195 protein-coding genes, 5 tRNA genes and 1 other annotated feature (2 of these 201 only partly in view) are annotated in these 230,686 nt (G+C 50.5%); of the genes, 41 read left to right on the top strand and 159 right to left on the bottom strand.

Translation table 11 applies throughout. The features are described from left to right. The 4 genes in view from proC to mtnB are tightly spaced (at most 2 nt apart) and all read left to right on the top strand, a layout consistent with a single transcriptional unit that may run on beyond the window. Positions 1 to 343, top strand: partial view of a pyrroline-5-carboxylate reductase gene (gene proC / locus BLW29_RS08740; RefSeq protein WP_177186542.1) — the final stretch only. The gene continues 539 nt to the left of window position 1, outside the view; only the last 343 of its 882 coding nucleotides appear in the window; its start codon lies off the left edge, out of view; the stop codon is at positions 341 to 343. Then, positions 340 to 1,569: a 2,3-diketo-5-methylthiopentyl-1-phosphate enolase gene (locus tag BLW29_RS08735; RefSeq protein WP_090978282.1), complete on the top strand. Its 1,230-nt coding sequence runs from the start codon at positions 340 to 342 to the stop codon at positions 1,567 to 1,569. Before proC ends, BLW29_RS08735 begins: the two co-directional genes overlap by 4 nt. Further along, on the top strand, positions 1,569 to 2,261 hold the full coding sequence (locus tag BLW29_RS08730; RefSeq protein ID WP_305728482.1) for a 2-hydroxy-3-keto-5-methylthiopentenyl-1-phosphate phosphatase: 693 nt from the start codon (positions 1,569 to 1,571) through the stop codon (positions 2,259 to 2,261). The genes BLW29_RS08735 and BLW29_RS08730 overlap by 1 nt, the downstream gene beginning before the upstream one ends. 2 nt (positions 2,262 to 2,263) lie before the next feature. After that, positions 2,264 to 2,914 (top strand): methylthioribulose 1-phosphate dehydratase, encoded by a 651-nt coding sequence (gene mtnB, locus BLW29_RS08725; RefSeq protein WP_090978280.1) that lies wholly within the window; start codon positions 2,264 to 2,266, stop codon positions 2,912 to 2,914. Between the two features lie 53 nt (positions 2,915 to 2,967). On the opposite strand, the gene BLW29_RS08720 is transcribed toward mtnB, so the two are convergent. Continuing rightward, positions 2,968 to 4,278, bottom strand: a complete 1,311-nt coding sequence (locus BLW29_RS08720; protein ID WP_090978278.1) for a DUF2515 family protein — start codon at positions 4,276 to 4,278, stop codon at positions 2,968 to 2,970. Between the two features lie 149 nt (positions 4,279 to 4,427). Between BLW29_RS08720 and BLW29_RS08715 the strand changes: the two genes are divergently transcribed. Beyond that, complete coding sequence (locus BLW29_RS08715) at positions 4,428 to 5,096, top strand: SOS response-associated peptidase (RefSeq protein WP_090978276.1); 669 nt, start codon at positions 4,428 to 4,430, stop codon at positions 5,094 to 5,096. A gap of 41 nt (positions 5,097 to 5,137) precedes the next feature. Here BLW29_RS08715 and BLW29_RS08710 read toward each other — a convergent pair whose 3' ends face one another. From BLW29_RS08710 to BLW29_RS08690, 5 genes are all read right to left on the bottom strand, one after another. Then, positions 5,138 to 5,425 carry a stage VI sporulation protein F gene (locus tag BLW29_RS08710; protein WP_090978275.1) on the bottom strand — a complete coding sequence of 96 codons (288 nt, stop codon included), beginning with the start codon at positions 5,423 to 5,425 and terminating at the stop codon, positions 5,138 to 5,140. Positions 5,426 to 5,498: 73 nt separating this feature from the next. After that, positions 5,499 to 7,547, bottom strand: coding sequence for an ATP-dependent DNA helicase RecG (gene recG / locus BLW29_RS08705; RefSeq protein WP_090978273.1), 2,049 nt, complete (start codon positions 7,545 to 7,547; stop codon positions 5,499 to 5,501). 10 nt (positions 7,548 to 7,557) lie between these two features. Continuing rightward, on the bottom strand, positions 7,558 to 8,412 hold the full coding sequence (locus BLW29_RS08700) for a DegV family protein (RefSeq protein WP_090978271.1): 855 nt from the start codon (positions 8,410 to 8,412) through the stop codon (positions 7,558 to 7,560). A gap of 11 nt (positions 8,413 to 8,423) precedes the next feature. Beyond that, complete coding sequence (locus BLW29_RS08695) at positions 8,424 to 10,232, bottom strand: DAK2 domain-containing protein (protein WP_090978474.1); 1,809 nt, start codon at positions 10,230 to 10,232, stop codon at positions 8,424 to 8,426. Positions 10,233 to 10,286: 54 nt separating this feature from the next. Continuing rightward, positions 10,287 to 10,646 carry an Asp23/Gls24 family envelope stress response protein gene (locus BLW29_RS08690; RefSeq protein WP_090978269.1) on the bottom strand — a complete coding sequence of 120 codons (360 nt, stop codon included), beginning with the start codon at positions 10,644 to 10,646 and terminating at the stop codon, positions 10,287 to 10,289. 222 nt (positions 10,647 to 10,868) lie between these two features. On the opposite strand from BLW29_RS08690, the gene rpmB reads away from it, so the two are divergent. Continuing rightward, positions 10,869 to 11,057: a 50S ribosomal protein L28 gene (gene rpmB / locus BLW29_RS08685; RefSeq protein ID WP_090978267.1), complete on the top strand. Its 189-nt coding sequence runs from the start codon at positions 10,869 to 10,871 to the stop codon at positions 11,055 to 11,057. Positions 11,058 to 11,211: 154 nt separating this feature from the next. On the opposite strand, the gene spoVM is transcribed toward rpmB, so the two are convergent. The 20 genes from spoVM to BLW29_RS08580 all read right to left on the bottom strand — a co-directional run bounded on the left by spoVM (position 11,212) and on the right by BLW29_RS08580 (position 34,633). Continuing rightward, positions 11,212 to 11,292: a stage V sporulation protein SpoVM gene (gene spoVM, locus BLW29_RS08680; RefSeq protein WP_010345573.1), complete on the bottom strand. Its 81-nt coding sequence runs from the start codon at positions 11,290 to 11,292 to the stop codon at positions 11,212 to 11,214. Between the two features lie 191 nt (positions 11,293 to 11,483). Further along, positions 11,484 to 11,753, bottom strand: coding sequence for a hypothetical protein (locus BLW29_RS08675; RefSeq protein ID WP_090978265.1), 270 nt, complete (start codon positions 11,751 to 11,753; stop codon positions 11,484 to 11,486). An 11-nt stretch (positions 11,754 to 11,764) separates the two neighbouring features. Next, complete coding sequence (gene rpe, locus BLW29_RS08670) at positions 11,765 to 12,409, bottom strand: ribulose-phosphate 3-epimerase (protein WP_090978263.1); 645 nt, start codon at positions 12,407 to 12,409, stop codon at positions 11,765 to 11,767. A 1-nt stretch (position 12,410) separates the two neighbouring features. Beyond that, positions 12,411 to 13,364 (bottom strand): ribosome small subunit-dependent GTPase A, encoded by a 954-nt coding sequence (gene rsgA, locus BLW29_RS08665; RefSeq protein WP_090978261.1) that lies wholly within the window; start codon positions 13,362 to 13,364, stop codon positions 12,411 to 12,413. Beyond that, positions 13,330 to 15,462: a Stk1 family PASTA domain-containing Ser/Thr kinase gene (gene pknB, locus BLW29_RS08660; RefSeq protein WP_090978259.1), complete on the bottom strand. Its 2,133-nt coding sequence runs from the start codon at positions 15,460 to 15,462 to the stop codon at positions 13,330 to 13,332. Before pknB ends, rsgA begins: the two co-directional genes overlap by 35 nt. 5 nt (positions 15,463 to 15,467) lie before the next feature. Then, positions 15,468 to 16,223 (bottom strand): Stp1/IreP family PP2C-type Ser/Thr phosphatase, encoded by a 756-nt coding sequence (locus BLW29_RS08655; RefSeq protein ID WP_090978257.1) that lies wholly within the window; start codon positions 16,221 to 16,223, stop codon positions 15,468 to 15,470. A gap of 6 nt (positions 16,224 to 16,229) precedes the next feature. Beyond that, on the bottom strand, positions 16,230 to 17,276 hold the full coding sequence (gene rlmN / locus BLW29_RS08650) for a dual-specificity RNA methyltransferase RlmN (RefSeq protein ID WP_090978471.1): 1,047 nt from the start codon (positions 17,274 to 17,276) through the stop codon (positions 16,230 to 16,232). 134 nt (positions 17,277 to 17,410) lie between these two features. Then, positions 17,411 to 18,889 carry a 16S rRNA (cytosine(967)-C(5))-methyltransferase RsmB gene (rsmB, locus tag BLW29_RS08645; protein WP_090978255.1) on the bottom strand — a complete coding sequence of 493 codons (1,479 nt, stop codon included), beginning with the start codon at positions 18,887 to 18,889 and terminating at the stop codon, positions 17,411 to 17,413. Further along, a complete protein-coding gene (fmt, locus tag BLW29_RS08640; protein ID WP_090978253.1) occupies positions 18,886 to 19,827 on the bottom strand; it encodes a methionyl-tRNA formyltransferase in 942 nt (313 codons plus the stop codon). The genes rsmB and fmt overlap by 4 nt, the downstream gene beginning before the upstream one ends. Then, entirely contained in the window at positions 19,828 to 20,316 is a 489-nt protein-coding gene (def, locus tag BLW29_RS08635) for a peptide deformylase (RefSeq protein WP_090978251.1), read from the bottom strand. A 29-nt stretch (positions 20,317 to 20,345) separates the two neighbouring features. After that, positions 20,346 to 22,880: a primosomal protein N' gene (gene priA, locus BLW29_RS08630; protein ID WP_090978249.1), complete on the bottom strand. Its 2,535-nt coding sequence runs from the start codon at positions 22,878 to 22,880 to the stop codon at positions 20,346 to 20,348. Beyond that, the gene (gene coaBC, locus BLW29_RS08625; protein ID WP_090978247.1) at positions 22,877 to 24,103 is read right to left on the bottom strand and encodes a bifunctional phosphopantothenoylcysteine decarboxylase/phosphopantothenate--cysteine ligase CoaBC; all 1,227 of its coding nucleotides are present in this window, start codon (positions 24,101 to 24,103) and stop codon (positions 22,877 to 22,879) included. Before coaBC ends, priA begins: the two co-directional genes overlap by 4 nt. Positions 24,104 to 24,193: 90 nt before the next feature. Beyond that, positions 24,194 to 24,403 carry a DNA-directed RNA polymerase subunit omega gene (rpoZ, locus tag BLW29_RS08620; protein WP_090978245.1) on the bottom strand — a complete coding sequence of 70 codons (210 nt, stop codon included), beginning with the start codon at positions 24,401 to 24,403 and terminating at the stop codon, positions 24,194 to 24,196. A gap of 21 nt (positions 24,404 to 24,424) precedes the next feature. Beyond that, positions 24,425 to 25,042: a guanylate kinase gene (gmk, locus tag BLW29_RS08615; protein ID WP_090978243.1), complete on the bottom strand. Its 618-nt coding sequence runs from the start codon at positions 25,040 to 25,042 to the stop codon at positions 24,425 to 24,427. A 14-nt stretch (positions 25,043 to 25,056) separates the two neighbouring features. Further along, on the bottom strand, positions 25,057 to 25,317 hold the full coding sequence (gene remA / locus BLW29_RS08610) for an extracellular matrix/biofilm regulator RemA (protein WP_020615370.1): 261 nt from the start codon (positions 25,315 to 25,317) through the stop codon (positions 25,057 to 25,059). Positions 25,318 to 25,627: 310 nt separating this feature from the next. After that, a complete protein-coding gene (locus tag BLW29_RS08605; RefSeq protein WP_090978241.1) occupies positions 25,628 to 27,481 on the bottom strand; it encodes a bifunctional homocysteine S-methyltransferase/methylenetetrahydrofolate reductase in 1,854 nt (617 codons plus the stop codon). Between the two features lie 34 nt (positions 27,482 to 27,515). Continuing rightward, on the bottom strand, positions 27,516 to 28,346 hold the full coding sequence (gene dapF, locus BLW29_RS08600; protein WP_090978239.1) for a diaminopimelate epimerase: 831 nt from the start codon (positions 28,344 to 28,346) through the stop codon (positions 27,516 to 27,518). 1,591 nt (positions 28,347 to 29,937) lie between these two features. Next, on the bottom strand, positions 29,938 to 30,639 hold the full coding sequence (locus BLW29_RS08590; protein ID WP_090978235.1) for a class I SAM-dependent methyltransferase: 702 nt from the start codon (positions 30,637 to 30,639) through the stop codon (positions 29,938 to 29,940). A gap of 63 nt (positions 30,640 to 30,702) precedes the next feature. Continuing rightward, complete coding sequence (locus BLW29_RS32000; protein ID WP_177186541.1) at positions 30,703 to 31,743, bottom strand: MerR family transcriptional regulator; 1,041 nt, start codon at positions 31,741 to 31,743, stop codon at positions 30,703 to 30,705. A 97-nt stretch (positions 31,744 to 31,840) separates the two neighbouring features. Continuing rightward, complete coding sequence (locus BLW29_RS08580; protein ID WP_090978231.1) at positions 31,841 to 34,633, bottom strand: calcium-translocating P-type ATPase, SERCA-type; 2,793 nt, start codon at positions 34,631 to 34,633, stop codon at positions 31,841 to 31,843. 160 nt (positions 34,634 to 34,793) lie between these two features. On the opposite strand from BLW29_RS08580, the gene BLW29_RS08575 reads away from it, so the two are divergent. Beyond that, the gene (locus BLW29_RS08575; protein WP_090978229.1) at positions 34,794 to 36,644 is read left to right on the top strand and encodes an Rqc2 family fibronectin-binding protein; all 1,851 of its coding nucleotides are present in this window, start codon (positions 34,794 to 34,796) and stop codon (positions 36,642 to 36,644) included. 76 nt (positions 36,645 to 36,720) lie between these two features. Here BLW29_RS08575 and BLW29_RS08570 read toward each other — a convergent pair whose 3' ends face one another. The 10 genes from BLW29_RS08570 to BLW29_RS08525 form a co-directional block, all read right to left on the bottom strand. Then, positions 36,721 to 37,245, bottom strand: a complete 525-nt coding sequence (locus BLW29_RS08570; RefSeq protein ID WP_090978227.1) for a MerR family transcriptional regulator — start codon at positions 37,243 to 37,245, stop codon at positions 36,721 to 36,723. Between the two features lie 5 nt (positions 37,246 to 37,250). Further along, the gene (locus BLW29_RS08565; RefSeq protein ID WP_090978225.1) at positions 37,251 to 38,102 is read right to left on the bottom strand and encodes a PHP domain-containing protein; all 852 of its coding nucleotides are present in this window, start codon (positions 38,100 to 38,102) and stop codon (positions 37,251 to 37,253) included. Then, entirely contained in the window at positions 38,093 to 39,004 is a 912-nt protein-coding gene (locus tag BLW29_RS08560; RefSeq protein ID WP_090978223.1) for a selenium metabolism-associated LysR family transcriptional regulator, read from the bottom strand. Before BLW29_RS08560 ends, BLW29_RS08565 begins: the two co-directional genes overlap by 10 nt. Before the next feature lie 118 nt (positions 39,005 to 39,122). Then, the gene (locus BLW29_RS08555) at positions 39,123 to 39,560 is read right to left on the bottom strand and encodes a hypothetical protein (protein WP_090978221.1); all 438 of its coding nucleotides are present in this window, start codon (positions 39,558 to 39,560) and stop codon (positions 39,123 to 39,125) included. A gap of 180 nt (positions 39,561 to 39,740) precedes the next feature. Beyond that, positions 39,741 to 40,004, bottom strand: coding sequence for a YlbG family protein (locus BLW29_RS08550; RefSeq protein WP_090635781.1), 264 nt, complete (start codon positions 40,002 to 40,004; stop codon positions 39,741 to 39,743). Positions 40,005 to 40,032: 28 nt separating this feature from the next. Continuing rightward, complete coding sequence (locus tag BLW29_RS08545; protein ID WP_371264689.1) at positions 40,033 to 40,524, bottom strand: YlbF/YmcA family competence regulator; 492 nt, start codon at positions 40,522 to 40,524, stop codon at positions 40,033 to 40,035. A gap of 94 nt (positions 40,525 to 40,618) precedes the next feature. Further along, positions 40,619 to 42,424 carry a hypothetical protein gene (locus BLW29_RS08540; protein WP_090978219.1) on the bottom strand — a complete coding sequence of 602 codons (1,806 nt, stop codon included), beginning with the start codon at positions 42,422 to 42,424 and terminating at the stop codon, positions 40,619 to 40,621. Beyond that, complete coding sequence (locus BLW29_RS08535) at positions 42,421 to 44,157, bottom strand: DNA repair helicase XPB (protein WP_090978217.1); 1,737 nt, start codon at positions 44,155 to 44,157, stop codon at positions 42,421 to 42,423. The genes BLW29_RS08540 and BLW29_RS08535 overlap by 4 nt, the downstream gene beginning before the upstream one ends. Before the next feature lie 144 nt (positions 44,158 to 44,301). Continuing rightward, positions 44,302 to 44,724 (bottom strand): CBS domain-containing protein, encoded by a 423-nt coding sequence (locus tag BLW29_RS08530; protein WP_090978467.1) that lies wholly within the window; start codon positions 44,722 to 44,724, stop codon positions 44,302 to 44,304. Between the two features lie 118 nt (positions 44,725 to 44,842). After that, positions 44,843 to 46,036 carry an amidohydrolase gene (locus BLW29_RS08525; protein ID WP_256208453.1) on the bottom strand — a complete coding sequence of 398 codons (1,194 nt, stop codon included), beginning with the start codon at positions 46,034 to 46,036 and terminating at the stop codon, positions 44,843 to 44,845. Positions 46,037 to 46,258: 222 nt separating this feature from the next. Here BLW29_RS08525 and BLW29_RS08520 point away from each other — a divergent pair, with 222 nt between their 5' ends. Together BLW29_RS08520 and ftsW are read left to right on the top strand one after the other, a co-directional pair. Continuing rightward, positions 46,259 to 46,603 carry a YugN family protein gene (locus tag BLW29_RS08520; RefSeq protein WP_090978214.1) on the top strand — a complete coding sequence of 115 codons (345 nt, stop codon included), beginning with the start codon at positions 46,259 to 46,261 and terminating at the stop codon, positions 46,601 to 46,603. A gap of 6 nt (positions 46,604 to 46,609) precedes the next feature. Next, positions 46,610 to 47,797: a putative lipid II flippase FtsW gene (gene ftsW / locus BLW29_RS08515; RefSeq protein WP_090978212.1), complete on the top strand. Its 1,188-nt coding sequence runs from the start codon at positions 46,610 to 46,612 to the stop codon at positions 47,795 to 47,797. Between the two features lie 47 nt (positions 47,798 to 47,844). Here ftsW and BLW29_RS08510 read toward each other — a convergent pair whose 3' ends face one another. Continuing rightward, positions 47,845 to 48,222 carry an Asp23/Gls24 family envelope stress response protein gene (locus BLW29_RS08510; protein ID WP_090978210.1) on the bottom strand — a complete coding sequence of 126 codons (378 nt, stop codon included), beginning with the start codon at positions 48,220 to 48,222 and terminating at the stop codon, positions 47,845 to 47,847. 259 nt (positions 48,223 to 48,481) lie between these two features. Here BLW29_RS08510 and cax point away from each other — a divergent pair, with 259 nt between their 5' ends. Beyond that, complete coding sequence (gene cax / locus BLW29_RS08505) at positions 48,482 to 49,543, top strand: calcium/proton exchanger (protein WP_090978208.1); 1,062 nt, start codon at positions 48,482 to 48,484, stop codon at positions 49,541 to 49,543. A gap of 82 nt (positions 49,544 to 49,625) precedes the next feature. Here the strand turns inward: cax and BLW29_RS08500 are convergent, their stop codons facing one another. The 5 genes from BLW29_RS08500 to BLW29_RS08480 all read right to left on the bottom strand — a co-directional run bounded on the left by BLW29_RS08500 (position 49,626) and on the right by BLW29_RS08480 (position 54,279). Further along, entirely contained in the window at positions 49,626 to 49,907 is a 282-nt protein-coding gene (locus BLW29_RS08500; protein WP_090978206.1) for an Fpa/YlaN family protein, read from the bottom strand. Positions 49,908 to 50,046: 139 nt separating this feature from the next. Beyond that, positions 50,047 to 50,286: an HPr family phosphocarrier protein gene (locus BLW29_RS08495; RefSeq protein WP_090978203.1), complete on the bottom strand. Its 240-nt coding sequence runs from the start codon at positions 50,284 to 50,286 to the stop codon at positions 50,047 to 50,049. A 78-nt stretch (positions 50,287 to 50,364) separates the two neighbouring features. After that, the gene (locus tag BLW29_RS08490) at positions 50,365 to 51,480 is read right to left on the bottom strand and encodes an aminopeptidase (protein WP_090978201.1); all 1,116 of its coding nucleotides are present in this window, start codon (positions 51,478 to 51,480) and stop codon (positions 50,365 to 50,367) included. 68 nt (positions 51,481 to 51,548) lie between these two features. Continuing rightward, positions 51,549 to 52,286, bottom strand: a complete 738-nt coding sequence (locus BLW29_RS08485; protein WP_090978199.1) for a hypothetical protein — start codon at positions 52,284 to 52,286, stop codon at positions 51,549 to 51,551. Positions 52,287 to 52,416: 130 nt separating this feature from the next. Further along, positions 52,417 to 54,279 carry a sensor domain-containing diguanylate cyclase gene (locus BLW29_RS08480; RefSeq protein ID WP_256208451.1) on the bottom strand — a complete coding sequence of 621 codons (1,863 nt, stop codon included), beginning with the start codon at positions 54,277 to 54,279 and terminating at the stop codon, positions 52,417 to 52,419. A gap of 385 nt (positions 54,280 to 54,664) precedes the next feature. Between BLW29_RS08480 and rpsD the strand changes: the two genes are divergently transcribed. After that, entirely contained in the window at positions 54,665 to 55,264 is a 600-nt protein-coding gene (gene rpsD / locus BLW29_RS08475) for a 30S ribosomal protein S4 (RefSeq protein ID WP_090978197.1), read from the top strand. Positions 55,265 to 55,307: 43 nt separating this feature from the next. On the opposite strand, the gene BLW29_RS08470 is transcribed toward rpsD, so the two are convergent. The 3 genes from BLW29_RS08470 to tyrS form a co-directional block, all read right to left on the bottom strand. After that, positions 55,308 to 56,849 (bottom strand): flotillin family protein, encoded by a 1,542-nt coding sequence (locus tag BLW29_RS08470; protein WP_177186553.1) that lies wholly within the window; start codon positions 56,847 to 56,849, stop codon positions 55,308 to 55,310. 29 nt (positions 56,850 to 56,878) lie between these two features. Continuing rightward, on the bottom strand, positions 56,879 to 57,406 hold the full coding sequence (locus tag BLW29_RS08465) for an NfeD family membrane protein (protein WP_090978193.1): 528 nt from the start codon (positions 57,404 to 57,406) through the stop codon (positions 56,879 to 56,881). A gap of 172 nt (positions 57,407 to 57,578) precedes the next feature. Next, the gene (tyrS, locus tag BLW29_RS08460; protein ID WP_177186552.1) at positions 57,579 to 58,832 is read right to left on the bottom strand and encodes a tyrosine--tRNA ligase; all 1,254 of its coding nucleotides are present in this window, start codon (positions 58,830 to 58,832) and stop codon (positions 57,579 to 57,581) included. Positions 58,833 to 58,879: 47 nt separating this feature from the next. Continuing rightward, positions 58,880 to 59,172 (bottom strand) — a binding site (T-box leader). Positions 59,173 to 59,333: 161 nt separating this feature from the next. Here tyrS and BLW29_RS08455 point away from each other — a divergent pair. After that, positions 59,334 to 62,465, top strand: coding sequence for a transglycosylase domain-containing protein (locus BLW29_RS08455; protein WP_090978189.1), 3,132 nt, complete (start codon positions 59,334 to 59,336; stop codon positions 62,463 to 62,465). 60 nt (positions 62,466 to 62,525) lie between these two features. Here BLW29_RS08455 and acsA read toward each other — a convergent pair whose 3' ends face one another. Then, positions 62,526 to 64,250 (bottom strand): acetate--CoA ligase, encoded by a 1,725-nt coding sequence (acsA, locus tag BLW29_RS08450; protein ID WP_090978187.1) that lies wholly within the window; start codon positions 64,248 to 64,250, stop codon positions 62,526 to 62,528. Positions 64,251 to 64,427: 177 nt separating this feature from the next. On the opposite strand from acsA, the gene BLW29_RS08445 reads away from it, so the two are divergent. Both BLW29_RS08445 and BLW29_RS08440 read left to right on the top strand, forming a co-directional pair. Then, complete coding sequence (locus tag BLW29_RS08445; protein WP_090978185.1) at positions 64,428 to 65,060, top strand: GNAT family N-acetyltransferase; 633 nt, start codon at positions 64,428 to 64,430, stop codon at positions 65,058 to 65,060. 2 nt (positions 65,061 to 65,062) lie between these two features. Then, positions 65,063 to 66,280: an acetoin utilization protein AcuC gene (locus BLW29_RS08440; protein ID WP_371264693.1), complete on the top strand. Its 1,218-nt coding sequence runs from the start codon at positions 65,063 to 65,065 to the stop codon at positions 66,278 to 66,280. 78 nt (positions 66,281 to 66,358) lie between these two features. Here BLW29_RS08440 and BLW29_RS08435 read toward each other — a convergent pair whose 3' ends face one another. The 5 genes from BLW29_RS08435 to BLW29_RS08415 all read right to left on the bottom strand — a co-directional run bounded on the left by BLW29_RS08435 (position 66,359) and on the right by BLW29_RS08415 (position 69,483). Continuing rightward, the gene (locus tag BLW29_RS08435; RefSeq protein ID WP_090978183.1) at positions 66,359 to 67,063 is read right to left on the bottom strand and encodes a 5'-methylthioadenosine/adenosylhomocysteine nucleosidase; all 705 of its coding nucleotides are present in this window, start codon (positions 67,061 to 67,063) and stop codon (positions 66,359 to 66,361) included. After that, positions 67,063 to 68,067, bottom strand: coding sequence for a catabolite control protein A (gene ccpA, locus BLW29_RS08430; RefSeq protein WP_090978181.1), 1,005 nt, complete (start codon positions 68,065 to 68,067; stop codon positions 67,063 to 67,065). Before ccpA ends, BLW29_RS08435 begins: the two co-directional genes overlap by 1 nt. 71 nt (positions 68,068 to 68,138) lie before the next feature. Next, a complete protein-coding gene (gene ytxJ, locus BLW29_RS08425) occupies positions 68,139 to 68,495 on the bottom strand; it encodes a bacillithiol system redox-active protein YtxJ (RefSeq protein ID WP_090978179.1) in 357 nt (118 codons plus the stop codon). Positions 68,496 to 68,508: 13 nt separating this feature from the next. Then, the gene (locus BLW29_RS08420) at positions 68,509 to 68,934 is read right to left on the bottom strand and encodes a hypothetical protein (RefSeq protein ID WP_090978177.1); all 426 of its coding nucleotides are present in this window, start codon (positions 68,932 to 68,934) and stop codon (positions 68,509 to 68,511) included. A gap of 126 nt (positions 68,935 to 69,060) precedes the next feature. After that, positions 69,061 to 69,483, bottom strand: coding sequence for a VanZ family protein (locus BLW29_RS08415; protein ID WP_090978175.1), 423 nt, complete (start codon positions 69,481 to 69,483; stop codon positions 69,061 to 69,063). Between the two features lie 92 nt (positions 69,484 to 69,575). On the opposite strand from BLW29_RS08415, the gene BLW29_RS08410 reads away from it, so the two are divergent. Next, a complete protein-coding gene (locus tag BLW29_RS08410; RefSeq protein WP_090978173.1) occupies positions 69,576 to 70,100 on the top strand; it encodes a type 1 glutamine amidotransferase domain-containing protein in 525 nt (174 codons plus the stop codon). Between the two features lie 104 nt (positions 70,101 to 70,204). Here the strand turns inward: BLW29_RS08410 and ptsP are convergent, their stop codons facing one another. The 5 genes from ptsP to BLW29_RS08385 form a co-directional block, all read right to left on the bottom strand. Then, positions 70,205 to 71,968, bottom strand: a complete 1,764-nt coding sequence (ptsP, locus tag BLW29_RS08405) for a phosphoenolpyruvate--protein phosphotransferase (protein ID WP_090978171.1) — start codon at positions 71,966 to 71,968, stop codon at positions 70,205 to 70,207. Continuing rightward, the gene (locus BLW29_RS08400; RefSeq protein WP_090978169.1) at positions 71,965 to 73,848 is read right to left on the bottom strand and encodes a glucose PTS transporter subunit IIA; all 1,884 of its coding nucleotides are present in this window, start codon (positions 73,846 to 73,848) and stop codon (positions 71,965 to 71,967) included. Before BLW29_RS08400 ends, ptsP begins: the two co-directional genes overlap by 4 nt. Before the next feature lie 135 nt (positions 73,849 to 73,983). Continuing rightward, on the bottom strand, positions 73,984 to 74,421 hold the full coding sequence (locus BLW29_RS08395) for a CoA-binding protein (RefSeq protein WP_090978167.1): 438 nt from the start codon (positions 74,419 to 74,421) through the stop codon (positions 73,984 to 73,986). A 53-nt stretch (positions 74,422 to 74,474) separates the two neighbouring features. Continuing rightward, a complete protein-coding gene (gene aroA, locus BLW29_RS08390; RefSeq protein WP_090978165.1) occupies positions 74,475 to 75,767 on the bottom strand; it encodes a 3-phosphoshikimate 1-carboxyvinyltransferase in 1,293 nt (430 codons plus the stop codon). 29 nt (positions 75,768 to 75,796) lie between these two features. Continuing rightward, positions 75,797 to 76,324, bottom strand: coding sequence for a shikimate kinase (locus BLW29_RS08385; protein WP_256208448.1), 528 nt, complete (start codon positions 76,322 to 76,324; stop codon positions 75,797 to 75,799). 149 nt (positions 76,325 to 76,473) lie between these two features. Here BLW29_RS08385 and BLW29_RS08380 point away from each other — a divergent pair, with 149 nt between their 5' ends. Continuing rightward, positions 76,474 to 76,776 (top strand): hypothetical protein, encoded by a 303-nt coding sequence (locus tag BLW29_RS08380; protein ID WP_090978163.1) that lies wholly within the window; start codon positions 76,474 to 76,476, stop codon positions 76,774 to 76,776. Here the strand turns inward: BLW29_RS08380 and gndA are convergent. The 4 genes from gndA to BLW29_RS08360 form a co-directional block, all read right to left on the bottom strand. Further along, entirely contained in the window at positions 76,757 to 78,169 is a 1,413-nt protein-coding gene (gndA, locus tag BLW29_RS08375; RefSeq protein ID WP_090978161.1) for an NADP-dependent phosphogluconate dehydrogenase, read from the bottom strand. The two genes, BLW29_RS08380 and gndA, sit on opposite strands and share 20 nt — an antisense overlap. A gap of 232 nt (positions 78,170 to 78,401) precedes the next feature. Then, a complete protein-coding gene (locus BLW29_RS08370; RefSeq protein WP_090978159.1) occupies positions 78,402 to 78,998 on the bottom strand; it encodes a hypothetical protein in 597 nt (198 codons plus the stop codon). Between the two features lie 230 nt (positions 78,999 to 79,228). Beyond that, a complete protein-coding gene (locus tag BLW29_RS08365) occupies positions 79,229 to 79,429 on the bottom strand; it encodes a hypothetical protein (RefSeq protein ID WP_090978158.1) in 201 nt (66 codons plus the stop codon). Positions 79,430 to 79,550: 121 nt separating this feature from the next. Continuing rightward, positions 79,551 to 79,982, bottom strand: a complete 432-nt coding sequence (locus BLW29_RS08360; protein WP_090978157.1) for a hypothetical protein — start codon at positions 79,980 to 79,982, stop codon at positions 79,551 to 79,553. Positions 79,983 to 80,169: 187 nt separating this feature from the next. Between BLW29_RS08360 and BLW29_RS08355 the strand changes: the two genes are divergently transcribed. From BLW29_RS08355 to BLW29_RS31610, 6 genes are all read left to right on the top strand, one after another. After that, on the top strand, positions 80,170 to 80,406 hold the full coding sequence (locus tag BLW29_RS08355) for a spore germination protein (protein WP_090978156.1): 237 nt from the start codon (positions 80,170 to 80,172) through the stop codon (positions 80,404 to 80,406). Continuing rightward, positions 80,406 to 80,621: a spore germination protein GerPB gene (locus BLW29_RS08350; protein ID WP_090978154.1), complete on the top strand. Its 216-nt coding sequence runs from the start codon at positions 80,406 to 80,408 to the stop codon at positions 80,619 to 80,621. The genes BLW29_RS08355 and BLW29_RS08350 overlap by 1 nt, the downstream gene beginning before the upstream one ends. Before the next feature lie 21 nt (positions 80,622 to 80,642). Continuing rightward, positions 80,643 to 81,419 (top strand): spore germination protein GerPC, encoded by a 777-nt coding sequence (gene gerPC, locus BLW29_RS08345; protein WP_090978152.1) that lies wholly within the window; start codon positions 80,643 to 80,645, stop codon positions 81,417 to 81,419. Positions 81,420 to 81,439: 20 nt separating this feature from the next. Next, entirely contained in the window at positions 81,440 to 81,700 is a 261-nt protein-coding gene (locus BLW29_RS32090) for a hypothetical protein (protein WP_090978150.1), read from the top strand. Next, complete coding sequence (locus BLW29_RS08335; protein ID WP_090978148.1) at positions 81,697 to 82,167, top strand: spore germination protein GerPE; 471 nt, start codon at positions 81,697 to 81,699, stop codon at positions 82,165 to 82,167. The genes BLW29_RS32090 and BLW29_RS08335 overlap by 4 nt, the downstream gene beginning before the upstream one ends. Positions 82,168 to 82,347: 180 nt before the next feature. After that, positions 82,348 to 82,479 (top strand): YjcZ family sporulation protein, encoded by a 132-nt coding sequence (locus BLW29_RS31610; protein ID WP_218147095.1) that lies wholly within the window; start codon positions 82,348 to 82,350, stop codon positions 82,477 to 82,479. A gap of 105 nt (positions 82,480 to 82,584) precedes the next feature. Here the strand turns inward: BLW29_RS31610 and BLW29_RS08330 are convergent, their stop codons facing one another. The 8 genes from BLW29_RS08330 to BLW29_RS08295 all read right to left on the bottom strand — a co-directional run bounded on the left by BLW29_RS08330 (position 82,585) and on the right by BLW29_RS08295 (position 90,514). Beyond that, on the bottom strand, positions 82,585 to 83,034 hold the full coding sequence (locus BLW29_RS08330; RefSeq protein WP_090978146.1) for a GyrI-like domain-containing protein: 450 nt from the start codon (positions 83,032 to 83,034) through the stop codon (positions 82,585 to 82,587). A gap of 149 nt (positions 83,035 to 83,183) precedes the next feature. Beyond that, positions 83,184 to 85,088, bottom strand: coding sequence for a threonine--tRNA ligase (thrS, locus tag BLW29_RS08325; RefSeq protein ID WP_090978456.1), 1,905 nt, complete (start codon positions 85,086 to 85,088; stop codon positions 83,184 to 83,186). A gap of 392 nt (positions 85,089 to 85,480) precedes the next feature. Next, positions 85,481 to 86,320, bottom strand: a complete 840-nt coding sequence (locus tag BLW29_RS08320; protein WP_177186540.1) for an MBL fold metallo-hydrolase — start codon at positions 86,318 to 86,320, stop codon at positions 85,481 to 85,483. After that, a complete protein-coding gene (locus tag BLW29_RS08315) occupies positions 86,314 to 86,589 on the bottom strand; it encodes a hypothetical protein (protein WP_090978142.1) in 276 nt (91 codons plus the stop codon). The genes BLW29_RS08320 and BLW29_RS08315 overlap by 7 nt, the downstream gene beginning before the upstream one ends. A gap of 11 nt (positions 86,590 to 86,600) precedes the next feature. Next, entirely contained in the window at positions 86,601 to 87,149 is a 549-nt protein-coding gene (locus BLW29_RS08310) for an aromatic-ring-hydroxylating dioxygenase subunit beta (RefSeq protein WP_090978140.1), read from the bottom strand. A 23-nt stretch (positions 87,150 to 87,172) separates the two neighbouring features. After that, positions 87,173 to 88,546: an aromatic ring-hydroxylating oxygenase subunit alpha gene (locus tag BLW29_RS08305; RefSeq protein WP_090978138.1), complete on the bottom strand. Its 1,374-nt coding sequence runs from the start codon at positions 88,544 to 88,546 to the stop codon at positions 87,173 to 87,175. A 26-nt stretch (positions 88,547 to 88,572) separates the two neighbouring features. Further along, positions 88,573 to 89,490 carry an NAD-dependent epimerase/dehydratase family protein gene (locus BLW29_RS08300; RefSeq protein ID WP_090978136.1) on the bottom strand — a complete coding sequence of 306 codons (918 nt, stop codon included), beginning with the start codon at positions 89,488 to 89,490 and terminating at the stop codon, positions 88,573 to 88,575. A gap of 13 nt (positions 89,491 to 89,503) precedes the next feature. Then, positions 89,504 to 90,514, bottom strand: coding sequence for an ABC transporter substrate-binding protein (locus tag BLW29_RS08295; RefSeq protein ID WP_090978134.1), 1,011 nt, complete (start codon positions 90,512 to 90,514; stop codon positions 89,504 to 89,506). A gap of 125 nt (positions 90,515 to 90,639) precedes the next feature. On the opposite strand from BLW29_RS08295, the gene BLW29_RS08290 reads away from it, so the two are divergent. Continuing rightward, positions 90,640 to 91,497 carry a MerR family transcriptional regulator gene (locus BLW29_RS08290; protein ID WP_177186539.1) on the top strand — a complete coding sequence of 286 codons (858 nt, stop codon included), beginning with the start codon at positions 90,640 to 90,642 and terminating at the stop codon, positions 91,495 to 91,497. An 18-nt stretch (positions 91,498 to 91,515) separates the two neighbouring features. On the opposite strand, the gene BLW29_RS08285 is transcribed toward BLW29_RS08290, so the two are convergent. The 10 genes from BLW29_RS08285 to BLW29_RS31685 form a co-directional block, all read right to left on the bottom strand. Then, positions 91,516 to 93,483, bottom strand: coding sequence for a glycoside hydrolase family 15 protein (locus BLW29_RS08285; protein WP_090978130.1), 1,968 nt, complete (start codon positions 93,481 to 93,483; stop codon positions 91,516 to 91,518). Further along, complete coding sequence (gene glgA, locus BLW29_RS08280) at positions 93,465 to 94,931, bottom strand: glycogen synthase GlgA (protein WP_090978128.1); 1,467 nt, start codon at positions 94,929 to 94,931, stop codon at positions 93,465 to 93,467. The genes BLW29_RS08285 and glgA overlap by 19 nt, the downstream gene beginning before the upstream one ends. 69 nt (positions 94,932 to 95,000) lie before the next feature. After that, on the bottom strand, positions 95,001 to 96,113 hold the full coding sequence (gene glgD, locus BLW29_RS08275; RefSeq protein ID WP_177186538.1) for a glucose-1-phosphate adenylyltransferase subunit GlgD: 1,113 nt from the start codon (positions 96,111 to 96,113) through the stop codon (positions 95,001 to 95,003). After that, a complete protein-coding gene (locus BLW29_RS08270; RefSeq protein WP_090978126.1) occupies positions 96,110 to 97,276 on the bottom strand; it encodes a glucose-1-phosphate adenylyltransferase in 1,167 nt (388 codons plus the stop codon). Before BLW29_RS08270 ends, glgD begins: the two co-directional genes overlap by 4 nt. A 61-nt stretch (positions 97,277 to 97,337) precedes the next feature. After that, positions 97,338 to 99,278, bottom strand: a complete 1,941-nt coding sequence (glgB, locus tag BLW29_RS08265; protein WP_090978124.1) for a 1,4-alpha-glucan branching protein GlgB — start codon at positions 99,276 to 99,278, stop codon at positions 97,338 to 97,340. Positions 99,279 to 99,534: 256 nt separating this feature from the next. Further along, positions 99,535 to 101,883 carry an AraC family transcriptional regulator gene (locus BLW29_RS08260; RefSeq protein WP_090978122.1) on the bottom strand — a complete coding sequence of 783 codons (2,349 nt, stop codon included), beginning with the start codon at positions 101,881 to 101,883 and terminating at the stop codon, positions 99,535 to 99,537. A gap of 79 nt (positions 101,884 to 101,962) precedes the next feature. Continuing rightward, a complete protein-coding gene (locus BLW29_RS08255; RefSeq protein WP_090978120.1) occupies positions 101,963 to 103,525 on the bottom strand; it encodes an ABC transporter substrate-binding protein in 1,563 nt (520 codons plus the stop codon). A gap of 80 nt (positions 103,526 to 103,605) precedes the next feature. Beyond that, complete coding sequence (locus tag BLW29_RS08250) at positions 103,606 to 104,535, bottom strand: carbohydrate ABC transporter permease (protein WP_143044366.1); 930 nt, start codon at positions 104,533 to 104,535, stop codon at positions 103,606 to 103,608. An 18-nt stretch (positions 104,536 to 104,553) separates the two neighbouring features. Then, positions 104,554 to 105,465, bottom strand: coding sequence for an ABC transporter permease (locus BLW29_RS08245; protein ID WP_090978118.1), 912 nt, complete (start codon positions 105,463 to 105,465; stop codon positions 104,554 to 104,556). Positions 105,466 to 105,726: 261 nt separating this feature from the next. Next, a complete protein-coding gene (locus BLW29_RS31685; RefSeq protein WP_256208447.1) occupies positions 105,727 to 108,828 on the bottom strand; it encodes a fibronectin type III domain-containing protein in 3,102 nt (1,033 codons plus the stop codon). A 229-nt stretch (positions 108,829 to 109,057) separates the two neighbouring features. On the opposite strand from BLW29_RS31685, the gene BLW29_RS08230 reads away from it, so the two are divergent. Next, entirely contained in the window at positions 109,058 to 110,224 is a 1,167-nt protein-coding gene (locus BLW29_RS08230; protein WP_090978116.1) for an iron-containing alcohol dehydrogenase, read from the top strand. Between the two features lie 107 nt (positions 110,225 to 110,331). Here BLW29_RS08230 and BLW29_RS08225 read toward each other — a convergent pair whose 3' ends face one another. The 16 genes from BLW29_RS08225 to BLW29_RS08150 form a co-directional block, all read right to left on the bottom strand. Continuing rightward, the gene (locus BLW29_RS08225; protein WP_090978114.1) at positions 110,332 to 112,122 is read right to left on the bottom strand and encodes an ABC transporter ATP-binding protein; all 1,791 of its coding nucleotides are present in this window, start codon (positions 112,120 to 112,122) and stop codon (positions 110,332 to 110,334) included. A 169-nt stretch (positions 112,123 to 112,291) separates the two neighbouring features. Then, the gene (locus BLW29_RS08220) at positions 112,292 to 113,200 is read right to left on the bottom strand and encodes a helix-turn-helix transcriptional regulator (RefSeq protein WP_090978112.1); all 909 of its coding nucleotides are present in this window, start codon (positions 113,198 to 113,200) and stop codon (positions 112,292 to 112,294) included. Between the two features lie 96 nt (positions 113,201 to 113,296). Next, positions 113,297 to 113,857: a DUF4269 domain-containing protein gene (locus tag BLW29_RS08215; RefSeq protein WP_256208446.1), complete on the bottom strand. Its 561-nt coding sequence runs from the start codon at positions 113,855 to 113,857 to the stop codon at positions 113,297 to 113,299. A gap of 25 nt (positions 113,858 to 113,882) precedes the next feature. Then, positions 113,883 to 115,091 (bottom strand): lysophospholipid transporter LplT, encoded by a 1,209-nt coding sequence (lplT, locus tag BLW29_RS08210; protein WP_090978108.1) that lies wholly within the window; start codon positions 115,089 to 115,091, stop codon positions 113,883 to 113,885. Positions 115,092 to 115,237: 146 nt separating this feature from the next. Beyond that, entirely contained in the window at positions 115,238 to 115,975 is a 738-nt protein-coding gene (locus BLW29_RS08205; protein ID WP_090978106.1) for a DUF4247 domain-containing protein, read from the bottom strand. 15 nt (positions 115,976 to 115,990) lie between these two features. After that, positions 115,991 to 116,497, bottom strand: coding sequence for a DUF4178 domain-containing protein (locus BLW29_RS08200; RefSeq protein WP_090978104.1), 507 nt, complete (start codon positions 116,495 to 116,497; stop codon positions 115,991 to 115,993). Positions 116,498 to 116,522: 25 nt separating this feature from the next. Then, positions 116,523 to 116,927, bottom strand: coding sequence for a DUF350 domain-containing protein (locus BLW29_RS08195; protein ID WP_090978102.1), 405 nt, complete (start codon positions 116,925 to 116,927; stop codon positions 116,523 to 116,525). 142 nt (positions 116,928 to 117,069) lie between these two features. After that, complete coding sequence (locus BLW29_RS08190) at positions 117,070 to 117,741, bottom strand: PspA/IM30 family protein (RefSeq protein ID WP_090978100.1); 672 nt, start codon at positions 117,739 to 117,741, stop codon at positions 117,070 to 117,072. 200 nt (positions 117,742 to 117,941) lie between these two features. Further along, positions 117,942 to 118,829 carry a phytanoyl-CoA dioxygenase family protein gene (locus tag BLW29_RS08185; protein WP_090978097.1) on the bottom strand — a complete coding sequence of 296 codons (888 nt, stop codon included), beginning with the start codon at positions 118,827 to 118,829 and terminating at the stop codon, positions 117,942 to 117,944. A gap of 75 nt (positions 118,830 to 118,904) precedes the next feature. Next, positions 118,905 to 119,144: a hypothetical protein gene (locus BLW29_RS08180; RefSeq protein WP_090978447.1), complete on the bottom strand. Its 240-nt coding sequence runs from the start codon at positions 119,142 to 119,144 to the stop codon at positions 118,905 to 118,907. Between the two features lie 572 nt (positions 119,145 to 119,716). After that, a complete protein-coding gene (locus tag BLW29_RS08175; protein WP_090978094.1) occupies positions 119,717 to 119,938 on the bottom strand; it encodes a hypothetical protein in 222 nt (73 codons plus the stop codon). 9 nt (positions 119,939 to 119,947) lie between these two features. Beyond that, complete coding sequence (hydA, locus tag BLW29_RS08170) at positions 119,948 to 121,357, bottom strand: dihydropyrimidinase (protein ID WP_090978092.1); 1,410 nt, start codon at positions 121,355 to 121,357, stop codon at positions 119,948 to 119,950. A gap of 5 nt (positions 121,358 to 121,362) precedes the next feature. Next, positions 121,363 to 122,640: an NAD-dependent dihydropyrimidine dehydrogenase subunit PreA gene (gene preA / locus BLW29_RS08165; protein ID WP_090978090.1), complete on the bottom strand. Its 1,278-nt coding sequence runs from the start codon at positions 122,638 to 122,640 to the stop codon at positions 121,363 to 121,365. A 26-nt stretch (positions 122,641 to 122,666) separates the two neighbouring features. Continuing rightward, positions 122,667 to 124,010: an NAD(P)-dependent oxidoreductase gene (locus BLW29_RS08160; RefSeq protein WP_256208444.1), complete on the bottom strand. Its 1,344-nt coding sequence runs from the start codon at positions 124,008 to 124,010 to the stop codon at positions 122,667 to 122,669. A gap of 3 nt (positions 124,011 to 124,013) precedes the next feature. Beyond that, the gene (locus BLW29_RS08155) at positions 124,014 to 125,291 is read right to left on the bottom strand and encodes a M20 family metallo-hydrolase (RefSeq protein WP_090978088.1); all 1,278 of its coding nucleotides are present in this window, start codon (positions 125,289 to 125,291) and stop codon (positions 124,014 to 124,016) included. A gap of 22 nt (positions 125,292 to 125,313) precedes the next feature. Continuing rightward, positions 125,314 to 126,690 carry an aspartate aminotransferase family protein gene (locus tag BLW29_RS08150; protein ID WP_090978086.1) on the bottom strand — a complete coding sequence of 459 codons (1,377 nt, stop codon included), beginning with the start codon at positions 126,688 to 126,690 and terminating at the stop codon, positions 125,314 to 125,316. Positions 126,691 to 126,837: 147 nt separating this feature from the next. Between BLW29_RS08150 and BLW29_RS08145 the strand changes: the two genes are divergently transcribed. The 4 genes from BLW29_RS08145 to rbsK all read left to right on the top strand — a co-directional run bounded on the left by BLW29_RS08145 (position 126,838) and on the right by rbsK (position 128,607). Next, complete coding sequence (locus BLW29_RS08145; protein WP_143044365.1) at positions 126,838 to 127,296, top strand: N-acetyltransferase; 459 nt, start codon at positions 126,838 to 126,840, stop codon at positions 127,294 to 127,296. Positions 127,297 to 127,362: 66 nt separating this feature from the next. Further along, positions 127,363 to 127,438 (top strand) — tRNA-Thr (locus tag BLW29_RS08140). A 7-nt stretch (positions 127,439 to 127,445) separates the two neighbouring features. Beyond that, positions 127,446 to 127,522, top strand: a tRNA-Pro gene (locus BLW29_RS08135). Positions 127,523 to 127,698: 176 nt separating this feature from the next. Beyond that, positions 127,699 to 128,607: a ribokinase gene (gene rbsK, locus BLW29_RS08130; protein WP_256208443.1), complete on the top strand. Its 909-nt coding sequence runs from the start codon at positions 127,699 to 127,701 to the stop codon at positions 128,605 to 128,607. A 244-nt stretch (positions 128,608 to 128,851) separates the two neighbouring features. Here the strand turns inward: rbsK and BLW29_RS08125 are convergent, their stop codons facing one another. From BLW29_RS08125 to BLW29_RS08110, 4 genes are all read right to left on the bottom strand, one after another. Continuing rightward, entirely contained in the window at positions 128,852 to 130,309 is a 1,458-nt protein-coding gene (locus tag BLW29_RS08125) for an amidase family protein (protein ID WP_090978082.1), read from the bottom strand. A 157-nt stretch (positions 130,310 to 130,466) separates the two neighbouring features. Further along, on the bottom strand, positions 130,467 to 130,946 hold the full coding sequence (ilvN, locus tag BLW29_RS08120; RefSeq protein ID WP_177186537.1) for an acetolactate synthase small subunit: 480 nt from the start codon (positions 130,944 to 130,946) through the stop codon (positions 130,467 to 130,469). Beyond that, positions 130,943 to 132,643: a biosynthetic-type acetolactate synthase large subunit gene (gene ilvB, locus BLW29_RS08115; RefSeq protein WP_090978078.1), complete on the bottom strand. Its 1,701-nt coding sequence runs from the start codon at positions 132,641 to 132,643 to the stop codon at positions 130,943 to 130,945. Before ilvB ends, ilvN begins: the two co-directional genes overlap by 4 nt. 193 nt (positions 132,644 to 132,836) lie before the next feature. Continuing rightward, the gene (locus BLW29_RS08110; RefSeq protein ID WP_090978076.1) at positions 132,837 to 134,228 is read right to left on the bottom strand and encodes a HEAT repeat domain-containing protein; all 1,392 of its coding nucleotides are present in this window, start codon (positions 134,226 to 134,228) and stop codon (positions 132,837 to 132,839) included. A gap of 180 nt (positions 134,229 to 134,408) precedes the next feature. Between BLW29_RS08110 and BLW29_RS08105 the strand changes: the two genes are divergently transcribed. After that, a complete protein-coding gene (locus BLW29_RS08105) occupies positions 134,409 to 135,239 on the top strand; it encodes an AraC family transcriptional regulator (RefSeq protein ID WP_177186536.1) in 831 nt (276 codons plus the stop codon). 65 nt (positions 135,240 to 135,304) lie between these two features. Here the strand turns inward: BLW29_RS08105 and BLW29_RS08100 are convergent, their stop codons facing one another. The 5 genes from BLW29_RS08100 to BLW29_RS08080 all read right to left on the bottom strand — a co-directional run bounded on the left by BLW29_RS08100 (position 135,305) and on the right by BLW29_RS08080 (position 141,658). After that, positions 135,305 to 136,975, bottom strand: coding sequence for a hypothetical protein (locus BLW29_RS08100; RefSeq protein WP_090978072.1), 1,671 nt, complete (start codon positions 136,973 to 136,975; stop codon positions 135,305 to 135,307). A 122-nt stretch (positions 136,976 to 137,097) separates the two neighbouring features. Next, positions 137,098 to 138,213 carry a hypothetical protein gene (locus tag BLW29_RS08095; RefSeq protein WP_090978070.1) on the bottom strand — a complete coding sequence of 372 codons (1,116 nt, stop codon included), beginning with the start codon at positions 138,211 to 138,213 and terminating at the stop codon, positions 137,098 to 137,100. A gap of 132 nt (positions 138,214 to 138,345) precedes the next feature. After that, positions 138,346 to 139,239: a cation diffusion facilitator family transporter gene (locus BLW29_RS08090; protein ID WP_090978068.1), complete on the bottom strand. Its 894-nt coding sequence runs from the start codon at positions 139,237 to 139,239 to the stop codon at positions 138,346 to 138,348. Positions 139,240 to 139,378: 139 nt separating this feature from the next. Beyond that, positions 139,379 to 140,230, bottom strand: a complete 852-nt coding sequence (locus tag BLW29_RS08085) for a phytanoyl-CoA dioxygenase family protein (RefSeq protein WP_090978066.1) — start codon at positions 140,228 to 140,230, stop codon at positions 139,379 to 139,381. 147 nt (positions 140,231 to 140,377) lie between these two features. Beyond that, complete coding sequence (locus BLW29_RS08080) at positions 140,378 to 141,658, bottom strand: adenylosuccinate synthase (protein WP_090978064.1); 1,281 nt, start codon at positions 141,656 to 141,658, stop codon at positions 140,378 to 140,380. Between the two features lie 106 nt (positions 141,659 to 141,764). On the opposite strand from BLW29_RS08080, the gene BLW29_RS08075 reads away from it, so the two are divergent. After that, a complete protein-coding gene (locus BLW29_RS08075) occupies positions 141,765 to 142,655 on the top strand; it encodes a LysR family transcriptional regulator (protein ID WP_090978062.1) in 891 nt (296 codons plus the stop codon). Between the two features lie 43 nt (positions 142,656 to 142,698). On the opposite strand, the gene BLW29_RS08070 is transcribed toward BLW29_RS08075, so the two are convergent. Further along, positions 142,699 to 143,124: a DUF1284 domain-containing protein gene (locus tag BLW29_RS08070; protein ID WP_090978060.1), complete on the bottom strand. Its 426-nt coding sequence runs from the start codon at positions 143,122 to 143,124 to the stop codon at positions 142,699 to 142,701. A gap of 21 nt (positions 143,125 to 143,145) precedes the next feature. Further along, complete coding sequence (locus BLW29_RS08065) at positions 143,146 to 143,877, bottom strand: GNAT family N-acetyltransferase (RefSeq protein ID WP_256208469.1); 732 nt, start codon at positions 143,875 to 143,877, stop codon at positions 143,146 to 143,148. Between the two features lie 148 nt (positions 143,878 to 144,025). Here BLW29_RS08065 and BLW29_RS08060 point away from each other — a divergent pair, with 148 nt between their 5' ends. The 4 genes from BLW29_RS08060 (at position 144,026) to BLW29_RS08045 (ending at position 148,854) form a co-directional block, all read left to right on the top strand. Then, entirely contained in the window at positions 144,026 to 144,811 is a 786-nt protein-coding gene (locus tag BLW29_RS08060) for a hypothetical protein (protein ID WP_090978056.1), read from the top strand. Between the two features lie 206 nt (positions 144,812 to 145,017). Then, the gene (locus BLW29_RS08055) at positions 145,018 to 146,856 is read left to right on the top strand and encodes a DEAD/DEAH box helicase (protein ID WP_090978054.1); all 1,839 of its coding nucleotides are present in this window, start codon (positions 145,018 to 145,020) and stop codon (positions 146,854 to 146,856) included. Next, on the top strand, positions 146,853 to 147,791 hold the full coding sequence (locus BLW29_RS08050; RefSeq protein WP_090978052.1) for a YqhG family protein: 939 nt from the start codon (positions 146,853 to 146,855) through the stop codon (positions 147,789 to 147,791). The genes BLW29_RS08055 and BLW29_RS08050 overlap by 4 nt, the downstream gene beginning before the upstream one ends. Before the next feature lie 136 nt (positions 147,792 to 147,927). After that, positions 147,928 to 148,854 carry a hypothetical protein gene (locus BLW29_RS08045; protein ID WP_090978051.1) on the top strand — a complete coding sequence of 309 codons (927 nt, stop codon included), beginning with the start codon at positions 147,928 to 147,930 and terminating at the stop codon, positions 148,852 to 148,854. A 7-nt stretch (positions 148,855 to 148,861) separates the two neighbouring features. On the opposite strand, the gene BLW29_RS08040 is transcribed toward BLW29_RS08045, so the two are convergent. Next, a complete protein-coding gene (locus BLW29_RS08040) occupies positions 148,862 to 149,062 on the bottom strand; it encodes a YqzE family protein (protein WP_177186535.1) in 201 nt (66 codons plus the stop codon). A gap of 133 nt (positions 149,063 to 149,195) precedes the next feature. Between BLW29_RS08040 and BLW29_RS08035 the strand changes: the two genes are divergently transcribed. Then, positions 149,196 to 149,960, top strand: a complete 765-nt coding sequence (locus tag BLW29_RS08035) for an N-acetylmuramoyl-L-alanine amidase family protein (protein WP_256208442.1) — start codon at positions 149,196 to 149,198, stop codon at positions 149,958 to 149,960. Here the strand turns inward: BLW29_RS08035 and BLW29_RS08030 are convergent. The 28 genes from BLW29_RS08030 to BLW29_RS07895 all read right to left on the bottom strand — a co-directional run bounded on the left by BLW29_RS08030 (position 149,928) and on the right by BLW29_RS07895 (position 185,236). Continuing rightward, on the bottom strand, positions 149,928 to 150,749 hold the full coding sequence (locus BLW29_RS08030; protein ID WP_090978047.1) for a divergent polysaccharide deacetylase family protein: 822 nt from the start codon (positions 150,747 to 150,749) through the stop codon (positions 149,928 to 149,930). The two genes, BLW29_RS08035 and BLW29_RS08030, sit on opposite strands and share 33 nt — an antisense overlap. Before the next feature lie 131 nt (positions 150,750 to 150,880). After that, positions 150,881 to 151,297, bottom strand: a complete 417-nt coding sequence (locus tag BLW29_RS08025) for a hypothetical protein (RefSeq protein WP_090978045.1) — start codon at positions 151,295 to 151,297, stop codon at positions 150,881 to 150,883. Between the two features lie 196 nt (positions 151,298 to 151,493). Further along, positions 151,494 to 151,580: transfer RNA gene (locus tag BLW29_RS08020), tRNA-Leu, on the bottom strand. Between the two features lie 94 nt (positions 151,581 to 151,674). Beyond that, positions 151,675 to 152,733 (bottom strand): glycoside hydrolase family 18 protein, encoded by a 1,059-nt coding sequence (locus BLW29_RS08015; RefSeq protein WP_090978043.1) that lies wholly within the window; start codon positions 152,731 to 152,733, stop codon positions 151,675 to 151,677. A gap of 15 nt (positions 152,734 to 152,748) precedes the next feature. Then, the gene (locus BLW29_RS08010) at positions 152,749 to 155,367 is read right to left on the bottom strand and encodes a transglutaminase domain-containing protein (RefSeq protein ID WP_090978041.1); all 2,619 of its coding nucleotides are present in this window, start codon (positions 155,365 to 155,367) and stop codon (positions 152,749 to 152,751) included. A gap of 6 nt (positions 155,368 to 155,373) precedes the next feature. Beyond that, positions 155,374 to 156,399 (bottom strand): carbohydrate-binding family 9-like protein, encoded by a 1,026-nt coding sequence (locus BLW29_RS08005; RefSeq protein ID WP_090978039.1) that lies wholly within the window; start codon positions 156,397 to 156,399, stop codon positions 155,374 to 155,376. A 202-nt stretch (positions 156,400 to 156,601) separates the two neighbouring features. Continuing rightward, a complete protein-coding gene (locus BLW29_RS08000; RefSeq protein ID WP_090978038.1) occupies positions 156,602 to 157,741 on the bottom strand; it encodes a GntR family transcriptional regulator in 1,140 nt (379 codons plus the stop codon). Between the two features lie 90 nt (positions 157,742 to 157,831). After that, entirely contained in the window at positions 157,832 to 158,782 is a 951-nt protein-coding gene (locus BLW29_RS07995; RefSeq protein ID WP_090978036.1) for a carbohydrate ABC transporter permease, read from the bottom strand. Positions 158,783 to 158,798: 16 nt separating this feature from the next. After that, the gene (locus BLW29_RS07990) at positions 158,799 to 159,698 is read right to left on the bottom strand and encodes a carbohydrate ABC transporter permease (RefSeq protein WP_090978034.1); all 900 of its coding nucleotides are present in this window, start codon (positions 159,696 to 159,698) and stop codon (positions 158,799 to 158,801) included. 2 nt (positions 159,699 to 159,700) lie between these two features. Then, positions 159,701 to 162,307 (bottom strand): DUF5696 domain-containing protein, encoded by a 2,607-nt coding sequence (locus BLW29_RS07985; RefSeq protein WP_090978032.1) that lies wholly within the window; start codon positions 162,305 to 162,307, stop codon positions 159,701 to 159,703. Positions 162,308 to 162,344: 37 nt separating this feature from the next. Beyond that, positions 162,345 to 164,411 (bottom strand): YIP1 family protein, encoded by a 2,067-nt coding sequence (locus BLW29_RS07980; protein ID WP_256208441.1) that lies wholly within the window; start codon positions 164,409 to 164,411, stop codon positions 162,345 to 162,347. Positions 164,412 to 164,429: 18 nt separating this feature from the next. Continuing rightward, positions 164,430 to 165,302, bottom strand: a complete 873-nt coding sequence (locus tag BLW29_RS07975) for a carbohydrate ABC transporter permease (RefSeq protein WP_090978030.1) — start codon at positions 165,300 to 165,302, stop codon at positions 164,430 to 164,432. 5 nt (positions 165,303 to 165,307) lie between these two features. Next, the gene (locus BLW29_RS07970) at positions 165,308 to 166,216 is read right to left on the bottom strand and encodes a carbohydrate ABC transporter permease (protein ID WP_371264692.1); all 909 of its coding nucleotides are present in this window, start codon (positions 166,214 to 166,216) and stop codon (positions 165,308 to 165,310) included. A gap of 20 nt (positions 166,217 to 166,236) precedes the next feature. Then, complete coding sequence (locus BLW29_RS07965; RefSeq protein WP_090978026.1) at positions 166,237 to 169,188, bottom strand: extracellular solute-binding protein; 2,952 nt, start codon at positions 169,186 to 169,188, stop codon at positions 166,237 to 166,239. A gap of 105 nt (positions 169,189 to 169,293) precedes the next feature. Next, on the bottom strand, positions 169,294 to 170,730 hold the full coding sequence (locus tag BLW29_RS07960) for an ABC transporter substrate-binding protein (RefSeq protein WP_090978024.1): 1,437 nt from the start codon (positions 170,728 to 170,730) through the stop codon (positions 169,294 to 169,296). 456 nt (positions 170,731 to 171,186) lie between these two features. Next, positions 171,187 to 171,273, bottom strand: a tRNA-Leu gene (locus BLW29_RS07955). 92 nt (positions 171,274 to 171,365) lie between these two features. Further along, the gene (locus BLW29_RS07950; protein ID WP_177186534.1) at positions 171,366 to 172,517 is read right to left on the bottom strand and encodes an SGNH/GDSL hydrolase family protein; all 1,152 of its coding nucleotides are present in this window, start codon (positions 172,515 to 172,517) and stop codon (positions 171,366 to 171,368) included. 54 nt (positions 172,518 to 172,571) lie between these two features. Further along, positions 172,572 to 175,028: a glycoside hydrolase family 27 protein gene (locus BLW29_RS07945; protein WP_256208440.1), complete on the bottom strand. Its 2,457-nt coding sequence runs from the start codon at positions 175,026 to 175,028 to the stop codon at positions 172,572 to 172,574. 81 nt (positions 175,029 to 175,109) lie between these two features. Beyond that, entirely contained in the window at positions 175,110 to 176,807 is a 1,698-nt protein-coding gene (locus tag BLW29_RS07940) for an extracellular solute-binding protein (protein WP_090978437.1), read from the bottom strand. A 142-nt stretch (positions 176,808 to 176,949) separates the two neighbouring features. After that, positions 176,950 to 177,846 (bottom strand): carbohydrate ABC transporter permease, encoded by an 897-nt coding sequence (locus tag BLW29_RS07935; protein ID WP_090978021.1) that lies wholly within the window; start codon positions 177,844 to 177,846, stop codon positions 176,950 to 176,952. Between the two features lie 15 nt (positions 177,847 to 177,861). Continuing rightward, the gene (locus BLW29_RS07930; RefSeq protein ID WP_090978019.1) at positions 177,862 to 178,785 is read right to left on the bottom strand and encodes an ABC transporter permease; all 924 of its coding nucleotides are present in this window, start codon (positions 178,783 to 178,785) and stop codon (positions 177,862 to 177,864) included. Positions 178,786 to 179,012: 227 nt separating this feature from the next. Continuing rightward, positions 179,013 to 180,662 carry a type 2 periplasmic-binding domain-containing protein gene (locus BLW29_RS07925; RefSeq protein WP_090978017.1) on the bottom strand — a complete coding sequence of 550 codons (1,650 nt, stop codon included), beginning with the start codon at positions 180,660 to 180,662 and terminating at the stop codon, positions 179,013 to 179,015. Between the two features lie 14 nt (positions 180,663 to 180,676). Further along, positions 180,677 to 182,974, bottom strand: a complete 2,298-nt coding sequence (locus tag BLW29_RS07920; protein WP_090978015.1) for a helix-turn-helix domain-containing protein — start codon at positions 182,972 to 182,974, stop codon at positions 180,677 to 180,679. Between the two features lie 328 nt (positions 182,975 to 183,302). Beyond that, a tRNA-Leu gene (locus BLW29_RS07915) sits at positions 183,303 to 183,389 on the bottom strand. Between the two features lie 108 nt (positions 183,390 to 183,497). After that, a complete protein-coding gene (locus BLW29_RS07910) occupies positions 183,498 to 183,887 on the bottom strand; it encodes a TFIIB-type zinc ribbon-containing protein (protein WP_090978013.1) in 390 nt (129 codons plus the stop codon). A gap of 71 nt (positions 183,888 to 183,958) precedes the next feature. Beyond that, a complete protein-coding gene (locus BLW29_RS07905; protein ID WP_090978011.1) occupies positions 183,959 to 184,168 on the bottom strand; it encodes a hypothetical protein in 210 nt (69 codons plus the stop codon). An 89-nt stretch (positions 184,169 to 184,257) separates the two neighbouring features. Next, complete coding sequence (locus BLW29_RS07900; RefSeq protein ID WP_090978009.1) at positions 184,258 to 184,578, bottom strand: hypothetical protein; 321 nt, start codon at positions 184,576 to 184,578, stop codon at positions 184,258 to 184,260. A gap of 88 nt (positions 184,579 to 184,666) precedes the next feature. After that, positions 184,667 to 185,236: a xanthine phosphoribosyltransferase gene (locus BLW29_RS07895; RefSeq protein WP_090978007.1), complete on the bottom strand. Its 570-nt coding sequence runs from the start codon at positions 185,234 to 185,236 to the stop codon at positions 184,667 to 184,669. 192 nt (positions 185,237 to 185,428) lie between these two features. On the opposite strand from BLW29_RS07895, the gene BLW29_RS07890 reads away from it, so the two are divergent. Further along, positions 185,429 to 186,151 carry a hypothetical protein gene (locus BLW29_RS07890; protein WP_090978005.1) on the top strand — a complete coding sequence of 241 codons (723 nt, stop codon included), beginning with the start codon at positions 185,429 to 185,431 and terminating at the stop codon, positions 186,149 to 186,151. Here BLW29_RS07890 and BLW29_RS07885 read toward each other — a convergent pair. Beyond that, positions 186,134 to 187,417 carry an ArsB/NhaD family transporter gene (locus BLW29_RS07885; RefSeq protein ID WP_177186533.1) on the bottom strand — a complete coding sequence of 428 codons (1,284 nt, stop codon included), beginning with the start codon at positions 187,415 to 187,417 and terminating at the stop codon, positions 186,134 to 186,136. The genes BLW29_RS07890 and BLW29_RS07885 overlap by 18 nt on opposite strands. A 111-nt stretch (positions 187,418 to 187,528) precedes the next feature. Here BLW29_RS07885 and BLW29_RS07880 point away from each other — a divergent pair, with 111 nt between their 5' ends. Continuing rightward, positions 187,529 to 188,569 carry a YkvI family membrane protein gene (locus BLW29_RS07880; protein WP_090978001.1) on the top strand — a complete coding sequence of 347 codons (1,041 nt, stop codon included), beginning with the start codon at positions 187,529 to 187,531 and terminating at the stop codon, positions 188,567 to 188,569. A 15-nt stretch (positions 188,570 to 188,584) separates the two neighbouring features. Here BLW29_RS07880 and BLW29_RS07875 read toward each other — a convergent pair whose 3' ends face one another. The 4 genes from BLW29_RS07875 to BLW29_RS07860 all read right to left on the bottom strand — a co-directional run bounded on the left by BLW29_RS07875 (position 188,585) and on the right by BLW29_RS07860 (position 198,743). Next, the gene (locus BLW29_RS07875) at positions 188,585 to 191,935 is read right to left on the bottom strand and encodes an AAA family ATPase (protein WP_090977999.1); all 3,351 of its coding nucleotides are present in this window, start codon (positions 191,933 to 191,935) and stop codon (positions 188,585 to 188,587) included. Then, a complete protein-coding gene (locus tag BLW29_RS07870; protein WP_090977997.1) occupies positions 191,932 to 193,284 on the bottom strand; it encodes a metallophosphoesterase family protein in 1,353 nt (450 codons plus the stop codon). The genes BLW29_RS07875 and BLW29_RS07870 overlap by 4 nt, the downstream gene beginning before the upstream one ends. An 11-nt stretch (positions 193,285 to 193,295) precedes the next feature. Then, positions 193,296 to 194,438, bottom strand: coding sequence for a glycosyltransferase family 4 protein (locus BLW29_RS07865; protein WP_090977995.1), 1,143 nt, complete (start codon positions 194,436 to 194,438; stop codon positions 193,296 to 193,298). Between the two features lie 255 nt (positions 194,439 to 194,693). Next, positions 194,694 to 198,743, bottom strand: a complete 4,050-nt coding sequence (locus BLW29_RS07860; RefSeq protein ID WP_090977993.1) for a beta strand repeat-containing protein — start codon at positions 198,741 to 198,743, stop codon at positions 194,694 to 194,696. A gap of 264 nt (positions 198,744 to 199,007) precedes the next feature. Between BLW29_RS07860 and BLW29_RS07855 the strand changes: the two genes are divergently transcribed. Further along, entirely contained in the window at positions 199,008 to 200,195 is a 1,188-nt protein-coding gene (locus BLW29_RS07855) for a GGDEF domain-containing protein (RefSeq protein WP_090977991.1), read from the top strand. A gap of 84 nt (positions 200,196 to 200,279) precedes the next feature. On the opposite strand, the gene queC is transcribed toward BLW29_RS07855, so the two are convergent. The 8 genes from queC to fdhA all read right to left on the bottom strand — a co-directional run bounded on the left by queC (position 200,280) and on the right by fdhA (position 207,389). Further along, positions 200,280 to 200,972, bottom strand: coding sequence for a 7-cyano-7-deazaguanine synthase QueC (gene queC / locus BLW29_RS07850; protein ID WP_090977989.1), 693 nt, complete (start codon positions 200,970 to 200,972; stop codon positions 200,280 to 200,282). Positions 200,973 to 200,975: 3 nt separating this feature from the next. Continuing rightward, entirely contained in the window at positions 200,976 to 201,689 is a 714-nt protein-coding gene (locus tag BLW29_RS07845) for a 7-carboxy-7-deazaguanine synthase QueE (RefSeq protein WP_090977987.1), read from the bottom strand. Then, positions 201,679 to 202,161 carry a 6-carboxytetrahydropterin synthase QueD gene (gene queD, locus BLW29_RS07840; RefSeq protein WP_090977985.1) on the bottom strand — a complete coding sequence of 161 codons (483 nt, stop codon included), beginning with the start codon at positions 202,159 to 202,161 and terminating at the stop codon, positions 201,679 to 201,681. Before queD ends, BLW29_RS07845 begins: the two co-directional genes overlap by 11 nt. An 81-nt stretch (positions 202,162 to 202,242) precedes the next feature. After that, positions 202,243 to 203,052, bottom strand: a complete 810-nt coding sequence (locus BLW29_RS07835) for a PhzF family phenazine biosynthesis protein (protein ID WP_090977983.1) — start codon at positions 203,050 to 203,052, stop codon at positions 202,243 to 202,245. A 31-nt stretch (positions 203,053 to 203,083) separates the two neighbouring features. Then, a complete protein-coding gene (locus tag BLW29_RS07830; protein ID WP_090977981.1) occupies positions 203,084 to 204,028 on the bottom strand; it encodes a DMT family transporter in 945 nt (314 codons plus the stop codon). A 52-nt stretch (positions 204,029 to 204,080) separates the two neighbouring features. Beyond that, positions 204,081 to 204,533, bottom strand: a complete 453-nt coding sequence (locus BLW29_RS07825) for a GyrI-like domain-containing protein (protein ID WP_090977979.1) — start codon at positions 204,531 to 204,533, stop codon at positions 204,081 to 204,083. Positions 204,534 to 204,703: 170 nt separating this feature from the next. Continuing rightward, positions 204,704 to 205,765, bottom strand: coding sequence for an eCIS core domain-containing protein (locus tag BLW29_RS07820; RefSeq protein WP_090977977.1), 1,062 nt, complete (start codon positions 205,763 to 205,765; stop codon positions 204,704 to 204,706). A 406-nt stretch (positions 205,766 to 206,171) separates the two neighbouring features. Continuing rightward, complete coding sequence (gene fdhA / locus BLW29_RS07815) at positions 206,172 to 207,389, bottom strand: formaldehyde dehydrogenase, glutathione-independent (RefSeq protein ID WP_090977975.1); 1,218 nt, start codon at positions 207,387 to 207,389, stop codon at positions 206,172 to 206,174. Positions 207,390 to 207,584: 195 nt separating this feature from the next. On the opposite strand from fdhA, the gene BLW29_RS07810 reads away from it, so the two are divergent. Then, entirely contained in the window at positions 207,585 to 208,214 is a 630-nt protein-coding gene (locus BLW29_RS07810) for a class I SAM-dependent methyltransferase (RefSeq protein ID WP_090977973.1), read from the top strand. 52 nt (positions 208,215 to 208,266) lie between these two features. Here the strand turns inward: BLW29_RS07810 and BLW29_RS07805 are convergent, their stop codons facing one another. Genes BLW29_RS07805 through BLW29_RS07795 form a run of 3 tightly spaced genes read right to left on the bottom strand, consistent with a single transcriptional unit; the run spans position 208,267 to position 214,522 of the window. Then, entirely contained in the window at positions 208,267 to 211,302 is a 3,036-nt protein-coding gene (locus tag BLW29_RS07805; RefSeq protein ID WP_090977971.1) for a HEAT repeat domain-containing protein, read from the bottom strand. Continuing rightward, positions 211,299 to 211,826: a GNAT family N-acetyltransferase gene (locus BLW29_RS07800; protein WP_090977969.1), complete on the bottom strand. Its 528-nt coding sequence runs from the start codon at positions 211,824 to 211,826 to the stop codon at positions 211,299 to 211,301. Before BLW29_RS07800 ends, BLW29_RS07805 begins: the two co-directional genes overlap by 4 nt. 20 nt (positions 211,827 to 211,846) lie before the next feature. Continuing rightward, positions 211,847 to 214,522 carry an adenylate/guanylate cyclase domain-containing protein gene (locus tag BLW29_RS07795; protein ID WP_256208468.1) on the bottom strand — a complete coding sequence of 892 codons (2,676 nt, stop codon included), beginning with the start codon at positions 214,520 to 214,522 and terminating at the stop codon, positions 211,847 to 211,849. A gap of 312 nt (positions 214,523 to 214,834) precedes the next feature. On the opposite strand from BLW29_RS07795, the gene BLW29_RS07790 reads away from it, so the two are divergent. Together BLW29_RS07790 and BLW29_RS07785 are read left to right on the top strand one after the other, a co-directional pair. Further along, a complete protein-coding gene (locus BLW29_RS07790; RefSeq protein WP_090977965.1) occupies positions 214,835 to 215,221 on the top strand; it encodes a DUF4280 domain-containing protein in 387 nt (128 codons plus the stop codon). Between the two features lie 5 nt (positions 215,222 to 215,226). After that, the gene (locus BLW29_RS07785; RefSeq protein WP_177186531.1) at positions 215,227 to 217,155 is read left to right on the top strand and encodes an MORN repeat-containing protein; all 1,929 of its coding nucleotides are present in this window, start codon (positions 215,227 to 215,229) and stop codon (positions 217,153 to 217,155) included. A 975-nt stretch (positions 217,156 to 218,130) separates the two neighbouring features. Here the strand turns inward: BLW29_RS07785 and BLW29_RS07780 are convergent. The 9 genes from BLW29_RS07780 to BLW29_RS07740 all read right to left on the bottom strand — a co-directional run. After that, positions 218,131 to 219,819: a hypothetical protein gene (locus BLW29_RS07780; RefSeq protein ID WP_090977961.1), complete on the bottom strand. Its 1,689-nt coding sequence runs from the start codon at positions 219,817 to 219,819 to the stop codon at positions 218,131 to 218,133. Between the two features lie 49 nt (positions 219,820 to 219,868). Beyond that, complete coding sequence (locus tag BLW29_RS07775; RefSeq protein ID WP_090977959.1) at positions 219,869 to 221,935, bottom strand: phage tail protein; 2,067 nt, start codon at positions 221,933 to 221,935, stop codon at positions 219,869 to 219,871. 85 nt (positions 221,936 to 222,020) lie between these two features. Beyond that, on the bottom strand, positions 222,021 to 224,321 hold the full coding sequence (locus BLW29_RS07770; RefSeq protein WP_090977957.1) for a putative baseplate assembly protein: 2,301 nt from the start codon (positions 224,319 to 224,321) through the stop codon (positions 222,021 to 222,023). Between the two features lie 45 nt (positions 224,322 to 224,366). Beyond that, positions 224,367 to 227,450 carry a baseplate J/gp47 family protein gene (locus BLW29_RS07765; protein ID WP_090977955.1) on the bottom strand — a complete coding sequence of 1,028 codons (3,084 nt, stop codon included), beginning with the start codon at positions 227,448 to 227,450 and terminating at the stop codon, positions 224,367 to 224,369. 25 nt (positions 227,451 to 227,475) lie between these two features. Continuing rightward, complete coding sequence (locus BLW29_RS07760; protein ID WP_090977953.1) at positions 227,476 to 227,874, bottom strand: GPW/gp25 family protein; 399 nt, start codon at positions 227,872 to 227,874, stop codon at positions 227,476 to 227,478. Between the two features lie 32 nt (positions 227,875 to 227,906). Further along, complete coding sequence (locus BLW29_RS07755) at positions 227,907 to 228,620, bottom strand: phage baseplate assembly protein V (RefSeq protein ID WP_090977951.1); 714 nt, start codon at positions 228,618 to 228,620, stop codon at positions 227,907 to 227,909. Next, the gene (locus tag BLW29_RS07750; RefSeq protein WP_090977949.1) at positions 228,617 to 229,717 is read right to left on the bottom strand and encodes a phage late control D family protein; all 1,101 of its coding nucleotides are present in this window, start codon (positions 229,715 to 229,717) and stop codon (positions 228,617 to 228,619) included. Before BLW29_RS07750 ends, BLW29_RS07755 begins: the two co-directional genes overlap by 4 nt. A 3-nt stretch (positions 229,718 to 229,720) precedes the next feature. Then, positions 229,721 to 230,347, bottom strand: a complete 627-nt coding sequence (locus BLW29_RS07745) for a CIS tube protein (protein WP_090977947.1) — start codon at positions 230,345 to 230,347, stop codon at positions 229,721 to 229,723. A gap of 35 nt (positions 230,348 to 230,382) precedes the next feature. After that, positions 230,383 to 230,686, bottom strand: the 3' portion of a protein-coding gene (locus BLW29_RS07740; protein ID WP_090977945.1) for a prolipoprotein diacylglyceryl transferase. It continues 3,959 nt past the right edge of the window; only the last 304 of its 4,263 coding nucleotides appear in the window; the start codon falls outside the window, past its right edge; the stop codon is at positions 230,383 to 230,385.

The raw sequence follows: 230,686 nt of genomic DNA, 5'->3' as shown, positions 1-230,686 counted from the left end.
GCTGCTTGAGGTTGTTACAGGATTGTCCGGCAGCGGTCCTGCCTATGTGTACTACCTAATGGAAGCTATGATTGCTGCTGGCAGCGAGCTTGGTCTGACTGAAGAAGCCGCACGTGAGCTGACTGTTCAAACCGTACTAGGAGCCGCACATATGGTGAAAGCTACTGGGGAGAACCCGGCTGATTTGCGACGCAAAGTGACCTCTCCTAACGGCACGACCCAAGCTGCAATTGAAAAACTAGATGCTAACCATTTCTCGCAAGCCGTTATTAGTGCGATTACTCGTGCTGCAGAGCGTGCTGCGGAAATGGGAGCAGAGATTGAAAGGAAAGCGACATCATGAGTGATCAAGCTGTATGTATAGCAACTTATCGTTGTTACGATGACAAAGCGGATTTTCATAAGAAAGCACAGGGCATTGCTGTCGGCCTGACGGTCGGAAGCTGGACGGATCTGCCGGAAGCGCGTAAAGCCGAGATGGAGAAACATCTTGGACGCGTTATTTCCGTGAACGTTCATGAAGGCTCGGCACCTGGAGAGCGTTATGCCGATCTTCGCATCGCCTATCCGGACGTGAATTTCAGCCGTGACCTCCCTGCCCTGCTCGTTACGGTATTCGGAAAGCTGTCCATGGACGGCAAAATCAAACTGCTTGATCTCGATTTCTCAAGCAGCTTTGTTTCAGCATTTCCCGGACCGAAATTCGGTATTGAAGGCGTACGTAAACTGCTAGGGGCTAACGAGCGTCCACTGCTAATGAGCATCTTTAAATCCGTTATCGGTCATGATCTGCCTAACCTGCGCGAGCAGTTCTATCAGCAAGCGCTTGGCGGCGTAGACCTGATCAAGGATGATGAGATCCTATTCGAGAACCCGCTGACTCCGCTTGAGAAACGGGTTGAAGCTTGTATGGAAGCTGCCCGTCAAGCAGAACTGGTAACAGGGCAGAAGCTTCTGTATGCCGTCAACTTGACCGGTCCAACATCGAAGCTTGCCTCGCAAGCGAAGAAGGCAATCAACGCAGGGGCGAATGCCCTTCTGTTCAATGTGCTCGCTTATGGATACGACGTGCTGCATGAGCTAAGCATCGATCCGGAAATTTCGGTGCCGATTGCGGCTCACCCTGCAATGGCCGGCGCCTTGTACCCTTCCGTGCACTACGGCATCGCCGCACCTTTGCTGCTGGGCAAGCTCATGAGATTAGCTGGTGCGGATCTTGTACTATTCCCTTCACCGTACGGTTCTGTCGTCATGCCGCGCGAAGAGAACTTAGCCGTGCAAGCCGCATTGATCGACCCCGCCCTGCCGGTAGCACCAAGCTTCCCGGTCCCTTCTGCTGGCATCCATCCCGGACTAGTCCCGCTTATTCTGCGCGACTTCGGCACCGATGTCGTCGTCAATGCAGGCGGAGGCATCCACGGACATCCGATGGGAACAGCCTCCGGCGGACAAGCGTTCCGCATGGCGATTGAAGCTGCTAGAGCAGGCATATCACTGCCTGAAGCAGCTGCGAAGCCCGGCAACGAAGCGCTTCAAGCTGCGATTGACAGCTGGGGGTACAAGGAATAATGAGCATGAACACTAACACGACATCCAGATCCCCACAGCGCGTGATCTTTTGTGATTTTGACGGCACCATTACAGAGAACGATAACATCGTTGCCATTATCAAACACTTCAATCCTCCCGGCTGGGAAGCGATCGTAAACGACATCGTCGGACAACGCAAGACGATTCGTCAAGGAGTCGGCGAGCTGTTCCGACTGCTGCCTTCCTCGATGAAACGAGAAGTGGTCGACTATGCCATTTCCAACGCTGTCATCCGTGCAGGTTTTGCCGATTTGCTGCAATATTGCAAAGATAACGATATCGAATTCTACGTCACGAGCGGCGGCATCGACTTCTTCGTCTACCCGCTTCTTGCGCAGTTTAACATTCCGGTGAATCACATCTACTGCAACGGCAGTGATTTCTCAGGAGATAAGATCGAAATTACATGGCCTCACCCTTGCGATGGCGAATGCAAGACCGACTGCGGCATGTGCAAAACAACGATTATTCGCCGCTTCCCTAAAGGTCAGTATGAGCGCATTCTTATCGGCGACAGCGTGACGGATTTTGAAGGAGCGAAGCTTGCTGACGTGGTTTTCGCCCGCTCACATTTGACGCAGAAATGCAAAGAGCTCGGACTTTCTTATCACGAGTTCAAGACGTTCCATGACGTCCTCGACGTACTGAAATTGCAGGAGGCGACCGCTTAACCATGTCATTTGCACATATCGCATTAGAAGACAAGCAGCGCGTGCTTGCAGAACTAACGGAGGTGAAGAGCCTCTTCGCTTCCCGTGGCTGGTTCCCGGGAACGAGCGGCAATCTTTCGATTCGAGTAGGCGACTACTCGCCGGAGGATTTCAACTTTGCCATTACGGCAAGCGGCAAGGATAAGTCGCTGTCGACACCTGAGGATTTCCTGTTCGTCGATCAAGCGGGCAAGCCGAGCGAGCCCACCAGGCTCAAACCTTCGGCTGAGACGTTGATCCACTGTGAAATCTACCGTCAAACGGGTTGCGGCGCTATTTTCCATATCCACTCCGTCTATAACAGCATCGTCTCTGAGCTCTTCTGGGAGCGTAAATCGATTCCTGTTGACGGTGTTGAGCTTATTAAAGCATTCAATATATGGGAAGATGATGCCCATATTGATATCCCGATCGTGTCCAACTTCACGCATATCCCGAGCATCGTACCGGAAGTTACGGAACGACTTGATCCACGCATCCCCGGTATCATGCTGCGGAAGCATGGCATTTACGCTTGGGGCGCGAACGCTTTTGAAGCCAAACGCCATCTGGAAGCGTTCGAGTTTCTGTTCGAATACGTGTACCGCTGGGAATTGCTGCAACGTAAATCTTAATCTTCAGAGCGCGACAATAAAGGCGATAGAGGCAAGCTGCATGCAGCAGCTCTCTATCGCCTTTTGTCATGTGCCGTGCTCGGCTTCAACTGCTGCGCGGCCAGCACGGCTAACTCGATCTTATTAATCGCGAGACAGTGCTCTTCGGAGATGACAAAAACCTCCGGCATCGGGAGCTGTTCGAAGTATCGTTCCACCTCGCTGGTTTCCTGAAACCAATCTTCGCGGCTGCCTATTTCTACGGGTATATCCTGCCAGGCTGCAGTCAGCTCCGGACTGGCAAACTTCTTTGCTCTGCGCTTCAGTTTACAGCCATCCAGCTTCTCTACATAACTTCTCGTCGATTGGGATCGCAATTGCTTCGTAAATAAATGCGGGGCATAATCGGCTCTTGAGCCGGTGTGGTGTACGGCTCGCACGAATGCCAGTACACCGCGATGTACCTCAGGAACGCCATATAGAATGGCATACAATCGCTTCCCGAATTCAATTCTCTCCTCGATATTGCGGAAATTCTCAAGCACGAGCCCCGCAAGCTTCATCGCTCCTTCGTTCGGCGCGCCATAGGGCATAAATACAGCATTGGTTTGGAGTGGCGTCTGCAATAGAAATGCAGGCTTGCGCAAGACATGCTCCTTGAAGTAGGTACTGCGAACAAGAGGAGCTTCGATGACATGCTGCTCATTCACAATCAGTGCGGTGGTCAGAATCGCTGGATCTTTGCGGCGCCAGAACTGCGACCAAACCGGACGCATGAAGCCAGACACGCCAAATGCAGGCAATAACGAGAAGAGCTCACGCCCTTCCTTCCGTGATGCTTCGTAGAGCAGCAGCTGAGGATAAGCATCTTGAAAAATCATAGCGTTCGCACGTTCCAGCAGAAGAAACGTCTGTTTGCGATAGGCGCGGTCAAGCAGCCGCGGCAGCAGCTCCCCCTGCAGGTCGGTCATATTCCAACCGCCATTGCGGGAAACCACATGCGCAAGCAGCGCCCAGTGCAGCTCAGGGCAGCGAAAATAAACCGCGCGGTACGCCTCCGTACGAGTCACATTATTCTGATTGGCAATCTCCGTCTCATGGCGAATCCGGTGAATCCATGTACGTTCCTGTTCGTTATATAACTCCGATAAGGGTTCAATAGGCGTTTCGGGACGCTGCTCGCCTTGTGACTTCCAACCCGCTCTCAGCTCTCGGACCAATTCTTGCTTAAGCTCCATTGGAATCGCATGCTGAGCCAGCTTCGAGGAAGCCTGTTTCGCATGCCGCTTTGCCGCTAGATAAGCAACAATGCGTGCAGGCAAACTTCGCAGGCCAAGTAGGATACGCTTCATTACAGAATGGTTAGTGCTGCTTTGATGCTCCATGCGCTTCGTCACTCCTTTCAATGATGGGGCGACATTCGTTTCTTCTTGTCCACGGGTATACGATTTAGTATGGGCTTCTCTACAATCAATTAGCCGCCCGTAGTATACTGAGGAGAATAGGACGAATAGGTGCAGGAGGTTAGCAGACGATGTGTGGACGTTATACGATTACAGTATCTTTGGAAGAGCTAATGTTACGTTATTGGATTTCTTCCACGAATGTGCCTTATCCTCAGCCCAAATATAATGTCGCCCCCGGTCAGATGGTATTCGCCATCGTTGGTGACGGCACGCAAAACCGGCTAGGCGAGCTCAAATGGGGCCTTGTTCCTTCCTGGGCAGACAGTCCTAAGGTCGGCAACAAAATGCTCAATGCACGCGCCGAAACGGTCTGGGAGAAACCTGCCTTCAAGCAGCTTATTCGCCGCAAACGCTGCATCATACCGGCCGACGGTTTCTATGAATGGCGACAGGATGAGAAGGACAAGCAGCCGATGCGCATCGTGAAGCGCGACCGCAAGCTCTTTAGCATGGCCGGGTTATATGATACTTGGGTGTCCCCGGATGGGATTAAACTGAGTACCTGTACCATTCTGACAACGACCCCTAATGAGCTGATGGCTCCAATCCATAACCGGATGCCTGTAATCCTCCATGAAGAGCATGAGGCGATGTGGCTTGACCGTTCAATTCAAGATCAACAGAAGCTTAACGAGCTGCTCTCCCCGTTTCCATCCGAGCTGCTTGAAGCCTATCCGGTCGGCAAAACGGTCGGCAGTGTTGCGAATGATGATGCATCGTGTATCGCTCCCATCTGATCGCGCAGGATGGAAGCAAAAAAAATCCGCCGATCCAAGGATCAGCGGAACATAGCCCATAGTTTGATAAGATGGAGCGTGTTGGAAGGATCGATTTTCTGACCTAGTACGAATGCAATTAATTGCTCTTCTTGCTGTTCCGTAAGAGACTCCTGCAAGATGCCGGCTGACGTCTTCACCAGCTTCTTCACTTTCGTGCGATCCTGTAAATCATATTTGGAAACACCATTTAACAGCATCTTCATACGATCCTTCACGACCGGATTCTTCATCTTCAACTTTACACGCTCGACCAACTCAGGCCGGATACCATATTTCGTGTAGCTCATCTTAGGGCTAGCACCTCCGTCGGCTTCTTAAAGCCATTCGTTGTACTATATGCTGAGACAGCCACTTTCAAAACTAGTCCAAGAGTTCCCCTTGAAAAAGTTGCTCTTTCTTGAGCAGCTCGCGTACTCTGGCATAGGCCGCTTCCGTCCAGAAATCCGGCTTCGCCGTGATGTCAGCCGCATCGTCCCTGGCTTCCTCGAGCACGGCGAAGTCGGCCGCCATATCGGCAAGCTTAAAGTCCGGTACACCGCTTTGCTTCGTGCCGAAGAAATCCCCGGGTCCCCTCAGCTCCAAATCCCGTCTCGATACCTCGAAGCCGTCATCCGTCTCCGTCATGATTTTCATCCGTTCACGACCGATCTCCGACTTCGGATCAGCTATTAAGACACAGTAGGATTGATGGCCGCCACGACCTACGCGCCCGCGCAACTGGTGGAGTTGAGATAAGCCAAACCTTTCCGCATCCATAATGACCATCAGAGTAGCGTTCGGCACGTCGACACCGACTTCGACGACAGTGGTTGCTACGAGCACATGCACGTCATTCTCGCTGAATGCGCGCATGACTTCATCTTTGTCCGAAGTTGAGAGTCGGCCGTGAAGCAAGCCTATCTTCAGATCTGGGAATGCTTGCTGGATTTGAATATGCAAATCTATCGCATTCTGCACATCCAGTTTCTCCGATTCCTCGATGAGCGGGCATATAAAATAACACTGGCGCCCAGCCTCCACCTCGCGCCGAATAAATCCAAGCACGCGTTCCAGCATATTATGCTTCACCCAATTTGTCTGGATCGGCTTACGACCCTGCGGACGTTCCCGCAGCGTAGATACATCAAGGTCGCCGAACGCCGTAATGGCAAGCGTCCTCGGGATCGGTGTCGCTGTCATCGTCAGCACATCCGGATTCATCCCTTTGCGGCGCAGCACACTTCGCTGGTTAACGCCAAATCGGTGCTGCTCATCCGTTACAACTAAACCCAGACTGCGGAAATTAACGCCTTCCTGAATAATCGCCTGCGTGCCGACGATCACATCAATCAGCCCCATTTGCAGCCCCGCCAGCACATCCCGCCGTTTCTTCTCCGTCAAGCTGCCTGTTAGCAGCGCTACCTGCAGCCCTACACCGCCTAGAAGCTTCTGTAAGGAACGGTAGTGCTGCTCCGCTAATATCTCCGTCGGCACCATCAGTGCCCCTTGGTGGCCAGCTTTGTAAGCGGCAAACAGCGCAATCGCCGCTACGACCGTCTTACCGGATCCGACATCCCCCTGCAGCAAGCGGTTCATACAGGAAGGATGACGCATATCAATCAGGATTTCGTTAACAACCTTCTTCTGTGAATCTGTCAGCTCAAAGGGCAGTGTCCGCACGAAAACCCGAATCGATTCCGCATCCACCACATGGGCGACACCATCCATTCGTTTACGATTAATGGTGCGGTACGCCTGCAGCTTTAACTGGAACAAGAACAGCTCCTCGTAGACGAGTCGGCGACGAGCCGCCTGCCCTTGCGCGATATCCTCGGGCTGATGAATCTGCTTCACTGCATCTCTGCGCAGCATGAGGCCATGCTTGTCCATCAATTCAACAGGCAGAATCTCTTCCACCATCGGCCCATATTGAAGCAGCGCTTGCGCCATGATTTTGCGTATCCATGGCTGTGTTACGCTGCCGCCAACGGAGTATACGGACTGAAGAGTCCCTGAGCGCGAAGCGCCTTTATCAGGGAACTCGGACTCCGATACCGTAATCTGAAGCCGCTGCTGCTCCCATTTGCCCGTCAGAACGATATCCCGGCCCGGAACCAGCTGATCCTGTAGAAAATGTCGATTAAACCATACGGCTGTCACTAATATTCCGTCAATTACGATTTTGCAGGTTAAGCGTGTCTTAGCGCGGCCGAGCCGCTGCAAGAGCGGATTGCCCATAATCTTGCCTTCAACGGTCGCTTTCTCCCCATCCTTCGTTTCCTCTAAGCTCCGAATGCGATAGTCTTCATATCGAAACGGAAAATAATCCAGCAAATCCGCGATCGTATGAACGCCAAAGGCGTGAAGCTCTAATTCTTTCTGAGCACTCACGCCTTTCATTTGCCGGACCGTTATTTGATCCAGCTTCATCCCCATTACCTCACACCCGTGTAATAAACAATGCAGCGGCACCGGGACCGGCATGTGTTCCAATAACCGAGCCGATCTCTGTTTGCCTGATGCTGCGTATGTTCAGCTGTCCTTGCGCCAGAGCTGCCAGCTCCAGCGCCAGCTCGTTCTTATGTGTCCACCCGACTGTCATTTCAATAGGATCATCGCCGAAGTCTTTCTTAAACAGGTCGATAATGCGCTGCATCGCTTTCTTCGTCCCGCGCACCTTATCTACCGCCATGACTTCGCCTTCGCTGTCAATCGTCAGGATTGGCTTTATGTTGAGGATCGAACCAAACAAAGCTGCTGCTTTGCCAATTCGACCACCTTTCTGCAAATACTCGAGCGTATCAAGCAAGAAATACATACGACGATCTTGAATCATGTTTTCCACTTTGGTCACGATGGCTTCTTTGGTTTCACCCGCTGCGGCCATCTCGGCCGCTTTAACAGCCAACAGCCCGATGCCATACGACGCGGATTTGGAATCGATCACCGTAATATCGCCGGGCACTTCAAGTAAGTTAGAGCCCAGAACCGCCGATTGATAAGTGCCGCTTAGTGCAGAGGACAGATGAATGGAGATAATAGAGGTGTCCTTTCCTGTAGCGAGCACACGCTCGTAGGTTTCCATAAACTCTACCGGTGAGGGCTGTGAAGTGGTTGGCAGCAGAGTCGCTTTGGCCAATCGCTCATAAAATTGATTGTTCGTGATGGTGACTGCATCGAGATACGTGTCCTCGCCGAAGAGCACCTTAAGCGGGACCATCTCGATATTATGCTGCTCACGGACACGCTTTGGAATATCCGCCGTACTGTCCGTTATGATCTTGATTGCACCCATCCCAGCACCCCCTATTCCACTGCAAATAGATATGGATAAAGCGGTTGTCCGCCTTCATGTACTTCAAGCTCTGCATGTGCAAAGGTCTCGGTTGCCCATTGTACGAATTCCGCTGTTACAGCCGCGTCTGCTTGATCGCCAGTGAGAATCGTAACAAGCTCGCCGCCGTCTTCCAGCATTCTGGCAAGCAGCTCCCTGCAGGTTTCTTGCAAGCTTGGGGAAGCGGTCACAATGGACTTCTCCATGATGCCAATATAATCGCCTTCATGAATGGTAATGCCGTCAATCGAAGTATTCCTTACTGCATTCGTCACTTGTCCTGAACGCACTTGCTTCGCAGCCTCGCTCATCGCTTCCGTGTTCTCTTCAGCAGTCCCGTCTTCCTTGAAGACCAGTACAGCTGCAAGTCCCTGCGGGATATTCTTCGTTTGTATAACGGTTACATTTCGTTCACACAGCTCTGCAGCTTGCTGCGCAGCCAAGATGATGTTGCCGTTATTCGGCAGCAGATAAATATGCTCAGCCGACAGTGATTCGATCGCATTGACGAAATCCTCTGTCGATGGATTCATCGATTGTCCGCCGGAAAGCACGATATCGACGTTATTATCCATGAAGATCGATGCGATCCCTTCGCCCATGGCCACTGCAATGATGCCGAATGATGCCCACTCATGAGCCGATTCCGCTGTAATGGACGCTGCAGGCGTGCCTGTCAACACTTCCGAAACAGCTAGCCCAAGCGCCGCTTCCTCTACGATCGCCGTTTCCTTCAGCGGATCTTCGTGAACTGCTGGAGCGGATGTCGTGCTGCTGTTCAGATGCGCGGCTTCTTCTTGAAGAAGCTCGCGATGCTGCTCACGCATGTTAAGAATATGAATTTCAGTCAGCTCACCGTAAGGCAGCGCGTAGTTCAGCACATCCCCCGGCTTGCGCGTATGAACATGAACTTTAATGATTTCGTCGTCCGCAATGACAAGGATCGAATCCCCGTCTCTGCTGAGCATGCCTTTGAACAAAGCTTCATCGAAGCGCAGCGCATGACGGCCTGCCAGCTTCCGATTAATGAAAAATTCCATATCGTATAAAAATTCAATATTCTCTGTTTCCAAGCGAGATTGTGCACTGGACAACACTTGGTTAGGACGTGCGGCCGATGCTGCAGGCACGGAATTCCTAGAAGGGAACAGCTCAGGTGATGCTGCCTCCGAACCCATATGACTCTCATCCACACTGCCCATGTTTTCAGTTAATGCACGCAGGAACCCTTCATAAATACAAACAAGTCCCTGACCGCCGGAATCCACTACACCTACTTGCTTAAGTACCGGAAGCAAATCAGGTGTACGTGCCAGCGATTCATTCGATTTGGTAACAACCTCACGCATCATCTCTGTCATATCTGTTGTGCGCTTAGCGATAGATACCGCATGTTTAGCCGTATCTTTCGCAACGGTCAGAATCGTCCCTTCAACCGGCTTGACGACAGCCTTATAAGCCATGTCTACTCCATTCTGAAGTGCAGCAGCAAACTGAATCGGATCGATTTGCTCCAAGTTGACGATACTTTTGGCGAACCCCCTGAATAACTGTGACAAAATAACGCCGGAATTCCCGCGTGCACCCATAAGCAACCCTTTAGAAAGCGCTTCCGCAACTTTGCCTATTGCTGGGGAGGATTTGCTTTGAAGCTCGCGTTTTCCTGACGTCATCGTTAAATTCATATTCGTCCCGGTATCACCGTCCGGAACCGGGAACACATTCAGCGCATTAATGCGCTCAACATTTCTTTGCAAACTTTCCGCTCCGCTCAGTACCATACTTGTAAAGTCTGAGCCGTTAATAAAGCGTTTAATCAAACGTATTACCCCTTCCTACCGAGATACCCGTACGCCTTGGACAAAAATATTGATGACGTCTACCTTGACGCCGATGACCTCGTTCATCACATACTTCACTTTCGACTGAATGTTATGTGCGACCTCGGAAATTTTTGTGCCGTAGCTAACGATGATGTACAAATCAATGTGTAAGTAGTCGTTCTCTCGGTGGACTTCAACACCGCGCGATAAATTATCTCGACCAAGCAGCTCGGCAATTCCGTCTTTCAGCTGCTTTCTTGAAGCCATCCCTACCAGTCCATAACAATCCAGTGCCGCTGAGCCGGCAAGAACGGAGATAACATGGTCGGTTATGAATACATTGCCTAAATCCGAATTAATCTGCAGGGGCATGGAAAACCACTCCTTCACCGTTATTATTATGGACTAAACAACATTGTACTATAAATAATGACGATTTTGAAGCCCAGTGCCCATTTTACGACCATTTTCTGCATTTTAAGCGCTTTATATACCTCAGACAAGTAAACTTCAAATGCTTGATGAATGTGATTTGTTATGTTATTATATTGGAGTCTGTTTATTTGCAGTGAATCTTCAAGGGAGGTGTATTCCATGTCTCGCAAATGTGCCATTACGGGCAAAGGCCCAGGGGTTGGCAATCATGTTTCTCACGCTAACAACAAAACTCGCCGCACTTGGGGCGTTAACGTTCAGAAAGTTAGAATTCTTGTTAACGGTAAACCAAAACGTGTTTATGTCAGCACTCGTGCTCTGAAAGCCGGCAAAGTGACTCGTGTATAACGGCATTAAGCCATGGACAAAAAGCACCTGATTCAATCAGGTGCTTTTTTGCATGTCTAGGCACAGGAGGGACCTTTTGCTGAAGCTCTGTGCTCAGGATGCTGCATGTCGAACCGTTCCTTTTGTTAGGACTTCAAGGCAGCCAGGACAGCCGCTAGTTCTTCTGGAACGTATTCAGAATCGCCTTCACGAAGCCACCCAAAAACTTCGGCAGCTTGATCGTGTAAAATTTCATGCTCCACCCCTCCTAAGAGTTTTGCGTCGTGTGCGTGAGCAAAACGTTCTTCGTATGCTGAATAAACATCCGTAACGGTCCTCTCAGCCTTATTTAAACAAATAAAAAAGGCTACAAGAACGTTCGTTCATGTAACCATCCTATGCGATCTATGATCGTCCTATTCCAAACCTGAAGTCATCCAGAGGCTGCTAGGTAGTAGTCATTGGATGCGCCCTAGCGTAAAGCACAACGGCAATCACAATGGTAAAGATAAGAAAGAAGAGCAGCGACATCACACCAAATACGATTCGCGATCGCAAGGATGTAAACTGCTTAAAATAAAAAATGGCAATAACAAGAGCAAGAATGGAGAACAGAAAATTGACGCCGGTCTTTACATTAGGAAATATCGCCAGCATCAGTCCGCAGCCAAGACTAAAGAGGGTACATAACAGGCCTTTCTTCAACCAATCGGGCATCTCTAGTCCTCCTAACGCAGTGCTGAAATAGCCGCTCCGCGATCCTGCTCAGTGAATACGGCATTGCCGGCTACAAATACATCAGCGCCTGCTTCTCTGACAAGCTTCGCAGTCGTTGCATTAATGCCGCCATCGACCTGAATGGGCATGTCGCCTAGCCCACGAGATTCAAGCAGTGCACGCAGCTGACGGATCTTGTGCAGCGATTGTGGAATGAACTGCTGTCCCCCAAAGCCCGGGTTTACGGTCATAATCAGCACCATATCCAGATCGTCCAGCACATTCTCCAGCACGTTAATCGGCGTTGCCGGATTGAGCGCAACACCGACAGGCAGTCCAGCTTCTTTGATTTGGTGAATAACGCGGTGAAGATGAACGCATGCCTCGGCATGTATCGTTATCCGGTCTGCTCCTGCAGCTACGTATGAGGCGATATGCAGCTCCGGACGCTCGATCATCAAATGTACGTCAAAAACTAGCTTAGTGGCTGGCCGTACGGCACTTATGACAAGTGGTCCGAACGTGAGTGTAGGGACGAAATGGCCGTCCATGACATCAATATGAATCCAATCCGCTCCGGCACGCTCCACGTCTTTGATTTCGTCTGCAAGTGTCGCGAAATTAGCCGACAATATCGATGGTGCTATGATAGACATTTCAGTACCTCCGCTTTTTCTCTTTCATTTCCTCCATGAACAGCACGTAATTGCTGTGGCGGCTAGGTGCGATTTCACCGCGTCCCAGCGCTTCCAGCACCGCACATTCCGGTTCATGAATATGTGTACAGCCTCGGAATTTGCATCCCGAAGAAAGCTCGTGCATTTCTCTGAAACAAGTACCTAATTCTTCAATACCAAGCTCGGCAAAATCCAATTGACTAAACCCAGGTGTATCAGCGACATATCCGCCGCCGATATCGACAAGCTCTACATGGCGAGTCGTATGTTTACCACGTCCAAGGCGATTGCTGATTGCGTTTGTCTCGAGCGTGAGGCCCGGTACGAGCGCATTAAGCAGTGAGGACTTCCCTACACCTGATTGACCGGCGAACACCGCCAGATGGCCTTGTAGACGTTCTGCCAATGCCGGAGTGCCATCACCTTGCCTTGAGCTCGTCACAAGCACCTCATAACCAATCGGCTGATAAATACGAAGCACATCGCTCATAGCCGTACGCGCTTCTTCTGAATCCTCGCCATCCTCAGCAAGATCTTGCTTGCTGAGACAAAGCACTGCTTGGATGCCGGCATGTTCGATATGAACAAGAAACTTATCCAGAAGCTGTAGATTCAGCACTGGCTCCGTCACAGAGAATACCAGTACAGCAAGATCAATATTGACAACAGGCGGTCTTATCAGTTCCGAGCTGCGCGGCAGGATTCGATTAACGGCCCCTTCGCCGTTCTCCGTCTCTTCATATTCAACGACATCCCCGACAAGCGGTGATTCGCCGCGTTTCTTGAAGATACCGCGCGCCCTGCACTGAATCGGCTCCACATCAGAGGAGGCATCGAGCGGTCTTACATAATAATAACCGCTCAATGCTTTGACAATTCTTCCTGTTTGATCGGTCTTGTTATTGGTCGGTCTCGTTTGTGGTCGTATTGCCATCGGTAGGATTCTCCTCAGTTTGCGCCGGCTGATCTTCCGGCGGCGTTTCAGTGCCTGGGACCGTTTCCGGCGCTCCAGTTTCACCTGATTTTACATCTTCATACGTTTTGGAGAAGGTATCGGTAAATTGATTATCTCGATAAATGGTAACCATCGCTTCCGTGTTGGGGTCAAGCACGACCTTAACCGGGAAGGACTGCGTATCTTTAATTTTCCGTTTGCCCCATTCAATATTCTCGCCGCGCGCATCCGTATAGGTAATACGGATCTCGCTCGTCTTGCCAGCCACTGCCGGCGAAATGACGATATTGAAGGTGTATTCGATTGCTTCTTCTGGCAATCCGGAGCTTACCGTAAGCGTAATATCAGCTCCCTCGGATACCGGCGCCTCAGGATCGAAAGGATACTGTGCGATTACAGTTCCTTTCTCTTTGTAGCTTGCTTCGCGCACGATGTCGGCCTCGTTAATCTTAAGACCTTTGGACTTCAGAATCGCGATCGCATCTTTCTCCGACTTATTAATCAGATTCGGCATCGGGAATGTTTCTTTCCCTTGGCTGACCGTTAAATTAAATTTAACCGTCTTCGGATCAAATTCGGCACCAACCTCAGGGCTCTGTTCCAATACCGTGCCTGGGGTCTCATCACTGAACGTTTCATCCTTGGTAATACTGTCTTGGGCTACGCCAAGCGCTACCAGCGCTGCTACCGTATCCTCATAGGACTTGCCGGCATAATCACCGGCTGTCGCCAGCTTCGGCCCTTTGCTGACGTACAGTTTAATGAATGAGCCTACCTTCACTCGTTGATTCGGTTTCGACTGCTCATAAACAACGTCCTTCGGAACCCCTTCTTTATCGGTATAAATCGAGGGCTCTTCCACTTTAAGACCAGCACCTTCCAGCGTGGTGCGGGCTTCCGTCTCCGTCATATTGACCACATACGGCACATCAACCTCTTCAATATCAAACCAACTCAGAACAGTCATGGCTCCCCAATAAACAAGAGCAATAATAATCAAGGTTGAAGCAACCGTCACGACAGGCTTGACCCATTTGCGTTTGCGCGGCGATTCTTCCAGACCATCTGAATTCCAACGATCCTGATCCGACTTATCTGCGGATATCTTCGCTTTCTCATCCGATGGTCCGCTCTGCTCGGTTCGCACACTCGATATCGTATCCGTCATCTTATCGGCAATGCTGCCGCGAATCGCAGGCATGACACGCGTCTCGTCAAAATCGGAATTTGCGAATGTAATCTTCGGTTCTTTCAATCGCTCTGGCTGCAAGCAAGTTTCCAGATCGCTGAGCATCTCCTTGGCAGACGCATAACGTTCAGCCGGATTCTTCCGCATCGCTCGCAAAATCACATTCTCTACACTTTGCGGTATGTACGGGTTAAGTGTTTTGGGCTCGGCGAATGTTTCTTGCAAATGCTTCAGCGCTACGCTAATTGGGCTCTCACCCAAGAAAGGCAGCTTCCCAGTCACCATCTGGTACAGCACGATGCCAAGCGAATACAAGTCTGACTTCTCGCCGGTTACGACGCCCTTCGCATGCTCCGGTGAGAAATAATGAACAGAGCCCACCACAGAACCTGTTTGGGTAATTGTCGAAGAGGTTACAGCGCGCGCAATACCGAAATCGGTCACCTTCACGCGGCCGTTCTTGCCGATAAGTATATTATGTGGTTTGATGTCACGATGAATGATTTGATTATAATGCGCGTGCTCAAGTGCATCGCAAATTTGAATCGCAATCCGAACGGCTTCCTCGGTTTGCAACGGAGCACGTTCTTTAATAATTTCGTTTAAATTGTTGCCTTCGACATATTCCATCACGATGTAGTGCGTATCGTCTTCTTGTCCGACATCATAGATGCTTACGACATTGGAATGCGAAAGAGAGGCTGCCGATTGTGCCTCGCGTCTGAAACGACGAATAAATTCTTCATCATGCACGAACTGCTGACGCAGCACTTTAACCGCAACATGACGATTGAGCAGGATATCATGGGCTTTATATACAAGCGCCATGCCGCCTCCGCCGATGCGTGTAATAATTTCATATCTTCCGCCTAATTCATGTCCAATCATGTCGATCACCCCTCGAGCTCTGTGTCTTCGGCATGATGCAGCAGCACTACTGTAATATTGTCGTCTCCGCCGGCTTCAAGCGCCAGTTGTACGAGCCGATCTGCTTTTTGATCCAAGGTGAGATCATCCTGCCCTAACGTCTCCATAATTGCTGAAGTGCTCGCCATGGTCGTCAGACCGTCGCTGCATAACATAAGCAAATCGCCGGCTCGCCAGGACGTGCAAATGATATCGACTTCAACCTCTTCATCTGTGCCGAGTGCACGTGTAATTACATTTCTTCTCGGATGGACCGCCGCTTCTTCAAGCGTGATCTGACCCGAATTAACCAATTCTTGAACAAGCGTATGATCCTCAGTCAGCTGAGTCATGACGCCTTCTCTCCATTTATAAACCCGGCTGTCGCCGATATGGCCGATGACTCCGTTATCGTCTTGTATAAGTGCGGCAACGATTGTGGTTCCCATATTATGAAATTGCTCGTTGTTGGAGGCCATGTCAAAAACAACTTCGTTCGCTTGCAGAATAGCCTGGCTCATAAGCAGCTTGCGCTCTTCCAAAGACAGCGTAGAATTTACATTCTGAAGCGCCTCCCGGAAGGTATCCACCGCCAATTGGCTGGCCACTTCACCTGCCTTGTGACCGCCCATGCCATCGGCAACTATGGCCACGGTCAGGCCGAACTCGTAAGAGTCCGACCAAGCCGTGTCTTCATTAATTGATCGAATACGCCCAACATCGCTCCGATAAGCGATCTTCACAACTCATCACCCCGCCGTAGACTCCATATGTTTAGCACGTAGTTGTCCGCAAGCTGCTGCAATGTCATGACCTTGTTCTCTGCGGATGGTGGCATTGATATTGTTCTTCTCTAGAATGCGGTGGAACTCGAAAATCTGCTCGCGCGGGGTACGCACATAGTCACGTTCCGGCACGTGATTGACCGGAATCAAATTCACGTGGCAAAGCATGCCTTTCAGTACGTCTGCCAGCTCTTGCGCATGCTCGCTTTGGTCATTCACGCTGCCGATCAAGGCATACTCGAACGTAATCCGGCGCCCTGTCTTCGCAATGTAGTAGCGGCAAGCTTCCATCACTTCTTCGAACGGGAAGCGGCGGTTAACCGGCATCAGCTTCGAGCGGAGCTTGTCGTTAGGCGCATGAATGGAAATCGCCAGATTGATCTGCGTGTTCTCTTCGGCGAACTTATACATGCTTGGCACGATGCCGCTTGTCGAAACTGTAATGTGACGCTGGCCGATATTCAGCCCTTTCTCATGAATCATGTTACGAAGGAACGTCATGGTTGGATCATAGTTCTCAAATGGTTCGCCTGATCCCATGATGACGATGCTGGATACACGTTCATTCGTCGCATCAAGCATTTGCTGTGCCACGACCACTTGTGCCACGATCTCGCCGGCTGTAAGGTTGCGTTTCAGACCGCCCAGCGTGGACGCACAGAACGTGCAGCCGATCCGGCAGCCGACTTGCGTCGTCACACAGATGCTGTTTCCATAATTGTGACGCATAATGACTGTTTCGATTGCATGGTTGTCATGCAGGCCGAAGAGGAATTTCACCGTACCGTCCTTTGACTCGAATTTCGTAATCTCAGTCAACGTAACGAATGCAAATTGCTCCTCTAACTTCTGGCGAAGCCCCTTAGAGAGATTGCTCATCTCTTCAAAGCTTTTCACCCGTTTCGCATAAAGCCACTCAAACAGCTGCGTGCCACGGAAAGCGGGCTCGCCATTCTCTTTCATCCAATCTTGCAATTGATCTAACGTATAGTCGTAGATGAACGGTTTCATCGATTTTACACCTGTTTCTTTTATCAAAATATGTGCTGAGCCCCCTTGATAAGAGTGCCCCTGATTATTTTACCACAAACGCCCATAACAGGCCACTTGATGCTGTCATGAGCGTTTGGAGGGTTTGAAACTGCTTAGTGAACCCGCTTCAAACGGGCAATAAAGAATCCATCGCTGCCAAACTGCTGCGGCAGCAGTTGAACCATGCCGCCAAAACGCCCATCGATAACTTGACTTTCTTTAAGCGGCTCCAGGATATGTGCTGACCAGTCGGCATCGAGTTTGTAATCGGGCTGACTGGCCAGAAACTTCTCGATCTGCCCTTCATTCTCTTCACGCTCAATCGTACACGTACTGTAGACCAGCGTACCGCCCGGCTTGACGAGCTTGGCCGCCACCTGCAGCAGATTAGTCTGCAATTCTGCAATCGCGTGAACATCAGCTTCACTCTTCGTCCATTTGATTTCCGGCTTGCGTCTAATGACACCGAAACCTGAGCAAGGTGCATCTAGCAGCACTAGATCGAAGCTTTGCGGCTCGAAGCGCGAAGCCAGCTCCAGCGCATCACCGGTAATCGCTTCAATGGCGTTCAAACCGAGGCGAGCGGCCTGCTCTTCAATCAGCTGCTTCTTGTGCGGATGAACGTCGTTTGCATACACCTGCCCACGATCCTCCATCAGCTCGGCCAGATGCGTCGTCTTCCCTCCGGGAGCTGCGCAGCAATCCAGCACTTTCATACCCGGCGCCGGCGCACACACTTCCGCAACCAGCATCGAGCTCTCGTCTTGGAGCGTCCATAGTCCGGACTGATACCCCTCTGACTGAGCGAGATTACCGCCTCCGTTAACGATGACTGCTGCATCAGCAAGCTTCGATGCAACTGCATCATACCCATTGCCTGTTAGAAGGCTGATTGCTTTCTCACGAGATAAACGCAATGGATTCACGCGCAAGCTGCTGTGCGGCGGCTCATTGCCGGATGCGCAAATTTGCTCCGCTACTGACTCGCCGTAGCTGTCGATCCAGCGCTTAACGAGCCAATCCGGGTACGAATGCGTGATCCCGATCCGTTTGACCGGATTCGCATGCTCAATCGGCTCTTTCAGCTCGGACAAGCTGCGCTCCAAATTACGCAGCACTCCGTTGACCATCCCCGAAATTCCGCTATGACCTCGGCGCTTCGCAATGGAGACCGCTTCGTTCACGGCGGCATGCGCCGGTATTCGATCAAGCAGGAGCAATTGGTAGGCACTCATGCGAAGCAATACGAGTACCCAAGGCGTCAGCTTGTTGAAGCCTTTCGTTACGAGAATGTTCAGCCTGTCATCCAGCAGACGCTGATGTTGTATAGTGCCATACACCAGCTCTGTTGCCAGACCGGCATCTTGACGTGACAGCTGCGCATCCTGCAGCGCACGATTGAGCTGCAAGTTGCTGTATGCTCCCGCTTCTGCCACCTTCACCAGCGTATCGAGAGCAACCTCACGCGCTGTTTTGCGTCTTGGCTGCTGTTTCACACTACTAGCGGCGCCGTTTGGTATCTTACCGTTCCTGCCTTGCCCGGTCGCTGCGCCTCCGGACCCTTTGCCGCGATTGTTCGGTCCACCGCTCATTCTTGGCCACCGCCGAACACTGTGCCTGCTTCAATTCGGGCACCTTTCAGCCATTCCACGGCATCCATCGCTTTCTTCCCAGCAGGTTGAATATTCGTCAATAAGAGTGACCCTTGGCCTGTTTGAACAAGAATCCCTTCATCAGACAGACGCAACACCGTTCCCGGCGCTGCTTTGTCCGTGTTAGGGATCACTCGGCAGCCCCACACCTTGAACGGCTCACCATTCCATATCGTAAAACCGCCCGCCATCGGGGATAGGCCGCGGACCTGATTATAGATCTGACTGGCCTTACGGCTCCAGTCGATCCGCTCATCATCCCGAGACAGGTTTGGCGCGTATGTAGCTTCATCATGATTTTGCACGATCCGGTTCGCTGTTCCCGCTTCGATGGCAGGCAATGTTTCTGCCAGCAGCTTCGCACCCGCACCAGTCAGCTTCTCGAACAGTGTGCCTGAAGTATCATCATCTGCTATCGGTACCTCGACTACGCTGATCATGTCACCTGTATCCAGACCTTCAGCCATATACATAATGGTCACGCCTGTAACGCTCTCGCCATTGATAATGGAGCGCTGGATCGGAGCACCGCCGCGATAACGCGGAAGCAAGGAGCCATGTACATTAATACAGCCTAGACGGGGAACTTCCAGCACTGCTTTCGGTAAGATCTGTCCGTAAGCAGCAGTGACAATAAGGTCCGGCTGCAGCTCGGCGATTTGCTGTACGGTATCGGATCCGCGCAGACGTTCCGGTTGTGCAACAGGAAGGCCGCGAAGAAGAGCCGCTTCCTTAACCGGAGGCGGCGTCAACGTTTTTTTGCGGCCTTTGGGGCGATCAGGCTGTGTGACCACCAGTTCTACGGTATGTCCTGCGGCAAGAATAGCCTCTAAAGACGGAACGGCAAACGCTGGCGTTCCCATAAATACGATCCGCATCTATTCACTCTCATTCCGTGGAGGACGGCTCGCCGTATCGTAAATCGATACCGCAATATCCGTAAACAGTACGCCATTCAAATGGTCGACCTCATGCTGAAAAGCGCGCGCCAAAAAATCAGTCGCTTCCATCTCAAACGCTGCGCCGTTACGGTCCTGCCCTCTTAGTTTAATGCGTTGTGCACGGTTGACATCGCCGCTGATCTTGGCAATGCTGAGGCAGCCCTCAGGTCCGAGCTGTTCGCCTTCAGACTCGATAATCTCTGGGTTCACCATTTCAATCAAACCATGATCATCGCCAACATCTACGACAATGACACGTTTGGAAATACCTACCTGCGGTGCAGCCAGACCTACTCCGTCTGCGTCGTACATCGTCTCCGCCATGTCGCGAAGCAATTTATGCAAATTCGCATTAAATTTGGTTACCTCTACTGCGCGCTCGCGCAATACCGGATCCGGATCTTGAACAATCAGTCGAATCGACATCTTATGACCTCCTATAATAAATATTCTACTTATAATATCACTTGCGGATCTACGTCAACGCTGATCTGCACCGGCGGTTGACCCTGCGGTCCCGAAATCATGCTGATTGCCTGCTTCAAGAGGTCGATAGCCCCGACGTTTCCACGATATTTTATCATACATTGAAAACGATAGCGATCTTTCATGCGCGGAATGGGAGAGGCGACAGGCCCTAATATATCAATAAACCGGCTGCCGTCACTATCGATCCAGCCTTTCACGCCGGACTCGTAAGCCAGCTGTCGAAGCGTGGATGCAAGTTTATCTCCTGCCGTCATGAGAAGCGCCAGCTGCTCATCCGATAAGGTCACTACAATAAGCCTGCAGAACGGGGGGTACGACATGAAGCGCCGATGCTTCAGCTCCTCTTGCACGAATGCAGCATAGTCATGATGCTGGGCTGCAACGATCGCGTAATGCTCGGGATTGTAGGTCTGGACGACGACTTCGCCTAGCAGCTCATGCCGCCCGGCCCGACCCGCAACCTGCGTCAGCAGTTGGAACGTTTTCTCCGCAGCGCGGAAATCCGGCAAGTGCAGCGATGTGTCTGCGGCAATAACGCCTACCAAAGTAACGTATGGAAAATCCAGCCCTTTGGCTACCATTTGAGTACCGAGCAGCACATCTGCCTTACGCTCCCCGAACATGGTCAGCCATTTCTCGTGCGAGCCTTTCTCCGTCGTCGTATCCACATCCATCCGAATAACGCGAATGCCCGGAAACAGCTTGGCCAGTTCCTCTTCCACCCGCTGCGTGCCTGTTCCGAAGAACCGAATATGCTCGCTCTCGCAAGTCGGGCATTTCTCAGGCGCTTGTTCGGCATGGCCGCAATAGTGACAGCGCATGACGCGCGACTTCTGATGGAAAGTGAGCGAAATATCGCAGTGCGGGCATTGCGCCGTATATCCGCATGAACGGCACATCACGAACGTTGAATAGCCGCGCCGATTCAACAGCAGCACCGACTGTTCGCCTTTCTCCAACCGATCAAGAAGAGCTTCATGGAGCTGGCGGCTGAACATGGAGCGATTGCCTGCTTTGAGTTCGTCTCGCATATCGATGAGATGAACCTTGGGCATCGGACGGTTACCGACCCGCTGCGGCATAGGCAGAAGAGCGGCTCCGCTTGACTTAGCTGCATCGTCTGAAGAGGATGAAGCCGATGTTGCTGTGAGAATTCTTGAAGCAGCAGCGAAGCTCTCCAGTGAAGGTGTTGCCGATCCCAGTACGACGGCAGCGCCATGCTGCCTGGCTCTTCTCACCGCAACATCTCGCGCATGATACTTCGGACTCTCCTCTTGCTTATAAGAAGACTCATGTTCTTCGTCAATGATAATCAAGCCTACGCGCTGGAACGGAGCGAATACCGCCGATCTCGCCCCTACCGCAACTTGGGCGCGACCTTCGCGAATCTTCCGCCATTCATCGTAACGCTCACCGTTAGATAAGCGGCTATGCAAGACGGCGACCGAATCGCCGAAACGTCCTTTGAATCGCTCTACCATCTGCGGTGTGAGGGCGATTTCCGGAACGAGCACGATAGCCTGACGCTCGTATTGCAAGCAGCGCTCGATCGTTTGCAGGTACACTTCTGTTTTCCCGCTGCCTGTTACACCATGGAGCAGAAATACACGAGCCGCTTCTTCATCCAGCGCTTCCGCAATTTCTTCATAAACGGCCTGCTGTCCTTCCGTTAACGGAAGTGGTTCGGTCCGTTTGAAGTTGCGTCCTGCGTAAGGATCACGCTGCTGTTCGACATCGCGGAGCGTAATCCACCCTTTATCCGCAACTGCGCGAATGGTGCTGGATGTCGTCGACAAGGTCTCAACGAGCGCAGTCATTGTAATCGGCTCACGGTTTTCCAGCATATAGCGAAGAACTTCTTGTTGTTTGGCAGCGCGCGCAGAATAATTCAGTAACGCTTCTTGAGCCAACGCTTCGTTATCAGGCGGGTAGATCGTCAGCACTTTACGAACGGACAACCGATCCTTGATCGAAACCTGTTCCGTCAAAATCCCTTGCTTAATGGCCTGCTTGATTGCAACTGCATCCTCCGGAAAACGTTCCTGCAAAGCCGCCATTCGTACCGGTCCGCCGCTCGCGCGAATAAATGCAAGCCAAGGGGCCTCCACTTCGCCGGCATGAAGCCAAGCATCGTCCTGTTCTTCTTCGGAGATGGTGACGACGGAGTCCGCTTTCCCCTTGAGTGCTGCAGGAATCATCACTTGAAGGGCGGTTGTAAGCGGGCAGAAATATTTCTCGCTGATCCATTGTGCCAGCTCGACCAAATCCGGCGATAGTGGCGGCATGTGATCCAGCAGTTCAGTAATCGGCTTCAACTTGTTAACGTCTACATCCGCATAATCAGCGAGGCCAATTACGAATCCTTGCAAAACGCGTCCTCCGAATGGAACACCTACTCGACTGCCGATCTCCACCCACCCAAGCAGCCCAGCAGGTATCGTATAGTCAAAAGGCCGATCCGTCGCACGGCTCGGCACATCTACGATGACTTTGGCAATCATTCCGCGGCCCCCTTGGCCGCTGCTGCCTTGGCTTGCATCCGCTGTGTAATGATGCTCATTAACCGGTCGGCCACTTCACGTTTGCGAAGCATCGGCATCGCCTCCACAAGCCCTTCCTCGCCGAACAGCTGCACAATATTCGTATCGACGTTGAAGCCGGCACCTTCTTGCGATACATCGTTTGCCACGATGAGATCGCAATGCTTGCGAACCAGCTTATCCATCGCGTAATGCGCCACTTGGTCGGTTTCGGCAGCGAAGCCGACGAGAAACTGATGTTTCTTCTTCTCGCCGAGCGTCTTCAGGATATCCGTCGTTCGCTCCAACTCGATGACGAGCTTCTCTTCGCTTTTCTTGATTTTGCGGTCAGCACGCACTACCGGCCGATAATCCGCAACGGCCGCCGCTTTGATCACCAAATCCGCAGTGTCATATCGTTCCAATACGGCTTGCAGCATGTCCTCCGCAGATTCGACATGGACGACGTTCACGCCTTGTATAGGATCTGCGCTTGTGCGAGCTGCAATTAGCGTGACGTTGGCACCGCGATTCGCTGCTGCTTCCGCTAGGGCAAAGCCCATTTTGCCTGAAGAGTCGTTGGTCAGGAAACGGACCGGATCCAGTCGTTCCACGGTTCCGCCTGCAGTGACGATTACTTGCTTGCCCGCTAAATCTTGGCTCTGCTCGAACCACTGCTTTACAGCCTGTACGATTTCTTCCGGCTCCGCCAAACGACCCTTGCCGACATAGCCGCATGCGAGTAATCCGGTGCCAGGCTCCACGAAGCGTGCTCCGCGTTCCGCGAGCAGCGCCATATTATGCGCAACAGCCGGATGATCGTACATATGGACGTTCATGGCTGGCGCGATAAGAATCGGCGCCGTCGTGGCCAGAAGCGTCGTGCTTAGCATGTCATCGCCGATACCATGCGCCATTTTTGCCAATATGTTGGCTGTCGCCGGTGCGATCACGACCAAATCCGCACTGTCCGCCACATTGATATGCGCAACAACCGATGGATCGAATTCGTCAAACGTATCCGTATATACGGTATGACGCGACAGCGTTTGCAGCGTGAGCGGCGCAATGAACTTCGTTGCCGATTCCGTCATGATGACTCGCACATTCGCACCTGCTTGCACCAATCTGCTGCACACGGTTGCCGCTTTATAAGCTGCGATTCCGCCGGAGATGCCAAGTACAATTGTTTTCCCTTTCAGCATCTATGATCACTCCTCTTACGCTGTAGCATCATGGATTCCCTAAAAAAATAACAACCGCTAGGGTTGTTATCGTTGTACTTCATGAATTTCTTAGTCCTTCTTGTTCAACGTGCTCTCTACTACAAGAATATCTTGGTAGATTTCTTCGAGGGCAATTCCCACATACTTATGGGATCTTGGGGAACGGATTTCTGTTTTGCTTCCGTCACGAAGCATTCTGGCACGACGCGATGCCGCGACAACCAAGGAATACTTGCTGTCGACCTTCTTCATCATTTCATCAATCGATGGATATAACAACGTTCCTTCACCTCACTCATGCTAGGCTTTCTCGGAAGCTTCTTTCACTTCCTCAAGCTCTGCGATAAATCGGTCACGACGGCAATGCTCTGCTACGATGATGCTCTGTATGCGATGACACGCAGCGTCAATCTGATCATTCACGACTGCATAATCGTAATAATGAATAAGATTCATCTCTTCCACCGCTACAGACATGCGATGGTCAATAATATCGGCATTCTCTGTTCCGCGTCCCGTTATGCGCTGCTTAAGCACATCAAGAGATGGCGGCACCAAGAAAATAAAGACACCTTGCGGAAACTTCTCTTTCACTTTTAACGCGCCTTGCACTTCAATTTCAAGAATGATATCTTTGCCTGAAGCAAGTGTACGCTCAACAAAATCACGCGGCGTGCCGTAGTAATTACCGACATATTCCGCATGCTCCAGAAGGGCATCCTTCGCAATCATGTCTTGGAACTGTTCTCTTGATTTAAAAAAATAATTAATGCCGTCGATCTCACCTTGACGGGGAGAGCGCGTGGTTGCCGAAACGGAATAAATGAGGTCATTCTGCTTATGCCGAAGTTCGGAACAAACCGTTCCCTTGCCTACGCCCGATGGGCCGGATAATACAATTAACAATCCTCTATTCATATTACTCCCCGTCACTATTCGTCGTGATCGTCATCCTTAGTCGACAACCGATGAGCAACCGTCTCCGGTTGTACGGCCGACAGAATAACGTGATCGCTGTCCGTAATAATAACAGCGCGTGTGCGGCGTCCATATGTAGCATCAATCAGCATATGACGGTCGCGAGCTTCTTGGATAATCCGTTTAATCGGCGCCGATTCCGGGCTTACAATCGAGATGATTCGATTGGCGGAAACGATATTTCCGAAACCGATATTAATGAGCTTAATGGCCATTTCTGTTCCCCTCCGGTATCTCCCGTGCATGATCATGCAATAGAACACGATGTATAGATAAGCGCAAGAATGATGGAGTCGAATCTTCTGCCGGAACCTTAAAGTTTGATGACAGAATATTGCATTATTCTTGACGAAAAATGTCCGGAGCATACGTTCGGCCAGCTGATTGCTTGCAAGATATGAAGCGATAGTCAGGTCCCCTATTCTATCGCATCCGAAGCGGCATGGCAAGTGCATCCAATGACTATTCTAATTCATTTTTACAATACGAACAAGTCTTATTGCATAAACGCAAGAAGAAACGGGCTTAGCCCGTTTTCACACTCGTTTTTCTCCAGACATAATCTGTCAGCTGCACCGTCATCTCATAGAACATAAACGGCGTTATCAGATAGATGCCCTTGAAATATTCCAATGCGGTATCCAGAAGTTCCTCCGCGATTCGAACGCCTTCCGCTCGTCCTTCTTCGCCTTCTAAACCGGCCATCCGTCTGCGTACGTCATCGGATAGCTGAATACCAGGTACCTCATTGTGCAAATATTCGGCATTACGACCACTCGCAAGCGGCATGATGCCGATAAAGATCGGGACGGACAAATGCTTCGTTGCTTCCGCCATGCGAACGATCAGTTCTTTATCATAAACCGGCTGCGTCATGATGTAATCTGCACCGGAATCTATTTTTTTCTCGAGACGCGCTATTGCCTTGTCCAAATATTTGACGTTTGGATTAAAAGCAGCGCCTGTAATGAAATTCGCTTGCTGCTTGAGCGCTTTGCCCGAGAATGCGATGCCTTCATTCAGTTGCTTGATCATACGAATCATCTCGAATGATGTGAGATCGTAAACGGAGCTGGAGTCCGGCAAATCACCGAAACGAGCAGGATCACCGGTCACGGCTAGGACATGGTCAATGCCAAGTGCATCTAACCCCATCATATGCGACTGCGTACCGATCAAATTGCGATCGCGGCATGCGATGTGAACAAGCGGACGAATGCCGACTTGATGCTGAACGAGCGACGCGAGTGCGATGTTGCTCATCCGTGTGACAGCCAGCGAGTTGTCCGCCATAGTCACGGCATCCGCTTTGATTTCTTTAAGCGCTCTGGCACCATCCATAAACTTCTGAATGTTGAGGTCTCTCGGCGGGTCTAGCTCTACGATTACCGTGTGGCGCTCCTTGACCAAATCCACGATCGTAGGTTCCGCGGGTTGCTGCGGCGGTACCAAGGTAATACGTTCGTGCTGAACAACTTGGTGCTGTTGAGTCTCGGGCTCTACCGGTTGCGGCGTATACCCTTCCAGCGACTTGGCAATGGCCGCGATATGCTCCGGTGTAGTTCCGCAGCAGCCGCCAATGATCCGCGCGCCACGGTCCGCGAATTTGCGAGCCGATTGCGCAAAATATTCCGGTGTCGCCGAGAACATATATTTGCCATCCACATAATCCGGAATGCCCGCATTCGGGAAAACAGAGAGCGGCAAGACGATCTCGCCGACAATCGAATCGATTGCGCGCATAATGCCGTTCGGGCCGCTTCTGCAGTTAAAGCCGACCACATCTGCGCCTTCTTGCTTCAAGTTGTTGAACGCGATGGCAAGTGGATGACCGTCTTGCGTAACCGCTTCTTTCTCCACCGCAAATTGGCAAATGACCGGAACATCCGAGAGCTTGCGAGCGACGCGCAGCGCCAGCAATGCTTCCTCAAGATCATAGAATGTCTCTAGCAAAATGCCGTCGACGCCAGCATTCAGAAGCGCATCCATTTGTTGATGAAACAGCTGCTCGAGCTGCATTGCCGTGATATTCTTGCGTTTACCTGCACGAATCGAACCGACAGCTCCGACTACATAGGCATCGCTGCCGACTGCGTCACGCGCAATCTGAACACCTGCGCGATTGATCGCCTCGACTTCGTAATCCAATCCATAATGCGAGAGGCTGGCCAGATTCGCCGAGAACGTATTCGTCTCGATGACCCGTGCCCCCGCTTCATAGTAACGACGGTGCACATCTGCGATGACCTCTGGACGCAAGACATTAAATTCTTCGTATGAAACGCCGACAGGGAACCCCATCCCATAGAGATAGGTTCCCATCGCGCCGTCCCCGGTCAAGATGCGCGCTTGTAGCGCTTCCCGTAAATCCGGTTTCATTATTCAAAACTCCTTCATGCTATCCTGTGATTCCTTAGATTGTACCACGGAATACTTCTGCTGCCGGTCCTGTCATATAAACATAATTATTCTCTTCGTTCCACTCGATCAGCAAGTCTCCACCTTTCAGCGATACCGTTGCTGTGCGATCAGTGTATCCATTCAATACAGAAGCAACCACTGTTGCGCATGCTCCGGTTCCGCACGCAAGAGTAGGTCCTGCGCCGCGTTCCCATACCCGCATATCGGTGAAGTCTTTCGAACGAACCGTTACGAACTCCACGTTGATTTTGCGAGGGAACATCGGATGCACTTCAAGCTTCGGCCCCCAAGCTGCAAGATCAAAGTTAACTGCATCTTCTACATAAATCACACAGTGTGGATTGCCCATCGATACGGCTGTGAATTTGAACTCGCGTCCGTCCACTTCGATCGATTGGTTAATGACCGGATTGGCATCGATTGTCGTCGGCACTTTGAGGCCTTCAAGAATCGGTTGTCCCATATTGACGCGTACCAGTACGGCTTTGCCGTTCTCGACTGTCAGTTGCACTTCTTGCACACCTGCACCCAGCGTTTCAATAGTCAGCGTTTCTTTATCTGTTAACCCATTATCGAATACATATTTCGCAACGCAGCGAATGGCATTGCCGCATTGCTCTGCTTCGGACCCGTCGGAGTTCATGATGCGCATCCGGAAATCGGCATTCTCTGAAGGTAAAATATAAACAAGTCCGTCGGCACCAATGCCGAAAAAGCGATTGCAAAGCTGTACCGCGAGCTCGGCTGCGTTATCCGGTAATTTGGTTTCTCCTTCGACAACGATAAAGTCATTGCCCAATCCATGCATCTTCGTAAAATTCATCTACTCGCACTCCCTTTTGTCCGATCGAACTTTATGATTGAAATCTCTGGATCCATTATAATTTATTTAGTGTACCTTAATCTTTGCATTATTGCATCACTTTGTTGTACTAAACGGCCATCCCATGGAAATCCCCCTAAATCCCCCTTAGAAAGGGGGACCCCAAGGACTCCGCCCTCTGGACACCCGGAAACTGACTAACGTTTGTGCAGCAGAGAAGCGCTCCCGAGATCATACGTGCTCATCCTCGCTTTCGTCCCATTCGGGACACGCCTTTACTTTTGGAGCTTACTATCTACCTGGTGTCCCTACGGGACCATCGTAACGAGGTCCGCCTTAGAGACGCAATAGATCCGATGCGTGCTAGGGTCGCTTTCGTCCCGTTCGGGACACGCTTTACTATTGGTGCGTGGAAAGGATGGGATTGCCAGTGTGCGGCTTCGCCGCACAGGCAATCTGTTGGCCGCCTGTTTCCTGGCGGAGAAGTTGGTTTGGGGAAATTGCCGGGCGGCCTCTGCGCAGCCTGGCAGGGAAATTGCCTGATTGCCCGATCGGCCTCTGCGCAGCCTGGCAATCTAGGGGCCGCCTGCTTCTGGGGCGCTCGATCTACACCGGCCGCAATGCTAAGTCACGTCTACGTATGGATGAAATGCTATAACAACTCCGAAGTTGAAATCATCAACGGCTGCATAATCGGTCACGATATTGCAGGTTACTGCTGAGAGTCCTGGAATCGCACTCGCAGTATCCCAACTAACCATATACTCCCCGCGGCGTGTGACGAGAGTGCGAAAAATGAACTCTCAGCGCCGAATACACATCCAACTAAAGCTAAGAGTCCTGAAACTGAACGCTCAGCATCCCAACTAACCATAAAATCCCTGCGGCGTGTGCTGAGAGTGCGAAAAATGAACTCTCAGCGCCGAATACACATCCAACTAAAGCTAAGAGTCCTGAAACTGAACGCTCAGCATCCCAACTAACCATAAAATCCCTGCGGCGTGTGCTGAGAGTGCGAAATGTGATCTCTCAGCGCCGAATACGCATCCAACTAAAGCTGAGAGTCCTAAATTCAAACTCTCAGTATCCCAACTAATCATAATGTCCCTGCGGCGTGTGACGAGAGTGCGAAATGTGATCTCGCAGCGCCGAAAACACATCCAACTAAAGCTGAGAGTCCTAAATTCAAACTCTCAGTATCCCAACCAACTATCCTGCCATGCCAGTGGCAGATAAGAGCGGCCTGGCCATCTTGGGACCGCCCGCTTTCTAGCGGTTTCTCAGGTTCGCATGGCCTGTCAGCCATAAAGTTGGAGATTGTGCAACATCTCAACGCTAAGGCTAGCCTTAGCCGACATAATGTTGCGCAATATGCAACTTTTTAAGCTGAATAGGTCGCTATGGGGCCGGATAAGCGAGGTTTGTTGCATAATCTGCAACATTTTCTCTATTTGATCCATTTTCAAATAGATATGTTGCATAATCTGCAACATTTTCAACCTCGACCTTTGGCGAAGGAAGACGCTTTAGCAAATTGAAAGCCACAAAAAAAACTGCCGTGGCCCCATCCCGCCCCGGCAGTTGCTATGAACTAATCAAATCTCTTCCACCACACGCCGGCCCACTCTTCGACCACTGGACTGTTGCTTGCTTGCACTTGTGTGCTGAGCCAGTCTCCGAAGAAGAAGTTCGTAATGGAGACAGCGTCTTCGACAGTCTCGAAGTGATAATCGGTTCGAATGGCTTCGTGTTCGAAGCCGTATTCGTTCTCAAGAGCTGCATAATAGGCCGTTAAGAAGTCCGGCGGGTTCGGAACTGATGAGCCGGTGCCGAAGTTTTCGAAGATGATGCATGTCCCGCCGGGTTTCATCACCCTTCTGATTTCATCCATGATGACGGACAAATTCGACCTCCAGCCCTCGACGTTGCAGCTCGTGGCATAACAGATGGTCCATCCTGCGGTTACAAGATCGACACTGCTATTCCCCAGAGGCAGCTCATCATGCCGAGCAACCGCAGTCTTCCAATTCGATAAACCGAGAGATGACAACTTGCTTGATGCCACCTCGAGCATGGCGCCGGAAGCGTCGGTTGCTGTAATGGATGCGGCAATCGGAGCGAGCATTGTCGTTAACCGGCCTGTACCTGCACCGATATCGAGAACTGCTGACTCTGTTAATGCTGGTACGATTCGCTTGATGGTATGCAGCAAATTGTGATTGACATCCTCGAACGAAACCAACTTGTCATAACGTTCCGCTTCACTTTGATAAATTTGATCATGATCCGGCATGCGTTTCCCTCCTATAATGGCTTTCAACGCAAGCTTAAGGGCTGACGCAAGGTGAAGGTCAACTCAATGTTTGCGCACCGCATAGACGACATGAATCCATGGATTCATCGCATGCGACACGGTGATATAGTCATGCGTTCTAAACCATTCCAGCAGCTCCTGCCGATTCGAGGGATGTTTCGTGGTACCCGGCGGCATTGCACTTGAACTTGCACTTGAACCTGAACTACCGGGTCCCCCCTCAAACATCAAACCTGCCATGCAAATTCTGCCGCCCGGCGCCAGAACACGATCCATTTGATCAAGCGCAAGCAGCTGCTGCTCAGCATTCAGATGATGCAGCGCGAAAGCCGACACAACAAGAGTGAACTGCTTGTCCAAGAACGGCAGTGCCAGTGCATTCCCGAGTTTGGCGTTCATAGAAGGAAACCTCGCCCTGCATTTGGCCAGCATTTCTTTGGATTGATCCACTGCCGACATCTCAGCTCCAAGAGCTAACAGCTTGCCCCCTAGATTGCCTGTGCCGGTTCCGATATCGAGCCCCTGCTCGCCTGATTTCGGCGACACCCACTGGACAATGAAATCGAGCGCCGTCTCATATTCGGCTTGGGACAATACAGAACCTGTCGACAGCATGGCTTCCGAGCAATCATAGACAGCAGCGATCTGATCGAAGTTCCACGTATCCATCCAAGTAGACTGGCTGTACTGAATCTGTTTAAGCTCGCCTGTCAATTGAAACAAATCTTCCACGTCCAACCGCTGCTTCTGTTCGAATCTCGCAATCAGCTCATCGAGCATGCCGATCGCATATTTCCACTCTACCCACTTTGCTGTCAGCGCCATGCGCTGCAATTCGAGATAGTGGTGAACGGTAGCTGAATCCCCTTGATCCAGCTTCGACATAAGAGCTTTTATCTGTTCTATGCTAAGTCCGAGCTCACGCAGGGACGAGATCGTTTGCAATCGCCAAGCTTCGCCTTCCGAGTAGTAGCGATAGCCGTTATCTTGTCCGCGCTCCGGCTTCAGAAGCCCTTTTGATTCGTATAATCGTATAGCTCGCTGAGTGACATTCAGTCTCTTCGCCAAGTCGTTGATCTTCATGCTTCGCCTCCTGCACTCAGTATAAACCATAACCTTAGGTGAAGGTTAAACCCATGCAAAAAGAAACCGGCAGCGATTAACCACCGGTTTCCATCCCTTATCTAGTCACTGATTTCGGCCCGCTAAGCGGCCAATTGGATTTTTTCTTCTTCTCGGTTGTGCCGAGTACGCTGCCGATCCCCATCATGAACGTTGGAATGCCCGCTGCTACAAGGACTAAGCACCAATCGCGGAAACCAAGCGGCACGGTCTTGAAAATCGGCTGCAGTGCTTCAATATAGAGCACGCCGATCATCAGCAGAACAGACGATAGCACCGCGAACAGCAAGTATTTATTTTGCAGGATATTACGGTGGAAGATCGAACGAGAGCTGCGGCAATCAAATACATGAATGAGCTGTGCCATAACGAGTGTGGCAAAAGCTACGGTTTGAGCATGAATAAGGTTATTCGGATCGTTCGGCGCCGTTCGGAGTGTTACCCAGAAGGCAGCCAACGTACAAACGCCGATCAGGATGCCTCGACTAATGATTTTCCAGCCCAGCCTGCGAGCAAATATGCTTTCCTTCGCCGAACGAGGTTTCTGCTGCATGAGATCCTTCTCGGCTTGGTCGACGCCAAGCGCCATCGCCGGCAATCCGTCTGTAACCAGATTGACCCAGAGAATCTGAATCGGCACGAGCGGAAGCGGCAGACCAGCCATCATGGCCAAGAACATCGTCAAAATTTCGCCTACGTTGGATGCCAGCAAATAGCGGATAAATTTACGGATATTCTCGTAGATGCTGCGTCCTTCTTCGATCGCTGCCACGATGCTGCTGAAATTATCATCGCTTAGCACAAGCGAAGAGGCTTCCTTCGAAACGTCCGTTCCGGTGATGCCCATCGCAATTCCGATATCCGCCGCTTTAATGGCAGGCGCATCGTTGACGCCATCGCCTGTCATGGCAACGACATGGCCCTTGCGCTGCAGCGCCTTCACGATACGAAGCTTATGCTCCGGCGACACCCTCGCATACACGTAGATGTTATCAATGAGTCGATCCAACTGTTCTTCGTTCATTCCGTTCAATTGCTGCCCGCTGATCGCAATACCGCCTCTTGGCATAATACCAAGCTGCCCCGCAATCGCTTCCGCGGTAAGCTGATGATCGCCTGTGATCATCACAGTCTTAATTCCGGCGCGGCGGCAGTTCGCGATGGATTCACGAACTTCGCGGCGCGGCGGATCGATCATGCCGGAGAGACCTACGAAGATCAGTTGATTTTCCACATCGGCTTCATCTTCGGCTGCATCGTGCGATCTTAAATCCCGGTATGCGAAACCCAAGACGCGCAGCGCCGATTGCGCCATGTCTTCACTGGCATTGTTCACTTTCTGCCTTAAAGTAGCCGTAAACGGAACGACTTTGCCGTCCCACAGAATGTATGAACATTGCTCCATCAGAACGTCAGGCGCTCCTTTGGTGCATACAAGGCGGCCGCCTTGGTGGCTGACGAGCACGGACATCCGCTTACGTTCCGAGTCAAACGGGAATTCTTTGACCCGCTGATATAGTCCTTCAAGCGACTTCAAGGTGACGCCGAGCTTACCGGCAAGGACAGTCAATGCCCCTTCTGTCGGATCGCCTTTCAGCACCCACTCATCTTGAACGAATGTCGTCTTGGACTTCTTGCGCTTCGCATCCTGCTCGTCATCGATACGAGTAACGGATGCGTTGTTGCACAATGCCGCGATTTGCAGCAGCCTGCGCAGCGGCTGGTGCTGCTTAAGATCGACTGCTTTGCCTCCTTCGAAGCAGGAGCCTGTCGGCTCATAGCCGTCCCCGGTAACATCCATCCCTTGACCGCCGATCCACAGCTTAGTCACGGTCATTTTGTTCTGGGTAAGTGTTCCTGTCTTGTCCGAACAAATAACCGACGCGCAGCCGAGCGTCTCCACGGAGGGCAGCTTTCGTACGATGGCTCGGCGTTTGATCATCCGCTGAACACCAAGTGCTAGCGCAATGGTTACGATAGCCGGCAGCCCTTCCGGAATTGCGGCTACGGCCAAACTTACTCCCGCTAGAAACATCTCGTAGGCAGGTTGTCCGTGCAAGATACCGGCCACTACAACCATTACAGTTAACGCCAGTGCGACAACGATGAGAATTTTGCCGAGCTGCTCAAGACGATGCTGCAGCGGCGTTTCCATCGTTTCGGTCTGCTGAATGAGGTTTGCGATTTTACCCATCTCGGTATTCATACCGGTACGAACGACAATCCCCTTAGCCGTTCCACGGGTAATCATCGTCCCCATAAATCCAATGTTGCGCATGTCTCCAAGAGGAATCTCCTCTTCCCTGATCACAACACAGTGCTTGTTAACCGGAACGGATTCGCCGGTCAACGCAGACTCCTCGGCATAACAGCTGTTCGCCTCAATGAAGCGAATGTCAGCAGGAATACGATCTCCGCTTTCCAGCTCTACGAGGTCTCCCGGTACCAATTCACTTGCAGGCACAACGACAGACTCTCCTCCACGCAGTGTCTTCGCCAGTGGTGCGGATAACGCCTTTAGTGCGCGAAGCGACTTTTCCGCTCGAAATTCCTGCACGAACCCCAGTATCGCGTTGATGACGATGATGGCCACAATCGTGATGGCATCCAAATATTCGCCGAGCAAACCGGAAATCAATGTTGCCCCCATGAGCACAAGCACCATAAAATCTTTGAACTGACCGAGGAACAGCATAATCGGAGGAACCTTCTTCCCCTCCGTCAGCTCATTTCGACCGACTTCTCGCAAACGTTCTGCTGCTACACTTGGTGCAAGACCGGTATCCAAAGAAGCTTGCAGCGCCTCAGCAAGCTCGCTTGTTTCCAGTTGGTGCCACTTCCCTTGTTCCATGCCCCGCCCTCCCTCCTGTTACTTGCCGCCTGACGGACAGCCTATATGGCCTAAATGTATTCGGACAAACTGCAAAATATCCCAGCTTGGGACTTAAGTTTTTGTCTCGAATATGGCATGATAGTGAAATGAAACAGAAACAAAGGGGATAAAGAGCATCATGGCATTAGATGGAATCGTAACTCGCGCCGTCACACATGACCTGCAAACCTTAATCGGTGCGCGCATTTATAAAATACATCAGCCCACTTCACACGACCTGGTCTTGCAAATTCGAGGCAACGGTGCGCAGGGCAAACTGCTGCTATCCGCAAACCCGACCTATCCGCGCGTCCACTGGACCGAGCAGACTTATATCAATCCGATGGAAGCGCCGATGTTCTGCATGCTGCTTCGCAAATATTGCGAAGGCGGTGTCATTGAAGCCGTACGCCAGGTTGGAAACGAGCGAATCATTCACTTCGATATCCGTCAACGGGACGAGCTTGGCGACATGTTCTATAAACGCATCGTCATTGAACTGATGGGGCGTCATAGCAATATCATTCTGCTCGACGTCGCTTCGGAGACGATTCATGACGGCATCCATCATGTCACGCCTGCAATCAGCAGCTTCCGTGTGATCATGCCCGGGACTACCTATGTAGCGCCTCCTGAACAAGGAAAGGATGATCCGCTGTCTGTTACGGATGCTGAGCGATTTACCCATTCGTTAACTACTGCGGCAGATACATTGCTTAACCCGCCGGTTCCTGACGAAGACAGCATCCATTTCGGTACTGCGCCTAAACCGCTTCCGGCAAGCTCACTCACGCCGGATAAGCTGCTGGTCGCGGCATTTAGCGGGATCAGTCCATTGCTTGCCAAAGAGCTTGTCTACCGGTCAGCAAACAGCAGCACGGATGAAGTCTATGATTCAAGCGTGGATGTACAACGTATGGCACAGCTGCTCTGGCCATCATTCCACGAGATGATGCAGCAATTCGCTGAGCATCGGTATGAGCCGCAGCTAGTCACCTTGCCTCACAATGGCAAAGCTTCTTTCTCCGTTACAGCTCTAACTCACCTTACTGGCGAATCGACTTCATTCCCATCCGTAAGCACCTTGCTGGAAGCCTTCTATGGCGATAAGGCGCTTCGCGATACAGTGAAGCAGCGTGTTTCGGATCTCATCCGATTCCTCCAGAATGAGCGCAACAAGAATGAGAAGAAGCTGGAGAAGCTGGACGAAACACTGCGGGAAGCCGGCGAGGCGGATCAGCTCCGTATTCTTGGCGAGCTGTTGACGACTAATCTGCATACCTTGAAGCGTGGAGACAGCTCCATCGAGACCATCAACTACTACGAAGAAGAGCAGCCGATGATCACCATTCAGCTTGATCCGCAGCTCACGCCTTCTCAGAATGCACAGCGCTATTTCAAGAAATATACGAAGTACCGCAACAGCCTCGCTATCGTTGCCGAACAGATGCAGCGCACACGCGAGGAAATTCAATACTTGGCTTCGCTGCTTCAGCAGCTCGAAAGTGCTTCATTGTCCGATATCGATGAAATTCGTGACGAACTTGCAGAACAAGGGTACATGCGCGCTCGCGAGAAACGCGGTGCGAAGAAGAAGAAACCGAAGCAGCCGGCGCTGCTATGCTATACATCATCCGAAGGTGTGGCTATCTATGTCGGGAAGAACAACACACAGAATGATTTCTTAACCAATAAGACAGCGGCCCCGAATGACACTTGGCTGCATACCAAAGATATCCCAGGTTCCCATGTTGTCATTCGCGGAACCGGCTTCAATGATCAAACGCTGGAAGAAGCCGCTATGCTTGCCGCTCATTTCAGCCAAGCCAAGTCTTCCAGCTCCGTGCCTGTCGATTATACGCTGATTCGCCATGTGAAGAAGCCTAGCGGAGCCAAGCCGGGATACGTAATCTACGATCATCAGAAAACATTGTTCATTACGCCGGATGAACAGCGCTTGAAAGAACTGCCTTCCCACATCAAGGCGTAGACTTTCCGTACAAATCATAAAGGGGTTATCTCACCAGCCGCACGGTCGCCCGGCATGGTTCTGATAACCCCTTTTCTTATTCCCTGCCAATTCGGCTGGTCATGACAACTTCGCGGATATATTGACTGCAGAAGCATTCCTTGCAGTCATATAATTCGCCGCGCTCAAACCGTTCCCCGAGCTCAAGCAGCGCGGGCTTAATCACTTGTGAAAGCAGCTGTTCCATGGAATGAAGCTCTCTCACTTGTCGATACACCTGATCAGCGCCGCGCAGATCCACTTTCTCCAAGTAGTGCATCAGAATTTCGACAGGCCCTGCCGAATCCACCTCAGCATTTACGTTGAAGCCTTCCTTTGACTCCTCCAGGCTGCCCTTAAGCCGCTTCCGCTCTGCAACCGCCATACCAATTGGTCTGCCTTCTTCGACACGGGACTTCAACCAACGAATGATTCCAATATCGTGCGACGTGTAACCGCGATAGCCGTTAGGCATACGCAGCGGACTCACCGCCTCGTATCGCTTCTCCCACTTCCTGATGAGCTGTGTGGACAACCCGGTCAGCAAGGAGACTTCTTTGATTGTGTAAAGCCCGTCAATCATGGCATCTACCTCCGTGAAGGATTGAGTTGACTCAGTACGTCCATCGGGGCAGTCTTGCTTCCCATCTCGCCATGAAATACGACCCCATGGCGTTCGCCGTGAAAATCGGAACCTCCGGTAACGATCAGATTATATCGAGTTGCCAGCATTAAATAGCGTTCTTCATCTTCTGCTGAATGATCCGGATGATAGACCTCGATTCCCTTTGCCCCCTGCTTAATGATGGACTCTACAAGCACGTCATTATCATAAATTCCGGGATGTGCGATCACACTCGTTCCGCCGGCTTCTCGAATCCATTCCAATGCTTCAAAAGGATGCAGCCTTGGCGGATTCACATAAGCTGCGCCATCTTCTGCGAGGTACCGGTCGAACGCCTCCTGCATAGAGCTCACATAGGCTTTGTCTACGAGCACTGCTGCGATGTGAGGACGACCGATCGAGCCGCTGTCCTTCCCTTGTGCACGTGCCGCATCCATGACTTCCTCCATCGTGATGGGGAGACCGAGATCACATAACTTCGCAATAATCATATGATTTCGCTGATCACGAGTATCTCCTAGCGATGCTAATTTCATTTTCCATTCAGGTGTATCCCAGTTAATGTAATATCCCAGTATATGTATGTCGCGTCCATCGGCGACAGTACTTATTTCTACACCTGGCACAACCGTAATGCCAAGCCGCGCTCCCGCTTCAAGCGCTTCTGCCAGTCCTTCCACGGTGTCATGGTCCGTGATTGCAATCGCCCCAAGACCGCGTGTCTTGGCCATCTCAACATTATCCGCCGGCCGCTGCATGCCGTCGGAAGCCGTTGTATGCGTATGCAAATCTGCACGACTGCTCATCACAGCCATTGATTTAAATCTCTTTCTCTCAAGAAGCTGAGAAAGGTCACCGCAGATATCGGCAGCAGCGCCGACTTCAAGAAGATGGAATAGAACTGCCGTTTAAACCGGACATCCCGAATTGGAATCGTCTTGATTAAACCTAAGGCAACTTCATGTTTAATGGAAGAGCTCGATACAAAGGAAATGCCAAGTCCTGCTTCCACGGCGGATTTTACAGCACCTGTACTGCCAAGCTCCATGACAATCTTCATTTCAGAGAGATCCATGTTCTTCACTCTGAGCTGCTCTTCCATGACAAGACGAGTACCCGAGCCCTGTTCGCGCAGGACGAACGGAAAGCTCATCACTTCCTCCAGATCGACGATTTCCGCATTCGCCAGAGGATGCGACTTGCCTACGATAAGCTGAAGTTCATCGCTCATCACGGCTTCCATATGCATGTCCGGATGATTGACAGGCGCTTCAATCAAGCCGAAATTAAGCTGGTGATTGACGATCTCCTCCATGAGCTGCGCCGTGTTCATTACTTTCATGCTAATGGAGATATGCGGGTATTCCTGTCCGAACGGCCCAAGCAGACGCGGCAAAATATATTCGCCGATCGTTAAGCTCGCCCCAAGCTGCAGCCTGCCTTTAAGCTGCGTCGTAAATTTGGACATTTGGACGTCCGTATCGCGAATCAAATCGATACTGCGCTGAGCGTAAGGCATTAGGGCACGCCCTGCTTCCGTCAATTCGATTCGTTTCGTGGAACGTTGCAGGAGCTTCGTGCCGAAATAATCTTCGAGCGACTGCACCTGCATTGTTACGGCAGGCTGTGTCATATGCAGTGCTTGAGCAGCTGCAGAGAAGCTCCCGCGTTCTGCAACCGTATAGAAAATATGGAGTTGATGAAAATTGAGCGCCATGAAGGGCATCCCTTCCTTTCTGTTACCACTCATTATACATGAAACTACGGCGAAAACTCGCGCTCAAATTAAAAAGCATGAGCGCGAACACTCATGCTTTTTCTATAATTGAGAAATATTATTTCCGTTTCCTACTATTTTTAATTAATGTCATTCTTCTGGAATGCCTAAGCCAAGAGTAATAGGACTTTAGATCACGTAGTTCAATAGTCTCAGACATTCGACCAAGAAACGTGACTACTATCATCTTGTGCAGTGGGTTCCCTGTCAAATCGGTTTCTTTTTCAAGTACCGCGAATTCGGCAACGAACACGAGATCGTCATCAATTAAGTACACATCCTGCTCATTTCGATAGTAAGGCTCAATTCTTCCTTGTTTCAAGCATTGCCACATATAGTCTGCAATATCTTCAAAGCCGGTCTTGGCGCTTTCAACGCGATCTGACCAACGACTCTTAGCGTGGTTCGTGATGACGATATCAGCCACTTTCTTGTCTCCAAGTACGACGTGGAACGATTCGTAGGTGTTCCATCTATCCGTCATCTTGTCTTTCATTGCGATCCACCCCTCCTCCCCGGCAGTAGGCCTTATGATCTATATGTACTTTCCATTTAATTGTAGCATGCCTGTCACATTTTTCAATATTAAAATAAACTCTCCCCAAAATTGTAATTAAATGTATGTAGAAATGTAGGAAAAAACCCCAACTACAGGTTCAGTTGGGGCTTCTTATTCTTACAGACTATAGAATCGTGTCTTATCCGGCACGCCTTGCGTATACTCGGTCTTAATTTCGTTGCGGTACGAACGTTCGATCCGCTTCACGAACGGCAGGCGCCCCATGTTGCGGACTACCTCGTCAGCGCGATCTGCGTTCATGTACATCACAACATAATGCATCTTGCGGGACATGTAATGCACTGTGCCGTATTTCTCCAGCGAACGGGCAGCCTTGAGATCACTGACCCATACAATATATCCGACGCGTTCCGAAAACATGCAAGCTCCCCCGTTTCTCTCTCTTTGCTTATCCGCAGCCCCCGCTGCCACAGCTGCAAGAACCGCCGCTGCCACAGCTGCCGCCACCCTTTGGAAGCGGATCATTGCTCGGAACCTTGATCGTCTCCGAAACCGAGCCTGCGATTTGCTTCGCAATATCATGCAGCAGATCATCCACCTGCTGCTCGGCAGCCTTAAATCGGCTGACGCATTCAATCTCGTTCAATTGCCGCTGAATCGCTTCCACTTTATCTTTAGCGGCATTGAAATCCGGATGGAAACGTCCGAATCGCTCGCAATCGACAAATTGTTCTTTGGCTTTATCGAATTGCTTAACGAGCTGGTGGACCTGCTCATCTTGATCTACTACTGTCTTCCAATATGCGTATTCGGCCACTTCAACCGACTGGTTTACCATATCGCCAATTTCGTAGGCGTTTAATAACAGCTGTCCCATATCAAGCGAGGAATGATCATTCATTTCAAGCTCTATAGGGTCTGATAATGGCATGGTTTGCATGATATCCGCCCCTTTATGAACACTTGGCTTGCGCCTAATTGTTATCATACCATATCAATCACCGAAAAAGGTAGAGGAAGGCTGTATCCCGGCGCTAAAAACTACCAATTTCCGTTGGCAGAACGAGCATCATTTCCTGCCACATCTCGGGCATAAGTTTAGCGGGAGCGTAACTCTCCTCAAGTACAAAATGTCCCATCACACTCCACCCGCCATCCTCGTCCACGATACGTTCGGGAACAAACGGCTTTACAGCGCCTTCGCAGCTTAGTTTAACCGGAGTTCGCCAGCTTAACGCCAGTTCCATCAGTTCCCTTCTTGTGGAGCTGTGATAGGCTCTGAACTGCTTCAGCCACATCGAGGGAACATCCTCAATGCCAACGAACATGGCTTTCAGAGGCTGTTTTTCGGTTAACAATTCGTAAGTCTGTACGACGTTGCCATTTTGAATAAGCGGGAGTGGTTCTATGTATTCGTTTATTTCTAATGGAATGGCTTCTTCGATCGGGCTGTTCGCCGGACGTCCAGAAGTTGCTGTGACTGCTTGGACTATTATGGCCTGAACGGTTTCAGGCAGCGCTTCTCCTGAAGCGCTCTCCAAGAAATTAATTACCCCTTCTTGGGTCGCGTGAAGCAGTTCATCTTGTTTAAAGCTGCGAGCATCCAGTCGATACACGGCCGTGTAGTCGGTACGTTTGCGCGTCACCAACCGTTCGAGCTGCCAGATCGTTTGGTACGAGCTATCACCGGGGACATAGACATCACCATCCGGCGTAATTTGCAGCAGACCATCTTGTCCGGTTTGTCCTACATAGGAGTCGTCGCCGTTCATCGAGGCGTTAGGCGGTATGAGCCAGCGAATTACGCTGCCTCCCTGTTCGTCAATCGCGGCTTCCATCCACCCTAATGCGCATAACAAGCTGCTCCACGCCGTAATAGCTGACGGCTGACGCTTTGACAGGGAATCTTGGCGGAGCAAGTGCTGCGTATCTAGATCCGCAATCCGGAACCACTTATTACGAGGCAGCATGCAAAGCGAAGCTATTCCAGACGCTGCAGATGGGCTTCTCTCCAAGTAAAGACGGATGATTTGTGCAAGCAGCTCCGTCTCGCGCCTCATCGGGTCGCTTTCAAGCCAATTGTTCCATCTGTCTTCTTGAATGGCGTACGTGCCTTGCAACTCACACAGCCACTGATTTTCATATGCGATATCGAGGAAAAAAGCCAATTGCAGCGGATAAGGTTCTCCCGGTGCAGCAAGCGATAATTCTGCAACTGCATTCAGATGATTGCTGTCGACAGCAAGCTGCTCCGTGCATTTTAAGATCGCACGCTTCGTCAGAACGCCTTTAGATGTCCGTTTCATGCCGGTGTTAACCAGCTCCGCCATCACATGCACGCATTGAAGGCTTAAAGGCGGCGTATAACCATTCTCCTCCATATCCATGGAAACGATATGCCGCGAGTCGATCTCATTCGGGACAGGCACGATATCGGACATGCGTTTATGCTGGAGGCTGATCATCGCTTCGTACCAGGTGAGATACAAATCATGTGGCAGCAGATACTGTTTCTCTCCCCAGCCCTTGCGAACGGCAAAGACGATTCCGGCTTCCATGAGCCGAAGCAGACCGCAGCGCAATTCGGATCCCGCCACGCCTGACCGAGCAGCAAGAAGCAGCTGCTCCTCGCTAAACGGCAACGGACCAAATGCGCAGAGCACAACTTCTAATGCAATCGAAGCTTGTTTCGACAATGCGGACCAAGCTAATTCCGAGCCAGAACGACTCAACATGACATCCGGCCATGTTTCAGTCTCACTGAAGCGCCAAACCGGACAAGCGTTGATTTCGTCGATTTGCGTTTCAGACAATCGATTCACGATCTCTTGTACTTTCACAGGGCGGCCTCCCGAAGTCCCGCATTCGACTGCTCCGCATTGGTTTGCAATAACGGTTCCATTTCAGACCATTCTTTAAGTGTATATCGATACCCTTGTTCGAGCAGGAAGAGCTGTCTTCTGCTTGCATAGTCCGTTTCCTTGGTTCCCTGGGAAACAATCGTGTAGAACCAGGCTTGGTTATCCCCTCGTTTCGGACGGAGGATTCGCCCGATTCGCTGCGCTTCCTCTTGCCGTGAGCCATAACTTCCCGATACTTGAATCGCAACCGCGGCATCAGGCAGATCCACGGCGAAGTTCGCCACCTTAGAGACGACAAGCACCGGAATTTGACCGGTCTTGAAGGCTTCATAAAGCGCAGCCCGCTCCTCATGCGGCAGCTCGCCAGTAAGGACAGGTGCTCCTAGTGCCTCGGCAAGAAGATGCAATTGCGTCAAATATTGACCGATAACGAGCGCCGGCTTCCCTTGGTGGTACTGCAGCAGCTCACGGACAACTTTGATTTTGTCCGTGTTTTCGCCTGCTATTCTCACTTTCTCCCTCTCAGTCGCCGCCACATAGTGTTCAATATCCTCATGGGCCAGCGGCAGCCTGATTTCAGTGCATGCTAACGATGCAATCCATTGACGAGCCTCCAGCGTCTTCCAAGGAAGGTCGAATCGCTTCGGACCGATTAACGAGAAAACATCTTCCTCGTGGCCATCCTCACGTACGAGAGTCGCCGTCAAGCCCAGACGCCGCGTTGCCTGTAAGTCGGCTGTCATGCGGAATACCGGTGCCGGGAGCAAGTGTACCTCATCATAGATGATCAGTCCCCAGTTCCGCTCTCCGAACAGTCTCATATTGCTGTATTCATCGCCTTTTCGCCGGCGGCTGGTCAGAATTTGATAGGTGGCAATGGTCACGGGACGCACTTCTTTGGCAGTGGCGGCATACGTTCCGATTTCCTGATCGGTCAAGGTCGTTTTATCGATAAGCTCCGCTTTCCATTGGTTAACCGATGTCACATTCGATGTCAGAATTAAGGTGTCACAGCGAAGACGTGCAAGTGCTGCAATCCCGATAATTGTTTTGCCCGCTCCGCATGGCAGCACCAATACCCCGCTCCCGCCATCGGCTTGACCTTCGCGATAGAAGAGATTCACGGCCCGCTCCTGATAATCACGCAATTGAAACGATTTGCCGCTCACGGCTTTCTCCCGAATCTCCAATTCGAGCGCTTCACCGTGCCGATAACCAGCCAAGTCGATAACCGGATAGCCCAGTCGAATGAGTTCTTGCTTAAGCAGTCCTCTGGCTTCGAGTCGGACTTCTCGCTGCTCAACGTTTCCGGCAGGCAGTAGAAATGCAGCGATTGTCTTATTGGCACTAAGCAGCTTCAGTAATTCCTCTTCACCCAACAGAAGGAGCTCCCCTTCTGGGGTTTGCTGCAGCATCAGCTTGCCATATCGATCTGCCAGTTTGCGAATTCCGGTTGTCACTTGAAGCGGAATCTCGTAGCAGCTATGTTCGTCGAGTATTTGAATCATGTCCTGAGGTGTCATCCCTGTGGAAGCTGCGTTCCAGAGCGACATCGGTGTGATTCGGTACGTATGTAGATGTCCGGGCCGTTTCACCAGATCGGCAAACCGGCTTAGCTGCTCCCTGGCTGCATCCGAATCCTGATGCCGTTCATCAAGAAGCACGGTAAAGTCAGCCTGGACACATAAGGGGCGAAGCTCGCGTTTATACATCCCATCATCTCCTTGACTCGGTCATTTGGCATGCATGTCGCCTAATGTTTCTTCCCTCAGTATTGAAAGTTTCCGGCAGGATTATGCATGCACAAAAAAGCGATTCGGCGGTTAAACGCCAAATCGCTTCTTCTAACGCGGACCTTAATGGATGATCGATGGCTGCTCGCTGTGCATCTCTTGCGATATGCTGCTGAGTGCATCTCCAGCCTCATCGACGTATATCTCTCGAACGGCTAAGTCTCCAATCGCAACAATTCCGATCAAGTTTCCATCCTCGACAACCGGCAGACGTCGAATTTGATGGGAAGCCATCAGCTTGCCCGCTTCATCCACTGTCGTCTTCGCATCGATCGTCACAACATCCTTCGAGATCACCTCTGAAACTGCTGTGGAACCGGAATGTTTCTCGGCGTAGCCACGAACAACCAAGTCGCGGTCCGTCACAACACCGATCAATTTCTTCCCATCCACGATGGGAACGAAGCCGATATCATGATCCTTCATCAATACAGCAAGCTCATAAACATTATCCAGCAGTGTCGCTGTCACACAGTCGGTAGACATTAATTCCTTTACTAGTCGCGTCACGATTGCAGTTCCCTCCTTGATGAATCGCACGAACACGTTCGAGCGTATGCATGGATTTCAACAGTAGGTTTGCCGTTTGGTGACTTTTTATGAATTAAACTGTGCCTTGTTCCGCAAAATCCTCCGCCATGGCAATCATGAGCTTCGCTGCATGCAGCATCGCGCGTTCGTCCAAATCAAACTTCGGATGGTGATGCGGATAGGTAGCTCCGCAAGCTTCATTGCCAGCGCCTACAAACATGAAACAGCCCGGTACTTCGCGCAAATAATAAGTGAAGTCTTCCCCAGCCATAATCAGTGCGGATTCCTGTACGCCCTCGGCGCCAAACACCTCAGGTGCCACCTTGAAGAATCTTGCTGCTTCTCCCGCATCATTGACTACCGGAGGATACCCATCTCGGTACTCCAGCTCTGCAGTAGCGCCATACATAGCCGCCGTCTGCGTTACGATCGTCCTCAGTCTGTCCTGAATAAACGATCTGACCTCATCGGTGAATGTACGTACTGTCCCCGTCATCCGGCAGCGTTCAGCTATAACATTGGCCGTCGAGCCCGCATGAATGGAACCGATCGAAACAACGGCAGGATCAAGCGGGTTCACATTTCGGCTTACGATCGACTGAATGGCTTGCACAATCGCCGAAGCGACCAACACGGCATCGACGGTTTCATGCGGTAATCCGCCATGTCCGCCTTTGCCTGCGATATCGATATAAATTTCATCAGGAGCCGCCATGAACGGTCCCGGTTTCGTTGCGGCCAAGCCATATGGAAGCGGCGTCCATAGATGCACGCCATAGATCGCATCGACACCTTCGAGCGCCCCACCGGCAATCATCCCCATTGCACCGCCCGGCGATACCTCTTCCGCAGGTTGGAAGATCAATCTTCTCTCTCCTGCAAAATGTTCTTTATTTTCACTATAGAAGCGGGCAATGGCAAGCATCGTTGCCGTATGCGCGTCATGACCGCATGCATGCATAACACCGGGTACTTGCGAAGCGTACTCCGTCAGTTTCTCGTCTTGAATGGGGAGTGCATCAATATCGGTTCGAAGGGCAACAACCGGCCCAGGCTTATCGCCATAAATAGAAGCGACCAGTCCATAACCTCCGCCGACTCTCGTCTTCACTTCGCAGCCTAGATCCGCTAGCTGCTGCTCAATCCACCGAGAGGTTTCCTTCTCATGAAAAGAGATCTCCGGATGCTGATGCAAATACCTGCGCCACTGAACCATATTCGGATAGACAGTTTGCAGCTGTGCCTCCATCTTGTTTGTTATACTCACGCTTACAAACCCCCTCGCTCATAATTGACTTATCCCCTATTGTACCAGAATGAGAGAGTGAACTGAAATTTGTTTTTTGGCGATTTCAGGCAACATTTTTCGTAAATATGTCACTTTTTGCGCCTTGCGGCCACGGGAGTTAGGCTTGCACTGGCCCATGAAAAATACTATCATGAATAAGAAGAAAACCTGTTCTGTAGCTTGAAGGAGGATCACCCTACTATGATTATTGAGAATACAGGCCTGAACGGCATGACTAGCGAACTCGCGCACCTTGACGAGTCAGCGGAGAAGCTCGGCTTCGTTCGCTGGCAATGGGAATATTACCGCGCTACGTACGATCTGAAGCTGGAAGACCGCACAAATCGTGAAGAATACTTCCTGCGCTTCAATGTCCGCGCAATTGAAGGTAAGCTGGAATCCTCTCACGCTGTGCTGCAAGTGGAATCCGTTTATATCGGACGAGCTACGTTCCCGCATGGTCTAGACTATGAATCGCCTGTACCACAGCCGATTCTGAATGCGGCAACTCAGCGTCTCCAAGAATTGAAGAAATTGCTTGCCTAGCTGGCTATGAAGCCACAAACAACGAAAACAAAGACAATCGGCCTGCGCGGCAGGCCGGATTTCTTACTTCTTGTACTCACGCTGCTGCTAGTCGGCTTTGGTCTTGTTATGGTGTTCAGTGCAAGCTCCAACACGGCAGTTATTTCGAAGACTTCGAATTTTGACGCTTTGTATTATACGAAGCGACAGCTGATGTGGGCCGTCTTAGGCACGATCTCGATGTTCGTAGTCATGAACATCCCCTATACCGTGTTCAAAAAAGGCTTCATCCTCTACTTCATCCCCGTTATGATTACGCTCATTCTGGTCCCTTTCATAGGCAAAGAATTAAACGGTGCTCAAAGCTGGCTCTACATCGGGCCGATCGGCATTCAGCCTACCGAATTCGTCAAGCTGGGTCTCATCCTTTATTTAGGCTCACTGATTGCCAAGAAAGGCGAGAAGTTTAGAGATTTCAAAAAAGGGCTTGTCCCGGTTTTCACCATTATCGGAGTCATTTGTATAATTATTATGATGCAGCCCGATTTAGGTGCTTGTATCGTTATCGGTGCATGCTCGATCATTATCATCGTTGCCGGCGGAGCCAACTTGAAGCAATTATTCCTCGCAGGCATCATTATTAGTTCCGTTGTCGCATCCTGGGCCAGTATCTCCATTATGACTAATCATGATAACTGGCAGTACCGTATCAACCGCTTCACGGCGTTTATGGATCCGTTATCGGATGAACAGGACAGCACCTTTCACTTATCGCGCTCTCTGCAAGCGCTTGGGCACGGCGGCATTACCGGCGCAGGCTTCGGGCACAGCGTACAGAAGCTCAAATATTTGCCCTATCCTTACAGCGACTTTATCTTCTCCATCATCGCTGAAGAATTCGGCTTTATCGGAAGTTTGCTCTTCTTGCTTTTCTATTTATTTTTCCTCTGGCGAGGGTTACTCGTTGCTGTTCGATGTCCGGATAGCTATGGTACCATCGTGGGGGTCGGCATCGTCGGGTTGTTCGCCGTTCAGACACTCGTCAACATCGGCGGTGTGACAGGCGCAATACCGATAACAGGTGTAACACTGCCGTTTGTCAGCCATGGAGGCTCATCCCTCATTGTTTCGTTGCTTAGCATGGGCATACTGCTAAGTATCTCACGAGAGTACAATAAGCCGGATAAGCCGCAGCAATTGCATCGCAATCGATAAACCAAAAAGGCATGCCCCCGGGGCATGCCTTTCTTGTTTCACATTCGCTATTTCAGCCTCGCAAGCTCCTCGACTTCTTCTTCCTTGAATGCAACACCTTCAACCTTGATGTTCACTTCAACGACATGAAGTCCTGTCATGTTCGCAACCGTTTCGCGGACATTCTCCTGCAGTTGACGGCAAACCTCTTGAATCGGTATACCGTATTTCACGATAATTCTTAAATCGATCGCGGCTTCCAACTGGCCGACTTCGACCGATACGCCTTTTTGTGCGTTCTTCCCGCTTAGGCGTTTCGCCAGCCCTTCGGAAATACCTCCCGACATCGCAGCAATGCCCGGAGTCTCAAGTGCAGCCAGTCCCGCGATGGTGGCGACCACGTCGTCTGATATACGTATGATGCCGGTTTGAAGTTCTTCTGTCATGCCACTCACTCCTCGTTCACCTTATGTTTCCATTGTAATGGAATGGCAGATACGAAGCAAGGCAATTACTTTGTGAGTCGCAAAATAACAGCGATGAATATTCCTCCGGCTTTACGCGAGAATAACGATTAAACGCTTCCCGTAAAATTGTCAACTTTATTAGAATGTTGTCGATTACCAAGTTTACACATTCGCCGTTTTCAGCTATAGTGTTAACAGATTTCCAATATTACCAATTGACAAACGAGGTGCCTTAACTGTGAATCAGAAATTGTTTTTTACATTGCTTATCGGTTTGTTTGTACTCAGCGGAATTAGTCATTATGCTCATTTCGGCACGACCATTGAATTCATTATTTCAGCGGTCGCCATCTTGTTTGTAGCCGGCTTTCTGGGAAAAGCTACCGAGAGCGTCGCTCACTATGCCGGTCAGCGGCTTGGTGGATTTCTGAATGCTACCTTCGGAAATGCGGCAGAATTGATTATTGCCATCTTCCTTGTTCGCGAAGGCCTATTCGATATGGTAAAGGCCAGCATCACCGGTTCCATAATCGGTAACCTTCTGCTCGTACTAGGTGCCAGCGTTCTGCTCGGCGGCTTAAAGTACAAAGAACAGAAATTCAACGTGCAGCTTGCCAGCCACAACTCCTCCCTTATGATTCTGGCTGTCATCGCGCTTGCCATTCCTGCTATCTTTATCACGAATCAGCATTTCTCAGTGGCGAACACCAGATTCCTCAGCATCACGATCGCGATTATTCTTATTGTCGCCTATGTGCTTTGGCTCATTTTCTCCATGATCACGCATAAGGACATTCTTGAAGATGTCGAAGAAACGACACCTGATCACGGTGAAGAAGCCGCTTGGTCCAAAAATACGTCCGTCCTCTTCCTCATCCTAGCGACCGTTATGACGGCTTTCGTCAGCGAATGGCTCGTCAGCACCTTACATACGTTTACAGCTGATTTCGGCTTCTCTGAAGTGTTTGTCGGTGCCTTCCTGATTGCAATCGTAGGTAACGCAGCAGAACATAGTGCAGCCGTCATGCTCGCCATGAAGAACAAAATCGGCGCAGCAGTAGAAATTGCAGTCGGCAGCAGCCTGCAGATCGCCTTGTTTGTTGCCCCGGTTCTGATCCTGGTCAGTACGCTGTTTGGCCCTACGATGGATATCGTGTTCACGCCAATCGAGCTTACAGCCATTGCCGTGTCTGTCTTCATTGCCAAGTCCATCTCGAAGGACGGGCAGACAAATTGGTATGAAGGTGCATTGCTGTTGATCGTGTACATCATTCTGGGTATTTCCTTCTACCTCGTCTAACTTACAACACAAAAGACGCTCCGTCAGTTGACGGAGCGTCTTTATATGGCCATAAAAAAAGAGCAGCTGCGATAAATCGCGGCTACCCGTTTAACGCTTCATACAGCTGCGCTAAATTTCTTTCTAATTTGTTGATGATTTCTTTGCCGACAGCTTCGCCGACAAGTCCTGCACGAATCGCAAAATCGATTTCTCTGGAAAAGCCGTATATTTGAGTGTCCAATACTTCTTCATAAAGCGGACATTTTCTCGTCGCCAAATTTTCCATTTGCACTTCGATCAACTTTTCGATTTTAGTGGCATCCTCGTGAAGGAGGTTGAGCGCTTTTTGATGCAGATGAATAAGAACATCGGATGAAGACATCGTACTCCTCCTTAATGCGTGATACTAATCCATTTATCTATTCTTTATATTAGTCGAAAACAACGGAATGTACAAGGTCAAAACAATAAGCGCCCCACCGATATCTCGGTGAGGCGCTTTATGTGATGATGATAAACTGCTATTCAACTACATTTACTTTAAGATTATGTTTCTCGAATACTGCTGCCAGTGCCGCTTTCGCTTCATCAGCGTCAGCACCGTGGACGTGTAGCTCGTAGGAATGTCCGCCGACCAATGTCGTGAATAGACCGAGAATGCTCTTAACGTCAATGTATTTATTCTCAGCTTGGAGTACAATGGACGATTGGAATTTGTTAGCCGTTTGCGAAATATCTACGATTGCCGCGTTATTGGACATGGGAATCCCTCCATAATTTAGTTACTTGCGGTAGCTTCATTCATCATAACCCGATTCTTGCATTCCTTCAAGGTAATTTTACTTCAAGTTCTCCGGATTCAGGCCTTCGAGTTCAGGAATGACAAAAAGTCCATCCTTACGGATCAAACGATCGTCGAAATACACTTCTCCGCCGCCGTACTCCGGTCTTTGAATAAGGACAAGATCCCAGTGAACAGCGGAACGGTTGCCGTTATCGGTTTCCTCGTAAGCTTGCCCCGGTGTAAAGTGCAGGCTGCCTGCGATTTTCTCATCGAACAAGATATCTTTCATCGGATGCAGGATGTACGGGTTAAAGCCAAGGCTGAATTCGCCAATGTAACGGGCACCTTCATCCATGTCCAGGATTTCATTCAGCTTCTCGGTATTATTGCTTGTCGCCTCAACGATTTTACCGTCTTTGAACGTGAACTTAATGTTCTCGAACGTTGTGCCGGAATACACCGATGGCGTGTTGTACGTGATCGTACCTTGAACGGATTCGCGAATCGGGCAGCTGAACACTTCACCATCCGGAATGTTCTTCTGACCGGAACATTTCTCGGCACCGATTCCTTTAATCGAGAACGTCAGATCCGTTCCGGGGGCAACGATTCGAACGCGGTCGGTTTTCTTCATCAGCTCTTCGAGCGGGTCCATCGCCTTATCCATTTTCGCATAATCAAGATTACACACGTTAAAATAGAAGTCCTCGAACGCTTCTGTGCTCATGTTTGCCAATTGCGCCATGGAATCGTTCGGGTAACGCAGAACAACCCACTTTGTACGCTTTACGCGCTCTTCGGAGTGGATCGGATGACGGTAATATTTTTCATACAAATTCATCTTGTCGCTTGGCACATCGGCAAGGGAGTTAATGTTCTCGCCAGAGCGAATAGCTATGTATCCATCCATCGCTTCCATCCGTTTCAAGTCAAAGGAAGCCCAAAGTTTAATTTGCTCTTCGGTTGCATTCATCAGCATCGAACGCAATACGGAACGGTCGCTGGTCTCTACGAAGGGACGGCCGCCTTTCTTAGCCACTTCTTCGATGATGCATTTCGCAAGCTCTCGCTCCGATCCAATCATATCGATAAGGACGTTCTCTCCGGGTTGTACGTCGATGGAGTATCCCACTAAATTTGCTGCAAGCTTCTGCATACGAGGATCACGCATTGTTCAATAACCTCCAATTAATAAATTCATTACCTATCCTACCATTTTTCAAGCGCCGATGCACGAAGCTACAATTGTCCGCCTCCTAGCCGCGTAAAGACAATCTTGGTCACTCGCAGCTCCTTCCGATCCTGCCCTTCCGCTTTGTACTGCAGCGTCGTTTTCTCCTCTAGTTGAATTGGCAGCAGCTTCTTGCGGTCGATGATCATTCGACAGCTGGATTGCACGCGAAGCGTGGACAGCATCGCTTCGAGCTGTGCTTTGGAACGGCTAAGCTCCTCATTCCACTCTCTTTCAAGCGAACCGACAGATCCTGATGCACGTTTGCTCTGCATCTTATTCTTGGATGAAGAAGCCGCAGGCACTTTCTTCTCAAGGACGCTAAATTCATCTCGAAGTGTTTGTACCCATGTCGCTTTCGCTTTCGCCTCGTTAGAAGTAATGCGTAATACCGCAGTTCGATTTCCGGACTCTGAGGGTACTAATTCCGTAGACTGAGCACTGTTTTCCACCTCTCTGAGATACTCAAGGGGATGAATCGAGCCGCCAAGCGAATTCGGATTGGTTGCTTTCACCAACACATTGTTATGATTCTCAACCGTTCCTTGAAACGACATCGCCTTTATCGGAGATACGCCGGTAAGACCGATACCCGTATCCCCTCTAAAAGCATACTGGTCAACGCCTGACAAGCCTGATACGGATAAGGAAAGCAGCTCTCCCGGCGATTTATTGTCTACTGCTGAATTGCAGCCGATTACCGTAAGCATGATTACACAACAGGTCGACCATTTCAATACGTTCATGCGATTCGCCTCCAGCCCATCCGTTCTGCCTATCTCGCTTATCGTCTGTTGCATCGCTTGTCTTTATGTAACGAAACAACAAAAAAACGGCTGCCCTTAAAGCTGCCGCCGTTTCATTCATAAACCACTGCTATCCGATCACGATGCGATTACGCCCATTCTTCTTCGCCTCATACAGCGCCATATCTGCCCGATTAAATAGGGATTCGACGCTGATTTTCTCTTCCTCGAAGGTCCACTCCGATAATCCGCAGGATACGGTCACCTTCGGCTCTGTATGCTCTTCCACCGTATTGCGGATACGCTCTGCGATTCGGTAAGCTTGCATCGATCTGATTTGCGGCAAATATACGGCAAGCTCCTCCCCGCCCCATCTTGCAGCAATATCGCTGTCACGAATACAGGAGCGAATCACTTCACTTACGATAACGAGAATGCTGTCTCCAACGAGATGCCCGTAAGTGTCGTTCACTTTCTTGAAATGATCGATATCCACCAAGACGAGCGACCCGCAAGGGTCTTTCCGCTGGCGAGATTGAATCTGCTCATTCAAATAATTTCGGGCGTACAGCCCGGTTAAGTTATCCGTAATGACCATCCGTCTCACTTCGGCATGCAAGGATGCATTCGAAATCGCCAGACCGATGTGGGTCGTCAGCACCTGCAGCAGCTTGTAGTTCTCGTAAGAGAAATAGTTAGCGCTCTTGTCCGAAACCATGATCACACCAAATAGCTCTGGACCGGACATAACCGGTGCGGCAATTAGCGATCTGGAACCTGTTTCGTCCATTAGTTTGGAATCTACCACTCGCGTGGCCAAGTAGTCCGAGATGATAAGCGGCTCTTTGGTGCTATGGATTATTCCGCAGAAGCCGTAATCTGTGGAACACTTCTCTCCGACCGCATTTGGCAAATTGCTCGCTGCAATTTGAAAATTCGGGTTTTCCGTTGTCAATTGAATCAGATGGCAGTAATCGGCTTTGAAAATATGGAGCAGCTCCGTCATCGCATAATCGAATACTTCGTTGAGACGAAGCGATTGATTAAGTCGTTTCGCTAATTCATTAATGAGCTGCAATTCGCTGATTAACAAATTGGATTGCTCGAAGAGCTTGGCATTCTCAAAAGCGGAGCCTGCCGTATCTGCAAGCATGACAAGCGCTCGAATCTCGGCATCTTCCCAATGCGCAGTTGCCATCACTAAGCTAAGAACACCGTAAACGGCTTGTTTGCCGCTCATTGGGATCGCTACTCTCGTACTGTTCTCCTCAGAGTTCACAATCGGCTGCCCGGAAAGAAACGATCTGGCATAAATATCTTCCGTGCTATGCCTAAGCATAAGCGGTTTGACCCGCGGATCGTTATTGACATGGTCTTGCGATAAATACAAATTCACATCTGCAAGCGGATACAGCTCAGCCATATCCTGCAGCAACACCTGAAGCACCATCGAAACGTCGTTTTGATCATGCAGCCTCTTCGCCACATTAAACATCGTATCTTGATGCCTGGCTTCCTTTTCGCTTAGCTTCTGCCTGTTATGCAAATCCCGAACGACCCTGACATCGAAACGGTGGTAGAACATTTGACGGATCAATAGCGCGGTCGTCTGCAGCAGAGATTGAACCTCTTCACTGCTTTCACCTCTAATGAGCACTAAACTAGCAATACGCTGCGGCTCAATCGAACGATCAAGTAACGGAACCTCAATTCGATTCGAAACGGCCGCTGCTCCAGACACTTGCCCATATTGTGCAATAACTTGTCCGGCAGCACTAAATAATGCAAGCTCATACTGAAGCAAAGGCGATTTCATTGCCTGTGCTTCCTCCAACCAGAGTTGGAAGCTTTCCTTGAATAGGGAGATGATTGTTGAATCGCTGCTATCATGGATATCACCTGAAGGAAAGGATGATATAGGCTGCTGCGTATTCAAGCGAATGTCGGCCATATTGTTTGCATTCTTCACCCAATCGGAATTGATGGATTTCACCGCAGCATCACCTCATTCCATATTCGATTTCCATGTTGAAATTTGTCTCTACTATTCTACAACTATACTTGATTCATTATTGAAATGCACGACTTTTGGCACTAGATAAATAGGTCCTGCGATACAGCTATTATTCATGGTGCGATTCTTGAAATTCCCTAGCGCTTTTCTAATCCAATTTACTTGACATTCGCCGCTCAACTTATATAATATTTATAGTTGAATACATGGGAACGGTTTTGTGTCACCCTCAAGAGACTGTCGCTAACAGGTCTGCGGCTGAACATACCTGTTAGGACTTCATTGTTTACACAATGCAGCGTAGACAGCACTCGGCGAAACACCCATTTCAAACATCCCATTTGAAGAAGGAGTTTTACGACACATGTCAAGATATACAGGTCCTAAATTTAAACTTAGCCGTCGCCTCGGCATTTCCCTGAGCGGTACAGGTAAAGAATTGAAACGCGCATTCCCACCAGGCCAACACGGTCCAGGTCAACGCAAGAAAATGAGCGGATACGGTATTCAATTGCAAGAAAAACAAAAGCTTCGTCACATGTACGGAATGAACGAAAAACAATTCCGCAACTTGTTTGACAAAGCTTCGAAACAAAAAGGTATTGCCGGTGAAAACTTCATGGCGCTTCTTGAGAGCCGTCTGGACAACCTGGTTTACCGTCTTGGTTTCGCGAACTCCCGTGCAGGAGCTCGTCAGCTTGTATCCCACGGTCACGTAACTGTAAACGGTAAGAAAGTCGATATCGCTTCTTACACAGTTTCGCTTGGCGATGTTATCGGTCTTCGCGAGCGCAGCCGTACAATGAAATCCATCAAAGAAGCTTTGGCAGGACGTAACTTCCTACCGAACTACCTTGAGTTCAACGAAGGCGCTGTTGAAGGTAAATTCCTTCGTCTTCCTGAGCGCGCTGAACTTCCACAAGAGATCGACGAGAAACAAATCGTCGAGTTCTACAGCCGTTAATAAATCGAGCGGTCCGACTAGTCGGACCGCTCTTTTTTTGTGCCTATTCGCTCGGTTTGGACAATTTAGCCGCTACTTCTTGGACAAGTGCTTCAGGCAGGGATGAGACTGCTGCTGCTCCTGCATCAGAAGCTAGCTGTGATTTGTTAGTTAAGCCTCTCACGAAGGCATTCAGATCGATCCCCGAGACACTCTTAAGCATTTCCGGCGCTGTTGCCATCAAGGAGGTAACGTAGTTGCTTAATCGTGCCGCGCCTTCTCCATGTCCCGTATCCACGATCGTCAGCTTGTCGATGGCACGAATCGGATCGGCCACTTTACCGGCCAGCTCAGGGAGCATCTTCACAATGATATCGAGAACGGCCGCTTCGCCGAAGAGTTCGAACGCTCTGGCCAGCTTCTCTTTCGCTTCCGCTTCTGCCAAACCGCGGAGACGGATAACCTCAGCTTCCGCAGTACCCTTGGCACGCTCGGCATCCGCTATAGCCATACCTTCAAGCCGCTTCTGCTCGGCGTTTGCTCGCGCTTCGGCCTCGATCTTGTACTGCGCAGCATCTGCTTCACGCATACGCTTCGATTTGTCCGCCTCAGCGGCTTGCTCTACGGCATAACGATCCGCATCCGCCTTCTTCTTCACTTCCGCATCGTACTGTTTCTCACGACGCAGTATTTCTTTGCCTTCAATATCAATCTCGCGTTCTTTACGAACGATTTCAACCTGCATTTGTTCTTCAACCACTTGCTGTTTCGCTTTCGCTTCTTGAATGGCGTAAGCTTGGTCAGCTTCCGCTTTAGCGGAATCCTGCTCTTTCTTGAATGAAGCTACTTTAAGCTCCTTCGCTTTGGACGCTTCCGCGATGTTCGTATCTCGAAGCAGCTCGGCCTTCTGTCCTTCTTCTTCCGCTTTCGCCTTCTGAATCCGCGAATCCCGAACGGCTTCCGCTTCTGCAATGTCTGCATCTCGTTTCACGGCCGCGATACGCGGTTTACCTAGTGCGTCCAAATAGCCATGCTTGTCGCGAACGTCCTTGATCGTGAACGATACGATTTGCAGTCCCATTTTCTTCAAATCCAGCGCTGCGATTCCTTGTACCTCCTGTGCGAATTTATCACGATTCCGGTACACTTCTTCCACGGTCATCGAGCCCAGAATGGCACGAAGATGGCCTTCCAATACTTCTTGCGCCTCGCCTTTCAGCGATTCTGTCGGTTTGCCGAGAAACTGCTCAGCTGCTGTTGCAACATCTTCTACTGTTCCGCCGATCTTAATGATGGCAACACCATCGCAGATGACCGGAACACCTTGCTCCGTATAAACTTCAGGCGTCGATACGTCCAGTTTATGAGAGAGAAGCGAGAGGAAATCTGCTTTTTGGAATACTGGGAGGATGAATGCTCCGCCGCCGCGTACGATCTTAATCCGGCGACCGGTCTCGTCAATAGCCGCGTTGCGGCCACCAAGGAATGTACCGGTAACAATCATCGCTTTATCTGGACCAACGGTCCTGTAACGCGCCCAGAATGCAAGACCAAGTACGATGAGAACACCAACAACGACTGCAGGAATGACTAAATAATCTGGAATCAAGCAAAAATCCCCTCTCGGTTGTAAGGTTAAAGCTCCAATAATGAAACAACTAACGAATGACCTTCAACATTAATGACTACGACGCGTGAACCATTCGGGATCAAGACGCCATCATGACTCGAGGCAATATGACTCGTAAGGCCGGCCCCTACTCGAATCAATACTTCCCCATACCCTATCGCCGGAATCGGAACGGAAACTTCCCCAATCGCACCTGTAAGCTCCTTCATCGAATAGCCGGTCGAATTCTCAGTTTTCTGCATTGGGCGTACATAGAAGTAATACACCCCAATAGCAGCCGCAACCGCACAGATAATCGATAACAGCAGTACGATTGCCGTGTTCATCTCAGTATGTCTATCCAGAAGCAGGCCGGAGCCGCCGAATACCGTAATACCGCCAACGATCGCCATCGGCTGCAAGATCGGATGCCCATCCAATGACAGAAAATCAAGCATCCCGTCCAGCGAAGCGCTAAGCCAATCTCCAAGAACGACACTTACAATCGCGAATAGAATGCCTCCAACCAGGCAGCCTAAGAATAAACTCTCCAAAGCACTCCCCCCTTCATTTATAAATTAAACCATATTCTAGTAGAACATCCGGTATTTATTACGCAGGTTCTTTACATAAGTTTCGATGGACAACGACAATACGGACAAGCCTTGTCGAAATATAACAAAAGCTCACCTGGAATCATATCGCCAGATGAGCTTTTATTATTTGTTATTCCAGCACAATTTTAACGATTTTACGTTTGCCAACTTGCACGATGTCGCCGGACTCCGGTGTAATGACGGCCGTCCATTCTTCAATCTTGACCTCATTGATACGTACGGCGCCTTGCTGAACGCTCCGCTTCGCCTCACTGGAAGAAGTCTGCAGACCAAGCGCCGTAAGCAGCCTGAAGATGCTGATTGACCCATCTTCCAGTATACCTCTTGAAAGCTGTACCTCTTCAATGTCAGTAGGGAGAGCACGTTTCTGGAATACGGTAATAAAATGCTGCTCTGCTGCCTCCGCCGCTTCTTCGCCATGGTACATTCGGACAAGCGTGCGACCAAGCCTCATCTTCGCATCTCGTGGATGCATACTGCCGTTCCCGAGACCAACTCGCAGCGCCTCCAGATCGTCAGCGGCCATATCTGTTACAAGCTCATAGTACTTGATCATAAGCTCATCCGGAATCGACATCGATTTCCCGTATATTTGATTCGGCTCCTCATCAATCCCGATGTAGTTGCCAAGGCTCTTACTCATTTTGTTCACGCCGTCCAAGCCTTCCAGAAGCGGTGTCATAATGGCGACCTGTGCGCTCTTGCCATATTCCCTCTGCAGTGTGCGACCCATAAGCAAATTGAACTTCTGATCCGTTCCCCCCAGCTCAACATCGCTTTCCAGCGCGACGGAGTCATAACCTTGCATTAATGGGTAGAAAAACTCGTGAATGCTGATCGGCTGACCGGATTGGTAGCGTTTCGTAAAATCATCGCGCTCGAGCATACGTGCAACCGTTACTTTCGCCGACAACGTCACCACATCTGCAAAATGCAGCGGACTGAGCCACTCCGAGTTGTAGTACACGGTGGTTTGCGCCGGATCAAGCAGCTTAAAAATTTGCTTCTTATACGTCTCGGCATTGCGCTTAACGTCTTCTTCCGTCAATTGCTTACGCGTCTCGGATTTCCCGGTTGGATCCCCGATTCTTCCGGTGAAATCACCGATAATAAGCTGCACCGTATGTCCAAGCTGTTGAAACTGTCTTAGCTTGTGAAGCACAACCGTATGTCCGATGTGAATATCCGGTGCCGAAGGATCAAGCCCAAGCTTTACTTTCAGCGGCGTGTTTGTCGCGACAGCGCCAACTACCTTCGCTTTCAATTCATCCTCCGGTACGATTTCAACGACACCGCGGCGAATGACATTCATTTGTCTTTCGACTTCCTGCTGCTGTTCAGCCGTAAGTTGTTCCCATTTCACCATTACAATCGACTCCCTCCGCGAAATAACAAAAAACCCTTCTGTCCTCAAGGGACGAGAAGGATTTGCTCGCGGTACCACCCTCGTTAGAGCCTGGCGGCGCCGACGGTCAGTTGGACTGACGCGGACGCCAAGCTGGCGGCTCTCACTTCATTTCATAACGGATTCTATCCGGAAACAGACTACTGGCAGGGCTACTCTAATCGTACTCAAGTAGACCTCGTTCGTCCGATCAGCTCGAGGCGGTAATTCAAACTGCAGCGCGTACCGGTTCACACCACCCACCGGCTCTCTGAAATCGTCGATCAGCAGCTCTACTGATGCCTGTCAACACGTTTCAATATGAACTTTTCTTGTTCTAGGTTATATCATATACGTTTAGGAAAAGTCAACGGGAATCCGTTTTGTCTTTAAGTTTAGACAAAAACGAGATCTCCCCTGCAAACCCTATGGCGATTTATGCTATAATAGCACTGTTAATCGGAGGAGGCTAATCATTTTATGAATCAAGACCGTCAACAGAAAACAAAAGGATACAGCAAATGGCGGACTTTTGGAATCGTGACGCTCGTAACCTTCAAATGGCTATTCATTTTCGGATTATTAATCGGATTGTTTGCCGGAGCGACTGTCGCAGGTTACGTCGCATCCTTCGTCAAGGATGAACCCGTACGCCCTCGCACTGATATTGAAGCCAAAATTAATGAGAACGCCATAACCGGTTTTGTCTATTTCAATGATGGACAAACACCTGTCGGACAATTGCGCACACAAGAGGATCGGCGGCTTATAAAGCGAGCTGACATCCCTCCGCAAGTCGTAAATGCCGTCCTTGCTACAGAGGACAACAATTTCTACAAACATATCGGCGTCGATTTCAATGGACTTGCACGCGCCGTCAAGCAGAAAGTACTTAACGAAGAAACACAGACAGGCGGAAGTACGCTAACGCAGCAGCTTGCCCGCCAAGTGTTTCTCACCTTGGACAAGACAGACAGTCGTAAAGCCAAAGAGATTTTCCTCTCCTTGCGGCTGGAACGTTTTATGACGAAGGATGAAATTTTGACGGCTTACCTGAACAAGGTACAGTTTGGTACGGGAAACAGCGGCTATAATCTATACGGAATTAAAGCGGCAGCTAAAGGGATCTTCAACATTACGGACCTCACTCAGCTGAATACCGCACAATCTGCTTATCTGGCAGGATTGCCGCAGCGACCGTCGGCCTATACGGCCTTCACCAGCAAAGGCAAATTCAACGAGTCCGGCTTCGCCCTTTCGATCGACCGTCAGCACATGGTGCTTAAGCGGATGCTTGAAACAGCTCGAATCAGCGCGGAACAATACGATGAAGCAATGGCTTTCGATATTAAGGCCTCCCTTGCTAAGCCTACGGAGAAAGCGTACTCCACGTTCCCGTACTTGATGCTTGAGGCAGAACGTCAGGGAGCAGAGATTTTGCTAATGCAGGAGAACCCTAACCTGACCATTACAGATGTCCGCAAGAAAGAGAATGCGCCGTTGATTGAAGAAGCGCGGGAGCGCCTGCTGCGCGGTGGATATCACATCTACACGACAATCGACAAGCGCGTATATAATGCCATACATAAAGTAGGCACCAACCCAGAGAACTTCGACCCGGACAGCGAAGAGAAAGGCATGGAGCAAACGGCAGCCGTCATGCTCGATCATAAGACCGGCGCTATCCTCGGAATGCTGGAAGGACGCGACTTCTACACCGAGCAGATGAACCATGCCACTCAGATGACAAGACAGCCCGGTTCTACGATGAAGCCGATTGCCGCTTACTTGCCAGCCATCGAGAAAGGCTTGATTCAACCGGCCAGCGTGCTGGATGATGCGCCGATGGTGCTAAAGGATGGACAGAAAGGCTTCCACATCCCGATGAACTTCAATAAGAAGTTCTATGGTCTTGTTACTGCTCGTGAAGCGCTCAATCGCTCCTTGAACCTACCGGCTCTTAAGCTGTTCAACCAAGTGGTGACCATTCCGGAAGCTTGGAAATTCGCCAGGAAGCTCGGAATTACTTCGCTTAAACCGGAAGATGAATATGCGCAAACCGGTGTAATCGGCGGTCTGAGCATTGGTGTATCTGTTGAGGAGCTCACGAATGCATACGGTGCAATCGCGAATGACGGCGTCTTTAACGATGCTTACATGATTAGCAAAATCACCGATGCCAATGGCGATATCGTCTATAAGCATGAAGCGAAGCCGCTTCGGGTTTTCTCGCAGCAGACCGCTTTCCTCATGACGGATATGCTAAAAACCGTCATTTCAGATCCGAACGGATCCGGCCATGCGGTAGCATCGAAGTTTAAGAATTACGGTAAAATCCCGGTCGTCGGTAAAACAGGCTCCACGCAAAGCTATGGCGATGTTTGGTTCGAGGGCTACACCCCGGATATCACGCTTGGCGTGTGGGTCGGGTATGAGAAACAAGCTTACTCTTTATCGAAAGACGGAAGAAATCACGCGAAGAACATCTGGTCGCTGATTATGAACGAAGTGACGGATGAACGGCCTGAGCTATTCCCTACCAAGCAGTTCAGCATGCCTTCGGGAATTGTGAAATCAACGGTATCCAGCGTCAGCGGTAAGCTCCCTACAGAGCTTACACGGAGCAATGGCAAGCTGGTAACCGATTGGTTCAACAGCAAATTCCTTCCGAAGGAAGCCGATGACGCGCTTGTCAAAATGGCCGTTATCTCGTTCAACGGGGTCAACTACATCCCGCAGCCTTCAACACCTGCGGATATGATCAAGGAACTCACGGTCGTCAAACGCGAGAAACCACTAGATGTACTCATGCAGGAAATTGAAGCTGCACAAGCTAAGCTTCCTGAAGAAAGCCGCAGACCGATGTCTATGTACTTGCCGCCGGATGCCGGGCAGGATGCCCCTTCAATCGTCGATCCACGCGTGGAAGACGGTAAGGCCCCTTCTGCTCCATCTAATGTGCGTCTCGAAACCGTGAGCAAGACGAATGCATACCGTATCGTATTTGCTCCGGCACCTGAGAAAGATATCGTCGGTTACCGGTTATACCGCGCTATTAATGACGGGCCTTTCACTCACACAGGCAGCCCGGTGATGACAGGCCAGGAAAGTCGTTTCGTCAATTATGTCAGCGGTTCGGCAACATTCAGCTATTACGTCACTTCCGTTGATGTCGCGGGAAGAGAATCTGCTCCAAGCATCATCGTAGCGTCCGGCAGCGGCAGCAATCCGCTTCCGCCTACTCCGGATTTCCCGGATCAAGGTGACGTTCAAGGTACAGGTGATGATACCGGTGGCATATTGCTTCCTGATCCGGGGACTTCAACCGGCGGCGAGAGCGGCCTTGCCGCTCCGGCCGTCCCGATGAATGTGAAGCTTGAAAGCACCGATATCGGAATTAAACTCACCTGGTCAGATAATGCCGCTTCCGAGCAAGTGCTGCAGTACAATGTCTATTACAGCACGACAGAGAATGGCAGATATCGCAAAATCGGCTCAACGGAAGAGTCCAGATTCGAATACGTTTCTCCTATGACCACCGGCTACTTCCAAGTCAGTGCGGTCAATGAGACCGGCGAATCCAGCGCCTCCACACCGGTCGGAATCAAATAATGAAAGAAGCCGCCAAGCGCATCATCCGATGCACTTGGCGGCTTTTGTTTATTGAACGCGTTAGTCTTCAATGGTTGACAGGTCGCCTGTCGGGAGATTGAGCTCCCACGCCTTCAGTACGCGGCGCATAATCTTACCGCTGCGTGTCTTCGGCAGTTTGTCTTTGAATTCGATTTCGCGTGGCGCTGCATGAGCGGACAAGCCTTCTTTGACAAACTTCGCGATATCCGCCTTCAGTTCATCTGAGGCTGTATAGCCTTCACGAAGAGCAACGAATGCTTTAATGATTTCGCCGCGCATCGGATCCGGCTTACCAATGACGCCTGCTTCGGCAACAGCCGGATGCTCAACTAGCTTACTCTCTACCTCGAATGGCCCTACTCGCTCACCTGCTGTATTGATAACATCATCAATACGACCTTGGAACCAGAAGTAGCCGTCTTCGTCTTGATATGCGGAGTCACCGGAAATGTACCAGCCTTCAAGGCGGAAATATTCTTCGTACTTCGCCGGGTTATTCCACACCTTGCGCATCATAGACGGCCAAGGCGTACGAATCGCAAGGTTACCCATCCGGTAAGGCGGGAGCTCGTTGCCGCTGTCATCGATAATGGCAGCTTGAACGCCCGGAATCGGTTTACCCATGGAGCCTGGTTTAATATCCATGCTCGGATAGTTGCAGATCAGCTGTGCGCCGGTTTCAGTCATCCACCACGTATCGTGGATACGCTGGTTGTAGACTTTAAGTCCCCAGCGAACAACCTCCGGATTAAGCGGCTCGCCGACACTAAGAACATGACGCAGGCTGGAGAGGTCGAATTTCTGAACGACGTCGTCCCCTGCACCCATGAGCATGCGGAATGCCGTTGGAGCGCTGTACCATACGGTAACGCCGTATTTCTGAATCGTGGAGTACCAGTCCTGCGGGCTGAAACGTCCACCGCGAATAACATTCGCTGCACCGTTAAGCCAAGGTGCGAAGATGCCGTAAGAGGTTCCTGTTACCCAGCCCGGATCGGCTGTGCACCAGTACACATCGTCAGGTTGCAGATCAAGTACAACTTTACCTGTGAAATAGTGCTGAATCATCGCATTATGAACATGGAAAATACCTTTAGGTTTGCCCGTGGAGCCCGATGTATAGTGAAGCAGAAGGCCGTCTTCACGATCAAGCCATTCCAACTCAGCTTCATCTGCTGCCTTCGCCATCTCTTCTTTAAAATCAACAATGCCTTCTGCTGCTTCGACGCCGTCACCGTATACGATGACATGCTTCAAATCCGGCAATTCGCTGCGCGGAATTCGCGAGAGCAATGCTGGTGTCGTCACGATTGCGGTTGCACCGCTGTCAAGCAAACGGTCTCTGACGGCTGTTTCCATAAACGCTTCGAACAATGGGCCGACAACCGCACCGACTTTAAGGGAGCCAAGAAGACTGAAATATAACTCGGGCGTACGCGGCATGAAAATAAATACCCGTTCGCCTTTCCCGATTCCGAGTCCGCGAAGCACATTGGCAAAACGGTTCGACTGACGGGACAGCTCTTGGAACGTATACGATTCGTCTCTCGTATTATCGCTATAGTAGAGAGCGACTTTGTCGCCTCGTCCCGCTGCTACATGACGATCGATCGCTTCATAGGCCATATTAACCTTGCCCGTCTCAGACCATGAAAACTGTTGTTCAAGCTGTTCAAAACTAAAGTTACCATATGTTTCATCATAGCTTGTCATGTTGGAGCCGGATGCCGTAGCCGGAATCCGTTCTTGATGCATATTAGTCATTCTTTCATCATCCTCCTGCCCATTGTGCAACATTTTCTAGCGAGGTCGGCCTCCGTAACGGCTCCCTCTATGGAATACGCTTACATATTATAGCACGCTGAGCCTTGTTCAACCATGCTTTTCAACCCGTCATTTTTTTGTTATAAGTAGAATAGCACGCGAAAGGAGCCCACATCATTGGAACATCGCAAAAGGATGCAAGCGCAGCAATTGCCTTATCAGGATCGAGAAATCGTCGTGGAAGGTCCCTTGCCCGCAGATGCGCTGAAACGGCTTAAGCTTCATCCGCAATTGGATGCATTTCGCAGACCGGAAGAACAAATGAAAGCACTCATTGAAATAGCTGAACTGCCGGAAGGACGGATTATTGCCGCTCGCGATGGCGAAATGATTGTCGGATATGTCACTTTCCACTATCCGGATGAGCTGGAACGATGGTCCGAAGGCGGAATGATTGATCTCGTCGAGCTTGGTGCGGTGGAAGTTTCCGATGATTATCGTTCGCTTGGACTTGGCAAACGTATGATTCGGCTCGCATTCTCGCAAGAACAACTAGAGAACGTTATCGTGTATACGACAGAATATTATTGGCATTGGGATCTGGAGGGCACGAAGCTGAGTGTCTGGGAATACCGTGCCATGATGGAGAAGCTGATGAAATCCGTCGACATGGAGTGGGTAGCGACCGATGACCCTGAAATTTGCGCCCATCCTGCGAATTGTTTAATGGTCCGAATCGGTAAGGAAGTACCTATCAGTTCCATCGAGCAATTCGACCGTGTCCGGTTCAGGCAGCGGTTTATGTATTAGTGATGCTGCAGCAAGCGGCGGAAAGGAAGATCGGACGCATCATGGCGGATAAAGCCGTATACATACATCATCCCGAGGCAGGACGGTATAAATTCAATAAAGACCACCCGTTCGACCCGATTCGCTTAACTCTGACACATGAATTATTAGAATCAGTCAACGCGATTCAAGCCTCGCATTGCATCGATTCTCAGACAGCATCAGACGAGCTTCTGGCGCTTGTTCACCGCTCAGACTATATTGACGCCGTACGTGAGCTAAGCCGCGTTACACCGGCTCCTAAAGCCGTCAAACAAGCGTCCCAGTATGGATTGGACTCGGAGGACACGCCTTTCTTTCCGGGCATGCATGAAGCTGCTGCGGCAATCGTAGGCGGCTCCGTCCTTGCTGCCGACCTTGTGATGCGAGGAGAAGCCGATCACGCCTATCATATGGCCGGCGGGCTTCATCATGCTTTTCCTGAGCGGGGATCGGGCTTCTGCGTCTATAACGATGCAGCGATCGCAATCGCCCATATCCGCAAGCAGTATGGCGCGCGCGTCTTATATATCGATACGGACGTCCATCATGGCGACGGCGTGCAATGGACGTTCTATGCCGATCCCGATGTGTGTACCTATTCCATCCATGAGACAGGGAAGTTTCTCTTCCCCGGCACCGGCTTCGTCCACGAACGGGGCATCGATGCAGGCTACGGAACGAGCGTTAACGTTCCCGTTGATCCTTATACGGAAGACGAGTCTTGGCTTGCTTGCTTTAGTGAAACCGTTGCCAAAGTCGCTGAGGTGTTCAAACCGGATGTCATCGTCAGCCAGCATGGCTGCGATGCTCATGCCTACGACCCCCTCTCCCACATTCACTGCAGCATGCGCATCTACCAAGCCATGCCCGCCATTATCCATCAATTAGCGCATACCTATGCGGCCGGTCGTTGGATTGCAATCGGAGGCGGCGGCTATGACCTCTGGCGCGTCGTTCCACGGGCGTGGGCGTTAGTATGGCTGGAAATGTCCGATCACCCGCTGGCCGCCCTCCTGCGAGATTCTGACGCGAATGAGCCCCTTCCTGCGGAGTGGCTAAACAAATGGAGTCCGCATAGCAGCGATCCATTGCCTACCCATTGGCTGGACCACTTAACGGATTGGCAGGCCATGCCTCGCAGACAAGAAATCGAAGCACGCAATAAAGCGACCATAGCGATTGCGTTATCGCAGTTATAACCAAAAAGGCAGTTCCACGTGACGTCCCCTTGCGTACAGGGGGACATCATGCGGAACTGCCTTTATTTAAACTACGATTTACATGTGTTGAATCATTTCGTCAATAATGCGGTGCGAATTAACCGAAGCTTGTACCGTAAATTCTGCAAAATTCACATGTGCAGAACCATCTGCTTTGTCGGACATGGAACGGATGACAACAAACGGAATGTTATTCATCACGCACACCTGTGCTAGTGAAGCACCTTCCATCTCCGTACAGGCGCCGCCAAGTTCTTCGTGCATCTTCTGCACTTCAGCACGATCGGCAATAAATTGATCACCGGAGAGTACTTTGCCTTTCACGCTGCGTCCTGGGAATAGTGACTCGCAAGCATCGTTTGCAAGCTCTACAAGGTCAGCGGCGGCTTGAAATTCCCATACATCTTGGAAAGGAATTTGACCGCGAGCAAATCCGAGCGGTGTAACATCCATATCATGCTGCAAGCATGATGTCGAAACGACAATATCCCCGACATTCAAGCTAGGCTCCACAGCACCTGCAACGCCTGTGAATAATACGCAATCAACACCTGCATCGATAAGCAGTTGTGTACATACAGCGGCATTCACTTTACCTACGCCGGATTTGCAGAACACGACTTGTCGGCCGTGCAGCGTACCCTCTACGTATTCAATTCCTGCCTTCACAAACGAGTTTGTCTTCTCGACATGTTTATGCAGCAGATCAATTTCTTCTACCATGGCACCCATGATGCCGATTCTGTTATACGAAGCTGTCATTATTTACTCCCTACCGACTGACGGTTCACAATTTCGTGCGGAAGCACCACTCTAGGGTTCTCAACGGCTTCCTTCTTCATTAGTTTCGTCAGCAAGCGCATCGAAACGGCGCCGATGTCATACATCGGTTGAGCGACAGCAGTAAGCTGCGGTCTAACCATGGACGCCATACGGCTGTTATCCACGCTGATGACCGAGATTTGATCCGGCACTTTAAGTCCGGCGTCTTGGATGCAGTGAATCGCACCGATTGCCATTTCGTCCGTAGCGGAGAATACGGCCGTCGGAATGGTTTCGAGCTCCAAGAAATATTTCATCGCATCTACACCGGATTCATAGCGATAGTTGCCGATTCGTACAAGTGTTTCATCGTAAGGCAGACCCGCTGTTTCCAGCGCACGTTTGTAGCCTTGGAAACGGGCATAGCCGTTCGATGGATCCTGCAGCGTACCGCAAATCATCGCAATGCGAGTATGGCCGTTCTTAATGAGCTTTTGAACCGCATCAAACGCAGCGCCTTCGTGATCGATATCAACCGAAGGAATCGTACCGTTCTCATCCGTCGTTGCACAGAGCACGATCGGCACATTAGCTGTCTTGAACGCCTGCAAATGCTCGTCCGTTACAGCGCCGCCCATGAACAGCAAACCATCCACCTGCTTCTCAAGCAAGGTGTTGATGACGCGAATCTCTTTATCTTTCTTCTTATCGGCATTACACAAAATAATATTGTAGTGATACATATTAGCAATATCCTCGATGCCCCGCGCTACTTCAGCAAAGATGGCATTCGAGATATCCGGAATAACTACGCCTACGGTCGTTGTTTTCTTGCTTGCCAGGCCGCGCGCTACAGCATTTGGACGATAGCCAAGACGTTCGATGGCTTCAAATACTTTCTTCCGGGTCTGAGGCTTGACGTTTGGATTGTTATTGACAACCCGCGACACTGTCGCCATGGAAACGCCTGCTTCTCTTGCTACATCATAAATGGTTACCGTCACAGTCCTTCTCTCCATTAGTTCAAATTTTTATCTCGCGCCGCATTACTTTACCGTAATGATACGACAAAATATTACTTTTCGCAATGAGTACCGAGATGCTCGTCTAATGTTGAGTAGGTAATGCGCCAGTGAGATGCATGCCAGGACACCTTGCCGTTGATCACTAATATAAGCTGTGGTGACTCGTGTTTGAGGGTAAGTTTCTCTGAAATGAGGGTTGAAAGCGGACGATTGTCCGGCACTAAAACCATCACAGGTCGGAGTGAAAGCGTTATCGCATCTTCCAACCAGTTAGCTACTTCGTCATAAGCACCGCTGCTGATCGAGCAGCTAGTACTATGTTTAAAGACCAGCAAAGGCTGTTGGAAAGAACCGCTGTACGCTTCTTCCCACTGCGCTTCGGTTGTCATCGGAGGGGGCAGCTTCATTCCCTCACTCCCTTCAGGTTCGGCTTCCGTACTGCAGCATGCTGCGACTCAATTGAGCCAGCCGCTTATGTATTTCAGCAGTCCAAGCTTCGTCGCCTGCAGCTTGCGCCACAGCAAACAAATCCAGAAGCATATCGATCCTCTCTTCGGTCATGCGCCGCATGATAGCCAGATCGGTCAGCTTACGCTCGTGATAAGCCTCTACTAACAAATTTGCCCATTCATTCCATTCGTTAAACAGAAACGTCTGTTTTACGGGATGAGCGCCCAGTTTGCCGATTAAACCGGTCAAATCCGGCTTCACTTCCGGAAACACTTCGCTGCGATTGCACGACTTGCAGGAGTAGATGGGAACATTATCGATTTCAACCTTATTCGAATAAATAACGGTACGCAGCTTCATTGGCATGTCGTCGCCGCAAGAACAGCGCTTTTGCAAAGTGGTCCACTCCTTCTCTTAAACAGCAGCAACACCTTAAAGAGTTCAATAGGTGCTGCTCGACGTTAAAGATATTCGACCATTCGCGAAAAAAGTCCTGCTTCTACGCGAGTTGTAATTTTTGCATCATTCGGATAACGCAACCAGTCTGCGCCACAGCTTATTGACAAATGAAAGCGCTACGATGACGACGGCAAGCGCAGCGCCGATCCCGTCATGTTGGATGTCCGCAAGATCAGGCGTTCTTCCGGACACAAACGATTGATGATATTCATCCGTTACCCCATACAGCACACATAGGAGAACGATCAGCACTTTGAAACTCCACCGTTCTGCCCTCCGGGCAAATCCGTAACTAAAGGTTAACGCTAGTACAAAATAGGCGATAAAATGTCCCCAATCGAAACTGGTCATCTGCGGAAACAGCTCCTGGAACCAAGGGAGAAACGTATTCAACTCATCGTTCGTTCGTGAAGAAAGCATAAAAATGGTTGACATAATAATTACTGCCGGGAGGAAGCGAAGCCATCCCTTCGTCGTTTGCTTCATACTATCACCTTCGTTACAATGGATAAGAGCTTGATGAATCTAGAATCTAGTAATCGTACTACCAATACGTAACTGCCAGAGGAGGAAAACAGATGTCCTTGCAAGGAAAAACAATTATTTGCCTGCTCGACGACGAGTTCGAGGATTTGGAGCTATGGTACCCCGTTTACCGTGTCCGTGAGGAAGGTGCAACCGTCCTGTTCGCAGGTCCCGAGAAAGGCCGCACTCATATTGGAAAATACGGCGTTCCGGCCACGGCTGATCTGTCCTTCGACGAAGTCGACGGCAGCAAGATCGATGGCCTGCTAGTGCCCGGAGGCTGGGCACCGGACAAGCTCCGCCGCTACCCGAAGGTGCTGCAGCTGGTGCAAGAAATGGATGCGGCGCAGAAACCGATCGGTCAGATTTGCCATGCCGGCTGGGTGCTGATCTCCGCGAAGATCCTGCAAGGCCGCAAAGTAACATCCACGCCGGGCATTCGCGATGACATGGAGAATGCAGGCGCGACATGGATTGATGAGCCGGTAGTTGTAGACGGCCACATCGTGTCGTCACGTCGTCCGCCGGATCTGCCGCCTTACGCGAAAGCATTCGTGGACGCGCTTCGCGGCAGCTAATTCATATGCGGCAGAAGAACGGACGCGCTTAGCATCCGCAAAGCTATTAAAACGCAGAGGAAGGGCGGCAACCCAAGGGTTGCCGCCCTTCTCTACGTTCAAGCTTACACTTCCTTCGTTACGGATGATCGTTCGCGCGAAGCAGCAATTGGCGCATCCTGTGAAACCGCAAGCAGCTCATGAATTTCATCGCTTGTTCTGCAGCGGAGCAACTGCTCGAACAAATCGCGGCATTCCTGCTGCTTCAGGGAAAGCAGCCGCTCCTTAACAGGCAATATGGCATGTGCGGACATGCTCAGCTCATCGACATCAAGTGCGAGCCAGATCGGCAGCGCATGGAGATCGCCGGCCATTTCGCCGCAGACGCCTACATGAATGCCTGCGCGTTTGGCCGCTTCGATGGTAAGCTTCAGCATGCGCAGAACCGCAGGATGATACGGCTCATAAAGATGAGAAATTTGCTCGTTCATCCGATCGACGGCGAGCGTGAATTGCACCAGATCGTTCGTACCGATGCTGAAGAAATCGACTTCCTCGGCGAGAATATCCGCGATGAGTACGGCAGCTGGCAGCTCAATCATAATACCGACTTCGATATTGTCCGCATAGCCGACCTCTTCTGCCTTTAGTTCCGCTTTGCACTCTTCCAGCAGCGCATTTGCAGCTCTCACCTCTTCAACAGAAGAGATAAGCGGGTACATGATCTTCACGTTTCCGTAGTGACTCGCCCGAAGAATCGCTCTTAATTGTGTTTTGAACAAATCCTTCTTATCGAGACAAATCCGAATGGCCCGATACCCCAGAAACGGATTGCTCTCTTCCGGCAATTCGAAATAATCCAGCTGCTTGTCGCCGCCGATGTCCAGCGTCCGAATGATTAGAGGCTTCTGATCCAGCTTCTCTGCTACCGAACGATACACCTCGTACTGCTCTTCTTCCTTCGGAAGACGGTTGCGGTCCATATATAGAAACTCCGTCCGAAATAGCCCTACGCCATTTGTTCCGCTGCTTAATGCGACATCGAGCTCCTTCAGAGAGCTGATATTGGCACTAAGCTCGAATTCCTTCCCATCCTGCGTGACCGGTTTGACGCTGACAATCCGTTTGAGCTGCTGCTTCTTCTCCCGCTGACGAAGCTGCATGCCTGTATAATGATCGACTAACGATTCCTCTGGATGCATATGAACGATGCCGAGGTCTCCATCGATAATGAGCAAGTCACCTGTTTGGATCGTCTCTTCCAGCTTAGATTCAATACCGACAACGAGCGGAACGCCAAGCGCCCTAGCCATAATGGACGAATGGGAGGTCGTGCTTCCTGCCAGCGTTGCGATGCCAAGCACGTGATTCGGGTTCAAATGGGCAAGCTGCGACGGCGAGAGTTCTCTGGCGATAAGCAGGAACGGCTGCGTATCGGAAGGCAGCGTAATCTCTGGTGCGCCAAGCAAATGCTTGAGCAGACGGTTGCCTACGTCCTTGATATCCAGCGCGCGTTCTTTCATATATTCATCATCCAATAGATCGAACATCGTCACAAAATGGTCAATGGCCTCTTTCACTGCCACTTCCGCAGCTTTATATTGACGCTGAATGATGCCCTGAATCTCATTCATAAAGACCGGGTCATCCAATATCGCTAAATGGGCATCGAAGATGCTCGTTTCCTCTGGTCCGACAACCTCACGCAGTTCATCCTTCAAATGCTCGATTTCGACCTTCGAGGTGCGAATGCCTTCGTATAACCGGTCAAACTCGCGCGCCAGATCAGCGACATCGATTTTTTGTTCCGGCAAATCCCATTCCCAGTTCGGCAGTACGAACGCTTTGCCGATTGCAATGCCGGATGATGCTCCAATTCCTTGAATCACGCTGTTTCCCCTCCACCGCTTCTCTCTTTTAGCACAACTGACATGACGGAAGCTTGACCCTTTTTAACCCCTTTAAACGGAGCAAAGCTCCAAGAACTGACCAATTCGGAGTTCGTAATGACCATTGGCGTAGCGAGCGACTTGCTCCCTTTGCGAATCTTCTGCATGTCAAAGGTAATGAGCAATTGGCCCGGTTTCACTTGATCCCCTTCTTGGACTACAGCATGGAAGCCGTGTCCTTTCATCTGGGAGGTATCAATGCCAATGTGCAGCAGCACCTCAAGCCCTTCCGCCGTGCGAATGCCTATGGCATGCATCGATGGATACACATGAATGATCTTCCCCTGTACCGGCGAGACAAGCTCGCCTTTATCCGGCATGAACGCTACACCATCTCCAACAAGCTTCCCAGCAAAAATCGGATCCGGTACTTCGGAGAGCGGCATCATCCGCCCTTGAACAGGTGAACAAAACAGAACCCTAGATATATCCCTTCGTATCGCCTTGTCCATTTCCTCCCGTATGAGCTCGGAATAGGTACCGAATACGATCTGAACATTGCCCCCGCCAAGCCGAATGACGCCTGCTGCGCCTAAATGCTTGAGCGCGTTGTTGTCAACCAGCTTATCGCTGGAGACCTTCAACCGCAGACGCGTAATACAAGCTTCCATTTGCACGATGTTTTCTTTGCCGCCGATGGCTTGTAGGATAAGCGGTGCACGATAGGGGATGTCCCCTGCCCACTCATCGAGCTGCGAACCTTCTTCCCGCCCAGGGGTTGGAATTTGGAAGCGCTGAATCGCCCAGCGGAATAAGAAATAATAGAGCAAGCCGAACAGAATTCCGATCGGGATGAGCAGCCAGCCCCTAGTGGCCAAATGCTCATTAATGAGGAAGTCGATCGCTCCTGCTGAGAACGAGAAACCGTGTCTTATACCAAGCTCATATGTAACCCACATCATCGCGCCTGAGAGAAGCGCATGGACAACGAATAGATAAGGCGCTACAAACAGAAACGCGAACTCAATCGGCTCCGTCACACCGGTTAGAAACGAAGCAAGCGCCGCAGTAGTAAACGTTTTGCGTATCTTTGGTTTCAAATCCTCACGCGCCTCATGAATAATCGCAAACGCGATCGCGGGCAGCGCAAACATCATCGTCGGATACAAGCCGGCCATAAATCCGCCTGCTGTAGGATCCCCTGCGAAGAAACGAGGCAAATCCCCGAAAACCACTGAACCATCGGGCGTGCTATAGCCCCCAACCTGAAACCAGAATACATGGCTGACCAGATGATGCAGCCCGAATACGACCAGAATACGAAGGACGAAACCGAACAGAAACACGCCGAAGCCGCCGCCGGAATCGATAATTTCACCAAGCTCGATTAAACCGTTATGAATATAAGGCGCGATCTGCACCATGACGATGGCCCATAGGGTTGAGAACACGCTCACAATGAGCGGAATAAACCGCGGCCCGCCAAAGAATTGGATATATTCCGGAAACTTAATGGACTTGAATCGTTCGTTTAAGATGCTGGTCACGATCCCGATTATGACACCTGTAAATACGGTCGGTTCCAGCTCATAATGACTTGCATTGATAATGCTGGTATAAATAAACATGCCGGCAATGGCGGCCAATCCTGCCGTGCCTGCATTGCTCGTCATCCCCATCGCGATGCCAAATGCAAATAAATAGGGCAGAAACGTAAACAGCGTATCCCCTGCGGTTTGCAGATGCGTATGGATGCTGGGCAGTCCCATCGCTTCCCATGGCAATGCACTCAAACTTAGGAATATGGCTGCGCCCGGCAGCACGATCGTCGGAAGCATGAATGAACGGCCAAGCTGCTGCAGATGCCCCATAATGTTCATAGGTTCCCCCCTCTCTTGAATACGACATTTCCCAAAAACCTCTACTCCTGATCGTAAGGGTTGCAACCGCCTTTGTCAAAATAAAACGGCAGACCCTATGGTCCGCCGCTTGATTCGATATTGAGTCGTACTCTTCTATCCTTTGGACTTCCCATGCGGCAGCAAAATGGAGTCTTCCACTTTGATGCAGCGGTCCATAATGACCTGCAAACCGCCGCGCTCGGCAATTTCCGCCGTTTCCTCGTTAGAAATGCCCAGCTGCAGCCATAACGTCTTCGCCCCGATTGCAACTGCTTCTTCCGCCACAGGAGGTGTATGCTCGCTGCGACGGAAGACGTTTACGACGTCTACCGGAAACGGAATATCTTTCAGCGAAGCGTAATTCTTCTCGCCGAGAATCGTGTCACCGGCTGCCGGGTTAACGGGAATGATGCGGTAGCCTTTCGCTTGCATCGCTTCCGAAACCATATGCGAGGTACGGTCCGGTTTGTCCGACAATCCAACAACCGCGATAACCGAGCTTGCTTCGAGAATGGACTTGATTTCATCTCTTGAAGGATTAGTATGGGCCATGTAAATACCTTCCCTTCTATTATTTCATTGCCTTAGCTTAGACTGCCAATTTCCTACTCAATCCATTCGACATTCGCGCCGAGTGCCTTCAAATGATCGAAGAAGATCGGGTAGGACTTTGCTACATGATGGGCGTCACGGATACGAAGCGGCTGCTTGGCACGAAGACCAACGACCGTAAGAGCCATAATAACGCGGTGATCGTAATGCGCGTTGATTTCTACGCCGCCTTCTACGCCTTCCGGACGACCGTGAACGATAATCTCGCTCTGGCGCTCTTCCACGTTCGCTCCTGCTTTACGAAGCTCGTTCAAGTAATCGGTGATGCGGTCGCATTCTTTATAGCGCAGGTTCTCAACATCGTAGAAACGAGAAGTGCCCTCCGCGAATACCGCTGCAGCAACCATGGCGAGTACGGCATCCGTCGCTTTATCGCCATCAAACTCAATGGCTTTCAGCTTGCCGTTCCCTTGTACATGAACGATTCCGTTCTCGTGCGTAAGCGGTACTTCCATCATACGCAGTACGTCAACGATGGCGCGTTCGCCTTGCTTGCTGTTCTCTTCCAAGCGATGCAGAATCACATCGGATTGCGTAACTGCTGCAGCTGCAAGAACAGCGGCAGAACCCGGGTAGTCGCCTTGCACGATGTATTTCTTCGCTTCATAACGTTGACCGCCTGCAATGCGGTAATGCATCAGATCTTCGCTTGCTTCAATGACGATGCCTGCTTGCGCAAGAACTTCAAGGGTTTGTCCCACAACAACCTTGGATTTAAGGTCATGCAGCACTTCGATCTCACTGTCTTCCTCTAGCAGCGGCGTCAAGAACAGCAATGCGCTAAGGAACTGCGAGCTCACATTGCCGGATACTTGAATTTTGCCGCCTTTGGCTGCGCCGCCGCGAATCGTGATCGGCAGTCTTCCATTATTATGTTGAACGTCCACTCCGATTTGGCCAAGCGCGTCGATTAAATCATCATGCGGACGTTTGCCGAGTGAATCTGGGTACCGGTTAATGAACGTAACATCAGGTGCAAGAGCAGTAATGGCCATGAGGAAACGAAGTACAGCCCCTGCATTGCCAACATCAAGCTCTTTCACGTCCTTGGGATTGCGACCAAAGCCTGTAATCGTCATTTTCTCGTCATCTTCTTCAATAATTGCGCCAAGATCGCGAATACAGCGGCGCATAGCATCACTGTCTTCACTATGTGCAGGATAATAAATGGTGCTGGTACCTTCTGCAAGTGCAGCAACAAGCAGGTAACGCGTCGTGTAGTTCTTCGAAGAAAGCGCTTGAAGCTCGCCTTGCAGCTTCGGTGTTGGGGTTACGAGTACATCCATCTTTAGTCGGTCTCCTTTATATGTAAGTGCTAGAAACGCATCTTGATGCCGTGCTCAATCTGCTCTACGACTTGCCTCACGCTGAGATTCGACGTATCAATCGTCAAATGTGCAAACGCATACGCATCCTTCCGGTCTTCAAGCAATCTATATACGCGTTCACGCACATCGCCTTGAAGCAGCGGACGCGCGGAATCTTCACTCACACGGGCAATGATGTGTTCAGGGTCCGCCGTTAAAGCAACCACGAAGCTATCTTCAAGCATCATCGAACGATTGCGCTCCGACAAAACAGCCCCTCCGCCAGTCGCAATCACTAGAGGCTCCGAGCTTCCCAGTACCTCTGCGAGTGCAGCCGTCTCGGCAAGCCGAAAGTCCACCTCGCCTCGCGCTGCGAAAATGTCTGCAATGGTCTGTCCTTCTCGACGAACGATCTCGACGTCAATGTCAGCCGTTCCGCATTTCAGAAGCTCTGCCAGCTGCTTGCTGACCGTTGATTTGCCGGTTCCCATAAAACCGATGAGAACGACATGATGAAGCCCTTTTTCCTTATCCAATGAAAAAACACCATCCCAACCTGTACGTTAACAAAAAACATTTTCCAGTGATTATATCATTATTACAGAATAACGGGTATAAAAAATTGGTTTCTTCCGTAGAGTTGATAGTACTGATGCCCACAAATCCATAAAGGAGTGACCTCGATATGGCTCCAATCCCCGAGCCCTTCTCCGCCCAGTACCACGTGGCCAGAATCAATAATCCTGATTATCCGCTTTCCCGAGAAGATGTGCTGTGGACCCTAGAGTATATGAAAAAGAAAATGGCTGACGAAGCGCCTGAATTAATCAGTCTTCCTCAGCCACTCTTATTAAAAAAATTTCAAAGCTTTGCAGAAGCTTCGTTATTCCTGCTCAAGCAGCAGCGCAGCGGATGCGGTCAAGAGTCCGATCGACTGCGAAGCTGCTTGCAGGATGTCATAACGGGTCTTACGATTGAATCCAATTGAAGTGGAATGAACCTTCTTTGTCCACACGTTTGAACGTGTGTGCGCCGAAGTAGTCGCGCTGTGCTTGAAGCAGGTTCGCAGGCAGACGTTCTGTACGGTAGCTGTCGTAGTACGACAGTGCGCTCGAGAATGCCGGTACTGGAATACCTTGCGTTACTGCAGTCGCGATTACTTCACGCCATGCGCCTTGGTACGACTCCACGATTTCTTTGAAGTGGCTGTCAAGAAGCAGGTTAGTTAGACCGGAGTCTTTGTCATACGCATCTTTGATGTTTTGCAGGAAGCCTGCACGGATGATGCAGCCGCCGCGGAAAATCATCGCGATGTCGCCGTAACGCAGGTTCCAGCCGTACTCGTCGCTAGCTGCGCGCATTTGAGCGAAGCCTTGTGCATACGAGCAAATTTTACTTGCGAACAATGCTTTGCGAACCGCTTCGATGAAAGCAGCTTTGTCGCCTTGATAAGGAGCCGATTGCGGTCCTTTCAACAATTTGCTTGCCGCTACGCGCTCGTCTTTAAGAGCAGACAAGAAACGGGAGAAGACGGATTCTGTAATGATGGACAGCGGCACACCAAGGTCAAGTGCGCTTTGGCTTGTCCATTTACCGGTACCCTTCTGTCCAGCGGAGTCAAGGATGACATCAACCATTGGTTGTTTGGTTTCCGGATCGTATTTGGAGAAAATATCCGCTGTAATTTCGATCAGGTAGCTGTCAAGCTCCCCTTTGTTCCATTCGGTGAAGATCGATTGCAATTCTTCTGTGCTTACGCCAAGAACGCGTTTGAGCAAGTCGTACGCTTCGCAGATCAATTGCATATCGCCATACTCGATACCGTTATGCACCATTTTGACGTAGTGGCCGGCACCGTCTGGTCCAATGTATGTGCAGCAAGCGTCGTCGCCGACTTTCGCGGAGATCGCTGTAAGTATAGGTTCAACCAATTTATATGCAGACTCTTGACCGCCAGGCATGATGGACGGTCCTTTCAGTGCGCCTTCTTCGCCGCCGGAAACGCCAGTGCCGATGAAACGAAGACCCTGTGCTTCAAGTGCTTTGCTGCGGCGCTGTGTATCAGGGAAATAAGCGTTACCGCCATCAATAATAATATCGCCTTGATCTAGAAGCGGAACGAGGGCATCAATCGTTGCATCTGTGCCTGCGCCAGCTTGGACCATAATAAGTATTTTGCGAGGTACTTCAAGGGATGCTACAAACTCCTCGACAGTAAAAGTACCAACTAGGTTTTTGCCAGTCGATTCTTTCAAGAGATCGTCTGTTTTCTCGCGGGAACGGTTATACACCGATACCGTAAATCCTCTGCTCTCAATATTAAGTGCAAGGTTCTTACCCATTACGGCAAGACCGATAACGCCGATTTGCTGCTTAGACATTTTGATTCTCCACACCTTTTCTCTGTTATAGTAAAGACACAGTACAGTACGGCGAAGCAAGAACCCTCGCTTGCGAATACAATACACATATTTTACTCCTTTTGAACAGGAATGAAAACCTTCTTCACCAGAAATTTGTCGATTCCTCCCTATATATTACCACACAAACAAAATAAACCCCCGGTTTGCTGGCATCCCGGAGGTTTATTTCCTATCTTTAATCTTGGTTATTTCAAAGCTCAAGCTGTATCATCTCAGTTCTAAGGGATTGCAGTCTTTCCTTGGACTGCGACATGTCTGCTTCTCGCCCTTCCGTGATCGCTTCATGGAGGACCGATAGCTCATAATCAAGCTCATACCGCAGCACTGACGCTCGCTCCTCAGCCCTTTTCGACTGAAACGCCTGAATGACTTCCTCTACCGTAACAAATGGTTTCTTCTGATAGATGATGCGATGTTCCATGCCGGACACCTCCACAAGTCGAATAATTTCACCAAACATAATGCTTTCAATGACAATTTGCCTGTCTTTGAACCGTTTGACAACTGCATGACCGCGGGAATCGTTAATCAGCTTCTCCAATAAATCCGACAGCTTCTCATCCTTGATTAGATAATCACCGACGATTTTGTAACGATTGCGGACACGTTGAAACCGAAGCTTCACAAGCTTGCGACCGCTGCGTACCGAGATGAGAAAATAGACGTCCGTTTCGCTCCAATAAAGCGAATATCCCTCCTGGATTAAATCCCGAATGAGATTTTGGATTTGCCGTCTGTCGAAACGCAGCTCCAAATTGCAGTATTCAACCTCATAACTTTTGTTCATCGGCAATCCCTCCCTCCGTTTGGCTTCATTGACGAAATGTTCTGAATATTCTCTCATATGATTATCTTATACTCCATCTTATGTTCTGGCAACTTGGATTATTGACTATTTTTCGCCTTTTCGAGCCCAATTGGACAAACAAACTTTTTTGCGCAAAAAGGCTGCCTCAGACTTCGTAATGAAGTCGCTGAGACAGCCTGCTTTGTACCCCTATTCCCATTCATTCGAGATCAGACAAACCATTGTTTCAGGATAACGCCGAACGAAACCGCACTGACAACCGCTCCGGCAAAGCTGTAAACGCCTGCGCGAATCCGCTGCTCGAACATCTTCACGATACCGAAGCTCAGCAATCCGAATATCAGCATAATAAACACCGCGCCCGTAATAAACAAGGCAGCAGAAATGGCACTAACGTCAACCAGAGTCACGAATAACACTCCCTATGCAAGTCTTTACTTGCATTATAGCCAAGCCGGTGCCGTATAGCCAGCAGGGGAAGATAGGAAGTTCGAACAAATTCGTGACATTTATAAAGGAAATGGGCTGCTCTTACAACCCATGGATGGTTGCATGGTGTACTCGTTTACTTGACGGACGTTTACGCAGCTTGATCTTGAGCACTGCGCCATCATACTCTGCATGACAGGAGCGCGGCAGAACCAGCTTCGGCAATTTAATGCTTTCGTCACTTTTGCCGACCAAGCCGCTTAGCTTCACCCGATCCTCCTTCACGACCAGACGAAGGGCGGAGAGATCGGCCGATTCTCCGAGCGGATAAGTTACAATTACATATCTCTTCGTTTCTACAATATTAGATGAAGCGGAATTTAGCGCCGAGGAAACTGCGGGCAATGCTTTGTTCATCATACTGCGGACGTAATTCTCGATCCAATCGGATTGGCGGAAGATATCGAATCCTTTGGGCAGCTGCTGCCCATCCATCCAATCCTCAAGTTCTTCCCACTTCGATTTCGATGACATGCTAGCGCACCTCCGCCTAACGCCGTTATAGCATCCAGTTTATGCGAGCGGCTCCATCGGCGCTACTGCCGGATTGTGTTTTGACGCTTCCATCAGGATGAACGTGCAACACATTCACATCTGGGCATTTGCCGCATACGATGTAACAAATGCTCGCTGAAAACCAGACTAGGGAGAGTGAGACATCATGCCCGCTATTGTAGGCTTCGTCAAAGTAATCAGTGTCGGATCCAGCGCTGTCGTTCAATTCGGTGATTCTGTTCAAATCTCTCCGTCCAGCTCATCCAAAACGTATGCGGGATCAGGCTCCTTCCTCACCGGCGGTTTGACCAACTCGAACAATGCTGTCAGTTCGACGAACACCAGTGATCCGGATGTCCAAGACAATACGAATAATGAAGTTGCTAACGGAGTGAACATCTAATGCAGCTTACGGTTCATCAAACCATTACCATCCACCAGCTTCGTGTAGACAGCGTAGCAAGCTCCTCCGTCCTGCAGGTTGGGACGGCTGGAGCGATTTCTTCCCTCTCGCAGATGTACAACTCAGGAGGATTTACAGCGCCTGCACCGTTGCTTAACGAAGAGCTCAGCACGGAGAATCCGCTGAACTTCGTTCCGCTGCCCAATCCGAATTAACAAGGAGGTGCCTACTAGCGTATGCAACCGGCAAATACACCGCCAACTCCTTGGCAACTATGGAACGCCTTTAGCCAACATATTCATAAGGTGCAATGTCAGCTCGATGAACAGCAGGCTGTCATCAACCGACTTAGCAAGCAGCTCGAGGCGCTGAATGCACGTTTGGATGCAGCAGAATCAAAGCCAAGCTATCACATCGATACCATTCAATATCATTTCGACCAATTAAAAGTCGAGAAACTCGATGGTACATTGAACATCGGGCTGACACCTCCTAACGAGGAACAATTCAAAGAAATCGGTCAAATTGTCATGCCGAGTGGGAACAGCACGGTAGTTGTCAATGATCCCGGTTCTAAGACGGCAACCGATAATCCGCCCGTGAACAATCTCAAGCCTAACGTATTTCCGGTACAACCCGGGAGTATCGGTCCCGGCCCCGTACCCGGACCCGGGTCTGTATTACCCTCTTCTCCCTATCCCGAAATCCGCTTAGTGATTGATCGATACTTGGATCAGAATGCACCTCAGCAGCTCAGTGAGCTTGAAGCTGAGCTTAGCCTCTCGCTCGATCCCTATCACCGCAGGCTGATCATAGAGGATATTCGCAAGCAAATGAGTGCCCGCATTCAATTCTATATCCAAGCCGCTGAACATGAGGCCAAGAGCAGCAGTTCATCTCCTGAAGGAAGCCACGCGCCGAGCGATGCCCAAATCCAAGAGGCAATTATCGGGAAGACGACGCGCGACATCCATGCTGCGCTTCGCAGCTATTTGTCCCGATTGCAAAATTAGTAAGAAGGAGCTTTCTTTCTATGCAAATGCAGATGCATGTAGTGAACCATGTGCTCGCTGTCGGCAGTATCCAATTAACCGGCGTAGCGAGCGCCTCGATACTTCAAATCGGCGATACCGAAGAAATTACGCTCATCTCCATGTTCGATACACCGCCGGAATCGGTTATCGTCGGCCCGATTGCTCCGCTGGACGAACCGCAAGGCGCAAGCCGCGCCGAAGGCGAAGCGGACGTGTTTAAGAAAGAAACGATCGAGAAGCTGGAGGAGCAGGGGTTATGAGAAGCAATCCCTCTCTTCCGTCTTACAGCGTTGAAAATTCGGACTACCCTGTACGGGTTTCCGAGGTAGGCGGATTGTACTTAACGAACGTAGGGAGTGCATCCGTCGTGCAAATCGGCGATCGAGCAGAAGTGAACGCTTCGCTTCGTGCTCTGGCTGTGCAACGCGCGGCTGATCATGCCGAATCAGGCAACGTTTATTTCGAATCGTATTCCATATTCGATCGCCCAACTCCGAGCTGGGATCCGCTTGGTATTGCGTCTGATGACGTGCCTACATTCATTAAGACTACCAACTGTCAGCCTTCGATCAGTGTCGGTTGTATCGAAGTGATCGCCGTCAGCAGCGCGGCAAACGTGCTAATCGGCAACGGTTTGAAGATGCGGGCGGAATCCAGAGTCAAACATATCCGCCAATATGCCCGTTCTATTCCAACGGGCAGCTCTGTTCCCGCTTCTCCTTGCTAAGTTTGAATAGGCTGCTGTTATAGAAGGCTGATTACCCTGCGCAACCGCTGCTGTCCCTATTGGGCGAATGCGTAATTACGAATGCACCCCGTACAAACGTCCAATCGATTCCGTCTCCAAGGCATATATTACAAATGTGATATGAAACATCACAAATTAACCACTCAGGAGGTATGTACAGTGGGATATATGCAAGGTGTAGGCGGCGCAGGAGTCGGTTGCGGTGGCGGACCAGGCCTTTGGACTAGTGCAGGCGTAATTCTTGTACTTTATATTTTGCTCGTAATCGTTCTTCGCGGCGGCTTTTTATGATCTCGATCTCCCAATAAGCAAAAAAACGGTCTTGCCTTCCGGCAAGATCGTTTTTTTCATTTCATTATGAAACCGCCGCTGAGTAGGTTGGTGCATCCAAACTTATTATAGCAACGGAATATACACATCTACCTCTGAGGGCCATAGCGGTTTATGAATCTGATAAACCTCCATTGCCATCCCCCGCTTATTGCTGCTTAGACCTTGTGCCTTGATATAGGCATGGAGAAGCTCATAAGGATCACCTTGTTCCACGCGGACCTTTACATAACGCTGAGGAGGAATCGTAAACCCGATCATCCCTTCAGGAACCGCAGGCAATGCGCGAACTTCCATGCAGGATAAATAGGTGAACAGCTGATCGCAAACGAATGAATGACAAACATAAGAGCCGGCGTCCACGAGTTGCTTGATTTCGAATCTGCGGGCAATAAAAGCCTTCAAGTGCTGCTCGACCCGCTTCGGATCGTGATTGGCAAAAACAGACGTAATCGCCATCCCTACATAATGCCGTTCGGGAAGCGAGACTTCCTGTACATCATCAATTGAATTCACAGCGCAATACCCCCATTCACGAGATAAGCCGAGACCTTCCAATCTTTGGTGTTCAGCAATAGACTAGCCTCCCGCATATCCTCCGTCAAGCTAAATTTTCCGTAAGGCACACGCATACACGGCATACACGGATACATTGTCCTTCAGTGTTACTTCTTCGCAGCTATCTCCTCGCTTAACCGTTCCATCAAGGCTTCTATGCGCAGGGAGCCGATGTCGCCATGCCCCCGCTGCCTTACCGCTGCTGTATTCGAATGGCGCTCCGCTTCACCAAGCACCAGCATATACGGTACTTTCTCAAGCTGCGCCTCGCGAATTTTATAACCTAATTTCTCGCTGCGAAGATCCACTTCAACACGCACACCGGATTGTTCAAGTTTTCGTTTCAACTCATATGCGTAGTCTTGATCCATTCCTGAGACCGGGATCACCTTCACCTGAACTGGAGCCAGCCACAGCGGGAACGCTCCGGCATAATGTTCAGTCAAGATGCCGATGAACCGGTCAATCGATCCATAGACAGCTCTGTGGATGACGATCGGACGATGCTTCTGACCATCCTCCCCGATATACGACAAATCGAATTTCTCCGGCATTTGAAAATCAAGCTGAATTGTCGCGCACTGCCAGCTTCTCTTCAGCGCATCGAGAATATGAAAATCGATCTTTGGCCCATAGAATGCGCCGTCACCTTCATTCACGCGATATGCGATCCCGCGATTGTCCAGCACCTGTGCAAGCGCGGCTTCCGCTTGGTCCCACAGCTCCGGCTCCCCCATCGAATCCTCCGGCCGAGTAGAGAGCTCAATCCGATATTCGAAACCGAATACGGCGTAAATGTCGTCGATAAGCGATATAACGCGGCCGATTTCAGCTTCGATTTGATCCAGCCTCACGAAGAGATGGGCATCATCCTGACAGAATGTCCGTACACGCATCATGCCGTTCAACGCGCCGGAGTACTCATGGCGATGCACTTGGCCGAATTCAGCGATTCGGATCGGCAGCTCGCGGTAGGAGTGCAGACTGTTTTTGTATACTAACATATGCCCCGGACAATTCATGGGCTTGAGCGCAAAGGCAGTCTCATCAACTTTAGTGAAATACATATTGTCTTTGTAGTGGTCCCAATGCCCCGATTGCTCCCACAGCCGCTGGTTGAGCATAAGCGGTGTCCGTACCTCTTCATAATCGCGCTCCTGCTGCAGTTGCCGGGAGAACTGCTCCAGTTCATTACGAATTGTCATACCTTTAGGCAGATAGAACGGCATGCCTGGCGCTTCTTCCGAGAACATGAACAGCCCGAGCTCTTTGCCTAACTTGCGATGATCCCGTTTCTTGGCTTCCTCAAGCATGCTCAGATGCTCGTCAAGCTGCGATTTCTTCGGAAACGCAGTGCCGTAAATCCGTTGTAATACGGCATTCTCGGCATCCCCCCGCCAGTATGCTCCTGCTACCGACAACAGCTTAAACGCCTTAATCCGGCCAGTGGATGGCAGATGAGGTCCGCGGCATAGATCCGAGAACTCGCCTTGCTCATAGATCGAGATCTCAGCCGAGTCCGGTAAGTCACGGATCAACTCCACCTTCAAGGACTCTCCTTGCGATTCAAACCATTCCAGTGCATCCGCACGACTAACCACTCGCCTTACAATCGGCAGATTCTGCTGTACGATACGATCCATTTCTTTCTCGATAGCAAGCAAATCAGCGGGTGTGAGCGGACATTCAATCGCGACATCGTAATAGAATCCGTCTTCGATAACAGGTCCTACGCCCAACTGCACCGCCTCTTCACCATAAATCCGCTTGATCGCCTGCGCCATCAGATGGGCTGTGCTGTGACGGAGAATGGCCACTCCAGCATCGCCATCGAGCGTAATCAGCTCCACCTCGCAATCCTCTTCAAGCCGATTAGTTAAATCAACCTCTCTACCGTTCACCTTGCCTGCTACCGCGTTCTTCCCGAGCGCTGAGCTGATTGCCTTTGCCACATCCGCTACCGAGACTCCTGACTCGAAGCTCCTTATACTACCGTCTTGCAGCTTAACCATAATCCCATTGTTGTCCACGAGTCTTCCTCCAATTGGTTTATTGAACGCAAAAAAACGCACATGTCCCAAGGGACGAGTGCGTTCAGACTCGTGGTTCCACCCTAATTCGACCCAGCCGATCGCGATCAGCCGCGGGGTCCTTCTTAGCATCCGGTAACGGGGATTAATCGGTGCCATTTACAACCGCGACACGTAATCGACGGGTTCAATGTTACGGCTGCAAAGGGGTAACTCACATCTCAGGACGGAAGGAGCTTGCAGCAATCGCCCCTCTCTCTGTGCAGCCTGACGTATGGGAATCATGTCTTTGGTCTTCGCCTGCTATGTTGCTGTGTTCCATATTATAGAGTCCATCCGAACAAAGTTCAAGAGGTATTCGCATAATTTTCTGATTATTTCAAGTTATGCAACAAACTCTGCTCGTTCGCAAGCAGCACCATATTCGCGTCATGCCGCTTCCGGAATCCAATTTTGAACCGATAGTCTTGCAGATCCATAAAGGTCTCGAAGCGGCTCGTTCCTTCTCCCAGCTCAAGCTGCTCTTCACAAAGACTCAGATATTGTTCCGAAACTTCGGCCCGATGCAAGATTTCATCTTGATCTGCCGTCACACTGCCATGGCTGGGGAGCAATAGCAGACCGGGGACTGACCATCCATAAGTTACAATCTTCTCCAGCGTGCTTCGGTATGCGGCGAAGGTGTCAAACACAAATGGGAATTCGATATCCGACACATAATCCCCGGTAATGAGTGCCCCGCATGGTTCAACGAGGCACATCAATCCATCTCCGTTATGTCCGAATGCCGTTCGGAAGGTCAGAACGGTTTCACCAATGGTGAGCTGCTCGCCTTCTTGCTCAATGACATGGTCTACACGCGGAAATTCGATACGGTATGGCCGGCTGATATAGAATTCATCATCCAAGCGCTCGACAACCGATACCCGCTCCACCTTATCCGGATGATTCGCAAACGCAGACCCCGCAATGATCCTGCAATCCGTGAAGGAGCCATAACCGACGATATGATCAAAATCAGAATGGGTAAAAAACAGGTACAGCGGTCGATCTCCCTTCACTGCATCCACATGCTTCCGAATGATCGCAAGCTCCGAAGGCAAATAATTCGGATCTACGATTAAGACGAGATCGTTCGTCTCGATGACAAAGCAGTTGGTCTGGTAGAGTTCGCTTTGAAAAACAGAAATGCCTTCTGATTGACACGTTAGCATGACTCGCTCTCCTCCTTGCATTCGCATTTTGCGGCAGGCGCCGGAACTTCCGCACCGAACGGATACGGTTCAAGCGGTGTCTGCAGCAGGGAAGAGTACATATCCGCATGCTGCCATGTCAAACTCTCCAGCGACAATGGATCCAAACTAACCTGCAACCCGAGCCCATTGGATACGATCTCGAGCCGCTCCCCGTTGCGCGTTCTAATCTTCCGAACCGTCACACTTGCGAATTCATTGGCAATCCGAATCTCTTGATCTGCCGACATCCTGTCACCTCCTACAAGAAAATACCCAAGCTGCTTATTCCCATCGTCGTATGATCCAGCCGCACGAATCGTCTCGACAGCTTCCAGCCGCCTGCACCGCCGCATTCCCGAATGGTATCTTCACGTTCACCCGATACCAGGTCGTATGCCGGGCTGTCAAAGCGACTGCGAAACAACAGTAAATTACTAAGAACGACTATCTCAACTGCACCATCACTGCTCTCTCGAACATCGGCCAACCTGAAGTTCGTCAGAAAATGTCTCGTTCGAGACGGAGGATCCTCTGCCCAGTTGTAGTCAGAGAATGTCCGCTCTACTCGCATCTGGATCGATGCCAGATTCTCGTTCATATGAAAGGCTTGATCGCTGAACGGACTTGGCGCATGACGTTCACGAGTCAGCCTGATCGGAATTTGATAGCGGATATCGCTTGTCAGCAGCGCCATCCATTCTGCATAGTTTCCGTTGTCCAGCAGCTCCGCCTCATGGATTAGGAAATTCTGCCCCTCTTGCAGCAGCTGCTCGGTCCCACGCTCAACAATCACGGTTTCTTCTCCCATAACGGCCCCTTCCTCTCACAATGCTAGTTTCCATCTCCATTATCATCTTCATCGTCAAGCATTGTATTCACATACGATTCATAGAAATAACGCTGATTGCCTTCCCCATATCGCGGATAATAGGCAACCCCCGGGAGCGGCCATTCTTCGTCTCGTTTGGCCTTTCCCATTCCGTTCAACCCCATTTGGAAGTTGAGCTTCAAATTGTTCTTCGCAAACCGATTGCCTGCCGTCTGCGTAATGGTCTCCCAAGTCATCGAATCATCCATTTCGAATATTCCGGCCAAGCTAAACGTCGCTGAACCGGCACGATAAGAAGCTTCTTTGAACGCCTGTGGCGTATTCTTAAACATCAGGAACCAATTCCATATTTCGATTTGGTCAGGCCCCTTCGGACGCCACTGACGCATACTGATGAACGGGACAGGAGGCAAATCCCGCTCTGGCGTGACGGTCATGAGCAGAAACGAGCTGTTCGGAAAAATATTGCCGAGCATTTCCTTGGAGTCTCGAACGATCTCAAGCCCCTTTGGCTCCAGCCGATCCAGACGGAAGGTATCGACGATTTCCTGCGGAAAATTCCAGTAAGGCATCTCAATGACCTGTTCTGTCTTATCCAGCGAAATATCGACGCAGTGTCCGTTGCCGGCCAGAATTTGTTCGCCGTTCATATTCGCCAGCATGGAGAATGGCGAGGATCCCACTTCATAGGCGGAATGATGCAGGAAAATCAGATGATACGCATCACCGCTGAAGTTCTCCGCCGCAACCTTCCAATTCGCATTCACAATCCAGCGCTGCGGTTCGCCAATGACTTCAAGCCCTTCATCCTGCAGCCCGAACAGCAGATCCAGATAGTACTTACTGTCCGCAAGATATTCCTCGAGCGGCGGCGTCTCCTTATCCAAGCATGCGAAAATCAAGCCGTGAATCGTATCGCAGCGCGCCTCCAGCAGACCCCAATCCTTCTTGTTCAGCCCGTTGTACGCATGCTGCTGGGCCGGCATCCCGATGAGGTTGCCGTTGTTTTTATATATAAATCCATGGTAGGGACAGCGAAAATGCGAAGCATTCCCTTTCTCCGCCCGGCATACCCGAACGCCGCGATGCACGCAGGCATCCAGCATGACTCTTATTTCGCCGGACTCGTCACGGTTCACGATGAACGGGTCTTCGCCAATATAGCGGAGCACATAATCGCCCGCGGACGGAATCTCCGATTCATGCCCGACATAGATCCATTTTTTCGTAAAAATTTTCTCCATTTCAAGCTCATAGAGCTCGCGGTCATTGAAGATGCCTACGGGGATAATACCTTCCTTTAAGCTCTCTCGCATTTCGCGGAGCAGCGATTTGGCATGACTGTATGCCGGTGCACCTTTCGTTTCTGTTTTCATCGTCTAGCACCTCGCTCTTCTATGGGTTAGTAAGGATTAAACGCAAGCCAGCCCGCATAAGCACGCACACTTTCATAGAATTCTCGCGCAGGCACATAGCCGATTTCTTCACGTGCTTTCGTAATATCGAAGGTGCCATAATGATCCAATTCCGAGAATCGGCCTTCCCCGACTTCAATTACGGCATCCGGGTATAACTCCTGCACGAATGTGATCAACTCGCCAAACGTTGTTTTATAGCCCGCCGTTATGCTGTATACGTAGCTCTTCATGTTCTCTGCTTCCATCGCACAGATGCATGCCTGCGCCACGTCCTTCACATGCACATACTGGAAGCCGTAATCGCGGCCTTCCTTCAGATAGGTCGGCACTCCCTTGATTGCATTCACGATCAAATCCTTCATGTAGCACTGCATAAATTGTCCCGGCCCATAGAGCCAGCCCGGCCGCAGCGACGGGATTTCCAAGCCGTACAGATTGCGATAACCGTATGCCAGCTTCTCCGTAAACACCTTCGTAGCACCGTACACGCCGCTCGGATGAAGCGGTACATCCTCCGTCACTGTGCCTAGTTCAGCATTGTTACCATAGGCGTACTCGGAGCTCAAGTTAACCACTCGTTTGATGCCAGAGAGTCTAGCCGCTTCGAAGATATTCGTCGTGCCAACCGCATTGGTCATGACCGTCTGATACGGAATATCGATGGCTGTCACGGGATGGGAGATGGCAGCCGTATGAATGATGCGGTCGATCTTATATGTGCGGATCGTCTCCAGAATAAGAGGCAAATCCAGCAAATCGCCTTGTACATAGGTGAGAGATTCATCACCTCCGTTATCCTTCACTCTGCGGTCGTAGCTGACGACGCGATAGTCGCGCTCTCGCAGCATCGGAACCAGATTTGAACCTAAGAAGCCCATACCGCCGGTTACTAGAATATTCATTCGTAATTCCTCCCTATTTCTCGTCTGCCAGTTGATTGATAAAAGATGGATTGTACAGCTTGCTCATATCGGGCAGCTCATCGATAAATTTCAAATCTTTCAGGAAAGCTCCGACCTGCTCGCCGTTATATTTTACAGAGGTATATGCCTCTTCTTCCTTCTGAGCGGCTACATTATCGTTCAAATCGTATACTTTCACGCCTTCAAGGGAGACCTTGAATTCCTCCGGTGTAATCTCCGCATGTTTCGCCATAATGGCAATTGCCTCGTCCGGACTGTCCTTTAGGTAACTTACGGCATCGAACCAAGCCGCCATGACGTTCTTCACGTCCTCCGGGCGATCTTTGATGATGCTTTCACGGAAAGCGATCGTGTCCATCAGAAGTCCCGGCGTTTCTTTCGAGGAGAAGAGCAGCTTCCCCTTGCCGGAGCTTAAGGTTTCACTTAGGAACGGTTCCCAGATGACAGCGGCGTCGATTTTGCCCGCTAGGAAGGATGAACCTGCGTCCGCAATCGCCATATTGAAGTAGTTAATATCTTTTTCTGATAAACCGTGCTGCTTGAGGACGGTCAGCATGAAGAATTGGTCCACCGTGCCGAGCTCTGTTGCAATTCGCTTGCCCTTCAAATCTTCGAAACTCTTAACCGAGGGGTCGACAACAAATCCATCTGCGCCGTCGGAGTAATCAATGATCATTGGAATTTGCAGTTTAATGCCTTTGCCAACCGGTGGCAGCGTGTCACTGAGGGTTTGGCTGTTCGCATCTACATTGCCGGAATTCAGAGCCGACAAGCCGTCGCTGTAGCTAGGGAACCATTCGAGCTCCACATTCACATCGTGCTTCTCGAAGAATCCCTTCTCTTGTGCCACATACCAGAGAAAATAAGTCGGGAACGGATTCAGGCCGATTTTTAGCGGATCACTGGATTTCTCTGTGCCGCCGCCATTGTTGTTCGCGCAGCTGCTGAGCAGCAAACCTGCCATAACGCATGTCATGATGATGGATAATACACGCTTTTTCATGGTTCGTTCCCTCCACTCGATTAACTTAAAGCGATTGTAAACCTTTGTGCTACACAAAAGTCAATCACAATGTTATATTTTATAACATGAGTGGTGAAGTAGGAGTAAAGAGAGGAGATTCTCCGATGAAGGAACGGCTCTCTATTAGCGAAATGGCGCAGCTGCGCGGGATTTCTGCCGAAACGCTGCGTCATTACGACAGAATCGATCTCTTTAAGCCTCAGTATGTAGATCCTCATACCGGCTACAGGTACTATTCGATTTTTCAATACGAGGTGCTGGGCACGATTAAAGAGCTGCGGCAGCTTGGGATGAACACAAACGAAGTGAAGCAATATTTCAATGAACGCAATATCAAGAATTCTACCGAGATATTGGCAGCGAAACACGAGGAGCTCGTCCATAAGCTGAACGAAATGAAGGCGCTTGAGGAGAATATCCGGGATAAGCTGGCTTTCCTGCGAGAAATTATCGCCGAGGCAGACAGCCCGGCCGTCATTATTCGTCAGCTGGGGCGCCGGAAGCTGTTCACGCTGCATCAGAAGATAAACAGCAACCTGGAGCTCTGTTATGGCGTGCTAGGTCTGGAGAACAGACTTACCGAGACGGCTCCGTTACTTGCCAGCAACAGACTCGGCGTCCTCCTGTCACAGGAAAACTTGGAGGCTCGCCGATTCGAGTCGCCGTCTACGATCTTCGTCGTGGCCAAGCGAGCTGCATCCGTGCCGAAGGAGAACCTGATTACGATTCCCGCCGGATCGTTCGCCTGCATCCGATATTATGGGGAGCTATGGAATCGCAGCGAGAGCCTCGACGCCTTGTGCCGCAAGCTTGAGGAGGATGATTACGAAATAACGGGGAATGCGCTGCAAATCATGCAGGTGGACATTACGATTACCGATAATCCAAGCGAGGTCATGTTCGAAATTCAAGTTCCTATACAGAAGAAAACAGCAGCTGGAGCGGCGCATGAGCCGCAATAGCTGCTGTTTTCTTGCTTACTATCCTTTGGCGGAGAGCTCCGCATATTTCTCTGCATACCGCGTAACCGACTGCACATAAGTCGCATGAGACCATGTGAGCGGCGCCACGGAGAGCGGGCTGCCGTCTAGCGGATGCAATTGCTCCGGCAGGACACCGCTTGACAGTGCGTGTTCGACTACCCAGTTGAGCGTTTCGCGAGGACGAACCAGGTCGCTTAATTGCTTCGCCGATTCGATCTCGAAGTTCGCAATCCACAGCGTGCATATGATCCATGGATTACCCGGCACATTCTCGATATCTCCCGACTGCTGGAAGTAATAGTCGTTCGTGTAACGCGCAACGCCGCCGACACTTGTTCGGATCGTCAGCCCATCCCGGATCGCATTCATCGTCTTGATGACGCGTTCGTCCTCGACAGGCAGCACACCGAATTCCCAAATACCGAACAAGCTGCTCTCCAAGGTCATATCCTTCACCCAGCGGTTATCCTTCTGGATTAAGCCGCGCGCGAATCTGCCTGATTCTTCATCCCAGAGATGCGTAAGCATCCCGTGTTTGATGGATTGCGCCGTATTGCGAAGATGATCGCTGCGTTCGTAATCCCCAAACAACTCTGTGAAGAAGGCAGCTGCCATTAATCCGCCATAAACGGAAGCAACGGTATAGGTCCATATGCCGTAACGTTCTTCCCAAAGATCATAGCTAGGCTTCGGAAGTGACAGGCTATGCTCCATATACTGACTCAGGAAGGCTGCGCCTTTGCGAATCAGATTGTTATAGAGCGACTGCGGCAGCTCGATGACTTGATGGCGCGAATAATCCCTCCACAGGGCAAACAGCACTAACGCTGTTTCGTCCTCTTGAATCGGCAAGCGCCGGCTCCCCTGCACGATATACGGATGCCAGCTGGAGCCTACCGTTCCATCCGGATTGTATTTGTGAAACAAATATCCATCCGGTGAGAGCGTCTGCGCGCAGAACTGGAAGAACGGCGCGATTACGCTTTGAAATCCTGCAGCAGACATCGCATCGGCAATCAATGCTCCGTCACGCGGCCACATATAGCTGTAGTGGTCACGATTATATTGCAGAATATCCGTGTCATTCGCTGCTACGATTGCTCCCCGCTCATCGGTTTGCGTCCGAACGAGCAGCAAGCTTAAGCGGAACATGTTCGCCGCTTCCTCATTCAGATCACCCAGATTATTCTCCGCGCGATGGAGCCAATGCTTCCAATAAATCACGATTCGGCTCAACAATTTCTCCGGGTGGCTCTCTTGCACATATTGATTAAGAGATTTGACTTCTTCTAAATTCTTGCCGATCGACATCCAGTAATAGACTGTCTTCTCTCCGCCTGCAGGCACGACAGTACGGAAGCTGATCGTACTGTCAACAGAACCTTGCGCGATGGAGTTGCCCATCAGCGTTCCGTCCTCCGCATCCCGCCAGGTGCCTTCCGCGGATTGGAATCGCTTGATCCCCGTCGTATATTGCATGATGCCGCCTTCATCCGAGAAGCCGTTGAACATGAAATACGAAGAGCGTTTGTAGTGGTAAAGCGTATGGTTCTCCGGATAATAGGCTGCCGTGTCTCCTACCTCCGAGCCGTCAATCATGAGATCATGATGGAAGAACAAGCGGAATTCACGTGGATCTGAACCTAGATTACGCACGACTACGCGCTTGATGTAGATGCATTCCCTCTGATGAATGCCGTCATTCATATGCAGCTCCACAGCGAGACGATCGTTACGTGCGATGACGTTTGTTACTAATGAATCCTCAACGTAAGACAGCTCAAACTTCCATTCCGGATCTTCCAGCCAGGAAAACTGTCCGCCTGCCCAAATCCCAAATCGACAATATTGGCCTCCCACATGATTCAGTTGACCGACGAAAGGATAGTAGATGTCTCGGATGTAGTTGTTTCGGTCCAAATTAATCAGTATTTTACCATTGCCAATTACGAGATGACGGGCCATTGATGATTCTCCTTTCGATTAGGCGCAATCGCACTATATAAGGACATATAGGCTTTCGCTGAACGCGTCCAGCTGATATCTTCTTTGGCACCATTGGCTACGATTCGCTGCCACACTTCCTCATCCCGATAGAACTCAAGCGCTCGGCGAATCGTATAAAGAAGATCATGCGCGTTATAATTCGTAAAGCTAAATCCGTTACCTTCCCCAGTATACTCGTTATAGGCTTTAACGGTGTCCTTCAAGCCGCCTGTCTCGCGAACAATCGGAACAGACCGATACCGCAGCGCGAGAAGCTGGCTTAGTCCACAAGGCTCAAACTGTGAAGGCATCAAGTACATATCGCTGCCGGCATAGATTCTGCGAGCCAGACCATCATTAAACCCAAACCAAGTCGTCACTTGACCGGGCTTCTTCAGTTCGGCACGGCGGAACATTTGTTCGAACTGCCAATCGCCGGAACCAAGCACGACCAGCTGAACATCTTCCTTCAGGATTTGCTCCAGTACCGCTTCGATTAAGTCAAAGCCCTTCTGATCGACCAGTCTGGAAACGATACCGATTAACGGCGTTGACTCCGATTCCGTCAGGCCCAGCTCACGCTGAAGCGCAAGCTTGTTCTTCCTTTTGCGAGGCAATGATCCTCGATATGGAACTTCCACAGCCGGATCATTCATCGGATCAAACAGTTCCGTATCGATGCCGTTCACGATGCCGACCAAATCCATCGAGCGGTAACGCAGCAGCCCTTCCAGCTTCTCTCCATACGCTTCCGTCTTGATTTCCTCCGCGTATGTAGGGCTTACTGTTGTCAGCTTGTCCGCATACCGCAAACCACCCATCATGCAGTTGCCGGCACCATAGAAATCAATGCCTTCCGAGCCAAACAATTCATCCCCGGAACCAAGCAGATCCTTCAGCAGCTCTCGCCCGAATACCCCTTGATACCTCAGATTATGTATGGTGTACACGGAGGCGATGTCGCGGCATGCCGGATCGTGTTTGTATCTGGTTTTGAGCAGGAACGGAATAAGACCGGTTTGCCAGTCATGGCAATGAATAATATCAGGCCTGAAGTCCATATTATACAGCGACTCCATCACGGCAAAGCAGAAAAATACGAACCGCTCCGCATCATCGCCATATCCATACAGCACGCCGCGCTTGAAATAAAATTCGTTATCGATCAAATAGTAGACAATGCCGTCGATCTCGGCCTTGAGCAGACCGCAGTACTGGTCCCGCCAGCCCAGCCGTACGTTAAAAGTGGCAATGGTCTCGAACTGTTCCGCCATTTCAGCCGGAATCGTATCGTACTTAGGCAGAATGACGCGCACATCGGCGCCGACTTTAGAACGCAGTGCTTTCGGCAATGCTCCAGCTACGTCAGCGAGGCCGCCCGTCTTCACGAGCGGCACCGCTTCAGATGCAGCGAATAATACATTCATCGTATGGTTTCACCTCTACTCAACTTTCTATCTCTCTAGATTTGCAACGACTGACGACAACAATAGGATTTAGATGACTTTCCGCTTAACTGCCAGGAATGGCGACACTTCGGCACCGCGCAGCTCACGGCTGCGTTCCACGGTGACATCCTTATCGAGGATGACATGATCCACGAAGCTATGCTCTCCGATAATACCGTTCTGCATGACGATGCTGTTGCGCACAACGGCTCCTTTGCGTACATGAACGCCTCGGAACAAAATGCTGTTGATGACCGTTCCTTCGATGATACATCCGTTCGCTACGAGGGAATTCGACGTCTTGGCCCCTTCGGCATAACGGGCCGGCGGCTCATCCTTGACTTTCGTGTAGATCGGGCCCGGCTCATAGAACAGGCTCTTCCACACCTCAGGACGGAGAAGCTGCATGTTGTTTTTGTAATAACTGTTCAATGTATTTACGACGCCAAGATAACCGTCGTAGGCATAGCTTTGTATGTGGAGATCGTTAACTCGCGACATAATCGCGTGACGGACAAGATGATCCTGTCCTTGCGCAAGCGAAGTATCTACGAGCTCAAGCAGCAGCTCCTTGCGCATCAAGTACATTTCCATCGAGATCAGATCGCTCTCCAGCCGGCCGTAATGGTCCTGCATGGCCGTGACGCGTCCTTTCTCGTCGGTTTGCAGCTTGCGCGCTTTGCCGCCAAACAGCTCCGTTTGCTCTTTCGTAACGACCGTAATGTCCGCGCCGCTTGCTTTATGCGAAGACAGCATGGCATCATAATCCACATTGCAGACCATATGACTGCGTGTGACCAGCACATACTCTTGCGACGAGCGCGTAAAGTAATCACGGTGCTGATAGAAGTGATACAAATCGCCGCGACGCACCTCGTTCACGTCATCCGTCACAGGCGGCATGATGAACAATCCGCTCTGACGATGATGCAGATCCCAGTGCTTGCCGGAACCCAGATGGTCGATAAGGGAACGATATTTGGTTTGCGCGAACACGCCAACCTTCGTAATCCCTGAATTCACCATGCTTGATAGCGTGAAATCGATAAGCCGGAAACGTGCGCCAAACGGAACAGTAGCCAAGCAGCGGCTTGCCGTCAAGGACTCTAGTTCATCTGATTCGTGGATAAGATTTATGACACCTAGTATGTTGGAGTTCATGACTGCTCTACCTCCTGCAACGAATGAGTAGCCGTAACGAGTTCATCACTTCCGATAACTGTAACCGCGCTTGAATCCGGACTTCCGATCACGACCCCGTCGCCGATTATGGCTCCTTCCCCAATAATGGCACGGTAGATACGAGCCCCTTTGCCGATCTTAACGTTCGGCATAATGACCGACTCGCGCACTTGACTGTCAAGTCCGGACTGGACACCATGGAACAGCACCGATCGATGCACTAGCCCTTCTATTAAGCAGCCCTCCGTAATGAGAGAGTCTACGATGTCTGCGGTAGCCGCAGAATAATGAGCCGGTCGATTCGGGTTAACGGAGTAAATCCGCCAGTCGCGGTCGTTCAGATCAAGCGCCGGTTTCTCCGAGAGCAGATCCATATTGGCTTCCCACAGGCTCTCAAGCGTACCGACGTCTTTCCAATACCCGTTGAAGGTGTAGGACTGAAGCTTCACGCCGTCCTGAAGCATAGCCGGAATGATGTCTTTGCCGAAGTCGTTGCCGGATAACCGATTCGCTTCGTCGCGAACCAAATACTGCTGCAAGACCGGCCAGGAGAAAATATAAACACCCATCGATGCCAAATTGCTGGTAGGCACTTTCGGTTTCTCTTCGAACGAAGTGATGGCACCTTCATCGTCAACATGCATAATGCCGAAGCGGCTTGCTTCCTTCCAGCCTACTTCAATGCACGCGATTGTAACATCGGCGCCACGCTCCTCATGCTCTCTCAGCATGAGCTCGTAATCCATCTTATAAATGTGATCGCCTGAGATCACTAATACATAGTCGGGGTCGTACCGATCGATGAACCCCATATTCTGATAAATTGCATTCGCGGTGCCTTTATACCACATACCGCCTTTTTGCTTGACATAAGGAGGAAGTATTGCCATTCCGCCGTCGCGTCGGTCTAGTCCCCATGGACTGCCGATTCCGAGATAGGTGTTCAGGACCAGCGGCTGATATTGCGTCAGAACGCCGATTGTGTCGATGCCCGAATGTGCACAGTTGCTTAAAGTAAAATCGATAATTCGGTACTTCCCGCCAAAATGGACCGCCGGCTTTGCTACATCTTTCGTAAGCACGCCGAGTCTCTTTCCTTCTCCTCCGGCAAGAAGCATGGCCACCATACGTTTTCTGCCCATGGACACACTCTCCTTCTTTACTGCAACGGCTAGCTGCAGTAGGTGTAATGATTGCTGTCAATCAGTGCTGCGTGGTTAAGCGATCATTGCGGTCAAGTGACCCCTTGGCAAGTACCAGCAATTGAATCGATAGCGGCGGAAGTTCGAGCGAAATGCTGCAAGGCCTTCCATGCCATGGTGCCGGTTTGCTATATAGAACTTCCGGGATGTCCGTCAAGACACCGCCGAAGGTTACCGCCTCACTGTGTAGAACGATCCGGTATTCGCCGGATTCCGGTACGCCGATTCGATAGTCGGAGTAGTGATGGTAGGAGAAATTGCAGACAACAACCATGAACTCGCCACTCGCATGTCCGCGGCGCATGAAGACGATGACGCTTTGCGCGGCGTTGTGGACGTCAATCCATTCAAATCCGCCGGGATCGCAATCCCGTTCCCAAAGCGATGGCTGCTCGCCATATATATGATTAAGGGATTTTACATAATGGTGCATGCTCCCGTGAGCACGATATTCAAGAAGCTGCCAGTCAAGCGCTTCAGCATCTTTCCATTCGTCGAACTGCCCCCACTCACCGCCCATAAAGAGCAGCTTCTTGCCCGGATGCGTCATCCAGTAGCCGTAGAATAAGCGGAGCTGTGCGAATTTCTGCTCATAGGTGCCGGACATTTTGTTCAAGAGCGAGCGTTTTCCGTGGACGACCTCGTCGTGTGAAAGCGGCAATACGAAATTTTCAGAGAATGCATATACGAGAGAGAAGGTGATGAGGTTATGGTGACGCATGCGATCATTCGGATCAAGCGCCATGTAGCGCAGCATGTCGTTCATCCAGCCCATATTCCATTTGAAGTTGAAACCAAGGCCGCCCATGTAAGTCGGTGAAGTAACGGCTGGCCAAGAAGAAGAGTCTTCGGCAATCATTAAGGCGTCCGGAAAATACTGAAAAACGGTTTCGTTCAATCGTTTCAGAAAACGGATGGCATCGGTATTCTCCGTGCCGCCAAATGCGTTATAGGTGAAAAGCTCAGGAGGTTTGTCAAAATGAAGATCGATCATACTGGCAACGGCATCTACTCGCAGACCGTCGATATGGAATACGTCCATCCAATAGATCGCATTAGAAATGAGAAAACTTTGCACTTCCGTGCTGCTAAAGTCGAAAGCCAGTGTTCCCCACAGCGGTTTCTCCGCCAGCTTCCAGTTCTTTCCTTCGAAGATCGGCATCCCGTCAAACTCACGCAATCCATGATCATCCTTGCAGAAATGACCGGGAACCCAGTCCAAGATGACGCCGATGCCGCGCTGATGGCAGCGATCGACGAGATGCATAAGCTGCTCGGGTGTTCCATACCTACTGGTCGGTGCATAGTACCCTGTTGCTTGATAGCCCCAAGATTGGTCGAGCGGATGCTCCGTAATGGGGAGCAGCTCGATATGGGTGTACCCCATCTCTACGACGTAATCAACAAGTGCGCCTGCCATCTCCTCGTAGGTCCAGAACAACTCCTTGCCCCAATTGCGCCATGAACCAAGGTGGACTTCATACGTGAGCATCGCTTCGTGATAAGGACTGTCTTCTAGCTTACGCTGATGCCAGTCTCCATCATTCCAGTTAAAATGGAATACTTCCGCAACAACCGATGCCGTGCTTGGCCGCAGCTCGGATTGAAAGGCATAAGGATCCGATTTCAGCAGCAGAGCGCCGTCAATGGTTTGAATTTCATACTTATACACCGTTCCGGGCCCGATGCTTGGAACAAACAAGCTCCATACGCCGGTTTCGCCGTATAGCTCCATTTCATGTTGGTACCCGTTCCAGTCGTTAAACGAACCAACGATTCGGACCTGCTTGGCATTGGGGGCCCACACGGTGAATCGTACGCCGGTTTCGTCGCCGAGGCGAATTGGATGCGCACCAAATGTACGATAACTATGAAACAAATTCCCTTTGTTAAAAAGATATAAATCGCGCAAAGATAGACCGATTGCAGCCGCATTAGCCATAATGGCATGCACCTCCCTAGTGTAGCTACTTGTAAAGGTATTGTCATGTTTACTAACGCAGGCGCGATTTTTATTTCATTATACACTCTCTTTTTAAAGTTGGCATCCTATTTTCAGAAAATTTTGATTCGTCCACCATTTCACCCTTTGTTACGTAGATGTCATATTTGTCAAGAAATTTTTTTGTAAAAATATGGCGCAAAATAAATAAACCCGCCCTGATAGGGGCAGTTAATATTTTAATATATTGGGAGAATTAGGACAATATTTTCTTCATCCGATACTCGCGAGGCGTCGTGCCGAACCGTTTCTTAAACAATCTAAAGAAATGGCTTTGATTGCTAAATCCGGCAAGCTCCATAATTTCATTGACGGTGTAATTTCCTTTCTCCAGCAGGAGCATCGTTTGCTGCAGCCGCACGTCGTTGATATACTCCGCCACGGATTGATTCTCCGCTTTTTTGAATAATCTGCCGACATATACGGAGGACATCTTGAGCATATCGGATATGCTCTGCAACGAAAGATTCATATCGCGGTAATTGGCGCTGACAATCTCTTTGATCGTCTCCATCAGAATATCGTTATGATCGAGATCCTGTTCTTCCTTCCTCGTCAAACAGAGCTCCTGCACAATGCGCCGGTACACCTCATGCATGCCCTTCAGGGTTTCCTGCTCCAGCACGGCAGCATGCAGTCGATACAAATCCAGCGAAATCGGCCTAAGCTTGTTCTCGTTGACTTCCGCGACCGTACGCTTAATCAGCATCGTCAAATAAGATAATGCGTGCATGCAAGGATCATACGCCAACTTGCCCGCCAGCTCGAAGAAGCGATCTAATGCGGCCTCCAGCTGCTCTCCGCTTCCGGAACGAATCCCCTCGACCAATCTGCGCTCAAGCTCAACCGGAACCGCAGGATCGCTGCCTGTTCGCTCACGCTCGGTTATATGCGCCGAGTCCATGATCGATTCATGCCCATAGAACAGACGGTATTGGGCATATTCCAACGTTTGCGCGTAGCTTGCCGACCATTGGCGGCAGTCCGTGAAGAGGTCGCTCACCGCGACGGAGAAGGAAACGCGATAATACAGCTTCACCACCTGCTGTATCTCCTTCAGCATGGCTGTCAACCGCTCGCTGTTTCCCTCATGCACCTCCTTCGCTTGAAGGAGAAACACGAGATGATCCGGCCTTAAATCCACTATTTCAATCTTATAGCTTCTTGCCAGAATCTCTTCCGAAATGTTCGAAATCGCGTAATGGATTAGCTTGTTCTCGGAGTACTCGTCACCTGAGAACCGTTTCGCAGCCTCATCCACCCTTGCAACGCATAGGCGGAATTCACCTTCGGCCGATATGGCTAAACCGTTCTTCAACGCTTCAACACGCCACTCTTCCGGCGATAACCCGTGGCTTTCCTGCACTAATCTACGGAGCGCGTACCGTTTCAGAATCCACTTGTTCTCCGACAGGCTCGAATCCGCCGTTTTCAACCGATCCAGCATATGACCATACAGCCCGCTGAGCACGGCAATCTCGTCTGCTTGCTTCCCCGCGGTCTCTTCGGTATACAAATCCTTGGGCGTATTAGAGACTATCGATCGGAACATCAGGTCAAACGGACGATATAACCGCTTCGATATGATCACCGTCACAAGCAGCGCTAAGATCAGGAATCCGACAGTCAAGAGGAGAATGGTCCAGCGAAGCCGCTGCACTTGGCTGAGCACCTCGGAGTAGGGCTGCGTATGAATAATCGTCCAATTTTGAAATCCGGTCTGCATGTACGAAACGACCTGTTTCTCCCCGTCGATCTTCATAATCCGGTATCCGCTCGTAATGCCGTTCTTAACTGAAGGCAGCAGGCCGCTTGTCAGTTCGGGCAGGGAAGATTCCACTTTGCTTCTCGCATTCAAGATTTGACCTTGATCATCCATGAGGTAAGCCTGGCCCGTCTGTTTCCCTTCATCTCGCGCCATGATATCGAGATTGTCGAATAACCATTTGGATTTGACATTGAGTATCATCAAATCATCCGGTTTCTTGCCGGCGTAGGCATCGAACATGATGTAGGAGAAGAAATCCACCTTGCGAAACCCGCTTCCGCTCTGGTCCAGATCGACGGGAATCAACTGCATTTTCTTCCATTCGTCAGGTTTCGCCAGCAAGGCGTTGAATTTGATCTCATAAGGCTTCGACACCGCACGAATCGTCCCGTTGCCAATGTACCAACGCCCCACGCTTCCGTTGTAGATAAATACGGAATGCAAGAACGAAGACATGCCTACAAACGTGTCCAAATCATTGATTCGCTGATAGAGCAGCTCGTCGTCGCCTTTGTTATACCGCAGTACCTTCACATCACTGTTCAGAAATAACGACTGCGCCGTATCGTTTACCACTTCATTCATCTGCAGCACGTTATAGCGAATTTGACCCATGACTTTCTCGCTGGCGGTCTGCTGCACGCGAAGCACGGTTTTCTCGGACGTAAACATGATGGAGAACGATGTACCCAGCAGCAGAATTACCGTCAGCAACGTAACGGTCAACCAAATTCGAGTTAAATAGCGTTTCGATTTGAATGCCGAGATCAAAGACATGTGCCTCACCCGATTCTTAGTAGTGGTTGCGAAGAACGCTCAAGGGCCGCCTCCCGAAGGAAACGCCCCTGAACGCTTGCTATTGCTTGCCGTTTGCGGCAGCCCATTCGTCGATTTGCTTCTGTCTGTCTTTCATCACGGTATCCAGGCCCGCTTTCTTCATTTTCTCGACTAACAGAGGGACGTATTTGTTCGGATCGATCGTACCGGTCTCGAGACCCGGCGCATACTCCTTATACACGGAATCCATGTTCGCGCCTTCCGCTTTCGTATTCTCGCCGTTGTAGTTAAACCCGCTGAGCGCCGGAACCGTAGCCGTATCGTTCAGCTTCTTCACGCGCTCCCAAGTATCCGCCGGTTGACCTTCAAGCAAGTAACCGTTCGTCACATTTCCAAAAATCCAGCCCGTGTTGTTCGTGTAGCCGCTATTGTCGGTAATCTTGATCGTATTGTCGCCAACCTTCGTGTAATGCTTGCCTTCGACGCCGAACGTGAGCAGGTTAAACAAATCCGAGTTGGTGTTCAAGAGCTCGAGCAGCATTAACGCACGGTCAGCATGCTTGGAATTGTGGCTGATCGCATTCATCGTCGGCGTTACTCCGGTAAACGTAGGCTCGGCAATCGGTGCATACACAACCTCGTTGCCGCCGAAGTCATTCTTCTTGCCGGCTTCGCTTCCCGGCGCAAGCGTGAAGTCCTGCGCAACCGCAACTTTGCCGGAGGCAAGCATTGGTTTCAAATCCGAGACGGATGCGGCATCTTCGTTGATATACCCTTTCTCGTTCCAGCTTTTCATCAAATCTACATGCGTCTTATACTCCGGTGTTTCCAGAATATCCACTGCTTTGAATGGATCGTTCAAGTAATAATGAACACCGCCGAGCCATTGCAGGCCGTACGCCTCGTTCAGCATGGATTGGTCCTTGTTCATCGCGAACGGCACGATGTCCGGCTCGTCTTTCTTGATTTGTTCGAGCAGCGGCTCCAAGTCGGCATAGGTCTTCACCTTCGTCGTATCGAAGCCGTATTTGTCCACGAAGCGCTTCTGAATGACGAAGCCCGGCGTCTTCGTGAAGGTTTGGAAGTTCGGGATCGCATACGTTTTGCCGTTGACCTTCGTATCGTTCCATGCCACTTGACTGAAGCTGCTCTTGATTGTCGGCGCGTATTTATCCAGCATCTCGTCCGTAATTTCCATAAACGCGCCTTTGTTCACGTTATCGTTATACTTGAACGCCCAGCTCGACGTCCAGACCAAGTCGAACTCCTCGTTGGAGGCAACGAGCGTATTCATTTTGTTCTCATAATCGCCAAAATCGATCGGAACCAGCTCAACCGTCGTATTGATCAGCTTTTGCGTCATTTCGTTAAATGCTTTCGCGACGGTTTCTTGATCCTGCGGCAGTCCGAATTGCACGTAGTACCATTTCAATGTGACCGGCTCTAGCGCCGGTGCCGCTTCCGATTCAGGCTCCGCGGCAGCCGTATTCGTTTCCTCTGACGTATTCTCTGTCGTTGCTGCAGTCGTGTTGTCGCTTGCCTTGTTCGAGGCACTGCCTCCGTTGTTGTTATTGCTGCCGCAAGCGCTTGCAAGAAGAGTAAACACAACGAGCGAGATAAGGACGAGATACCACTTTTTCAATTAAACAACCTCCCTGATCTATTTTTATTATGTTGGAAAATGGCCGGATTGACAATCCGTCATCGATTCCTGCTGCGAACTCACCCTTTCAGGGAGCCAAGCGTCAGTCCTGCCACGAAGTAGCGCTGGAACATGGGGAATACACAGAGCATCGGCCCGGCAGCCAGAATAGCCATCGCCATACGGACGCTGTATTTAGGCAGCTCTGCCGATTGAATGTTCAGCTGCTTGACGAATTCGGCATTCGAGGTCAAATATTCGATCGTCGAGAGCATCCGAACGAGCAGCAGCTGGAGGGTAACCAAATTGGGCTTGTCGATAAACAGCATGGCGTTAAACCATTCATTCCAATAGTTGAATGAAATCGTGAGCCCCAGCGTGGCCAGTGCCGGCGTAGAGAGCGGCAGCACCATCGTGAAGAAGATGCGAATTTCGCTTGCGCCGTCGACTTTGGCCGACTCGATCATTTCGTAGGGCAGCTTCGACAAGAAGCCTTTCATAATCATGATGTAGAACGGATTCAACAAGCCCGGAATGATTACGGCGAGCAGGCTGTCCTTCAGATGCAAATATTGCGTCATGAGAATGTAGAACGGTACGAGTCCGCCGCTGAACAGCATCGTGAAGAATACATAGAACGTTGCTTGCCTGTTGTATCGATAATCCCGCCGCGAGAGTACCCAGCCGGTCATCGCCGTCAGCAGCAAGCCCGCCAGCGTACCGATTACCGTGATGACGATTGTGATGCTGTATGCCTTGAGCAGCAGCGTCGGCGATTGAAAGACCAGCTTATACCCCTCAATGGACCACTTCTCCGGAATGAACCGGTATCCGTTATGGATGATGGATTGCTCATCCGAGAACGAAGAAATAACAACGAGCAGAAACGGAATAAAGACAAGCGCCGATATAAAACAGAAGAACACGTTAATGACATGCCGGTGAACCGCTTGACCCGCGATTTGCGAGGAACGGGAGATCGGTTTGATTGCGATTTGAGCATGCTCCATTGTCGGTTGGTTCACCCCTTACCATAGTGAATTTTCATCATTGATTTTTCTCACGATCAAGTTGGATGTCAGCACCAGCACCAGCCCGACAATCGACTGGAAGAAGCCGACGGCAGCCGACATGGAGATGTCTCCGATCGTACGCAGCGCACGGAATACATACGTATCGATGACGTCTGTCGTGGAGTAGATGAGCCCCGTATTGTTCGTCACAAAATAGTGGAGCCCGAAGTCGCCTCGGAACATGCTGCCAATCGATAGAATCAACAGAATCGTAATAAGCGGCGTCAGCAGCGGAATCGTAATAAACCGCACCATCTGCAGCTTCCCTGCCCCGTCGATTCTCGCAGCCTCATAATAGGACTGATCGATGCCCATGATGCCCGCATAATACATGAGTGTCGCAAACCCGACCGCTTTCCACAAATGTGCCAGGTTAAGAATGACAGGCCAGTAATTGGGGCTGAAATACCACTTGACCTTCTCCATGCCCATTGCGAGCAGCGCTCCGTTGAGAAAGCCGCTTTGATGATCGAGGAAGGCATTCGCGATATAAGACACAAGCACCCAGGATAGAAAATACGGCAGGAACAGCACGGTTTGATGGACTTTGATCCAGCGCCGGGACAGCTCATTCAGCATGATGGCGAATGCAAGCGCAACAATGGTGCTGATTACAATGTAGCCCGTGCTATAGAGCACCGTATTGCGCGTGACCCTCCACGCGGTTTCGCTGGCAATGAAAAACTTGAAGTTCTGAAATCCGACCCATTCGCTGCCGAAGATGCCTAGGCGCAGGTTGTAATCCTTAAAGGCTATAATGACGCCGACCATCGGCACATAAGCCAGAATGAGGAAATACAGAAATCCGGGTAGAAACAACAGGTTAAGCTCGCCCGTTTTGCCAAAGGGAAATAATCGTTTAAGCATTTGTTTGGTGGTCACCTCTTTCTGATGTCAGGGTTCGTTGCTGCGCCGCCTTGGCTGATTTCACTATGCTACGGATGGACTGCATTCCGATACTGTACGAAATGAAGATTACGCGCTGCGTCTACTGTACAAAATGTACTTTGCTATCGACAGTCGCGATTGTGGCTGTATAGCCGTGTTTCATCCATGAAAAAAGCTGCCTCAAAAGTCGTAAATCGCACTTTTGAGACAGCCTTAGCTTCGATATGGGCTAGTTATTCATCATGGTCCGGTGTAAATCTCCATGCCCATCACGATCGGGTCGTTCGTCACCTTGATCAGATCCATATCGAGCACGCCGTCACTGACAGTTACGTTGTAAGGACCGTACCGTTGATAACCCCCTGCCGCGAGTGAGCCGATCGGCGAGGATGTAACTTGCGAACCCTCTAAATTGACATGAAACGAACGATAGTTGTTCTGATAGTTTTCCATCACCCACAGATACACCTTATAGGTGCCGTTAGCAATTGCCTGATCTACGGAGAAATTCGCATTATACCAGATCGCCGTATTCAGCATGCCGCTCGTAGCGCTGTCTACTGCCGGGGAAGGCGTTACTGCCGTCGATGCCCGGTTTACCGTGCTGAGCGTCAAGCCTGCGGCACTTTCTACGAGCCAATTGTTGCCGTTGATCGTAACCGCGCCGCCGTTAAAGTTGATCCCTTTGACGAAACTGCTCGCAGGCGCCGCATTAGTCGTGACGTTCAGCACGCTGCTGGCCGCGGACTCATTGCCTGCGGCATCCTTGGCTTTCACAGTAAATGAATACGCTGTGCTTGCCGTCAGCCCCGTTACCGAATAGCTCGTCGTTCCCGTGATGAGCGAGGCATTCACCTTCGTCGTTCCGCGATAAACATCGTAGCCGGACACGCCTACGTTGTCCGTCGAAGCTGTCCACGTGAGTGATACCGAAGTATCGGTCTTACTTGGAGACGCTAGGTTCGAAGGTGCTGTTGGCGCTTGTGTATCGCCGCCTCCGCTTGAATAAATCTCCATTCCCATCAGATGCGGGTCATTCGTGACTTTGATGACATCCATATCAAGCACGCCGTCGCTGACGGTGACAGCATAAGGCCCGTAGCGCTGCCATCCGCCAAGCGTGAGCGAGCCGATCGGCGACGTAGTTGCCTGCGCGCCTTCAAGGTTGACATTGAAGGTGCGGTAGTTATTCTGATGGTTTTCCATGACCCACAAATATACGCTGTAGGAGCCGTTCGTCAGTGCTTGATCCACGGAAAAATTCGCACTGTTCCAAATTCCCGTTTTCAGCATGCCACTCGTCGCACTATCCACGGCCGGGGATGGCGTAATGGACGTCGATGCGCGACTGACCGTGCTAAGCGTTAATCCTGCGGCACTCTCTGCGAGCCAAGCGTTGCCGTTAATCGTAGCTGCAGCTCCGTTGAAATTGATTCCTTTCACAAAACTGCCCGTGGATGCTGCATTCGTTGTAACAGATAGCGTGCCGCTAGCCGCCGATTCATTGCCTGCTGCGTCTTTTGCTTTTACCGTGAAGGAATAAGCCGTGCTTGCCGCAAGGCCGTTAACGGTATAACTCGTCGCTCCCGTGATGAGCGATGTGTTCACTTTGGTTGTACCCCGATAGACATCATAGCCCGAAACTCCGACATTGTCGGTGGATGCTGTCCACGTCAACGATACCGTCGTATCCGTCTTGCTTGGGGCTGCCAGGTTGGTTGGAGCCGTCGGTGCTTGCGTATCTCCGCCACCCGTTCCGCTCCATTCATAACGACCGATGTCAGGCGCGGAGCCGCTGTAAGGCAGACCGACATTTGTTCCGGCATCCACAACGAGACTGGAAGCTGAAGCCGGGCGGAAATAAGGATCCGGCTTAGCTCCTGTTCCTGTCAGGCCGGGATTTCCTGCCGGATTGTTCGACATGACAAGGTTGACAGGCGTGCCGCCGAATGCACGAATTAGTGGCGTCGGCACATTGTACAGCACGTTATTCGTCATCGTCGTATTGCTCAAATATTCCGTGTTGCTCGCAGTCAGAATGAACGCATACTGCATATCCGTCACGATATTATTTTGGAATTTCGTGTTCGTAATCGGCGCGTTGCCGACGCATTTATACCATACGGCCTGTTCGAATCGGGTGAAGACGTTATTGAAAATCTGGTTGTTGTCGTAGGCGTAACCAACGTTGGCGTTCTCGAAATAAATGCCGGAATTCCACTCATCTGAAGGCAAAACCCGATTATAGAACACATTGTTGTAGACCATGTTGTTGCTGTTGTATTTCTCCTGCCAGAAGCCAACGCCCCAGCGCGTTTGCTCGAAGTAGTTATTGTAAACCTTCGTATTGCCCGCAGCCACTTCGATACCGGCGGTCTTATTATTGTCGTTAGTTACGATTTCGGTGTTGTCATGGAAGAGCAGCGTCGTGCCGGTGCCGGCAAAACGGTTCACGATCGATACCCAGTTGTTCAAATTGTTATTGTAAATTTCGCTGTTGTCATATATGTTCCAGAACTCGATCGTGGCGTCCGAGCCCCACAGCGCATCAATATTGTTCGTGTTGATGGTGTTGTTGTACACCTTGATGCCCTTGAACCAGCCATTATTCTCAAACTTGATGCCATATCCTTGATCCTCGTTAATGGTGTTATGATGAATGAGTGCGCCGTTTAGTCCGCCGAGCGACATCGCGCCGGAGGTCCATCCCGCCAGATCATGAGACGTGTTGGTCAGCTTACAGTTATACACTTCAATACCCGTTAAGTAAAATGGCGGAGCCACCGTATCCGTTGCGCTCCAGCCGGCAATTACGCGAATCGCCGTATGCGCGGTATTCGTCACGTTAACGTCGTGTATGACGACATTATCGCGGCCTTGCACATGAATACCGCCTTCCAGCGCTTTGCTTTGTCCATTAATCGTGAAACCGCTGAGAGACTGGTTGCCGATTTCATGAGAAGTGGACACCAACTGAAACAATAGCGAATTTCCGGTACCCGGACTTGAGACGGCACCGGCATTAACTGTCGTTTGCGACGTTCCGGCGCCGACTACATTCACGCCTAAGGGAAGTACAATCGCTTGGGTCTCCGTAAATGTTCCTGCCGTCAGCACAATCGTGTTGCCTGCACCTGCCGGTACATGAGCCGCAGCATAGGCGATCGTTTTCCACGGACTTGCCTGTGCCCCCGTTCCAGCTGAGTCGCTTCCGCTAGGACTGACATAGTAGTTGCCGGCTGCAGACGCGACTGAACCAAACAGCCCGAGCGACATCCCCAATACGAGTACAAGCGAGAGTAAAGACAAACTAACACGGCGGATAGGTGTTGCTTGAATCATTACTTCATTCCTCCTTCAATTCTTGTGTGAAGCGCTTTCATTTTTGCATAAAAATCATCTCAACGGATACAGTACAAATTGTACTTTGCTGTATTTAGGGCCGTGAATGTCTTGTTTAGTGTACGGTTTCCGGTGGACGTAAGCCGCCGCGCCGGATGGCCTCGCCTTGACTTCACGCCTCTCCTATCGATAAGATAAGCATGGTGTAACCAACATATGGAGGTGTGACATGAATTCATTTTCGTTTCAAAATCCAACGAAGATCGTCTTCGGCAGCGGTACGGTCAGTCAGCTGGGCAAGCTGGCGGAAGCATTCGGCAAGACGATTCTCCTCGTTTATGGATCCGGCAGCATCAAGAAAACCGGCCTATATGATGAAGTCTTGACGCAATTGAAGTCCATCGACGCTAAGATCGTAGAACTGTCCGGCATCGAGCCGAACCCACGTTTAACCTCCGTTAACCGCGGGATCGAGCTGTGTCGCAGTGAGAAAGTAGACCTCGTGCTTGCTGTCGGCGGCGGAAGCGTAATCGATGCAGCCAAAGCGATTGCAGCAGGCGCGCTCTACGACGGAGATGTTTGGGATTTCTTTATGAAGAAAGCCGTTATTCGCGATGCGCTCCCAATCGGTACGATTCTGACTTTATCGGCAACAGGCTCCGAAATGAACGGTAATGCCGTTATTTCGAACTGGGAAACGAAGCAGAAACGCGCATTTGGCAGCATGTATGCTTATCCTCGCTTCTCGATTTTGGACCCGACGCTTACGTTCTCGGTACCGCGTGACCAAACCGTAAACGGATCCGTCGATATTATGTCTCATGTGTTCGAGCAGTACTTTACATTGACGCCAAATGCTCCGCTGCAAGAACGTCTGTGCGAATCCATCCTGCTAACGGTTATCGAGAACGCCGAGCTTGCTATGGACAACCCAGAGAATTACGAAGCACGTGCGAATCTTATGCTTTGCGGAACCATGGCGCTAAACGGCGGCTTAATTAGTGTCGGTACCGAGAGCGACTGGGCTTCCCACGGTATCGAGCATGAAATCAGTGCCATCTACGACATTCCGCATGGCGCAGGATTATCGATTGTGTTCCCGAACTGGATGAAATATGTATATCAGGAGCGGATTGACCGCTTCACGCAGTATGCAGAGCGCGTATGGGGCATCGAACGCGGAAACAAATCGGACGAGGAGCTGGCGCTGGCCGGCATCGAAGCTACGCGTGCTTTCTTCACGCGGATCGGCGCACCGGCTACACTGGCTTACTACAACATCGGCCGCGAGAATCTAGACACAATGGCTAAGGAAGCTGTGCACTTCGGCCCGCTTGGCAACTTCAAGAAGCTTCACGAAGCGGATGTGCGTCAAATTCTAGAATTATCTCTCTAAGGCAGCTATTCAACAACAGTCGGCCGTATGCATCTCACGTCAATCGACAAAGAGGCTATTCCACAGTCATTCATTGACCGAGGAATAGCCTCTCTTCTTTAAGCCTTCTAAATTTGAAGCTGTTTCAAATGATAAAATTCCCCTTTGCTCGCAATCAGCTCATCGAAGGTGCCAATCTCTGCAATTCGGCCTTGCTTCATCACGACGATGCGATCGGCATCGCGAATCGTGGACAAACGATGCGCGACGATGAAGGTGGTTCTGCCTTTGATCAGCTCCTGCATCGCTTTCTGCACATGGTATTCCGACGCATTATCGAGCGCCGACGTTGCTTCATCCAAGATGATGACTTTCGGATTACGGATGAGCGCACGTGCAATCGCAATCCGCTGACGCTGTCCGCCGGACAGCTTGCCGCCATGCTCGCCGACCTTCGTATGGATGCCGCTCGGCAATCGCTTGATCATTTCGGACAAATTCGCCATTTCAATCGCGTTATAAATTTGCTCATCTGTAATGTCCGGCAAGCCGTACACGATATTGTCGCGGATCGTACCGGAGAACAGAATATTCGTCTGCGGCACAACCGAAATGAATTTACGGTATTCCCGAAGATCGATATGATCGATGTTCACGCCGTCAATCGTCAGCTTGCCGCCAGTAGGCTGCAAGAATCCTGTGACCAGATTGAGAATCGTCGACTTCCCTGCCCCGGATTCCCCGACAAAGGCGATACATTCGCCGGCTCTTACCGTCAGCGTCACTTCCTCCAAGACATGATGCTCAGAGCCCGGATAAACAAGCTGAATGTCTTCAAAAGCAATCTCACCGCTAATCTCTCGCAGTTTGATCTTCCCATCGTTGCGTTCAATCTCCGGCGAGTTGAGAATTTCCGTAATCGAATAGATGGACTCGAAACCTTTGGCCATATTCGGGTAAGTCGTAATCAAGGCAGATACCGAGCCTAGAATCATGCTGAAGAAGCCCTGATACATCACGATATTGCCGACTTCGATTTGTCCTTTGTAAGCGAGGAAAGCCGTAAACAGCAGGCAGAACACCTGGAACAGCTGGAACGTGACCCAGTTGGAAGCGCCAAAATACGCCTCGGCGATATCCAGCCTGAGTCCCTTCCCTTGCAGCTTACGCAGCGTGCCGTCAATGCGCTCGATCTCCACTTCTTCCAAGCCATGTGCTCTCGTAACCGGAATCATCTCGACCATCTCGGACATCTTGGAGGACATCTTCTCGATTTCCTTACGGAATTCCTTATTGGTGGAGCTGATTTTCTTACGGAATATGCGCACGAGCAGAATAGCAGCCGGAATCGTCATCACGAAGAAGAGCGATACTGACCAGCTGTTGCGCACCGTAATGATGATGGAAACGATAATATTAATGAGTGCAGGCATCAGCGTCAGCATCACTTGCTTGGAAAGCTGCTCGACCGCTTCAACGTCCCGCAGCACCTTCGACTGCAGCCGTCCTGCTTGCAGGTCGCGATGATACGTAATCGACAGCTGCTGCAGCTTGCGGACAAGCGCGCTTCGTATGCCGGCTTCGACATGTCGAATGGCGCGGCTCATGTACGAGACATACCAAGTATGCGTCGGGATATTTTGCAAGATCACAACTACGATGACGGCAAAGTTAATCCACAATTCCCGTTCCGAATGTTCGCTGGGCTGGCTGACAATGTTGATAATGTTGGCTGTCACAATCGGCAGCACAAAAATCGGCGAGCTCTTCACGATGTAGAATAACAACGAAAGCAGCAGGTTGGTGAAGTTTCCGCGGTAAAGGGCAATCAGAAATTTCACGGGACTTTTCTCTTCCAGCGTGGCAGCCTGCTGAAAGGCGTGTTCATAATTCAAACGAGCTTTCTCTATTTTCTCCATTATGCTCCCATCCCTCATCCGGCAACAAATACTAAAACGTCTTTGGCTATCTTAAATGAAAACGGCAGGTTCGTAAACAGGCAAAACGCAAGGTAACCCACTTCATAACGCTCAACAAAAAACCTGCCAGCCCCCGCAAAGCGAGGACCGGCAGGCTGCCGTCTGTCTATTACTCTCGATCAAGCGCGTGATTACGCATATCAAGCATGGTTTGTTTATCCCTGCTGCTGCCGGTGAAGCGCTTCCGATAGGAAAGCGGCGTAATTCCAACATGTTCGGCGAAGGAACGCGAGAAATGCGGGGTTTGCTTAAACCCGGTTTCATCTGCGATTCTGGAAATCGGCCAATTGGTCTTCATCAGCATCAGCTTCGCTTGATCCATCCGATAAGAAAGCAGATACTGCTGCGGCGTGCAATCGAATACTTCGCCCATGCAGCGCGCGATATAGTTCGGATGCAAGCCCATCACATCACCAAGCTTCGCATTTGTTACGGTTGTGCGGAAATGCATTTTCAAGTAGGCCGCTGCCTCTTCGGCTACGGCAATCGGAGCTTTGGCCGCATCGCTGCGCCAGCCTTCATCGAATAGCTGCAGCAGGTGGAGGAACCACTGCTGTCGCTGCCAGAACGCCGCATGCGATGTACCCATAGCCGCATCGTGCAGCTTGCTGAAGAGCGAAATCGCTTCATCCGGATAGGAGAACGTCATCGTCTTCGGCAGTCTGATCGCATAGGAATAATAATCGCCGCGCAGCGTGCCGCAGTTCGTATCGTTTAACTCTTCCCAAGGACCTGCAGTTTGAAAATGAACCCAGTCAAACACGGTTTCTTCTGTACATGGTTTCGTTGGATAATGCCATAAGTCCGGTCTTAAGATCAGCATTTGCCCCGGGCCGATTGCCCAGGAATTCGATTCTTCGCCAATGTATAACGTTCCGCTATGCACGAACAGCAAGTCGAAAACGCCGATATTCCGACGGTTAGGATGTTCGCCGCCCGGCCCATAAGAGCCGCGGTTGGATTCAATGAAGTAAGGCAGCGGCGGTGACAGAAAGGTGAGCAGCGGTTCGGACGACAAGGTAAGGCCTCCTAGCAAAAGTGTTGAGTCCGTATATTCTAACAGACATTCGCTTATGGAGATACATCTTTTCTACGATTCTGGATAATTGTTTATTTAGTCAGCCACTATTAGCGCAAGCAGCTGCTCGTCAGTCCATTCGGCCAGCTCCAGCAGCTTCAAACAGGGATCTCCCTCCAGCTTAAGCGCCTTCGCGAAAGCCGGTTCTGTTTTGAGACCACTCTCTTTCAAGCGCATGATCTCTGATTGAAAATCAGGACCGAACAACGCCAGCATCCTTGCTTCAACCACCATATGACGGTAACCATTCTGATCAACAGTCCGTATAGATTGGGCAAATATTTCAATTGGCCAACACTCAAGCGTGAAATTCACCTTGATGCGCTCGAGTCCGGCAACGACTCTTCGAACGATTTCAAAGTGCCGCTCTCGTCTGAACGCTTCAATCATCGCGGCTTCGAAGGCATCGAAGTCACTCACTGCACAGATCAAATCCAGATCGCTGCCTGCCACATGAATACCGATCGGTACAGTTCCCACTAAGATCGGTGAGTAAGGACTTAGCTTCTCGAATAGAAGATGCTTCTTCAACAGCCTATATACTTCGATCTGGGCAGGACTTCCGTCTTGCAAATAAGCAGGGTCCTTCCAATCCACGGAATGCCAGGATCCTGCATCATGCCTAGTGCTCATGTCTTTGCTTTAATGAAGCAGGCTGTCCTTTAATGCCGCCTAATTGCGTTGCAAGGAACAGAATAAAGAGGAGCAGCACGAGTCCAATCCCGATAACCGAGCCGTTGACGGACACGTTCATCTCGCTGAGCGTTAAATAAATAACAAGTCCGCTGACAGTAAGAATGTTCTCCACGAAGTTCTGCACCGCAATCGTTTTGCCGGATCCAATCAGCGCTTTGCCTTCTTCCTGCAGCATCGTATTCAGCGGAATCACGAATATTCCGCCAAAGACGCCAATTAAGAAGAGCAGAAGAATCGTCATCCACAGCACATAGGTTAACGATGCAACCATAACGGACGCGACCATGAAGAGACCATAGTAAAATGCTCGGTGCAGCCTGCCTGCCGGTACAAGTCTCGGCGTTAGGAACGCGCTGCAGACGACACCGATTGCCGTTACACCGATCATCATGGACTGCTGGTCGGTATCTTCGATTCCGAGATTGAGCGGCAGCCAAGCAATAAGCGCTATACGCAGCACCGCAGCCGTGAGCCAGAATGATCCCGTGCCGATCAAGGAGAACCGAGCACGGGCATTACGAAACAGCAACATGAAATCACGCAGAAACTGCACAGCCTCTTTGCCGTAACGCAAGGAGCTGTTTCCTGCTTTGGCCGGGATCATAAGCGTCATGAACAACGACAACAGATAGACAGCCATGCATGTCAGTACAGCCGGCAGATCGGAATTCTGGGCAAGGAACCCGCCTGCCACTGTCCCGAGCAGAATCGCCAGAATCGTGGAGCCCTCGACTTTGGCATTTGCCCGCAGCAGCTCGCTTTCATTCGAAGTAAGCTCGGTGAGGATGCCATATTTACCGGGTGAATAGACAACAGCCCCTATGCCGACAAACACATAACACAGTGCCGGCGGTAATCCAAAGAGCAGAAGCCCAATTCCAATTGCTTTCAGTACATTACCGAGTAGCAGTACATTAGACTTCGCCTTCTTATCCGCGAATGCGCCAACGACCGGAGCGAGTATAACATAAGCGCAGAGGAACGCAATCTGTATGTAATTGACGGCGATATCCGGATTGTCGACCCCTTGTCGCTTGACCATGCCTACGATAAGAAAAAAGTTCAAATTATCCGCGAATGCGCTCAGAAATTGAGTTAGCACGACCGTATTCAGCGGTGACAGCAACCGTTTCATTCCAGTTCCCCTTCCTATTACAAGCAGCCATTATGATCTCTTCATCATACCTAAAGCCGCAATCATTTTAAAGTAAGAGCATGCCATATAAGCAAAAAAAAGACCGGTATTCGCAGTTCTGAATCTGCTTCTACCGGTCTCTTCGTTTATCGTCGCCTTGATACTCTGCCGAATCCGACTCTGGTCTTCGGTTTCGAGGATTTGCGCGGCGTCAGCCAACTGCCCGACTTCTTGCTGTCGCCGGAATCGCGCGTAATTTTACCGGATTTGGGGGGAGCTTTGTTAAAGAGCCCGCCTTCACCCACCTTGCTGCTATCGGCGTTCTTGGAGCGTTTGAAGATCGATCCGGTCCGACTAACTGTCATCGGGGGAACGGCTTTCTTCTCCTGAACCGACGGGGCATGATAAGTGCCGCCCTTCGGCTTGTACTTATCTCGGTCGGAATAACCACGATAATTGCCATTCCCATAACGACCGTTATCGAATAAATCACCTAAGATACTGGCAATCAGATAACCCTGCAAGAAACTGGAGCTGTAGTTATTGCGAACGTACTCTTTGGAATCCACTTCGATCAATGTATCTTCCGGCTTTGCTGCATCCTGCTGCAGATGGACAACTCGGTCCGAGTAGACAAGAAACATATGATCTGTCTTCTCAGGCGATTGCTGCTGCGGCTTGGACTCATCAATGAGCGCCTTCGCTACTTCAGGTACAGTGACACCTGCTGCCCGGTACACGTAAGAAGTCTCATTGCCGCTTCCGTTGACGGACTCCAGCGGATAGTTCTCTTCAATCGTCTTATTCATGCCGCAAGCGGCAAGAAGAGGAACAATGAGCGTTACAACAAGCAATAATTTGATTAAATAACTGGCTTTGCGCATCCCATTCATCATCTCCTAACTGCCGCGGAGAACGCGAACATCGGCCGGAAGCACATCTTCACCTTCATATAGCATGAATCGGCCATCCTGCCATTCAATACGAAGCAGCTTCATATCATCAGATTGATACTGCCAGACGTATTGCTCTCCACCTTGCACAAACGGCGTCTTACCGGATGCGGTAACGATGCCTGAATACTGCTCCTCCAAATGGAACACACGGTCATCCAATTCGATTTCCGTAGGTACTTCCTCAACGGAATCGAGCCGCCCATCGATGGAATTGTACAAAGCATACTCGGTACGCTCCCGCTCTTCAATGGTTAAGTATTGGATCGCGGAACCGTCTTGAAGCGTCAATACAATCAGATTACGTTGACGGTTATGCAAGCGTCCAACAACCTGGTACGTAACGAGCGACACTTCTACTACATCGCCAGGTCCGATAGTCAGGACGCTTTTCTCCACCTTCGCCGGCTCCGGTTTGGCCATTATATTCTTGATTCGTTTGAATAAGCTCATGACGATAACTCCCTATTGTTCAAGTTTACAGACACGAACCGATAATCAGCGCGCCTGCCACGTGGAGCGATCCCGCCAGCAGCGCATGCGACAGCTTGTTGTCTTTCGTGCCTTCACTGAGGTCAAGTCCGGCTGTGGAGCGAAGGACGAATTCCACAATACTCTCCACGAGCAATAAGATGACAAACGATATGACGGATACGAGCAGCGCTTCTCCGAGATGATTCGAAGTCGAGATCGACTGCGACAGGATATAAGCTTGCGCGAGCAGCTTCATCACAAAACGGCTAGTCACCGCTACGTTGCCCTTCTTGATTTCTTCCAAATCCTTATACCGGGTAAACAAGGAATCGACCGCCATTAGCACAACCAGCAGTACCGCGCCGGCCCCGGTCCATACGAAAATCGCAACCATCTCATTTAATGTCATTCCATTATTCCTCCGTCATCCATTGTGCCGCAGCCCATCTGCAAAGAAAAAACGCCGCAGGGCCCGGAATCAAGCAATGTGCGTGATTCCGGCCGGCAGACGTTCTTCCCTAAACAGCCACTTGCGGATTAAGCTCCACCTGTTATTCTTTGTTCTCGTATTTCTTCATCAGCGCCGCGAGCTCATCGTCAACGGCTTTATTCTTGCCGAGCGCTTCGAACTCATCGTCCAGCGACTTGGCTTTGCTGTTCATTTCATTGCTGGCTTCCGCTTGGGCTTCAGCTTGCAGCATTTTCTCTTCCATACGCTTCAAACCTGACATGGCCGTATCGGAGCTGAAACCAGCCATCGACTTGTTAATCTGCGCTTGCGCTTGCGCTGCTTTGTAACGAGCAACGAGCGTTTCGCGCTTGTTCTTCATTTCAGTCAGCTGCTCGCGCATTTCACCCAGCTTGGTGCGAAGATTGTCCGCGGACGCTTTATTCGAATCGTAGCTGACTTTGTATTCATCACGCTTCTGCTCAGCTGCTTTCTTCTCTTCCAGCGCACGTCTTGCCAGCTCGATATTCTGCAAGGAAGCAGCTGTATGCGCCTGCTCTTCACGTTTCTTAACGAGTGCATCTTGTTCCTCGTACAACTGCTTGAACCGTTTCTCAATTGCGATTTGGGATGCAACAGCTTTCTCCGCATCCTCCAGATCCTCTTGCATGTCGCGGATATATTGATCAGTCAGTTTAATCGGATCTTCTGCTTTCTCAATAAGTGAATATACGTTCGATAACGTTAGGTCCCGCAATCGTTTAAATACAGACATGTTTCGTTTCCTCCTCAAAATGGTGTTCGTATGCGTTCATGTTCTCTAATACGACATGTGAATTCATTCGTTTCACAAATATTCTCGCTTGTTTATATTTCCTATTGTCAAATCTTAGCCTTCCCCTAATTTACCATAGGAACGCAAGACAAGAAAAGAGTCTTTCGCAGTTATAACCACGAAAGACCCCCCTGTTTATTCTATACGCCCCACTTTGCTCTTGCATCTTCCATGCTGACCGTCGGGCCTGCATGCCAGCCATAATGACCTTTCGGCTTAGCGCCAATCCAGCGCTCATCAACCGGTTCCGACTTAAGCTGGTACCTTGTATCGGCACTGAACCGGTAACGGTTCGTTTGATTCGTTAATGAGCCGTGCATCGTATACATCCCGAACAGAATCGCATCCCCCGCCCTAAACTCCGCAGTCGCCCACCGTCCGCCATATTTGTTAATCAACTCGAGCGGATCTGATGAGAACCAGCCGTCCACGCGGTCGCGATCCACATCCATCTGCCCATACGTTTCGCGAATGCGATCAAAGTGCTGGGACCCGAGCAGTATAGCCAGACCACCCAGTTCATACGGAATATCGTCAAGCGGTGTCCAAAGTGTATATAAGTTCTTCGTTCCGCGTCCCATATAGACAATGTCATAATGTGCCCCGGTAAATCCGCCTGTCTCGACAGCTCGCACCCATTTGTAATCGTACGTGATGCATTCGCCGCCCAGAAAACGTTCAAAGAACTGCATCGTCGAATCGCTGTTCACGACATCAAGCAGCTCCTGCGGTTGATTCTCGCTGCCTTGGAAGCCTGCGGCTTTATTATTGTCATTGATGATTCCATCTTCCAGCGCCGTGCCAGGCATCAGCTTCCCTTGTTCATGAATGCGCTGCAGGAATGCCAACCTTGCCTGCTGTACTTTGGATCGATTATGAAAATCCCGGATGAACAGATAACCGTCTTCTTTCAGCCTTTCCCGCAGTTTTCCCTCATCGTTAAGGATATCGTTTGATTCCCTCAGCTCCGTCAAATACGGGCCGTTCATGTCCAGCTCACATTCACCGATCTTCACCTTTACATTCATGTGCGATTCCTCCCAAGATATCGTATCGTCGCTGCTTCTATGTGGAAGCATAGAATTTCGGCAACGGAATGCGGTCTACTCTCGTTTGCTGTCCTTCTCGTTGCCCCGTTTGAAATTACCCGTCACTTTCGCCATGGCCAACTGAGCGGTTTTGAAATCTACTCCGCTAATTCGGGATAGAAATTTATCCGCTTCTTTACCCGCTAACGACGTAACTTGCCTTCCCATGTACGAAATGAACACCTTATTGTCCTTCGTCACCCGATAGGTAAAAACCTCTTCATCCAGACGATTCCTCTTGTCGATGCTGCCTATTGCGATCACCTTCTCCGGTTATACAAGATTGCGAAATCCTTATGACTAACGATTTCGACCCTCGATAGTCTAATTCCTTGATCCATCCGTAATGGAACGCAATGAATCACAATAAAAACGCCTCGGAATAATCCGAGGCCAATGAAGATCTTGGGTTTTCCAGCGATCAGAGCGATTCGATTTATTTGAGGCCCTGCTCTCTGGTTTTGCGCCAAAGTGTCGAGGTACGATGAATCACCCGTCGCTGGGCTCGAAGATGACGTGTACGGCATACAACACAATTGCTACTATCTAGTCTCAAATGATGGTTGACGTGTACGACGTACAATTCATCCGTTACTTTCAAGTGAATACAGCTGGTTATCGGTATTTCAAATGTAATTAGTACACGTTAACTACCTAATTTTCTAAGGAAGCTCGGTTTGTCGTGTAATTTGTACAACTCATGAAGTATGCCGATTAACACTTTTATATAAACTACTGGCTCTGGTGAGTAAAATAAGAGTCTGTACCTATCATAAGTTGGACTTGTTCAACGGCCGGCCTCGGAATAATCCGAGACGCTGCGCTAGTTATTCTAATCCATTGGTCAATAAAAGCGTGGTCCAATACTTCCGCGCATTGGCATTTCGCAAGTGGAGCGTTGTAAGCTTGGCATTCCCTGCCTCACGAGGCGGCGCAAGCAACAATTTGTCGCCGCTTAAATCCTCGGTGACGCCTGCAATCCGATACCCCTGCTCCAAATACCCGTCAATTGCCGCCTTCTCGGCCAGAAATTCGCTGTGCTCCGACATATCGCCGACTCACCCTTTCTCGCTCGCGCGCTCACTTCCGAACTTATTGCGCCGCAGATATCGACCGCTTCCCGGACTGCCGACAAACTGCTGATTGCGGATAATAAACTCCCCGCGACTAAGAACGGAAATAGGTACGCCTGTTACAGCTACCCCCTCGAATGGATTGTAATCGACGTTCATATGATGCGTTTCGACAGAAATAACCCGCTTCACAGCTGGATCGAAGATGACGATGTCCGCATCGCTGCCGACGGCAATCGTCCCTTTCTGAGGGAAGATGCCGAATAACTTCGCCGCCCTGGTCGCAATAATGTCAACAAACTGATTGAGACTGAGTCTGCCTTTCTCGACTCCCTCGGAATAGAGCAGGCTGAAACGGTCCTCGATGATCGGTCCGCCGTTTGGTATTTTGCTGAAATCGCCTAAGCCAAGCTCCTTCTGTCCGTTGAAATTAAAGGAACATTGATCGGAACCGACCGTCTGCAGCTGCCCGTTCTTGAGTGCATTCCATAATGCCGCTTGATGTTCCTTCGCGCGGAGCGGAGGCGACCAGACGTATTTCGCCCCTTCAAAATCCGGTTTCTCCAAGTACGAGATATCGAGAAGCAAATATTGCGGACATGTCTCTCCCCACACTCGCAGTCCCTCTAGCCGTCCTTCCGCGATTTGTCGAACCGCTTCCTCACATGTGACATGCACGACGTACAGCTGCGAATCCGCTAATCCGGTCAACCGGACAGCTCGGCCCGTCGCCTCCCCTTCCAGCACGGAAGGACGCGTCAATGCATGGTAGATCGGCTCTGTATGGCCTTGGGCTAATGCCTGCCGGATCAAATAGTCGATGACATCGCCATTCTCCGCATGCACCATAACCAAGGCGCCATGCTCCTTGGCGCTGAGCAATGTACGGTACAGAATGCCGTCATCGGCTTGAAGGACGTTTTTATACGCCATAAACACTTTGAACGAGGTGATCCCTTCATTGTTGATGATGGAAGGCAATTCTTCCAGCACCTCATCCGTTATTTCACTGATCATGAGATGAAAGCCGTAATCTATGACGGCCTTCGCTTTCGCTTTCTCATGCCATGTACGGATTGCGCTGCTGAGCGGCTTTCCTTTGTCTGTCAGGCAGAAATCGATGATCGTCGTCGTGCCGCCATATGCCGCTGCTCTTGTGCCTGTCTCGAAATCATCAGCCGTAATCGTACCGCCGAAAGGCATATCCAGATGCGTATGGGGATCGACTCCGCCGGGAAACAGATAGCAGCCCGCAGCGTCAATGACCTCTGCTTGAGGCGCTAACCGAAGCAAGTCGCTGCCGATTGCCGTTATGAGCCCGTTCTCGATTAGTAGATCTGCGCGGCTGATATCTGCTGCGGTTACTAGGGTCCCGTTCGTGATAATTTTGGCCATACTGCTCATGCCTCCTTTCGCTGCTTAAGCATCGCAATCGCCGCCTGACGCTCATTCCACGACATGGAGATGCCGGTTGCAGGCTGCTCGATCATTTCAATTGCACCTTCGACAGGACAGACGATCGCGCATAAATTGCAGCCGACGCAGTCTTCTTCCCGCACCTTCAAGTAACTCCGTCCCGCGTCATCCGTTAATCGGTCGATGCATTGATGAGACGTATCCTCGCAGGCGATATAACATTTGTTGCACGAAATGCATGTTTCAGTATCGATTTGCGCCGTTACGGCATAGTTCAAATCCAGGTTACCCCACTCGGTGTAGCGCTCCACAGAACGACCGGTCAGCTCGCTGACACTCGCAATGCCTTTACTGTCGAGGTAATTATTCAAGCCGTCAATCATATCATCCACGATTCGAAAACCGTGGTGCATCGCGGCCGTACAGATCTGCACGCCTGTTGCGCCCATCAGCATAAACTCGACCGCATCCCGCCAATCCGAGATGCCCCCGATGCCGGAGATCGGCACATCAATACGCGGATGCCTTGCGCATTCCGCTACCATATTCAGCGCGATCGGCTTCACCGCAGGACCGCAATATCCGCCATGCGAACCTTTTCCGCCGACATGCGGAATCGTATTCCATGTGTCAAGATCGACGCCCGCAAGCGAATTAATCGTGTTGATAAGCGAAATCGCATCCGCACAGCCTCTAACGGCAGCAAGAGCCGTTGCCGTAATATCCGTAATGTTCGGCGTCAACTTCACGATGACCGGCGTGCGTGCCGCTTCCTTCGCCCAGTAGGTTTGCTTCTCAACTAAGTCAGGCTGCTGTCCTGACGCAGAGCCCATCCCCCGTTCGGCCATGCCATGCGGGCAGCCGAAATTCAGCTCCAGCCCGTCGACGCCGACGGCTTCCACCTTCTTCACGATTTCATGCCATTTATCCCGCTTCGGCTCCACCATAAGTGACACGACTAGCGCGCGATCGGGGAACAGCTTCTTCGTCTCTGCGATTTCCTTCAGATTCACTTCCAGCGGACGATCCGTAATCAGCTCGATATTGTTAAAGCCTGCCACTCGTTGACCGTTAAAATGAACGGCGGCGAACCGAGACGATGTGTTGATAATGGGATCGCCGAGCGTCTTCCATACCGCTCCTCCCCAGCCAGCTTCAAAAGCACGCTGCACCTGATAACCGGTATTCGTAGGCGGAGCGGAAGCAAGCCAGAACGGGTTCGGTGATTCGATGCCTGCCAAATTAATGCGTAAATCAGCCATTCGATCGCCCTGCCTCTCTTTGGAATTTACACCTGGTCCGCCACGAGCTGACGGTAGATCGCATAAGCAGCAAGCTTCCCTTGCTGCGCGGCCGATACGACCATCGCTTCGCCTTGCCCATCGCCGAAAATAATATCGCCAGCCGCGTAAATACGAGGGTTAGAGGTTAAATAGGTCGCAGGATCAACTGTCACGATCCCACGTCTATGCGCGAGGCCAAACTGATCGACCAACGAAACATGCCTGGACTGTCCGATCGCTTTGACTACCGCATCTGCTTCAATGGTGAACTCACTGCCCGGTATCGCTACTGGCCGAGCTCTGCCGCCTTCCTCAGACGCTTCAAGCTTCATACGGATACATTCGATCCCCTTCACACGACCCTGCTCATCGCCAATAATCCGAAGCGGCGCAGTCAGCCAGCGAAAGGCAACACCGTCGCTCTTAGCAAACTCATACTCAAACTCGTACGCCGTCATCTCCTGCTGTGAGCGGCGATAACAGATCTCCACGCGAGATGCACCCATTCGCACGGAGCAAGTTGCCGCATCAATTGCCGTATTGCCTGCGCCGATGACGACGACATTGCGGCCGCTAAGCTCTGCCGTGAGCGACACTTTGGTTAACTCAACCAACTCGATCGCATCATATACGCCTGCAAGCTCTTCGCCGGGAATGCCCAGCATCGGCACCTTCGACATGCCCGCAGACAGTAACACCGCATCATAGCCGGCAAGCAATTCCTCAGCAGAGATGTCTCGACCGACTGCCGTATTTGTCCGGATATCGACGCCTAACCGGCGCACTTGCTCGACCTCCCACAGAGCAATCGGCTGCGGCAGCCGGAAGGACACGATTCCATACGTGTTTAATCCGCCTGCCTGCTCCTTTGCTTCAAATACCGTCACCGCAAATCCGAAACGAGCCAGCTCCCGCGCAGCCGATAATCCTGCCGGCCCGCCACCTACGACTGCAACGGAACGCCCGTTGCGTGCGCCGGCTGTGAATAACTGCTGCTCGTTCTTGATCGCCCAATCGGTTGCATAACGCTGCAAGTCGCCGATCCGGATCGGCTTGGAGGAATGATTCAGCACGCATGCGCCTTCGCAAAGCTCTTCTGTCGGGCAAACGCGCGAGCAGCTGGCGCCAACGGGATTCGCGTCCATGATGGTGCGGGCCGAGCCGGTCAGGTTGCCGGTTGCGATTTTTTTAATGAAAGAGGGAATGTTGATGCCTGTCGGACAAGCCTGTATGCAAGGGGCGTCGTAGCAATAGAGACAGCGGTTCGATTCTTCGACGGCTTCCTTCGGCCTCATCCCCGCCTTGACTTCGGCAAAATTTCGCTTTAACGTTTCAGCAGAAATAAACAAGGCTTATCCCCCTCTCTCTTCCCCATCGACGGAAGACATGCGCACAATCGTGCGATACAGCAGCTCTACACCAAGCTCGATATCTTCCGGCGTGGAATATTCCAAGGGATTATGACTGATTCCATCCTTGCACCGGACAAAAATCATCCCATAATCGCACACATGCGACATGGCCAGCGAATCATGAAACGGCCCGCTCATCAGCTCAGGCGGCGTGTAGGCAAGCAGCTGAGCCGCTTCTGCATGCATCACTTGCTTGATTCGCTCCGCGCAATATCTGGCCTCGCTGTTCGTATCTTCGCGTACCGTATAGGTCAAACCATGCTCGCTCGCCGTCTCCTCCAGAATCCGCCACAGCTGCGACTCGCGCGCTCTCCGCCGCTCCATGTCGATATCCCGGAGATCAATCGTGAACGTCACTTTCTCCGGAATGATGTTGCGGGAGTTCGGGAATACCGTCAGAGCGCCAACCGTTCCGACTGTCGGCGCTCCGGGCTCTGAGCGCGCCAGCGCATTCAGCGCCGTAATGACACTGGCAGCCCCGACCAAAGCGTCTCTGCGCATCGGCATCGGCACGGATCCGGCATGTCCCGCAAAACCCGTCATCTCGACCGTCAGCCAGAGTGGACCCGATATCCCGCTCACTATGCCGATCGGATGCCCCATTGCTTCCAGCACCGGCCCCTGCTCGATATGCAGCTCCAGAAATGCCCCTACAGCCCCTTCGCGATAGCGAGCCGCTTCGAATCCATTCGGGTCGCCGCCGAATTGCACAAGCGCTTCGCGTCTTGTCACACCGGCAGCATCCGTCCGCTCAAGCTCCCCGTCCTCCAGCTTTCCGGTGATGCCCCGTACACCGAACAAACCCTTATTGAACCGACAGCCCTCCTCATCGCAGAAGGCAGCAATTTCAATGGGCATCTCCGGTATAACGCCTTGCTCTGTCAGGGTCTGCACAGCTTCAAGCGCGCCGAGTACACCGATGACGCCATCGAATCGTCCGCCATAGGGCTGCGAGTCAATATGCGATCCGGCCATCAGCAGCGGCTTACCGGGATCGCGGCCCTCGAGCCGCCCGAATAAATTGCCGAATGCATCGATTCGTGCCTGCAATCCCGCTTCTTCCATCCAACGTTTAACAAGCCGTACACCTTGCAAATCCTCTTCCGACAGCGCGAGCCGGCATACGCCGGTGTCGCCAAGCTTGCCGATTTGGGCCAATTCGTCGATTCTGCGATGCAGTCGCTCTCTGTTGATCGCCAAGCTCCCGGATGCTGTCATGCCCCTTCGACTCCTTTCTCGTTCAACCGGCTGGTTGAGTAGTTGCTAGAGCCTCGATTGCCGCGATTATGGTTTCCGCTATAAAGGCAAGTTCTTCATCCGATGTAATCAGCGGCGGACATAGGGTAATGATGTTGTTGAAGCCCGGAACCGTGTCGCCGTTCTTCCCGACGAGTAAGCCGCGGCACCTGCACTCTCCAATGACGGCAAGCACCTTGTCTGCCGCAGCCGGGTGCTTCGACGCTTGATCTTCCACAAGCTCAATGCCGAATGCCGAGCCGAACAAGCGAATGTCGCCGACATATGGATTCGTGCGAAGGACTTGAAGGCGCTGACCAAGCTCTTGCCCCAGATAAGCCGACCTTTCCACCAACCGTTCCTCTTCCAGAATCGTCAAGTTGGCCAGCGCGACCGCGCACGATACTTGATTGCCGCCAAATGTATTCACATGCCGGAAGTGGCTGTTGGCCTCTTTCACTTTGAAACTGTCATACAAGCTCGCACGCACAGCCGTCGCCGAGAGTGGTGAATAACCGCTGGTCAGCCCTTTCGCCATCGTTACGATGTCCGGCACTACGCCGTAGTTGTGATGACCGAATCGCTCACCCGATCGGCCGAATCCACAGATGACCTCATCCATGATGAGCAGTACGCCATACTTATCACAAATCTCGCGCACCTTCGGCAAATATTCAGGCGGCGGCACGATCATGCCGCCACCGGTAATGACCGGCTCCATGATGACGCCTGCGACGGAATCCGCGCCTTCCCAATTAATCGCATCCTCAATCGCATCGGCACACTCCAGCTTGCAGCTGCCGTAGGTTTGTCCATACGGGCAGCGATAGCAATACGGCGGCGGCACATGCTCGAAGCCTGCACCAAGCGGCTCATACTTCAGCTTGCGCTGCGCTTGGCCGGTTGCGCTTAGAGCACCGAAGGAGCTTCCGTGATAGGCACGATGCCTGGCAATAAACTTATGGCGGGTCGGCTCCCCATTTTGATGAAAATGCTGCCTAGCAATCTTGAAAGCTACTTCGTTCGCGTCCGAGCCGGAATTGGAATAGAAAATACGATAATCGCTGCCCAGCCATTCGTTGATCTTCTCCGCCAGCTCAATTGCCGGAACATGCGATTGCATCATAGGCGAGTACGCAATCGTCTTCATCTGCTCATATGCAGCCCGCGCAATCGACTCTCTGCCATGACCGACATTCACGCACCAGAGTCCCGACATGCCGTCGAAATACCTTTTGCCCTCCGCATCTGTGATCCAGCAGCCATCCCCGGAAACAAAAATCAGCGGATTGTCATTATGAGGCGAAATATGATGCCATACATACTTCCGATCCTTCGCAAGCAGCTCCTCCGCGCCGGAGACCGATTGTTCGCCGCTCATTTGGGCCACCCCTTCGCCATGTCACTTTACTTCTTAGTTCAGTTTATTCGGCCTCTTTCGTCGATATGGCAATAGGTTGTCATTTCTTATTCGGGTAGACAATAATATGTACATACAGGTAGGCTCATCCAAACCGGGAGGTCACTGATGATGATCGAAAACTGCATTCATAGGCAGATGGAGCTCATTTCAAACGACAATTGTTACGTACACCGGATTGTGCAAACGCGGCAAGGCGATACCGCTATTCTGTACTCCCCGAATAAGGGCTTTGATATCCATGCGAGAATTGTGTTTGCATCAGGTATTGCGACCAAACGTCATCAAAATGACCTCAATATGTACATCACTTCGATTGAAGGTCGGTGCGCTTGGAATCTCCAATACATTCGCATTCTGGGGGAGAAAATCAATCAAGGCTACGGTTCATTAATGATGGAACAGTTATTAACGCGGGCTGTGGAGGCGAATATTCGTCATATCGAGGGACGTATGCAGGCCGCCGAACATAAGGAGCATCTGGAGAGGCTCAGACACTTCTACACCAAGTTCGGCTTCACGATCGATGAGCAGAATCGAATTCATTGGACGAACAATAATTTTTAAAAAAGGGACTTGCATAAATTATTTTTTCTGTGGTAAGATACGTCTTGTGTTTCGGTAAAAACGCGCGCCGGTGTAGCTCAGTTGGTAGAGCAACTGACTTGTAATCAGTAGGTCGGGGGTTCGAATCCTCTCGCCGGCACCACTTGCCTCGGGACGTAGCTCAGCTTGGTAGAGCACCTGGTTTGGGACCAGGGGGTCGCATGTTCAAATCGTGTCGTCCCGACCATATATACATAATGTATCATAGAATAGAGTCATAGAAGAGAACCTTGAGCCTTGCGCTCAAGGTTTTTTTTATTGTTTGAATATCACTACGACGCATTGACGCTTCAATTTAGCACATGCTATATTCAGGAAATGATAGAAACGCTTACATCAGCTTCGCAGGAAAGGATGACCATTGTGGCAAAGCAGCCCAAGATATCGGTAGCAGGAAGCTTGAATATGGACCTCGTTCTCAAAATGCAGCGGATGCCGAAGGTTGGCGAAACCGTGCAAGGCGATGAAATCCACTACATTTCCGGTGGAAAAGGCGCTAACCAAGCCGTCGGCTGTGCACGGCTCGGCGCAGAGGTTAAGATGATCGGTGCCGTTGGCGGGGATGCCTTCGGATCGGAAATTATGGAACGGATGCGGAATTTCGGTGTGCATACGGAAGCCATCTCAGTGCTTGAAGGTGCTTCGACTGGCACGGCGACCATCATGCATACGTCAGAGGATAATTGCATCGTCATCGTGCCTGGCGCAAACGGGCAAAATAGTGCTGAAAGCATCACGGCGCATGCCGAATTGATCCAACAATCGGATATGCTCATCGTTCAGTTGGAAATCCCGATGCCCGCTGTAGAGACGGCGCTGCGGATTGCACGCGAAGCCGGCGTGCCCACGGTTCTGAACCCGGCCCCTGCCCTTCCGCTTACGGAAGAGCAAATTGCGATGGCGGATTATTTTACGCCGAACGAGACTGAGTTTGAGTTGTATTGCGGGGTGTCGATCACTTCGGAGGAGCAGCTGTTCGAACGAATGACCGATTGGCAGAAACGCTATCCGCACCAAACGTTGATTGTTACACGCGGTAAACATGGCATTTCGTGCGCCAATGCTGATGGCATCGTCACCGTGGCTGCCCCGATCGTGAAAGTCGTGGACACGACCGGTGCCGGAGATTCGTTTAATGCAGCGCTCTGCTTCGGCATCGCAAGCGGCTGGCCGCTTGACCAAACGCTACCGCTCGCTGTCAAAGCAGCCTCCTACTCCGTAACCGTATTCGGCGCGCAGGACGGTATGCCGACACTGCAGAACTTGAGTTAGATTGCATGATGAGAAAGGAGCTAAGCGGCTTAAGTGCGCTTAGCTCTTTTTTGGCATTATGAAGATTTACATTGCACAAGCAGACGTAGCATCCTGGGCATGCTACATTCTCCCACTCTTGAGCGGTACCCCGTACCTCTCATCGTATTCGACCGCTTTCCATCCCCCAATCATCTACTTCAACGCAAAGAGAGACTGTCTCCAAAGTCGCCATGCGCGCTTTGGAGACAGCCCCCTTCAATCCCTATATAAAACTCTTCAATGAAGGCGCCTTACGCACCTTGCTGCGCTGCTCATAGGCGTACGCCAGTTGAATCAGCCGCGGTTCGCTGTATGCCTTCCCTGAGAACGTAACGCCGAACGGGACGCCGGCCGAGGTGTAGCCAGCAGGGACAATAATGGATGGATACCCGGCCCGGGCCGTTATGCGTGAGCCAAAGTCCGCCGGGAACAACAAGGCATCCAGACGATGTTCTCGCATAACGGCATCGATGCCTTCCACTTGGCACAGCCGAAGGTCCGTTAGTCGATCCCTTAAATATTGTGTCTCCGTTAATGTCCCGGAAGTGTTATTTTCAGCGAGCAGCAGCAAGGATTGGCCGTATTTCAACGTTTCCTCGGGATGCGCTTCATTGAACGCGATGATCTCCGCCAAGGAGCGAACAGGCGCATCGGCAGGCAGCGCCGACAGATACGCATGAAGGGAGGCTTTGAACTCATTCATGATAACGGAGGAATAGACAATTTGCCTAGCAGTGGGAATATTGGCTGGTTCAATAATTTCGGCACCTAGCTCACGCATCGTACTTAGTGCTTGATCGAAGATAACGAGCTGCTCCGGCGTTAACTCTTCAAAATAATAATCGCTCGGAACACCGATGCGAGCCCCCTCCAATCCGCCTAACTCAAGATACTGTGCGTAGTCCGTCTGACGTTTCCCTAAACTGCTGCCCATCGCCGGATCTGCCTCGTCCACCTGCACCAACGCATCGAGCAGCAAGACAGCATCCGTAACGGTTCGTGCCATCGGGCCCGCCGTATCCTGGCTATTGGAAAGCGGGAGAATACCTGTGCGGCTTACGAGTCCAACCGTCGGCTTGATGCCAACGGTAGAGCTCAAATTGGCGGGATTGATAATGGAACCGGACGTTTCCGTGCCGATTGCCGCCATGCAGAAATTACAAGAGACCGCAACGCCCGAACCAGAGCTTGACCCACCGGTAGGCGTCGATATATTATACGCATTTAGTACTTGTCCACCTCGGGAGCTGTATCCGGAGGGCATACCTTCTGTCATAAAATTCGCAAACTCCGTCATATTCGCTTTGCCCAGTAGGACTGCCCCCGCTTCACGAAGCTGCTTCACAATGAAAGCATCTTCACCGGCATAGAGGGTTGCAAGTGCGAGCGAGCCTGCGCTTGTGTGCATTTTGTCACCGGTATTAATATTGTCCTTCAGCAGGATCGGAATGCCGTGCAGCGGACCTCTAGCTCCGCGATTCGCTCGCTCGGCGTCAAGTGCATCCGCGATAAACAAGGCATCGGGATTCAACTCAAGCACAGAATTAATAGTAAGGCCATTCTTGTCATGATCAGCAATGCGCTCCATGTAGTTGAGAACTAATTCTCTGGATGTGATTTCACCGTTTTCCATCGCAGCCTGCATTTCAGCTATGGTGGCTTCTTCGATTACAATGCTCATCTTCTTCCCCTCCGGCTATGGATAAACGTCTCTCACACACAATCTAGTTCTATTGTACATGATCGCTATAAACTTTGTGGGAAGAAAAAGAGCCTAGATTCGGCAGTGTACCGCACCTAGGCTGAATGTCTTTGCTTGACTTGCATCACTTGTTCGATCACTCTCCACGATTCATAGCCGTCACACCTGTACGGGTCAGCTCCAAGATCCCATATGGTCGCAGCAGCTCGATTAAAGAAGCTATTTTATCTTGTTCGCCAACAACTTGAACAATGAGACTCTCTACGCCAATATCGACTATTGAAGCACGAAAGGACTCCACAATACTTATTATCTGCGGTTTCACTTTGGACAGCGCGCTTACTTTGATAAGTGCAAGCTCGCGATCGACCAGTGGATGCGAGGTTAAATCATCAATATGAATAACATCGATAAGTTTATAAAGCTGTTTGTTCACTTGATCGAGCATTTTATCATCGCCGGATGTCAAAATGATCATACGGGACAATCCTGCTTCTTCCGATTGGCCTACCGTTATACTGTCAATGTTGAAACCACGGCGTCCGAATAATCCGGCAACTCGCTGCAGCACACCTGGATGGTTGTTTACAAGAACAGAAATCGTGTGACGTTTCATGATTCATCCCCCATAATCATGTCATCGATCGTGGAACCGGGCGTAACCATCGGATAAACATTCTCTTCCTGATTGACGACAAAATCGATAAGTACGGGTCCCGGTGTTTCCAGAGCTTCGTTCCATACAAGGCGAGCCTCTTCTTGATTGGATGCCCTGAGCCCTTTAACGCCATAGGCTTCGGCCAATTTCACGAAATCCGGGCTGCCGGAGAGGTCCATGTGGCTAAATCGATTGTCATAAATAATTTCTTGCCATTGCCTTATCATCCCGAGTACCTGATTATTCAGAATGACGATCTTCACGGGAATGTTATGAGCCGCGCAAATGGCAAGCTCTTGTGCGCACATTTGAAACCCGCCGTCACCATTGACGGAAACTACGACTCGGTCCGGGAGACCTACTTGCGCTCCTATCGCAGACGGTAAACCAAAGCCCATCGTCCCTAGCCCACCTGAAGTAATTAACGAACGCGGGTGCTTAAACTTATAAAATTGAGCCGCCCACATTTGATGTTGACCTACGTCCGTTGTGACGACTGCTTCGCCATCGGTCGTTTCGCTGATCATTTCAATGACGAATTGTGGTTTTAACGGCACTTCCGAATTCGTGTAACGAAGAGGGTACTTCCTTTTGTTTGCTTGTATTTCGGACACCCACGCTTCGGATTGGCTCGGTTTCGTATGATGAAGATTCGCCTGTTGAAGTACGGATTTCACATCGCCGATACAAGGAATGGCCGTTTCAACGATTTTCCCAATTTCAGCCGGATCAATATCGATATGTGCGATCGTTGTAGCCTTAGGAGCAAATCCGCTGGTTTTCATCGTAACTCTGTCGTCAAAACGTGCTCCAATACTGATGAGAAGATCGCAATTTTGTAACGCTCTATTGGCTGTTAAAGTTCCGTGCATGCCGGGCATGCCCATCCATAATTCATGCGCGCTCGGAAATCCGCCTAATCCAAGCAATGTCGTCGTAACGGGTATCCGGGTTTTCTCGACAAATTCAAGTAATTCCTTGGCTGCATCGGAATAGATAACGCCGGCGCCGGCCAGAATGACGGGACGTTCGGCTTCTCCGATTGCGACGAGCAACTTCTCGATTTGCGTCATACTCGGTTGAATGTCCGGATGATATCCCCTGACCATTGGCGTGCCCGTCGGAGATTGAAAGTTCATCATTTGACTGGTTACATCCTTTGGAATATCGATGATTACCGGGCCTTTCCGTCCAGTGGATGCAATATAAAAGGCTTCATGAATAATCTTCGGCAGCTCATTGACGTCACGAACTAAATAGCTGTGCTTCGAAATCGGCATCGTAATGCCGGTGATATCCGCTTCCTGAAAAGCATCCGTACCAAGTAAAGCTGTTGAAACGTTCCCCGTAATAACAACCAACGGAACAGAGTCCATATGTGCAGTGGCGATCCCCGTAACCAGATTCGTTGCCCCAGGGCCTGATGTCGCAAAGCAAACCCCAACTTTACCCGTTGCACGCGCATAGCCGTCCGCAGCATGGATCGCCCCTTGTTCATAACGAGATAAAATATGCTTAAACTGTGGCCGCTCATGAAATGCGTCATAAATGTTTAGGACGCTTCCTCCCGGAATCCCAAACACGCACTCCACGCCTTCAAGCAGCAAACTTCGGATAAGAGCCTCTGAACCGGTAATCCTATCGTTCTGTTTCATCTATTTATCCTCCCATCAATGGCTGCTTCATTATCAACCGAAGCCGTTATGGCTCCTGTTGCCCCATTCTATGAGATTCAAAATAATAGATCAATATTGTTGTTTCTATGCAAATGATAGACGAAATCTATCGTTCTTTTGAATGACAACAAAAAAATCCCTCCGAAGAGGGATTCTCAATTGTTATTTGTATTTAGAACGTGCTCGCAGGCGTTGTATCCGAGCACCAGCGTGTATTGAACAACTCTTGAATCAGCACTTCATGGGCTTCAGGCGTGCCGATATAGCGCAGCGCTTCTAGTGCGTGGCCGCGCACGTAACGGTTCTCGTGCGACAGCTGCTCTGCCAATGCCGGAACAGCTTCTGCTGCGTCCTTGCCGATTCGCACAAGCGACAGTCCTGCCGTGAAGCGAACCTGCGTATCCTCATCCTGCAAGCCTTTGATCAGCGCAGGTACGACCAGCTTGGCATTCGCGCTGATGATACCAAGGGCGTCAACTGCCGTGCGTCTGATTTTCGCGGATGGATGATCCAGTTGAGCCGCTACGTGAGAAACAGCCCGATCTGCGTACCCTCTTAGCTCCGACAATGCGAAGATGGCATGGTTAACGACATCTTCATTCTCGGCGCGAAGCGCTTGAAGCAATCCTTCGACCGCTTCCTCGCCGGCTACGGACAATCCGTAAGAAGCGATACGGGATACTTTCTTCTCTTGCTCAAGTGCGCCTAGCAACGCTTGAATGCCTGCTTCACCTCTTGTCGCAAGTTCGTAGGCGGCATCCAAAGCATCCTGCTCTTCGCTTCCGTTCAAACGAGCTGCAAGGCTGGCAATTTCTGCAGCATCCGCAGGCTTCGTGCCCGCAAGCGCCGCAGTCCGGCCAGACAGCCAGTTCCAAACCTCTTCGGCAATCGGATTGTTGCTCTCATCTCCTGCAACAGCAGCCCAGGACTGCTCTTGATTGTCCCACGTCGGCGATTGCGGAGCTTCCGTACGCATGAATTCGAATTTCAGCATAAAGCGCGGCTTGCCGATCAAGTTCGGCGTCGAACGATGCCAAATATCGTAGTGGATCAGCGCAAAGGTTCCCGCTTCTCCGTTTGCCGTCGCTTCCTCTGCCGTTTCATCCGATGCAAAGGTGCGGCTGTCTTGATATTGCGTGCCAGGCATCACACCTGTTGGCCCAAGTTCAATCGGCGTATCTTGCGGGAAGTACATAATCATCGCCCACCATGGGTGATGATTACGCAACCGGTTATAGCCCCAGTAGCTGTCTTTGTGCCAGCCGCCCGGCTTCGGTACCGAGTTGTAATGACCATGTCTGTGCGTGTGGAGCAAATAATTCGGCCCAAGCACGCTGGTCAGCGCCCCCGTGATAACCGGGTTCTCAAATACGCGCTGCAAGTCGCGAATTCGCGGCAAAATGTTGTTGCCCGGGTTGCCTTCGGTATCATAAATCGTATTGAGCTGCTCTACTAAGCGCTCGTGAAATTCACGCGGGAAGTCTGTTTTTAGAATAAGAAAGCCATCTGTTATAAAAGATTTCAGTTGTTCATCTGTCAACAAAAGGGGTTGTGCAGTCGTCATTTCGGTTGAGCCTCCTATAAGATTACTTCTTCAACTTGATTATAGGAGGATGCAGCCGGCGTTGTAATGGCTAGAAATAAGAATGAAGGTGCTAAAACTAAGATTGCGGTTTCATGAACGGGCGAAATGCTCTATGATAAGAGAAAATCATTCAAATGCGTTACAGCTGGGAGACTTCCAATGACGATACTACGTGCGGATCACGCCTTAACCGATCTCTTGCGCGCCCTTCAAATCGACGTCATCACCGCTCACAAAACACAAGTAACGACCGAGTGGGTCGATATGGATTACGTGCCCGAGTATAATAAGCTCTACTATATTATGGACGGAGAAGGCTGGCTCAAAGTAGATAATCAGGAGATGCTGCCGTCCCCTGGCGAGATCTGCTTGATGCCTGCTTTCACGAAACAATCCTATTCCGTAATCAAAGGCAAACAGCCTTTCCTCAAGTATTGGTGCCACTTCACGGCATCGATCGGTCCCTTCGACTTATTCCAATGGATCGGCGTTCCGCTGCGCATTGTCCTTGCCGATCAAGAGGAAATGACCGCCTTGTTCAAGCTGCTGGTCAGCCTGCGTCAAAGCGATTCCGTCATCTCGCGTCTGCGTGAGAAGTCGATTATGCTGGAGATTATTGCGCGTTATTTGGAGCATGTGCCGATTACGATTTTGCAGCATCGCTCGGAGGATCTGAAGCGAATTCAGTTCATCCAGCAATATATCGACAGCCATATGGCCGGTCATTTGCGCATCGAGGATATGGCGAAGGCGGCTCATCTGCATCCGAATTATTTTATCGCCTATTTCAAGAAGCATTTCGGGGTGCCTCCGCTCAAATACGTCAGCCGCAAACGAGTGGATAAAGCTAAGATTCTACTGTCGAGCACGACGCAGAGCATCAAGGAAATTGCGGATCACGTCGGGTTCAAGGAAACGAACCATTTCGCGAAATTCTTTCGCAAAGAAACGGGGCAAAGCCCGACGGAATATCGCATACTCCATACGTAAAATAAAGAAGGCGTTCCGCTGCAGGTATGAAACTGCCGTTCGGAGCGCCTTTGTCATGCTATAAGCTACAAATTCTTCATCGTCGACACCATGACCTCGCCTGTGAGCCATCTGCGCATAAGCAGAAGAATCACCAATGACGGAAGGGATATGATGGCGCCGGCGAGTAGCAGGTCAGCCTTCGAATATACGGGTCCGGCTTCGCCGATTTCATTCATTGCGTTAGCAAACGTCATAAGCGGCGGAAACGTCTGCGGATTCGTCAAGTGGACGAGAGCCTTCGTGAACGAACTCCACAGCATGACGAAATGAAGGGCTCCGAGCGCAAGAAGCGGTTTCCAGATCGAAGGCATATACACGTTAAAGAAGATAAACGTCTCTCCTCGACCCGCCGCGACTGCCTCTTCCCTGCGAGTGCTGTATTTACTGTTAAAGATGCTCTTCAAGACGAAGATAGGGAGAATGGAGTAGAAACCCGAGAAGAATAACGGGAATATTGTATTGCTCATATGTAAATCCCGATAAAACAAATATTCATGAAACGTTGAGCTGCCGAGGGTCAGCAGTGCCAGCAGCAACAGCTTATACAGCCCTCTGCCCGGCAAATCCTTGACGGTTAGCGGGAAAGCAAGCGCCGCCGTAATCATCATGAAGATCGTGACTGCCCCCAAGTCCATGATCATGTAAATCACATAGCGGTATGGGGAAAGCAAGGTATGAAGCGCTGAACCGGACAGTTCGTATGTAAACGGATAAATGAACAGTAAATACAGCAAGATCAACACGGCTGAGGATAACGCAACGCTGATGAGGATGCCGGCACTGTTTTTCCCTTTCCCGGTTGATCGGAGCGCTGCAGCTCCACCCGTAGAAGGAAACAAATCACGCGCAAACAAACCTCTAATGAGAAAGTACGCAAGCAGGGAGCATGTAAACTGCACGATAAACTGAAATAAGGCAAGCGGTCCGGCCAGATTGTACTCGGCGTTCATAAACACCGTTCGAAAGCCGAAGCTTTCCAACGTGTCCCCAGTCTCATACACAAGCGGATTGAGCAGTAATCGCTGCAGCTCTGCATCCATCGTAAGAAGCGAGCCGAGCTGCATAAGCATGAATGCAGTAACTGCCTTCATTGCCGGAATGACGTTGCGGTGCAAATAAGTACTGCGGACCCGTATGCTTCCGTTATCCATCGCAGCTTGTCTCGCGCCAATCACCGTAAGCGCGATTAGGATGGGAATGCCGCAGGTTTTAATTACTTCTACCGCAACCAGTACCCATGGAAACTGCTCCGAATGCGCAAGCGGCATCGACTTGATTCCAAACGGAGATTGGCTCTGCGATAGCGTGAGCATCGTCACATAGACGATAACCGCTGATGGAATGAAGTAAGGGATCAGGAATAAAGCAGCTAATCCGCCTCTGAGCCTACGGAACCCTATACCGCTAAGGGCGAGCGCCGCACCTAGTGCGAAGATGCCGCTGACAGCCGTATAAAGAAGCTTCATCGTTAACGTGTTTCTTAGGATAGGCGTAAATTCAGGCAGATCGAATAGGTTACGGAAATTGTCCAACCCGACCCAGTCGCTGCCGAATACCCCTTTAAAGATGACAAAATTGACAAATGAACCGTACAGCATCATGAAGAATGGAATTCCTTTGAAAATCAACCAAAGCAAGAGTGGCGGGATGACGAGTAAATAATGCATCCGGTACTTCCAAATCCGTTGCAGCATTGCAGTAACTTCCTCCTACTGGATATTCATCCGTGTTTTTCCTCTCTATTATTCGACATAAAAAAGGATTGTCCCTCCGTCACCTTCCGGTGACTTCAGAACAACCCTCTTCTTCTTACTTACTATCTGCGAATACGGTTACCGAAGTATTCTTTGGAATCGGAGCTAAAACCTAGTGTAAGTGGTCCCAGCAGCGCGTCGTCGTCTGTTTTATAAGTAACAAGAACTACGTTGCCTTTCTTAGCTACATAATCCTCGTATGCTTTCTTCTTGTCATCTTGTGGGAAGAGAGCTGCATCGGAAGCAGGTACGATTGTAACTTCTGCTTCGTCTTTCTTCGTTACCACATGTTTCTTCTGATCATCGGAAAGCTGTTTCCAAGCAAGCTCACGATATTCAGTTACTTGTGCTGGGGATAGCGCAGCAGCTTGCTCTGACACTACCAGGAATTGAAGCGGGCTGATCGGCGGAAGGCTCTTCGTCATCGCAGGACCGTAGTAAGCGCGAACTTTCATGCCGGCTTTCAATGCCGACCATTCAATCGGTTGACGCTCGGTATCACGGATCGTTGTTTCTTTACCGGAATTCAGAACCAGTGTAGTTTCTTTAGCGTCGCCGAACTTCACTTGCCAGCCTTCGCTTGTTTTCTCGACGGATTGGATAACATCTTCTTTAACCAAGCGCTCAGTACCAACTACAACCTTCACGGCATGCGATTGACCTGGGTAGCTCATTGCCACGATTGGGCCGTATTCAGCTGTAAGCTCGAAGCCTGCTTTCAAATCTTTAGCTGCAAACGGTTTGCCTTCTTGATTCGTAAGTACAGTTTCTTTATCGACAGTCAATACGATCCAGTTGTTTTGGCCTCTGCCAACTACGCTGATCTGTACAGAACCGTCTTGAGCAGGACGAACATCTTCGATAATGCCGGACACATTAATCAAATTCGCTTCGCCTTCCTCCGGTTGATCTTGTTTGGAAGTCAGTTCAAGAACTTTCGTTTTTGCGTTATAGTGCAGCTCGTAACCAAGCGCTGCCGCTTCGGCGCGTGCTGGGAGATAGGCTTGGCCATTAATAAATACTGGCTCCAAGGAAGTTGCTTTGCCGTCTACAGTAACATCAATGTCACCGCGGAGGAATCCATTTACTTTCTTCATAAAGCCGGATGCTTCAACTGCTGCTGTTGTGCCAAGTAGCCCCGCAATCGTTGCTACAATGATGAGTTTCTTCTTATTCATTATTTCGTTCTCCCTTCGCGTTCTGTTCTAGTGGTTGTAGGCCTACATGATCTCCAGACGCACCTACCTACAGAAAGGTTGCAATAAAAAATAAAAAAACGATCTGAACGTTATCGTCCAGACCGAATCAAGCTAATGATGATCATCCTCATACCATGGATTTAAATGCACAAGCACCTCATCCACTTCCGGATGGGCGTCCATCAATTTCTTCTTGATAGTTCTAATAATATCATGTCCTTCTTGTATGGTAAGCGTTCCGAGGACCGCGACCCTGGCATCCACTAACACGTAGTGACCATGCTCTCTTGCACGCAATCGATCAATCCGTTTCACTTCGGGAACTTCGCGCAAATGCTCCGTTATATCCTCGATTTTCTCCGGGCTTAAACTCTTGTCCATCAGGACGTCAGCCGTCTCGCGTGCCATATCGATACCCAGCTTCAATACGAGGAGGGATACGATCACCCCTGCCGCGGGATCACCGTAGCTGAGCCAGCTAATATCCATCCGCTCTCCCAACCAGCCAAGACCAATCCCAACCGTTGCTGCCAATGACGCATAGACATCAGCCAAATGGTCGTATGCGGTAGCGAGCATCGCCTTACTCTTCGATTCCTTCCCGATGCGCATCGTGTACATATATAGAATCTGCTTGGCGATCAAGGATACGATTGCGGCTGCAAGTGCAATGAGATGCGCTTCTGTAGGCGGCTCGAAGAACGTGAGTACTGCATGATAACCCATATATAAAGCAGCGGCAATGAGGATAAAAGCTACAATTCCCGCGCCAAGCACCTCAGCCTTGCCATGTCCGTAGGGATGATCCTCATCCGGCGGTTTGCCCGAGACACGCATAGAGCTGTACGCCGTAGCCGTTGCGATAACGTCGCCGGCATTGTGAATACCGTCCGCAATGAGAACCTGACTCTGAAACAATATACCGACGATTAGCTTAATACCAGTCAGAAGCACATTGCTGATCAGAGAGATCCACATCGCGACGATGGATGCTTTGCTTTCCATGTGTCCCTCTTCATTCCCCTCTTCTGCCATCGATCATAATAATGGAGATATTACACTTTATGACATTCAAACGCAAGGTACGGACGCACAAAACAGGCTCTTCCGATGAAGTCGGAAAAGCCTGTTTGGCTTGAAGCGATTATGGCTGGGCTGCGGCTGCTTTCGCTTGTCTGGCGAGCTCAGGCAGATGCGCTTGATTCTCTTGAATCTGGCGCAGATGGCGCATCCGCTCGCTGCTTGCACCACGCAGTACAGCTTCCCCATGGAGCTCCTCCACCCAATAGGGAGCAAATGTGCTCACATACTCATGCAGCTCAGCCATATGCTCTTCCGTATAATGTCTGGAGAAGTTTATCAATAGCACACGCCGATTATTCCCGCCGCCAAAAGCAGCATGTTTCATATAGTTATTGAAGACCAGCAAGTCCCCCGGTCTGATATCGAGCGGCACAGCTGGCAATTCCGAGCGGTCAATGCCCCACTGTTCCTGCATATCTGCCGTATGAATTTGCTCCTTAAGAATTTCGGTAAACTGATCCCCGATATAATGGCTGCCCGGAATGACGCGCAGTGCACCGGTTTCTTTGGTCACCGGATCTAAGTAGAAGGATACGTTGAGGCTCTTGAGATTTCCCGGCCAGTACTTATCCATCGAAGTGTCGGAATGCCAACCGGTGTCCCCGACATATTTGTTGCCTGCGCTCGTCAAATAATTGTAGTCGTCACCGAGCAGCGTAGAACAAATCGCGTGTATGCGCGGATCATCCAGCAAGGAAGCCAGCTTCTCGCTGTGGCCGAGAAAAGCGACAATCGTGGATGTTTTCTTGTAATTATGCGGCTTCCCGTTGAAGTTGCCCCCGTGCTTCGCAAATACGGCATCAAACTCTTCCGTAATCTCCATGATGCGATCCTGCATTAACCCCCGAAATACCAAATACCCGAACGTGTCGAAGAACGCTTTCTGCTGGCTTGTCACTTTGAAATCCTGCATAATCGCTGTGCACACTCCCGCCAATGATTTGAGAATCGACTACTTACCTACGTTTCATTGTCTATTCTCAACCTATTTCGACTCGTTTGAGAGTATTCCTGCAGCCTGGCTCCAGCGGGTTTAGGCCGGCATATAGCAATTGCTGGCCTATCGATGAATTAACTGTTCTCGGCGCGGACCAACGGACACGGTTGACACCCGAACACCAATCGAAGCTTCGACAAACCGAACGTACTCCTGCGCTTCAATCGGCAATTCGTCAAAGGCTCTAGCATCGGAAATCACACACTTCCAGCCGGGCAGCGACGTCCAGATCGGTTTGGCCACTTCGAGCTGGGCAGTAACGGGAAAACGTTCCGTCTGCGTTCCATCCGCCAGCAGATAACCGGTGCAAACCGGAATTTGATCCAAATAACCGAGTACATCGAGGTTAGTAAGCGCAACTTCGGTTGCGCCCTGCACCATGCAGCCATACCTGGTCGCGACGGCGTCGAACCAGCCTACCCGTCTCGGACGGCCGGTTGTCGCGCCGAACTCGCCCGCGTCGCCGCCTCGTAACCGCAGCTCATGTGCTTCATCGCCGTTTAACTCCGCCACGAATGGTCCGGCGCCAACACAGCTGGAATACGCTTTGGTAACGGCAATGACATGCCCAATCGCATAGGGAGGAATACCAGCTCCTACGGCAGCGAAGCCGGATAAGGTAGAAGAGGAAGTCGAGTACGGATAAATGCCATGATCGGGATCACGGAGTGCACCGAGCTGACCCTCAACCAGTATGGACTCGCCTCTCATCCATGCTTCATGCAGCAGACTTGTCGTATCCGCCAAATAAGGACGAAGCTTCTCCCCATACGCCATGAGCTCCGAGACATAGTCATCGGCTTTCACAGGCAGTTGCCCATATAAGTGCTGCAGTGTCACGTTCTTCGCTGCGAGCATCTGTTCCACGCGTCGATAGAGACGATCCTTATCGAACAGCTCCGCTGCTTGAATCCCCAGCTTCGCGTACTTATCCGCGTAGAAAGGCGCAATTCCGCGTCTGGTCGAACCAAAGCTCTGCTCGCCAAGTCGTTCTTCCTCCAGCCCGTCGAACTGGACATGAATCGGCACCACAACCTGCGCCCGCTCCGAGACGACCACTTTCGGCTTCGGCACACCGCGCGCTTGCAGCTCTTCGATTTCTCGCATCAGCATATTCACGTCAACAGCGGTACCCGGACCGATCACATTCGTGACGTTGGGATAGAACACCCCGGAAGGCAGCATGTGCAGCGCAAACTTCCCATAGCCGTTAATGATCGTATGACCTGCGTTGCTGCCTCCTTGAAACCGAACGACATAGGAAGACTTCGCTGCCAGTACATCCGTCAGCTTCCCTTTGCCTTCATCTCCCCAATTTGCACCTACAATGGCCGTTACCGTCATAATACCACGCCTCCTAATTGTTGTTTCTTCTTTGCTAATTTGATTATAATGGTTGTAACAGTATCAATATAATTGATATTACTTATATCAGATATTAGGTGAACTAATGTCTATTAATTCGGAGTGGTATCGAAGCTTCTATTGGACAGCCAAGACTGGCAGCCTATCACGCGCGGCGGAGAAGCTGCATATTACGCAGCCTGCAGTCAGCCATATCTTGAAGCAATTGGAAAGCGCACTCGGCGGACAGCTATTCTTCCGCTCTGCTAAAGGCGTAGTACTGACAGCGGAAGGCGATGTGTTATTTCGATATATCGAGCAAGCCTTCAGCTTCATTGAATCCGGCGAGAAACGAATTGCTGAGATGCATAACCTGGATAGCGGAGAAATCCGGATCGGCGCGAGCGATACGCTGTGCAAGCATTATCTGATGCCGTTCTTGGAGCAGTTTCATCACCAATTTCCGCAAGTGCGTATCCATGTCACGAATCGGACTACGCCGGAAACGATTGATCTGTTAACCGATGGCAAGATCGATTTCGGCATTATTAATTTGCCGGCAAGCAATGCCAAAATCGATATCAAACGAAGTCTGCCTCAGCAGGATTGTTTGGTGGGCAGCAAGAAGTACGCGGATTTAGCGGGTTCGACGACTCCGCTTAACGTACATGAACTTTACCGTTATCCCTTGTTAATGTTAGAGCCCGGAGGTAGCACAAGACGCCACCTCAGCGAATGGGCGGCTGAACATGGCGTTCAGCTGCAGCCCGAGCTTGAGCTTGGCAGTATTGATTTGCTCTTGCAATTCGCAAGCCGAGGGTTCGGGCTTGCCTTCGTTATTCGCAATTATATCGAGCAGGAGCTGGCCTCCGGCGAGTTGTTCGAGATTCCGCTCCAACCACCGCTGCCCGAGCGTTATATCGGTATCGCTACATTGCGAGGCGTCCCGCTCTCCGCGGCCGCCAACCGTTTTCTATCGATGCTCCCTTTAACATAGAGAAAACCCACCTAGCGTAATAAATAACCGTCTTAGGTGGGTCTTATTTGGGCGGAAGCGGCGGGAGCCACTCCCCTTGTTTAATGATCCGAACGCCTGCTTCGCAGACACCGTAGCTTCGCCACTGGCAGGTATAACACAGCGTATTAATATCTTCCGGAACTACGTTCGACCTTACCCGTTCGATAACGTCTGACCAGAGCAGCTCCATTCCATAGTCGAACCCGAGCTTCTGCAAGATCCGTTCATCATGCTGCGCTACGGAAACGTTATGGCAGTGCGGCTCAACATCGGATGGAAAGCACGCGCATAAATCATCCGGACCTTTGACAATGACAACTCGTGAATCAGGCTCATCACGCAGCTTGTTATAGACGACGGTCATATTCGCCGAGAAGTCCGCCGAATACCCCATCCCTCGAAAACCTAATAAACATAATAAATGATGCCCGCGCAATTGAATCGACATTAGATCCCGCCTTTGCAAAACTTACCGTTTCAACACTCGATACCAATAGGGATAACTCTCTTGATAATTCAGCTTCCGGTACAGCCGGTTCGCAGACGCATTGCTCTGGACGACTTGCAAATACCCCTTCGCTGCACCCTGCTCTCTGGCAAAGTGGAGCATATGACGAATCAACTGCTCCCCATACCCTCGATTACGCTGTGCTTCCGCGGTTACAATATCATATAAACCGATGTATCCTCGTTCGATTACGCCTAGTCCACATGCGACTGGCTCACCGTTTACCGCTAAGGTGAAGTAAGCTTGCTTCTGTTTCGAGCTTGTCATAATTTGAGCAGCGATCTGCTTGTTGGTTCCTGCTATTCGGTTCATTTCGCACATGGTATTGAGCCACGTCTCGCTGAGGGAGTCTTCCATCTTGATGTCATGAAGCTCCGGTGCCGGCACGTCGGATAAACGTTCTATTATCATAACACGGGATGGGTCCGCAATGGCATACCCGCGCTGCGCTAGAATTTGATCCAGCTCGGGAGGACCGAAAGGCGTGATTTTGAAAATCGTATCCTGACCTGCTTCGATATACAGCGATTCGCAAGCTGCAATTCGTTCTTCTAAATGATGTTCATTGCAAGCGTATAGCGCGCTTACGGAATTGGATCGTTTCGTATACCCCTCAGCAAATCGCAGCAGCCATCCGTCATAAACGACCGTCTGCAGGGACGGCCATGCGTTCAGTGTCAATTCTTCTATCATTTTGTTCAAAGGTATGGTCGCTCCTCTCGAAAGTTATTATGAATTAATATACATATTTATGTTTATTTATTCAATACTTCTTTACTTCATCCTACACCAAAAAAATGTTAAAATGAGACAAGCATTTACTAAGAAAGGCGGAGAAAAGATGGCGCAACTGATCGCACCTCCTACATACACACCCTTCGAGAATGAAGAAGAGCAAATACAGAAATTGAAAGAATGGGGCCTGCTCTCCGAGAAAGCCTCCAAATCCAAAACCTTTATCTACAAGAATAACGGCGTTCATACCGTATGCTCCATTGTCGGTTATGTCGATAAGATGACAGCAGTCCTTGCGCTCGACGACAAGCAGCACTGCATTCATCCTTCCTACTTGAAGGAAATGCAAACGGCAAGCTTCGGTCAAAGACAAGCGACAGCAGCTGAAGATGAAGGCAGCGACACGGAAGATGCTGCTGCTGCAGTTATCGCACAAGCAGTTGAAGCGGAGTCGTCGGAACAACCAATAGAGTCGGCCACAGCTACGGTGGCTGCTGCTTCGGCTATTGAAGAGGCGCCAGCCGAATCGACAGCAGCGAAGTCCGAGGAGAAACCCGCTGCCAAGAAAGCGAAGAAAGAGAAAGCACCGAAGCTGGAGCTTCCTGAAGAGAAAGTGAAGATGAGAGCAACGGTTAAAGAGTTTACGACCGTTCCGAATAATTTCTCCGATACGGATGACGAGGTCGTCATCTACGAGGAAGTGTCGATTGAAGAGCCGGCCCTGGAATTAGGCGCAGCCTGGTCCAGCCATAGCAATACGCTGAAGAAACTAGAGCTTGCTGTTGGGGATACGATTACGTTCGAATGCAAGATCGTCGCCAAGAAATTAACGAAACATCCCGTTGCCTACAAGATTAACAATCCCGGCAAAATCACGAAGGAAGAATCCTAGTTGACGATGCAAATTTGCAACTCGCAGAGAGAAGTCATGTTACATGGCTTCTCTTTTTTATGTTTTCCAGAAATTTCGACCTTTTTCAAGCTTTATCTTATGAAATCGCTGCTGCAAGGAAATACTACTACCTACGAAGGATAACCATTTGCATGTCCGTCAGTCGATGCATTCCGATCGGCCAAAGAAAGGAGCTCCTCCAACCTATGCAATCGAACTATGATCCCGTAAACGGAGAAAATCTTTCAGGCCCCGCTTCAAGCCCGGGCTCGGCTTCTGCCGTGAAGCGCAAGCTGCACCCGAGCGTAGATTTGCAATTCGATCGCACATGGCTTCATCAATTGCAAGAACGCGTCGACCGTAACGGTCCTTGGGACGAGTGGACGATGTACCAATTGGCTATTGAAGCCGAACAGTCGAAGCTGGTTGAGAGCTTCGATGATTTGCAATGCTTGCGCAGCCTCCCTTCCTTCGAGCCGATGCCGCATCAGATCAGCACGGCTCGCAAAGTACTGCACGAGATGAGCGGCCGGGCTATTCTCGCTGACGAGGTCGGTCTTGGCAAAACCATTGAAGCCGGCTTAGTGCTGAAGGAATATATGGTGCGCGGGCTCGTGAAGCGAGCTCTTGTCCTCGTTCCGGCTTCCCTCGTCCTGCAATGGGTGCGTGAGTTGAACAGTAAATTCGGTATCTCTGCCGTAGCGCAGAAGAAAGACCATTCGTGGGCCTATGATGTTGTCGTAGCTTCGATGGATACGGCGAAGCGAGAGCCTCATCGCGAGAAGCTGCTCGGACAAGACTACGATATGATCATCATCGACGAAGCGCATAAGCTGAAGAACAAGAAAACAACGAACTATCAATTCGTGAACCTGCTGCGCAAGAAGTACTGCCTCTTGCTTACGGCTACTCCGGTCCAGAACGATTTGGACGAGTTATATAACTTAATTACGCTGCTCAAACCGGGACAACTAGGCGGACAGAGCGAATTTGCCGCTAATTTCGTCGTGGACAAGCGGCTGCCGAAGAACGAGGAACAGCTGCATGAAGCGTTATCGTCGGTCATGATTCGCAATCGTCGCGGAGACGGCGGCATTCAATTCACCAAACGAATCGTGAAGAACATCCCGCTGTCGCTCTCTACTGAAGAACAGGCACTCTATGATGCCGTCACCAAATTCGTGCGCGATCGGGTCGATGAAAGCGAAGGCGATTGGTCAAGCCTCCTCTCTCTCGTCACGCTGCAAAGAGAAGTTTGCAGCAGCCGCGATGCCGTATTCCTTACGCTGGTCAACATGTTCAAGAAGACGGCAGAAGACTCTCCGCTGCGCGCGAAAATTTGGGAGCTGGTCGAGGTGATACGCGGCATCAACGCCAACACCAAAGCGGAGAAAACGATGGAGCTCGTTCGCGAGATGAACGATAAAGTGATCATCTTCACGGAGTATCGGGCCACGCAGGAATATCTGCTGCAATATTTCCGCTCCAATAATATGGTTGCTGTCCCTTATCGGGGCGGAATGAACCGCGGCAAGAAGGATTGGATGATGGACCTGTTCCGCGGACGGGCGCAAGTGCTTATTGCAACGGAGGCTGGCGGGGAAGGCATCAACCTGCAGTTCTGTCATCACATGATCAATTTCGACTTGCCTTGGAATCCGATGCGGGTTGAACAACGGATCGGACGCGTCCATCGTCTCGGGCAAACAAGCGACGTGCGCATCTATAACCTCTGCACAATCGGCACCATCGAAGAGCATATCGTCAGTCTGCTGCACGAGAAAATCAACTTATTCGAGCTCGTAATCGGAGAGCTGGATCATATTCTGGAGCGGTTCGAGAAGAGCGAAACGCTGGAACAGCGCCTTGCCCGCTTAATGCTGGAGTCCGGCGGCAATCAGGACAAGCTGCGCACACAGATCGACGAGCTTGGTAATTCACTCAGCCGTATTCGGGATGAGGTTGAATTGGAGGAGCCTATCGATATGGGCGCCATCAATGCCGTCATGAACGCCGTTGGGCAGACAATAGAGGTGCGACCATGAATGAACGTCAGATTCACAAGTTTGTTCAGCGATATCTAGAAACGACAGGCTGCCAGATCGTCGAGAAATCACCGGCACATTTTCAGGTGAAGCTTTCGCCTAGAGCCGATCGTGACCTGACGAATCGCCCTTACTATTGGAGCTTCGTCGACCGCACAGGTGCCGATCCGGAAACGATGTCCATGCTGCTCGTAACCGATAAGCAGAAATATGAGCAGGCGCAGGCAGCAGCTCCTCCTCCCCCAGCCCCGAACGCTGCGAATGCGGCGGCAGATGCGGCTTTAAGCCGCTCTTTCGGCCATATTCACGGCACGCTGAATACGAATGTTCGCGTTCCGCGCGAGGATTTGTATTATGGCTCCCGTCGATTGAATCAGCTCTTCGAATCAGCTCGCAGCGGCGGCAGTTACCTATGTTTGTTCCAGGAACCGGAGAAACGAAGCGCCCACCCGCTGCACTCCACTGCTTACAGCGCTTGGCTTGGGGTTAATATGAAAGTAGAGTTCGCCTGTGATATGAAACGCGAAGAAATCCATTCCTTCGGCGTTTCGCTGGCAACGGGACAATGCATCGAGCAGTTTCATGATCGGCTGATGACGCATCGCATGACACCGAAACTGCCGCCTAACGTGCATACAGCCAAGAACGCGCTCTCCCTTAATAAAGCCGCTGCCATCGCAGAACAAACACTGGAGCGCAAGCTTCGCACCTACGACTACTCGTGGGCCAAGGCAGCAGCGGAACGTTTGGCGGATGAGTTATCGACGATCAATCATTATTACGAGCCGCTTCTGGCTTCCGCAGAAGAAGAGAATAAGCAGCTGATCAGCGAACAGTTCGAACGCAGACAAGAAGAAATCCGCTGGCAATATGAGCCTCGCGTCACGGCTTCTGCCATTAACTGCGGGATTTTCTATCTCCAGGGCATCGGTTAACAAGATCTCTCTTTATCCGGCAAAAATAGAACATAGCTTGTCCCAATCTCTTGACACGTTCCTACATCCTTTTCAACCGAAGGTAAGGTACAATGACGGTGAATCGGCTTTCCCATTCTACAGGAAGCAGCAGGTGATGCAGATGATGCGAAAATGGATTTCGATTTTTGCCATAGCAGCCGCTTTCCTCTTGACAAGCACACAGGTCTCAGCAGCCGCATTATCATTCAAAATAGCTCCCAGCGAGCAGCATGCATCCAAGCTCGAACAGCAAGTTCAAGCTTGGGTGGACGCACTGTCGGATCAGCCCCAATTTCAATCCTGGAAACGCGCTACCGCCGCAATCGTCCCCCTTGGACCAGGTACACATGGTTGGTTAGTTACCTTTCGACTGGATCGTCTGCCCGTTGGTTATATGATTGTTCATGCAACAGCCGAAGGCGGGTTTGTACTCGGTGAATACGGCACAGGCATGCATCCGGCTTTTGATGCCAATACGTTGTACAGCTCCATGGTGCGACAAGGCTTGTTCACCACCTACGCAGAAGCCATAAAAAAACCGCTCCATTTGGAACGGCTCTACGTATCGCCTGTACTTGCAGTCTGGAAGTATGTAGCGGCCAATCAAGAAACGTACTATCTGGACGCTTGGACGGGAGAAGCTTTGCCGATTACAGATCAACTATGGCAAGAACAAACAAAGGCGCTAGTCGCGAATGTGGACAAGCCTGCATTAAGCATGGCGAAGACGACGACCGCAGTTCAGCTCAAAAAACTGTCTGCTGCTGCTGCGAACCAAGTGTTCGATCCCTATGAGCGATTGCCTTGGCTGACCAAATCTCCGTTGTCGCAGGAGCAAATCAAGCATCTGCCCGACTTGCTCGACAAGCGGAACCAAATTCGATTTACCGCAGAGTTGTTCCGTGAAACGGTATTGTTCGTTTATCCGGCAATCGGGTACCATAACTGGGATAATCACAGCCTATTTGTCGCTTTTGATTCCGTAGGTACCCGGTATATCCCGATTGACCTGCTCAACCAAGAAGGGCATTTCTTCGATTGATGGGTCATTAACCTTCTTCTCGAGGCTTAGAACGGATGAGCTGCATGACGCCAAGTCCGCCCATACCGAACCAACGTGTCAGCCAAGGCTCTCTTGCAGCTTTGGCTATTTTGCGCTTTTCTTTCCGAGCTTCCTGCGGCGTATCAATGATTTCAATCATTTTTCCAGTCATGAATTTAATGTATTCTTCGGGTTTCTCGACAGCCATATCCTTCATCTCCTTGATTCATTCTAGTGTACCTACAGTGTCCCCGTTAATCATTTACTTCAAACATGAATGAGTTTCCTTGGTCTGTGCCACGCTAACGATAGCCATTATGGAATTGGAGGTAGGGTACAGCATGATGGAGTATCGATCTGGACGAGGGGTATGGACTCGATTGTTCTTGATGTTCTGCTCTGTTGTCTTTTGCTCGTTTACATTAGGTTCGGCGAATCAACCGGCAGCCGCTTATCCGCTCGATGCGCCTGCGACTGATGTTCATCTGCAAGCAGAGGCACCGCCAAGTTATCAACGTGCACTTCCTTCTGCGGAAGTCTTAATCGATGTTGGTCATGGAGGAATCGATGGCGGTGCACACCATGAGGATATTCTGGAGAAGGATATTAACTTAGCGGTAGCTAAGAAGCTGTACTTGCTCCTTAGCGCTAACGGCATCCGCGCCATTCTTAATCGCGATGCCGATTACGCACTAAGTGACGATAATCGCTGGAATCCTTCCGGTTCTCGGCATCGGCGTGACTTGTCTCAGCGCAGCCAGCTGACGAAAGAAATCCAGACGAAGATCCTCGTTAGTATCCATGTCAATTGGGCACCGGATCGAACGGAACACGGACCGCTTGTTCTTCATCAAAACGAGGGAGAAAGTGCGCTGCTCGCATTCTGCATCCAAGATGCGCTGAATCGCAAGCATAATACACACCAACTCCCCCGTGTAGGTTCGCCTTTTTATTTGCTCAATGTCGTGAAACAGCCTGCCGTTATCGTGGAAATGGGATTTCTAAGCCACGAAGGCGACCGGACCATGCTGCTCGATCCCCGCAAGCAGCTTCAACTGGCGGAGGCGATTTCATCAGGAGTGCGGAATTATATCCTTCTCCGCTGAAGGCACCACCATCTCGGATAGTTTCACGAAGCTGGTCGTCGACTGCAGCCGCGGAATGGCGTCTTTCAACACCGCGGCTGTCAGTTTACCCGGAGGCCCGACATGTCCGATAATGACGCAGCTTTCATTGGTCTCCAGATACTTGCGCAGCACGCCGACTTGTTTAGCGATATGATTCGTCGTATACACATCGTCTAAGAAAACTTGATTGGATAACAGCGGGACGCCGAGCTCTGCCGTCACCTTCGGGAGCACGGTCTTGTAGGTTGTTCTGCTGTCCAAGAAGAACATCCCATGCTTCTTCACGACAGTCAGCACTGCTCGCATGACGCGCTCATCCGCCGTTACTTTAGAGCCCATATGATTGTTCATGCCCACGGCATGCGGAACGGCAGCAATGGCTTCCTCCACTCGTTTGCTAATTTCTGCGTCGCTCATGCTTGTTGTTATAGCGCCCGGTCCCAGCCATTCCGGCTTGCCGCGAACCGGCTCCATCGGCATATGGACGATCACATCGTCGCCTCTCTTGAAAGCGAACTCCGCATCCTGTTTCGTTGTCGGCATGAACGGCATTACAGCTACGGTAAAACGTACGGGCAGCTCCATCATCTCCGGTGTGCCCGTCATTCCATTGCCAAAATCATCGATGACGATCGCTACCTGACGATGGCCCTTTAATTCTACTTGCTTCTCGTTTTTAGGAGCAGCGGCGGCTGCACCTGTAATTGGAGTGAGCAATACAGCAGCGGCTATGAGGATACTACCTCCCAGCCTGGTTTTAACATGCATCTCTTTTAAGTTCTCCTTTGTACGTTAGGTAATTTGCATATCTTCATTGTTTGTAAATGGTGGGAAATATATGTAAACGGAACAAGAAAGACGAGGCTACCCTCGTCCTTCAAGCATACTCAGTTCGTTTCTTAAACCGCATATACGGTTGCGCTGAGATTGATTGGGCCAATGACAGCAGCTTCGCCGCCCTCATTAAGCTTTTCCACATAAAGTGAATAGCCGTGCGCGCCGGTTGGCACGTTGATATCGATGACTTGGAACGTTACCACGCCATAATGCTCGTATCCTGTCTCAAAGCCTTGCAAGGTATAGAAGATTTCTTGCGTGCCACGGAAAACACGGAACAAGACATCTACAACACTAAACGTGCCGGATGCGCCGATTGTAGCAATCAGCTCAACGCGATTGTTATGGTCTTCATGCGGGATAAAGATACCCAGCTCAGCCAATATGGTTTTGGCAGGTGTTTGCGGGACCGGAATGTGCACTTGATTCGTAACGACTGCCGGTACGCTTACGTTATAATCAATGATTTTTTTCACCATGAATAATCAACTCCTTTCCTACCAGATACGCTATTCTATGAAAATACAAATGCTTTGGTGTGGACGAGTTGTGTTTCATTCTTTATGCGAAAAAAACTGCCAAGTTCATAGTGAACTGGCAGTTTTTTGTGTTTTCTATCGATTTATCACTGAATAAAAATAAACCCCAGAATCATCTGGGGTTAGTTAGTAAGTATGGTGCGGTCGAGAGGACTCGAACCTCCACGGCTGTTACACCACTAGAACCTGAATCTAGCGCGTCTGCCAATTCCGCCACGACCGCATCTGGCAGTTCCTGATTCAATCTATCGTTTGTAGCAGTAGACATACTTTACCACGAATAGAATAGCAGTGTCAAACAAGATTATACGGCCTCATTATTTTGTCGCTACATATTGGTTTCCCAATCCCTTGTCGATCGCATCTAACAACCGGAACGTGGTATCGCAGCAGTACTCCCAGAACATAACCCCGCGTAGTCCTTCATGCTTAACGAATTGGCATTTGTGATGAAGCGATTCTTCATCCTCGTACGAAATAAATTGATTGCCATTGTATAGGAATGGAGCTTTCGCTTCATCATCCCAATGGCGTTTGTACCCATTCTTCTCAATATAGTCGTTAGCCAAACGGGTGAAATCCGGACCGTAACCGCCGGCTACTGTAGTCATCTGCAGGAAGCCATTATTAATGTCCGGCACATCCTTCCACATCCGCGAGTAGAATGCGGCTCCGATGACGATCTTCTCCCGAGGCACTCCGGCTGCAACGAACATACGAACTGAAGCCTCGACGCTGATGCGGAACAAATCACCTGTCGATGTAAACAAATTCGTATGGTGGCCAGTCAATGTCTGAAACCCACCGCGCATATCGTAGGTCATTAATTGCACGTAGTCCAAGTAGCGCTGAACTTGATCCATCTCGGTTCCGTCAACGTAGTATTGATCAGCACCTGCCGCTATGGTCAGCATATAATGCCTGCTGTTTCGTGTACCTAATTGATCGATCGCTTCTCTAAGCTCTTTCAAGAGCAGCGTGAAGTTGGTTTTGTCAGCCGGGCTCGAGGCGATCCCTGCTACGCCGTAACAGGGGTATTCCCAATCCAAATCAATGCCATCGATCGCATAGTTCTCCAGAATGGCTACCGCAGTATCTGCCATCCGCTTCCTGCCCGCTGGCGTAGAGGCTGCTTCGGAGAACCCGCCTGCACTCCATCCACCAACGGACAGCAAAATCTTTATATCCGAATTATAGGACTTAATCGTCGGCAAACTCCCCAAATGCTTCAGATGACCAATGGAGATTTCATCGTTGACAACATGAGCGAAAGCGATGTTGATATGGGTGAGCTTTAATGCATGTTCTCGGGATAGTTTGGGCAGCCATGAATCGCCGACATAGCCTACCGAATAATAATTAGAAGTTGCTGTCATACGTATATTTCCTCCTCATTTCTCATCGTTTAGCTGCGTCCCTACTCGAAGCACCTCGCTGCCAATACCCAGCTTATAACCCGCAGTTACATACCGGATGCCGCCGTCTTGGTCTACGACCACTACGAATGGCAGAGAAGCCGTACTTGAATCTATTAACGCCAGAGCAGCCTGCTGAATGACTACATCATGATCACGAACGAAAGTGAGCGCCTTGGGTAAACCTTCATAGGATTCCGGATCAAAGGATGCTTTCCATCCTTCTTCTCCTATAGCCATAATAATAGGCATGCCTAGCGCGTCATACGAAGCGGCCAGCTCCTTAAATTCACGGAGCAAATGCTTGGAAGGTTCTCGTTCCGGCTCAATCCATGCAAGCACTGCACTTCTGCCCTGTGTCAATTCACCAAGTGAAGCAGCAGTTCCATCCTGGCGAATGAACTTCCATGCCTGATCAGCTTTCCCGATGACAGGCAATTCACGATTCGGATACCGGAATGACAGCAGCAGTTCACTACGTTTGTTTTCCAATACCGTAAAATAAGTCATTCGAACCAGCACGGAGCCGTCTTTCTGTCTTGTGCCAGCCGTCATGCGGTAACGTCCCGCTTCAAGCTCAAACGGCTGATCATACACATTGGTTTGTCCATGCGGATAAAATAACGATTGATACCAGCCGTTCTCTAATCTTGCGAACGAGAAGTTGCGGAAATACGCCGCCTCTTCCGCCTCAGCCGGAGCTCCCGGATCACGCTTCATAAGAACTTCACCGACTACCGCAGCCGGTTTGGCTAGGCTTACTTGTTCGAAACGAGCATCATGCCAGACATCATTCAGCCAGTACTGCGGCTTGCGCTCACTTGGGTGAAGCCTCGCAGGAATACCGATGCTGCGACAAATAGCCACGAACAGAATGTCACGTGATATCCGATCACCTTTTAACAGGCGATAACTGCCGGAAGGCATTGCGGATCCCTGATAGTACGTCATATCCTCGACAATTTCGAATTTCTCAAGCAGATCACTTACGAGCTTCGTTGGGTCCAGCCGATAGTCCTCGATTTCCTCGGCAAGTAGTGTTTCTTGAAAATACTGCTTATAGGGACCGATCATCTCGAACAAAACACGCGGTCTAAGCACATAATCCGAGAACAACTCTACTTCAAATGAGTCTGCATAAGGCACGGAGTTTACCAAATGATCAATTAGTGCGGGGCGGAACGTATCGGTCAAATCTTTATCGTTTAAGCTCTCAAGCAAACGCAGCGGCCATTCTCCATACGATTCCGTTTGCTCCTGCAAGAAAGCGGCGATTTCATGACTGTTCCCGCGCGCCTTGCGAAGAACATCCCAAACCCGCTCTACAGGCAGACCAAGCTCAGCGGCAATCTTGCCCGATTGCACCTCACTAACGAACGTATCCTCGAAGCTTTTACGAATCGCTGCACCTTGCTGCAACCGATTACGATGCAGTTGCAGCACCTCTTCCGTTACAGCTGTTGCCTCGTCAGCTGGCTGCTCTGGCGGAGGAACCATATCGAACTCGACAATCCCGTCTTGCTGCTCATATTCACCAATTGTAATCGTATAATCATCCTGCTCGGACACCGACAATTTAAGTTCGCCCCATAGAGATCCATTCACCGCACGAACGAGAAGATCTCCATAACCCGTCGTAAGCGAAACTTCACCTTGGGCATCAGACGTTAGCTTGGCGATCGGTGTAAATTCAGCGAAATTATAGACTTGGAACGATACGACAGTACCTGGTACCGGTTGCCCTTCACGATCTTGTATACGTACAACGATAGTGCGGCTTGGTGCATATCCATCCAGTAAATTGATTTCCGTATACCATTCATGTGCGAGAGTTATCGGTTCCGGCCCTGGATATTGCGAAGGTACGCGTGTATTAATGAGCATCGCCCTTCTAGCCGGTGCGCTGAACCATCCCTCATTGAGCATCGGTTCAGGCTCGCAGGCACCGATAAAATGCCAGCTGCCATCCGCCCAAGCTTCAACCCAAGCATGGTTTGAATCCGAATGCGCCCAGCGTGGCGTATAGCACTGCCTCGCCGGAATGCACAGGCTGCGCAGCGCCGCAACAGCTAACGTCGACTCTTCCCCGCATCGCCCAAGCGTAGTACGAATCAGTGTCAATGGCGAGACCGTGCGCGGATCATTGCCGACGTACGTGGCCTTCTCGTAGCACCAATGATTCGTTTCTAAAATCGCCTCTTCCATGGATAAATGCTTTACTCGACTATACAGCTCATCTAGCAGAATGCCTCTACTATCCTCTATATTCTCGTTGTTCACGCGGTACGGAAGAACAAAATGAAGGAACAGATGGTCAGGCACTCGATTGCCCCAAGGCATCTGCCCGCGAATCTCCAATGTCTTGCGGACATGGCTCAGGAACAAGCTTCCCTCGTAATCAGCCAAGTCGTTCAGCGGCATGTAGGCATACAGAAACTTCAATGCCAAACGCTCTTCTTCGCTCAGTTCTTCCTCAAATACGCTAAACAGCTCACTCTTCCTTGCATTCGCCAGCTGCTGCTTCTCCTTGAACTTGCGCTCTATCGTAGTAAGTGTTTCTTCATCCAATGAAAACCCTGCAGTTGTTAAGGACATTCCACCTCACTCCTTCCATAGCTTCCCATCTTCTCGAATATAGAAAGTCGAACTGCCATCCATAGAAGGCGCCGACAGTTGAAAGAGCCGCGATGTCACTTCGATTTGAGGTTGGATCATCCATGTGTCCTCACCCATAAGCAAGGCCAGATCCTCACTAAACGCGCCGAATTCCGCATAATGATTGCGCTGACGATAATACAGCTTGCGCAGCTGCCACTTTATCGTTTCGTCCTGCGGCAGCGTAAAATGTTCATCAATTCCTTCACCTGCAAATACGACATATCCCCATAATTCCGGATAATGCATATTGATGATTCCCATCGGCGACCATACCCAATTGTCTTCGGGGTATGACTTGCCTGTTGCAGGATTGATCACTTTCTCATAGCGTCCTTCTTTCACCTCTGCCTGCCACTCCACACGAGAGAAATTGACGCGCCAGAATTGTCCGGGTGTTGGACGACGACCTTCGGAAGCGCATTCCAGCAGGCTCTTCCATGGCATGGCGACTTCAACGCTCCAGCTGCGATTAGCGGCAATTGGATTATTGAGCTCTCCATCTATGTGCACCGCTGTCTTCAGTCCGGCGATGTCCCATGCGTTGACTGCAGGTCCACCGTCACGGTATGGCTTCACTAATAGCAAATCCCACACTGTGTTCAGGGCATTAATTTCAAATTCATAGTATTGGTGCGAATCACCGTCGGGATCAATGAATATCTCAAAATCGTTATCGTAGAAAATCACGGAGTCTCTCTCCGTCAGCGTAGCCCAAATTTGGTCCTCCATCAATTCCGCTCCGAAATAGAAGTACTCGTCGTCCCATAACATTTTGACTTTCGTCCGTTTGCTAGGCTTCGGTTTCAGGTCGCCTTCAATATCAACAAATTCAGCCGTCCACGGCGCATCAGCCCAAAATGGTTTATCCAGTCTGCCATCCAGTATGAGCGGCTCAGTCGCTCTTCGGCACATGTAATGCTCAGGTGCATACCTCTTCATGTGTGGTTCCGGTACTCCGCTGAAATGCATTGATCCAGCCTCCATTTATAATTATGTTATATCTTCTTCGAATATAAGCTTCCATTTTCACACTTATTATACCGTTCTTACGCCGAATGTGTAAATATTAGATATAACATATGAAATATCCATTTAACAAGAGTATAACTTAACGCAAAAAAGCCTCCTTGCGAGCATGAAGCTCACAAGAAGGCGAATACCAAACCCGGACTCAATCGGCCAGGTCCGGTCCAGGCCCGATGGACTGTCTCGATATCCACTTAATTGGAATAACAGACCGTTCCCGTTGTATGACATGGTTCTCCAATTGATCGATAATCATCATCGCAGCACGTTTTCCGATTTCCTCGTAATTCTGTTCGATGGTTGTGATCGGAATATCGCCTTGCTGCGACATCTCGTTGTTATCGAAACCTACAATCGACAGCTCCTCCGGAATCTTGATTCCAAGATCAATAGCCGCCTTCATACAGTCGTAAGCGACCATATCATGTTCGGTTTGAATCGCCGTCACGCGCAGCTTGATCAATTTCCCCAGCAATTCCTTGTAGAATTCCCGCCGAGTCGCCGGAACGCCTTCTGCTTCACGCGGCAAGTCGCTCAAGATCAGCTCAATATCCACCGGAAGTCCGTTGTCGCTTAGCGCCTTACTATACCCGAAGAAGCGGTCACGTACTGTACTGCGATACTGAATTCCGATCGTGGAAATAAACGCAATACGAGAATGACCCAGTTCGATCAGCTTGGACGCCGCCTGATAACCACCTTCATAATTATCCGATACAGCGCTTCCCATCGTCAGCAAGCTGTAATATTGGTCAAGCGTTACAACGGGATATTCGCTGAGATGAAGCGCATGGACGACATCCAAATTTTTTTGCGTGCTGACCGGGTACAGAATAATACCTGACGTCCCTCTCTTAGGCAGCGATTGCAGCAGCTCACGCTCTCGCTCACTGCTCCAGTCACTATTATGGATACTTAGGTAATACCCTTTGGATTCTACATATTTGGCCGCACCTTGCATATGCTCAAGCGTATTGTGAGCAGTTACAAAAGGAAGGATCATGGACACGATTCGGCTGGAGGGAGCGGCCTCCCTCACTTCCGTTTCAAGGCGAGCTTCATCTTGTTTCTTGACGAAACTGCCGCTGCCTCTTCTACGATAGATCAGGCCTTCTCTTTCGAGTTCTATCAAAGCACGTTTGGATGTAATGCGGCTAACGCCGAACTGCTCCGCTAGCTCAAGTTCCGTTGGAAGCTGCTGACCGGTAACATATTCCCCTTGAGAGATGCGTTCTCGCATAACCCCGAGTATTTGACTGTATAACGGCTTATTATCGCTCAGCACAGAATTCACACCTCAGCCTAATTAGTTCTATTTTTTTCAGTATATCTATTATTGTCTTACTAATCCAACAGATTTTATACGAATTATGGACTAGCCCGTAATCCCCGTCCGCTCTACGCTTTCTACAAAGTACCGCTGTACAAACAGATACATGGCAATAAGAGGCGCGATCGTCAATAGGACTCCGGTATTAAGCAGCATGGACGTATAGACAGGGTCCGGTTCCTTGATGCCAACCCCCATATCCATGAGGCTCGTAGACAGCACTTTCACTTGCTTCAGGAACAAACTGACGTAATAGCTGTCATTCCACTGCCAGACAAATGAGAATAGAAGCACGGTTACGATGGCTGGAATGGCGTTAGGCAGCATGATGCGGGAGAACGTGCGAAGCACCCCTGCGCCGTCAACCAATGCAGCTTCCTCGACTTCCTTCGGAATTCCTCTAAAGAACTGCCGGAAAATATAAATGTATAGCCCGTTCTTGAGTCCCATTGCCGTGCCGGCCGAAATAATAAACGGCCAGAAGGTATCGATTAGATTCAGTCCTTTCTTGCCTGTAAACAAGTGAATGAGACCAAACAGATCGAAGTACCGGTACGTCAAGTAGAGCGGAATCATGATCGTTTGCGGCGGCACCACAATGGTGAAGATGACAAGTGCGAATAAGATTTCGCTGCCTTTAAACTTCAGTCGTGCAAACGCATAAGCAGCCAGCGTACAGGACGCCATCTGGATGATGGTTGTGCTGGACGTGATGTAGAGCGTATTAAGGAATGAAGTCAAGTAATGCGCAGATTCCATGGCGATTTTGAAGTTATCCAGCGTAAAATGTCTTGGAATCCAGAGCACGGTCGGATCGTATATGTCGGCCTTGCTGCGAAATGCAATGGAAATTCGCAAGAATAGCGGAAACAAGATGACGAAACAAAAGCCGAGTATGAGGACGGCTCGTATCAATCTCCATACGAATCCTTTCGTCTTCTCCACCGGATTGTACCGTCTTACGAACAAATCGGCGTAAGCTGTAGGCGATTTCATAGACTCACCTCCCCATTTAGTCATAGTAGAACACTTTGCGTGAGATTAGACCGACTGAGACGGCCAGAATCAAGCCGACGCATAGGAAGAACACCCACGACATCGCGGCGCTAAGACCGAAATCGAATACTTTGAAGGCCGTTTCCGATATTAACAAGTTGATCTGATTGCTGCTAAAGGTATCCGTGATGGAATAGACCATGTTCGTTAGAATAAGCGGCGTAACCATCGGGAATGTAATTTTCCAGAAGCTCTCATACCCTGTCGCGCCTTCAATCTTAGAGGCCTCGTACAAGGATGGAGAAATCGACTGCAAGCCTGCTAAGAAAATAAGAATTTGCACGCCGGAGGAGCTGATAATCTCATAAATCCGATCTACCGCACCGGTAATATAATTCACGATGACCGGCGATAAGCCGGATTCGATCATCATTTTACTTAGCTCGAAGCTTTGCAGGGCATTCGATCCCCCTTCTCCTCCATTGCCAGCAGGAATCGCACCGCCGCCGACAAAACTGCTGATATCCAGATTCGCGATTGCGCTGGAAGCCAGAATAACGGGCAGGAAGAAGATCGCTCTGGCGAATGGACGGCCTACAAACTTCTGATTGAGCAGTACCGCTGCAAATAAACTGAAAATCAGGATGAGCGGAACGTTCACGACCATGTTCCCGAGCGATTCCGCCAAGGTTCGTGGGAAATCCGGATTGGAAGTGAACAGGCTCGTATAATTATCGAAGCCCTCGTACGTTACTTTAAAGCCTCCATCAACCATATCCAGTGAGCTTAAGCTGTAACGAAACGACTGAATCAGCGGCAATATGAACAGCAGGATCATACCGAACATAAGCGGCGATGCAAACAGAACACCGAACCATGCATTTTTCTGTTTTAGTGTCATTGGTTTCTTAAACATCGTCATTCACCGCCTAACCGGTAGCTTTCGGCGCCGATCTCCATGCCGTTCACCTGTACTGCCGTTTGATTGTAATTCACGATAATGGACATGCCGTTCTCGAACGTGGTCTCTACGACGCGATTGGCAAGTGTCCGATGACCCGTAATAATCTGATTGCGCACCTGTTTCAATATCGGGTTAGCCTCGTTGTATAATTGGGCCGCTTCATCGAACCAATCCGCATAATGGAGCGCGTACAGATCGTTATAAGCGGTATCTTTGACAACGGAGGATTCGTTATAGTACCAGGCGTAATAAATGTTTGAGCCGGTTTCCAGCGCTTTGAGCATCGAAACGCGCGGATTCTGATACTCATCCATATTGAACGGCGAACCTGCCAGGTCTACATAACCATGAAGAGCAATTTGATAGAACATGACATCTTCATCGGTAATGTTTAATCGATTGCTGGACGTAGGTGCATTTACGACGACGTTGGCATATGGAAGTGTATACGCATTGCCTCCGCTTACCATGATCTGACCGCTCTGCTGCTTCAGCTTGTCCGTTTCATGCAGGATCGTATTCCGTGCAGCTTGACGGTCAACTGATGCTTCCGGATCAAAGTCAGAATTCACTTCATTTCCCATATCCCGCAAGGATAAGCCCTTTATACCAAGCTTCTCATAATCGTCCATAAAGGCATCCACCGTATTCGGAAGCTTGTTCGGGGACAACTTGTAATGCGAGAATGAAGCGCTATCCTTCACGTACATGACCGGATTGTAATTATAGACGGCTGCACTGCGGCGATCAAGCAAATCCGCGCTGTCGGCTGCTCCCTTATATTTCTCTAAGAACGCCACATCCGGATACAAACCGATTCCATTCTGTTTCGTGTAATCGACCAGACGTTGAAGCCCATTCTTGCCTCCGAGTGCACCTTCAAGCTCGATATCCTTAGGAGAGCTGTGACGGATGCCATCATTAAACCAGCCTATATAGCGCAGTGCAATATCATCGATTCCCTGCGTTTTCAGCAGCTTGAGCATTTCGCCAGCCTCGTCATACGTCGTTAACGATTCCGTTGCCTTATAAGGGATGCCTAGGAATGACTTCTTCTTGCGGAACGCTCCATCAACCTCAAGGATGAACGGCGCGTTAGCCTTCTCTTCGAGCTTCTTCAGCTTATACTTGTCGGTCAAGTAATTCCGATAGACGCCTGCCATCCCTACATAATCAGCAGCACTGCCGGACAGGAAGCTGTACCTTACACGAAGATCCCCTTGATAAGGCCGCTGTTGGAACATGGGAACAGAACTGGTTTTGGTCCCGGAGCTGAGCGTATAATAGTCCATTGCGACAAATTGAAACTCGGAATTGACGCTATTATAACTATCATGTCTGCCGCTAATATCGGCAAGTACGCTGGATAACGCATCCCCATCCTCGATGATTCCCAGCAAAGCATGATCATTCTGCTTTAAGCCAAACACAGGCAATCGAACCGGCGAGCTGGTCACCACCTGCTCTTTCACATCAAACGTGCCATCCTCACCATAAACCGGCATGTTGAATGGTTCCGCGCTTAACTTCTTATTGTTCAGTTGTATCAATGCACCTGAACCATCCGGAACGAAAATATAACCTTGCTTCTTATTATCGGCCGCCCCGAAATGCTTAAGCACCTGAACGGATGCAAGCGGAAAGTCCGGACTGTAGCGGACATCCTTCGCAGCGATAGAGACAACGAATTGATTCGCGTCCAAGGAGAAAGTAATCGGAATCGTGAATGCCGCCTGTTCATCGGAAGCTTCCACTTCGGCGCCATTCTCTTGATTATCCTGAGCAGCATCTTCCTTCGTATATCCCGCCTGGGTCAGATAACCAGCAAGCTCCTGCTTCACGTTATCTTGCAAATTACGAACCTCGTAGACCTGCTTCTCCTGATTGAGACGGAACTTATACGTGACCTGCTTACGAGCTTCGTCATCCGGCAGCTTATCCAAGATGAACTTCTGGAACCGTTCCTTGCTGATCACCGTCGGAATATTATCGGTGCCGCCGGAATCTTGGCCGAACCGGTAGACGATGGTTATGCCGTTCTTCGCAGCTGTAATCTCGAACTGTTTCTTAAGGACGCTTTCATCATAGCTGTTGAATTGATAGACTTGGCCCTTCTCGTTATAATACTTAAGCAGCAGCTGCGACGATAGCTCCGATTGATAGAGTGGTGATGCAAGCGAATCCTTCTGATGACCGACTGGATTCGAGAACCAGACATAGCCATCGCGCTTGTCCTTTACTGCAATCTCTGCTGTTTCTTTATTGATGAACAAGGCAAGCGTTTCCGTCTCCGCTACCTGCTCCATTTGCTTAAGTGCATCCAGCTCTTCCGGAGTATTAATTGTTTGCACCATCGTATCTGAAGTCAGCTCCATAGAGGCAATCGAAACCTTGCCTTTGAGAGACTTGCCTTCACCAGAAGTTGCCGATGCCAATGCCGATGACGCGTCTCCCGCCAATCCGTTAGCCACTTTGTCCCCGTCGGCGTAATTGATAATGGCAGTGCCAGCTGCCAAGCATCCGCAGAGGGCAGCAATGACGACTTGCTTTTTATTGATCACAACCGTTCCCCTCCAAATAAACAAGATTCCTCGGCAATCATCGTACTCTAAACGAAAGTTCGTGATAGAGTGACATCATAAAGCTGATCATCTGCTGCAGCATACTGAAGAACAGAACGCCTAGGAACAACATGATCCCGATGACAACGAGCGTGAGCAGCATCGTTAGTACCGTTTTACCAGCCGAGTATTGATGAATCGTCATCGTCCCAACGAACAGCAAGGCGATGAACCAAACAATCGCTACGGTATCCAGCAAATAATAAAAGGAACTCTCATCTGCCGTGATGAACCTGCTGTACAGCGTTTGCGGCAAATAAATAATGACAAACGGCAGCAAGGAGTACCCGGTAGCCATTACTATTTCTTTGAATTTGCCTTCGCCATCCATGAGCGTTGTGAGCGACCAGTTTGCTACGCACCAGAGCAGGAACGGCAGTATGATGTATTTCAGTTCATTGATGCTGTTCAGTTCGGCGGGATTGTTGAAATTGACAACGAATCCGCTGTACTGTCGCTTCACGATGGTGAGCAACACGAGTAGAAACAAGATGAAGGCTGCAATCTTGACTCTTCCCTGTTTCTCAAACTTCATCTCCCAGAAGCCGTTAAACGGATGCAGCATCGTGTAGAACGGGTTCTTGAGCGGGCCGACTTCTTTATAATAGCCGCTCGCAGCCCTTCTTCTCATAAGCTTGATCATGGCATAAATGATTCCGATTGCAGCTGCTAGACTGAGAACAATGGTGCCGAAACGATCCATGACGATTTCCTTGCGGTAGCGTTTGAAGGCTTCGGAATAGTTCTCCCGATTGTTGCCAAGCTCGAAATACGTCATCGCTTCTTTGTTATCGCCTTGCTTTAGCAGAGATTTACCGATGCCGATGTACGCGACCTCGAAATTACTGTTTAGCTTCAGTACTTGCTTCCATGCGGTAGTAGATTGTTCCACTTTCCCGTTATAGAGCGAAGTAACCGCATCCCGTATTAATTGCCCATAACGCGTCGGCTCAAAAACAGTTAACCGATTGTTATCCTTATCCAGTACGATGACGCGATCGCCCTGCAACCCAATGGCCGAAGGGGTACGGAATTTCCCTTGCTCCGCGCCTAATCCGCCGAACATGTAGAGTAAATTTCCATCTTTGTCATACGAGAAAATACGTCCGCGTTTCGAATCCAGCGCGCTATACATGCCGCCGGCATCCTGCGTGACATCGACGAAGATCGAGCTGCCCGGGAAGCTTCCCACTTCCATCGTGCCGATATCCCCTTTAGGCGGAAAATATCCTTTGCTCCGCAAAATATCGACACCGGATGGGTTCAGCTTCTTAATCGGGCTGTCCGAGTTTTCTTCCACTGTTGTCGTATACATAAAACCGTCATCGTCAATGGCGATGTTGTTGAACTCCAGTGGTATAAACTGCTCCATTTGATCACGCTGTTTCTTAGTCGAGATACGCTTCCAGAACAAATCCATCGGACTGAATTTCACTCGATTCGTACCAATAAATCCACTGAATACGCCATCGGAATCAAATTCCATGATGCCTTCGTACGAACCGCGACTAATTAAGTACAGCCTTTCGGCTTTATCTACGACAAGTTTAATGGGAGTAAATTGAAACCCCTCACGAATCAAAGACGACTTCGGCTCGTTGATCTCTCGCACAAACTCACCATCGGCCGAAAGCTCTATAATTCGCCGATTCTGTGTATCTGCCACGAAGAGATGCCCTTTCGCATCCGCGAAAACTCCTTCGGGCTGATTGAAAGTATCTTTCTTGCCTGCATGATCAAATTCAGTAATGACGCGCTCTACGCCCAGCTTCTTGTCGAGTACGATTACACGGCTGTTGCCCGTATCTGCGATATAAATAGCGCCTGTACTCGATATGTACATATCCTGCGGCGAAACCATCGGTCCGATATTCAGATCCGGACCGTAAATGACTTCTGCGGCGCGGTATGGATCAGGCGCCGGCACCGCTTCCCCCCAATAGGAGTAGTTGTACCCATCCAATGAGGCAGCGGACGCAGGAGCGCATATACCGAGCATGAGCATAACCAGCATTAACGTTACGATCGTTCTTTTGGCTGTCAAAATCCGGCTCCCCCCTGCTTACTCTTTCAGCCCCGATGTAGACATCGTTTGAATGACTTTGCTTTGCGTAATGATGAATACCGCAATCGGAACAGACATCATGAGCAGCGTTACGGCTGCAACCGGACCCGTTCTTGCTATTCCCCCGCTCGCAATTTGTCCGAAGACGGCATCCACCGTACGAAGCTGTTCGCTGTAAATATATTTGTGGCTCGTTACGGATCCGTTCGTCCACAAGCTTTGTAGCGAGAAGATGATGAGCGTCATCCAAGCCGGTTTCACGATCGGCATGACGATTTGCCAGAATATCCGATATTCCGTCGCGCCGTCGATCTTCGCTGCCTCAATTAAAGCATCCGGAATCTGTTCCATAAACTGCTTCATCAAGTAAAGCCCCAGCGTGGAACCAAAGGCCGGGAGCAAGATCGCCCAATACGTATTGATCATCCCAAGCCAAGAGATCGTCATGTAGTTCGGAACCTGGGTTACGTAAGGCGTGAACATAAGCGACATCACGACAAGGCTGAACAGCGCATTCCGGAAAGGAAATTTTACTTTCGCAAGCGGATACGCTGCTGCCGAAGCAATAATGACATGCCCCGTCGTTCCCGTGATCGCGATAAAGAACGTATTAAATACATAGCGCGAGAACGGAACCCAAGAGTCAGCGAAGATGCCGACTAAATCCGTGAAGTTCTTCATCTCCGGATGACGAACGATAAATCTTGGCGGGAATGCGAAGATTTCGTCCAGCGGCATGAAAGCTCTGTTAATCGTATACACCAGTGGAGTTGCCATAAATGCCGCGACACCGGCCAGCAGAATAAAGAGTAGAATATCGACTGACCAGGAGCGATTAAGCCGTTTTCTCAATAGGAACTTCAATGCCATCGGACTTACTCACCTACTTTTTTGAGAAGCTTCTGCGTAATCAAGTTCGTTAACATCATAATCGCAAACAAGATCGTCGCGATTGCGGATGCGTAGCCCATCTGGAATCGGATGGTTCCATAATCGACCAAATGCGTAACGATCGTATGAGCGGCGTAATCCACACTCGGGAATCCGATCATATAGATTGAAATTTCGGCTACCGCAAATGCCGATGTAATCTGAATGACGGCACCGAACATCAATTGTGGTCGCATAGCCGGAAGCGTAATAAACCACAGCTCCTGCCACCGATTACGGATGCCGTCGATCGCTCCCGCTTCATACAAGGTCCGATCCACGTTCTGCAAACCGGCGATAAAAGCTAGGAACGATGTACCCAAGCTGAGCCACAATTGAACGGCCATTAGAATGGGAAGCATATACCGCGGATCCTGCAGCCATTGTATCGGCTCCAGAATGAAGCCCCACTTGATCAGAAACGAGTTCATGAAACCATAAGAATCACTGGAGAACAGCGTTTGCCAGATCAAATAGGTATTGCCTGCAATAGATGGGGCGTACAGAATGAGCGTCAGCACTGCACGCAGCTTAGGCGGTAATTCATTAATCAGCCATGCGAATATGAAGCAGGCCACATAACTGATCGGACCCGTAATAAAAGCGAATAAGAACGTGTTCTTGACTGCAATGAGAAACACATCATCCGCTACGAATAGCTGCGCGTAATTGTCCCAGCCTACAAAACGCGGAAATTCAAGCATATTGAAATACGTAAAGCTGAGAATGACGGACATAAATACCGGTATGACGGTAAACACAGTGAAAATCAGAAAATAGGGAGCCATCAAGACTAGGGCATGTTTGTTCTTGCGTAATTCCGTCTTGATATGGCTTAGTTTCTTTAACGTTATCGCACTAATTGGGAATCCCCTCACTTCTCATAGGGAAGATTGAATTCTTTTCTTCTGGCGTTGATCTCTTCGTTCATGTATCGAACGTAGAAGTCAATCGTTTCACGCGGATCTTCGCCTTGTACTACGACGCGGCGGAAGGCATTGTCAATGTTCCGGCCGGTCAAATAACCGCCAGGCACTTCAGGAATTCCCCGCGTCCATTCCATTTGTTCGAGCAGCGTGTTTAAATCTTGGACTGGCCATGAAAGCATCTTCAGCGCTTCGATATTAGCGGTAGGATAACGAGCTGATGTCCCTAAACGAACCTCCATCTCGCGGCCAAACGCCAATTGCGTCTCTTTGCCGGTCCACCATTTCATAAAGGCCCACGCCGATTCTTTGTCCTTCGTATGCTCGAACATGACAGCCGCCGTGCCTCCCGTACCGACATCGCGACGGATCGTTCCATCCGGCTTCTTCACTCCGGGAACAGGTGCAAATCCCCATAGTCCTTTAATTTCCGGCGCATACACCGAAAGCTTGTTATACATCGTATAGTCTACGATGCCGATTGGCATTTCCCCGGTACGGAAACGGTTCGCAAAATCGGTCTGGATCGGCAGCTTGTAATTCACGTACAAATCCGTCCATTTCTTGAACTGCTCAATAGCCGTTTCTTCGTCCAATCCCGTAGCCATGTCATGATTCTTATAGAACTGTCCATCATTCTGATAGAGCAGCATCGCAAACGTAGGACTTGGCGGAAGCGTAATGATATCCGTCGTGACGACGTCATTGCCTTGCGCGTTTAGCCCACGCTGCGGTAACCCGAATTGCAGGTTATGCTTCTGCAGCTCCGGAATAAGAGCATACACATCGTCCCATGTTTGCGGCACCTTCAGATGCAATTCATCTTCGATGATGTCTTTCCGGTAGAACAAGACAGGGAACGTCTGCTGCTCAGGCAGCCCATAATACCCCTTGTTGTACTCATACGGCACCATGACACTGCTCTTAAAGCGCTCAGTAACCTCACGGAAATCAGAGAATACGGACAAATCCTGGAGTGCATGACGTGTTGCAAAGTTGACAGGCACTTCGTTCCCGACCTGCAGTGCCACATCAGGACCTTTACCCGCAACAGTTGATGGAAGCAAAATATCCGCGGAAACCAACTTCAGGTTCACTTTTATTCCCGTGTCATGCGTAAAGTTGTCATCCACCAGTCGTTTCAGGATTTGCGCTTGGTCGCGTCCGGATGTCACCCATACGGTGATCACTTTATCCCCTGCGTCATTGCTGCTGAAATCATCATAGTTCTCATAGAACGAAGCAGCGAACGATGCAAGGCTTGATTTGAACTTCGCAAAGGTTGTCGCTTCCGGACTCGGGAGCTTCGCACCGGGTTCCGAAACGATTAAATAATCGATTGCAACCGGCTGTTCATTAATCATCAGCATCCATGTACCCAATGCCCCGACATTGCTTTTGAAAGCATCGATACGGCTAGGTACTGTATCCGGTCGATCTGCCATGTCTTTCAACTGATAGGCCAATGTATTCAATAGGGCTGAACGGTCGTTGCCTCCATCGTCAGGGCCTTGAATCATGCGGGCAATCGCATAGAGACGTTCGCTTTCCTCGCGGAATACGTTAGACATCTCAGGAATGCGCTTGTCCAGCGCATAATCGCGGAACTGATCCGGGACAACACCTGTAAAGCTGATCACCTTTCGATACATCGCGTTCAAGTTCAACACACTATTCTCTACGGTCCGCAGGACAGGCGCTAATTCGCCTAGTGTTACTTCAAGCCGGATGGTGTGTTTGCCCGCAGTCATATAGAATTGGTAAGGTTTATCGCTCTGCTTGCCCAGCACCTTCATCTGCCAATTACGGTCATACGCGAAACCGATTCGCTGGGCTTCCTTAAACGGAAGCACGCCGTCAATCGTAAGCGTGCGCAGAGCCGACATCGCAGTTAAATAGTTCTGCCGGTTCTTAAAAGCGATTTGATATAACCCATCCTTCTGAACTTCGACTTCCCATTCTATCCACTGTCCCGGCATGCGCCAGGTCCAGCCACCCATCGCATTATTACGCAGCTTCGATGCGTGGAAAGGCTCGACAGCCGGGCTTGAGCGGTCATTGTAAGGGAGGAGCATTGGCGTTGATTTCAGCGAAGAGGCTTCCCCTTGAATTTTCATAAATGAGCCTTCGACGGGTTTGTAGCCATTCTGCTTGTAAAGTTTCTCTAGTTCATCGTAGGCAATGGTCTTACTCGGCTTGGTTAATTTCAGATAATCGATGACCAGCGGTTCTTTGCTTGAGGTCAGCGTCAGCTCATGTTTCCCTTTGCTTAGATAAAACTGATACGGTTGCTCATAATATCCGCTTGCATCTTCAAACAGCGATTCCTGCCACATCGGCACCTCGATCTGCTTCGGCGCCAAATCATTGCCATTATCATCGCGGTCAAATACGGTTTTCTCATCTTTCCAGATACGACTGAAGACAAGACTTCTCGCTTCATTAAATGGCGTTTCCCCGTCAATCTTCAGACCTCTCTCGATGTCCGAATCTTTGCCCTTCACGGTGAAATATTTCATATCGATCTGGTACAAACCACTTTGCTCGATAGCTACGGACCATGAAATCGATCCTGTTTCTTCCGTTAGAACCATCTTCCCTTGTTCACCTTCGTAGTTCTCGACAATAGAAGCGTTCATCTCCGAAAACGTACTAAAGCTCTCAGCTTCAATCAGGATGTCTGACACTGGCTCAGGCGTGTCTGAGTACTTGGACAAATACTCATCGTAGCTGCCCTTCTTGAAGGAAGATGACAATTTCATTAAGCTTGCGCTGTCAAGCGGGCGATCTTCGGCGGAAGCCGTTCGATCGGCGCTGCCCCCTATCGTTGTAGCTGCTAAATAGATGACAGCAGATAAGATCACGAGTATCGAAATCAATTTGATATAGGATCGCTTCATAGTTCCCCTCACAAAAACGGACCCCCAAATCGCCTTACTGTTAAAAGCAAAGCCGATTTGAGGGTGTCCCGTTCAAATTACATGAAATATGCTAATTGGAGCTGGTTACTTTGAATCTGCTTGCAGCTTCTGGATACCGGCATCAAACTGATTTTTGATTTTCTCTACAGCCGTAGCAGGTGCTACTTTGCCTTCTGTAATATCCTTCAGCACGCTGTCAACCAGCTTGTCTGCATCCGGAACGGCGATGTAGCTGCCGCTGTAATCGATCTTGTCGTACATTTGCGTACGAGTATCAAGTCCTTCCGGCGTATATTGGTTTTTCCAGCTTTCTACCGCAAGCTCTTTGTTTTTACCGTGCAAGCTGATTTCGTCCATGATTTTCATAGCGATTTCAGGGTTCTTGGAGTATTTGGAAACCATGTACATGTTGCCGTAAGGTGTGTAGGACGTGTAATCAGAAGCGTTAGGCGCTTTCGGGAAGAAGACATAACCAAGCTCTGTATCTTTCATGTTGTCCTTCAAGCCGCCAAGCTCCCAGCTAAAGCCGCCATACATCACGCTCTTGCCAGCGATAAACGCTTTGTCATTGCCGTCCTTCGGAGCTGGCTGCAGGATCGACTTATCCACATTGTACATATCCGCTACTAGTTGAAGGCCTTGGATCGAGTTTGCGCTGTCCATCGAGAACTTCATGTTGCCGCTCTCGTCTTTATCGAAGGAGCCTTTATTGCCATAGACGAATTGCTCCGTACTTACCTTCATGTCCCCGATGTAACCGAACACGTCTGTTTTGCCATCGCCGTCTTGATCCTTAGTAGCCGCTTTAGCTAGCTCGCGGAATTTATCCCATGTCCAAGCGCCGCTCTTCTGCAATTCGTATGGATCTTCAACGCCAAGCTGTTGAACCAGCTTCTTATTATAGAAAATACCGTATGGAGAAGGAGGAGAATCAATGAATCCGTATTGTTTGCCTTGGAAGCTGCCGCCGTTCTTCATCCAAGCAATGTACTTGGAGTCGCTCATATCAAGCATGTCGTCGATTGGCAGGATGAAGTTCTTGTTTACGAGTCCCGGGAATGACCAGAACAGCTCAAGTACGACTACATCCGCGAACGGATCGCCTGCAAGCGAAGTCGTTGTCAGGTTCTCTACATATTTGCCGTAATCGCCGAACTTCACGAATTCGATCTTGCCGTTATATTTCTTCTCAGCTGCTTCGATTAAAGCGATTTGCTCGTCGTCTGCCGGAACACGGTCTTTCTCTTCCTTCAGACGCGGGTCAGCGCCGTCCCACCATAGACCAATCTTGATTGTTGCGCCTTTAAGATCGCCTGCACTCTCTGCAGGAGCAGTTTCAGTTGTGTTCGCGGCATTGGTTTCGTTCGTCGTTGCCGCCGTGTCTGTATTTGTTGCTCCTTCCGAAGCAGTGTTATTCGTTGTGTTAGTCGTATTGTTGTTAGCGCCACATCCTGCTACCGAAAAAGCTACCATCAATGCTGCTGCCGAGACCATCAAACTACGTTTGTTTCCATTACGCATTTTGTTTTGTCCTCCCCTTGGTTAGAAAAATGAATGTGCATCTAAACCCTTGCCAAGCTGCTGCTAAAGTATGGATTGCCTCCTTCCCGGATGCTCTGTTTGAGGTATACCCCGATTATATGAAATAGGTATAACCTGACATTTGGTTGCGTTTTCATTTTATGACTAATTTACAGAATTGTAAATAGTGAATATATCTTTTTATCAAATTTTTAATAGATTTTACAATTTAAAACTAGAAAGTGGCATAATTATGCAGGTTTCGTCAATAAAGATATACTCCATTTACAAGGGCTCAATTAGATATGGTATATAATCTGTATATACAAAAGGTTTATCTGATGGATAGGGAACCGGACAAAGAGGAAAAAGCATATCTTCGATTCGGTTTACGGCAACAAAAAAAGGGCTCAGTAAGCTCATTTGAGCTTACCGAAACCCTTGTTCGTTAAAAGTTGGTGCGGTCGAGAGGACTCGAACCTCCACGGTTGTTACACCACTAGAACCTGAATCTAGCGCGTCTGCCAATTCCGCCACGACCGCATCTGGCAGTTGTCGCTTCGCAAATCAGAAGCGGCGTTTATAAAAATACCACAATTGTTAAAGTGAAGTCAATATTTTCTTAACAAAAGGGATCAATGCTCGAGAAGCGCAAGCACGCGGAGCCAAGTCCCCGTGCTTCGCTCATCCTTTTGCGCTGCATTGCGCACCGTAATTCGCATCGTCTCCGCCTGTGATCGTTGTACCAGCTGAACCGGCACCGGCCGCTGAAATAGGGGGCACCACTCATCAAACGGATTCACGAGTTGGAACGGACCGCCATTGATGGCATATTCCAGCATGCCTGAATCCGGTCCGCAAATCAGCAGCAAACCCGCCCCCTGTCCGTTCACGTCGAAGCTGAAGGCTGCCTCCGGATCATCTGATGCCAGATGAGCGGCTGCATATCGCCAGTTGACCATATTGTCCGGCCTCTCTCGCTTCTGAAGCTGCTTCACATCGTAGACATCGGATAGGTCTTTCATAGCAGCCCTCTCATAAGAGGCTTCCAGCATAGGCGCCGGCAGGTTCTCCCTAATTTCATTCAAACTCCCGGCCGCGTGCTCCTCCATGGAAAGCTCCAGAAACGTAAGCAATAAATCCGCATAGAAAGCATAGCCCGCGTCATTGGGATGCGTTCGATCCGGCGCAAGCTGCTCCCATGTCCCTCCTCCTGCCCACAGCCAATCCCGTACTCTTCCAAAGAACGAGACAGATGGCAGACCGTAATGTGCAGCAACTTCTTCATGTGCGGCTATGAAGAAGGGTTCCTTCTCCCGCAAGTTGATCTCGTCCGCGGAATAGAGAACGACAATGTCAGCTTGAGGCGACAGGCTGAGGCACTGACGCACAATGCCTTCCATGCCTCGGATTGCCTCCGCTCTGCCTTCAGGCGTTCGTTCCCGGTGCTGGCTGTCATTCACCGCGAATTCCAGTAACAGCAGGTCAATTTCATGCTCCATCTTGACATGGGTATGAAAGCGATGCGCTCCGAGAGTGGAATTCGTCCCTCCTACCCCGGCGTTAATGAAGGTCCATTCAACCGAAGGATAGGCCGTTTGCAGATACTGCTCCGTGAGCGCCCGCCAGCTGGATTGATCGGGATCGGAAGCGCCGTAGCCTTCCGTTATCGATCCTCCGAGAAAGGCGACTGTAACGGGTTCGTTCAGACTCATTTTATTCCGGAAATGCGGCAAACCCTCACGCGCGGTGCAGTATTGATTGATGTCCAGCATGTTATTCATCATAAGACCTCCAACAGGGCAGGCTCTTCGCATTTGCGAAGAGCCGCCCGCTTCCTATTATGGCGTAACTCGGAGTGAATCCAGCAGCATATACGTACCCGTTTTCTTCACGGCCTTGAACGTGTGGCTGCCCGAAGTCAAACCTGTGATTTGATAGACGACTTGGTTCGTTAGCCGCGTCGCATTATACGTACTCACCGTTGCTTTGAAGACGTTGTCGATGTAAATGTCAACGTCGCCCTGCGCCGCTTCCTTCTCCGTGATGTACTCAATGCCTGTTCCCGTAAACGAGTACTGGACGTAATCGTTGTTCGTCTGCGTAAAATGGACGTCATTGTTGTAATCGCCGAAGCCTCGGTTTCCGTTCAACGACCATGCGCCGGAATAGGTAAGGCCGGCGTCCGTATTGTTGATTTGGATCTTATTGCCGATAACCTTGAATGCGTCAATCAGCATGTAAGTGCCTGATTTCTTCACTGCCTTGATGGTATGGCTTCCGCTCGTTAACCCAGCTATCCGATATACGCTCTGCTGCGCTACCCGGGTAGCATTATACGTACTCACAGTGCCCTTGAACACGTTATCGATATAAATATCGATATCTCCTTGCCCCGCTTCCTTCTCCGTCACGAGCTCGACACCGGTACCGTTAAACGTATACTGGACGTAGTTGTTATTCGTTGACGTGTAATGCACATCGTCCTGATAATCGCCGAAGCCTCTGCTGCCGTTATACGTCCACGAGCCGGAGTAGGTGATGGACGTATCCGTGTCGTTGACCGCGATGTCCGCGGGAACGCTGAACCGTATTTTGTCCAGGAGCATGTACGTGCCCGATTTCTTGACCGCTTTCAACGTATGCGAACCGTTCGTGAGTCCGCTAACCGCATACACGGTTTGCTGCAGCTGCCGGGTTGCGTTATACGTACTGACTGTCCCTTTAAACACATTATCCACGTAAATATCCATATTGCCTTGAGAGGAGTCCTTCTCTGTAATCAACTCCACGCCTGTTCCGTTAAACGTGTATTCAAAATAATCATTGTTCGTTTGTGTGAAATGAACATCATCTTGATAATCGCCGAGCCCGCGGTTATAGCTGCGCTGCCAGCTGCCCGTATACTTGACGCCTGTATCGTCGTCATTGGCTGTTACCGAGCCGCCTGCCGCTCTCACCTTCAACAGCCGCGAACCATGTGACGGCAGATTAACCGAGCTGTAGCCGGTGGTAAAGGATCCGAGATCGGTGTGCGTCCACAAGTCACGGACATTCGCCGCGCCGTTTAAGCCGATATCGGTCCAGTTCACGGTAACCGTTGCCGCCGCGCTGCCAAGGTTCACCAAACCAACCGTGTAAGTGCCGTCTCCGTTGTTGGCGTACCAAACCTGCTGATTTGTTGCCGTCGAGACTGGATGCGCCGGCCGGCCGGCCTGGTTAACGGCGATGACTTCATCATTCGTAAGCAAGCTGATTCCGAAGCTGTCCAGATTCGTCATATCGTTGCCGGTGTACAGCTGGGCAGAAGACATCGCCCACAACGTCATCGCTGTTCGCCGTTCATCTTGAGTCAAACCGTCCATTGCCCCATTGCCGACGTTCAGCGAATCGAAATCATTCCATCCCCCCGGGCCGGCATCCCGCCACCACGTCGCCGCATCCGGGAATAACCGGGCGATATTCGCCCATGTCGTCAACGCCGTATTCGTGCAATAGCACTCTACATCCCAGTCAACGCGCCAGCCATTCGCATACTGCTTCCAGGTATCGACGTAATTGTGGTCAAGGGCCCAGGACAGCTCGAACCAGATGCCGTGCGGAGCAAGCGCCTGCGACCAGGCGGCAACATCGCCGCGGGCATCGATGGTCGTATCGTTATGCCCGGAGCCCGGCGTCACGCTGTCGAATTTCAAGAAGTCCACGCCCCATGAATCGAGCAGATTGGCGATAGAGTCGATATACTTCTGCGCACATGGGTTCGAGAAGTCAATCTTGTAGCCGAGTCCCCAGTAATCTGCCGTCGTAAGCGGCAATACGGCAATGTCCTGCATCGAGCAGCCAGGCGCATTATAGATGGGCAGGTCGGCGTTGTAGGCTTGCGGCGCCAAACCCGGGATCATGTACAACCCGATTTTCTGGCCGTTGTTATGCACATAATCGATGACTTCGCTCAGACCGTTCGGATACAGGGTCGTGCTTGGTACGGGCCGGCCATAACCATCCATTCCGCCGTTCCAGCCGGCATCAATGTTGATATATTCGTAGCCGTGCGATTGAAGCGTCGTATGCATGGCATCCGATTGCGCTTTAATTTGCGCTGCCGTGATCCAAGATGAATTGCCGCTGTACACCTGCATGCTGTAACTGCTCCAGCCCATGTAGGGCTTAGCGCCAAGTCCATTGTTTGCTGCAAATGCCTTGTTTTCTCCGGGTGCAACCAAGCCAAGCTGTGCTGCGATCAACAAAACAACAATCACCCATAAGCGAAATGTTCTGCCTGCCCGAACCTGAACCACATCATTCATCCCCTTTTCATCATTGGAATTAGAAAAACCGGGCGCTTATGCATCGATAATGCGCCCGGTTGTCTTGCATTCTTATTTCGCGAACGTAGAGGAATCATAAGCCTTTTGCAAAATTTCCAGGTAACGACCCAGCTTCAAATCTTCAAGGCCTTTCACGTAGCTGTCCCAATCCTTGTCAAGGCTCTTGTGACCCGTGATGAATTGCAGTGAATTCTCATCGATGTACGTTTTGATGTTCGTTTGCAGCATCGTTGCTTCATCTACCTCGGACGGATCAAGCCAGATTGCCCACAGCGGGAACAATTCCTTCGGCTCATGGCCTTGGTATTGCAGCGTTGCTTGATACAGGCGACGCTCGTAGTTCGCGGAATCGTAGATGTCAGTGCCTTGTACGTAGCTGTCACGGTATTCTTTCGGCATGTAGAAGTGAGCCATCCCGCTCCAACCAGCGTTGCGAGGAGCTTCGCCTTCCGCTCTCGGAATCGGAGCTACCATCGGTTGAACGCCTTCGCCAAGCGCAACTTCGCCGTCTTTCGGATCTCTCCAGTCGATGTCTTTCATGCCGGATGCGCCGTTTGTTTGACCTTCAGGGGAGAACATGTAATCAACGAGCTGAATCAGTGCAACTTGCGCTTCTTTGCTTGCTTTGCTGGTAATTGCGAATTTCGCGCCTGGAGCCACGCCGCCGCCGTCATGTGTAGCCAGCGATACGCCGTTTGGTCCTGTAAGCGGCGGTACTTGGTTGTAATCTTTGGAGTTTTTGTTGCCGTGATCGATGTTTACGAAGATAGCCGGGTGCATGCCTGCGCCTGCGCCAAGAATTTGCGCATCGCCGTTTTCGCCGATCTTCTTGAATGCTTCCGCATTTTGCGTGAATGCGCCCGGATCGATCAACCCTTCATCGAACAACGACTTAATGTAAGTCAAACCTTGTTTCCATTCGTTTGTTACTGCAGCAGAGCCAACTTTACCGCCTTGCATCAACAAGTGGTTGCGGTCGTCATCATAGACGAATGCATCCATTAAGTAAGGAACGACGCGAACACCGAAGTCCTCTGTAGAGCCGCTAAGCGGAACTTCGTCTTTTTTGCCGTTGCCGTTCGGATCTTGGTTTTTAAACGCTTCCAACACTTTTTTGAAGTCTTCCGTCGTTTTCGGCATTTCAAGCTTCAGCTTCTCCAGCCAGCTTGTGTTCAGCCACATTTTGTTCGGGTACGAACAGTGGAAGCATTGGGAGTAAGCAGGCAGACCGTAGATGTTGCCGTCCGGCGCGACGCTGAATGCTTTGAAGTCTGCATTATTTTCAAGTGCAGCCTTAATGTTCGGTGCATATTGATCGATCAGGTCGTTCAGCGGAATCAATACGCCTTGTTTACCGTATTTGATCAAGTCAGCTTGTGAGAATTGATCGATATAAGCGGTCAGCATATAAGCATCCGGGAAGTCGCCGCTTGCCAGGGAGATTTGACGTTTCTCTTTAGCACCGTCGCCAGGAATGGCTTCGAACGTGAATTTGATGTTGAATTTTTCTTCTACGAATTTCGTGAACTTGTTCGTTTCCAGGTTGATGTCCTGCTCTTGTACGGCGAACAGCTTGATGTCAACCGGTGCTGCAGGTGCAGCCGTATTGGCTTCTGCAGGCTCGTTCGTATTCGTGGATGCGGCATTTGTCGGTTCGGTATTTGAAGTCGTATTACTGTTTCCGTTGTCTTTGGAGCAAGCCGACATGACCATCGTAGTCATCATGACCACCGCAAGCAAGCTTACCATTCTCTTTTTAAACACGTGTAATCGCTCCCTTTTAGTTGTTCTGTTTGGATTGTTACCAGCTTCAATACCATCAAGTTCAAGCACAGCCTGTGAACAGATGCGCTTATGAACGGCATCCCCCCTTTCAGTACCTTCAACGACTTTAGCCCTTAACCGACCCGACCAGCATCCCTTGCACAAAATAACGCTGCACGAACGGATAAATAATTAACACCGGAAGCGTGGCTACGACAATCAGCGAGTATTTCAGAAGCTCAGCCAATTGCTGCTTCTCCACCTGCTTCATGGCGTCCATATTGGAGCCGCTGTTGTTCTGGATGATGATACTTCGCAGGATCAGCTGCAAAGGGTACTTACTAGAAGTTTTGAGATAAATTAGGGCATCAAAGTACGCATTCCACTGACCGACTGCGTACATGATGACGAGTACGGCAATGATTGGCTTGGACAGTGACAGCACGACACTGCGAATGAAGCGGATATCCGAACAGCCGTCGATTTCGCTTGCTTCCACAAGCTCAGCCGGTATGGACTGCTGAAAGAAGGACCTAGCGATGATGACCTGCCACACCCAAACTGCATTCGGAATAATTAACGCCCATCGTGTATCGATCATCCCCATGCTCTTCACGACCAAATAAGTCGGAATCAATCCTCCGCTGAACAGCATCGTGAACGTAATGAGCATCATAATGACGTTGCGTCCGAAGAACGTCGAACGCGAAAGCGGGTACGCCAGCATCACCGTCAACATGACACTGATAAATGTACCTGCTGCGGTGTACAGCAAGGAATTGCCATAGCCGCTTAACACTTGCGGATTCTTAAACAGCGCCTCGTAGCCCTTGATTGAGAATTCGACCGGCCACAGCCACACGCGCCCCGCCGAAACAGCAGACGGGCTGCTGAAAGAGCTGCTGAAAATGTAAATTAAAGGATAGAGCACCGCCACCAGCACGAGGGCCAGAATGATATAAATGACGGTTAGGAACACTTTATCGCCTGATGATTCTTTGATTCGAGTCGCTACCTTAGCCACGTAAACACCTCTTCATTACCAGATGCTGGATTTCAAAAACCGTCTTGCCATTGCGTTTACTACAAACAACAGGACTAAATTGATGACAGAATTAAATAGACCTACTGCCGTCGCGAAGCTGTAATTCGCATTCAGCAAACCGATTTGATACACATATGTCGCGATAATTTCTGAACTGGCGATATTTAATTTATTTTGAAGCAGATACACTTTCTCGAAGCCGATTGCCATAACGTTGCCGACATTCAGAATCAAGATAATGGAGATCGTCGGCAGAATGCCCGGCAAATCCACGTTCCAAATTTTCTGGAAGCGAGATGCCCCGTCCACCTTGGCTGCTTCATATAGAGTTGGATCAACCCCGGCAAGCGCTGCCAAATAGATGACGGCGGAATAACCGGCTGTCTGCCAAATATCCGACCACACGTAAATGGATGTGAACATGTTCGGGTTACCAAGAAAGTTAACCGATTCAAGCCCAAGGTGATTCATAAATACGTTTACAAAACCAAGCCTTGGTGCAAGGAAAAGCATAATAATCGATACCATGACGACAGTGGAAATAAAGTACGGCGCAAAGGTAACGAGCTGCACGAAACGCTTGAACTTCTGGGCGCGCACTTCATTTAACATGAGCGCCAGCAGAATCGGAACCGGGAATCCGGCAAGCAGCAGATAGAAGCTGAGCGTGAGCGTATTCTTCACGATCGTCCCGAACACCGGGTTCTCAAAGAACAATCTGAAGTTATGAAAACCCACCCACGGACTTCCCCAGATGCCCTTGGTCACGTAGTAGTCTTTGAAGGCTAATACAGCGTTCAGCATCGGATAGTATTTGAAAATAATAAAGAATAAAAGCGGTGGTGTAACGACGAGATACAATTGCCAATGTCTTGCGAAACTTCTTCTTGCGCCGAGACGTTTGCCAGCGGCCTCCAAAACAATCCCCCCTAGTGAATCTATCCATGTTGTGTTGATAGCGCTTTCTACAGGATCGATCATAGGTGATTTCCGGTATCTCAAGGAAGGTACAATTTCGTCTTTCACCGTACAGATCTCCTGAATTGCGGGGGACATTTCCCCATAAAACGGCCATCTGAGCCGCCGTACCTTGCAAACAGGCACAAAAAAAAACCGACCGCAACAGTCGCGGCCGGATAAAGGTTTTATTTGGTATTTTCTTGTACGATCCATCTATTGTACGCCTGCTGCAAAATCGAAACGTACCGGCTTGCGCCAAGCGCTTGGATTCCTTTTACATAGGCACCCCAGTCCTTCTCGAGGTCTAATTGTCCTGTTATGAACGCCATTGCGCTTTCATCGATCTCGTGTTTCATATTGGATTGCAGAAGACTCTCTTCATCTGCATTCGAGGAGTCGATCCAAATCGACCACATTGGAAAAACTTCATTAGGCTCATGCCCCGCATATAATTTCGTTGCTTGATAGAGCCTTCTCTCATAGCCGTTTGGCGAATAAATATCCATATCCTGTACCCAGCTGTTTCTGTAGGATTTCGGCATATAGAAATGGCCCATCCCGCTCCATCTCGTATTCCGGTGGATATCAGCTTCCTGCACAACAATGCTTGCGAACTGTGCCGGAATATTGGGATCAAGCGCTTGTTCGCCATCGAGCGGTCTTCGCCAATCAAGGCCTTCCTTGCCTATTTCCGCATTGGCCTGACCCTCTGGCGTATACAGATAATCAGCGATTCGAATAAGAGCGATGCGTTCATCGGGGCTGGCTTTATCCGTAATCGCAAATTTAGCTCCCGGCGTGCTGCCGGACTGATAATAGACAGCATAAGAAGCATAGGGTCCTTGAAGCGGCGGAACGGGCACATAATCGCCGCCGCGTTTGTTACCAAGCCCCGTGTCAACGAAAATAGCCGGATGCATGGCCGTCCCCGCGCCCAATATCTCCGCACCGGCATTCTCGCCAAGCTGCTTATAAGCATCCGCATTTTGTGTAAAAGCACCTGCATCAATTAAGCCTTCATCGTATAAGGATTTCACGTATTTCAAACCTTCACGCCATTGCGGCGTAATCGCTGCCAGACTGACCTGCCCATTGGCTACCTCTACATAGGTACGATCATCGTCATACACAAATCCGTTCATCAAATACGGAAGCACGCGCACGCCGAAATCCTCAGTCGAACCGCTAAGCGGAATCTCGTCGGCTAAGCCGTTGCCGTTCGGGTCGCCGTTCTTGAAAGCCCGAAGTACGACGCGTAACTCCTCCGTGGTCTTCGGCATGTTCAGGTTCAATTTCTTCAGCCATTTATCGTTTAGCCATAGCTTATAAGGATAGGAGCAATGAAAACAATCGCTGAATGAGGCCAATCCATAGATATTTCCGTCAGGTGCCGTATTAAGCGCGCGAAGGCCAGGCTCTCGATCGAAGGCTGCTTTGATATTCGGCGCATAGCGGTCAATCAAATCATTCAGCGGATAGAAGATCCCTTGTTTGCCGTATCGAAGAACATCAGCCTGCGTGAATTGATCAATATAGGTCGTCAATATATAAGCATCCGGATAATTTCCGCTCGACAGCGAAATTTGTCTCTTCTCCTTGGCAGCTTCATAGCGAATCGTTCGCCAATCGAAGGAAACGTTAAACTTCTGCTCCAATAACCGCGAGAAATCATTTGTCTTTAAATTCTGGTCCGTATCCTGCTGCGCAAAGATACTGATTCGAAGCGGTAGATCTGCAGACTTGTCCTGCTGCTTCACATAATCACAGGCAGGAAGTGCTAAGAGGAGTACGCATATCGAAATTGCGGCATAAGCGGACTGAGCCAACGTCTTCAAAGCAAATCCCCCTTTCAACCCTCGGCTGTCTGCCGGTACGAGCTTGGTGACACGCCTGTAACGCGTTTGAAAGCTCTGCGGAACGAATGGGAGCTGTTATAGCCGACACGGGAAGAAATTTCATCAACCGTATATCCATTCTCACGCAGCAGGGTTACTGCATGCTCCATCCGGACCTGCTCCAGGTAATCGGATAGATTCGAGCCGGTTACTTCCTTAAACAGCTGCGAAATGTATTTCTCCGGCCGTTCCACTTGCTCCGCTATGCGGTATAAAGTTAACTCGGCATCCGAGAAATGTTCGCCAATATAAGCTTTCATGCTTTCAACCGTCCTTGTATGACTATCATTCTTACGGCTGACGACTACTGCGCACATCGCATCGGCAATATCTTCGATTTCCATCTGGAAAGTCCGTTTATCCTGTGCTTGAATGGCAATAATACGATCCTTCAACTGCTCGAATATGCCGGATTCCATGAACGTCTTCTGATCGAGCAGCTTCAGAAGGGTCCCTTTCACCTCTCCGACCAGCTGCTGCCACATCTCTACCGACAGCTCGCGCTGCTCTGTATTCAGAGAGATGACGGAACGGACGATGCGCCTTGCTTCTTCCGTCTCCCCTGCCCGGATCGTCCCGATCAAACGAAGCTCCAGTTCCAGCGGGTAATAGTAAGTTGCACTCTCCATGCTCGTTTCGTCATACCAAGCGATGCCTTTGCGATCGGCGTGCAGCGCATGCTCCAACGTCTGTTTCGCCTGTTCATAGGAAACGCTGACTTCCGTTTCCGATCCGAATGAATCGCCGAGCGCAGCTGTGAATGTAATGCGGTATTCAGAGAAAGCCTGCCGGGACAGCTGTTCCAGCAGTGCGGCGATCTCGCTGCGTCCCAGTGCATTACCGGTCTCGGCTTCTTTGGAAGCGAACACGATAACGATTCTGTCTGAGCCCGAATCCGTTGTCAGCATAAAGCCGGCAATATCAAGAAGCGCTTGCTTTAAGATAAGTCTTGCTGCATGCAGCTCATTCAGTACCTCGACACTGTCCATCCCGGTGTAGCCTTGTACATGCAGAATACACACATATCCGGAATGACCGTAAATGCCTGTATTCGCTTGAGAAGCAGCGGCAAAAATCTCCTCCCGTGTCTGCAGCTCCCCGGAAATCAACCGTTTCAAGAAGGCATCCCGAATAAGTGGCAGCTGCCGGTGAAGCTCAGACTCCAGCTGGTTGCTGCTGCGGATCATTTCCGCGATGTTACCGTGCAAGAAATCGTATTCATTCCGCTCGGCCGTCTCTACCTTGCCGAACTGCTCCTTCACGACCGACACCAGTTTATGGATCGGCACGCTGTTGCGGTAAGCCAGCAATAATCCGACCAGCAGTCCTACAGCAAGTGCAATGCCGGTAATCGTCCATGTCATGAACTTGATCTGATTCGCGTTCTCTAATAAGACATGTCTCGGGATGCCCGAACGATATACCCAGCCGTTCGTCTCCGAGTGAATCGTAATGACGAGATCATCCTCGTAGAATTGACTCGTTTGAGTCGGATCGAATTTGGAGTCCTTGGACAACGCGTTCATATCTGGCAAACCGGTGCCCGTCGAAGCAATCGTTCGGCCATTGGCGTCGCTAATCTGCGTCCACCCGCCGTATTTGTCTGTAATCCCCGTTAATAGATTCGCGATCGTTTTCTCGTCGATAATGACGACGGCAACAGCAGGCGAGGAGCCGCTGAAGCTGTCTAGCGGGAAAGACTGCATGTATGTAACAACGGCAGTCGGCGTGCCCTTATTATTAAATTTGCGAAGGGGCATGATTTCGCTGCGATGCGTCTTCCCGAGCACCGTTTGCTTCCATTCTGCAAGCGATTGATCGGTATAACGGAAATTATCATAATAATGCTCCGGACGGAAATAGGCCGACCCCGGCGTTAGGATGACATTATAGTTGCCCAAGTAAATATAAAACTGCTGGAGAAAATCATTGGTTTGTCCGAACGTAAGCACGCTGCGAAGCATTTTCCAGATCCCGTAAACATTCGTCTGGTCCCCTGCGCTCTTCTCGTTCATCAAGATACTTAAGTCCGGATTGATGGCGAGCTGTCTAGTGAAGCCTTCAACCTCGGCCATCCGCCGCTCCAACAACTCTTTGCTCTTCTGGAGCTGTATCACATTATTCTGAATGGACAGCTTCTCCGTAACTGAGATGGAGGTACGATAAGAAATGAATCCAGCGATGCTGGGAATAATTAAGATGACGATATATGAAATTAGGAAGCTTCGAAACACGCTTGAAAACTTCTTCATCCCATCTCCCCCCTCCCCTTTATATGATAGCGCTACCACGCCTTTTCATTCTATTATCGTATAAATTTCAGCTCACCGCACGACATTTATATAAAAGAAACGCAACGAAAGGATAGTTTCGTTGCGTCTACTTCCTATATTTCCTATATATACTTCTCGCCTCCTAGTAACTTACAATTTGAACCAATGCTTCGTTAATATTACCCAGCAAAAACGCATCCTTCTACAGTCATTTCTCACCGGAAGAAAGAGCTCTTGCACAAACAAAAAAAGGGTCCGGTCAGCCTAATCAATACTAGGCATCCCAAACCCTTGCTATTTAAATAATTGGTGCGGTCGAGAGGACTCGAACCTCCACGGCTGTTACACCACTAGAACCTGAATCTAGCGCGTCTGCCAATTCCGCCACGACCGCATCTGGCAGTTGTTGTTGCGACACGAGCCGCAATCACGTTCTCATTATGGCATCCGCTTCAGGCGAAGTCAAGATGATCGATTAAAGTTGAAATTTTCTAACTATAGTTTATTCGAACAAGTCACCGAAAACATCAAGCATCGTTTTCTTCTTGCGCGGCTTGCCGTATTTGTCATACCCATGCTTATCATACCCATGCGAGTCGTAACCGTTCTGGCTGTAGCCTTTGCCGGTATTATAGTTGTGATCCTGCCCCTGGCTGCGATGACGATCACGATCTTGCTCAAAATGGGATTCATTCGGCGGATAAGCAGGATTGACTTGAACGCTGCGCTCCAGTCGATCGTAGTCATCGCGAACTTCTTTGACACCGCGCACAAGCTTGTCCAGCTCGCCGCGATCCAGCCAAACCCCTTTACAATCCGGGCAAACGTCGATCAGAACGCCGTCCTTCTCAATCTCGCGCATACGAACATCTGAACATACAGGACATTTCATTCAAATAACCTCCAGTAACGTTTGCTACACCAATACGGATGAGGCTGCATTTCGTTTCAACTTTTTCACATTTACAGCTCGGTTCGAGGAGCCGCCACCGGTTCATAGACATAGCTTCTGCTTAGCTTAACCACTCTGCGGCTGCGCTTGCGAATGACGACGGAATCGGCATCCCATGCAACGACAATGCCGAGTACATCATTCACTTCCATCCCATCTCTTACTACGCGCACCGGCGTTCCGTCCACTCGAAATTGATCCAGCTGTGCTTCTGTTATCATTCTCATTCGCTCCATTTCTATAAAAAAACCTCAATACGGCAGGGATTGCCAGCATTGAGGTCTTTCTGTTCACTTGTTTCGTTCCACGCTCAGCTAACATGTTCCTTCGAATCATTCGTTTCGTACCATTCATCGAGAACGCGAGATGACATCACTCGGCTCGTGATATACTCCGCTTGTTTCTCCGTGAACTGTTCTTTCCAATCCATCTCAAGCTCAGTAGAGAGCTTCACAATCGTAAGGAGTTCGGACCATGCAACATACCGTTTATACCAGAAAAACTGCGGATGCTCAATCATATAAGGATACAAGTCATCAAAATCCGTATGCTTGCAATCAAGAGCACGTTCGAAATGGTTCTTCGCTTCCGACAACTTGGTCACTAAATAATCAGCAGATAATTGTCCCATATGTTGTGCCTCCAATCCGTCACTTACGATCATTATAAGCCAATTCATTCAACTCGAAAAGATGATGATCATGGAATTTATCCGGAACCTATTCGAAACGAATCTTTCCGCCATCCAGCGAAGCGATGCGCACCAGCGATTCTACACGAATACCTTGTTCACGAATCGTACGTGCTCCGGCTTGAAATGATTTCTCCACCACGATGCCAAGTCCTGCTAAGGTTGCACCGGAACGCTCGATAATTTTGATAAGACCACGGGCTGCATCGCCGTTAGCAATGATATCGTCGATGAATAGTACGGTATCGTCCGGCGTTAGGAATTGACGGGAAACCATGATGTCCGTTACAATGCCTTTCGTGAATGACGGAACACGTTCGCAATAGGCATCCGGATCCGCGATGAGCGTTTTCTTCCGTCGTGCAAATACGAGCGGTACACCAAGCGCCAGGGCTGTCGTAAAAGCAACCGGTATGCCGGATGATTCCACTGTGATGACTTTCGTAATCGGCGTTTCCGCATATAAACGCGCAAATTCTTTACCCATCTCTTGGGTAAGGATCGGGTCGACCTGATGATTTAACAAAGCATCCAACTTCAATACATCTTGATTTAGAATAGAGGCTTCACGCAGTATGCGTTCTTTTAGCAGTTCCATTCGCTTTCCCTCCACCAGAAAAAATCTTTTCCGTTAAAGGTATCATATGGAACACCAACAGCGCAACTAATCGGCAAAAAATATAACGAAACAGCCACTAATCATTGCAACTTTTTTCCATTACTAACGTCTAACTGATTAACAACGATACGAATCGGATACCAGGGCGTACATCGAGGAGGTGTGACACGAATGACACGAACGATAACGAGTTTAACAACCAAACAAATCGCCTATGCCGCCGCTGCTTGCACGATGCTTCTGCTGCTTTCAAGCTGCTCGCTTGGCGTTACGGGAATTGAAACTACAGATAAGGGCCGGTTAACGGCTGAACAATCCGGGTCACACACGGACGACCATTCCGACAGCCCTCAGAAGGCCTATGTTTCGAAAGGCGAAGGTCAAGAGACCCTGTTCGAGGAGACCCCTTCTCAAGACGCAACAATCGCGGATGCACAGACAGAATCCTCCACTGGTAAAGCCGGAACGAAGCAGGCTGCTGTGAAGGAAGAACCGAAGTGGGATCCCAAAGCACCTAAGCTCCATGGTATCTCGATTGGAGATGCCAAGACGGTTCTAGATCTTCGACTGGGCAAACAAACAGACAGTTATATGATTAAGGATGAGAAAGAGACCATTACCGTTATTGAGTATCCCGGGTTCTCCATCGGATATGGTTCGGATAAGAAAGTTCGCTTCGTTGAAGTTTTCGAGAAAAACGTATCGAGCAGCTTGAGTGGTCTTCGTGTAGGTGACAGCGAGAGCGCAGTGACTACAGCTTTGGGAAAACCGACGACGCATACCGCAAGCGTGCTCGCTTATCAAGCGACAGGGGCATTGCTGAAATTGGATCTTGATCCTGAAACGAAAAAGGTACTTTCAATGAAGCTTTTCATCCTACCAGATAAGCCATAAGGTTATAAGTGCACTGAGCAAGATCGGTACGGTCAGCAGCAGCCCATATTTAGCGTATTCCCGCCAAGACATATCGATGCCGCCTTTGCGCAGCAGCTGCAGCCATAGCAGCGTTGCGAGAGAACCGATCGGTGTCAGCTTGGCGCCGACAGAAGTACCAAGTAAGCTGGCGTAGGGCAAATAATGCGGCCCCGCCATCTGTTCAATGGCAAGTGACGATACAAGCACCGCCGGCAAGTTATTGACTGCCGCGCTAAGCAAGGAGAACAGCGCACCAGAGCCGAGGATGCCAATCAATGGCCCTTGCTCCGTCAACGGTTCGATTGCGTGAGGGAACCAGCTTACTGCGCCGTGAAGATACATACTGTAGACGATTAGATTCATCGATAAGGCGAATACGACGATTAACCAGGGCGCTCCGCGGAGCGTCTTTTTCACGTCTCCTTGTCCGACAGCCATACTTGCAAGCCACTGTACTGCAGCTCCCGTTAAGGCGATCGCCGCAACCGGAACCCCGATTTTGTCCGCTACCAGATAACCGACCATAATGGCCGCAATGATGACCCAAGATAAGTAGAACAGCCCTTTATGGCCGATCGCTGACGTAGGATCAGGAAAGGATTCAGGTGCGTGCAGCCTCTCCTCCTCCGCTCGAATGCTGCGTCCGAAGTAACCTGCCGTAACCGCAATCGTCACCACGATCGCAACGATTCCCGGAAGAATCATTGTTCTGGCATATTCCCCGAAGGACAGATCGAAGAAATCCGCCGTTAATATATTCGTTAAATTGCTCATCATTAGCGGTGCGCTTGCTGTGTCTGCCATTAAACCTACACCAAGCAGAAAGGCGATACTGCTCCTGCGAGACAGCTGTAGCAATTTCGTTACTTCCAGCACAATCGGAATCATAATCAGGATCGTGCCGTCATTGTTGAAGAACACCGTAATTGCCGCAGCAAGCGCGCATAATCCGATTAACAGGCGCAGCTGCTTATGATGAAAGGTTCGAACGATATGGAGTGCAGCAAAGCGAAAAAATCCATTCGCGTCCAGAAGCGCCGTAAACAGCATAATGCCGATTAAAGAGAAAGTCGCATTCCAGACAAAGCCCCATATATAAGCCGCATCCTCCGGCGTAAGCAGCCTGGCTACGAATAACAATGCCGCGCCGAGAAGGGCGACGATTGCTTCGTGAATTCCTTTTGGCTTCCATACAATCAGTACCAGGGATGCAGAGAAAACACTAATGGCAACAACCATAGCCATACCAGCAAATCCACCGCTTTCTCTTATAAGAAGGATAATAGTCATGCCTGTCCCTGATTGGACATACCTTTTACTAGTAGGTATTGTGCGAAAGGCAGGTTATGTGTACGTATGAAAAGAGCGAGTAAAATCATGCAAATCGCGTTTACGTATATGGGTACGGTAGTTGGCGCAGGTTTTGCAACCGGACAAGAGATTTTGCAATTTTTTACTCGGTTTGGTGTACTAGGCGCCGTTACCATTCTAATGGCCACGATCATGTTCGTGTGGCTCGGTGCCAAAATGATGTTGATTGCAAGCGATGTCCGGGCAAAATCCTATGAGGATGTCAATAAAGTGCTCTTCGGCGACCGTTTCGGCCGCTGGATCAGCCATTTCATGCTCATCGTATTATTCGGCGTTTGTGCCGTTATGCTTGCCGGTGCCGGTTCGATATTCTCCGAAAACTGGAATCTATCCTATCAAACGGGTCTGCTCATTACGATGGTCGGCTGCTTCTTCCTGCTGCGTAAAGGGATGAATGCAATCTTAACCGTAAACGCGATTGTCGTGCCGGTGATGCTGCTCTTTACGGTGCTTATCATCATCGATACGGTCAAAACGCCGGGCTCGGACCGGTGGATGCTGCTGACGAGTGACCATTCGCCGATCTCCATCTGGGCTTCGCCGTTCCTCTACGCCGCTTTCAATTTATCTATGGCTCAAGCCGTGCTTGTCCCGCTTGGCGCAGAAATGCGAGATCGCAAAACGATCGTCTACGGTTCATGGATCGGCGGCATCGGGATCGGCTTCATGCTGCTTGCCGGACACATCGCGTTATCGGTGTACATGCCCGGTATCCAACAATTCGAAATACCGATGGGCGGTATCGCGCGTCAGCTTGGCCATGGCATTCAGTGGATCTATATCTTCTTGATTTTCGCGGAAATCTTCACGACTCTGATCGCCGATGTGTACGGATTGACGCTGCAAATGCAGGAACGACTTAAACTCTCCCGAACCCTGCTCACGATCCTGACGTTAGCCTCCTGTTACGTAGCCAGCCAAATCGGATTTGGCCCGCTCCTCTCCACGCTCTACCCTCTGTTTGGGTTGATCAGCCTTGGCTGGCTGGTGCTGCTGATTAAGCAGCGGCCTCCGGCTGGGGAGTAACTTAAACTAAAAGGACTATGCTAAATGGATTAGTTCGGCTTGCGGTAAAATAGTACGTATCAAGTCTCTCATGTGATCATGGCAGGTAAACAGCACAATTTGGCGTCGTTCTGCCAGCTCGCCGAGCACTTCGACGGCGGCTCTCTGCCTGGTCAGATCGAAGTTAACGAGTGGATCGTCAAGCAACAGCGGCAGTTCCATCGAGGCTGCCGCTTCATCCGCCAGCGCTAATCGCATCGCAAGATATAATTGCTCAGCAGTTCCTCTGCTGAGCCTTTTGCTTTCTACCAACCTTCCGTCTTTCGATTCCAGTGAGATCGTTTGCTCTCCCTCCGGAATCGAAATCCGTTTATAGCTTCCATGCGACAGCCTTGCCATAATCCGCGACGCTTCGCGAAGTACGCCCGGCTGTCGCTGCTCCTCCATGATTCGTTTGGTTCTGCGAATCATCGTCATGCTAATCGCACCGACCGCATACCGCTCAATCAACTGTTCCAGCGCAGCCGTTGCCTGCTCTCGCTCCATGATGAGCCGCGATCTGCCGCTGCTTTGCAGCAGCTGCTCCAGCTGCTGACGCTTGCGTCCGCTCTGCTCAATCAGCTCGCTTCTGCGCTGCTCCAGCTGCCCAAGCTCGCGCTTCGCTTCCTCTTGCATCTGCGTCAGCTGATTGCCGTCGCTCATGGAATACCAAGTCTCCAGCTGTTCGCGCTGTCCACTTGTCAAACCCGCCGTAAGCTCCGCATCGAGCCGATAGCGCTCCGCTTCGATTACGGCCAGTCGCTCAGAACGCTGTAACGCATCCAGCCATTCCAGCTCATTGTTCACGCGCGCGGAATCGAACCACTGCCGCTGCTTCGCTTCCAAGTCGAGCGTGAGCTTGGCCAGCTGCGCAGCCTGCTGCTCCAGCTCCGCAAGCCGCGCTTGCAGCTCCTCGGCTCGGCTGCTTGCCGCCGCATGCCGACTCGCTTCCGCGTGCAGCATCCGGACGGCCGCGGCCGCGTCGCCATGCGCGCGATTGACCGCCGCGGGGAATGCTGCGCTAAGCTGCAAGGCCGCGTCTTCGAAGGCGGCCACCTCCGCCTGCAGCCGTGCAGCCTTGCCTGCTGCGCGGTCATACGATTGCAGCCGCAGCAGCGCCTGCTCGGCAAGATCGAAGGTTTCCGCGGCCGCTTCCGGCGTGAGCGAAGCCGGAAGGTCGCACGCGGCCAGCCATTCGCGCCATCTGGCCGCGATGGCTGCTGCCGCTTCGGCCGCGTGGTCCACCGCGGCGAGGGCGGCGTCCTCCTGCGCGCGCAGCCGCGCATGGCGGCGCGCAAGCTCTCCGCGGCGCTCAGCGGTGCCGGCGCGCAGGCGAAGCTCGTCCTGCCGCGCGTCGATCGCAGCGCGCAGACGCGCGAGCACTTGTGCAGCTGTTGAAGCTGCTGCGCCACCGATTGCGTCCAACGCGCGGCCGTCTCTGGCAGCGGCGGACTGCCGCCATGCCGCGGACAGCTCTGCCTGCTGCATCGCAGGAGCTTCGTGCTGCCCCCGCGCCAGCAGCGCTGCCAGAATGCCCGCAGGCTCGCGGACGAGCTGCTGCACCGCAGCAACAACACGTTTCTCCGCGTCGGCAAGCAGCGCATCCGAAGTATCCGACCTCCCGAAGGAGGCCTCCTCCTGTACGCGCCTGCGTCCTGCTCGGCCTCGTCCGCCGGCTCGCCCGTGCGCTGCACGGTCTGACGGCCTCCCAAACCTCAGCACCCCGGGCGCTGCGAGTGCCACTGCCGCAACACCAGCGACAGCTGCCGCTACCGGCTCGCCGACAACGACAAGCACGGCTGCGCCGGCCGCCGTAATCGCTACGGCTGCCCAATAAGCACCGCTTCCAACCCGCAGCTGCGCGGACTGCCCCTCTCTCGAACGCTGCTGCTCATCTGCGGAAAGCTGCAACGTCGATGTAGCGTCATGCGCAGCGCGCAGCTTCGCCAATTCCAATTCATGCCACGCTTCCTCGAACTGACGTGCAGCAAGCCGAAGCGCTTCCGGAGAGTCCGGCAGCAGCTCGATTCCTACCGAATTCCCACGAGCGAGTACGCCATTATCCCCATCCACCTCAGAAAGCTGCGCGGCCGCTTCCTTAACCTGCTGTGAGGCTGCGCGAAGCTCGGCTTCCGCATGCCCGTGAACTTTCGAGCTGTCCTGAAGCGCGGCTCGGAACACTCTCACCTGTTCCCGGTCTGCGACTCCATTTGGGAAGGAGCGCAGCTCAGTTGCAGTCCAGTTCGGAGAAATACGATGAATCATTCGGCGAGCCGTCTCCTCGTGTTCGCGCATTTCTGCGGAAAGCTCAGCCGCACTCTGCCTGGAAGCCGCAATATGCTCTGCTGACAGCAGTAAGGCTTCAATCTCATGCTCACTTGCGATCAACTGATCGTCGAAAGACAATACAGCCAATTGCTGCGATAGCCTCTGCGCTAATTCACGATTGAGATGTCGTTCCCCATGCAACCGAATCAGCTCTGCCGCTATCGCCTCTGTCTTGGCACGCGCATCCACTACAAGTCTAGGCGCATCACCGTAAGCGTCTTCTTCCTTCTGCAGCGCAAGCCGATCGATCCACCTCTGACGCAAGTGAACCGCTCTTGTCAACAACGCTTCCCTATCCCTTACAGTAGGGAGCTGTTCTTCCACATAAGACTGATCCCCTTCAAGCTCGGCAAGCGATGAGCTCAGCTCATTAAATACGGCAATACTATCCTCCGATTGACGAAGCTGCGCGTCGATTTCGTCGAGCGTCTTCATCAACTTATTCATTTGCTGCGTACTTCCACGCGGACGATACAATTGATCCAGCTGCGTATTTAACAGCTTCTCCGTCTTCGCGATCGCACTGCCGCCATTCCAGCCAGCATGATACAGCTGCTTGCCCAGTTCATCGCCTTCCAGCATGCCGATCGCCTGCAGCTCCGATAAGGAGATCGCAAACAGCTCTCGGAACAATCGCTCGTTGACGCCGCCCAGAAACATACGCTCCCACATCGACTGTGTGAGTGTTTCGACTCCATTGCTCCCGCTGCTTCCCTCTGGTTCAAGCCGGCGAATGTTCACCTTCCCCGCAGCGCTGCTGTAACGCTCCAGCACATATGCATGCCCGGCACTATTTTCAAAAAACAATCGGCCGCCATGTCGCCCTCCATAAACAGGCTCTTGTCGTTCTGCCGGATTGCCTTTATTCGCAAATCCGAACAGCATCGCGCGAACGAACCCGAGCATCGTGCTTTTGCCTGCCTCGTTATGTCCGTAAACGATGGTCACGGGTGCATCGAATTTGCAGTGAAGGTCGCTCAGCTTCCCGAAGCCTTCTACATGAAGTCCTTGAAGCTTCAATGCCGCTCGCCTCCTTGTCCTGCGTCTTGCTCGGGTAACGACTCCATTTGACTATCCGACTCCTCAGTCAGCATCCCGGCCGCAAGCTCCTTCGCTAGCTCGAACCATCCAGCAGCTCGCTCAGTTTGCATGGCTCGTACCATCTTCCGAATTCGGGCATTGCTCGATAAGGATTGAAGCGCTTCTTCCAGCAGCTGCTGCATCGCTTGCTCGTCCACTTCGGCGGCATTGCTGCTGCGAATCAGTTCACCTGTAAAACTATCTTCTACGGACAGCGCATTCAGATCCAATTCTGCTCCCGTTGCAGCTTCTAAGCTATGCACCCAGCACCACTGCATGCCGGGCACGGAGTTCAAACTCACATCAAACTCCCCGATTCGTTCTCTTAGTGCTCCTAGCAGTTCCGTGATTACGACGGCATCCGTTAATAAGCGATGCATAGGACCTCGGCCTTCTAAGCGCAGCTTGATCATAAGCGACCTGCCTTCATTATTAGCCACTGCCGAAGCGATGGTTTGTTCCAAGGCATGAAGCAATGCCTGCTCCGACTGAACACCTGCGATGGTTACTCGCAAAGTCTCCCACCTTATCGTGTCTAAAGGGAGAAAGCGCAGCTTTGTCTCCAAAGTCTCGCTGACGTCTACGAGATAACAGCCCTTCGCCCCAGTTTCGTTGGCATGTCTGCCCTGTGTATTGCCGGCATATACGACATGCGGATAACGATGCAGAACCGCACGCTGATGAATATGACCGAGCGCCCAATACTGGAAGCCTGCACCTATCAGCTCCGCCAAGCTGCAAGGCGCGTAGGGATCATGCCCGGCATGTCCGTCCACCGTGCCATGCAGCAGCGCGATTTGATACGAACCATCGGCTATAGGCTTGTAGCGTGATGCCAAATTCGCGGTTACAACTCGTGAGCCATAGGAGATTCCATGCACATGAGCAGCCAACTCGCCTTCTTTGGTGTATACGGGTACAGCTTCCACCGCATCCGCTCCGAAGAAATGAACCGAAGATGGCCATTCCAAATTAGCCTGCATGCCCGATAACGGATCGTGATTGCCATGAATAACAAATAGCCGCACGCCTTGGGCATGCAGCTTCTGCCACTCCCGCTGCAATGATAATTGCGCTCGGAGCGATCTGTCGGCCATATCATAGAGATCGCCGGAAATAACTACAAAATCAACCGCTTCGCGCAGTGCCGCCTCGACCAAATGGCGAACAGCCTGAAAGGTCGAGGATCCAAGTCCTTCCCTTACATGGGGAGGCACCTCCGTCAATCCGCGAAAAGGACTGTCGACATGCAAATCCGCAGCATGAATAAATCGAAATGAGACTCCCATGTCCTAACTCCCTATTCTGCCTTGTCCGCTTCCGGATTGATTTCCGTATACACTTGCTTCAATTGTGCGATTACCCGCTGCAAGGAGTACACGCGTTTCGCTTTATTCCAAGCCGCCCGTGCCATATTGTAGCGGAAATCCTGATCGGATACGACCTTCTCAAGCGCATTCGCTAACGCTGTCGGATTCTCCGGTTCCACTAAGAGACCATTGATTCCATCGTCGATCTGCTCGGCAATACCGCCTACATTCGTGCCGACCAAAGCCAACCAGCATAATGCTGCTTCAGCGAATACCGAGCCGAATGCTTCTGCTCGTGATGGCAGAACGAAGACATCGAAGAAGGGCATAAACTCTTCCGGGTGCAGCATGTAGCCGTAGAAAATAATATCGTCATACAAATTTAACTTCTGTGCAAGCTGCTCCAGCTCAAGTCTACTCGGTCCATCGCCGATAATATGAAGGACGAAGTTCTGTCCGCGCGCTTTCAGCTGGGCACAAGCATGAAGCAGAATATCCAGCCCTTTTGCAGGAACAAGGCGACATACCGTAATCAGCTGCACGACCTCGTTCTCATGAGAAATCGGTTTAAACCGTTTCTCATCAAACCCGTTCGGAATGACCTGAATGCGATCGGCATCGTTCACATAAGGCCGCATATAGCTGCGGAATGCTTCGGATGGCGTCAGAATACGATCCGCTTTCAGCTCAAGCTCCCTGTAGATCGAAGTTAAGAAACGATGCTCCATCTCGCCTTCAATGATTTTGCCATTGAGAATCAGCTCGCGTTCGTAACTGGAATGAATCGTCATGACAAGCGGCGTATCGGGGTAAAGCTGTTTCATGACCAGCGCCGGAATAGGATGATGCGCATGAATGAGATCATACGATTTCTGAATGCGCAGCTTCGTCCACCAGACGTAATCGCGGTAGGTTTGCAAATATTTATCGATAATGGGATTACCCTCGTAATTGCTAATATCGAATGTTTCGAACGTAACAGGCTCTTGGCCTTTACCCCTAACCCGTTTCGGAAGGGAGAATAACTCCATTGGCCAGCCGATTTTGTTAAATCGTTCTTGAATGTAAGGAACCATTGAGGACACGCCGCCCGGTTGCTCCGGAGGGAAAAACAATGCCTGCAAAATGTTCATGCGCAAAGCCTCCTCAATCAAAACTTGCATGATTACGACCTATCGTAAAAGGCCAATTATCCACGATCATTGGGCCTCTCTACTTTACCATATTTCATTGTATGCTTCCATGTACGACAACGTTGCATGAGCACAGATGTCAGCATACCCTCTCTGAGGCAATATGTAAATCTATTCATACAAACATGTCGAATAACCCACTTCTTAGTTGCGAAGTGGGTTATTCCAATTAATAGCTCAGAGGTGCTCGTTAACTCATTCTTCCTCTTCCTCTAAACATATCTCCGCTTCCGCCCTTACTTCACCGATGGTACTTCTTAATAACGATCGCAATTTATGACAGCGGAAACGGCTTCTTAACGGTGCTCTTAAACGAAACCGGATGACATCGATCTCGCCGGGTTCATTGACACCAAGATCAAGGAGTACATTATTAATATTTTGCAACGTAATCTCCTCATTATTAATGGTTAAGGAATCAATGAGGTATACAAATCCGCGAGGCAGAATAGTCCGCAGCTGTTTCGTGATTGTAACATTAGAGATATTCTGTACGGTAATGGTAACGGTTGTGTTCGAACCTAATGGCACATCTTTGGGCTCTACATCAATAATGACGATTGGCGGAATCGGGACCTCGGGTTCCCAAACTGCGTACAAGTTTTGGTCCTCTTGAATACCCAGTCCGTTGCTGCCGGTAATCTCACGATTTCGCTCAGATGGCGGTATGGACGGATTCTGATATATTGGGGGCAAACCTTGACCGTTATCATTCAGCGACCAACCGGAAAATACGAAACCGGTTAATACCATCGCGTTTGGATTCTCCTGTACCTCAACGAAATTATCATTCGTGTATACCGTCTCATCCGTCGGAACTGCGCCGGAAGTCAGCTCAGGGAATCCGACCGATTCCGTATTCGCAAAATAAGTCACCGATAAGCGTGTTTGTAAAACTTTCAGCCGTAGAATGGTTTCGCTTGCCACGTTTGCCAGCGCAAACGGCTCGTTACTGAGGTTTAACGTGGTATGCCTGTCAACGATGACCTGGTTCTGATAAGGTCCGCCTGTAATCCGAAAGAAATAGTTCGGATCTTCTCCTGTAAATCCAACATATTTGTACAGTGGAGGAATGACGAGCTCGATACTATCCACAGCATCAATGGATACAAGACGCAGCTCTTGCGTAGTATCGATTGCATTAATCCCATTTACGCCATCGGTTTCTCTTCCCTTGTAGAAAGTCGAGTTAACGATATTCGCATCAGGTGTACTCCCGGGGGTATTGGTCCAGCCCCCAATCGACAGCCACTCCGATTCGGAGTCAAACTGATTCGCGTTCTTCAGTCCCGTCCACAGCTGGTCGCGCTGGTTGAAGACATCGTCCGTAAACGTACCGGCGATTGGAGGAACTGCATCAACAAATGCAGAATTCGGAATCCCCGTCCAGACACCGGGAAAATTAATGGCATACGCAACAGCACGGGAAGTCGCATCGATATGCAGGATATCCACATAAGAGGAGCCTTTGATGGCATCAATAACAGGATCAGACGGTGTTCTGGCTGAGAATGCGATCTCCGAAATCCCGATGCCATTCGCATTCAAACCACCGTAAGCGGTCACGTTGCTCTGATTCAATATCTGCAATAAACGAAGCTGTGAACGATTCACGATAACACCATTATTCGCGGAATCCAAGTTCTCCGTGAAGCTAGCACCAATACCCGGCGCTTTCTCTCCGCCGTACGCTCCGCCGATGCGCGTGTTTTCGATGCTGATGAGATCGATTGTTGACGTGCCGCCGAATGAATAGGGGGTCAATGTCTCGGCGAGACGAAAGTCGTTTACGTAGCCGGTACCAATACCAGGCCCTAGGGAAAGAGAACCGGATCGTGTAAATCCCCCTCTTACGGACTCGATCACAGAGTTTCTTAAGATGATCGTATCCACGCGGCTCTCACCGCCATTCGTCGAATAAGCGGAACCAATCCCGGGAGCACCGAGGCCGCCTGTAATCGCAGTTATCGTCACGTTGTCGAGCTCAATCGTGCCAACCTTCGATATCCCGTTTGTCTTCGAAGTAACGATTCGGGCCGCTGTCGCCCCCGAACCGATTCCTGTACCTCCAGCAATCACCGACGCCGCATCCCCGTAAGGTAGAGCCGCGATGGTATGGAACGTAGAGTTCGTAATCGTAATGCTCCCCAATGCCCAATTTTTATAATCACTAATAGGGTCTGTGCCTTGAAACGTGCCGATTACAGATGCGCAATTACCTTCCATACCATTGCCTGAGCCGATGCCCGCTCCAAAGTTCCCGCCAATGACTTGACCGAATGTCGATCCCGTGATCGTGATGGAGCCGACAGAGGACTGGCTTTGATCGAAATCCGCTCGTCCCGACCCGATTGCCGCGCTGTTTAGACTCCCGAGAACTTGTTCGAGAGTAGAGTTTACGATCTGAATCACATTGACCCGTGACACGCCGCTGCTCAGCGCATAGGCTGCACCGATGCCGACGCCCGAATCGTTGATTGGATGGCCGCCGCTTGCGGCTACATGGATGGTCGCGTTCTCAATCGTAATCCGGTCGACAAGTGACACCCCTTTGGCTGCCGCAAAGGTCGCTCCTCCGGTTCCGATTCCGGCTCCGCTAAACCCGGAGGTCGCTTCCGCAATGACCGCACCATTCGTAATCTCGATCGCACCGACCTGACAAGTGCCCCCAACTGCAAAACCGGTTCCGATGCCCGCTCCACCCGGGGTATTGGACGTATCTGTCGAACCCTTCGCGACGATGGTACCGCCTGAAATGAGAATGTTCGATACGAAACAAAGCGCATTGGCTGATGCCGTTCCCGGCCCTATACCGGGCGAGTTTTTGACACCGATCGCGGTAACGGTACCGCTCGTAATCACAATATCCCCTGTTCTTGCTGCTACGTTGGATACAGCAAGCCTCAGAATACCTCCGGTTCCGATGCCTGCTCCAAATTCGCTGCCGGTTGCTCGGACAACTCCGGCTGTAATCTCAATTTGGCCGGTGACGGACGTCGAATCCGTACCCTGTGCGGAACCTGCTCCAATCCCGGAGCCGCCTTGCCTTAACGGTGACGCACTGGCCGTAATGTTTCCTCCGGCAATCGTAATATTGCCTGCAGACGAGGTTCCACCGCCGGATGCAAAACCGGACCCGATCCCCGATCCGCCGCTCGTATCCACAGACGTCACACTTGTTCCACCAATGGCCTCGATCGTTCCACCGTTGATAAAAATATGACTGACCTGCGAAATTGCAGCAAATCGCACGCCGGCAGCCCCAATTCCGCTGCCCGTAAAGTTCGCCACCGTACCGCCGACAGCACGGATCAATCCATTGTTAATGGTAATGTCCCCAACGCTGGATTCGCCGCCGGCTGCCGTTACCCACGAAGAACCTATTCCCGAGCCGGAACTGTTGCCTGTTGTAGCAAAGATGGATCCGCCTGTCGCGTTTACGATCGTATTCACACCATTAATCGTAATGCTTCCGACTCTGGAAATTGCATTCGCTCCGGCGCACGCCGCACCAATCCCGGCCCCACTGTTATTCGTCGTGAAGTCTGCTCCTTTGGCCGTTACGTTACCGCCATTGATGACGATTCCCTCCACAACAGACGATCCGACATTTGCATGACCTGCACCTATACCAGCGCCGCCATTGCTGCCGACATTTCCGCCACTCGCAGTAATCGTTCCGCCATTAATCGTAATCAAGCCGAAAGAAGCGCCTGCTGCCAGGGTTGATGCCCCCGCTCCTATACCTGCTCCGCTCAATCGTATCGTCGTAATCGTCGTATAGCCTATTGCGTTAATCGCTCCGCTCTCAATCGTGAGGCTGCCGCCAAGCGTATTCACACTACTGCCGATCCCGGCAGAGCCGAATCCGCCGACAGACGTCAATTCACCTCCGGGAGAGGTGAGATCTTCTTCCAATATTACGCTCGCGTTTTGAAGGATTTCCAATCCCGCTTTCCCTAATGCCGCGCTACCGCCCGTACTTTCAAGCCGATTTGTCCCCGTAATTCGCATGTTGACCGTACCGGAAGTCACCGAGACAGGAGCGTTAGCTGTAGATGAAGTAATCGATAACGTGCTAAGTGTGACAGAAACTGCCCCTGAAACTACCAATTTATTAACTGCGGTTGTTCCGACAATAATATAGTCCACCAAAGGACTGCTAATCGTGACAATATTGCCGGTGACAGTGACCCCGTTGCCTGGATCAGACACCGGACTTGTCATGTTTACCGTTACGGCCATTGTTTTATGCGACCTCCTCTTCCTTCGAATTCCTCCTTCCTATCTATATTTCGTTTCTATCCGGTCAATGAGCCAAATGGAATAATAACCCTAATCGAAGCACTCTTCGCATTTCTGATTAAAAATTATAAGAACCCTTGAAAATCAAAGGTTCTCAACCGATAATCTATGGTATGATAGAACATACGTTTCTGTAAATTGAAGTCATCCCACTTTACGCCGTACACATTCAATGCTTTCACACTCTACATAGGTGGTCTTAACATGACGATTCTTCAGTGGCTTGCCGGTACGACCGGACAAATTTTCGCATCTGCTTGTGTAATGACCATACTCGTTCTCATGTTGTTTATGGCTGTCAAGCTATATACGAGTTACAGACGCAACCGTACCTACTTCATTCTGATCGTCGTGCTTCCGATTGTGATTATCCAGAACGGCGCACTCATCGGGCTTTCGTTCCCTGGTCATATGAGCTCCTATTATTCGGATTTAGCGCAATCTTTTATCAGCCTGCTTTCCTTTATTATTATTAACTTCGTTTTCATGAAATTGTATACCGGACCCAGTACAAAATTGAAAGGTATGCCTTTCCTGCTCATGTTTATCGGGCTGATCCTCGTAACCGCTGCTCAGATTTCGATCTCACCTGAAAACAGTACGGCGCAAACACAGCTGCTGGCAATTGACTTTTACGGGCTCATTCTAAACTTCATCATTTTGCTAAACTTAAGAGGCATTGATCAACGCTTCAACTATTCAGCCAGCCTGATCGTTTACTTCATCTATCAGCTGTCTGATCTGGCAGACGGCTATGTATTTCACGGGAAAGTCCCGATGCTTGTCATTCTAAGCCACTTGCTCCCTGTCATCTATTATTCGCTTCTGTTCCTGCTCTTGTTCGAATGGGTGCTGGAACGGTTGTTAATGACCTTCCAATCTTCGATTACGGACGGCTTAACCAGCTTGTACAATCGGCGTCACTTCAATAAGAAAGCCGAGCAGCTGCTGCGGGATACGAAAAAGATTGCGATTATTTTCTGTGATATTGACAACTTCAAGAAGCTTAACGATACGCAAGGTCATCATAAAGCGGACGGTGTTCTTAAGCAGGTCGCTGACATTTTGAGAGAAGAAACGGCTGGCATTGGAACGGCTGGCCGCTACGGCGGTGAAGAGCTGCTCGGTCTAGTCGCTGCGCCTAACGTGAAGCCGGAGGTCGTGGCCGAAACCATTCGCAGCCGGGTAGAGAAAGAGACGATGGTCACAATCAGCATCGGCATAAGCGCAAGTCGAGAAGGCGCATCCATTGCAGAGATTGTAAGTCAAGCCGATGAAGCGATGTATCAATCGAAGACGACCGGTAAGAATAAAGTGACACTTCACCCTTCCATGCGGCAACGGACACGGAGTTCGGATGAAACCGCCAAACGAAGCTCACAGCAGGCTTAACCTTGCTCACCTCCGACTATTCGCATAATAAAGAAGACAGTTCACGCGGTAGGATCCTTCCTGCTCGCATGAACTGTCTTTTTATTAGGATTTATAAGGAATTGGATCTGTTGTTCCCGCTTCGGCGAAACCCTTCAAACGCAGTCGGCAGCTATCGCACTCGCCGCATGCCTCTGGTTCCCCGTTATAGCAGGACGTTGTCAGGTTATACGGAACGCCCATGCGCAACCCTTCTGCTACGATGCCGGCTTTCGTTAGATGGATAAGAGGCGTCTCAATGGAGATCGGCTTTCCTTCAACACCAACTTTAGTTGCGATTGCAATAACCTCTTCCACCTTCGCGATGAATTCCGGTCGGCAATCCGGGTAACCGCTGTAATCCAGCGCATTTACGCCAATATAGATCGCCTCAGCTCCTACGCTCTCTGCGAACGACGTAGCAATCGACAAGAACAATAGGTTACGTCCCGGTACATAAGTAACCGGAATTTCGCCGACTTCATCCGGAACCGGATCTGCTCCCATCTTAGGTACTTCGATCGAATCATCTGTAAGTGCGCTTCCGCCAAAATCACGCAAGAACCCTAGTTCAATGATTTTGAAGCGTTCGCTTACACCGTAGAATTCAGCAACCGCGCGCGCATTGTTCAGTTCCATAATATGACGCTGTCCATAGTTAAACGTGATCGGGAATAGCTCGTACCCCGCTTCTTTGGCATATCCCATGCAAGTCGTACTATCCAAACCGCCGCTCAAAATAATAACCGCTTTCTTCATCCCTTACACACCTCTCTTAGCCGGATCCCAGATTATCTTGTGCAGCTGTAAGTTCAACTTCACGCCTGTTAGTCCGCTTGATAGCATCTTCTCCACCAGCTTTGCCGGAGGCATGCTCTCCCACACGGGACTAAATAGCGCAAGCGCAGCTGTCGGATATTCCTTCAGCGTTTGCACAGCAGCATCAAAGTCACGATCCGTGGCAATGACAAATTTCACTTCATCCTGCTCCCGCAGCAATGCGAAGTTATCATGCAACATCGCCGCATGCTCCCCCGAATCCGGAAGCTTATAATCCATAATGTATCTAGCCTTCGAAGAGCGGATATCGCGAAGGAACGGCGCCAGATCAATTGCTCCGTTCGTTTCCACATGTACGTCTTTAATCCGTTCAATATCACATAACGCCTGCAGCAGCGCTGCTGAACGACTGCCGTACAGAAGAGGCTCGCCCCCGGTCATACAAATATACTCCGCTTTATATTGCTGCTCCACTTGGGACACAATATCTTCAATCGTCATTGTAAATTCTGCCTCTGCCGGTGGATAGCTGTACTTCGTATCGCACCAAACACAGCGCAAATTACAGCCAAACAGACGTACAAAAACGGTCGGAAACCCGGCACGTGTGCCTTCGCCTTCGACCGTTTCGAAAATTTCCACCATCGGAAGCCGAATGGAGCGCCCCTCAGTCGGCGCTATATCCTTATCCGGCATTCTCGTCCGCCTCCATCATGTCGCGCGTTACTGCCGCATAGCTCGTCGGCGTTTCCCATAAGCGAATTTCTTCAATGCGAATATTCGGGTAATGCCCTTCCTCCAGAAGTGCATCATGGATTTGCTCATAAATCCAAACGACCATGTTCTCTGCCGTCGTATTCATTGGTGGCAGCACTTCGTTCAGATAGCGATGATCGAGCTTATCGATTACCCGCTCTTTGGCAATCCGTTTCATATCTGCAAAATCGATGGTCAGTCCGCGATGATCTGTCTTCCCGGACATAATCGTTTGAAGCTTATAAGTATGGCCGTGCAGACTTTTGCACTTGCCTTCATATAAATGCAAATGATGCGCACTATCAAAAGTAAATTCCTTGGAAACGATCACCCGTCGGTTATGATATCGGAGCTGATTCTCCTGGATATCTTTGCCGAACTGCTCGATATGTTTCGGAATCTCGTAAGTCACGTTCCACACCTTCCCCTTTATGCAATTGCAATATGAAATTATATCACAAGTTGCCGCTTGTATCTAGATAGGGATTTCTACCTACTGACCTGTAAGCTGCCCCTTCACTACGGTTACTGCCTGACCGGATAACAGTACTCGGTCATTCTCGAGCTCGATGTACAGTTCGCCTCCTCTTGGAGAGGCCTGATAAGCCATAAAGGTATTCTGACGCAAACGTCGCTGCCAATAGGGGGCAAGTGCGCAATGAGCCGAACCCGTAACAGGATCCTCATTGCATCCGGATGCCGGATAGAAGCAGCGTGATACGAAATCATAATCGCCCGGCTTCCCCGTTCCTTTGCTAGTCACGATAATCCCTCTTGCTTCTACCTTTGCCAGCATGGCATAGTCAGGCTTTAATGTCTGCACAGTCTGTACGCTGTCGACCTCCACCAAATAATCCATGCGATTCTTCCCGACATACCTTGGAATTAAGCCTAACCCTTGTATGAGTTCTTCCGGCACTTTTATCGGCTCTGCGGGCTCTGAGGGGAGATTCAGCCTAATACCCTCCTCTGTCCGTTCTGCGGTGAGCAGACCGCTGCGAGTATGGAAGGAAGCTATGCAATCCGGTGCGAGATGTTGATTTTCCCATAAGAATTGAGCACTTGCCATCGTGGCATGCCCGCACAGATCCACTTCTTCCGTCGGTGTAAACCAACGAAGATCGTAACTTCCATCCTCTCTCCGCTGTAGGAATGCAGTCTCCGACAAATTCATCTCCGAAGCCACGTCTTGCATCCACTGCTCATCGCGTGTCTCGGCAAGCAGACAAACGGCAGCCGGGTTGCCACGGAATGGTACGGATGTAAAAGCATCTATAATCGAAATCGGAATGGATAGGGACATCGTTTCACTCACCTCTTTCGCAGTTCATTCATTATACGGCTTGATCCGCCTTCACTACGCGTTTACGACTGTTCACGATGACAATCCCTGCGGAAACGAGCGCCAAAGCACCCAGTACTGCTGCAGACAGCGGCTCGCTAAGGAACATGGCAGATTGCAGCACACCGAATACCGGAATGAGGAATAGGTACATCGATACGCTGCCAACACTGTTGTATTTCATGACATTGTTCCAGAGCATGAATGCCAGCGCCGATACGAGTGCCAGATGAAGAAGCATGAGCAGTGCGATCCCGTCAAAATGAAAAGGCGCCAAGCCCGACTGCCATGCTCCGATGACGGTAAGCACAATCCCGCCGACGAGCATTTGATATCCGTTAATGTACGGGATGCTATAAGAAGCCGCAGCGCGTTTGGATAGTAAATTCGCAATCGCATTAAACAGTGTTGCCGCAATTAGCAGCACTTCACCTAACGAGAAGTGAAGCCCGCTGTTTCCGTCATGCTTGGATAAACCCAGCACAAGAAGTCCCAAGAAGCCGACAAGAAGCCCGAGGCCTTTGGTTCCGTTGATACGGTCATTTTTATATAGGAAATGCGCTAATGCAATTTGGAAGAATGAGATCGTCCCGGCAATGACTGCGCCTACGACGCCTGCGCTCTTCGATAATCCTGCATAGAAGAAAATGTACTGCAGAACCGTTTGGAACAACGCAATCGACGCGACCATGCCGCCGCTGCCCCGCTGGTAACGAAGTGTCTCCTTCCGTATCAGCATGTAAGCCAGAATAAGCAGACCTGCCAATGTGAAGCGGTAGCCTGCGAATAATATTTGTTCCATCGTGTCATGCGATTCAATGCCTAACCTTGCGTAACTCAGTTTAATAAACGGATAAGAGCTTCCCCAGAGCAAAGTTGCGCTGACGGAAGCTCCAATTATGCCTAATGGGTGGGTGAAAAATTTGGCTGCTGTCATGATTGAATCTAGTTCTCCTTTATACGGTGCAGGCAGCCAGTTGAACGAAGCTTTATTGTTCTACAATGGGAATCAGCAGCTCGACCTGCTCCTCCTCCAAGTGTTCATCAATATAAAAGATTTCAAGGGATACGGCATTCTCCCTCTTCAACAGCTTCTCCTCGTTCATCCAAGCCGATAGCTGCTCGTAGCCTTCACCGATGCGTTTATTTGTACATGCTGCCATGGCGTAGGTGCGCTGCGGGATTGTAAACTGCACCATGCCGTCCGGCACTTGACTCAGATGGGGGACCTCAAAACATGCCCAATATGTCGCAAATACTTCGTTGCCGAAATAGGGACTGTAAAGCACGGTTGTCTTTACTTCGCCTTCGATTTCATGCTTTCTGGAGAGAAACTCGCTTTGCAGATGAATCGCTTCATCCGGAAACGATGAATAGGGACCGCAGTAGCTGATTCCGACCATGTTTAAGGCAGGTTTCGTAACTAAAGTGCAATTATGCATCGCGAATGACCTCCCACAAAGTGTAGTGACGCTTTTAGGTTGACCCGTAATCAGTTTACCATGTCCACGGGTTTGTTTGGTAACTATTTATTGCCTTTCTTACGGATATATGACAAGAAAAAAGCAAACTTCCCTGAGCGGAATAGTTTGCTTCGTTCATTCTTAATCGATTAGTTCTGTTGGACGATATGGGTGAGCTCATGGCTGAGAAGTTGGAGCCCGCTTGCCGTACCCGGTTTGTACTCGCCTTGACGGAAGAAGATATCATTGCCGGTTGTGAAAGCTCTGGCGCCGACCTTCTTCGCAAGATCATCCGCCGCATTATCAGTGTGAATCGAAACCTTGCTGAAATCAGCCCCGAAAGAATCCTCAAGCTGCTGGCGCAATCGATCTGGCAATGGCTGTCCCTTGCCGCGAAGTTCGTTGATCGATTCCTCGACGCCCGGACTAGCTTCCGCAGGAGCGCCATCCTCTGCCCGTTGAATCACCGAGAACGGATCACGCTTCAGCTGCAGTTCTTCTTCCTCGGACTCGCTTTGCTCCTCACGCTGGATCGCCCCGGCACTGTCCGCCTTCAGCTGCAGTTCTTCTTCCTCGGACTCGCTTTGCTCCTCGCGCTGAATCGCCCCGGCGCTGTCCACCTTCAGCTGCAGCTCTTCTTCCTCCGTCTCGCCTTGCTCCTCGCGCTGAATCGCCCCGGCGCTGTCCGCCTTCAACTGCAGCTCTTCTTCCTCCGTCTCGCCTTGCTCCTCGCGCTGAATCGAACCGGCGCTGTCCGGCTTCAGCTGCAGCTCTTCTTCCTCCGTCTCGCCTTGCTCCTCACGCTGGATCGCACCGGCGCTGTCCGCCTTCAGCTGCAGCTCTTCTTCTTCCGACTCCCCTTGCTCCTCTGCCCGCTGTGCAGTGGAATCGCTATCCTTTGAGTCGGACTGTAAGTCGCTAGCCACGCGAAACGCGACTTGATCCGCTTCCAGCTCGTACGCATCGGTTGGCTGATTGATCGTCATTTTGGCCATGATCGGCTTCCCGCTGCCTGCGGTCAGCTGCTTAGCGGCCGAATTCCCAATCGACCGCTGCAGCGTATGTATATCTGCTGCCTGAAGCGGCGCTCCGCTAGCCAGCGCACGCTGCACGGAAGCCACCGAATTGGATTTGGCACGTTGAGCCGGAGCTTGCTCGTACGTGCTTTTGTCCATTTTACGAATCGATTTGCCTGAACCGAAAGTTCTCACTGAAAGATTGCCTCCCCGAATCCGCTAACAAGCCGCTTTTCTCTTAATATACCATAATCCATGAAAATTTTCGTCAAGATTCACTAGATTCTGCAGGCCATCACTAGTTATGTTATCTTGTGCTAATTTATATTCCGCGAGAGTTTGATTTCTGAACTCACAGCTTTATTTCGAGGCAGTTTCTACGATGAGAGTTCAATTTTTGAACTTTCACTCCATTACGCGCGGGTAGATTGGTTAGTTAACCTCTGAGAGTTCAATTTCTGAACTCTCAGCCTAATTTCCGTTTGTTTTCGGCGCTGAGAGATCATTTTTCGGACTCTCGTGCTCAAATCCCGTAAATACCAAACAAAAAAACTGCCTCAAAAGTCGCAATCGACTTTTGAGGCAGCTTGTACAATTGGGATTAACGACGGACAGAGCCGTGCGGATCGATAACAAACTTCTTGGAAGCACCTTGATCGAATGCCGAGTAAGCTTCCGGAGCTTGATCGAGCGAGATCAATGTCGCGTTAACCGCTTTCGCAATTTGTGCTCTGCCGCTAAGAATCGCGGTCATTAGATCGCGGTTATATTGCATAACCGGCGTTTGGCCTGTTACGAATGTATGGGATTTCGCCCAGCCTAGACCGAAACGGATTTTGAGTGTGCCGATTTTGGCATCCTCATCCACCGCGCCCGGGTCGCCTGTCACATACAAGCCCGGAATACCCAGTCTACCGCCTGCACGCGTAACTTCCATGATGGAGTTCAGTACGGTTGCCGGTGCTTCGCCATGCGATTTACCGTGACCGTGGGCTTCGAAGCCTACGCAGTCAACCGCACAATCCACTTCCGGAACGCCGAGAATTTGGTCGATTTGCTCAGCCAAATTCGCATGCTCACGCAAGTTGACCGTTTCGCAGCCGAAGCTTCTCGCTTGAGCAAGACGTTCGCTGTTCAGATCGCCTACGATAACGACAGCTGCACCAAGCAGTTGTGCGGAATGAGCCGCTGCAAGACCGACAGGACCTGCACCTGCGATATAAACCGTAGAGCCCGGCTTCACGCCTGCGCTGACAGCACCGTGGTAGCCAGTTGGGAAAATATCAGAGAGCATGGTCAGATCAAGAATTTTCTCCATGGCGCGCTCTTTATCCGGGAACTTGAGCAATTGGAAGTCCGCATAAGGCACCATTACGTATTCCGATTGGCCACCAACCCAGCCGCCCATATCTACGTAGCCGTAAGCCGAGCCCGGACGATCCGGATTCACGTTCGAACATACGTTAGTATTACGTTCTTTACAGTTGCGGCAGCGTCCGCAGGCAATATTGAAAGGCACCGATACGAGATCGCCCTTCTTGATAAACTCTACATCGCGGCCGACTTCAATAACTTCACCCGTAATTTCATGACCCAGCACGAGACCGCTCGGTGCTGTAGTACGACCACGCACCATGTGCTGGTCACTTCCGCATATGTTAGTAGTAATTACTTTAAGGATGACGCCGTGATCGCATTTTCTGCCGACATTAAGCGGATTAACACCTGGGCCGTCACGCAAAACCAGATCAGGATAAGAAATATCCCGTACTTCAACTTTACCGGATTCTACATATACTACTGCACGATTTCCTGCCATTCGTCAGCCTCTCCTCTTATACTGGAATAAATAATCAGAAAATTATCACCCTACCATTGTAATCGCTTGCAGATTGAAAAGCTATGCTTATTCTCCTGTCTTTTACAATCCGTTTCATGTGTCTATTTTCTACAATCCCATTTCATAGGATATACTGTTCCTAAAGGCAGCTTTCATATGTGAAGGAGATTGGATATGACCGAAATTTGGGAATCAAGCTTTGTACAAAATCAATTGATGTGGGGATTTGAGCCTGCTGATTCAGCAATCGTAACCAAAGACTTTTTCCTGTCGAACAACGTAAAAGATCTATTAATACCCGGCATCGGCTATGGCAGAAACGCCAAGGTTTTTATAGACAACGGCATTCATGTAACCGGAATTGAAATCTCACAAACTGCCATTGATCTGGCACGACAAGAAGGGCTTGAAATCGATATTTTTCATGGATCCGTAACCGAGATGCCGTTCGATAACAAGCAGTATGACGGAATATTCAGCTATGCATTGATTCACTTATTGAATAAACAAGAGAGAGCCAAGTTTATTCAGGACTGCTATAATCAGTTAAAGCCCGGCGGTTATATGATCTTTACTACGATTTCGAAGGATGCCCCCATGTATGGGAAAGGCAAACAGCTGGATAAAGACTATTACGAGATCATCGATGGCATGAAAATGTTCTTCTATGATGTTGACTCTATCCACGAAGAATTCCAACATGTTGGCCGGTTAGAAATATCGGAAATTGTAGAGCCGCATAAGAATGCGGAAGGTAAACCTCCGTTTCCATTCCTTATGATCAAATGTCACAAAAATAACTAACAAAAAGGGAACTCTCCGCGAGTTCCCTTTCATTCCGCTATATCCCGCTCAATCAGCCTGATAGAGCAATCCTATTCTCAAGCATGCGCACGCGAGCGAGCGATGCTTTCAGCAAGCCCATTCCGATTTCCGGATGCAGGCGAATGAGCTTCGCCATTTCATCGCCCAGCAATGTCAAGATGCGAACATCTCCTACCGATCGAGCCGACGTTGTAGCTGTCGTTGCATCGATGGCCGAGGTTTCGCCGAAAACATCCTTTGGTCCAAGCTCGGCAATGATGCCGTTCATCCTGCCTGATGCAAGCAGCTGTACCGAGCCGTCTACGATTACGCCCAGCTTGTTGTTGACCTCCCCGCTTGCTACCAGACGAGTACCGCTTGGATGTTGTTCTTCCACCGCAATGCCGGCAATATAGCCGAGCTCCTCTAACGAAAGATCACTGAAGAACGGGACTTGCTTCAGAAATACGACTTTGTCCAGCATCCCCATTAACGCCAGTTGTCCACTCAATGATTCGTTCTCCTCTCGCTGCAGCGCATCGGAAGCGAGCAGCTGCAGCCACATATCCTGTAAGCCGGCCGCCGCCCGCAGCACTTGAACGGCTTGTTCATAAGGCAAGTCAGCATGCGGAGCGCTCCAGCCTTCGAACAAAGCGAGCAGTGCGACGGTCAACCGCTTGTCCGCCGATCCTTCCGCCAACGCTTCAAGCCCGCTCTCTCTGACTTCCTCATCCTCATCCTCAATCGCTCTGCGAACCGCATTCACAACGTCACCTTCAGCAGTGCGTTCCATGACGGTCCATACGCCGTCAAGCAGGAATGCCTTGTGTTCGGTCAATCGCATCCGTGCCAGCTCAGCTCTCGTGCTCAGTTCCATTGTATACAAGGCCGCCTCAATATCGCGACTCTTCCATAGTTCATCCAATTTCACTAGAGCAGCGCCCAACAAGACGGACTGAGATTCTGCTTCTTCCAGAAGGGCAGCAAGCGCGCGAATAGATGCACTCCACACCTTCGGCTGTGCTTGCTGCAGAACATCCTTCAGCGCCTCAATAGCGCCGCTTCCCATGGCAATGAAAGCTTCTATTGTAACCTGATATAACGCCGGTTCTGCCCACTCGAGCTGCTCAATCAGCCATGGAATTGCGGCAATATGCCGCAGTTTCCCCATACAAGCAATGGCTTCAGCCCGGACAGCAGGGTCGGTATGACCAAGCAGCTGCTCGACATCCGGGAGAAAGCTGTACATTTCCAATTCGGCAATCACTCGGCAGATATAGACGGTCTGTTCCCCGCCTTCTTTCAAATACCGCTGAATGACCTCATAACAAGCTTCGAAACTTTGCTCATTTTGCAAATAATAGAGTGCTTTGACCGCTTCCGCTACCACCTTAGGGCTCGAATCCAGCAGCTTCAACCTGACAAAATAGACGGCTTGATGCCGCATATGATCGGCTCGGCCCAGCAAACGGACGCCGGCAGCCCTTACCTCAAAGTCGGGGTCTTCCAGGAACGAGGCTACCTTGACCAGCGCTTGAAGCTCTGCCCGTTCGAGGTTCATCGCCCTTAGAGAAGCAATACGAATGCGAGCGCTGCGATCATCTACAAGTGCCAGCAGCTTCGGCAGATAGGTATCGTCTCCCGTTCGGCCGATCATCCCAAGCGCGACCTCGCGGGCATAATCGTTGCTGTTCGCCAGCAACTGATCCAGCATAAGCGGCGATTTGTTCTCGCGCATATACTCATCGAAGGCGAGCGCAAGGTCCTGCCTCGTATCCGACATCGTCTGAACGCTTCGAATCAGCTCGCGAATATATAAGGATTTGCCAATGTAGGTCAGCAGCACAAGCAGAACGGCGCCGCCTCCGCCCACCCAGGCAAGCAGCCTTAAGCTAAACCCAAGCTCAGCATGCAGCGACTGCAGCAGTGCGCCAATCAGAATACCCAGTGAAGCCGCAACGCCTTGTGCGATATAGCGGTATCCATCCCGTTGAAGCATCGGCAGCAGCTTGAAGAACAGCTGATTGGCAGGCTCCGCGAAATAATATAGTAACAGGTATAGGAACATATACCCGATCGACAACGAGTAGAGAATGAACGATGTGCCGAAGGTAGCCGCTGCTGCCACGAAACCACAAGTGAAAATAATGGCGATCGCAGGCAGCATATTACTTTGTCCAAGCCATGCCATTAAGCGATTCGAGACCAGCTGGAGCAGCAGCGCTATCGTAAACAGCAGTGTTGTAACAAGTCCAAAGAACGACGCAAACTCCGATTCCGTCTTATAGATCGTACGAGTGACATTCAGAAAAATGTATTCCATTAAGAAATACAAGGCTGGCATCAGCGTCATAATGCCGATTGCCACCAGCAAATAAGGAGTGGTGAAGGAGCGTCTGAAATAATCGCCGGATGACAATCCGCCTTCTGCAGCACCCGATGCGACACTTCGCTCTTGCTTAAGCGTCAGCGGCACAAGATAGTGTGCAATGGATTTCCAATAGTTCACTCCGCCAGCAAGAAGAAACAGCGGCGCTAACATATAGACAGCGTCTGCACCAAGCCATTTGCTCACAACCTGCGCAAGCACCCCTGCAGCAATACCGCCAAGCGCGGCAGAGGATACAAATACGGGCATCAGCCGTTTCGCTTGCTGCGTCGGACACAAATCTACCGCCAGACTCCAGAGCAGTATCGTTTGCTGCCTTACTACGAAGCTGGAGCTAAGGAAGAGAAACGGATAATACGCCTTCGGACTGATGTCCAGAAAGTTAAACAGCAGCAATGCGACCGCATTTACGCCTATAATGACGCCCATGATGGCAAAGAGCGCACGCATGAGCTGCGGTTTGGTAAGACGACTCGTCAGCCAAGACATAAACCAAGCCTCAAGCGGCATGATAACCGCTTCCGCTCCGTACACATAAGGCAGATATTCACTGCCGAAGCGCTGGTTAAACAAGGTCATATATCCGTTATAGTTCAGCAGTTCCGAAATCCCGCACAGAAAAAAAACAGGCGCCATCATGGCCAGCTTTCGCCGATCCTCGAATTTGACGCCGATCCATCGTAGTATCATTGCATTCATCCGATTATTTCCTCATAACGTACGCTGCTCAGCTTTAGACTATAAATTAACCGGTCTTCCCCTTCAAAATAATAATCCGGACAACGGCCAGCAAGCAGGAACCCTTGACGTTCGAATAGCCGTCGCACCGGCTTGTAGGCATCCGTATTGCATGTATACGTCAATAGGTAACGCGCTGCCCTGGAACGCAGCACCTCGATCATGTCCGTCAGCAGGAGAGACGCGATGCCATGATTGCGGTACTTTTTATGGACAACGAGATAATCCAAGTAGTACCCGCCGGTCTGCTGTTCATTTTGCAAATACCCGATAACGCCTATGATGTCGTTCTGCTCATTTTGTACAAAACGGTATTCATAATCCGATGTCAGAGAATTGAGCGGATTGGTTAGATAATGCTGGATTTCGCCAGGCGTGTGGTTGACATCGTCGAACGAGTCATCCGACAGAAAGAACGAGCTGATTCCCCTTGCTTCTGCTTCCAGCTTGAGCGGCCGCACTTGAAAGATCGTTTGTCGCATCATTCGTTAATCCTCCCTTTGCCTTATGAAACGGCTAACGTGCCGTTCCAATCGACAGCAGTGCCCCTCTGGAAATACTCATCGCATAGATAGAAATACAGCTTGGCTGTTTTGTCGAGTCGGTTCCACTTAATGACTTCAACGAAGGTTTCCCGTGCGTCGAAGAAACGGCCTTCTTGATAAAGCTGAATGCCTCGCTCGAACAGCTTCTTGGTCTTGTCCTTACCGGAGCGCAGTGCCTCCGTATCGCCTTCATAAACATCGTAAAGCTCGATCGGATCTTGATTGCCTTCGATATGAACGCGTCCCAGCCAGCGGAATTGGAACCGCTCCGGCGCTTCCATCGACTCCAAGGCGGATCGCGTCACAAGAATGGAAACACCCAGCGTCTCGGAAAGCTCCTCCAAACGCGAGGTCAACGTCACATCGTCCGAAATGACATTGCTCTCCATCTTCGTCTCTTCGCCGATGATCCCGAGCATGAGCGGCCCTTTATGAATCGCAATGCCAATTTCGACCGGAATGTAATTCACTTTGGCTCTGTGACCATTATAGACGAGCAATTCTTTGCGAATGGCAATTGCCGCTTTAATGGCATCTTCGGTTCGACTCGGGAACAAGGTCATGAAACCGGCACCAAGATAGTTGCTGATTAAACCGTTCTCCTTACGTACCAGTGGACCAAATCGGCTTAAGAAGGAGTTCATGAAATTGAAATTTTCTTTGGGTGTCAGCCCTTTCGACATTTCATAGAACTGTCTAAGCTTGGTCACCATGACAACCATGTTCTGTTGAACCTGATCACCGAGATGCACATCGAGAATGCCTCGTTTACCCAAATACTTAAATACTTGTTGGGGCACGAAGCGGAACGATGCCTCGCTGAATGCGGTAATGTCGCTGATATATTGCCGAATATGGCGAACCATGAGATTAAACTGCTCACCTAGGTCAGCCACCTCGTCGCGTGAGCGAATATGGACTTCTGCGTCCCAGTTGCCATTCGTGATATCTGTAACACTCTTGCGCAGCTTCCTTAAGGAAGCCAGCAGGAAGTAGGACGAAAGCATGAACACGATTAGGATGAGCACCGTGATGATCGTGATATTTTTGAAAATCGTTTGGTTAATCGTTGCATTCTCCGCTCGCAAGACGCTCAGATCGCGGCCTGTCTCATAAATACCGACAATCTCGCCCTTCGAGTTGTAGACAGGAGCAATCGCATAGGTCCATTGGCCATTCGCATCTACCCAGCTACCGCTTATCACCTGCCCCTGCTCAACGACCGGAAGGTTGTCCTCCGATAACGGAAAAGGCTTAAACATATTAACGCCATCGTCATCATCCGCAATGATATAGAGCTTGCCATTCTCGTATTTGTATACCGTGCTGTACAACCCTCTGCGGTCAATGCTGTTATCATGCTGGAAAAGCACATTCATCCGCTCTTTAATCTCTTGATAGTCAGCGTTCATGAAATCATTCGGTGACGTCAGCTTCTCTAGTCGATCACCATCAATAATATACTTGCCGCTCTGCGCCAATACGGACAGCTCGCGCTTCATTTCCTCTTCCATTTTGCCGGAGAAGCCGTCGTAGATCGAATTGGACAGCAGTACCATCGAGATCGTAACAAGGGGTACAAAAGCTACCATCTGCTTAAGGAAGAACGAAATGCGACGACGCATGATATGGATGTATACGAGTCGTGCCGACGCTGCAAGCAGGAGCAGTCCCGCTGCCGCAGCCCCCCAGACAAGCCATTGCTGGGTTCGTTCTTGATTGCTGTAATGAAGCTGAGCAAAGGAAGACGTTACTGCCCCATTGCTGCTCTGTTTCATCATTCGGTCTACCAGCAGCAGCTCACTGCTCCCGTCCGCGTGCAAGGTATAATCTGCGATCTCCAAGCTCTCTGCTTCAGGAGCTGCGGCGGCTAATGCCGGTTCTTCCAGCAGCAACGTGATCGGGTTCGCTGTATTGGGCGTAAGCTTCGTCAGCGCGTTAATGGAACGATCGATAAATAGAATATTTCCATTGCCGTCCAGCTTCAGACGCTCCGGGAAGTTCTTGCGTGTCTTCTCCATGCCTGCAACTGGGTAGAGCGACTTGCTAGTACCATCCGCTGCTACTTGGTAGATTGCGCCTCGCTTGGTGGTGAAGTAAATCGAACCAGGTTCCGTTCCATACACCTCGGAGAGGAAACGGTTCGGAGGCAGCTTAAATGCAAAAGGCTGTGCCCATTTCCCGTTATCAAGTGAAAGCTGCTTCTGCTGAACTTCATTCGGCTTGCTTATGTAAAAGGTTAATAGATTGGCTTTAATTTGGAGTGCTCTAAGCTGTCCGATTCGTTTGCTGGTCTGATCGCCCTTCCACATGAAGAGCTGTTTATCGAACTTGCCTTCCGCGGTATAGCGCACGATTTCCTCTGATTCGACATACAAGCCGTATTGATCGAGTACCGTATTGATTGCATACACTCGGCCCTGTTCATCGACTGCCAATTCGCTGAAGTTGCTGCGATTATTACTCGATTGTTTAATTCGGTACTTCAGCTTCCCGTCTCGATCGATGGCTTGAATCTGCTGCTTCGCATCACTAATGACGTAGACATCGCCACCGGTGCCCGCCGCAATCGCCGACAAATTCGAAAGAGCAGTCGCATCCTTCGTTGGATTCTGAGTGAGCTCGTTACGGTGCATAAACAAATATACCGACAATCCTATCAAACAGCATAAAAGTATAGTCAACCATAAACGAGGATAGCTTCTTCGGTTCAAGGATTTACTTGGCCTTTGCAGGTTCATCTGTAGGACGCTCCCTTTCAGAGAGAAAAATAGCGATTTATTACCATACTACTACAAAGTGCGTCCGGAGACATCAAAAAACTGCATATTTTCGCCAAAAAGCGACATCTATTATTGAAGCTTTGAAATGCTTTATAGTACTATTAACTAGAGAGATTATAGTGCGGAAGACATGATTGAAAGTCTATCAGACAAAGGGGAACATTTATGGGTCAGCTTGTTTGTCAAGGCGCTATGCTGCAGTGCTCATTTGGTGTAGCACCAAGCGCACTCAATGTCTTGCCCGCGAATCGGGTTTTGACGGCGATGCCGATTGCCAACATTATGGACAATAAGCCAATGGTCAATATTATGCCTTTCGGAATGTGCAGTTCAATGGCTAATCCGCAAGTCATTGCAGCAACTTCTGCTGCACTTGGCGTATTAACGCCAATGCCCTGCATACCGGTTACGGCGGCCCCTTGGGCACCCGGCTCACCGACAGTCTTAATCGCGAATATGCCGGCATTAAACAATTCATCCAAATGCATGTGCAACTGGGGCGGCATGATTCAAATTACAGTGCCCGGTCAGTTCACGATCCAGGTGCCCTAATGAAGATGCTGGAGCAATTCCTCAAACCTTTTATTAAACCGTTCAAGAAACTGTTCATGATCCCTATGAAGTATGCGAAGCAGCTGCCTAAGTTTCTGCTCGTATTCCTAGGCAAATGGGTCAAATCCATCCTCAATCCGGCGGAACAATCGGTCAAAAACTATATTCCGTTCGGCCGCTTCTACATCGCGAAGAAGCTTGTAGTCATCCTTGTTCTTGTCGGACTGGTTATTTTCTATTTCGGCTTCATCAAGCCACCGAAGATGCTGAACAAGCTGCTTGCACGCACGCCTAAGATCGAAGCGACAGCAGCAAGCTTGGCCTCCTTCACAGGTACAGCCAAGATCGTTAATGCCGATGGTTCGCTGCTCTACGAGGGCGGCATCGCTGCCGGATTATATGAAGGTACCGGCAAGTTGTATAGCAAGGACGGCAAGCTGCTCTATCAAGGCGATTTTGCCAAAGGGCTTAAGAACGGAATGGGTGAACAATTCGATCAAGACGGCAAACTACTCTACCGTGGAACGTTTGCGCTTGACCAATATGGAGGACCCGGGACCTTGTTCTTCAGCGATGGGAAGACGCATTATGAAGGCGACTTTGTCGGGGGTAAATTCGAGGGCAACGGTACGCTGTACAATGAGCTTGGCGGCATGCTGTATGCTGGCGGCTTCCTGCAAGGCGCTTATGGAGGCGTTGGCAAATCGTACGATACCGAAGGTGCTGTCGTCTATGACGGCAACTGGGCTAACAATGTATACGAAGGTGCCGGGAAACTGATGCGGCCTGACCAAACCGTGCAGGTGGAAGGCGAATTCAAGAACGGCGCGCTATCCGGAGAAGGCACTGAATATTATCCAAATGGGGTCGTGAAATATAAAGGGGCCTTCCAGCTAGGATTATACAATGGAATTGGTTCCTTGTTCACTGAGAAAGGAACGGTCGCATACTCCGGCGGTTTCAGCAGCGGCGTGAAGCATGGAGACGGACAATCATTCGATATTGCTACGGGAACCGTGCTCTATGCCGGTAAATACAAGAACGGTCGTTATGACGGCGTAGGCGCTCTCAATGATGCTGATGGCAATACGGTATACAAAGGGTTTTTCCAAGGCGGCAAGATCAATCTAGCCGGTTTCATCAGCCTCACGCGTAAGAAGCTGCAGGATGTACTCGGCGAAGCAGATGCTCCACCGGAAGCTGCTGTTAGTGAAGGTGCTGAAGATGCAGATGCCGTGGTGGAACCTGCAGTAGAAGAAGAAACCCCTGCTGAGGACGTTGCCGAAGAGGCTGCAGGCGGGCCTAGCGGAAGCACTGCTGGCGGTGATTCTGGCGCAGGTACGGATGCTGGTGCCGGTGCTGATACGAAGGCGAGCGACATTAAAGAAGCAACCGGTACCCCTTCCGCAAGCGATGCTAAAGGCACAGTTGGCACTGGCGATACGAAGAAGGATGAGAGCGAGAAGGCTGCTGCCGAGGATGACAAATCGAAGCCGGTGAAGACGGCATCTGCTGCGAAGACGATATCAACGGAGAAAACGGCTGCAGAAGGCAAAGTTTCGACTGTTGAGCCTCCTGCTTCCGAGCTGCCGACCGTGGCCGAAGAGCTTCCTGCCGGAGATGCTGCGGTACCTGCAGGTCCTTCGTTAATGACCTATGCCGCTTATCAGCTGTCGTTCATGCTCGAGCCGGACGAAGCGAATCCCGAAGAGGCCTATGTTGCCGAGGTTAACCTCTGGAACAAGTTCATTATTGCCGAACTTTTAAAACAGGTCCAAGCGTTGAAGATTGAAGGCACGAAAGAAACGATCGATGCGGACAAATCAATCGTAGTTTATAAGCTTGGCGACTCCTACCTCACCTTTACTTATTTTAAAACAGAGAAAGTACCTGTTCGACTGAGTGTGACGAAATCCATGCTTGTAACCGAATAGAAAAAAGGCGGCGCAGCATTTAATCTCTGCACCGCCTTTTTTCTTTCACTAAATGATTATAAAGGAATGCAACCAACTCCAGATGGCATCAACAGGGTCATGGTGGTGGTGGGCAACTTTGGCTGCTGAGAAGCGGATTTTCCGACTCTCAGCAGCTTTTTTCAGTGATTTTACGATTGAGAGTCGCGTTTTCCTACTCTCGAGGTGGGATCATGGTGGTGGTGGGCGACTTTGGCTGATGAGAAGCGAATTTTCCGACTCTCAGCAGCTTTTTCAGTGATTTTACGATTGAGAGTCGCGTTTTCCGACTCTCGAGGTGGCGTCATGGTGGTGGTGGGCGACTTTGACTGCTGAGAAGCGGATTTTCCGATTCTCAGCAGCTTTTTTCAGTGTTTTTTCGATTGAGAGTGGCGTTTTCCGACTCTCGAGATCGAGGTGGGGGAATGTGGTGGTTGGCGACTTTGGCTGCTGAGAAGCGGATTTTCCGATTCTCAGCAGCTTTTTTCAATGATTTTACGTTTGAGAGTCGCGTTTTCCGACTCTCGAAGTGGCGGTCATGGAGGTGGTAGGTGACTTGGCTGGGGTCTGGGTGGTGGTGAGGTTATTTGAGTCGAGGAGCGATTGGAACTGTAATGATGCTTGAAAGGCAAAGGCAAAAAATCTGCTGTTTTCTACTCGTACTCCTGCAATTGTTGTGCAGAAGGCAACATTTTCATTGTTGGCGCCATCTCAAGGTGCATTTCAAGTTAGAATGTTGCAAAATGCGCAGCATTTCCGACAATGCAGCCACAAATACGGTCAAATGTTGCCTAGTTAGCAACATTCAGTGGTGCGAGCGACTTGCTCGCCTGTAATTATTTATCCCGACTTCCGGTTAATCAACCGTTGTACGGGAGACAAGCTTATCTCCCCAAGCAAAACAAAAACTGTCCCAAAAGTCACCACTGCACTTTTGAGACAGCTCTTCATTTTACCTTATTTATCCGTCGATGCCGCCGCTTCTTTCATCCCCGATTGGATAACCTTCGCAGCAGCTGCTGCTGCTGATTCAACCACTACAGCTGACTCCGCCCCCGGCAGCTTCTTGAACGCCCACCAGCGCAGCTTGATCGCCGAAGCTTCCGTTGCCTGCCCCAGCTTCATCCCGATGCGGAACGTCCCCTTGCTCGGATACACCACTGTACCGAATGTAACGTTAGGCAGCTGGGACTCGAATTCGCTTCCTTTGAACACATCGGAAGATCCGTAGTACACTTGATCGCTTGCTTGCAGCAGATCAGAGGTAATATTAACATCCTTGTCCTCGAGGCCGACCATCACATAGAGTTGACCTTCGCCGAGCCCGCTCTCGATCTCGCCTGTAACATAGTTCTTCTGCCCGCGAGAGAAGAAATACAGACCGCTCTTCGCGTTCGGCTCAAGCTCCACCGTTACCGTACCGGTAGCAAGCTCATCTTGCAAATGCTGCGGCTGTGGAACGCCAAGCTTGAAGGAGAACTCGCTCCGCTCCGGATTATAGTCCACATCCAGCTGCGGCTCTTGTCCGAAAGGCACGGTGAACGCTTCCGAAGACGTGAAGAACTTGGACAGTTGGTCTTTCGTGCCAAAAGCGCCCACACGCTGCAGAAGAGAAGGATTGTACACGTATTCACCGAATGGCACACGCTCAACGCCCTCGATCATATAGGTCGGTCCCATTTGAAGCAAGCTAATCTTCGCCAGACAGATACTCTGTTCCGCAACGCCATCAACTGCTTGATCCAACGTCCGATCAAAATAATCACGCATGATGCGTTCAACAGCCGGCTCGCTTATAATCTCCACTTCATGGGTCGGGTTGCTATCAATCGGAACGCGCATGTCGCCAATATTGAGGACGATGCTCTGGCTGTCGATGCGAAGCGAGGCTTTACGCCCATTGGCCCAATTTGCCGCTTTCACGGAATACGTGTATGTATATTCGGTTTCCTGTCCGTCGCCCGGCTCCGAGAACGAAACCAAACCGTCCTCCAATCCAACCGGTGTCAGGCCGTCAGCTTCCACTTGAAACTCAAGCGAAATGCGCGGAGTTTGCAACGTTTTCTCAACTACAAGCGTTACATCGACTACCGCTTCCTGCCCAGCGTACTTAGGCATGCGCTGGTAGATACGAACTTGTCCATCCTGATAGATTGGCGCAATGACCTCAGACAGACGAACATGCTCGAAGGATGCCGGATCAGGCGCCTCCTCCTTGATGAACAAACGGTAGCTCTCCAATACGCGATTATATTCGCTGACATCCTCGGAACGAACTGCGGAATTCGCTATCGCATGTACCGGTTCTTTCCCTTTCTCATCATAAGCCGCGTAGAGATAGACGTTCTTCTTATACTCGTTGTTCGTGAATCCTTCGATCATCGACAGCTTCAGCGTCGTCGGAGACGGAATAACGATTTCACGGCCGGCATAATCGATTGCCACGCCCATCTCGACGGTAATGGATTTGTCGTCCACCGCCACGACATGCATGCCGGACACGACCCCGCTTCCAACAAGAAGCCGATTCAGCAGACGGCGTTTGTCGCCGACATATTTTTGCTCGGATTCGAAATCCCGAACCGTCAGCAATTTCCCATAGAAATAACGATTCCGTTCAAACGGGTAATATCTGCTTTTCTTCACCCCATCAGCTCCTAAAAAAATAGTCGACGATCATTCCTCTGTTCATGCTCTATTCCATCTCTGAATCCAAGCCTAAGCGCGTATGGAGATCTAGCCGTCTATCGCGGTCGACATCGACGATGATCGTATCGCTTGGCATCGAACGGTTCGGATCGATTCGCAGCAGCGACGGCTCCGATAACAGAGTATTGACTTCCAGATACGTATGCATATCGAGGTACATCCACGGCTGAAGCACAATTAGATGCGCATCCGTAAACGCCGGTTTATGTTCATTCAGCATGCGCTCCAGCATGAGCCGCTGTTTCTCTGTATTCGCCTGCTCTGTCGTGACGAGGACGGAGAAGCTGCAAGGATGCATGCCGTATAGTAAATCGGTCAATTCGCGGAGCTCCGCGGATTCCCGCATCATGCGATATTGAAAATATTCCACGATGTACGGCTTGCTGCCTGTGTAAATCTCGACCATCTTCTCGATGCCTCGGCGGGTACCTCTATACCGATACAACTGCGGCGCCTCACGAATGAATCGGCGTATTTGCTCATCGCTCCAATGCTCATCCACCTCGATGCCCAGCCAGCTGCCCAGCCATTTCAGATACGGCCCTTCCGTCAGCTCGCTGTCCAAGTGACGCGGAATCTCTTGAACCTGCGTCTCGATACTATCGAACATCGTGCCGAACAAGGCTAGGAATCGTTCCGTAAAACCGGTCGGATCCTCTTGATAGACGGCTGGCAGATGGCTCAAATAGGTGCTTCGCGGAAATACAACTCTCAGCTTAGAGAGGCATGGCGTTTTACGCTCACTGCCGATCCATTCGATCTTGAGCCACATATACCGGCCTTTGGCATCGAAGAACAGGGCATCCTTCGGATTCGTAACCGGTGCCGACCAGAACGGCTCCAGCGTTCGCGATTTCTCCAACATGTCACGGTTCTCGTCACGAATGAAATCATCCATCGCCATAAACCTGCCGCCGATGATCATCTGCTTCTGATCGGAGCAGAAGTACGAGATTCGCAGCTGCGTTTCATCCGGGATGTCCGCTTCCAGCACCATTTTGTGCCAGACCGTTTCGGCTTCCGTGCTGTCTAATGCGGTTGTGAGACAAATGCCTTCGAGGGCGCCGGTTTCCATTCGTTCCATCGTCCTTGGCTGCAGCTCAAGCACCGTAACCGTACCTTCTTCGGCGTTCAGAATGTACATGCGGTCGCGTGCGTCGAACATCAGCTTGTCCGCTTTGCCCCTGGAGCCCGGCACCTTCGTAATGAATTCCCCGGTTTCGCCGAGGTTCAATACGAATCGATCGTCTTCCCCTTCATCAGCGATATGTCTGGAGTCGCCGATATAGAGCTGGTTCATCGAATCAACAGCCAGTCCGGCAAATTTCAAAGAAGGCAGAAACATCCGAGAGATCATTTCCCCATCAGGTGAGAAGCCGCGCAGCGTGTGCGCCTCGCTGTCAAACACATAAACGCTACGTTCCTTAGATACAGCGACGTAGAAGCGCTTATATAAGTAGTGCAGCTTCACGGCCGTTGGCAGCACCCATTTCTCCTCCGTTACAATGCCTGCACATTGTCCGTTCCGATCGATCTTCACGATCCCAATACCCGTGCCTGCCGGAACGATCAGGTCACCTTCGGGATTCCGCTGGACCGCAAGCGGTGTGACCACATAGAAGTGATGGTCATCAGATGCCGCTGCGATCGGATAGAGCTCGATTCCATTACATTCGCTTAAGCTCCAGTACGTCTGGGAGTTACCGATTGCATATGCCGAGCATTGCTGCTTCTCCGGATCCGCCACAAGGAGCGTATCGCCGATGACCGCGAGCAACGATCGGATACCGAATAGTCCATGACCGCTTGGAAACAGCTTCTCGTGATGATGGTATTCCGAATCATATAACCACACGTCACTGGCTCCATCCAGGACATAAAGTCTGCCGTAAGGCCCGATAACGAACTCGTGGACATCGCGAATGCCATCTAAATCGTTCAGATGCAGCGTGCTACGTATGCCGTATTTTTGCGTTTGTGTGATGCGCAGCCCGGCCTCTGTCCATTCCAAGTTAGCCTTGCCGCTTGAAGCCCAGTCACTTTCCTTATTCATTGAGAAAAATAACGTCCCCTGCTCCAGCTCGTCTCCCCCCCCTTACGTTTCCGAATGTCCTGCTCTGCTCCCGTGCAATCGCAACTTACAGGTTCGTTCTACTGATAAGTTCGATCTCATGCCCGGCCGAGTAGACCAATCCATACGGAGGAAGCTCGATATCGCCACCGGAAGTTTTGGTCCAGCCCTGCCCTTCAGCGTCTAACCATAATTCCTGAATATAGGCGACGCCTTTCATCTCATTCATGAGCCCGAACAGATCTCCCTTATATACCGTCCTGCCAAAAGGCCAGCCTTTCGAACCGTCTCGGCCATCAAGCGGCCTTAACAGCCTGTTGAGCGCCATGACGATCTGCATGCTTTCATCAACAAAATGAGGCTCGACGACGATGATGGCATGCACCGTGATGCCGATATATTCAGGTGCAATGACATGGACTTCCGTCGTAATCAATCTACGTTCGTCCAGATGCCGCTTCACGCTCTCAAGAAATCCAATGCTCGGAGTCGGAGTAACTGCCGGACTATATGGAACAACCGCAACGGTCAGTTGGCCGGGCGCTTGGTTACGTGGATAGTCCTTTAGCCCTTTCATGTAGAGCGGCAACGCCTTGACTCGCGCTACCCGAAGTCCTGGCGTATGACGAACGATATGCTCGACATCTTCTGCCGTAACGGCCCGAAACGGCTCATGGAGTTCTCTGCGAACACGTTCGATGCAGGCTTCAAGCGATTCCGCTTCCGTTCCCCCTACAGCAAACTGATGATTCGTTACGGAAAGCTGTCCGAGCAGTTGTTCGCTTGATTCATTTAGCGAGACGATTTCGGTAATGAGATGGGGCTTCACGTTGCCGCGAGTTCCACCTCCCAGCAAGCAGGCAATGACCCAAATATTCGGCTCATCGCATGCTTGCGGAACACTTCCGCGCTCATTATCGCCAAATCTAATCTCATGCTCCGCTGCGTCGAATAGGAAATGCCGATCCGTGGATGTGGAGTTGTCGAAGTTATCCACTTCGGTCCAATCCTCCCATAGCCAGCTTCCACCTTGAAGCTTACGCCCGATCTGGAGCGTAAACCGGTTATTCTGCAACGGATAATCGTAGACAACTAACTTCTGTCTCGGCAAACCGTTGCTCTGCCCGATGATACACTGCTCGCGGAATGCCTCAGTCTGGGCGATCACCCGCAAGGTTGTTCTGCTTTGTTGCGGCAGTGATGCCGGGCTTGGACTTTCCGCTCCGGCAATCAAGGTGACCACCGCTTCACCTGTTTCTAAATGCTGGTTCAGCTCGTAATCTATCGTTTCCCGCAAATCGACCCATCCGTCTGACCCTTGCTGGGATTGTTGAACGCGAATGAACCCATTAGCGGCAAGGTAGGAAGAGACGATCATCTCCTGCTTGTCCCCGTCGATCCTATCAGCATGAAACAATTCACTAAACGTATATTGTTGGACGGCCTTCACGGTATTGAACGCAATATGTTCGATCCGCGGCGGATTCTCGTAGCCCGGTTGCTCAGCCGTGCAGCAGAACCAATAGCGTCCCCTGTCGTTAGCCGGATGGACCATGACCGGTCTCATTCCATGAGGTACACGAAATGTAATCATCCCGTTGTACATGAGCTGAACCGTATCATCGTGAATGAGCTCAAGCGGCATCCACGCGGATGGCCCGCTACCGGTAGCTCCGATTACGCTGTCTTGTTGAATGTGCTCTGCGCCTGCGAGTTCAGGCGGCGTACCGTTGTTCCCATAGAACTTCCACGATACTTTAGCAGAAGGTACGATTGCCTTGCTTGCGTCGTCCACAGGGATAAGCGGAACCAACCCATCGTCGAACAATGAAATCGCCATGGTCAGTTCATCCCCCGGCATCAGTTCAAGGTCAAAGGCGATGTACAGTCTGCTGCCTTGACGAGCTTCAGGGCCGAAAGCATAGAACGAAACGCCGACATGGTCGTTAGTCGATGTGTAATCATTCGCTTCTTTCTCTGTTCGAACGATGATGCGATCGATTCGGGCGGGATGCAGCCGGATCGCTTCTGTCGTTTCGAAGGGTTGATCCTGCGCCTGCAGCTTCGTGCCCTTCGGCAGCATGAGGGGCCGATCCCCACCTTGGAAGCTGACCTGTGTATGCGCGCGATGTGCCAGCTGCGGCTTAGCGCCGAGCAGCTTCAGAAACTTAAGCTGATTGCGCTCCGGCACGCGATTGATATAGAACTGCTGCATTTCGCTTAGCCATGCGAACAGCTCAATCAGCGTAATGCCGGGATCATGCGCATTCTCGTCCGTCCATTCCGGCATAAACTTCGGAATCGCCTTACGCGCTTCTTCTACGATTTGCTGAAAGCGACGATCATCTAAATTGGGTATCGGCAGCAAGACGTGCACCTCCTTTCTTGTTCGGTGCCGGAAGGCACGCTGGTTTTAGCTCGTTGTTACTTTGACGGTATGCGTGCCGCTGCAGAGCAAAGCATGCGGGTACATGGATTGCTTGGACGGATCAATTTCGATGGTTGTGCCGTCTTCCGACTTCAGCATGGAGATGTAAAGTTTATCGATGTTTTTGATTGCACGAACGGATTTAAGCAGGGAATAGAAGAGCGATTCATGCAAGGTTTCGCCAATCTCCCAGCCTCGTCCGTCCAGCTTGCCTCGTATGGGATCCAGAAACTGTGCAAGTCTTGTTAGGCATGCCGCCTCTGCAGGCAGCACATCCTCAAGTGACTCGACTGTAACTGAAACCGTAACGGATACATATAGAAATGCCGGCGCAATGACTTGAACCGATGGCTGATGAGAAACCGTATTCGCAGCGCGTTCTATCAAATACGCTTCGATTTGGCGTTTCAACGCGGGAAACAGAGCGTATCCGGAATCGCCGGGCTCCGATAATGCTACTAACGTAATCGAGCCTAGGCTGCGCTCCAGATGAACGTTCCGATTGGGCAGACATTTTACTTTAGCCAGACCCGGATATGCCTCTCTTGCCAGCCATTCGAAGTCTTCAGCCGTTACGGCGCGACCTTGATGCTTCAGTCGCTGCGGTCCACGAAGCAATGCTGCCTCGAGATGCTCAGTATGGCAGCCTCCGCCGGCTGCGCTTGGATTCGTTGCGCCGGCTATGAACGCGATGGATTGCAGCAATCCTGTAATCTCGCCTGCCCCGATATTGCCGTCTGCTCCTGCCGTCACTTTGTAATTCACTCGAATACTGTCCGGTCCGCCGCCTGGGACGGCGCGACCTCTGATTCCTTCACCGAAGGTAATGGTTCCAGCAGAACCGTCGAGAACATAATGACGATCCATTGCAGATGAAGTGAGGAACGATTCTACACCGCTCCATTTGACCCATACGCGCTGCACTTGCCCTTCACTGTCATATAAGACTTCGAAGTTAGCAGGTAGCAGCGACAGCTGCTCTTCCAATTCATGCTTAGGCATCGTCTCGGTTTCATCGACCCACACTTCCTCCGCGATGACCGGCGATCGGGATAATCGATAGACCCCGCGTGTTCGCTCCGGGGTTTCCCCGGTTATGGTTCGCTGCTGCAGCACTTGCACGGCGTTCATATCCAGCCGCTTAGCAGCAGGTTTCGCTTGATCCTCCAGGTCATAACAACCGTCGCGGTTGACAGCACGCAGCCAATAGCGTTCCCTGCCATAGAGCAGCGTCTGATGGAGCTCCGGCGGACCTGCAAATTGCACGAGGCCGCTTTCTATGAATCCGTTCGTCTCATCGATGACGGATAAGAGCTTCCAATGCACCGATGTACCTTCGCGAACGAGCGCCTCCCACTCGATCCATGGCCGCTTCGAAGCGTCCCATTTCGCTGGCTGCAGCGTAACCTGCATCGTAATCGGGCCTTTAAGCGGAGGCGAATCAAATCCGAATATGACAGCGGGATAGCTGCAATCAATGGGCTCAAACGGCCGAAACGGCTTGCCGCCGCCGCTTGCTTCCCTCGTCACTTCCCTCATTGCCGCATTATTGAACATGATGGCGGATGCTGCCGGGAAATTGCGGTCCTCGTAATGGTATCGGAGCTTCAATTCATCCATCCACGGCGTGACATAAATCATTTCCGGTGCGTAGAAGTTGTCCATCGCGACGACACGAACACGAATCCAATAATCAAACTGCGCATTGACGAAGGTTTGCTCTAAATCCTGCGGGCAATGCAGGGAAACGCTGCAGTTCAAGTCTTCATGCTCGGGCAGCTCGCTGAACAAAGTCTCATAACGTTCGCTTCCGGGAATTCGTACCCATCCGCTGCCGTTCCAATACTCCCACAGGACACGCTGGATCCGAATTTTCGGCGGGTCCTTCTTCTCCAGCTCCGTACGACGCATAATCATGCGCCAACGAATTTCCGGGTCCGGCGCCGTGCGCAGGGCGCTCGGCAATGTTTTCATCCTGAAGCTTAGATCAAGCCTGCCATCCCGTTTGCACAAGGCTTCCTCGCAGCTGATATAAAAGGTCGAATACGGCGCAAAATGCTCGCCGAACGGATAAAATCCGTCATGGCTCAGCTCCATATCATTATGAATGAGCATCGTTGGCGGTATGCCGTCCACCCCTTGGTTAGGGTCGAAGGCTGACGTTAACGACAGCTGATCCAGCTCCAAATCTTGAGCCAGCAGCGGGTTGGCGCTTGCATCCATCACTTTCAGCTTGCAGCGGATATATCGGCCTTCAATACCGCCTATTTCCACCGGATCGATCGGCCGAACCACTGTTTTATGTAAAGAAACCGTGTTTCCTGCACTCGTAATGTCATCAAAAGGAATCCATTCGCCTTCGGAATGGTACGTCCATTCCAGCAGCTCCGTATCTGCCATAGCAGCAGCCAGCTGAGGCTGTTTATACTTCTTCGCAGAATGGAACAGATTCACGCGAATTGTCGCAGGATGCGTCGCCAAGAAGAGATCATCCTCTCGGAAGTAGATGGCGTGCTCCTGCAAGTTAATGCCGTAGGCTGCCTGAAAGAGCGGCACTTCACCTTTTCCCTCGGCAAGCTTCTCCGTATACGATTCCGCGGATAACGTGATCGCATCTAGTGCCGGACTAATGCTAATGACATCCGTCAGTTTAGCCGGCGTTACGAGCATGGCCCGCTCGCTCTCGAAGAGAAGCTCTTCGCCACCGCTTGGTGATGGCCCTGTTAATTGCGTGCCTCGCGGAATCCATACCGGCTCCGTGGCCCCTTCATTCATCCGAAATACAACATGGGTTCGTGCAGGCCGCGCCGACTGAAGCTTCGTTTCCAGCATGTTAAGGAACGCAATAAAGTTCTTCTCCGGCGTCCGATTAAGTCGTTTCGCATTCTCTTGCAGCATGTTCGCCGCCAAATAGAACAGCGCCGTGCCAGGGTCCGGGTCTTCAGGCGAGAATCGCCACTCCGGGGTGTAGAAAGGAGCTGTCTCCTTCATCCAGCGGGCAAGAGCAGCCAGATCGCGCTTATCAATGGCCTGCGGCACTCCTGCCCCGCTTCGGGTACTGTTCATCATGGTCTCCTGCTCCACCCTTTGTCATCTACTTCGTTCCTTCCTCCAAATAGAAAGGATAGACCTGATTGAATAGATTGTTCGTGCTCCGGACGACATACGAAATATGGAGCAGCAGCTTGCCGGCTTCAGCGCCGTCATGCTCCGCGTGAACCTCGACCTCATGTACGCGCGGCTCCCAGATTCGGATCGCCTCTTGTATGTTTGTCTCCAATAATCGCAGCGTCGTTTCGTCCGTCGTCTCGAACACGAACTCGTGAATACCGCAGCCAAAATCAGGCCGCATGACACGCTCCCCTTTATTCGTCCACAGGATAATGCGAATGGCCTCCGCGATATCGTCTTCTTTCTCGGCCGTCTTGATTCGTCCCGTGGTGGAGTCGACTTCTATGGGGAATTTCCAGCCTCTACCCAGAAAAGATGCCATGACCGCCTTCCCCCTCTTCTGCCTATCGCAGCCTAATTGATTTTGACCATTGCGCCTTTGATGTTGACGATGCCGTCAGATTTGATATCGACGGTGCCGCCGCCTTTAAGATTCAGTGCTGCACTAGCTTCGATCTTGATCTGCGTCGATTTAATCGTGACTTCTTTCGAACTCGATATCGTCACATCGCCCGTACCTGAAATTTCGATCTTGGTGGATGAGCTCGTTAAGGTCAGCTTCCCTGAGCCGCTTCCCACGATGGTGAGATTGTTTTTGCCGCTTTTGTCGGTAAGTTTGATTTCCTCGGTGCTGTCCGTGAATTCGATCTTGCTGCCTTTCTTGGTTTGCAGCGTTACCTTCTCCTTCGAGGAAGTATCGTCGAAAATAAACTCATGTCCCGACTTCGATTTAATCTTGCGTATATTGTTGTTCTCATCGCCTACCGGTGCCGGATTGCTCTTGTTCCACAACGAACCGATGACGTACGGCTGATTGAAATCGCCCATATGAAACGCGACCAGCACCTCGTCGTTCACTTCCGGAACGAACAAGCTTCCTCTGTCTTTGCCGCCCATAAAGGTCAGGCAGCGCACCCAGTCGGTCTCTTGCGTAATTTCGCGATGCGGAAATTTCAGCTTCACGCGGCCGATTTTGTCAGGGTCCTTATTATTCGTGACGACTGCAAGCATAACCCCTTCAATACCGCCTGAACCGCCGGAGCCGCCGCCGTACATGCCGTTACTCATATTGCATTTCCCCCTACCTCAAAGCTTGTCGTATATCCGGATGCGGAGATGGAGTGACTGACTTCGGTGAGATACATCGGTTGATTGAATTTGGCGCCAAGTCCATCCAGTTTGATATAGCGGCCCGCACGAATTTCCGGAATCCCGATACTCTCGCCTGAGCCTGTGACCAAGTCCATTGCCCGTTCATTCATCATCGCGTCTGCCAGATCCTGCGCTTCCTGCATCGTCGTCGCATTGGTGTACACATATTCCTTGGTATAGTCCGCAAGCGCGCGCATAATGTCCTTCCCTGTGCGGGAATTCGAACCAATGATGTCGACTTGACCGGAAGTAGCTTCGATAGCCGTGGACGTTTTCGGATCAAACCCTCTGACGATCACTTGGCTCACCTGATTGGATATATCAACGCTGGTAGAGTAGCTGCGCAAGTTTTTGCCGTACATGAGCGTGATGACCGGCGTCTTGGAGTTCTTCGATTCGCGAAAATAAAGCGTCTTGCCGACCACGAAAAAATCATAATCGTTCGACTTAGCCAGCTGCTTCAGAAACTGATAATCCGTCATCCGAATTTGTTCGATGATCGGTCTCATCACTGTCGTTGTATCGACGGACAGCTTCGCCCCATATTTCGCGCCGATTACTTTCACCACGTCGCTGTCCTTCTTTTCCTTCCATGAATTGGAGTGGGAGCCCTTCATCATGAGGAATGAGATATCCATTCCCGAGACGCTTACAGTCGGATTGCCGTCTGACGGATACTCCAGATCTACCGACGTAATGATGCCGTAGAACACTGTTTCCAGCTTATCGGTGTAGCCCATCTTTATCTCAACGTACTTGCCGACTGCTAGGAAGCTATTAATCCATTGAAATTCACGGCGAACCGGGTCAAATGCGTTCTGAACCGTAAAATGAAAGGAATCCGCCTTCTGATTGACCGTCGTATTTACTTTGACCGACGAAATCGCTACGCTTTGCCGAATCATGCTGTTGCCATCAATCATAATTTCAAAAGCAGGCGCAAAGAAATTGCGGTACTTCTGCTCTAACGAATCGAATTGATAGGTGCTGTTATCAAACTTCACGTCTGCCATAAGCTAGTCCAACCTCGGAACGATAATTTTGCGGCCTGTTCGCAGCTGTCTTGGATTGTCGATGCCGTTCGCTTCCGCGATGGCCCGCCATTCCCCCGGATCCTCGTATTCCTCCGCAGCGATCATCCAGAGCTGATCCCCTTGCTTCAGCGTCTTCTGCTTGGTCCGGTCAGCGGACTGGCGCGGGATATTCTGATACTGCTCCTTCATGCTTTGCAGCGCGCGGAAGGTCACGTTCAACGTTGCCCGCACAGGAAGACCCGAATCGAGGAACATCGTAAATTTCTGAGACACCCGTTCTACTACGCCTTTAAAATCCAGCGAGCCCCAGACGAAACGACAGCTCGGCGGTGCATGCAAGTCTTTGTCGACATCGAGCAGTCTGGATACCTTGGCCGTGAGCAGACGGACATCCGTTGCTTTCTCGTACGTATCGAAGAACAGGTCCATGCTAAGCGTAGTCGCTTCGCCGCTAATAAATTGGGCAATCGGAGTTTGCAGCCCCGGTATGGTCTGCCATGCAAAATTGTTAGCCGATTCCAATGAATATTCGGCAGGATTGAACAGCACTTCGAGCTGCTCTTGACCTGTGCCTTTTGTGACGATGATTTTTGCTTTCTTCAGTGCCATACCGCCTTCGCTCCTCCTATCCCGTTATTGCTTTGCTAGTACCCGCTTCTGCGCTGCTCGAATTTCATTTTTTTCTCGAAAACTTTGAACACTTTATCGGCGATTGCATCCGGCTGCAGCTGCGGCATATTCATCAGCATTTGCTGCACCTGCTTGACATCGATAGTCGGAGCTGCCGGCGGTTTCATTGCTGCAACGCTCTGCCTCACCGTTTCGGCCGCTGCAGCCGCAGCCGCAGCCTTGGAAGCATGATGCTGCATCACAGGCGAAGAGGTGAAGCTCCTCGTGAAATCCGGCTCCGCCTGACTTGAAGGCTTCGCAGCGTAATGAAGCGTAGGC

It is taken from the genome of Paenibacillus sp. CF384 (assembly GCF_900106745.1).
GTDB lineage: Bacteria > Bacillota > Bacilli > Paenibacillales > Paenibacillaceae > Paenibacillus_Z.
The sequence above is the reverse complement of the archived record's forward strand: the minus strand, read 5'-3'. Positions and strand labels throughout refer to the sequence as shown.

Excerpts from the sequence above, each read along its gene's own strand:
- BLW29_RS07755 (WP_090977951.1), bottom strand. The coding sequence starts at position 228,620 with ATGAGTAACGGCATGTACGGCGGCGGCTCCGGCGGTTCAGGCGGTATT.
- BLW29_RS07855 (WP_090977991.1), top strand. The coding sequence starts at position 199,008 with ATGACGATTCTTCAGTGGCTTGCCGGTACGACCGGACAAATTTTCGCA.
- BLW29_RS07745 (WP_090977947.1), bottom strand. The coding sequence starts at position 230,347 with ATGGCACTGAAGAAAGCAAAAATCATCGTCACAAAAGGCACAGGTCAA.
- gerPC (WP_090978152.1), top strand. The coding sequence starts at position 80,643 with ATGCAACCGGCAAATACACCGCCAACTCCTTGGCAACTATGGAACGCC.
- BLW29_RS07880 (WP_090978001.1), top strand. The coding sequence starts at position 187,529 with ATGAAAAGAGCGAGTAAAATCATGCAAATCGCGTTTACGTATATGGGT.
- BLW29_RS08605 (WP_090978241.1), bottom strand. The coding sequence starts at position 27,481 with ATGAAACCGGATTTACGGGAAGCGCTACAAGCGCGCATCTTGACCGGG.
- BLW29_RS08185 (WP_090978097.1), bottom strand. The coding sequence starts at position 118,829 with ATGAATGTAAAGGTGAAGATCGGTGAATGTGAGCTGGACATGAACGGC.
- BLW29_RS08270 (WP_090978126.1), bottom strand. The coding sequence starts at position 97,276 with ATGGGCAGAAAACGTATGGTGGCCATGCTTCTTGCCGGAGGAGAAGGA.
- BLW29_RS08045 (WP_090978051.1), top strand. The coding sequence starts at position 147,928 with ATGCAGATGATGCGAAAATGGATTTCGATTTTTGCCATAGCAGCCGCT.
- BLW29_RS08245 (WP_090978118.1), bottom strand. The coding sequence starts at position 105,465 with ATGCTTAAACGATTATTTCCCTTTGGCAAAACGGGCGAGCTTAACCTG.
- BLW29_RS08395 (WP_090978167.1), bottom strand. The coding sequence starts at position 74,421 with ATGGCCCATACTAATCCTTCAAGAGATGAAATCAAGTCCATTCTCGAA.
- BLW29_RS32000 (WP_177186541.1), bottom strand. The coding sequence starts at position 31,743 with ATGAAGATCAACGACTTGGCGAAGAGACTGAATGTCACTCAGCGAGCT.
- ytxJ (WP_090978179.1), bottom strand. The coding sequence starts at position 68,495 with ATGAAGCTGCCCCCTCCGATGACAACCGAAGCGCAGTGGGAAGAAGCG.
- BLW29_RS08080 (WP_090978064.1), bottom strand. The coding sequence starts at position 141,658 with ATGACGGTAACGGCCATTGTAGGTGCAAATTGGGGAGATGAAGGCAAA.
- BLW29_RS08545 (WP_371264689.1), bottom strand. The coding sequence starts at position 40,524 with ATGCAAACCATGCCATTATCAGACCCTATAGAGCTTGAAATGAATGAT.
- remA (WP_020615370.1), bottom strand. The coding sequence starts at position 25,317 with ATGGCCATTAAGCTCATTAATATCGGTTTCGGAAATATCGTTTCCGCC.
- BLW29_RS08060 (WP_090978056.1), top strand. The coding sequence starts at position 144,026 with ATGGCGCAACTGATCGCACCTCCTACATACACACCCTTCGAGAATGAA.
- BLW29_RS08225 (WP_090978114.1), bottom strand. The coding sequence starts at position 112,122 with ATGGAGAAAATAGAGAAAGCTCGTTTGAATTATGAACACGCCTTTCAG.
- BLW29_RS08110 (WP_090978076.1), bottom strand. The coding sequence starts at position 134,228 with ATGACGACTGCACAACCCCTTTTGTTGACAGATGAACAACTGAAATCT.
- BLW29_RS08100 (WP_090978072.1), bottom strand. The coding sequence starts at position 136,975 with ATGCTGCAACGGATTTGGAAGTACCGGATGCATTATTTACTCGTCATC.
- BLW29_RS08485 (WP_090978199.1), bottom strand. The coding sequence starts at position 52,286 with ATGAACGTATTGAAATGGTCGACCTGTTGTGTAATCATGCTTACGGTA.
- BLW29_RS08700 (WP_090978271.1), bottom strand. The coding sequence starts at position 8,412 with ATGGGTGCAATCAAGATCATAACGGACAGTACGGCGGATATTCCAAAG.
- BLW29_RS08305 (WP_090978138.1), bottom strand. The coding sequence starts at position 88,546 with ATGAAAACAGAAACGAAAGGTGCACCGGCATACAGTCATGCCAAATCG.
- BLW29_RS08495 (WP_090978203.1), bottom strand. The coding sequence starts at position 50,286 with ATGTCCAATAACGCGGCAATCGTAGATATTTCGCAAACGGCTAACAAA.
- BLW29_RS08075 (WP_090978062.1), top strand. The coding sequence starts at position 141,765 with ATGTCTATTAATTCGGAGTGGTATCGAAGCTTCTATTGGACAGCCAAG.
- BLW29_RS08555 (WP_090978221.1), bottom strand. The coding sequence starts at position 39,560 with ATGAAAGACAAGATGACGGATAGATGGAACACCTACGAATCGTTCCAC.
- ilvB (WP_090978078.1), bottom strand. The coding sequence starts at position 132,643 with ATGAAACAGAACGATAGGATTACCGGTTCAGAGGCTCTTATCCGAAGT.
- BLW29_RS08360 (WP_090978157.1), bottom strand. The coding sequence starts at position 79,982 with ATGTCATCGAAATCGAAGTGGGAAGAACTTGAGGATTGGATGGATGGG.
- BLW29_RS08435 (WP_090978183.1), bottom strand. The coding sequence starts at position 67,063 with ATGACAGCTTCGTATAACAGAATCGGCATCATGGGTGCCATGGTAGAA.
- BLW29_RS08310 (WP_090978140.1), bottom strand. The coding sequence starts at position 87,149 with ATGGGAGAAGAAACCGTGATTGTTGAGCGTGGGACCGAGCAGCTGCTG.
- acsA (WP_090978187.1), bottom strand. The coding sequence starts at position 64,250 with ATGACTAATATGCATCAAGAACGGATTCCGGCTACGGCATCCGGCTCC.
- BLW29_RS08260 (WP_090978122.1), bottom strand. The coding sequence starts at position 101,883 with ATGTCTTTGATCTCGGCATTCAAATCGAAACGCTATTTAACTCGAATT.
- BLW29_RS08510 (WP_090978210.1), bottom strand. The coding sequence starts at position 48,222 with ATGACAGAAGAACTTCAAACCGGCATCATACGTATATCAGACGACGTG.
- BLW29_RS08050 (WP_090978052.1), top strand. The coding sequence starts at position 146,853 with ATGAATGAACGTCAGATTCACAAGTTTGTTCAGCGATATCTAGAAACG.
- glgD (WP_177186538.1), bottom strand. The coding sequence starts at position 96,113 with ATGAACTCCAACATACTAGGTGTCATAAATCTTATCCACGAATCAGAT.
- dapF (WP_090978239.1), bottom strand. The coding sequence starts at position 28,346 with ATGAATTTTACGAAGATGCATGGATTGGGCAATGACTTTATCGTTGTC.
- BLW29_RS08175 (WP_090978094.1), bottom strand. The coding sequence starts at position 119,938 with ATGTCGGAGCACAGCGAATTTCTGGCCGAGAAGGCGGCAATTGACGGG.
- BLW29_RS08695 (WP_090978474.1), bottom strand. The coding sequence starts at position 10,232 with ATGGTACTGAGCGGAGCGGAAAGTTTGCAAAGAAATGTTGAGCGCATT.
- BLW29_RS08205 (WP_090978106.1), bottom strand. The coding sequence starts at position 115,975 with ATGCGCAAAGCCAGTTATTTAATCAAATTATTGCTTGTTGTAACGCTC.
- spoVM (WP_010345573.1), bottom strand. The coding sequence starts at position 11,292 with ATGAAATTTTACACGATCAAGCTGCCGAAGTTTTTGGGTGGCTTCGTG.
- BLW29_RS08490 (WP_090978201.1), bottom strand. The coding sequence starts at position 51,480 with ATGCGTGATCCTCGTATGCAGAAGCTTGCAGCAAATTTAGTGGGATAC.
- BLW29_RS08025 (WP_090978045.1), bottom strand. The coding sequence starts at position 151,297 with ATGGTGAAAAAAATCATTGATTATAACGTAAGCGTACCGGCAGTCGTT.
- BLW29_RS08580 (WP_090978231.1), bottom strand. The coding sequence starts at position 34,633 with ATGGAACAAGGGAAGTGGCACCAACTGGAAACAAGCGAGCTTGCTGAG.
- BLW29_RS08155 (WP_090978088.1), bottom strand. The coding sequence starts at position 125,291 with ATGACAGCATCCGGGAGCTTGGCGATCAACAGAGAGCGACTGCATCGC.
- BLW29_RS08085 (WP_090978066.1), bottom strand. The coding sequence starts at position 140,230 with ATGCAGGATTTCAAAGTGACAAGCCAGCAGAAAGCGTTCTTCGACACG.
- BLW29_RS07890 (WP_090978005.1), top strand. The coding sequence starts at position 185,429 with ATGACACGAACGATAACGAGTTTAACAACCAAACAAATCGCCTATGCC.
- BLW29_RS08065 (WP_256208469.1), bottom strand. The coding sequence starts at position 143,877 with ATGATAGAAGAATTGACACTGAACGCATGGCCGTCCCTGCAGACGGTC.
- BLW29_RS08530 (WP_090978467.1), bottom strand. The coding sequence starts at position 44,724 with ATGTCTACCGACTGTGTGACAGCGACACTGCTGGATAATGTTTATGAG.
- BLW29_RS07785 (WP_177186531.1), top strand. The coding sequence starts at position 215,227 with ATGCTGGAGCAATTCCTCAAACCTTTTATTAAACCGTTCAAGAAACTG.
- pknB (WP_090978259.1), bottom strand. The coding sequence starts at position 15,462 with ATGATTGGACATGAATTAGGCGGAAGATATGAAATTATTACACGCATC.
- BLW29_RS08710 (WP_090978275.1), bottom strand. The coding sequence starts at position 5,425 with ATGAGCTACACGAAATATGGTATCCGGCCTGAGTTGGTCGAGCGTGTA.
- BLW29_RS08335 (WP_090978148.1), top strand. The coding sequence starts at position 81,697 with ATGAGAAGCAATCCCTCTCTTCCGTCTTACAGCGTTGAAAATTCGGAC.
- BLW29_RS08520 (WP_090978214.1), top strand. The coding sequence starts at position 46,259 with ATGATTATTGAGAATACAGGCCTGAACGGCATGACTAGCGAACTCGCG.
- lplT (WP_090978108.1), bottom strand. The coding sequence starts at position 115,091 with ATGAAACGGTTGCTGTCACCGCTGAATACGGTCGTGCTAACTCAATTT.
- BLW29_RS08010 (WP_090978041.1), bottom strand. The coding sequence starts at position 155,367 with ATGTCCTTAACAACTGCAGGGTTTTCATTGGATGAAGAAACACTTACT.
- BLW29_RS07765 (WP_090977955.1), bottom strand. The coding sequence starts at position 227,450 with ATGATGAACAGTACCCGAAGCGGGGCAGGAGTGCCGCAGGCCATTGAT.
- BLW29_RS08285 (WP_090978130.1), bottom strand. The coding sequence starts at position 93,483 with ATGGCCCGTCATCTCGTAATTGGCAATGGTAAAATACTGATTAATTTG.
- BLW29_RS08105 (WP_177186536.1), top strand. The coding sequence starts at position 134,409 with ATGACGATACTACGTGCGGATCACGCCTTAACCGATCTCTTGCGCGCC.
- BLW29_RS08570 (WP_090978227.1), bottom strand. The coding sequence starts at position 37,245 with ATGATTGACGGGCTTTACACAATCAAAGAAGTCTCCTTGCTGACCGGG.
- BLW29_RS08035 (WP_256208442.1), top strand. The coding sequence starts at position 149,196 with ATGATGGAGTATCGATCTGGACGAGGGGTATGGACTCGATTGTTCTTG.
- BLW29_RS07810 (WP_090977973.1), top strand. The coding sequence starts at position 207,585 with ATGACCGAAATTTGGGAATCAAGCTTTGTACAAAATCAATTGATGTGG.
- BLW29_RS08005 (WP_090978039.1), bottom strand. The coding sequence starts at position 156,399 with ATGCATTTCAGCGGAGTACCGGAACCACACATGAAGAGGTATGCACCT.
- queC (WP_090977989.1), bottom strand. The coding sequence starts at position 200,972 with ATGAAGAAAGCGGTTATTATTTTGAGCGGCGGTTTGGATAGTACGACT.
- priA (WP_090978249.1), bottom strand. The coding sequence starts at position 22,880 with ATGATTGCCAAAGTCATCGTAGATGTGCCGAGCCGTGCGACGGATCGG.
- BLW29_RS08500 (WP_090978206.1), bottom strand. The coding sequence starts at position 49,907 with ATGTCTTCATCCGATGTTCTTATTCATCTGCATCAAAAAGCGCTCAAC.
- BLW29_RS07900 (WP_090978009.1), bottom strand. The coding sequence starts at position 184,578 with ATGGGACAATTATCTGCTGATTATTTAGTGACCAAGTTGTCGGAAGCG.
- BLW29_RS32090 (WP_090978150.1), top strand. The coding sequence starts at position 81,440 with ATGCAAATGCAGATGCATGTAGTGAACCATGTGCTCGCTGTCGGCAGT.
- BLW29_RS07895 (WP_090978007.1), bottom strand. The coding sequence starts at position 185,236 with ATGGAACTGCTAAAAGAACGCATACTGCGTGAAGCCTCTATTCTAAAT.
- BLW29_RS07805 (WP_090977971.1), bottom strand. The coding sequence starts at position 211,302 with ATGAATGCAATGATACTACGATGGATCGGCGTCAAATTCGAGGATCGG.
- BLW29_RS08590 (WP_090978235.1), bottom strand. The coding sequence starts at position 30,639 with ATGCCGGATCATGATCAAATTTATCAAAGTGAAGCGGAACGTTATGAC.
- BLW29_RS08565 (WP_090978225.1), bottom strand. The coding sequence starts at position 38,102 with ATGGCTGTGATGAGCAGTCGTGCAGATTTGCATACGCATACAACGGCT.
- mtnB (WP_090978280.1), top strand. The coding sequence starts at position 2,264 with ATGTCATTTGCACATATCGCATTAGAAGACAAGCAGCGCGTGCTTGCA.
- BLW29_RS07910 (WP_090978013.1), bottom strand. The coding sequence starts at position 183,887 with ATGAAATGTCCTGTATGTTCAGATGTTCGTATGCGCGAGATTGAGAAG.
- BLW29_RS08415 (WP_090978175.1), bottom strand. The coding sequence starts at position 69,483 with ATGAAGCAAACGACGAAGGGATGGCTTCGCTTCCTCCCGGCAGTAATT.
- BLW29_RS08300 (WP_090978136.1), bottom strand. The coding sequence starts at position 89,490 with ATGAATATTCTAGTAACCGGCGGTATGGGCTTCTTAGGTTCAAATCTG.
- fdhA (WP_090977975.1), bottom strand. The coding sequence starts at position 207,389 with ATGGCAGGAAATCGTGCAGTAGTATATGTAGAATCCGGTAAAGTTGAA.
- BLW29_RS08030 (WP_090978047.1), bottom strand. The coding sequence starts at position 150,749 with ATGCATGTTAAAACCAGGCTGGGAGGTAGTATCCTCATAGCCGCTGCT.
- BLW29_RS08090 (WP_090978068.1), bottom strand. The coding sequence starts at position 139,239 with ATGGAAAGCAAAGCATCCATCGTCGCGATGTGGATCTCTCTGATCAGC.
- BLW29_RS08535 (WP_090978217.1), bottom strand. The coding sequence starts at position 44,157 with ATGTATAAACGCGAGCTTCGCCCCTTATGTGTCCAGGCTGACTTTACC.
- BLW29_RS08040 (WP_177186535.1), bottom strand. The coding sequence starts at position 149,062 with ATGGCTGTCGAGAAACCCGAAGAATACATTAAATTCATGACTGGAAAA.
- BLW29_RS08355 (WP_090978156.1), top strand. The coding sequence starts at position 80,170 with ATGCCCGCTATTGTAGGCTTCGTCAAAGTAATCAGTGTCGGATCCAGC.
- BLW29_RS08550 (WP_090635781.1), bottom strand. The coding sequence starts at position 40,004 with ATGTTTTCGGAACGCGTCGGATATATTGTATGGGTCAGTGATCTCAAG.
- BLW29_RS08730 (WP_305728482.1), top strand. The coding sequence starts at position 1,569 with ATGAGCATGAACACTAACACGACATCCAGATCCCCACAGCGCGTGATC.
- BLW29_RS07950 (WP_177186534.1), bottom strand. The coding sequence starts at position 172,517 with ATGATGAATAACATGCTGGACATCAATCAATACTGCACCGCGCGTGAG.
- rpe (WP_090978263.1), bottom strand. The coding sequence starts at position 12,409 with ATGTCTATCATAGCACCATCGATATTGTCGGCTAATTTCGCGACACTT.
- BLW29_RS31685 (WP_256208447.1), bottom strand. The coding sequence starts at position 108,828 with ATGATTCAAGCAACACCTATCCGCCGTGTTAGTTTGTCTTTACTCTCG.
- ftsW (WP_090978212.1), top strand. The coding sequence starts at position 46,610 with ATGAAGCCACAAACAACGAAAACAAAGACAATCGGCCTGCGCGGCAGG.
- BLW29_RS07845 (WP_090977987.1), bottom strand. The coding sequence starts at position 201,689 with ATGCCGGATAAGGATATAGCGCCGACTGAGGGGCGCTCCATTCGGCTT.
- BLW29_RS07975 (WP_090978030.1), bottom strand. The coding sequence starts at position 165,302 with ATGGCATTGAAGTTCCTATTGAGAAAACGGCTTAATCGCTCCTGGTCA.
- thrS (WP_090978456.1), bottom strand. The coding sequence starts at position 85,088 with ATGGTTAAGCTGCAAGACGGTAGTATAAGGAGCTTCGAGTCAGGAGTC.
- BLW29_RS08295 (WP_090978134.1), bottom strand. The coding sequence starts at position 90,514 with ATGAAAAAGCGTGTATTATCCATCATCATGACATGCGTTATGGCAGGT.
- recG (WP_090978273.1), bottom strand. The coding sequence starts at position 7,547 with ATGAAGCTGGATCAAATAACGGTCCGGCAAATGAAAGGCGTGAGTGCT.
- glgB (WP_090978124.1), bottom strand. The coding sequence starts at position 99,278 with ATGGCTAATGCGGCTGCAATCGGTCTATCTTTGCGCGATTTATATCTT.
- BLW29_RS07825 (WP_090977979.1), bottom strand. The coding sequence starts at position 204,533 with ATGCATAATTGCACTTTAGTTACGAAACCTGCCTTAAACATGGTCGGA.
- def (WP_090978251.1), bottom strand. The coding sequence starts at position 20,316 with ATGTCGATTCGACTGATTGTTCAAGATCCGGATCCGGTATTGCGCGAG.
- BLW29_RS08575 (WP_090978229.1), top strand. The coding sequence starts at position 34,794 with ATGGCATTAGATGGAATCGTAACTCGCGCCGTCACACATGACCTGCAA.
- BLW29_RS08125 (WP_090978082.1), bottom strand. The coding sequence starts at position 130,309 with ATGAGCATTGTAATCGAAGAAGCCACCATAGCTGAAATGCAGGCTGCG.
- BLW29_RS07795 (WP_256208468.1), bottom strand. The coding sequence starts at position 214,522 with ATGCACCGTAACGAGCTCACTCAGAATCCAACGAAGGATGCGACTGCT.
- ilvN (WP_177186537.1), bottom strand. The coding sequence starts at position 130,946 with ATGAAACGTCACACGATTTCTGTTCTTGTAAACAACCATCCAGGTGTG.
- BLW29_RS08690 (WP_090978269.1), bottom strand. The coding sequence starts at position 10,646 with ATGCCCCTGCAGATTAATTCGGATTTAGGCAATGTATTCATAACCGAC.
- BLW29_RS07870 (WP_090977997.1), bottom strand. The coding sequence starts at position 193,284 with ATGGGAGTCTCATTTCGATTTATTCATGCTGCGGATTTGCATGTCGAC.
- BLW29_RS08145 (WP_143044365.1), top strand. The coding sequence starts at position 126,838 with ATGATGATCGAAAACTGCATTCATAGGCAGATGGAGCTCATTTCAAAC.
- BLW29_RS07965 (WP_090978026.1), bottom strand. The coding sequence starts at position 169,188 with ATGAAGCGATCCTATATCAAATTGATTTCGATACTCGTGATCTTATCT.
- hydA (WP_090978092.1), bottom strand. The coding sequence starts at position 121,357 with ATGGCCAAAATTATCACGAACGGGACCCTAGTAACCGCAGCAGATATC.
- BLW29_RS08250 (WP_143044366.1), bottom strand. The coding sequence starts at position 104,535 with ATGGAGCATGCTCAAATCGCAATCAAACCGATCTCCCGTTCCTCGCAA.
- BLW29_RS08410 (WP_090978173.1), top strand. The coding sequence starts at position 69,576 with ATGTCCTTGCAAGGAAAAACAATTATTTGCCTGCTCGACGACGAGTTC.
- glgA (WP_090978128.1), bottom strand. The coding sequence starts at position 94,931 with ATGAATGTATTATTCGCTGCATCTGAAGCGGTGCCGCTCGTGAAGACG.
- preA (WP_090978090.1), bottom strand. The coding sequence starts at position 122,640 with ATGGCTGATTTACGCATTAATTTGGCAGGCATCGAATCACCGAACCCG.
- gmk (WP_090978243.1), bottom strand. The coding sequence starts at position 25,042 with ATGAATAGAGGATTGTTAATTGTATTATCCGGCCCATCGGGCGTAGGC.
- BLW29_RS08230 (WP_090978116.1), top strand. The coding sequence starts at position 109,058 with ATGAATTCATTTTCGTTTCAAAATCCAACGAAGATCGTCTTCGGCAGC.
- BLW29_RS08560 (WP_090978223.1), bottom strand. The coding sequence starts at position 39,004 with ATGGCGCTCAATTTTCATCAACTCCATATTTTCTATACGGTTGCAGAA.
- BLW29_RS08015 (WP_090978043.1), bottom strand. The coding sequence starts at position 152,733 with ATGACAGCAACTTCTAATTATTATTCGGTAGGCTATGTCGGCGATTCA.
- BLW29_RS07835 (WP_090977983.1), bottom strand. The coding sequence starts at position 203,052 with ATGTCCCTATCCATTCCGATTTCGATTATAGATGCTTTTACATCCGTA.
- BLW29_RS07960 (WP_090978024.1), bottom strand. The coding sequence starts at position 170,730 with ATGCGTAATGGAAACAAACGTAGTTTGATGGTCTCGGCAGCAGCATTG.
- BLW29_RS07990 (WP_090978034.1), bottom strand. The coding sequence starts at position 159,698 with ATGTTTAAGAAACCAATGACACTAAAACAGAAAAATGCATGGTTCGGT.
- BLW29_RS08735 (WP_090978282.1), top strand. The coding sequence starts at position 340 with ATGAGTGATCAAGCTGTATGTATAGCAACTTATCGTTGTTACGATGAC.
- BLW29_RS08190 (WP_090978100.1), bottom strand. The coding sequence starts at position 117,741 with ATGTCTGTATTTAAACGATTGCGGGACCTAACGTTATCGAACGTATAT.
- BLW29_RS08095 (WP_090978070.1), bottom strand. The coding sequence starts at position 138,213 with ATGAATAAGAAGAAACTCATCATTGTAGCAACGATTGCGGGGCTACTT.
- rpsD (WP_090978197.1), top strand. The coding sequence starts at position 54,665 with ATGTCAAGATATACAGGTCCTAAATTTAAACTTAGCCGTCGCCTCGGC.
- BLW29_RS07775 (WP_090977959.1), bottom strand. The coding sequence starts at position 221,935 with ATGAATAAGGAAAGTGACTGGGCTTCAAGCGGCAAGGCTAACTTGGAA.
- coaBC (WP_090978247.1), bottom strand. The coding sequence starts at position 24,103 with ATGCTGAAAGGGAAAACAATTGTACTTGGCATCTCCGGCGGAATCGCA.
- BLW29_RS08720 (WP_090978278.1), bottom strand. The coding sequence starts at position 4,278 with ATGGAGCATCAAAGCAGCACTAACCATTCTGTAATGAAGCGTATCCTA.
- BLW29_RS08200 (WP_090978104.1), bottom strand. The coding sequence starts at position 116,497 with ATGAGCTTATTCAAACGAATCAAGAATATAATGGCCAAACCGGAGCCG.
- BLW29_RS08400 (WP_090978169.1), bottom strand. The coding sequence starts at position 73,848 with ATGAACATTATGGGGCATCTGCAGCAGCTTGGCCGTTCATTCATGCTT.
- gndA (WP_090978161.1), bottom strand. The coding sequence starts at position 78,169 with ATGTCTAAGCAGCAAATCGGCGTTATCGGTCTTGCCGTAATGGGTAAG.
- aroA (WP_090978165.1), bottom strand. The coding sequence starts at position 75,767 with ATGGATGTACTCGTAACCCCAACACCGAAGCTGCAAGGCGAGCTTCAA.
- BLW29_RS08440 (WP_371264693.1), top strand. The coding sequence starts at position 65,063 with ATGCTGCAGCAAGCGGCGGAAAGGAAGATCGGACGCATCATGGCGGAT.
- BLW29_RS07995 (WP_090978036.1), bottom strand. The coding sequence starts at position 158,782 with ATGAAATCGCCTACAGCTTACGCCGATTTGTTCGTAAGACGGTACAAT.
- BLW29_RS08715 (WP_090978276.1), top strand. The coding sequence starts at position 4,428 with ATGTGTGGACGTTATACGATTACAGTATCTTTGGAAGAGCTAATGTTA.
- BLW29_RS08455 (WP_090978189.1), top strand. The coding sequence starts at position 59,334 with ATGAATCAAGACCGTCAACAGAAAACAAAAGGATACAGCAAATGGCGG.
- BLW29_RS08315 (WP_090978142.1), bottom strand. The coding sequence starts at position 86,589 with ATGTCGGCAGATCAAGAGATTCGGATTGCCAATGAATTCGCAAGTGTG.
- fmt (WP_090978253.1), bottom strand. The coding sequence starts at position 19,827 with ATGCGGATCGTATTTATGGGAACGCCAGCGTTTGCCGTTCCGTCTTTA.
- BLW29_RS07940 (WP_090978437.1), bottom strand. The coding sequence starts at position 176,807 with ATGGTAAGCTTGCTTGCGGTGGTCATGATGACTACGATGGTCATGTCG.
- BLW29_RS08195 (WP_090978102.1), bottom strand. The coding sequence starts at position 116,927 with ATGACATTAAATGAGATGGTTGCGATTTTCGTATGGACCGGGGCCGGC.
- BLW29_RS07790 (WP_090977965.1), top strand. The coding sequence starts at position 214,835 with ATGGGTCAGCTTGTTTGTCAAGGCGCTATGCTGCAGTGCTCATTTGGT.
- rlmN (WP_090978471.1), bottom strand. The coding sequence starts at position 17,276 with ATGAAACCGTTCATCTACGACTATACGTTAGATCAATTGCAAGATTGG.
- BLW29_RS08380 (WP_090978163.1), top strand. The coding sequence starts at position 76,474 with ATGGCTCCAATCCCCGAGCCCTTCTCCGCCCAGTACCACGTGGCCAGA.
- BLW29_RS08320 (WP_177186540.1), bottom strand. The coding sequence starts at position 86,320 with ATGCTAACGTGTCAATCAGAAGGCATTTCTGTTTTTCAAAGCGAACTC.
- BLW29_RS07760 (WP_090977953.1), bottom strand. The coding sequence starts at position 227,874 with ATGGCATCTTTTCTGGGTAGAGGCTGGAAATTCCCCATAGAAGTCGAC.
- rsgA (WP_090978261.1), bottom strand. The coding sequence starts at position 13,364 with ATGGCAATACGACCACAAACGAGACCGACCAATAACAAGACCGATCAA.
- rsmB (WP_090978255.1), bottom strand. The coding sequence starts at position 18,889 with ATGAGCGGTGGACCGAACAATCGCGGCAAAGGGTCCGGAGGCGCAGCG.
- BLW29_RS08370 (WP_090978159.1), bottom strand. The coding sequence starts at position 78,998 with ATGAACAAAAGTTATGAGGTTGAATACTGCAATTTGGAGCTGCGTTTC.
- BLW29_RS08675 (WP_090978265.1), bottom strand. The coding sequence starts at position 11,753 with ATGCCCGATTGGTTGAAGAAAGGCCTGTTATGTACCCTCTTTAGTCTT.
- BLW29_RS08350 (WP_090978154.1), top strand. The coding sequence starts at position 80,406 with ATGCAGCTTACGGTTCATCAAACCATTACCATCCACCAGCTTCGTGTA.
- BLW29_RS08150 (WP_090978086.1), bottom strand. The coding sequence starts at position 126,690 with ATGAGCGGCGAACAATCGGTCTCCGGCGCGGAGGAGCTGCTTGCGAAG.
- BLW29_RS07800 (WP_090977969.1), bottom strand. The coding sequence starts at position 211,826 with ATGATGCGACAAACGATCTTTCAAGTGCGGCCGCTCAAGCTGGAAGCA.
- BLW29_RS07905 (WP_090978011.1), bottom strand. The coding sequence starts at position 184,168 with ATGATAACAGAAGCACAGCTGGATCAATTTCGAGTGGACGGAACGCCG.
- BLW29_RS08055 (WP_090978054.1), top strand. The coding sequence starts at position 145,018 with ATGCAATCGAACTATGATCCCGTAAACGGAGAAAATCTTTCAGGCCCC.
- BLW29_RS07860 (WP_090977993.1), bottom strand. The coding sequence starts at position 198,743 with ATGGCCGTAACGGTAAACATGACAAGTCCGGTGTCTGATCCAGGCAAC.
- BLW29_RS08290 (WP_177186539.1), top strand. The coding sequence starts at position 90,640 with ATGAAGGAACGGCTCTCTATTAGCGAAATGGCGCAGCTGCGCGGGATT.
- BLW29_RS08070 (WP_090978060.1), bottom strand. The coding sequence starts at position 143,124 with ATGTCGATTCAATTGCGCGGGCATCATTTATTATGTTTATTAGGTTTT.
- BLW29_RS07920 (WP_090978015.1), bottom strand. The coding sequence starts at position 182,974 with ATGAAGAAGTTTTCAAGCGTGTTTCGAAGCTTCCTAATTTCATATATC.
- BLW29_RS07885 (WP_177186533.1), bottom strand. The coding sequence starts at position 187,417 with ATGGCTATGGTTGTTGCCATTAGTGTTTTCTCTGCATCCCTGGTACTG.
- BLW29_RS07830 (WP_090977981.1), bottom strand. The coding sequence starts at position 204,028 with ATGACAGCAGCCAAATTTTTCACCCACCCATTAGGCATAATTGGAGCT.
- BLW29_RS07865 (WP_090977995.1), bottom strand. The coding sequence starts at position 194,438 with ATGAACATTTTGCAGGCATTGTTTTTCCCTCCGGAGCAACCGGGCGGC.
- rpmB (WP_090978267.1), top strand. The coding sequence starts at position 10,869 with ATGTCTCGCAAATGTGCCATTACGGGCAAAGGCCCAGGGGTTGGCAAT.
- BLW29_RS07750 (WP_090977949.1), bottom strand. The coding sequence starts at position 229,717 with ATGGCAGACGTGAAGTTTGATAACAGCACCTATCAATTCGATTCGTTA.